Annotated in this window: 212 protein-coding genes, 22 tRNA genes, 3 rRNA genes, 3 pseudogenes, 3 riboswitches and 1 other annotated feature (2 of these 244 running past the window's edge); of the genes and pseudogenes, 169 read left to right on the top strand and 71 right to left on the bottom strand. The window is 44.7% G+C overall.

The genetic code is table 11. The features are described 5' to 3' along the window. The 5 genes in view from dhbC to MHI44_RS06730 are tightly spaced (at most 28 nt apart) and all read left to right on the top strand, a layout consistent with a single transcriptional unit that may run on beyond the window. Positions 1–248 carry the 3' portion of an isochorismate synthase DhbC gene (dhbC, locus tag MHI44_RS06750; protein ID WP_049140556.1) on the top strand. 949 nt of this gene lie to the left of the window's left edge, so only the last 248 of its 1,197 coding nucleotides appear in the window; its start codon lies beyond the left edge, outside the window; it ends in the stop codon at positions 246–248. A 28-nt stretch (positions 249–276) separates the two neighbouring features. Continuing rightward, complete coding sequence (locus MHI44_RS06745) at positions 277–1,896, top strand: (2,3-dihydroxybenzoyl)adenylate synthase (protein ID WP_128738188.1); 1,620 nt, start codon at positions 277–279, stop codon at positions 1,894–1,896. Between the two features lie 27 nt (positions 1,897–1,923). Then, a complete protein-coding gene (locus MHI44_RS06740; protein WP_069322866.1) occupies positions 1,924–2,862 on the top strand; it encodes an isochorismatase in 939 nt (312 codons plus the stop codon). 19 nt (positions 2,863–2,881) lie between these two features. Next, positions 2,882–10,018, top strand: coding sequence for a non-ribosomal peptide synthetase DhbF (gene dhbF / locus MHI44_RS06735; RefSeq protein ID WP_339203173.1), 7,137 nt, complete (start codon positions 2,882–2,884; stop codon positions 10,016–10,018). A 15-nt stretch (positions 10,019–10,033) separates the two neighbouring features. Continuing rightward, on the top strand, positions 10,034–10,243 hold the full coding sequence (locus MHI44_RS06730; RefSeq protein WP_029725880.1) for an MbtH family protein: 210 nt from the start codon (positions 10,034–10,036) through the stop codon (positions 10,241–10,243). Positions 10,244–10,287: 44 nt separating this feature from the next. On the opposite strand, the gene MHI44_RS06725 is transcribed toward MHI44_RS06730, so the two are convergent. The 3 genes from MHI44_RS06725 to adeR form a co-directional block, all read right to left on the bottom strand. Further along, positions 10,288–10,965, bottom strand: coding sequence for a YukJ family protein (locus MHI44_RS06725; RefSeq protein WP_003228755.1), 678 nt, complete (start codon positions 10,963–10,965; stop codon positions 10,288–10,290). A gap of 111 nt (positions 10,966–11,076) precedes the next feature. Then, positions 11,077–12,213 carry an alanine dehydrogenase gene (ald, locus tag MHI44_RS06720; RefSeq protein WP_014480718.1) on the bottom strand — a complete coding sequence of 379 codons (1,137 nt, stop codon included), beginning with the start codon at positions 12,211–12,213 and terminating at the stop codon, positions 11,077–11,079. Between the two features lie 101 nt (positions 12,214–12,314). Beyond that, positions 12,315–13,583, bottom strand: a complete 1,269-nt coding sequence (adeR, locus tag MHI44_RS06715; RefSeq protein WP_327847218.1) for a sporulation transcriptional activator AdeR — start codon at positions 13,581–13,583, stop codon at positions 12,315–12,317. A gap of 521 nt (positions 13,584–14,104) precedes the next feature. Here adeR and MHI44_RS06710 point away from each other — a divergent pair. The 9 genes from MHI44_RS06710 to MHI44_RS06670 all read left to right on the top strand — a co-directional run bounded on the left by MHI44_RS06710 (position 14,105) and on the right by MHI44_RS06670 (position 26,271). Next, positions 14,105–14,398, top strand: a complete 294-nt coding sequence (locus MHI44_RS06710; RefSeq protein WP_003220661.1) for a WXG100 family type VII secretion target — start codon at positions 14,105–14,107, stop codon at positions 14,396–14,398. Between the two features lie 69 nt (positions 14,399–14,467). Next, positions 14,468–14,707, top strand: a complete 240-nt coding sequence (yukD, locus tag MHI44_RS06705; RefSeq protein WP_003228763.1) for an ESX secretion system protein YukD — start codon at positions 14,468–14,470, stop codon at positions 14,705–14,707. A gap of 14 nt (positions 14,708–14,721) precedes the next feature. Beyond that, positions 14,722–16,080, top strand: coding sequence for a type VII secretion protein EssB (gene essB / locus MHI44_RS06700; protein ID WP_339203171.1), 1,359 nt, complete (start codon positions 14,722–14,724; stop codon positions 16,078–16,080). A 60-nt stretch (positions 16,081–16,140) separates the two neighbouring features. Continuing rightward, the gene (essC, locus tag MHI44_RS06695; RefSeq protein WP_339203169.1) at positions 16,141–20,628 is read left to right on the top strand and encodes a type VII secretion protein EssC; all 4,488 of its coding nucleotides are present in this window, start codon (positions 16,141–16,143) and stop codon (positions 20,626–20,628) included. Further along, positions 20,625–23,849 (top strand): type VII secretion protein EsaA, encoded by a 3,225-nt coding sequence (esaA, locus tag MHI44_RS06690; protein ID WP_339203167.1) that lies wholly within the window; start codon positions 20,625–20,627, stop codon positions 23,847–23,849. Before essC ends, esaA begins: the two co-directional genes overlap by 4 nt. A gap of 31 nt (positions 23,850–23,880) precedes the next feature. Beyond that, entirely contained in the window at positions 23,881–24,336 is a 456-nt protein-coding gene (gene essA, locus MHI44_RS06685; protein WP_339203524.1) for a type VII secretion protein EssA, read from the top strand. Between the two features lie 62 nt (positions 24,337–24,398). Continuing rightward, entirely contained in the window at positions 24,399–25,130 is a 732-nt protein-coding gene (locus tag MHI44_RS06680) for a (S)-benzoin forming benzil reductase (RefSeq protein WP_192857947.1), read from the top strand. Between the two features lie 196 nt (positions 25,131–25,326). Beyond that, complete coding sequence (locus tag MHI44_RS06675) at positions 25,327–25,857, top strand: HD domain-containing protein (RefSeq protein ID WP_021480502.1); 531 nt, start codon at positions 25,327–25,329, stop codon at positions 25,855–25,857. A gap of 177 nt (positions 25,858–26,034) precedes the next feature. Further along, positions 26,035–26,271, top strand: coding sequence for a YuzF family protein (locus MHI44_RS06670; protein WP_003220677.1), 237 nt, complete (start codon positions 26,035–26,037; stop codon positions 26,269–26,271). A 40-nt stretch (positions 26,272–26,311) separates the two neighbouring features. Here MHI44_RS06670 and MHI44_RS06665 read toward each other — a convergent pair whose 3' ends face one another. Then, positions 26,312–26,701 (bottom strand): DUF2283 domain-containing protein, encoded by a 390-nt coding sequence (locus MHI44_RS06665; protein WP_192857946.1) that lies wholly within the window; start codon positions 26,699–26,701, stop codon positions 26,312–26,314. Between the two features lie 114 nt (positions 26,702–26,815). Here MHI44_RS06665 and MHI44_RS06660 point away from each other — a divergent pair, with 114 nt between their 5' ends. The 7 genes from MHI44_RS06660 to pdeH all read left to right on the top strand — a co-directional run bounded on the left by MHI44_RS06660 (position 26,816) and on the right by pdeH (position 32,499). Then, positions 26,816–27,925 carry an AI-2E family transporter gene (locus MHI44_RS06660; RefSeq protein ID WP_192857945.1) on the top strand — a complete coding sequence of 370 codons (1,110 nt, stop codon included), beginning with the start codon at positions 26,816–26,818 and terminating at the stop codon, positions 27,923–27,925. A gap of 59 nt (positions 27,926–27,984) precedes the next feature. Next, positions 27,985–28,206: a spore germination protein gene (locus MHI44_RS06655; protein WP_015384524.1), complete on the top strand. Its 222-nt coding sequence runs from the start codon at positions 27,985–27,987 to the stop codon at positions 28,204–28,206. A gap of 72 nt (positions 28,207–28,278) precedes the next feature. Continuing rightward, positions 28,279–28,527, top strand: a complete 249-nt coding sequence (locus MHI44_RS06650; RefSeq protein WP_003228783.1) for a YueH family protein — start codon at positions 28,279–28,281, stop codon at positions 28,525–28,527. A 71-nt stretch (positions 28,528–28,598) separates the two neighbouring features. Beyond that, on the top strand, positions 28,599–28,997 hold the full coding sequence (locus MHI44_RS06645; RefSeq protein ID WP_014480710.1) for a YueI family protein: 399 nt from the start codon (positions 28,599–28,601) through the stop codon (positions 28,995–28,997). Between the two features lie 96 nt (positions 28,998–29,093). After that, positions 29,094–29,645 (top strand): isochorismatase family cysteine hydrolase, encoded by a 552-nt coding sequence (locus MHI44_RS06640; RefSeq protein ID WP_014477836.1) that lies wholly within the window; start codon positions 29,094–29,096, stop codon positions 29,643–29,645. A gap of 15 nt (positions 29,646–29,660) precedes the next feature. Then, positions 29,661–31,133, top strand: coding sequence for a nicotinate phosphoribosyltransferase (locus tag MHI44_RS06635; protein ID WP_003228788.1), 1,473 nt, complete (start codon positions 29,661–29,663; stop codon positions 31,131–31,133). A 136-nt stretch (positions 31,134–31,269) separates the two neighbouring features. Continuing rightward, positions 31,270–32,499, top strand: a complete 1,230-nt coding sequence (gene pdeH, locus MHI44_RS06630; RefSeq protein ID WP_003243525.1) for a cyclic di-GMP phosphodiesterase — start codon at positions 31,270–31,272, stop codon at positions 32,497–32,499. Here pdeH and MHI44_RS06625 read toward each other — a convergent pair. Then, positions 32,475–32,843 carry a hypothetical protein gene (locus MHI44_RS06625; protein ID WP_017695529.1) on the bottom strand — a complete coding sequence of 123 codons (369 nt, stop codon included), beginning with the start codon at positions 32,841–32,843 and terminating at the stop codon, positions 32,475–32,477. The two genes, pdeH and MHI44_RS06625, sit on opposite strands and share 25 nt — an antisense overlap. 178 nt (positions 32,844–33,021) lie before the next feature. Beyond that, positions 33,022–33,084: pseudogene (locus MHI44_RS06620) on the bottom strand (hypothetical protein); the annotation flags it as partial. A gap of 221 nt (positions 33,085–33,305) precedes the next feature. On the opposite strand from MHI44_RS06620, the gene degQ reads away from it, so the two are divergent. From degQ to MHI44_RS06590, 6 genes are all read left to right on the top strand, one after another. Further along, the gene (gene degQ / locus MHI44_RS06615) at positions 33,306–33,446 is read left to right on the top strand and encodes a degradation enzyme regulation protein DegQ (protein WP_003220708.1); all 141 of its coding nucleotides are present in this window, start codon (positions 33,306–33,308) and stop codon (positions 33,444–33,446) included. A gap of 184 nt (positions 33,447–33,630) precedes the next feature. Continuing rightward, on the top strand, positions 33,631–34,491 hold the full coding sequence (locus MHI44_RS06610) for a polyprenyl synthetase family protein (protein WP_192857944.1): 861 nt from the start codon (positions 33,631–33,633) through the stop codon (positions 34,489–34,491). 14 nt (positions 34,492–34,505) lie between these two features. After that, entirely contained in the window at positions 34,506–34,667 is a 162-nt protein-coding gene (comX, locus tag MHI44_RS06605; protein WP_003241045.1) for a competence pheromone ComX, read from the top strand. Positions 34,668–34,674: 7 nt separating this feature from the next. Further along, on the top strand, positions 34,675–36,972 hold the full coding sequence (locus MHI44_RS06600; protein WP_033884760.1) for a histidine kinase: 2,298 nt from the start codon (positions 34,675–34,677) through the stop codon (positions 36,970–36,972). 80 nt (positions 36,973–37,052) lie between these two features. After that, positions 37,053–37,697 (top strand): two-component system response regulator ComA, encoded by a 645-nt coding sequence (comA, locus tag MHI44_RS06595; RefSeq protein WP_003220716.1) that lies wholly within the window; start codon positions 37,053–37,055, stop codon positions 37,695–37,697. Positions 37,698–37,715: 18 nt separating this feature from the next. Next, positions 37,716–38,096: a hotdog fold thioesterase gene (locus MHI44_RS06590; protein ID WP_003228810.1), complete on the top strand. Its 381-nt coding sequence runs from the start codon at positions 37,716–37,718 to the stop codon at positions 38,094–38,096. Between the two features lie 38 nt (positions 38,097–38,134). Here MHI44_RS06590 and mnhG read toward each other — a convergent pair whose 3' ends face one another. Genes mnhG through MHI44_RS06555 form a run of 7 tightly spaced genes read right to left on the bottom strand, consistent with a single transcriptional unit; the run spans position 38,135 to position 43,903 of the window. Next, entirely contained in the window at positions 38,135–38,509 is a 375-nt protein-coding gene (mnhG, locus tag MHI44_RS06585) for a monovalent cation/H(+) antiporter subunit G (protein ID WP_003228812.1), read from the bottom strand. Continuing rightward, positions 38,493–38,777 (bottom strand): Na(+)/H(+) antiporter subunit F1, encoded by a 285-nt coding sequence (locus MHI44_RS06580; RefSeq protein WP_003228814.1) that lies wholly within the window; start codon positions 38,775–38,777, stop codon positions 38,493–38,495. Before MHI44_RS06580 ends, mnhG begins: the two co-directional genes overlap by 17 nt. Next, positions 38,777–39,253: a Na+/H+ antiporter subunit E gene (locus tag MHI44_RS06575; RefSeq protein WP_003228815.1), complete on the bottom strand. Its 477-nt coding sequence runs from the start codon at positions 39,251–39,253 to the stop codon at positions 38,777–38,779. The genes MHI44_RS06580 and MHI44_RS06575 overlap by 1 nt, the downstream gene beginning before the upstream one ends. Before the next feature lie 5 nt (positions 39,254–39,258). Next, on the bottom strand, positions 39,259–40,740 hold the full coding sequence (locus MHI44_RS06570) for a Na+/H+ antiporter subunit D (RefSeq protein ID WP_003228817.1): 1,482 nt from the start codon (positions 40,738–40,740) through the stop codon (positions 39,259–39,261). Beyond that, complete coding sequence (locus MHI44_RS06565) at positions 40,733–41,074, bottom strand: Na(+)/H(+) antiporter subunit C (RefSeq protein ID WP_003220730.1); 342 nt, start codon at positions 41,072–41,074, stop codon at positions 40,733–40,735. The genes MHI44_RS06570 and MHI44_RS06565 overlap by 8 nt, the downstream gene beginning before the upstream one ends. Next, entirely contained in the window at positions 41,074–41,505 is a 432-nt protein-coding gene (locus MHI44_RS06560; protein ID WP_003228819.1) for a Na(+)/H(+) antiporter subunit B, read from the bottom strand. Before MHI44_RS06560 ends, MHI44_RS06565 begins: the two co-directional genes overlap by 1 nt. Continuing rightward, positions 41,498–43,903 (bottom strand): Na+/H+ antiporter subunit A, encoded by a 2,406-nt coding sequence (locus tag MHI44_RS06555; protein WP_019712489.1) that lies wholly within the window; start codon positions 43,901–43,903, stop codon positions 41,498–41,500. Before MHI44_RS06555 ends, MHI44_RS06560 begins: the two co-directional genes overlap by 8 nt. A 230-nt stretch (positions 43,904–44,133) precedes the next feature. Here MHI44_RS06555 and MHI44_RS06550 point away from each other — a divergent pair, with 230 nt between their 5' ends. Next, a complete protein-coding gene (locus tag MHI44_RS06550; protein ID WP_015251336.1) occupies positions 44,134–44,349 on the top strand; it encodes a hypothetical protein in 216 nt (71 codons plus the stop codon). A gap of 35 nt (positions 44,350–44,384) precedes the next feature. Here the strand turns inward: MHI44_RS06550 and maeN are convergent, their stop codons facing one another. From maeN to maeL, 7 genes are all read right to left on the bottom strand, one after another. Next, positions 44,385–45,731: a sodium/malate symporter MaeN gene (maeN, locus tag MHI44_RS06545; protein ID WP_003244241.1), complete on the bottom strand. Its 1,347-nt coding sequence runs from the start codon at positions 45,729–45,731 to the stop codon at positions 44,385–44,387. 153 nt (positions 45,732–45,884) lie between these two features. Then, positions 45,885–46,844 carry a guanosine ABC transporter permease NupQ gene (nupQ, locus tag MHI44_RS06540; RefSeq protein ID WP_014480697.1) on the bottom strand — a complete coding sequence of 320 codons (960 nt, stop codon included), beginning with the start codon at positions 46,842–46,844 and terminating at the stop codon, positions 45,885–45,887. Then, entirely contained in the window at positions 46,845–47,891 is a 1,047-nt protein-coding gene (gene nupP, locus MHI44_RS06535) for a guanosine ABC transporter permease NupP (RefSeq protein ID WP_015714618.1), read from the bottom strand. Continuing rightward, a complete protein-coding gene (gene nupO, locus MHI44_RS06530) occupies positions 47,884–49,416 on the bottom strand; it encodes a guanosine ABC transporter ATP-binding protein NupO (protein ID WP_339203162.1) in 1,533 nt (510 codons plus the stop codon). The genes nupP and nupO overlap by 8 nt, the downstream gene beginning before the upstream one ends. A 75-nt stretch (positions 49,417–49,491) precedes the next feature. Next, complete coding sequence (gene nupN / locus MHI44_RS06525; RefSeq protein WP_015384509.1) at positions 49,492–50,571, bottom strand: guanosine ABC transporter substrate-binding protein NupN; 1,080 nt, start codon at positions 50,569–50,571, stop codon at positions 49,492–49,494. 472 nt (positions 50,572–51,043) lie between these two features. Beyond that, positions 51,044–51,751, bottom strand: coding sequence for a two-component system response regulator MaeM (gene maeM / locus MHI44_RS06520; RefSeq protein ID WP_014477821.1), 708 nt, complete (start codon positions 51,749–51,751; stop codon positions 51,044–51,046). Next, complete coding sequence (maeL, locus tag MHI44_RS06515; protein WP_003228835.1) at positions 51,744–53,345, bottom strand: two-component system sensor histidine kinase MaeL; 1,602 nt, start codon at positions 53,343–53,345, stop codon at positions 51,744–51,746. Before maeL ends, maeM begins: the two co-directional genes overlap by 8 nt. A gap of 177 nt (positions 53,346–53,522) precedes the next feature. On the opposite strand from maeL, the gene MHI44_RS06510 reads away from it, so the two are divergent. After that, the gene (locus tag MHI44_RS06510; protein WP_339203159.1) at positions 53,523–54,080 is read left to right on the top strand and encodes a YufK family protein; all 558 of its coding nucleotides are present in this window, start codon (positions 53,523–53,525) and stop codon (positions 54,078–54,080) included. Between the two features lie 201 nt (positions 54,081–54,281). Here the strand turns inward: MHI44_RS06510 and MHI44_RS06505 are convergent, their stop codons facing one another. From MHI44_RS06505 to MHI44_RS06495, 3 genes are all read right to left on the bottom strand, one after another. Then, positions 54,282–54,695 carry a thiol-disulfide oxidoreductase DCC family protein gene (locus MHI44_RS06505; protein WP_015384506.1) on the bottom strand — a complete coding sequence of 138 codons (414 nt, stop codon included), beginning with the start codon at positions 54,693–54,695 and terminating at the stop codon, positions 54,282–54,284. Between the two features lie 20 nt (positions 54,696–54,715). After that, positions 54,716–56,590, bottom strand: a complete 1,875-nt coding sequence (locus MHI44_RS06500) for a transglycosylase domain-containing protein (RefSeq protein WP_080481001.1) — start codon at positions 56,588–56,590, stop codon at positions 54,716–54,718. A 92-nt stretch (positions 56,591–56,682) separates the two neighbouring features. Beyond that, entirely contained in the window at positions 56,683–57,822 is a 1,140-nt protein-coding gene (locus MHI44_RS06495) for a multidrug efflux MFS transporter (protein ID WP_031600844.1), read from the bottom strand. Here MHI44_RS06495 and MHI44_RS06490 point away from each other — a divergent pair. Both MHI44_RS06490 and kapD read left to right on the top strand, forming a co-directional pair. Continuing rightward, a complete protein-coding gene (locus MHI44_RS06490; RefSeq protein ID WP_003243502.1) occupies positions 57,794–57,997 on the top strand; it encodes a hypothetical protein in 204 nt (67 codons plus the stop codon). The two genes, MHI44_RS06495 and MHI44_RS06490, sit on opposite strands and share 29 nt — an antisense overlap. A gap of 75 nt (positions 57,998–58,072) precedes the next feature. Further along, positions 58,073–58,690 carry a 3'-5' exonuclease KapD gene (kapD, locus tag MHI44_RS06485; RefSeq protein WP_003228846.1) on the top strand — a complete coding sequence of 206 codons (618 nt, stop codon included), beginning with the start codon at positions 58,073–58,075 and terminating at the stop codon, positions 58,688–58,690. Between the two features lie 26 nt (positions 58,691–58,716). Here kapD and kapB read toward each other — a convergent pair whose 3' ends face one another. The 3 genes from kapB to patB all read right to left on the bottom strand — a co-directional run bounded on the left by kapB (position 58,717) and on the right by patB (position 61,725). After that, entirely contained in the window at positions 58,717–59,103 is a 387-nt protein-coding gene (kapB, locus tag MHI44_RS06480; protein WP_048654907.1) for a kinase-associated lipoprotein KapB, read from the bottom strand. Positions 59,104–59,148: 45 nt separating this feature from the next. Then, on the bottom strand, positions 59,149–60,435 hold the full coding sequence (kinB, locus tag MHI44_RS06475; protein ID WP_003228853.1) for a sporulation sensor histidine kinase KinB: 1,287 nt from the start codon (positions 60,433–60,435) through the stop codon (positions 59,149–59,151). Positions 60,436–60,561: 126 nt separating this feature from the next. Beyond that, on the bottom strand, positions 60,562–61,725 hold the full coding sequence (patB, locus tag MHI44_RS06470; RefSeq protein ID WP_029725858.1) for a cystathionine beta-lyase PatB: 1,164 nt from the start codon (positions 61,723–61,725) through the stop codon (positions 60,562–60,564). Positions 61,726–61,811: 86 nt separating this feature from the next. On the opposite strand from patB, the gene MHI44_RS06465 reads away from it, so the two are divergent. Further along, positions 61,812–62,072: a YugE family protein gene (locus tag MHI44_RS06465; protein WP_032722422.1), complete on the top strand. Its 261-nt coding sequence runs from the start codon at positions 61,812–61,814 to the stop codon at positions 62,070–62,072. A gap of 25 nt (positions 62,073–62,097) precedes the next feature. Here MHI44_RS06465 and MHI44_RS06460 read toward each other — a convergent pair whose 3' ends face one another. Next, complete coding sequence (locus MHI44_RS06460; protein WP_019712492.1) at positions 62,098–62,919, bottom strand: alpha/beta hydrolase; 822 nt, start codon at positions 62,917–62,919, stop codon at positions 62,098–62,100. 147 nt (positions 62,920–63,066) lie between these two features. On the opposite strand from MHI44_RS06460, the gene MHI44_RS06455 reads away from it, so the two are divergent. From MHI44_RS06455 to yugI, 3 genes are all read left to right on the top strand, one after another. Continuing rightward, positions 63,067–63,567 carry an Lrp/AsnC family transcriptional regulator gene (locus MHI44_RS06455; RefSeq protein ID WP_009968070.1) on the top strand — a complete coding sequence of 167 codons (501 nt, stop codon included), beginning with the start codon at positions 63,067–63,069 and terminating at the stop codon, positions 63,565–63,567. Then, complete coding sequence (locus MHI44_RS06450) at positions 63,568–64,728, top strand: aminotransferase (protein WP_003228862.1); 1,161 nt, start codon at positions 63,568–63,570, stop codon at positions 64,726–64,728. A 200-nt stretch (positions 64,729–64,928) separates the two neighbouring features. After that, entirely contained in the window at positions 64,929–65,321 is a 393-nt protein-coding gene (gene yugI, locus MHI44_RS06445) for a S1 domain-containing post-transcriptional regulator GSP13 (RefSeq protein WP_003228864.1), read from the top strand. A gap of 77 nt (positions 65,322–65,398) precedes the next feature. Here yugI and MHI44_RS06440 read toward each other — a convergent pair whose 3' ends face one another. Beyond that, entirely contained in the window at positions 65,399–65,635 is a 237-nt protein-coding gene (locus MHI44_RS06440) for a DUF378 domain-containing protein (protein WP_003220771.1), read from the bottom strand. A gap of 229 nt (positions 65,636–65,864) precedes the next feature. On the opposite strand from MHI44_RS06440, the gene MHI44_RS06435 reads away from it, so the two are divergent. From MHI44_RS06435 to MHI44_RS06415, 5 genes are all read left to right on the top strand, one after another. Further along, on the top strand, positions 65,865–67,028 hold the full coding sequence (locus MHI44_RS06435) for an iron-containing alcohol dehydrogenase (RefSeq protein ID WP_339203155.1): 1,164 nt from the start codon (positions 65,865–65,867) through the stop codon (positions 67,026–67,028). A gap of 100 nt (positions 67,029–67,128) precedes the next feature. Further along, the gene (locus tag MHI44_RS06430) at positions 67,129–68,301 is read left to right on the top strand and encodes an iron-containing alcohol dehydrogenase (RefSeq protein ID WP_032726782.1); all 1,173 of its coding nucleotides are present in this window, start codon (positions 67,129–67,131) and stop codon (positions 68,299–68,301) included. 111 nt (positions 68,302–68,412) lie between these two features. Beyond that, a complete protein-coding gene (locus MHI44_RS06425) occupies positions 68,413–69,765 on the top strand; it encodes a glucose-6-phosphate isomerase (RefSeq protein WP_003243401.1) in 1,353 nt (450 codons plus the stop codon). A 58-nt stretch (positions 69,766–69,823) separates the two neighbouring features. Then, entirely contained in the window at positions 69,824–70,195 is a 372-nt protein-coding gene (locus tag MHI44_RS06420; RefSeq protein WP_074794719.1) for a hypothetical protein, read from the top strand. A 59-nt stretch (positions 70,196–70,254) separates the two neighbouring features. Beyond that, a complete protein-coding gene (locus tag MHI44_RS06415; RefSeq protein WP_339203153.1) occupies positions 70,255–70,659 on the top strand; it encodes a YugN-like family protein in 405 nt (134 codons plus the stop codon). Here MHI44_RS06415 and kbfO read toward each other — a convergent pair. Then, positions 70,656–71,642 (bottom strand): potassium channel protein KbfO, encoded by a 987-nt coding sequence (gene kbfO, locus MHI44_RS06410; RefSeq protein WP_015384493.1) that lies wholly within the window; start codon positions 71,640–71,642, stop codon positions 70,656–70,658. The genes MHI44_RS06415 and kbfO overlap by 4 nt on opposite strands. Beyond that, a complete protein-coding gene (gene mstX, locus MHI44_RS06405; protein WP_021480479.1) occupies positions 71,639–71,971 on the bottom strand; it encodes a biofilm formation protein MstX in 333 nt (110 codons plus the stop codon). Before mstX ends, kbfO begins: the two co-directional genes overlap by 4 nt. A gap of 46 nt (positions 71,972–72,017) precedes the next feature. On the opposite strand from mstX, the gene MHI44_RS06400 reads away from it, so the two are divergent. The 8 genes and pseudogenes from MHI44_RS06400 to MHI44_RS06365 all read left to right on the top strand — a co-directional run bounded on the left by MHI44_RS06400 (position 72,018) and on the right by MHI44_RS06365 (position 77,186). Beyond that, positions 72,018–72,281: a membrane protein gene (locus MHI44_RS06400; protein WP_015483620.1), complete on the top strand. Its 264-nt coding sequence runs from the start codon at positions 72,018–72,020 to the stop codon at positions 72,279–72,281. A 41-nt stretch (positions 72,282–72,322) separates the two neighbouring features. Next, entirely contained in the window at positions 72,323–73,000 is a 678-nt protein-coding gene (locus tag MHI44_RS06395) for a zinc metallopeptidase (protein WP_003228889.1), read from the top strand. A 43-nt stretch (positions 73,001–73,043) separates the two neighbouring features. After that, on the top strand, positions 73,044–74,333 hold the full coding sequence (locus tag MHI44_RS06390) for a hemolysin family protein (RefSeq protein WP_024571512.1): 1,290 nt from the start codon (positions 73,044–73,046) through the stop codon (positions 74,331–74,333). 126 nt (positions 74,334–74,459) lie between these two features. Further along, a complete protein-coding gene (locus MHI44_RS06385; protein ID WP_339203150.1) occupies positions 74,460–76,124 on the top strand; it encodes an alpha-glucosidase in 1,665 nt (554 codons plus the stop codon). A gap of 25 nt (positions 76,125–76,149) precedes the next feature. Then, a pseudogene (locus MHI44_RS06380) lies at positions 76,150–76,284 on the top strand (hypothetical protein). After that, positions 76,244–76,642, top strand: a complete 399-nt coding sequence (locus tag MHI44_RS06375) for a secondary thiamine-phosphate synthase enzyme YjbQ (protein WP_167408404.1) — start codon at positions 76,244–76,246, stop codon at positions 76,640–76,642. Before MHI44_RS06380 ends, MHI44_RS06375 begins: the two are co-directional and overlap by 41 nt. Before the next feature lie 23 nt (positions 76,643–76,665). Further along, a complete protein-coding gene (locus MHI44_RS06370) occupies positions 76,666–76,803 on the top strand; it encodes a hypothetical protein (protein WP_167408403.1) in 138 nt (45 codons plus the stop codon). Between the two features lie 128 nt (positions 76,804–76,931). After that, positions 76,932–77,186, top strand: a complete 255-nt coding sequence (locus tag MHI44_RS06365; RefSeq protein ID WP_339203147.1) for a hypothetical protein — start codon at positions 76,932–76,934, stop codon at positions 77,184–77,186. 13 nt (positions 77,187–77,199) lie between these two features. Here the strand turns inward: MHI44_RS06365 and MHI44_RS06360 are convergent, their stop codons facing one another. Next, positions 77,200–77,937: a protein-glutamine gamma-glutamyltransferase gene (locus MHI44_RS06360; protein WP_003228904.1), complete on the bottom strand. Its 738-nt coding sequence runs from the start codon at positions 77,935–77,937 to the stop codon at positions 77,200–77,202. Positions 77,938–78,094: 157 nt separating this feature from the next. On the opposite strand from MHI44_RS06360, the gene mcpB reads away from it, so the two are divergent. From mcpB to rhaA, 9 genes are all read left to right on the top strand, one after another. After that, a complete protein-coding gene (mcpB, locus tag MHI44_RS06355) occupies positions 78,095–80,083 on the top strand; it encodes a methyl-accepting chemotaxis protein McpB (protein ID WP_185183901.1) in 1,989 nt (662 codons plus the stop codon). A 176-nt stretch (positions 80,084–80,259) separates the two neighbouring features. Beyond that, positions 80,260–82,248, top strand: a complete 1,989-nt coding sequence (tlpA, locus tag MHI44_RS06350) for a methyl-accepting chemotaxis protein TlpA (protein ID WP_339203144.1) — start codon at positions 80,260–80,262, stop codon at positions 82,246–82,248. Between the two features lie 125 nt (positions 82,249–82,373). Next, positions 82,374–84,359, top strand: coding sequence for a methyl-accepting chemotaxis protein (gene mcpA, locus MHI44_RS06345; protein WP_015714603.1), 1,986 nt, complete (start codon positions 82,374–82,376; stop codon positions 84,357–84,359). Positions 84,360–84,472: 113 nt separating this feature from the next. After that, positions 84,473–86,461, top strand: coding sequence for a methyl-accepting chemotaxis protein TlpB (gene tlpB, locus MHI44_RS06340; protein WP_339203142.1), 1,989 nt, complete (start codon positions 84,473–84,475; stop codon positions 86,459–86,461). Positions 86,462–86,598: 137 nt separating this feature from the next. Next, positions 86,599–88,668 carry a bifunctional aldolase/short-chain dehydrogenase gene (locus MHI44_RS06335; RefSeq protein ID WP_339203140.1) on the top strand — a complete coding sequence of 690 codons (2,070 nt, stop codon included), beginning with the start codon at positions 86,599–86,601 and terminating at the stop codon, positions 88,666–88,668. 57 nt (positions 88,669–88,725) lie between these two features. Further along, entirely contained in the window at positions 88,726–89,502 is a 777-nt protein-coding gene (gene rhaR / locus MHI44_RS06330) for a rhamnose catabolism operon transcriptional regulator RhaR (RefSeq protein ID WP_339203138.1), read from the top strand. Between the two features lie 4 nt (positions 89,503–89,506). Next, the gene (gene rhaB, locus MHI44_RS06325; RefSeq protein ID WP_003228920.1) at positions 89,507–90,964 is read left to right on the top strand and encodes a rhamnulokinase; all 1,458 of its coding nucleotides are present in this window, start codon (positions 89,507–89,509) and stop codon (positions 90,962–90,964) included. Positions 90,965–90,981: 17 nt separating this feature from the next. Then, positions 90,982–91,296 (top strand): L-rhamnose mutarotase, encoded by a 315-nt coding sequence (gene rhaM, locus MHI44_RS06320; protein ID WP_014480666.1) that lies wholly within the window; start codon positions 90,982–90,984, stop codon positions 91,294–91,296. 25 nt (positions 91,297–91,321) lie between these two features. Continuing rightward, positions 91,322–92,596, top strand: a complete 1,275-nt coding sequence (rhaA, locus tag MHI44_RS06315) for an L-rhamnose isomerase (protein WP_339203136.1) — start codon at positions 91,322–91,324, stop codon at positions 92,594–92,596. Between the two features lie 40 nt (positions 92,597–92,636). Here rhaA and iolU read toward each other — a convergent pair whose 3' ends face one another. Further along, positions 92,637–93,623: a scyllo-inositol 2-dehydrogenase gene (gene iolU / locus MHI44_RS06310; RefSeq protein WP_003228926.1), complete on the bottom strand. Its 987-nt coding sequence runs from the start codon at positions 93,621–93,623 to the stop codon at positions 92,637–92,639. Positions 93,624–93,804: 181 nt separating this feature from the next. Between iolU and MHI44_RS06305 the strand changes: the two genes are divergently transcribed. The 3 genes from MHI44_RS06305 (at position 93,805) to MHI44_RS06295 (ending at position 96,073) form a co-directional block, all read left to right on the top strand. After that, positions 93,805–94,971, top strand: a complete 1,167-nt coding sequence (locus tag MHI44_RS06305; RefSeq protein WP_014480665.1) for an AI-2E family transporter — start codon at positions 93,805–93,807, stop codon at positions 94,969–94,971. Between the two features lie 92 nt (positions 94,972–95,063). Further along, positions 95,064–95,894, top strand: a complete 831-nt coding sequence (locus MHI44_RS06300) for an undecaprenyl-diphosphate phosphatase (RefSeq protein ID WP_339203134.1) — start codon at positions 95,064–95,066, stop codon at positions 95,892–95,894. A 106-nt stretch (positions 95,895–96,000) separates the two neighbouring features. Beyond that, positions 96,001–96,073, top strand: a tRNA-Ala gene (locus tag MHI44_RS06295). A gap of 105 nt (positions 96,074–96,178) precedes the next feature. On the opposite strand, the gene cdoA is transcribed toward MHI44_RS06295, so the two are convergent. Continuing rightward, a complete protein-coding gene (gene cdoA / locus MHI44_RS06290; RefSeq protein WP_015251362.1) occupies positions 96,179–96,664 on the bottom strand; it encodes a cysteine dioxygenase in 486 nt (161 codons plus the stop codon). Between the two features lie 518 nt (positions 96,665–97,182). Between cdoA and MHI44_RS06285 the strand changes: the two genes are divergently transcribed. The 3 genes from MHI44_RS06285 (at position 97,183) to MHI44_RS06275 (ending at position 100,099) form a co-directional block, all read left to right on the top strand. Further along, positions 97,183–98,718, top strand: a complete 1,536-nt coding sequence (locus MHI44_RS06285) for an MFS transporter (RefSeq protein ID WP_015251364.1) — start codon at positions 97,183–97,185, stop codon at positions 98,716–98,718. A 160-nt stretch (positions 98,719–98,878) separates the two neighbouring features. Then, complete coding sequence (gene lytG / locus MHI44_RS06280; RefSeq protein WP_003228938.1) at positions 98,879–99,727, top strand: exo-glucosaminidase LytG; 849 nt, start codon at positions 98,879–98,881, stop codon at positions 99,725–99,727. A gap of 108 nt (positions 99,728–99,835) precedes the next feature. Further along, positions 99,836–100,099, top strand: a complete 264-nt coding sequence (locus MHI44_RS06275) for a YiaA/YiaB family protein (protein ID WP_003222348.1) — start codon at positions 99,836–99,838, stop codon at positions 100,097–100,099. Positions 100,100–100,134: 35 nt separating this feature from the next. Here the strand turns inward: MHI44_RS06275 and ktrB are convergent, their stop codons facing one another. The 4 genes from ktrB to gbsR form a co-directional block, all read right to left on the bottom strand. Beyond that, on the bottom strand, positions 100,135–101,472 hold the full coding sequence (gene ktrB, locus MHI44_RS06270) for a Ktr system potassium transporter KtrB (protein WP_080529717.1): 1,338 nt from the start codon (positions 101,470–101,472) through the stop codon (positions 100,135–100,137). Between the two features lie 6 nt (positions 101,473–101,478). Next, the gene (gene ktrA, locus MHI44_RS06265) at positions 101,479–102,147 is read right to left on the bottom strand and encodes a potassium uptake protein KtrA (RefSeq protein WP_029318513.1); all 669 of its coding nucleotides are present in this window, start codon (positions 102,145–102,147) and stop codon (positions 101,479–101,481) included. Positions 102,148–102,219: 72 nt separating this feature from the next. Beyond that, positions 102,220–102,368: riboswitch (cyclic di-AMP (ydaO/yuaA leader) on the bottom strand. 144 nt (positions 102,369–102,512) lie between these two features. Then, on the bottom strand, positions 102,513–103,058 hold the full coding sequence (gene bslA / locus MHI44_RS06260; protein WP_003243556.1) for a biofilm surface layer hydrophobin BslA: 546 nt from the start codon (positions 103,056–103,058) through the stop codon (positions 102,513–102,515). A 197-nt stretch (positions 103,059–103,255) separates the two neighbouring features. Further along, positions 103,256–103,798, bottom strand: coding sequence for a transcriptional regulator GbsR (gbsR, locus tag MHI44_RS06255; RefSeq protein ID WP_014480661.1), 543 nt, complete (start codon positions 103,796–103,798; stop codon positions 103,256–103,258). A 198-nt stretch (positions 103,799–103,996) separates the two neighbouring features. On the opposite strand from gbsR, the gene betB reads away from it, so the two are divergent. The 3 genes from betB to MHI44_RS06240 all read left to right on the top strand — a co-directional run bounded on the left by betB (position 103,997) and on the right by MHI44_RS06240 (position 107,360). Then, a complete protein-coding gene (gene betB, locus MHI44_RS06250) occupies positions 103,997–105,469 on the top strand; it encodes a betaine-aldehyde dehydrogenase (protein WP_046160778.1) in 1,473 nt (490 codons plus the stop codon). Positions 105,470–105,485: 16 nt separating this feature from the next. Next, the gene (gene gbsB, locus MHI44_RS06245; protein WP_003243227.1) at positions 105,486–106,694 is read left to right on the top strand and encodes a choline dehydrogenase; all 1,209 of its coding nucleotides are present in this window, start codon (positions 105,486–105,488) and stop codon (positions 106,692–106,694) included. A gap of 87 nt (positions 106,695–106,781) precedes the next feature. Further along, positions 106,782–107,360: an MOSC domain-containing protein gene (locus MHI44_RS06240; RefSeq protein WP_003228953.1), complete on the top strand. Its 579-nt coding sequence runs from the start codon at positions 106,782–106,784 to the stop codon at positions 107,358–107,360. 5 nt (positions 107,361–107,365) lie between these two features. Here MHI44_RS06240 and MHI44_RS06235 read toward each other — a convergent pair whose 3' ends face one another. Next, a complete protein-coding gene (locus tag MHI44_RS06235) occupies positions 107,366–107,854 on the bottom strand; it encodes a DinB family protein (RefSeq protein ID WP_003242867.1) in 489 nt (162 codons plus the stop codon). Between the two features lie 167 nt (positions 107,855–108,021). Between MHI44_RS06235 and MHI44_RS06230 the strand changes: the two genes are divergently transcribed. From MHI44_RS06230 to MHI44_RS06220, 3 genes are read left to right on the top strand one after another with little or no spacing between them, the layout of a single operon-like run. Further along, a complete protein-coding gene (locus MHI44_RS06230; RefSeq protein ID WP_026113746.1) occupies positions 108,022–108,546 on the top strand; it encodes an NfeD family protein in 525 nt (174 codons plus the stop codon). 20 nt (positions 108,547–108,566) lie between these two features. Beyond that, positions 108,567–110,096 (top strand): flotillin lipid rafts scaffold protein FloT, encoded by a 1,530-nt coding sequence (gene floT, locus MHI44_RS06225; protein WP_015384468.1) that lies wholly within the window; start codon positions 108,567–108,569, stop codon positions 110,094–110,096. Positions 110,097–110,113: 17 nt separating this feature from the next. Next, complete coding sequence (locus MHI44_RS06220; protein WP_339203130.1) at positions 110,114–110,635, top strand: GNAT family N-acetyltransferase; 522 nt, start codon at positions 110,114–110,116, stop codon at positions 110,633–110,635. Positions 110,636–110,676: 41 nt separating this feature from the next. Here MHI44_RS06220 and thiT read toward each other — a convergent pair whose 3' ends face one another. Next, on the bottom strand, positions 110,677–111,255 hold the full coding sequence (gene thiT / locus MHI44_RS06215) for an energy-coupled thiamine transporter ThiT (protein WP_015714590.1): 579 nt from the start codon (positions 111,253–111,255) through the stop codon (positions 110,677–110,679). A 99-nt stretch (positions 111,256–111,354) separates the two neighbouring features. Continuing rightward, positions 111,355–111,456: riboswitch (TPP riboswitch) on the bottom strand. Positions 111,457–111,924: 468 nt separating this feature from the next. Here thiT and MHI44_RS06210 point away from each other — a divergent pair. The 29 genes from MHI44_RS06210 (at position 111,925) to glgP (ending at position 126,831) form a co-directional block, all read left to right on the top strand. Beyond that, positions 111,925–113,474 (top strand): 16S ribosomal RNA (locus tag MHI44_RS06210). Between the two features lie 170 nt (positions 113,475–113,644). After that, a 23S ribosomal RNA gene (locus MHI44_RS06205) occupies positions 113,645–116,572 on the top strand. Positions 116,573–116,627: 55 nt separating this feature from the next. Further along, positions 116,628–116,743: ribosomal RNA gene (gene rrf / locus MHI44_RS06200) — 5S ribosomal RNA — on the top strand. The 16S, 23S and 5S rRNA genes sit together here with 21 tRNA genes alongside, the layout of an rRNA operon. A 22-nt stretch (positions 116,744–116,765) precedes the next feature. Then, positions 116,766–116,841: transfer RNA gene (locus MHI44_RS06195), tRNA-Val, on the top strand. 32 nt (positions 116,842–116,873) lie between these two features. Next, positions 116,874–116,949, top strand: a tRNA-Thr gene (locus tag MHI44_RS06190). Positions 116,950–116,986: 37 nt separating this feature from the next. Beyond that, positions 116,987–117,062 (top strand) — tRNA-Lys (locus tag MHI44_RS06185). A 10-nt stretch (positions 117,063–117,072) separates the two neighbouring features. After that, a tRNA-Leu gene (locus MHI44_RS06180) sits at positions 117,073–117,159 on the top strand. A gap of 5 nt (positions 117,160–117,164) precedes the next feature. After that, positions 117,165–117,239: transfer RNA gene (locus MHI44_RS06175), tRNA-Gly, on the top strand. Positions 117,240–117,253: 14 nt separating this feature from the next. After that, a tRNA-Leu gene (locus MHI44_RS06170) sits at positions 117,254–117,339 on the top strand. 9 nt (positions 117,340–117,348) lie between these two features. Continuing rightward, a tRNA-Arg gene (locus MHI44_RS06165) sits at positions 117,349–117,425 on the top strand. Between the two features lie 15 nt (positions 117,426–117,440). Further along, a tRNA-Pro gene (locus tag MHI44_RS06160) sits at positions 117,441–117,517 on the top strand. A gap of 5 nt (positions 117,518–117,522) precedes the next feature. Further along, a tRNA-Ala gene (locus MHI44_RS06155) sits at positions 117,523–117,595 on the top strand. Positions 117,596–117,615: 20 nt separating this feature from the next. Next, positions 117,616–117,692: transfer RNA gene (locus tag MHI44_RS06150), tRNA-Met, on the top strand. 2 nt (positions 117,693–117,694) lie between these two features. Continuing rightward, positions 117,695–117,771 (top strand) — tRNA-Ile (locus tag MHI44_RS06145). 6 nt (positions 117,772–117,777) lie between these two features. Beyond that, positions 117,778–117,870 (top strand) — tRNA-Ser (locus MHI44_RS06140). Positions 117,871–117,887: 17 nt separating this feature from the next. Then, positions 117,888–117,964, top strand: a tRNA-Met gene (locus MHI44_RS06135). Positions 117,965–117,975: 11 nt separating this feature from the next. Further along, positions 117,976–118,052: transfer RNA gene (locus MHI44_RS06130), tRNA-Asp, on the top strand. Positions 118,053–118,064: 12 nt separating this feature from the next. Continuing rightward, a tRNA-Phe gene (locus MHI44_RS06125) sits at positions 118,065–118,140 on the top strand. A 17-nt stretch (positions 118,141–118,157) separates the two neighbouring features. After that, positions 118,158–118,233, top strand: a tRNA-His gene (locus MHI44_RS06120). A gap of 10 nt (positions 118,234–118,243) precedes the next feature. Further along, a tRNA-Gly gene (locus MHI44_RS06115) sits at positions 118,244–118,317 on the top strand. 15 nt (positions 118,318–118,332) lie between these two features. Beyond that, a tRNA-Ile gene (locus MHI44_RS06110) sits at positions 118,333–118,409 on the top strand. A gap of 12 nt (positions 118,410–118,421) precedes the next feature. Further along, positions 118,422–118,496 (top strand) — tRNA-Asn (locus MHI44_RS06105). 3 nt (positions 118,497–118,499) lie between these two features. Next, positions 118,500–118,590 (top strand) — tRNA-Ser (locus tag MHI44_RS06100). A gap of 25 nt (positions 118,591–118,615) precedes the next feature. Beyond that, a tRNA-Glu gene (locus tag MHI44_RS06095) sits at positions 118,616–118,687 on the top strand. Between the two features lie 232 nt (positions 118,688–118,919). After that, a complete protein-coding gene (gene glgB, locus MHI44_RS06090) occupies positions 118,920–120,803 on the top strand; it encodes a 1,4-alpha-glucan branching enzyme (protein ID WP_339203127.1) in 1,884 nt (627 codons plus the stop codon). After that, entirely contained in the window at positions 120,800–121,942 is a 1,143-nt protein-coding gene (locus MHI44_RS06085; RefSeq protein ID WP_003229018.1) for a glucose-1-phosphate adenylyltransferase, read from the top strand. Before glgB ends, MHI44_RS06085 begins: the two co-directional genes overlap by 4 nt. Positions 121,943–121,965: 23 nt before the next feature. Further along, positions 121,966–122,997 carry a glucose-1-phosphate adenylyltransferase subunit GlgD gene (gene glgD, locus MHI44_RS06080; protein WP_339203125.1) on the top strand — a complete coding sequence of 344 codons (1,032 nt, stop codon included), beginning with the start codon at positions 121,966–121,968 and terminating at the stop codon, positions 122,995–122,997. Next, positions 122,994–124,448, top strand: coding sequence for a glycogen synthase GlgA (glgA, locus tag MHI44_RS06075; RefSeq protein ID WP_161476762.1), 1,455 nt, complete (start codon positions 122,994–122,996; stop codon positions 124,446–124,448). Before glgD ends, glgA begins: the two co-directional genes overlap by 4 nt. Next, positions 124,435–126,831, top strand: coding sequence for a glycogen phosphorylase GlgP (gene glgP, locus MHI44_RS06070; RefSeq protein WP_114523437.1), 2,397 nt, complete (start codon positions 124,435–124,437; stop codon positions 126,829–126,831). Before glgA ends, glgP begins: the two co-directional genes overlap by 14 nt. 30 nt (positions 126,832–126,861) lie before the next feature. Here glgP and MHI44_RS06065 read toward each other — a convergent pair whose 3' ends face one another. Both MHI44_RS06065 and cotI read right to left on the bottom strand, forming a co-directional pair. Next, positions 126,862–127,329: a TspO/MBR family protein gene (locus tag MHI44_RS06065; RefSeq protein WP_339203121.1), complete on the bottom strand. Its 468-nt coding sequence runs from the start codon at positions 127,327–127,329 to the stop codon at positions 126,862–126,864. Positions 127,330–127,408: 79 nt separating this feature from the next. Then, entirely contained in the window at positions 127,409–128,482 is a 1,074-nt protein-coding gene (gene cotI / locus MHI44_RS06060) for a spore coat kinase CotI (protein ID WP_339203119.1), read from the bottom strand. A 189-nt stretch (positions 128,483–128,671) separates the two neighbouring features. On the opposite strand from cotI, the gene cotSA reads away from it, so the two are divergent. The 3 genes from cotSA to MHI44_RS06045 are packed head-to-tail and all read left to right on the top strand — an operon-like array spanning position 128,672 to position 131,308. Further along, on the top strand, positions 128,672–129,805 hold the full coding sequence (gene cotSA, locus MHI44_RS06055) for a spore coat protein CotSA (protein ID WP_003229028.1): 1,134 nt from the start codon (positions 128,672–128,674) through the stop codon (positions 129,803–129,805). Between the two features lie 14 nt (positions 129,806–129,819). After that, positions 129,820–130,875 (top strand): spore coat putative kinase CotS, encoded by a 1,056-nt coding sequence (gene cotS / locus MHI44_RS06050; protein ID WP_003229031.1) that lies wholly within the window; start codon positions 129,820–129,822, stop codon positions 130,873–130,875. Position 130,876: 1 nt separating this feature from the next. Further along, positions 130,877–131,308 (top strand): hypothetical protein, encoded by a 432-nt coding sequence (locus tag MHI44_RS06045; protein ID WP_339203117.1) that lies wholly within the window; start codon positions 130,877–130,879, stop codon positions 131,306–131,308. A gap of 73 nt (positions 131,309–131,381) precedes the next feature. On the opposite strand, the gene MHI44_RS06040 is transcribed toward MHI44_RS06045, so the two are convergent. The 3 genes from MHI44_RS06040 to MHI44_RS06030 are packed head-to-tail and all read right to left on the bottom strand — an operon-like array spanning position 131,382 to position 134,841. Next, on the bottom strand, positions 131,382–132,605 hold the full coding sequence (locus MHI44_RS06040; RefSeq protein ID WP_046160769.1) for a glycosyltransferase family 4 protein: 1,224 nt from the start codon (positions 132,603–132,605) through the stop codon (positions 131,382–131,384). A 2-nt stretch (positions 132,606–132,607) separates the two neighbouring features. After that, the gene (locus tag MHI44_RS06035) at positions 132,608–133,558 is read right to left on the bottom strand and encodes an NAD-dependent epimerase/dehydratase family protein (RefSeq protein ID WP_213376735.1); all 951 of its coding nucleotides are present in this window, start codon (positions 133,556–133,558) and stop codon (positions 132,608–132,610) included. Further along, positions 133,555–134,841: a UDP-glucose/GDP-mannose dehydrogenase family protein gene (locus MHI44_RS06030; protein WP_317680309.1), complete on the bottom strand. Its 1,287-nt coding sequence runs from the start codon at positions 134,839–134,841 to the stop codon at positions 133,555–133,557. The genes MHI44_RS06035 and MHI44_RS06030 overlap by 4 nt, the downstream gene beginning before the upstream one ends. 171 nt (positions 134,842–135,012) lie before the next feature. Between MHI44_RS06030 and MHI44_RS06025 the strand changes: the two genes are divergently transcribed. Further along, positions 135,013–135,831, top strand: coding sequence for a UTP--glucose-1-phosphate uridylyltransferase (locus tag MHI44_RS06025; protein WP_003229044.1), 819 nt, complete (start codon positions 135,013–135,015; stop codon positions 135,829–135,831). A gap of 8 nt (positions 135,832–135,839) precedes the next feature. Here the strand turns inward: MHI44_RS06025 and MHI44_RS06020 are convergent, their stop codons facing one another. Next, entirely contained in the window at positions 135,840–136,559 is a 720-nt protein-coding gene (locus MHI44_RS06020) for a yteA family sporulation protein (RefSeq protein WP_003229046.1), read from the bottom strand. 289 nt (positions 136,560–136,848) lie between these two features. Between MHI44_RS06020 and MHI44_RS06015 the strand changes: the two genes are divergently transcribed. From MHI44_RS06015 to mntD, 10 genes are all read left to right on the top strand, one after another. Continuing rightward, complete coding sequence (locus MHI44_RS06015) at positions 136,849–138,264, top strand: isochorismate synthase MenF (protein ID WP_181217368.1); 1,416 nt, start codon at positions 136,849–136,851, stop codon at positions 138,262–138,264. Then, on the top strand, positions 138,261–140,003 hold the full coding sequence (menD, locus tag MHI44_RS06010; RefSeq protein WP_095252462.1) for a 2-succinyl-5-enolpyruvyl-6-hydroxy-3-cyclohexene-1-carboxylic-acid synthase: 1,743 nt from the start codon (positions 138,261–138,263) through the stop codon (positions 140,001–140,003). The genes MHI44_RS06015 and menD overlap by 4 nt, the downstream gene beginning before the upstream one ends. Further along, on the top strand, positions 139,991–140,815 hold the full coding sequence (gene menH, locus MHI44_RS06005; RefSeq protein WP_095252461.1) for a 2-succinyl-6-hydroxy-2,4-cyclohexadiene-1-carboxylate synthase: 825 nt from the start codon (positions 139,991–139,993) through the stop codon (positions 140,813–140,815). Before menD ends, menH begins: the two co-directional genes overlap by 13 nt. Positions 140,816–140,849: 34 nt before the next feature. Continuing rightward, a complete protein-coding gene (gene menB, locus MHI44_RS06000; protein WP_003229054.1) occupies positions 140,850–141,665 on the top strand; it encodes a 1,4-dihydroxy-2-naphthoyl-CoA synthase in 816 nt (271 codons plus the stop codon). Positions 141,666–141,754: 89 nt separating this feature from the next. Then, a complete protein-coding gene (locus MHI44_RS05995; RefSeq protein WP_339203113.1) occupies positions 141,755–143,215 on the top strand; it encodes an o-succinylbenzoate--CoA ligase in 1,461 nt (486 codons plus the stop codon). Then, entirely contained in the window at positions 143,212–144,327 is a 1,116-nt protein-coding gene (menC, locus tag MHI44_RS05990) for an o-succinylbenzoate synthase (RefSeq protein ID WP_003229057.1), read from the top strand. Before MHI44_RS05995 ends, menC begins: the two co-directional genes overlap by 4 nt. 279 nt (positions 144,328–144,606) lie before the next feature. Then, complete coding sequence (mntA, locus tag MHI44_RS05985) at positions 144,607–145,527, top strand: manganese ABC transporter substrate-binding protein/adhesin MntA (protein ID WP_029318300.1); 921 nt, start codon at positions 144,607–144,609, stop codon at positions 145,525–145,527. Positions 145,528–145,545: 18 nt separating this feature from the next. Then, positions 145,546–146,298: a manganese ABC transporter ATP-binding protein MntB gene (mntB, locus tag MHI44_RS05980; RefSeq protein ID WP_017695441.1), complete on the top strand. Its 753-nt coding sequence runs from the start codon at positions 145,546–145,548 to the stop codon at positions 146,296–146,298. 5 nt (positions 146,299–146,303) lie between these two features. Next, on the top strand, positions 146,304–147,611 hold the full coding sequence (gene mntC, locus MHI44_RS05975; RefSeq protein ID WP_122895726.1) for a manganese ABC transporter permease MntC: 1,308 nt from the start codon (positions 146,304–146,306) through the stop codon (positions 147,609–147,611). Then, the gene (gene mntD / locus MHI44_RS05970; RefSeq protein ID WP_003229067.1) at positions 147,601–148,488 is read left to right on the top strand and encodes a manganese ABC transporter permease MntD; all 888 of its coding nucleotides are present in this window, start codon (positions 147,601–147,603) and stop codon (positions 148,486–148,488) included. Before mntC ends, mntD begins: the two co-directional genes overlap by 11 nt. 18 nt (positions 148,489–148,506) lie before the next feature. Here mntD and MHI44_RS05965 read toward each other — a convergent pair whose 3' ends face one another. Genes MHI44_RS05965 through MHI44_RS05955 form a run of 3 tightly spaced genes read right to left on the bottom strand, consistent with a single transcriptional unit; the run spans position 148,507 to position 151,133 of the window. Further along, entirely contained in the window at positions 148,507–148,665 is a 159-nt protein-coding gene (locus tag MHI44_RS05965) for a DUF1540 domain-containing protein (protein WP_003229069.1), read from the bottom strand. Positions 148,666–148,718: 53 nt separating this feature from the next. Further along, the gene (locus tag MHI44_RS05960; protein WP_015251386.1) at positions 148,719–149,759 is read right to left on the bottom strand and encodes a cytochrome d ubiquinol oxidase subunit II; all 1,041 of its coding nucleotides are present in this window, start codon (positions 149,757–149,759) and stop codon (positions 148,719–148,721) included. A 42-nt stretch (positions 149,760–149,801) separates the two neighbouring features. Further along, entirely contained in the window at positions 149,802–151,133 is a 1,332-nt protein-coding gene (locus tag MHI44_RS05955) for a cytochrome ubiquinol oxidase subunit I (RefSeq protein WP_029318296.1), read from the bottom strand. A gap of 205 nt (positions 151,134–151,338) precedes the next feature. Here MHI44_RS05955 and MHI44_RS05950 point away from each other — a divergent pair, with 205 nt between their 5' ends. Together MHI44_RS05950 and MHI44_RS05945 are read left to right on the top strand one after the other, a co-directional pair. Next, complete coding sequence (locus MHI44_RS05950) at positions 151,339–151,587, top strand: type B 50S ribosomal protein L31 (RefSeq protein WP_003219346.1); 249 nt, start codon at positions 151,339–151,341, stop codon at positions 151,585–151,587. Between the two features lie 93 nt (positions 151,588–151,680). Then, entirely contained in the window at positions 151,681–152,244 is a 564-nt protein-coding gene (locus MHI44_RS05945) for a carbonic anhydrase (RefSeq protein WP_014477744.1), read from the top strand. Here the strand turns inward: MHI44_RS05945 and yidD are convergent. Then, positions 152,241–152,468: a membrane protein insertion efficiency factor YidD gene (gene yidD, locus MHI44_RS05940; protein ID WP_003229076.1), complete on the bottom strand. Its 228-nt coding sequence runs from the start codon at positions 152,466–152,468 to the stop codon at positions 152,241–152,243. The two genes, MHI44_RS05945 and yidD, sit on opposite strands and share 4 nt — an antisense overlap. A 128-nt stretch (positions 152,469–152,596) precedes the next feature. On the opposite strand from yidD, the gene MHI44_RS05935 reads away from it, so the two are divergent. Both MHI44_RS05935 and MHI44_RS05930 read left to right on the top strand, forming a co-directional pair. After that, entirely contained in the window at positions 152,597–153,070 is a 474-nt protein-coding gene (locus MHI44_RS05935; RefSeq protein ID WP_003219361.1) for an S-ribosylhomocysteine lyase, read from the top strand. Between the two features lie 119 nt (positions 153,071–153,189). Further along, a complete protein-coding gene (locus MHI44_RS05930; RefSeq protein ID WP_014477743.1) occupies positions 153,190–153,627 on the top strand; it encodes a FixH family protein in 438 nt (145 codons plus the stop codon). On the opposite strand, the gene ytzI is transcribed toward MHI44_RS05930, so the two are convergent. Beyond that, entirely contained in the window at positions 153,621–153,761 is a 141-nt protein-coding gene (ytzI, locus tag MHI44_RS05925) for a YtzI protein (RefSeq protein WP_003229081.1), read from the bottom strand. The genes MHI44_RS05930 and ytzI overlap by 7 nt on opposite strands. 128 nt (positions 153,762–153,889) lie before the next feature. Here ytzI and MHI44_RS05920 point away from each other — a divergent pair, with 128 nt between their 5' ends. The 3 genes from MHI44_RS05920 (at position 153,890) to ytkD (ending at position 155,580) form a co-directional block, all read left to right on the top strand. After that, complete coding sequence (locus MHI44_RS05920; protein ID WP_003229083.1) at positions 153,890–154,327, top strand: Dps family protein; 438 nt, start codon at positions 153,890–153,892, stop codon at positions 154,325–154,327. Positions 154,328–154,492: 165 nt separating this feature from the next. After that, complete coding sequence (locus MHI44_RS05915) at positions 154,493–154,897, top strand: holin family protein (RefSeq protein ID WP_003229085.1); 405 nt, start codon at positions 154,493–154,495, stop codon at positions 154,895–154,897. Positions 154,898–155,103: 206 nt separating this feature from the next. Beyond that, entirely contained in the window at positions 155,104–155,580 is a 477-nt protein-coding gene (gene ytkD / locus MHI44_RS05910; RefSeq protein WP_003229087.1) for an RNA deprotection pyrophosphohydrolase, read from the top strand. A 26-nt stretch (positions 155,581–155,606) separates the two neighbouring features. On the opposite strand, the gene MHI44_RS05905 is transcribed toward ytkD, so the two are convergent. The 3 genes from MHI44_RS05905 to MHI44_RS05895 are packed head-to-tail and all read right to left on the bottom strand — an operon-like array spanning position 155,607 to position 158,193. Then, positions 155,607–156,419, bottom strand: coding sequence for an ABC transporter permease (locus MHI44_RS05905; RefSeq protein ID WP_003229090.1), 813 nt, complete (start codon positions 156,417–156,419; stop codon positions 155,607–155,609). Continuing rightward, positions 156,394–157,176, bottom strand: coding sequence for an ABC transporter ATP-binding protein (locus MHI44_RS05900; protein WP_003229092.1), 783 nt, complete (start codon positions 157,174–157,176; stop codon positions 156,394–156,396). The genes MHI44_RS05905 and MHI44_RS05900 overlap by 26 nt, the downstream gene beginning before the upstream one ends. 12 nt (positions 157,177–157,188) lie before the next feature. Further along, positions 157,189–158,193, bottom strand: a complete 1,005-nt coding sequence (locus tag MHI44_RS05895) for an ABC transporter substrate-binding protein (RefSeq protein WP_032722370.1) — start codon at positions 158,191–158,193, stop codon at positions 157,189–157,191. A 152-nt stretch (positions 158,194–158,345) separates the two neighbouring features. Here MHI44_RS05895 and MHI44_RS05890 point away from each other — a divergent pair, with 152 nt between their 5' ends. Both MHI44_RS05890 and MHI44_RS05885 read left to right on the top strand, forming a co-directional pair. After that, positions 158,346–159,119: a prolyl oligopeptidase family serine peptidase gene (locus MHI44_RS05890; protein WP_187956976.1), complete on the top strand. Its 774-nt coding sequence runs from the start codon at positions 158,346–158,348 to the stop codon at positions 159,117–159,119. Positions 159,120–159,170: 51 nt separating this feature from the next. Further along, positions 159,171–159,413, top strand: a complete 243-nt coding sequence (locus MHI44_RS05885) for a DUF2584 domain-containing protein (protein WP_004398611.1) — start codon at positions 159,171–159,173, stop codon at positions 159,411–159,413. Positions 159,414–159,451: 38 nt separating this feature from the next. Here MHI44_RS05885 and pckA read toward each other — a convergent pair whose 3' ends face one another. After that, entirely contained in the window at positions 159,452–161,035 is a 1,584-nt protein-coding gene (pckA, locus tag MHI44_RS05880) for a phosphoenolpyruvate carboxykinase (ATP) (RefSeq protein WP_014480627.1), read from the bottom strand. Between the two features lie 196 nt (positions 161,036–161,231). After that, positions 161,232–161,370, top strand: a riboswitch (SAM riboswitch). A gap of 167 nt (positions 161,371–161,537) precedes the next feature. Between pckA and metK the strand changes: the two genes are divergently transcribed. The 3 genes from metK (at position 161,538) to alaP (ending at position 166,315) form a co-directional block, all read left to right on the top strand. Further along, the gene (metK, locus tag MHI44_RS05875) at positions 161,538–162,740 is read left to right on the top strand and encodes a methionine adenosyltransferase (RefSeq protein ID WP_003229102.1); all 1,203 of its coding nucleotides are present in this window, start codon (positions 161,538–161,540) and stop codon (positions 162,738–162,740) included. 149 nt (positions 162,741–162,889) lie between these two features. Then, a complete protein-coding gene (gene asnB / locus MHI44_RS05870; RefSeq protein WP_004398625.1) occupies positions 162,890–164,788 on the top strand; it encodes an asparagine synthase (glutamine-hydrolyzing) in 1,899 nt (632 codons plus the stop codon). Positions 164,789–164,923: 135 nt separating this feature from the next. Next, on the top strand, positions 164,924–166,315 hold the full coding sequence (gene alaP, locus MHI44_RS05865; RefSeq protein ID WP_003229105.1) for an alanine permease AlaP: 1,392 nt from the start codon (positions 164,924–164,926) through the stop codon (positions 166,313–166,315). Between the two features lie 245 nt (positions 166,316–166,560). On the opposite strand, the gene MHI44_RS05860 is transcribed toward alaP, so the two are convergent. Further along, positions 166,561–167,076 carry a gamma carbonic anhydrase family protein gene (locus tag MHI44_RS05860; RefSeq protein ID WP_003229106.1) on the bottom strand — a complete coding sequence of 172 codons (516 nt, stop codon included), beginning with the start codon at positions 167,074–167,076 and terminating at the stop codon, positions 166,561–166,563. A 48-nt stretch (positions 167,077–167,124) separates the two neighbouring features. On the opposite strand from MHI44_RS05860, the gene ytpA reads away from it, so the two are divergent. Beyond that, on the top strand, positions 167,125–167,904 hold the full coding sequence (ytpA, locus tag MHI44_RS05855) for a phospholipase YtpA (protein WP_004398545.1): 780 nt from the start codon (positions 167,125–167,127) through the stop codon (positions 167,902–167,904). 20 nt (positions 167,905–167,924) lie between these two features. Then, positions 167,925–169,028, top strand: a complete 1,104-nt coding sequence (gene tbcS / locus MHI44_RS05850) for a tetraprenyl-beta-curcumene synthase (RefSeq protein ID WP_004399076.1) — start codon at positions 167,925–167,927, stop codon at positions 169,026–169,028. Here the strand turns inward: tbcS and MHI44_RS05845 are convergent. Together MHI44_RS05845 and MHI44_RS05840 are read right to left on the bottom strand one after the other, a co-directional pair. After that, a complete protein-coding gene (locus MHI44_RS05845) occupies positions 169,018–169,602 on the bottom strand; it encodes a class I SAM-dependent methyltransferase (RefSeq protein ID WP_033884522.1) in 585 nt (194 codons plus the stop codon). The two genes, tbcS and MHI44_RS05845, sit on opposite strands and share 11 nt — an antisense overlap. Continuing rightward, the gene (locus MHI44_RS05840; RefSeq protein ID WP_339203106.1) at positions 169,599–170,567 is read right to left on the bottom strand and encodes a TIGR01212 family radical SAM protein; all 969 of its coding nucleotides are present in this window, start codon (positions 170,565–170,567) and stop codon (positions 169,599–169,601) included. The genes MHI44_RS05845 and MHI44_RS05840 overlap by 4 nt, the downstream gene beginning before the upstream one ends. Positions 170,568–170,728: 161 nt before the next feature. Between MHI44_RS05840 and MHI44_RS05835 the strand changes: the two genes are divergently transcribed. The 12 genes from MHI44_RS05835 to bceB all read left to right on the top strand — a co-directional run bounded on the left by MHI44_RS05835 (position 170,729) and on the right by bceB (position 181,171). Then, positions 170,729–171,001, top strand: coding sequence for a YtzC family protein (locus MHI44_RS05835; protein WP_003229117.1), 273 nt, complete (start codon positions 170,729–170,731; stop codon positions 170,999–171,001). A 156-nt stretch (positions 171,002–171,157) separates the two neighbouring features. Further along, positions 171,158–171,295: a hypothetical protein gene (locus MHI44_RS05830; RefSeq protein ID WP_003229119.1), complete on the top strand. Its 138-nt coding sequence runs from the start codon at positions 171,158–171,160 to the stop codon at positions 171,293–171,295. A gap of 33 nt (positions 171,296–171,328) precedes the next feature. Continuing rightward, positions 171,329–171,721, top strand: a complete 393-nt coding sequence (gene ytrA / locus MHI44_RS05825) for a GntR family transcriptional regulator YtrA (RefSeq protein ID WP_003229121.1) — start codon at positions 171,329–171,331, stop codon at positions 171,719–171,721. Then, on the top strand, positions 171,714–172,592 hold the full coding sequence (gene ytrB, locus MHI44_RS05820; protein ID WP_181217364.1) for an ABC transporter ATP-binding protein YtrB: 879 nt from the start codon (positions 171,714–171,716) through the stop codon (positions 172,590–172,592). Before ytrA ends, ytrB begins: the two co-directional genes overlap by 8 nt. Continuing rightward, positions 172,586–173,572, top strand: coding sequence for an ABC transporter permease YtrC (ytrC, locus tag MHI44_RS05815; protein ID WP_015714563.1), 987 nt, complete (start codon positions 172,586–172,588; stop codon positions 173,570–173,572). The genes ytrB and ytrC overlap by 7 nt, the downstream gene beginning before the upstream one ends. Positions 173,573–173,601: 29 nt before the next feature. Further along, a complete protein-coding gene (gene ytrD / locus MHI44_RS05810; RefSeq protein ID WP_048655236.1) occupies positions 173,602–174,579 on the top strand; it encodes an ABC transporter permease YtrD in 978 nt (325 codons plus the stop codon). A gap of 14 nt (positions 174,580–174,593) precedes the next feature. Beyond that, complete coding sequence (ytrE, locus tag MHI44_RS05805; protein ID WP_003229129.1) at positions 174,594–175,289, top strand: ABC transporter ATP-binding protein YtrE; 696 nt, start codon at positions 174,594–174,596, stop codon at positions 175,287–175,289. Beyond that, positions 175,279–176,589, top strand: coding sequence for an ABC transporter permease YtrF (ytrF, locus tag MHI44_RS05800; protein WP_038429494.1), 1,311 nt, complete (start codon positions 175,279–175,281; stop codon positions 176,587–176,589). The genes ytrE and ytrF overlap by 11 nt, the downstream gene beginning before the upstream one ends. Positions 176,590–176,685: 96 nt before the next feature. Then, positions 176,686–177,381, top strand: coding sequence for a two-component response regulator BceR (gene bceR / locus MHI44_RS05795; protein WP_003229133.1), 696 nt, complete (start codon positions 176,686–176,688; stop codon positions 177,379–177,381). Beyond that, positions 177,374–178,378: a two-component sensor histidine kinase BceS gene (gene bceS, locus MHI44_RS05790; protein WP_339203102.1), complete on the top strand. Its 1,005-nt coding sequence runs from the start codon at positions 177,374–177,376 to the stop codon at positions 178,376–178,378. The genes bceR and bceS overlap by 8 nt, the downstream gene beginning before the upstream one ends. A gap of 101 nt (positions 178,379–178,479) precedes the next feature. Then, positions 178,480–179,241: a bacitracin ABC transporter ATP-binding protein BceA gene (gene bceA / locus MHI44_RS05785; RefSeq protein WP_003229137.1), complete on the top strand. Its 762-nt coding sequence runs from the start codon at positions 178,480–178,482 to the stop codon at positions 179,239–179,241. After that, the gene (gene bceB, locus MHI44_RS05780; RefSeq protein ID WP_339203100.1) at positions 179,231–181,171 is read left to right on the top strand and encodes a bacitracin ABC transporter permease BceB; all 1,941 of its coding nucleotides are present in this window, start codon (positions 179,231–179,233) and stop codon (positions 181,169–181,171) included. Before bceA ends, bceB begins: the two co-directional genes overlap by 11 nt. Before the next feature lie 36 nt (positions 181,172–181,207). On the opposite strand, the pseudogene MHI44_RS05775 reads toward bceB, so the two are convergent. Further along, a pseudogene (locus MHI44_RS05775) lies at positions 181,208–181,953 on the bottom strand (LMBR1 domain-containing protein). 188 nt (positions 181,954–182,141) lie between these two features. Here MHI44_RS05775 and MHI44_RS05770 point away from each other — a divergent pair. Further along, the gene (locus tag MHI44_RS05770; protein WP_024572130.1) at positions 182,142–183,335 is read left to right on the top strand and encodes an MFS transporter; all 1,194 of its coding nucleotides are present in this window, start codon (positions 182,142–182,144) and stop codon (positions 183,333–183,335) included. A gap of 236 nt (positions 183,336–183,571) precedes the next feature. On the opposite strand, the gene MHI44_RS05765 is transcribed toward MHI44_RS05770, so the two are convergent. Beyond that, positions 183,572–184,357 carry a blue-light photoreceptor gene (locus MHI44_RS05765; RefSeq protein WP_033884846.1) on the bottom strand — a complete coding sequence of 262 codons (786 nt, stop codon included), beginning with the start codon at positions 184,355–184,357 and terminating at the stop codon, positions 183,572–183,574. 404 nt (positions 184,358–184,761) lie between these two features. Here MHI44_RS05765 and MHI44_RS05760 point away from each other — a divergent pair, with 404 nt between their 5' ends. The 3 genes from MHI44_RS05760 to MHI44_RS05750 all read left to right on the top strand — a co-directional run bounded on the left by MHI44_RS05760 (position 184,762) and on the right by MHI44_RS05750 (position 188,363). After that, the gene (locus tag MHI44_RS05760; protein ID WP_003246114.1) at positions 184,762–185,097 is read left to right on the top strand and encodes a DUF4257 domain-containing protein; all 336 of its coding nucleotides are present in this window, start codon (positions 184,762–184,764) and stop codon (positions 185,095–185,097) included. Positions 185,098–185,199: 102 nt separating this feature from the next. Then, positions 185,200–185,414 (top strand) — a binding site (T-box leader). Positions 185,415–185,521: 107 nt separating this feature from the next. Next, a complete protein-coding gene (leuS, locus tag MHI44_RS05755; RefSeq protein WP_033884845.1) occupies positions 185,522–187,936 on the top strand; it encodes a leucine--tRNA ligase in 2,415 nt (804 codons plus the stop codon). 115 nt (positions 187,937–188,051) lie between these two features. Beyond that, complete coding sequence (locus MHI44_RS05750) at positions 188,052–188,363, top strand: rhodanese-like domain-containing protein (protein ID WP_004398993.1); 312 nt, start codon at positions 188,052–188,054, stop codon at positions 188,361–188,363. A gap of 21 nt (positions 188,364–188,384) precedes the next feature. Here MHI44_RS05750 and melA read toward each other — a convergent pair whose 3' ends face one another. The 5 genes from melA to MHI44_RS05725 are packed head-to-tail and all read right to left on the bottom strand — an operon-like array spanning position 188,385 to position 193,782. Next, positions 188,385–189,683 carry an alpha-galactosidase MelA gene (gene melA / locus MHI44_RS05745; protein WP_080529691.1) on the bottom strand — a complete coding sequence of 433 codons (1,299 nt, stop codon included), beginning with the start codon at positions 189,681–189,683 and terminating at the stop codon, positions 188,385–188,387. A gap of 19 nt (positions 189,684–189,702) precedes the next feature. Continuing rightward, complete coding sequence (locus MHI44_RS05740; protein ID WP_029318281.1) at positions 189,703–190,533, bottom strand: carbohydrate ABC transporter permease; 831 nt, start codon at positions 190,531–190,533, stop codon at positions 189,703–189,705. Beyond that, positions 190,530–191,441 carry a sugar ABC transporter permease gene (locus MHI44_RS05735; RefSeq protein WP_015251409.1) on the bottom strand — a complete coding sequence of 304 codons (912 nt, stop codon included), beginning with the start codon at positions 191,439–191,441 and terminating at the stop codon, positions 190,530–190,532. Before MHI44_RS05735 ends, MHI44_RS05740 begins: the two co-directional genes overlap by 4 nt. Then, a complete protein-coding gene (locus MHI44_RS05730) occupies positions 191,434–192,714 on the bottom strand; it encodes an ABC transporter substrate-binding protein (RefSeq protein WP_339203095.1) in 1,281 nt (426 codons plus the stop codon). Before MHI44_RS05730 ends, MHI44_RS05735 begins: the two co-directional genes overlap by 8 nt. Positions 192,715–192,747: 33 nt before the next feature. Then, complete coding sequence (locus tag MHI44_RS05725; protein WP_033884841.1) at positions 192,748–193,782, bottom strand: LacI family DNA-binding transcriptional regulator; 1,035 nt, start codon at positions 193,780–193,782, stop codon at positions 192,748–192,750. Positions 193,783–193,999: 217 nt separating this feature from the next. Here MHI44_RS05725 and MHI44_RS05720 point away from each other — a divergent pair, with 217 nt between their 5' ends. From MHI44_RS05720 to MHI44_RS05675, 10 genes are all read left to right on the top strand, one after another. Beyond that, positions 194,000–194,899 (top strand): alpha/beta hydrolase, encoded by a 900-nt coding sequence (locus MHI44_RS05720; RefSeq protein WP_014480608.1) that lies wholly within the window; start codon positions 194,000–194,002, stop codon positions 194,897–194,899. 208 nt (positions 194,900–195,107) lie between these two features. Further along, a complete protein-coding gene (gene bioW, locus MHI44_RS05715) occupies positions 195,108–195,884 on the top strand; it encodes a 6-carboxyhexanoate--CoA ligase (RefSeq protein ID WP_319620143.1) in 777 nt (258 codons plus the stop codon). After that, on the top strand, positions 195,874–197,220 hold the full coding sequence (gene bioA, locus MHI44_RS05710) for an adenosylmethionine--8-amino-7-oxononanoate transaminase (RefSeq protein WP_339203093.1): 1,347 nt from the start codon (positions 195,874–195,876) through the stop codon (positions 197,218–197,220). Before bioW ends, bioA begins: the two co-directional genes overlap by 11 nt. Beyond that, complete coding sequence (gene bioF / locus MHI44_RS05705; protein WP_220396791.1) at positions 197,210–198,379, top strand: 8-amino-7-oxononanoate synthase; 1,170 nt, start codon at positions 197,210–197,212, stop codon at positions 198,377–198,379. The genes bioA and bioF overlap by 11 nt, the downstream gene beginning before the upstream one ends. Beyond that, complete coding sequence (gene bioD, locus MHI44_RS05700; RefSeq protein ID WP_015251416.1) at positions 198,376–199,071, top strand: dethiobiotin synthase; 696 nt, start codon at positions 198,376–198,378, stop codon at positions 199,069–199,071. Before bioF ends, bioD begins: the two co-directional genes overlap by 4 nt. A gap of 2 nt (positions 199,072–199,073) precedes the next feature. Next, a complete protein-coding gene (gene bioB / locus MHI44_RS05695; RefSeq protein ID WP_017695470.1) occupies positions 199,074–200,081 on the top strand; it encodes a biotin synthase BioB in 1,008 nt (335 codons plus the stop codon). 68 nt (positions 200,082–200,149) lie between these two features. After that, positions 200,150–201,337: a biotin biosynthesis cytochrome P450 gene (bioI, locus tag MHI44_RS05690; RefSeq protein ID WP_327842203.1), complete on the top strand. Its 1,188-nt coding sequence runs from the start codon at positions 200,150–200,152 to the stop codon at positions 201,335–201,337. 76 nt (positions 201,338–201,413) lie between these two features. Continuing rightward, positions 201,414–202,175, top strand: coding sequence for an NAD(P)-dependent oxidoreductase (locus MHI44_RS05685; protein ID WP_041351158.1), 762 nt, complete (start codon positions 201,414–201,416; stop codon positions 202,173–202,175). 205 nt (positions 202,176–202,380) lie between these two features. Beyond that, positions 202,381–203,241: a carbohydrate ABC transporter permease gene (locus MHI44_RS05680; RefSeq protein WP_015251420.1), complete on the top strand. Its 861-nt coding sequence runs from the start codon at positions 202,381–202,383 to the stop codon at positions 203,239–203,241. A 24-nt stretch (positions 203,242–203,265) separates the two neighbouring features. Then, positions 203,266–204,762 (top strand): extracellular solute-binding protein, encoded by a 1,497-nt coding sequence (locus MHI44_RS05675; RefSeq protein WP_044052476.1) that lies wholly within the window; start codon positions 203,266–203,268, stop codon positions 204,760–204,762. Positions 204,763–204,802: 40 nt separating this feature from the next. Here the strand turns inward: MHI44_RS05675 and MHI44_RS05670 are convergent, their stop codons facing one another. Continuing rightward, positions 204,803–207,121 carry a helix-turn-helix domain-containing protein gene (locus MHI44_RS05670; RefSeq protein ID WP_339203088.1) on the bottom strand — a complete coding sequence of 773 codons (2,319 nt, stop codon included), beginning with the start codon at positions 207,119–207,121 and terminating at the stop codon, positions 204,803–204,805. A gap of 215 nt (positions 207,122–207,336) precedes the next feature. Here MHI44_RS05670 and rmgP point away from each other — a divergent pair, with 215 nt between their 5' ends. From rmgP to MHI44_RS05640, 6 genes are all read left to right on the top strand, one after another. After that, positions 207,337–208,302, top strand: coding sequence for a polygalacturonan/rhamnogalacturonan ABC transporter permease (gene rmgP, locus MHI44_RS05665; protein WP_029946384.1), 966 nt, complete (start codon positions 207,337–207,339; stop codon positions 208,300–208,302). Positions 208,303–208,309: 7 nt separating this feature from the next. After that, positions 208,310–209,431 carry an unsaturated rhamnogalacturonyl hydrolase gene (rmgQ, locus tag MHI44_RS05660; protein WP_128993297.1) on the top strand — a complete coding sequence of 374 codons (1,122 nt, stop codon included), beginning with the start codon at positions 208,310–208,312 and terminating at the stop codon, positions 209,429–209,431. After that, positions 209,428–209,931, top strand: coding sequence for a rhamnogalaturonan transport/degradation protein RmgS (gene rmgS / locus MHI44_RS05655; RefSeq protein ID WP_080332618.1), 504 nt, complete (start codon positions 209,428–209,430; stop codon positions 209,929–209,931). Before rmgQ ends, rmgS begins: the two co-directional genes overlap by 4 nt. Before the next feature lie 11 nt (positions 209,932–209,942). Then, positions 209,943–211,229 (top strand): Gfo/Idh/MocA family oxidoreductase, encoded by a 1,287-nt coding sequence (locus tag MHI44_RS05650; protein WP_339203086.1) that lies wholly within the window; start codon positions 209,943–209,945, stop codon positions 211,227–211,229. Positions 211,230–211,250: 21 nt separating this feature from the next. After that, a complete protein-coding gene (locus MHI44_RS05645) occupies positions 211,251–211,919 on the top strand; it encodes a YesL family protein (protein WP_033884441.1) in 669 nt (222 codons plus the stop codon). Positions 211,920–211,986: 67 nt separating this feature from the next. Further along, complete coding sequence (locus tag MHI44_RS05640; RefSeq protein ID WP_003223398.1) at positions 211,987–212,169, top strand: sporulation protein Cse60; 183 nt, start codon at positions 211,987–211,989, stop codon at positions 212,167–212,169. 36 nt (positions 212,170–212,205) lie between these two features. Here the strand turns inward: MHI44_RS05640 and opuD are convergent, their stop codons facing one another. Further along, positions 212,206–213,744 (bottom strand): glycine betaine transporter OpuD, encoded by a 1,539-nt coding sequence (gene opuD / locus MHI44_RS05635; protein ID WP_015384403.1) that lies wholly within the window; start codon positions 213,742–213,744, stop codon positions 212,206–212,208. Positions 213,745–213,932: 188 nt separating this feature from the next. Next, the gene (locus MHI44_RS05630) at positions 213,933–215,195 is read right to left on the bottom strand and encodes an NAD(P)/FAD-dependent oxidoreductase (protein ID WP_072173641.1); all 1,263 of its coding nucleotides are present in this window, start codon (positions 215,193–215,195) and stop codon (positions 213,933–213,935) included. Between the two features lie 202 nt (positions 215,196–215,397). Here MHI44_RS05630 and murJ point away from each other — a divergent pair, with 202 nt between their 5' ends. Further along, the gene (gene murJ, locus MHI44_RS05625) at positions 215,398–217,032 is read left to right on the top strand and encodes a polysaccharide biosynthesis protein (RefSeq protein ID WP_213379560.1); all 1,635 of its coding nucleotides are present in this window, start codon (positions 215,398–215,400) and stop codon (positions 217,030–217,032) included. A 68-nt stretch (positions 217,033–217,100) separates the two neighbouring features. Further along, a complete protein-coding gene (locus MHI44_RS05620; RefSeq protein ID WP_017695479.1) occupies positions 217,101–217,820 on the top strand; it encodes a pseudouridine synthase in 720 nt (239 codons plus the stop codon). Positions 217,821–217,941: 121 nt separating this feature from the next. On the opposite strand, the gene MHI44_RS05615 is transcribed toward MHI44_RS05620, so the two are convergent. Continuing rightward, positions 217,942–218,163 carry a DeoR family transcriptional regulator gene (locus MHI44_RS05615; protein WP_003152337.1) on the bottom strand — a complete coding sequence of 74 codons (222 nt, stop codon included), beginning with the start codon at positions 218,161–218,163 and terminating at the stop codon, positions 217,942–217,944. Between the two features lie 289 nt (positions 218,164–218,452). Here MHI44_RS05615 and MHI44_RS05610 point away from each other — a divergent pair, with 289 nt between their 5' ends. Together MHI44_RS05610 and MHI44_RS05605 are read left to right on the top strand one after the other, a co-directional pair. Further along, positions 218,453–219,163 (top strand): ABC transporter ATP-binding protein, encoded by a 711-nt coding sequence (locus MHI44_RS05610; protein WP_015714539.1) that lies wholly within the window; start codon positions 218,453–218,455, stop codon positions 219,161–219,163. Continuing rightward, positions 219,160–220,317, top strand: coding sequence for an ABC transporter permease (locus MHI44_RS05605; protein ID WP_339203083.1), 1,158 nt, complete (start codon positions 219,160–219,162; stop codon positions 220,315–220,317). The genes MHI44_RS05610 and MHI44_RS05605 overlap by 4 nt, the downstream gene beginning before the upstream one ends. 38 nt (positions 220,318–220,355) lie before the next feature. Here MHI44_RS05605 and pbuO read toward each other — a convergent pair whose 3' ends face one another. Further along, complete coding sequence (gene pbuO / locus MHI44_RS05600; RefSeq protein WP_014480583.1) at positions 220,356–221,654, bottom strand: hypoxanthine/guanine permease PbuO; 1,299 nt, start codon at positions 221,652–221,654, stop codon at positions 220,356–220,358. A gap of 96 nt (positions 221,655–221,750) precedes the next feature. On the opposite strand from pbuO, the gene pepV reads away from it, so the two are divergent. Next, positions 221,751–223,142, top strand: coding sequence for a dipeptidase PepV (gene pepV, locus MHI44_RS05595; protein WP_032722355.1), 1,392 nt, complete (start codon positions 221,751–221,753; stop codon positions 223,140–223,142). Positions 223,143–223,175: 33 nt separating this feature from the next. On the opposite strand, the gene cysK is transcribed toward pepV, so the two are convergent. Then, positions 223,176–224,111 (bottom strand): cysteine synthase A, encoded by a 936-nt coding sequence (gene cysK, locus MHI44_RS05590; RefSeq protein WP_003229237.1) that lies wholly within the window; start codon positions 224,109–224,111, stop codon positions 223,176–223,178. Between the two features lie 148 nt (positions 224,112–224,259). On the opposite strand from cysK, the gene thpR reads away from it, so the two are divergent. The 5 genes from thpR (at position 224,260) to MHI44_RS05565 (ending at position 229,888) form a co-directional block, all read left to right on the top strand. Continuing rightward, positions 224,260–224,811 carry an RNA 2',3'-cyclic phosphodiesterase gene (gene thpR / locus MHI44_RS05585; RefSeq protein ID WP_017695483.1) on the top strand — a complete coding sequence of 184 codons (552 nt, stop codon included), beginning with the start codon at positions 224,260–224,262 and terminating at the stop codon, positions 224,809–224,811. Between the two features lie 25 nt (positions 224,812–224,836). Continuing rightward, positions 224,837–225,751 carry a hypothetical protein gene (locus MHI44_RS05580; RefSeq protein WP_003229241.1) on the top strand — a complete coding sequence of 305 codons (915 nt, stop codon included), beginning with the start codon at positions 224,837–224,839 and terminating at the stop codon, positions 225,749–225,751. Between the two features lie 48 nt (positions 225,752–225,799). Next, entirely contained in the window at positions 225,800–226,729 is a 930-nt protein-coding gene (locus MHI44_RS05575; protein ID WP_043857063.1) for a YegS/Rv2252/BmrU family lipid kinase, read from the top strand. Between the two features lie 25 nt (positions 226,730–226,754). Further along, positions 226,755–228,911 carry a type I pullulanase gene (gene pulA, locus MHI44_RS05570; RefSeq protein WP_339203078.1) on the top strand — a complete coding sequence of 719 codons (2,157 nt, stop codon included), beginning with the start codon at positions 226,755–226,757 and terminating at the stop codon, positions 228,909–228,911. Positions 228,912–229,090: 179 nt separating this feature from the next. Then, positions 229,091–229,888 carry a phosphotransferase family protein gene (locus tag MHI44_RS05565; protein ID WP_009967993.1) on the top strand — a complete coding sequence of 266 codons (798 nt, stop codon included), beginning with the start codon at positions 229,091–229,093 and terminating at the stop codon, positions 229,886–229,888. On the opposite strand, the gene MHI44_RS05560 is transcribed toward MHI44_RS05565, so the two are convergent. Continuing rightward, positions 229,889–230,167 (bottom strand): YtzH-like family protein, encoded by a 279-nt coding sequence (locus MHI44_RS05560; RefSeq protein WP_003237926.1) that lies wholly within the window; start codon positions 230,165–230,167, stop codon positions 229,889–229,891. Between the two features lie 206 nt (positions 230,168–230,373). On the opposite strand from MHI44_RS05560, the gene trmB reads away from it, so the two are divergent. Then, positions 230,374–230,686, top strand: partial view of a tRNA (guanosine(46)-N7)-methyltransferase TrmB gene (trmB, locus tag MHI44_RS05555; RefSeq protein ID WP_004398646.1) — the 5' end (the start) only. Its footprint extends 329 nt past the window's final position; 313 of the gene's 642 nt are visible here — the first part of the coding sequence; the start codon lies at positions 230,374–230,376; its stop codon lies beyond the right edge, outside the window.

Below are 230,686 nucleotides of genomic sequence, written 5' to 3'. Positions count from 1 at the left end.
CAAGAGAAGCGATTCTCAGCATTGAACCATTTGACCGCGGTTTCTTTACCGGCATGGTCGGATGGTGTGACGATGCCGGTGACGGAGAATGGATCGTGACCATCCGTTGTGCAGAAGCAGAAGAACGCTCACTCCGCCTGTATGCTGGAGCTGGTGTTGTGGCCGGTTCAAAGCCTGAGGACGAGCTTCAGGAGACGTCCGCAAAGTTTCGGACAATGCTGCGGGCAATGGGCGTGGATCACATATGAACAGAATGAATTGCTGGAGGGATACAACATGCTGAAAGGATTTACGCCTTGGCCTGATGAGTTAGCTGAGACCTATCGAAAGAACGGCTGCTGGGCCGGTGAGACGTTTGGAGATTTGTTAAGGGACCGGGCAGCCAAATATGGTGATCGCATTGCCATTACATACGGAAACACCCATTGGAGCTATCGAGAGCTTGACACAAGAGCTGATCGCCTGGCTGCCGGATTTCAAAAGCTCGGCATTCAACAGATGGATCGTGTTGTGGTGCAGCTGCCAAATATCAAAGAGTTTTTTGAAGTCATTTTCGCGCTTTTCCGTCTGGGGGCGCTTCCAGTCTTCGCACTGCCTTCTCATCGAAGCAGTGAAATTACATATTTTTGCGAGTTTGCTGAAGCGGCTGCATATATCATTCCCGACGCTTATTCCGGTTTTGACTACCGTACGCTTGCCAGACAGGTTCAAAGCAAGCTGCCGACTTTGAAAAACATCATTGTCGCAGGTGAGGCAGAGGAATTTTTACCGCTGGAGGATTTGCATGCAGAACCTGTAAAACTGCCTGAAGTCAAATCATCGGATGTGGCGTTCCTCCAGCTTTCTGGCGGGAGCACCGGGCTATCGAAACTGATTCCGAGGACCCACGATGACTACATATACAGCCTGAAGCGGAGTGTGGAGGTCTGCTGGCTCGACCACAGCACGGTGTACTTGGCCGCGCTGCCGATGGCACACAATTATCCGCTGAGCTCACCCGGCGTTCTCGGCGTATTATACGCTGGAGGAAGAGTGGTATTATCTCCTTCTCCAAGTCCAGATGACGCATTTCCTTTAATTGAACGGGAAAAGGTCACGATAACCGCTCTTGTTCCGCCTCTTGCGATGGTATGGATGGATGCGGCATCCTCACGCCGTGATGATTTATCCAGCCTTCAAGTGCTGCAGGTCGGCGGTGCCAAGTTTAGTGCTGAAGCCGCGCGCAGGGTAAAAGCTGTTTTCGGCTGCACGCTGCAGCAGGTGTTCGGAATGGCAGAGGGTCTCGTCAATTATACGAGATTGGATGATCCTGAGGAGATCATTGTCAACACCCAAGGAAAACCGATGTCTCCATATGATGAAGTGCGTGTTTGGGATGATCATGATCGCGACGTAAAACCTGGTGAAACAGGCCATCTGCTGACGCGGGGGCCGTATACAATTCGAGGTTACTATAAGGCAGAAGAGCATAACGCCGCTTCATTTACTGAGGACGGTTTTTACCGTACGGGTGATATCGTCAGGCTGACACGAGACGGCTATATTGTCGTTGAAGGCCGGGCGAAGGATCAAATTAACCGTGGAGGAGAAAAGGTTGCGGCTGAAGAGGTAGAAAATCATCTGCTGGCGCATCCGGCTGTCCATGATGCGGCAATGGTCTCCATGCCTGATCAATTTCTTGGCGAAAGATCTTGTGTGTTCATTATTCCCCGGGATGAAGCCCCAAAAGCCGCAGAGCTTAAAGCATTTTTGAGAGAGCGCGGACTGGCGGCATATAAAATCCCTGATCGAGTTGAATTTGTCGAATCCTTCCCGCAGACAGGGGTAGGAAAGGTAAGCAAAAAGGCTCTTCGTGAAGCCATTTCCGAGAAACTTCTTGCAGGGTCAAGAAAATAAATCAACAATTTGAGAGGAAGTGTTCATATGGCTATACCTGCCATTCAGCCGTATCAAATGCCGACAGCATCTGATATGCCGCAAAACAAAGTATCATGGGTGCCTGATCCGAATCGGGCTGTCTTGTTAATACACGATATGCAAAACTATTTTGTTGATGCTTTCACAGCGGGAGCGTCTCCGGTAACAGAGCTTTCAGCGAATATACGAAAGCTGAAGAATCAATGTGTTCAGCTTGGGATTCCTGTTGTCTATACCGCACAGCCGGGAAGCCAAAATCCGGATGACCGTGCGCTGCTGACAGACTTTTGGGGCCCGGGATTAAACAGCGGTCCTTATGAGGAGAAAATTATAACCGAGCTGGCACCAGAGGATGATGATCTTGTGCTGACAAAATGGAGATACAGCGCGTTTAAGAGAACGAATCTGCTTGAAATGATGCGCAAAGAGGGACGCGATCAGCTGATCATTACAGGAATTTACGCCCATATCGGCTGTCTTGTTACAGCATGTGAAGCATTTATGGAGGATATTAAAGCCTTTTTTGTGGGAGATGCAGTTGCTGATTTTTCATTAGAAAAACATCAAATGGCGCTGGACTATGCCGCTGGACGCTGTGCGTATACCGTGATGACTGACAGTCTTCTTGATCAGCTGCAGAATGCGCCGGCAGACGTTCAAAAAACGTCAGCAAACACTGGCAAAAAGAATGTGTTTACATGTGAGAATATCCGTAAACAAATTGCTGAGCTTCTGCAAGAAACACCGGAAGACATCACAGATCAAGAGGATTTGCTCGATCGTGGTCTTGATTCGGTAAGGATCATGACATTGGTGGAACAATGGCGCCGTGAAGGGGCAGAGGTGACTTTCGTGGAATTGGCTGAACGCCCAACGATCGAAGAATGGCAGAAATTGCTCACAACCCGCAGCCAGCAAGTGCTGCCAAACGCGGATTATTTATAAAAGGAGGGTAAACAAACGGATGCCTGATACAAAAGATCTTCAATATTCTTTGACCGGGGCGCAAACTGGCATATGGTTTGCTCAGCAGCTTGATCCGGACAATCCAATCTACAATACAGCGGAATATATAGAAATCAATGGACCAATCAATATTGCTCTTTTTGAAGAAGCTTTGCGGCACGTGATCAAGGAAGCGGAATCGCTGCATGTCCGCTTCGGTGAAAATATGGACGGGCCTTGGCAGATGATAAACCCCTCTCCGGATGTACAGCTGCACGTCATTGACGTCAGCTCTGAGCCTGATCCGGAAAAAACAGCATTAAACTGGATGAAAGCTGATTTAGCAAAGCCGGTTGATTTAGGGTATGACCCTTTGTTCAATGAAGCTCTGTTTATTGCCGGGCCTGATCGTTTCTTTTGGTATCAGCGCATTCATCATATAGCGATCGACGGCTTCGGTTTTTCCCTGATAGCCCAGCGTGTGGCAAGTACATATACTGCGCTTATAAAAGGACAAACAGCTAAAGGCCGTTCCTTTGGGTCTCTCCAGGCCATTTTGGAGGAGGATACAGATTATCGCGGATCAGAGCAGTATGAGAAGGATCGTCAATTCTGGCTGGACCGTTTTGCAGATGCACCTGAAGTTGTGAGCTTGGCTGATCGGGCGCCAAGAACATCTAACAGTTTTCTTCGTCATACGGCATATCTGCCTCCGTCTGATGTAAACGCGTTAAAAGAAGCGGCGCGCTATTTCTCAGGAAGCTGGCATGAAGTCATGATTGCGGTGTCAGCTGTTTATGTGCACCGTATGACCGGCTCTGAGGATGTTGTGCTCGGCCTGCCCATGATGGGTCGGATAGGGTCCGTATCACTGAATGTACCGGCTATGGTGATGAACCTTCTCCCGCTCCGGCTGACGGTAAGCTCTTCGATGAGCTTTTCTGAACTGATTCAGCAAATTTCCCGGGAAATCCGCAGTATTCGGCGACATCATAAGTATCGCCATGAAGAGCTTAGGCGCGATCTGAAATTGATAGGAGAAAATCATAGGTTATTTGGCCCTCAAATCAATCTCATGCCGTTTGATTACGGTCTCGACTTTGCCGGTGCACGGGGCACAACGCATAATCTTTCAGCCGGTCCTGTTGATGATCTATCAATCAATGTATATGACAGAACAGACGGCAGCGGGCTGCGAATTGATGTTGATGCGAATCCCGAGGTATACAGTGAATCTGATATTAAGCTTCATCAGCAGCGTATCTTGCAGCTGCTGCAAACGGCTTCTGCCGGAGAGGACATGCTGATTGGGCAAATGGAGCTTCTGTTGCCAGAGGAGAAAGAAAAAGTCATTTTTAAATGGAATGAGACGGCAAAATCCGAGAAGCTGGTCAGCCTTCAGGACATGTTCGAAAAGCAGGCAGTTCTTACGCCAGAACGTATCGCTCTCATGTGTGATGACATTCAAGTCAACTATCGAAAGCTCAATGAAGAGGCAAACCGCCTCGCGCGTCTGTTGATCGAAAAAGGGATTGGTTCGGAGCAGTTTGTCGCTTTGGCGCTGCCGCGTTCCCCTGAGATGGTGGCCTCAATGCTTGGTGTGCTCAAGACTGGTGCGGCGTATCTCCCCCTTGATCCGGAGTTTCCAGCCGACCGCATTTCTTACATGCTGGAGGATGCGAAACCTTCATGCATCATAACGACTGAGGAAATAGCAGCCAGTCTGCCTGATGACCTGGCTGTACCGGAGCTTGTGCTTGATCAGGCTGTTACACAGGAGATTATAAAACGCTATTCGCCGGAAAATCCGGATGTATCGGTTTCTCTTGACCATCCTGCGTATATCATCTATACCTCAGGATCAACAGGAAGACCGAAGGGAGTCGTTGTGACACAGAAAAGCTTAAGCAATTTTCTGTTGTCCATGCAGGAGGCGTTTTCTCTAGGAGAAGAAGACAGGCTGTTGGCTGTGACGACTGTCGCTTTTGATATTTCAGCATTAGAGTTATATCTTCCGCTGATTAGCGGAGCGCAAATCGTGATCGCAAAGAAAGAAACGATCCGTGAGCCGCAGACATTAGCTCAAATGATTGAAAATTTCGATATTAATATCATGCAGGCGACACCGACACTGTGGCACGCTTTGGTAACGAGTGAACCTGAGAAACTTCGGGGGCTTAGAGTGCTTGTAGGAGGCGAGGCGCTGCCGAGCGGTCTTTTGCAGGCGCTTCAAGACCTTCATTGTTCAGTCACGAACTTATACGGTCCCACTGAAACAACGATTTGGTCTGCCGCAGCTTTTCTTGAAGAAGGGTTGCAGGGCGTTCCTCCGATTGGGAAACCGATTTGGAACACGCAGGTGTATGTGCTTGATAATGGATTGCAGCCGGTGCCGCCGGGCGTTGTCGGAGAGCTTTATATTGCAGGCACCGGCTTGGCCAGAGGTTATTTCCATCGCCCTGATTTAACGGCGGAGCGCTTCGTTGCAGATCCATACGGACCGCCGGGAACTAGGATGTATCGGACCGGAGACCAGGCCCGCTGGCGTGCCGATGGGTCTTTGGATTATATCGGGCGGGCGGATCATCAAATCAAAATTCGCGGATTCCGAATTGAACTTGGAGAAATTGATGCCGTGCTTGCCAATCACCCGCACATTGAACAGGCCGCGGTTGTCGTACGGGAAGATCAGCCGGGAGACAAACGATTGGCGGCTTATGTAGTCGCTGATGCTGCTATTGATACTGCAGAGCTTCGTCGTTATATGGGGGCTAGTCTTCCTGATTATATGGTACCGTCGGCGTTTGTGGAGATGGACGAGCTGCCGTTAACACCTAATGGCAAGCTTGACCGGAAAGCACTGCCGGCACCAGACTTCAGCACATCTGTCAGTGATCGGGCCCCGCGGACTCCTCAGGAAGAGATATTGTGTGACTTGTTTGCAGAGGTTCTCGGTTTGGCACGCGTCGGTATCGATGACAGTTTCTTCGAGCTTGGGGGCCATTCTCTTCTTGCAGCCCGTCTGATGAGCCGCATTCGCGAGGTAATGGGAGCCGAACTTGGTATCGCCAAGCTCTTTGACGAACCGACAGTAGCCGGACTCGCTGCCCATCTTGATTTGGCGCAGAGTGCACGTCCCGCTTTGCAGAGAGCTGAGCGGCCTGAAAAGATCCCGCTCTCATTTGCCCAGCGCCGGCTATGGTTCCTGCATTGTCTGGAAGGACCGAGTCCTACTTATAATATTCCGGTTGCTGTCCGTTTGTCAGGTGAGTTGGATCAAGGATTGCTGAAAGCGGCACTTTATGACCTCGTCCGCCGTCATGAAAGTCTTCGGACGATCTTCCCTGAATCACAGGGGACATCCTATCAGCATATTTTAGATGCCGATCGAGCCTGTCCCGAGTTACATGTTACTGAAATTGCTGAGAAGGAGCTTTCTGATCGGCTTGCCGAAGCTGTACGCTACAGCTTTGATCTTGCAGCTGAACCTGCTTTTCGTGCCGAGCTTTTTGTGATCGGTCCTGACGAGTACGTGCTGCTTCTTCTCGTCCATCATATTGTCGGGGACGGCTGGTCCTTAACACCGCTGACCAGAGACCTTGGGACAGCTTATGCGGCTCGCTGCCACGGACGATCTCCCGAATGGGCGCCTCTTGCTGTGCAGTATGCAGACTATGCGCTTTGGCAGCAAGAACTGCTTGGAAACGAGGATGATCCAAATAGCTTGATTGCCGGACAGCTTGCTTTTTGGAAAGAAACCTTGAAAAACCTGCCTGATCAGCTTGAACTGCCAACCGATTATTCACGTCCGGCTGAGCCGAGTCATGATGGAGATACGATTCATTTTCGTATTGAGCCCGAGTTTCACAAGCGATTGCAGGAGCTGGCTCGCGCAAATAGGGTGAGCCTGTTTATGGTGCTTCAATCCGGTCTCGCCGCTTTATTGACAAGGCTCGGGGCGGGCACCGACATTCCGATCGGCAGTCCGATCGCGGGACGGAATGATGATGCGCTGGGCGATCTTGTAGGGCTGTTCATTAATACATTGGTGCTCAGAACTGATACGTCCGGTGACCCAAGCTTTCGTGAGCTTCTAGACAGAGTACGGGAAGTGAATCTGGCTGCCTATGACAATCAGGATCTGCCGTTTGAGAGACTTGTAGAGGTGCTCAATCCGGCTCGTTCGCGTGCGACGCATCCTTTATTCCAAATCATGCTTGCGTTCCAAAACACACCGGACGCTGAACTGCATCTTCCTGATATGGAGAGCAGCCTGCGAATCAACAGTGTCGGTTCTGCCAAGTTTGATTTGACGCTGGAAATTAGTGAAGATCGCCTTGCTGACGGGACACCAAACGGAATGGAAGGACTGCTTGAATACAGCACTGATCTTTTCAAGCGGGAAACTGCTCAGGCTCTTGCTGACCGATTGATGCGCCTGTTGGAGGCTGCCGAGTCTGATCCTGACGAGCAAATCGGAAATCTGGATATTCTTGCGCCAGAGGAACACAGCAGCATGGTGACTGATTGGCAAAGTGTATCTGAAAAGATTCCGCACGCATGTTTGCCAGAGCAATTTGAGAAGCAGGCTGCTTTACGTCCTGATGCCATTGCCGTTGTATATGAAAATCAGGAACTGAGCTATGCAGAGCTGAATGAAAGAGCAAACCGGCTTGCCCGAATGATGATTAGTGAAGGTGTCGGGCCGGAGCAATTTGTGGCATTGGCACTGCCCCGATCGTTGGAAATGGCTGTCGGCCTATTGGCGGTGCTAAAGGCCGGGGCAGCCTATCTCCCTCTTGATCCGGATTATCCGGCTGATCGAATTGCTTTTATGCTAAAAGATGCACAGCCTGCGTTTATCATGACGAACACTAAAGCTGCAAATCACATTCCGCCAGTTGAAAACGTGCCGAAAATCGTGCTGGATGATCCCGAGCTGGCAGAGAAACTAAACACGTACCCTGCAGGTAATCCAAAAAATAAGGATAGGACTCAGCCGCTTTCCCCTTTGAATACGGCATATGTCATTTATACATCCGGCTCAACAGGTGTTCCAAAAGGTGTGATGATTCCTCACCAAAATGTAACACGTTTATTTGCAGCGACCGAGCACTGGTTCCGTTTCAGCTCAGATGATATCTGGACCATGTTCCATTCCTATGCGTTTGATTTTTCGGTGTGGGAGATCTGGGGTCCTCTGCTGCATGGCGGACGTCTTGTAATCGTGCCTCACCACGTCAGCAGATCGCCAGAAGCGTTTCTGCGCCTGCTTGTCAAAGAGGGGGTGACTGTTCTGAACCAGACACCGTCTGCTTTCTATCAGTTTATGCAGGCGGAACGGGAACAGCCGGATCTCGGACAGGCACTCAGTCTGCGCTATGTCATTTTTGGCGGAGAAGCGCTTGAACTCAGCCGTTTAGAGGATTGGTACAACCGCCACCCTGAAAATAGACCGCAGCTTATCAATATGTATGGTATTACAGAAACGACGGTGCATGTGAGCTATATCGAATTAGACCGAAGCATGGCAGCTTTACGGGCAAACAGCTTGATCGGCTGCGGCATTCCCGATCTTGGTGTATACGTGCTGGATGAACGCCTGCAGCCGGTCCCGCCGGGTGTTGCCGGAGAGCTGTATGTATCAGGAGCGGGGTTAGCACGAGGTTATCTAGGCCGGCCTGGTTTAACATCTGAACGCTTCATAGCTGATCCGTTCGGTCCTCCAGGCACCCGGATGTACCGCACTGGGGATGTGGCCCGCCTCCGCGCTGACGGTTCTCTCGACTATGTCGGCCGTGCAGACCATCAAGTGAAAATTCGGGGATTCCGGATTGAATTGGGAGAAATTGAAGCCGCGCTTGTTCAGCATCCGCAGCTTGAAGATGCGGCAGTGATCGTTCGTGAGGATCAGCCGGGAGATAAACGGTTAGCAGCTTATGTCATCCCTTCGGAAGAAACATTTGATACGGCGGAACTGCGCAGATATGCTGCTGAGAGACTGCCGGATTACATGGTGCCTGCTGCCTTTGTGACGATGAAAGAATTGCCGCTGACACCGAATGGAAAGCTTGATCGTAAAGCGCTGCCAGCTCCGGATTTCGCAGCGGCAGTGACAGGACGAGGACCGAGAACGCCGCAGGAAGAAATTCTCTGTGACCTCTTTATGGAGGTGCTTCACTTGCCACGTGTCGGCATTGATGACCGTTTCTTTGATTTAGGCGGACATTCCTTGCTTGCTGTACAGCTCATGAGCCGCATTCGTGAAGCGCTCGGCGTTGAACTCAGCATCGGCAACTTGTTCGAAGCACCTACTGTAGCCGGGCTCGCTGAAAGACTTGAAATGGGATCAAGCCAAAGCGCTCTTGACGTTCTGCTGCCGCTCCGAACAAGCGGAGACAAGCCTCCTTTATTCTGTGTTCATCCGGCAGGGGGGCTCAGCTGGTGCTATGCCGGTTTGATGACCAATATAGGAACAGATTATCCAATCTACGGCTTGCAGGCACGGGGAATCGGGCAGCGCGAGGAGCTTCCGAAAACACTTGATGACATGGCTGCCGATTACATTAAACAAATCCGAACGGTCCAGCCAAAAGGCCCGTACCATCTGCTGGGCTGGTCCCTGGGCGGGAATGTCGTTCAAGCGATGGCTACCCAGCTGCAAAATCAAGGAGAAGAAGTATCCCTGTTGGTGATGCTGGACGCCTATCCGAACCACTTCCTTCCTATAAAAGAGGCACCGGATGATGAGGAAGCGCTTATTGCCCTTCTGGCGTTAGGCGGGTACGATCCAGACAGCTTAGGGGACAAACCGCTAGATTTTGAAGCGGCGATTGAGATTCTTCGCCGTGACGGCAGTGCGCTTGCGAGCCTGGATGAAACGGTCATTTTAAATTTGAAGAATACGTATGTCAATTCTGTCGGCATTTTAGGCTCCTATAAGCCGAAAACCTTCCGTGGAAATGTTTTGTTTTTCAGATCAACAATCATTCCTGAATGGTTTGATCCGATTGAACCTGACTCTTGGAAGCCTTATATTAACGGACAGATTGAACAAATCGACATCGACTGCCGTCATAAAGATTTATGTCAGCCGGAACCTCTGGCTCAAATCGGCAAGGTTCTCGCTGTCAAATTGGAAGAGTTGAATAAATAAGGGAGGAGAAATAGAATGGCAAATCCTTTTGAAAATGCGGATGGCACATATTTGGTGCTGGTCAATGAAGAAGGCCAATATTCCCTATGGCCGGGTTTTATAGATGTGCCGAGCGGCTGGACAGTCGTTCATGAGGAAAAAGGGCGTGAAGCTTGTTTGGACTATATCCAATCGCATTGGAGCGATATGAGGCCAAACAGCCTAAAGACTGTTGAAAATGTGTAATCGTATCAAAAAGAGACTGCTCGCCGCAGTCTCTTTTTCTAATCTTACGCAGACGTTTGGGTATGATCACAATCTCTGACCGGGTTTCCGTTTTCATCGGTACACCAAGATTGGGATAAAAACGCTAAAAACACAGCGGCCCACTGATCTGCAAACTGAATCAGAATACCCCCGTCATGCCAAGAGCCGTTGTCTTTTTTCCAGCGCGTATCCATTGCATTCCCTTGATTCATATGGATATTGTGCATTCCGTTAGTCGGGGTAAAGCCGAATATTTTATCTGCAGCCTGTTCAGGGCCGAATTTTGAACCGAATATATAAACCGGCGCTTTCTCATCTTGTGCTTTCTTCATATAGGTTTCAATAAAATCATTTAAATCATTATCAGGTCCTGTGATTTCATGAGGCAAAGGCTTCATTTCCCGCGGGTCAAACAAATTGCCCCGCACATAATCCAGTGCCACTTCACGGTTTGCTTCATTGATCCTTGTATATCCATACGGCATGTTCGGAAGGATGGTAATTGAGCCCGAATCAAACTGATCGTCAGCCAAATACAATACTTCAGATTCCTCAGAACTGGACATCACATTGATGGCGCACCTGTAATACGTATTCTCTTCACCGAGCATTTTGACTTGGAAATGAGGACTGTCATCATCTGTTTCCCGCTTCATGTCTAAGACTATGCCTTTTAACACGCCATATTGCTGAACAGCCATATGAATCCTCCTTTATGATCAACTTCATAGTCATAATTCGTGAAATGGTCTCTTTTTTCCTTTTAAAAAATAAAAAAGCCTGCAGAAATCTTTCTGCAAGCTCATTGTGAATTAAGCACCCGCTACAGATGATTCATCCTGTAAAGCTTTCTCGGCAGGAACATACTCATAGCCTAGATCTCTTGCTACAGCTTCATAGGTCACGTGTCCGTTTGCGGTGTTTAAACCCGCTCTCAGTGCCGCATTGTCTGCGAGCGCTTTTACTGCCCCTTTGTTCGCGATTTGCAGCGCGTATGGAACAGTAACGTTAGTCAGGGCGATTGTTGACGTACGAGGGACTGCGCCCGGCATGTTCGCTACAGCATAATGCACAACCCCGTGTTTTTCATATGTTGGCTGATCATGTGTTGTGATATGGTCGACAGTTTCGACGATGCCGCCTTGGTCGATCGCTACATCAACAATGACTGAACCAGGTTTCATTTGTTTTACCATTTCCTCAGTGACAAGAGTCGGAGCTTTAGCACCCGGAATTAATACCGCGCAAATGAGGAGATCCGCTTCCGCTACAGCATCAGCAATATTGACCGGATTAGAAATTAACGTTTTAATCTGATGGCCGAAGATGTCATCAAGCTGGCGCAAGCGGTCTGCGTTTAAGTCAATGATCGTCACATCTGCACCGAGTCCGACAGCCATTTTCGCCGCGTTTGTCCCGACAACGCCTCCTCCGATAATCGTTACTTTTCCGCGAGAAACGCCCGGCACCCCGGCAAGCAGAATGCCTTTTCCGCCTTTAGGCTTTTCTAAGAATTGAGCGCCGATTTGCGCTGCCATTCTGCCCGCAACCTCTGACATTGGCGTCAGAAGAGGCAATGTCCGGCCTTCACTGACCGTTTCATATGCGATGGCAGTTACTCCTTTATCCTTCAAGGCCTGTGCAAGCTCAGGCTCAGCTGCTAAATGAAGGTACGTAAACAGCACAAGTCCTTTGCGGAAATAAACATATTCTTCCGGCAGCGGTTCTTTTACCTTCATGACCATTTCGGCGTCCCAGACCTGTTTCGGATCAGCAATGATTTCCGCTCCTGCTGACTCATAGGCTTCATTTTCAAATCCGCTTCCAAGGCCCGCGCCTGTTTCAACCAGCACCCGGTGGCCGTTTGAAATGAGCTGAGAAACGCCCCCGGGTGTTAATGCGACACGGTTTTCATTGTTTTTTATCTCTTTAGGAACCCCTATGATCATATCTGTCTCCTCCTGTATCTGTGATATTTTTAGTGTAGCTTGATATTTTGGAAAATTCTTTGTTTGATTAAGAAAATAAAAAAACATGGATTTGTGAAATTTCACAAATCCATGTGCCGAAGTTTGATATCTAAATAGATGGTGAATTTTTGATTCACATTTTTCAAATCAATTTCAGCGATCTGGCTGATCCGCTTGAGTCGGTAATTCAACGTATTAACGTGTATATTTAACAGCTTGGAAGCCGTATTCACGTTGCTGTCTGCTTCAATAAAGCGCTCTAGTGTTTCTACCATATTTGACTGGTGATCCCGGTCATATTGTTCCAGTTTGGAAAGCGAGTAATTATAATGGCCCGCCTGTTTCCGTTTTTCATTTAAAACATCTAAGTATTGATAAATGCCTAACTCAGAAAAGCTGAAAAGATGTTTGGTCTCTTCAGCGAACCGTTCCTTCGTTTTTAAGACGGACAATGCTTCCTGATAGGAGCGGGAGACAAAAGAAATAGAGTTGTATATTCCGCCAAAAGCGATAGAAACGTCTTCTATTTTATACCGCTCCTTCAGCTGTTTTTGCGTACTTAAAGCAAACTGTTTTAAATCTTGAAAAGGATGATCTGTTTTGGGTGAGGTTAATATAATAAGTTCATTGGAATCTACGGTCGCCAGCAGCACGTAAACCTGCTGGGTCGTTTCCTGTAAATATTGCAGCTGCTGTTCGATTTTTTCAGTCAGCTCACCATTTATGCGGATGATCATAACGGAAAACTCTGAAGGAGCGGCCATTCCAAGCTTATGGAACCCATCCGCCATATCATCCTCCTGATGGATGTGTCCGGTCAGCATTTTCCAGAAAAATTCTTGGCTGCGTTCTTCATTTTTCGTTTTTCTGATTTGAAGTTTGAGAAGCTTGTTTTTCACTGCTTTTGCTGCCATTTGCAATGTCAGCAGATCTTCATCGGACAATGTTTTTTGGATCTCAAGCGCCCATATGAAGCCAAGCACTTGATTGTTTTTCCAAATCGAAATAGCGACGCGATTGCTCAGCCCGACTTCATCAATTTGCTTGACTCTGATCGGCTGGTCCGTTTTTAAGAGAGCTGGAATTGTCCCATCTTTCCACAACTTGTTAATCACCTTCTCCGGTACCCTTCTGCCAATAATGGTAGACGTCCGGGCAGGGTCTGTGCAGTCGCTGTGTGTACTGTAGGCAAGCAGCTTGTGGTTAACATCCTCTATGGTGATCGGGCACCGCAGAACGTCGCTGATATGATCAGCCACATCTTCAAGTCTGTCAAAACTATATTTAAACGGATCATTCGGCATGGTCATAAATCTCCCTACTTTTCGTGCTTGATTTCTCTTTGACATCTCATCCCCTTCCTTTTATTATGATTGTTGTTGTTTGTGAAAATCAACAACAAAGAACAGAAGCAAAAAAACAATTTCATGAGAGAAACGTTCTATATACATTTGGCGGTGTAATCGCCTTTTTGCAGGACAGTTGTATGCCTCATATAATACGACAGCTTATCCTATTAATCTTCTAAGAAAGTCATCGGAGGCAAGACTAATTAAGGAAAGAAAAAACTGAACCTTTCAGAAATGGTGCTGTAGCATCAAATTTTCTGAAAGGTTTTTTTTGGGAGTTGGAGAGTTATTTGGGTCTTTTGGATTATTCGGAGAATGAAGAGAAGATTAAGAAAATAAACCTATTTACTTTACATTATATGTCATTTTTAAGTGATTCGGGGTAAACCATTGGACTCATTTTGTAAAATTAAAACATATTTGTTTGACTATGCCGAAAAACTGTTTTTATAATAATGACGTTCTAAAAATAAGTGAATTAGCCCATATTTAGGCTGATGGCACAGGAGGTAATGAGGAATATGGCAGGATTAATTCGTGTCACACCCGAAGAGCTAAGAGCGATGGCGAAGCAATACGGCGTTGAAAGCCAAGAAGTATTAAATCAGGTTGATCGTTTAAACCGAATGATCTCTGATTTGAAAAGCATGTGGGAAGGTGCTTCAAGCGAAGCGTTCGCAGATCAATACGAGCAGCTCAAACCTTCATTTATCAAAATGTCAGATTTGCTTCAAGATGTGAATCAGCAGCTTGATCAAACAGCAAATACACTTGAGTCTACTGACCAAGACATCGCAAATCAAATCCGCGGATAACAGTATGAAAGGGAAGGAGCGCCTGATTCAAAAGAAGACGGCGCTCTTTCTATGTAAGGGTGATCCTAAATGTATATTGATATTACAATAGATTTGAAACATTATAACGGCAGTGTCTTTGATCTCAGATTGTCAGATTACCACCCGGTGAAAAAAGTAATTGATATTGCTTGGCAGGCCCAAAGCGTATCTATGCCTCCGCGCGAAGGGCACTGGATCAGAGTGGTGAACAAGGATAAGGTGTTTTCCGGAGAATGCAAGCTGTCTGATTGCGGCATTACAAACGGAGACCGGCTTGAAATATTATGAAAGGATCTGGTTGAATGTCAGGTGAACAAAAATCATATTTAGAAAACCAATTAGAAGCTGTTGCCGAGAAAACAGATGCCGGCTATACATTTACCTTTCAACGGGAAAAAATAAAGCTTCTCGACGGTCTTGAAGCTAATGTGATCAAAGATATAAATCCATTTTTTCATAAAGAAATCGATGTGACGGATGATGAAGTAATCATCACAATCCAACCTCCCTCCTCCTATAAAGCATTCCGCTTCATGAAAGCTAAGGATAAAAAAAGTAAATGGCAGTTTGCCTATCAGCTTGTTCAAGCCGTACAGCAGCACAATCTGTCGAGGCTGAATTTGATTGTCGCTCCTGAAAACATTGTATTCGATAAAGGGCTTACGCCTTATTTTCTCCATTATGGAGTAAAAGAAAGCATTCCTCCTTACGAGCGTGATGAGGAAAGAGTATGGCAGGAGCTGAAAGCGGCAGCGGCTTTGGCAGTTGACGGCGCTTTTGCGTTTGAAGACTACCTGAAATTCAATGAAACGCTGACGTTCTCCGCAGAGACAAAGGCGATATTAGATGCTGAATCCTATGATGATTTGCTCGAGCTGATTCAAACCCATATTGATGAGCTCGAAGCCAAAGCAAAAACATACATACATATCCCGAGAAAGAAGTGGAACATCCAGCGATATATCGGCCTGGGGCTCATTGTTTTGCTTGTACCGGCACTTATTTATTCGATGTACGCCTTATTTTTCGCGCAGCCAAAGCACCAGGCGATAGTGGACAGCAACCGTGCGTTCTTAAACAAGCAGTACAGTGAAGTCATCAGCACACTGTCCAAGTACGATGCGGAAAGCCTGCCTGAATCGGTGCAGTATCAGCTGGCGACGTCCTATGTTGAGGTCGAAAACCTGGGGAGTGCAAAAACCAAAAATATAGAAAATAATTTAGTTACTCTTCAATCAGACCCTCAGCATTTCTTATATTGGATTGATTATGGTAGAGGAGAATACAAAGAAGCGATCAGTATCGGCCGTAAGCTTGAATACAATGATTATATTTACTTTGCCCTAGCTAAATATAAACAGCAGCTTTTATCTGAGGATACAAATGATGAAGACATACAAAAAGAACTTGACTCAGTAAATAGTGAGCTTGAAAAAGCGCAAAAAGAACGTCAAGAAAATAAACAGTCTAATTCTGAAACATCGTTAGTCGATACAAGCGAAGAACAGACACAAACAGACGAAGAAAAACAACAAGCAGAAGAGAAAGCGGCAGAAGAAAAAGCCGCAGCCGAGGAAAAAGCGAAAAAAGAAGAACAGAAGAAAAAAGAAGACGAGAAAAAAGAAACAGAAAAGAAAGATGAGAAAAAAGATGACAAATAACGTGAGACATGAAGCACAGGTCATCGCATGCTGCCATTCGGCCGTAAGGGGGTTCGCCATTTGAGTCTATTATGGGTTTTTTACCAAAATAACGTTCAAAAATTAAATCTGTCTAACCTCCCGTCGTCTCATCCGGTGACCATAGGGCCTGATGTGAAGGATTCTGTTACGATCAGCACCATTCCATTTAATAGCGGCGTGGTTTCTCTTAAAAGAAAGGAATCCGGCGGCCAATACGAAGTTTTCCTGGGAAATGATTGTCTCGGCACGATTGAGACGGATATATCATTTACTCTCCAAACGGATCAGCAGGATATACGCTTGATATTGACGGGCAGTGAACCTGAGAAATCCGTTTATTTTACGGGAAATCGGGATGAAATTGTATGTTCCTCAGAAAAAACGAATGCAGATATTTATCTGAATCCGCAAGATTTTGCATTTGCAGAACAAAGCACGTTTTCTTTGCTTCGTTCAGGCGGCAGCTGGTCGGTCCGCCCTGAAAACGGGTCTATCTTCTTGAACGGAGAGAAAATCAACGTCAATACGCCGCTTAAGCCGGGGGACGAAATATTCTGGAACTTCACGCAAATGAGGGTGACGGAACAAGACCTGTTAGAAATTGTTCATTATGCCCAGTTTGAAACAGCGTTAACAGAAACGGTCAAACCGAGTACAGAGATGCAGAAAAAATATCCGCAGTACAGAAGAACGCCGCGGATGGTATACGATCTGCCGGATGACCGCGTTTCTTTCAGTTTTCCCTCTCAGGAGAGCGATCAAACCAACAGAGGGCTGTGGCTCGTCATCCTGCCTCCGCTTGTGATGCTGATCGTGATGGGCGTAGTTGCCATCATCCAGCCGCGCGGCATATTTATACTCGTTTCTTTGGCGATGTTTATGATGACTCTCATTACCTCGACAGTGCAATATTTCCGGGATAAAAACCAGCGGAAAAAACGCGAGGAAAAACGGGAGCGTGTATATAAGCTTTACTTAGACAATAAGCGGAAAGAGCTTCAGGCACTTGCTGAAAAGCAAAAGCAGGTTCTTGAATTTCACTTTCCTTCATTTGAACAAATGAAATACTTAACAAGTGAAATAAGTGACCGGATCTGGGAAAAATCACTTGAAAGCAAGGATTATCTCCAGCTGCGGCTTGGGACGGGAACAGTTCCGTCAAGCTATGAAATCAATATGAGCGGCGGAGACTTGGCGAATCGTGATATCGATGACCTCATGGAGAAATCGCAGCACATGCAGCGCGTCTATAAAGATATCCGCAATGCGCCGGTGACGGTCGATTTGGCAGAAGGTCCGATGGGGCTTGTCGGTAAATCGCAAATTGTGAAAAATGAGATTCACCAGCTAATCGGACAGCTGTCGTTCTTTAACAGCTATCACGATTTGCGTTTTGTATTTATTTTTCATGAAGAAGAGTATAAAGACTGGGAGTGGATGAAGTGGCTTCCGCAATTTCAAATGCCCCATATTTATGCAAAAGGATTTATTTATAATGAGCAAACCCGAGATCAGCTCCTGTCTTCACTTTACGAATTGATCAGAGAGCGTGATCTCGAAGATGACAAAGAAAAACTGCAGTTCAAACCGCATTTTGTATTTGTCATCACGAATCAGCAGCTGATCTCTGAGCATGTCATTCTCGAATATTTAGAAGGACAGCATGAGCATCTGGGCATCTCGACAATTGTCGCGGCGGAAACAAAGGAAAGCTTGTCGGAAAACATTACAACTCTTGTCCGCTACATTAATGAGCATGAAGGCGACATTTTAATACAAAAGAAAAAAGCGGTAAGAATTCCGTTCCGTCTCGATCATCATCAGCGTGAGGACAACGAACGGTTCTCACGCACGCTGCGGACGCTGAACCACCAGGTCGGCATTACGAATTCCATTCCGGAAACGGTATCGTTCCTGGAGCTTTTTCATGCGAAGGAAGTAAAAGAAATCGGCATTCAGCAAAGATGGCTGACAAGTGAATCGTCGAAGTCGCTGTCAGTGCCGATCGGCTATAAAGGGAAAGATGACATTGTGTATCTGAACCTTCACGAAAAAGCACACGGTCCGCACGGCTTGCTTGCGGGGACAACGGGATCAGGGAAAAGTGAATTTCTCCAGACCTACATCTTGTCACTTGCAGTGCATTTTCATCCGCATGAAGCGGCTTTCTTACTAATTGACTATAAAGGCGGAGGAATGGCGCAGCCGTTCCGCAACATTCCCCACCTCCTCGGCACGATCACAAATATTGAAGGAAGCAAAAACTTCAGTATGCGTGCGCTTGCTTCCATTAAAAGCGAGCTGAAAAAAAGGCAGCGCCTGTTTGACCAGTATCAAGTCAATCACATCAATGACTATACAAAGCTATACAAGCAAGGGAAAGCAGAAGTGGCGATGCCTCACTTGTTCTTAATTTCTGATGAGTTTGCCGAGCTGAAAAGCGAGGAGCCTGATTTTATCAGGGAGCTTGTCAGCGCCGCGCGTATCGGACGAAGCCTCGGCGTTCATTTGATTTTGGCGACACAGAAGCCAGGCGGCATCATCGACGACCAGATCTGGAGTAACTCGCGCTTTAAAGTAGCGCTCAAGGTCCAGGATGCCACCGACAGTAAAGAAATTTTGAAAAACAGCGATGCCGCAAACATTACCGTAACAGGCCGCGGCTATTTGCAGGTCGGAAACAATGAAGTGTATGAGCTTTTCCAATCTGCATGGAGCGGGGCGCCTTACTTAGAGGAAGTCTACGGTACCGAGGATGAAATCGCGATCGTTACAGATACGGGTCTGATCCCGCTTTCTGAGGTTGATACCGAAGATATCGCGAAAAAAGACGTTCAAACCGAAATCGAAGCTGTAGTTGACGAAATTGAACGCATCCAAGATGAAATGGGAATTGAGAAGCTGCCAAGCCCTTGGCTGCCGCCGCTTGCGGAACGTATTCCGCGCACTCTTTTCCCTTCAAACGAAAAAGACCATTTCCACTTTGCGTATGTAGATGAACCTGATCTGCAAAGACAGGCGCCAATTGCTTATAAGATGATGGAAGATGGAAATATCGGCATCTTCGGCTCTTCGGGCTACGGAAAATCGATTGCAGCCGCAACGTTCCTGATGAGTTTTGCGGACGTATACACACCTGAAGAGCTTCATGTCTATATCTTTGATTTCGGAAACGGAACGCTGCTGCCATTAGCGAAGCTCCCGCATACCGCGGATTACTTCCTGATGGACCAGTCAAGGAAAATTGAAAAGTTCATGATTCGCATCAAAGAAGAAATTGACCGCCGTAAACGTTTGTTCCGGGAAAAAGAAATCAGCCACATCAAAATGTACAATGCGCTGAGCGAAGAAGAGCTTCCATTCATTTTTATCACCATTGACAACTTTGACATTGTCAAGGATGAGATGCATGAGCTTGAATCGGAATTTGTCCAGCTTTCCAGAGACGGACAAAGCTTGGGTATCTACTTTATGCTGACAGCAACGCGGGTGAATGCTGTCCGCCAGTCATTGTTAAATAACTTGAAAACAAAGGTTGTCCATTATCTCATGGATCAATCAGAAGGATATTCCATTTACGGCCGTCCGAAATTCAATCTTGAGCCGATTCCGGGACGCGTCATCATTCAAAAGGAAGAGCTTTATTTCGCGCAAATGTTCCTGCCTGTTGACGCCGATGATGATATCGGCATGTTCAACGAGCTGAAATCAGACGTACAGAAACTTCAAGGGCGATTTGCTTCATTGGAGCAGCCGGCACCGATTCCGATGCTGCCTGAGAGCCTGACAACGAGAGAATTTTCTCTCCGCTTCAAGCTGGAACGCAAGCCTTTATCTGTACCGATCGGGCTTCATGAAGAAACAGTCAGCCCAGTCTATTTTGATTTAGGCAAGCATAAGCACTGCCTGATTTTAGGCCAGACTCAGCGCGGGAAAACAAACGTCTTAAAAGTCATGCTCGAACATCTGATTGATGATGAAACTGAAATGATCGGCCTGTTTGACTCGATTGACCGCGGCTTATCTCATTATGCGAAGGAATCAGATGTTTCATATTTGGAAACGAAAGAAGATATTGAGCAGTGGATTGAAACAGCAGAAGACATTTTCAAAACTAGAGAGGCCATGTATGTGGAAGCCGTCCGCCAAGGAGACGCGCAAAATCTGCGATTCTCACAAGTGGTGCTGATGATTGACGGGATAACGAGATTCCAGCAGACGATTGATACGAGAATACAAGATCGTCTCGCTAACTTCATGAAATCATACGCTCATCTTGGGTTCAGCTTTATCCCGGGCGGAAACCACAGCGAATTCTCAAAAGGCTATGACTCCTTGACGACTGAGATGAAGCAAATCCGCCACGCGATTCTGCTGATGAAAAAGTCTGAGCAAAATGTCATTCCTCTCCCGTACCAAAGACAGGAGCCTGAGATTCAGCCGGGCTTCGGATATGTTGTGGAAAACGGGAAGGAGCAAAAAGTTCAAATTCCTTTATGTTCTGCTGAAAGGGAGAGTGCTAGATGACAGAACAACGAAAAAGCTTGATCAAGTTAATATCCGCCGTCATCATCATTTTGCTGCTGCCGGTGTTGTTTTTCCGATTTATCGGAGACGACCCGACGAAAAAAGCAGTCAATTCCACCCGGCAAATCGCGGTGGTGAATGAAGACACTGGCGTATTGAGTGATGAGGTAAAGTCTGATGAAGAGGACAAATCCGCCCAGTTCGGCAAGGAAGTAGCGGCTGTTCTGGGTGAACGTCCTGATTATTCGTGGACGGTCGTAAACCGTAGCGCGGCTGAGACCGGTCTCGCGTCAAAAAAATACGATGCGATCGTCTACATTCCCTCAGACTTCTCAAAAAACATTTTGAGCTATGACAAAGACCATCCACAAAAAGCAACGCTTGAATTCAGCATTCAAGATAACCTGAATGCGGTCAACAAAGAAAAAGTTCAGCGTGAGCTTGAGGATGCCCAAAAGACAATGAACAAAAAAATGTCAGCCTTATACTGGAACTTTGTGTCGCAAAAAGTGGACAACATCAGAGGAGAATTTGACAAAATCGTCAATAAAGAATCTGAATTCCAGAATGTCATGTACAACTTTTACAAACCAAGCTCTAATGATTTAGCAGGTGAAATCAAACAGCAAAAAGACTTAATCGATGAGCTGAAGAAATCAATGAATGAAGCGCAAGGCACGACAAAAGAAAAAGCTTCTACAGCGGAGGAAGCCAAAAACACGCTGAAAGAATTCATTGATACAGTTGAAAGATACAAGGAATATCAAGAAAATCAGAAAAAGCTGCTTTTGGCAGCCCAGGATTCAACACAGCAGCAAATCCGGACAGGTCTGGATGCCATCCAGGCACAGCAAAAGGCGAATCAGTTCAGCGAACGCATGAGCGGATTGGCAACCGGGATCGGCCAAGCGAAGTCACAGCTCGGACAAACCAGTAATGTGCTGGCAAACGCCCAGCAAATTAGGGAAGGGCAAGTGTCCCAGCAGGAACTTGGCATGGCAAAAATCCAAAGTAATTTAATCGAACAATATCAGGCCGCATCAAGACAGGCTGCACTAAATCAGGTGTACCAATTGCTTGTCCCGGCACGTCAGGCATTGACAGTTGCGAAAGGGGACGACCCAGTCATAGACGATGGTTCTGACAACAATGATAAAGATAAAGACCCTAAAGAAGAAAATCCTGAAGAACTCAAAATTGATCTTGAAAAACAGCGTGAAGAACTGAAAAATATCGCTGCTGATATTCAGGATATTTCAGACAATCTGAAGGAGCCTGAAAAAGAGGATCCAACACCGGAGGACCCGGGTACTGAACCAGACGATCCGTCCACTGATAATCCAGAAAAACCTGATGACGGGGGCAGTACAAATCCCGATGATACACAGGGCGACACAGGGAACGACAATAACAGCAGTGATACCGGTAATGACGGACAAACGGACGGCAGTACTCAGGATCAAGACCAGCAGAAGGGAACAGACGGTCAGGAGCAGCCCAGCGATGCGTCAGACAGCGGAAAAACTGAAACGGGCACATCTGCCGAACAGACTGCTTCATCTGACTCAGCCCTTCAATTTATCAAGCTGGCAAATGAAGACGGTACCGGAGATTCAGGAGATACCGGCAGCGGCGGAGATACGATGGAGCCTGGGGACCAAGATCAACCAGGAAACGGCGACATTTCTGATATCGCCAAAGCAAAGGAACAGCTCAGCAAAGCATCTGAGCGAATCAAGCAAATTGAAGAAGAGCTCAAAGAAAAAGAAACTGCCCATAATGAAGAGCTGAAAAAGAAGTTAGAGGAAATAAAAGTACAAATGGAAGGTCTTAATGATGAAATTGAAGACCTGAAAGACAAAGTGAAAAAGCTCGAAGGTAAGCTTGAAAATCTCGAAGCGAAACGGAAGCGGGAGTTTGAAGGGATTTACAGTGCGATTCGCGAGCTTGAAAATAAAGATCAGCTTCAATTTTCAGGAGAAATCAATACAGAAAGCATCTCCGCTTTAATGAGATACTATAAATATTTGTCTGTTTATGACTCTGTATTATCCGGTACGATTGACAGTGCTGCAAAAGCCGGCGCTATTGACGGCCAGCAGGGCAACGTCAAATCAGTCCTGGCTCTCACACCTGAAGAATCAGCCAGCTGGGAAGCTCTCAAAAACAACACGATGCAAACAGATGAGGATATTAACAGCTTCATCGACGGCATGACCAAATTTGCGGACGACTACAGCGGCTTTATCCGTGACTCTCAAGCAGGTGTTCTCGACGAACTGACGAAAATCTCTGAAAGTGCCGCAAAAGCGACAGAACAGCTGGTAACAGGCGCAACACAGGAATCTGCGACGTTCAGCAACGACGGGCTGTCTGGCACCATGGCACTGAGTGTCCAAGATACGGTCGGCCAGGAAGTGCTGCAAATGTCAGACATGATGGGTTCATTGTCTGATCGCCAGTCAGGCATCATTGATTACACAACCAACATGCAGCAAAGCGTCAATGATGTTCAAGCGAAAGCCGACACCTTAAACAACAACTGGGGGAAAAATGTCGCCTCCACGAAACTCGTGCGCAATGACGTATACGGCATACTCGGAAATACATTAGTAGACGGGCAAAACAATGGCTATGTATATGATTACTTAGCGAATCCGCTTAAAATCAGCGGAGAGGTTCCGGAAGAAAAAATTCAGACGGTACCTCCGGTTGTCATCCTTGTCATTGTGTTGATCAGCAGTCTGTTAATAGGCTATTTCAGCTCGTATTACCAAAACGCACCGCTTCTCGTTAAAGGAGCGTTATTCGGAATTCTGAATATCCTTGTCGGACTTATGATCAGCTTGTTCGGCTTGAATATTTATTCACTGCCGGACGATCAGACGATTAAGTGGTCGGTGTTTACGATTCTATTGCTGGTCGCAAGCTCTGCCTTCATCCGGACGGCATTCAGATTCGGATCAATCCCTGGCTGGGTTGCTTCAGCGGCAATGATTCTATTCTATGTCGCACCGCTTATTGATTTGATCATGCCGAACTTTACATTTGAAGATCCGGTTTCGAAAGTATATATCGACATCCAGTACGGTACTGGGCACTTGTTTACAATGGGAATAACAGTTCTGCTGATCATTACGGTGATTGCCGCGGCTCTGCCGCTGATTATCCGGCTGATGGCTGAACACACAGCAGAAAGCGATGAAACGTATGAAGCGTGATCGCAGCATGGAAAAGGGGATCATGATTTGTATGCTCTCCTTTTCCCTTTTCATACCCTCTGCAGCTGCTGCCCAAACTGAAGAAAATACAGATGTCTTGCCAAACCAGTATGAGAAAAAAGACATCGAAATCGATACGAATTATTTGCATGAAGATACCTACTATGAAGAAAAAACAGAACTGCCTGAGGAACAAAAGGATATCACTTTTGATAAACCGAAGGACAAGGACGCCGAGCTGATAAAAGATTTGTTTACATCAACAAATGCCGAGGATTCCAACACGATTGCGGCCCAGTCGAAACAGCTTGGAATTACTTTTGCTGAAAAACCAATGACAAAGACATCATCAACGGAAACAGAAGATGAACAAGAAACATCATCATTGCTGCTGCCGATGATCTATGTCGTACTGATCCTGTTCGGAATTGCAGGCATCGTGTTCCTCATCCCAAAAGTCACAGCGCAGGAAAACAAGAAGGCGTAGGCCGCGTGCTTGTGTTGTGTAAAAGCGGTGCCGTACAATAATAACGGAAAAGGAGGTTTCCAATGGAACTTTATATCATCACCGGAGCGTCAAAAGGGCTGGGTCAAGCCATTGCATTACAGGCTTTAGAAAAGGGGCATGAAGTCCATGCCTTATCCAGAACGAAAACGGATGTCTCTCATGAAAAACTAACGCAGCATCAAATAGACCTCATCAATCTCGAAGAAGCTGAACAGCAATTTGAAACATTGCTCTCATCCATCGATCCAGATCGTTATTCTGGTATTACCCTGGTCAATAACGCCGGAATGGTAACGCCGATCAAACGTGCCGGCGAAGCGTCTCTTGACGAGCTTCAGCGCCATTATCAGCTGAACCTGACTGCGCCCGTGCTTTTGAGTCAGCTGTTTACAAAACGGTTTGCTTCATACAGCGGCAAAAAGACGGTTGTCAACATTACTTCAGGAGCCGCCAAAAATCCATATAAGGGATGGAGCGCGTATTGCAGTTCAAAAGCCGGGCTCGACATGTTTACGAGGACATTCGGATTTGAACAGGAGGATGAAGAGCTTCCGGTGAACATGATTTCGTTCTCACCTGGAGTGATGGACACTGAGATGCAGGCCGTCATCCGTTCTTCATCGAAAAAGGATTTCCACCACATTGAACGATTCCGGAAATTAAATGAAACAGGAAGCCTTCGCAGTCCGGACTTTATCGCCGGCACGCTGCTTTCTTTACTAGAAAAATGGACGGAAAACGGCCGCATTTATGATATTAAAGAGTTTTTGTAGAGCAGATATTTTCTGCTCTTTTTTTTATACAAAGGCTACAGCCAGCGCATTTTATTGAACAGCCGCATATACTGACTGAAACGCTGCTTTTAGGGTATAACAATGATGATAAGAAGATCAAAATGATGTGACATAAGAATTGAGTTTCTCTGCAAATTATGTTAGGATTCTAAAAATATCTAAAGGAGGGGTTTCCATGAGAAAGGTTACATTAATGGATGTTTTCACCCATCCAATTGCACAAAAATATCTTCAGCGTTCCGGCGTGGCACATGCGATTGCCTGCGCTTATCATGCATACAGGCTGTCTGTGAAGGCTGACATTAATCCTGATTTAGCAGCAAAAGCGGCACTGCTTCATGACATCGGCCATTATGAATGGTATACAGACGGAAAGTGGGATTATGAGAAATACAAAAGAAATGACATTCATGCCATTAAAGGGGCGGAACGCGCGCATAAGCTTCTGATTCGGCTTGGCGAGGAACCGAAAGCGGCAAAAGAGATTGCACTAGCCATTTTGCTTCATACAGATTCCTATTTGCCTGAAGGCGAATTAGATAAAAACACGCTGCAGCAGATTGTCAAAAAAGCGGACGAACTGGATGAAGAGCCGGGCGGCCACCATCATTACCGCCAAATTGATCCTTCAACCGCACGAAAAAAAATAGAAAAGCTGGACCAATTAATCGATCAAGCCCAGACATCCGTGATAAAGCCTGTATAAGTACGGAACAGCGCCCAGCTTTCTTCGCTGTCTCCGCTTCATCGATACTTCCTTTACACCCGCTTCCAAACGTATTCTCCTAAAATCTCCGCACCCCTTTGTTTTATCAGGTAAGCCTGTGTCATTATCCATAAGCGCGGCATAAGCTGAGATAAAACACACAAAGGGGATAAAAGTATGGTCAACCAAGGTAGTCCGCAACTGGTCTCTTTAGTCGATCCTTATGTCTATCAGACCATTAAAAAGCTCATCGGCTCAAGGTTCGTTATACAGACAGTACGAGATACGGTCAGAGGCAGACTGATCGATGTAAAACCTGACCATATCACAATTGAAGGAGCCCGAAATTCTGTTTGTTTGATCAGAATCCAGCACATGATTTCCGTCACCCCAGATTACAGTGAGCGGGTCTAACAGTGCTTGCGCATGAAAAATAGGCGTACACTAGGACGTCCTATTTTTCAGTTAAGCGCTGTAAAAACGCACTATGATACATTGTTCCATCAAGGTCAAAGCCGGCAAATTCCTGATAGTCACCATCTGAAAAACAGAAAGTGACACCGTACACCGTATAGCAGGAACGGACTGAAGCATGCTGGCAGACCCGAAAATGATAACCGTCTGAATCTTTTACATATAGCCGGGATTTCCCGGCAAATGGGGCACAGAGGTGTGCTGCCTCACCAAAACCTTCGAATCCGGCGATTTTGCCGTCTTGGCTGATATCCAGCAGGAGACAATCATTGACTCTGAGCTCCTCAGTCCGTACATTCCTGTTCTTTTTCGGAGGAAGAACATAGATATAAGCCAGTTCTGAATCTGTATCGTATGTCACGGCCTTCATCACCAACACTCCTTTCATTATATTAAGAGTTCTGATATGAGTTCATTTTTGTTACAATGATGGGGTATAAGTTCTTTTATCTGACAGACAAAGAAAAACTAGGAGGAACAAAGCTTGTTGAAATCAAAAGTCCATTTTTGGACATTGCAGATTTTATTTGTTTTGCTGATTATTTTTGTAGCAACAAAAGTTTCATTTGTATTTCAGCCGTTTATTGTTTTTATCTCGACATTGTTTTTCCCGATGCTGATTGCGGGAATTTTGTATTTCATATTTAATCCGGTGGTCCGCCTGCTTGAGAAAAAAATTCCGCGGACATTATCCATTCTATTGATCTATTTACTGTTTATCGGTTTGCTTGCCTTTATTTCAGCGTCAGTCGGACCTATCATCACCTCACAGGTGACAGGGCTGTTTAACAACCTTCCTGATTATATAAAACAGATTCAGGCGCTGACAAAGGATTTGTCCCATTCTCAATGGTTTACCTGGATGATGAACCAGGATTATGTATCGATATCAAAAATTGAACAGTCATTGACAAGCTTTCTCCAAAACCTGCCGCAAAATATCACGTCCAGTTTATCTGCGGTGTTTGGTGTCGTGACAAACATCACGCTTGTTATTATTACTGTTCCATTTATCCTTTTTTACATGCTGAAAGACGGACACCGCTTTCCACATTTGGCAGTAAAAATTCTACCGTCTTCTTATCGGACAGAAGGCTTAAAGATTTTTAAAGATTTATCCGATACGCTTGCGGCATATTTCCAGGGGCAGCTGTTAATCTGTCTTTTTGTCGGAACAGCGTGTTTTATCGGCTATTTAATTGCCGGACTGCCGTATGCCCTGATTCTTGGGATTGTCATGGCGATTACCAATATCATTCCCTATGTCGGGCCTTTTCTCGGTGCCGCGCCGGCTGTCATTGTCGGTTTTATGGACTCGCCGGCCAAAGCGCTGTTTGCGATTATTGTGGTCGTCATCGTTCAGCAGCTGGACGGAAACCTGCTGTCTCCTCTTGTGATTGGAAAGCGGCTGAATACCCATCCGCTTACGATTATTTTGCTGTTAATCGGAGCGGGAAGCTTCGGCGGAATTCTCGGCATGATTTTAGCGGTGCCGGTTTATGCGGTAGTGAAGGCGTTCTTCCTGAATATTGTCCGCTTGATCAAGCTGCGCCAGCGGTCACGACTCGAGGAAAACGCAAAGCCAGCTGAATAGGCGGGCACCATTAGCGGCTCTTTGCATATGATGCTGTAAATCAATGCGGAGGTGGGGAAATGCCTGCAATTGTGGGGCCGATTTATATCATGTCAGTTACGGGTAATGCCGCGGCAAGCTTTGGAGACGTATTTGCGATTTCGCCCAAAAGCGTCGCTCATTCAGGGGCGGGGTCAGGCGCTTTTCAGCTTGGTGATTTTGTGAAGATTAACAACCAAACGAGTAAAACTCTTTTCAAAGATGCCGATATCACTGATGAAACAGTTTCGTTTAACGGGTAACAGCCTTTTCACAAGAGGCTGTTGCTTTTTTATTGTATAATATGGGTAGTCTTTGAATAGAGAGGTCATGTTATGAAAATCAGAAAAGCAAATATCAATACGCAAACCGGAATGATCACGGACGTGTATCTGCATGAAAACAGAAAAGAACTGCGCACGCTTGTAGCGGTACCGCAGCTGGAGTGGAGCACGATCATTTCCTATGAAGAAGATAAAGCAACTCTGCCTGAACGGCTGGAAGCGTCGTTGCGCCGGCATACAGAGGAAACCCCTGCTGGTGAGCTGGCCAAAAAAATCATTCATTGGGTAACAGAAATGTAAACGGCGCTTGAAAGTTTAGCTCCTGCCTGATCAGGTGATAATGAAGACAAACAAGACGGGAGGACAGGCTTTTGAGTGAAGACAAAATGGATCTCTATTTGCAGCAAGGAATGTATGGGCCTTTGGAGACAAAGCCTGACGAGCGCCATTTGTTTTTAGGCTCTTTAAGAGAAAGAGTCGTTTTGGCACTGACGAAAGGACAGGTGCTTAGAAGCAAACCGTATAAAGAGGCGGAGCACGAGCTGAAAAACAGCCATAACGTCACCCTTTTGGTTAATGGAGAGCTTCAGTATCAGTCTTACTCTCCTTATATCCAAATGGCGAACCGGTACGGAGTGCCCTTCAAGATTGTATCTGATCTTCAGTTTCATACGCCTTTAGGCCTCGTTATTGCGGCTGACATCGCTGTGAATCGTGAATTGATATATATTCAGGACGACATTTATAATCGGTCAGTGCTGAAATCTTAAGAGACAAACGGACCGTTTGTCTTTTTGTTCATGGCAATTCACTTACAACTGGAGATAAGATATAATGTTCTCATACTGATGGCGGGGAGGCCGGCTATGAAAAAAGCACTTATTTGTATTGATTATACGAATGATTTTGTGGCGAGTGACGGAAAATTGACCTGCGGGGAGCCCGGCAGAATGATTGAAGAGGCGATCGTTAATTTAACTGAAGAATTCATCACAAACGGTGATTACGTCGTATTAGCAGTAGATTCTCATGATGAAGGGGATCAATATCACCCTGAAACCCGTCTTTTTCCTCCGCATAATATAAAAGGCACGGAAGGAAAAGATCTGTACGGAAAGCTTTTGCCTCTATATCAGAAACATGAACATGAGCCTAATGTTTACTACATGGAAAAAACGAGATATTCTGCTTTTGCGGGAACTGATTTAGAGCTCAAACTCAGAGAGCGGCAGATTGGCGAACTGCACCTTGCCGGTGTCTGCACAGATATTTGTGTGTTGCATACAGCTGTTGACGCATATAACAAAGGTTTTCGGATTGTTGTGCATAAACAAGCTGTTGCCAGCTTTAATCAGGAGGGGCACGCATGGGCTCTTTCCCATTTTGCAAACAGCATCGGAGCGCAAGTGGCAGAGTAAGGAAGGGGAAAAACAGTGTTAGAGTACGGATTTAAAGATGACAGCCTGTCATTACATACAGACCTTTATCAGATCAATATGGCGGAAACGTACTGGAGAGACGGCATTCATGAAAAGAAAGCGATTTTTGAGCTGTTTTTCAGAAGGCTTCCGTTTGAAAATGGCTATGCCGTATTTGCGGGCTTGGAAAAAGCCATTGAATACTTGGAAAATTTCAAGTTTACGGATAGCGATTTGAGTTATTTACAGGATGAACTCGGGTATCATGAAGATTTTATTGAATATTTGCGCGGCTTATCTTTTACAGGTTCACTTTACTCCATGAAAGAAGGAGAGCTCGTTTTTAACAATGAGCCGATTATGAGGGTGGAGGCACCCCTGGTAGAAGCGCAGCTGATTGAAACAGCTTTGCTCAACATTGTGAACTATCAAACATTAATCGCAACAAAGGCTGCCCGGATTAAAGGCGTCATTGGTGATGAAGTTGCGCTTGAATTCGGAACAAGACGGGCGCACGAAATGGATGCGGCCATGTGGGGAGCAAGAGCAGCCTTAATCGGCGGCTTTAGCGCGACAAGCAATGTAAGAGCCGGAAAGCGCTTTAATATCCCGGTTTCCGGCACACATGCGCATGCGCTTGTGCAGGCTTACCGCGATGAATATACAGCTTTCAAAAAATACGCGGAAACACATAAGGATTGCGTTTTCTTAGTTGACACGTATGACACGCTTCGTTCAGGCATGCCGAACGCGATTAGGGTTGCCAAGGAATTCGGCGACCGCATTAATTTCATTGGCATCCGTCTGGACAGCGGCGATTTGGCGTACCTGTCAAAAAAAGCCCGGAAAATGCTTGATGAAGCAGGATTTACAGATGCGAAGGTGATTGCTTCAAGCGATTTGGATGAGCACACCATTATGAATTTAAAGGCTCAGGGAGCGCGCATTGATGTCTGGGGTGTCGGTACGAAGCTGATCACTGCCTATGACCAGCCGGCTCTCGGCGCAGTTTATAAACTCGTTGCCATTGAAGAAGATGGGAAAATGGTTGACACGATCAAAATTTCGTCCAATCCTGAAAAAGTGACGACACCGGGCAGAAAGAAAGTCTACCGCATTATTAATCAGTCCAACCATCATTCTGAAGGCGACTATATTGCGCTTTATGATGAGCAGGTGAATGATCAGAAGCGGCTCAGAATGTTCCACCCGGTTCATACATTCATCAGCAAATTTGTCACGAATTTTTATGCGAAGGATCTTCATGAGCTGATTTTTGAGAAGGGTATTCTTTGCTACCAAAACCCTGAGATTTCAGACATACAGCAGTATGTGCAGGATAACCTCAGCCTGCTTTGGGAGGAATATAAGAGAATCAGCAAGCCGGAGGAATACCCGGTTGATTTAAGCGAGGACTGCTGGAGCAATAAAATGCAGCGGATCCACGAAGTGAAAAGCAGAATTGAAGAAGAGCTTGAGGAAGAATAAAGAAAAACTGGCCTTTCGTTCGCGAGGGGCCAGTTTTCTTTATGTATATATTATTTTTCATGTTTAGACAATTTTCGTCAAATTATTTGATATACTTAGGGGTGAAAGCCGCGCGTATTGTAAGGGGGATAAATCAATGAGGGTGTTTGTTGCAAGACAGCCTATTTTTAATAGAAAAGAACAGGTTGTTGCTTATGAACTGCTGTATAGAGAAAGCGAAGAGAACGTGTATAGCGCTAAAGACGGCGATCAGGCAACAACAGATTTGGTGATCAACAGCTTTTTAAACATCGGAATTGAGAAGCTGACGGAAGGGAAACGCTGTTTTGTTAATTTTACGGAAAGCCTGATGTTTTCGAATCTTCCCACCTCCTTCAATCCGAAACAGCTTGTCATTGAAATCCTTGAAGATATACCGATCACGCCGGCCCTCATTTCTAGATGCAAAGAATTAAAAAAAATGGGGTATATGCTGGCGCTTGATGATTTTTATGCAATAAACCCGCAAGATGAGGACTTACTGGAAAAACTCATGAGCTATATTGATATATTGAAAATTGATTTTCTCAAAACAACACGAATGGAACGCAGAACAATTTTGCAAACCTACGGCTGCCGCGGCCTGATTTTTTTAGCGGAAAAAGTAGAGACCCGAAAAGAATATAAACAGGCGGTCCAAGACGGCTTTCAATTATTCCAAGGCTACTTTTTCAGCGAGCCGCGCATCATCAGCGGGCATGACCTATCGACTCATTTCTATTCTTACTATGAACTGCTTAACGAACTGAGTAAAGAGCAGCCTAACATAAAGCGTGTGACAGAGTACATAGAGCGGGATTTATCACTGTCCTATCAGATTTTAAAATTTTTAAACTCATCCCACAGCCGTTTGAGCCAGAAAATTGAAAGCATTCAACAGGCCATTATGCTGCTGGGATTTAATGAAATCAAACGGTGGATATATATTCTTTCCTTTAAGGATTTAAGCAGGAAAGGGCATTCCAGCAAGCACGAAATCATTAAGATTTCTTTGATAAGAGCAAAGCTTTGCGAACTGCTGGCGAGAAAGACATCCCGGCCGCAGCCTGCTTCTTATATGCTGATCGGAATGTTTTCTCTCATAGACACCCTCCTGCATAGAGAAATAGAGGAAATTGTTCAAGAATTGCCTTTAAAAGATGAAGTCGGGCAAGCATTATTAGGCCATCAAAACGACTACTACCAAATGCTTGAGCTTGTGAAATTAATTGAAAGCAACAACTGGGACACTTGCTCGGAATTAGGCAATCAACTCGACAAAGAAGAAGCGTATGAATGTTATCTTGAGGCTCTGGAATGGTGTCATAATCTTATGGACGCAAAATGATTGCGGTCCTCTGACCACCGCAAAGCAAGAATCATTCGGCTTTGCGTTCCGATAAGGCTGATATAGATGCCGTCGGGATTAAAGACCGTATCCACTTCATGCCGGACGCCCATTTGTTTGATCAGGCGCTTGATGGTTTGTTTATCGGACTGCTCGGCTGCGGTCAGAATGCGGCGCGAGAGCTCCCGCGAGCCCGCAATGCGGCCGAGAACGAGCTGGGCATCCGCAAATATCCCTGCGGCCTGCTTCGCTGAACGGATAAAGGTATCAATATTGTTGGCAGGAGCGGGCGGACGGCGTACCTCATACGGATACACGTAAAACCAGGGATAACGATATCTCATGGGAGCACCTCACAAAAAAAAGGATGTTTCTATATGTATAGATCCCTAATTGCCGAATATGACAAAGCGAAAAGGCCACAACTTTAGCGTTGCGGTCTTTTTCGGTGTTTGTCGGTCAGGAAACGCCAATAATCGCATATTCAATTTTGAAAATACGGTATGAAGGACTATAGTCTTACTTAGTAAAAATGCGAAACACGTTAAAATCAAGGGAATTAAGAATCTTTCTCAATTTCAGCACATATAAACGCTCTTTCGCATAGAAAGATAGTCCCGTTCTTGTTGTGATTCCTTTGAGTATAAGGACCTATTGAGATTTGCGGTGTCACGCAGGACTTTTTTGCATACTTTTCGGTGAAAAATGAGCCGAAAGCAGATACACTATTAGTAACAGATCAAATACCTAGGACTCGTTCACCATACACAATTCATTGATCTTTCAAAAAAAGGAGTGTGGAAACGATGGAAAAGAAACTTGAAGAAGTAAAACAATTGTTATTCCGACTCGAACTTGATATTAAAGAAACGACAGATTCATTACGAAACATTAACAAAAGCATTGATCAACTCGATAAATACAATTATGCAATGAAAATTTCGTGAAAAAGACTTGGAAACAAGTCTTTTTTTTCGTTCTACCGATACAATAAATGGATAAAGTATTATATGATTGTTAAAAAACGAAAAACCTGCTGTCCTTTAAATGTCCCATTTAGTAAAATGGAATGGGAGGGGGGAAGTCGTTATTGAGCAGATATGTTTAGATTCTGTCCGGATCAAGGAGAAAATGAAGGAGATTGTAAGCCAAAAAATAATGAATCAGGACTTGGAACGATATCTTCAGAATTTTATTGAGTCTAAGGATACGTTTGAGTTTGCCGATTTGGCTCTTCATCATTATTTAGCTTTTAACGGTCAGGACCAAAAAGCAATCGAATTGCTAGCTGCCGGAATTGAATTGCTTATACTCTCATTCGATATTTATGATGACTTAGAGGATCAAGATAATGGAAGTGCTGTCTGGATGAAGATTGACTCGTCAATCGCTTTAAATGCAGTTACAGCTCTTTACACCCTAAGTATACAAGTGATGTGTCAAGCTAGTCATGAACCAGAATTTTCACAAGAGATATTGAATTTTGCGTTACAATCAATTCAAGGCCAGCATGATGATATTGTGAATGCGCCGCAAACTGAAGAAGCCTGTCTTGAAATGATCAAAAATAAATCAGGAGCGCTAACGGCATTGCCCTGTGTAATGGGAGTAATGCTGGCAACAGGCAAATACCATCCCATTGTAGCTTCTTATTCTTATGAACTTGGGATTATTGCACAAATCGAAAATGATTACCGAGGTTTATATTATCTAAATAACGATTTTATTCAGAAGAAAAACACATTGGCATACTTATACTTAAATAAACAATTTAACGATGCTTCAGCGGAGCTACTAAGTTTATATCAAAAACCAGAGGAATTTGTTTCTATTAATACTAAGGCTTTGAAGCGAAAATTGACAGAAGCAGGCGTTATACAATATTTACTGGTGATGAAACATTTATCTCTCCAAAAAATAAAAAATGAAATGTCACAATTAAAACTAGAAGAAGATAAAACTGAAAAATTATTGTCTGTTATGATTAAATAAGGAGGGGATTTATTATGCAAGAAATGGTAGGATACTTAATTAAATACCCAAATGTTTTAAGGGAAGTAATGGAAGGGAATGCTTGTTTATTGGGTGTTGATAAAGATCAATCTGAATGTATCATAAATGGTTTTAAAGGGTTAGAAATTTATTCAATGATGGATTGGCACTATTGAGGGTTAAATGAAGTCTAGAACCAATAAAATTTCTGTATTGTTAGTTGTAATAAGTCTGTTATATGTTATTTATTTGACCTATATAAGCAATAATAATTTGTTAGTTGGAGCAACTGTTTCGAAAGGGAAGAACGGAGACGTTGTAATTACCAATGTAGATGAATATTCAATGGCATCATACAGTGGAATAGAAAAAGGGGATATCGTAAAGCGTATTAATAATCAAAAGATAAACACTAAAGAAATAAAAATGAATAAGCTTAAAAATGTGAGCTCAATGGTTGTTGAGAGAAATGGCAAGGATGTTGAGCTAAAGCTGACTTTATTTAATGATAAAAATTTTTCTACTTACTTAATACCGTTAATGTTTTATATTGTTTGTTTATTTTGTTGCCTATTTATAATAAAAATAAATGAATCAAAGGATTTACCATCTGCTTTAGTTTTAATTATATTTCTGTTATCCGCTTCTATTGCTTATATAAGTGCAGGAGTTTCTGTTAAAGGCGATATACTATGCAGATGTATTATGGTGGTAACATTAATATCTGTACCGCTAAACTACCTTCTCTTTCTTTATCATTATTTTAGAGAGTTAGGCACTACCTTATTTGATAAAAAAGTTTTCATTTTATATTTGGTACCGATCATAAATGTAGTGTGTGAAATGTTCCGTTCACACCTTTTCTTTCGTGATTATGTGCCTAAATTAAGTTTACTATCCTTTTTCTTTTTATTTATCATAGTAGGGATATATTTCTGTATCATTTTAATTAAAAATAAAGATACTGAACAAGCGCATATTATTAAGGTTCTCACTATTATTAATATCTTTTCTTTCTCACCTTTTTTGTGTTTATATTTGATACCGTATGTCTTTTTAAATGCGCACTATGTTTCATCCTTTTTAGCAGCTTCATTTATGATGCTAATACCTTTCTCCTTAGTATTTCAATTCATGACAAATAAAATCTATAATGTAGATTTTATTTTAAGCAGATTAAGGTACTATGGCTTTTTAGCTCTAACGCCAACAATTATTCTAATCTCTACAATTGAATTGATTAGTAGTCCTGATAGTGATTTTTATAGTGTTAAACTAACCTTTTTAATTTATATTATCATGTTGGCGGTCTTTTATTATAAAGAAGTACTTGATTTCAGATTTAGATTAAAAAGGGTCTCGGAAAAATTCAATTATCAAGACAGTATATATAAATTCACGCAGATGATAAGAGACTCTACTTCCCTGTCTCAAGTATTTGAAGAACTGAAAAATACTATACTTGAGGTTTCTCTTGTTAGCCGAGCACATGTATATGAAGTTTCAGCTGACGGAAATATTAAACTATATGATGCTGAGAACGTAAATTCATTTGAAAAAGTCTATGAAAAAGAATTTAGAAAAGTAACATCCGAAATAGGGAAAATCGTTGAATTTAATAAAGGTTTTGTCATGAAGATTGGTGAACGCGGTGGTAAATCATTTGTGATCCTTTGTTTATCTAAAATGAATACGCCTCGTCTCACACTCGAAGAACTTTCTTGGCTGAAAACTTTGGCTTTTTATACAAATGTATCGATCGAAAACGTCATGAAAATCGAAGAACTGATGAGTCATTTAGAAGAAATAAAACAACAAGAATCCAACCCCGTATGGCTCAAAAAACTCATGTATACGATCGAGGAAAAACAACGCTCTGATCTCGCCCGCGATCTCCACGATTCGGTTCTTCAGGATTTGATTTCCTTAAAACGCCAGTGTGAGCTGTTTTTGGGTGATTTCAAGAAGGATGATAATCCGTGCCGTGAAGAGGTGCAGGACAAGCTTGTACAGATGAATGAGCAGATGTCTGATGTGATTTCGATGACGAGGGAGACGTGTCATGAGCTGCGGCCGCAGCTTCTGTATGATCTTGGGCTGGTCAAGGCGCTGTCGAAGCTGGTGGCGCAGCAGCAGGAGCGGGTTCCGTTTCATATCCGTTTAAATACCGGGAGATTTACGGCTTCCCTTGATCTGGATTCGCAGCTGAATTTGTACCGGATCATTCAAGAGTTTCTGTCTAATGCGGTCAAGCACTCTCAGGCGACGGATGTGCTGATTATGCTCATCAGTATTCAAAACAAAATCGTTCTTCATTATGAGGACGATGGCGTTGGGTTTGATCAGGAAAAGAATACTGAGCATTCCATGAGCATGGGGCTTTCTGGCATTAAGGAGAGAGTCAGGGCTTTAGATGGGCGCCTTCGGATTGAAACAAGTGAAGGAAAGGGCTTTAAGGCTGATATTGAAATCGAATTGTAATGGATTTATAACGGAAACGACTTGGCACAGGCCAAGTCTTTTTTATAAAATGGAAAAGAGTGAGTAAAAGGGAGGAAAACATGAAAAAGATACTAGTGATTGATGACCATCCGGCTGTCATGGAAGGCACCAAGACAATTTTGGAAACGGATTCGAATTTGTCTGTTGATTGTCTCAGTCCTGAACCGAGCGAACAGTTTATCAAGCAGCATGATTTCTCGTCATATGATCTCATTTTAATGGATCTGAATCTAGGCGGCGAGGTCAATGGGATGGAGCTTTCTAAACAGATTTTACAAGAGAATCCTCATTGTAAAATTATCGTGTATACCGGTTATGAGGTCGAGGATTATTTCGAGGAAGCGATTCGTGCGGGTCTGCACGGTGCCATCAGCAAAACGGAATCTAAAGAAAAGATCACCCAATACATATACCACGTACTCAACGGAGAAATTTTAGTCGATTTTGCTTACTTTAAACAGCTGATGACTCAGCAAAAAACAAAGCCGGCTCCTTCCTCTCAAAAAGAACAAGATGTGCTCACACCTAGAGAATGCCTGATTCTGCAAGAAGTTGAAAAAGGATTTACAAACCAAGAAATCGCAGATGCCCTTCATTTAAGCAAGCGGTCCATTGAATACAGCTTGACATCGATTTTCAATAAGCTGAATGTCGGTTCACGGACGGAAGCGGTTTTGATTGCGAAATCAGACGGTGTACTTTAAATGTTGGGGGGTGTAGAGATGGATATGAAGCACACATTGCTTGAAGCGCTTGGTATTGAGATTGTTGAAAACACAGCGGAACGATGCGTTGCGGTCATGCCGGTGGATCATCGGACGGTACAGCCGTTCGGATATTTGCATGGAGGCGCTTCAGTGGCCCTGGCGGAAACCGCGGCGAGCGCAGGTGCACAGAACCTGATTGATCATACAACGCAAGCTTGTGTTGGTTTGGAGATTAACGCCAACCATTTAAAATCTGTAAAGGAAGGAACGGTAAAGGCGATAGCCGAGCCCGTTCATATAGGCAGAACGACGATTGTCTATCATATTCACATATATGACGAGCAAGAGAGGCTGATCTGTATATCCAGATGCACGCTGGCTGTCATCAAGAAATAAAAAAACAGCCGGAACTCTGCCTGTCCGGCTGCTTATTTTTATAAATAAGAATCCTCTTTTCGTTTAATCACAAAGTTTCTGATTCCGTTATAGTCATCTTGCACACTTCTCTCATCAAGCTTGACGCCGGAGTTATACGCAGCACGGCAGATCAAGTGCCCGCCGATAGGCGACGTAATAAAGATAAAGAGAATCCCAAGCAGGATTTTAGCGGAGAGCTCCCCCGCCACAAACCACAAATAGAAGAAGACACCGAGCAGAATCATATTGACACCTAATGTTGAGCCTTTAGAAGCAGCATGAGCGCGTGTAAACACATCGGGAAGGCGAAGTACGCCAAATGAAGCAATGAGGCATATAAGAGCACCCAGCAAAATGAATACAGCCACAACAACCTTAGCGATTTCGATCATTTTCGATAATCTCTCCTTTCTCCAGGAACTTGGAAAATGCGATCGTTCCGATAAACGATAAAATCCCCAGCAGCAAAATAATATCCAAAAACGCACTTGTTTTCAGCAAAATGGAGACAAGCGCCGTGATTGCGATCAGATTGATGCCGATTGCATCCAGAGCCACCACCCGGTCAGGCACAGTCGGCCCTTTAATGACACGAATGACATACAAAAAGGTAGACACTGCCATAATGCCGAGCGCGATTTGCAGGATCAGCGTAAACATCACCGGCTCACCTCCTGTATGGCTTTTTCAAATGACTCCCGAATGTCAAAAATCGCTTTTTCCGCATCCTCGATATCCATTGCATGAATATAAAGTATTGTTCTGTCATCTGAAATATCCATCACCAAGGTTCCCGGCGTTAATGTAATGAGCAGAGAAAGCAGGGTGATTTCCCAGTCCTTCGTCAGTTCAGTTTTAAAAGCAAAAATACCCGGTCTGATATTCAGTTTTGGAGATAAGACTGATTTCATCACACTGACATTAGCAAGGTACAGTTCCTTTATAAAAATGAAACAGAGCTTGATAATAGAAATCAATTTCCATAGATAAAACTGGCGAGTGAAAAAGCGCCGGAAGAAAAAGAGAGAGAGCATTCCCAGAATATAGCCTGTAATGAATCCTGCGGCGCTTGGACTGTTGCTTAAGAACATCCAGCAAAAAGCGAGAAACACATTTAATAAAATTTGAAATGCCATGCGATCTACTCCTTCAGAACAGCTTCGATATATTTTTCCGGATTCAGCAGCGTCTCGGCCGCTTGATCAACGTAAGGCGACACCCATTCTGTACCCAATCCGAAGAGAAGGGACAGCAAGAGAAAAATAGCTGCCGGATAAAGAAGTCCTTTAGCTGTTCGATGATTTGGTTTTGGCGTTTCTTTTTCTTCGCCCCAAAACGCATGTATAAAGATCCTCAGCACAGAGTACAGTACGAGCAGACTTGAAAGCAGAATCAGCATGGATATCGTAAATTCACCTTCTGCGAAGCCGCCCTCCGCAATTTTAAATTTGCCGACAAATCCGCTCAGTGGCGGAATGCCTGCAAGAGAAATAGCGGAAATGAAAAACATCCATCCAAGAACAGGATAGCGTTTGATCAGCCCGCCCATTTTATGCAGGCTCGCGGTTCCAGTCAATGCGATCAGCGTACCTGCCAGCATAAACAAAGCGCCCTTAATCAGCATATCGTGAATCAGATAGTAGATCGCGCCCTGAATAGATGCGGGGGTGTGTACTGCAACACCGAACAAAATCACGCCGACAGCGGTAATAATGTTATAGATCACAATTTTCATGACATTCGAATAAGCGAGTGAACCGATGACACCAAAAATCACAGTCAGCGCCGCCAGCCAAATCATCAGCTGATGGGTAAAGGCTGTATCGTGAATAAAAATCAATGTGAAAACCCTCGCAATCGCATATAACCCGACTTTTGTCAGCAAAGCGCCGAACAACGCGGAGATTGCTGCCGGTGGCGCGTAATAAGAGCCTGGAAGCCAAAAGTAGAGGGGGAAGATTCCGCCCTTCATGCCAAATACCAAAAGCAGCAGGACACCAATCACAGTGATCAGCCCGGTTTGTCCTGATTCGCTGATTTTCACGCTAAGATCCGCCATGTTTAACGTGCCGGTTACAGCGTATAAAAAGCCGACCCCTATGACAAACAGGGCAGACGATACGATATTAAACACAATATATTTAAGGGATTCCCGCAGCTGAATTTTTGTGCCGCCTAATACAATCAGCATATAGGAAGCAATAAGCAGAAGCTCAAAAAATACGTACATATTAAATAAATCGCCTGTTAAAAACGCTCCGCTGACGCCGGCAAGCAAGAACTGAACGCCGGAGTAGTAAAAGGAGCGCTCCCGTTTTTCACCGACAGAACGGAAGGAATAAAGCCCAACCAATAAACCGATGATCGCTGTTGTGAGAACGAGAAGGCTGGCGAATTGGTCTGCGGCAAGCACAATGCCGTACGGCGCTTTCCATCCTCCTAGGCTGAGTGTCTGGATGCCTTTTGTGAAGACAGTCTGTACAAGTATGCCGCTAATCACAATCCCGATGGCCGATGCCGCCGTGCTGAAGATTCTCATGAGCATAAGATTCTTCGTCATGAAAATCAGAAGAATAGCCGACAAAAGCGGGATCAGGATTGGCAAAATAACAAAATTATTCATGTTGATCATTTCCCCTCATTTGATCCATATCGTCCGATTTCAATTCCTGATAAGCGCGAAAGGCCATGACGAGGATGAATGATGTAACGCCAAAAGAAATGACAATTGCGGTCAAAATCAGGGCTTGCGGAAGCGGATCGACAAATGATTTGGCATGCTCGCTCAAAATCGGAGCGGCGCCTTTCTTTAACCCTCCCATAGTCAAAAGCATTAAATGAACGCCATGGCTTAACAGTGCTGTTCCGATAATGACGCGAAGCAGGCTTTTAGACAGCAGCAAATACGTAGCAGCCATAAAAATAATACCGGCTAATACAGCCATTAAGATTTCCATTATTCTTCCTCTCCAATCGTTTGAATAATGGTCATCGTTATGCCTACGACAACAAGATAAACGCCTAAATCAAATATCGTCGCTGTGGCGAGCTCCGTTTTCCCAAGGATCGGCAGCTGAAAGTATCCGAATGTGTGGGTTAAAAAAGGAGCCCCGAAGACAAAGGAGCCAACGCCTGTTAATACAGCGAGCAGAAGGCCGGCTCCCGCGACATAAATGAAATTGACCGGCAAAAGGGAACGCACGGTTTTTAAATCATACGCCAAGAGCAAGAGAACGATGGAAGAGGACGTGATCAGTCCGCCGACAAAGCCTCCTCCGGGCGCGTTATGCCCTGATAAAAATAAATAGAAAGAGAAAAGCAAAATGATAAAGGATACAAGCTTTGTCGCGGTTTGAAGAATCAAGTCATTTGTTTTTTGTTCATTCACCGCTTTTCCCCTCCTCTTTTACTTTTGTTTTAATCATGCTGTAAATGCCGAGAGCGGCTATCGTTAATACCGTAATTTCAAACATTGTATCAAATCCCCTGAAATCAACGAGAATGACATTGACGACATTATCCCCTCCGCCGAGATCGTGGCTGTGTTTGACAAAGAAGGACGCAATGCTGTCTTTTGTCCGCTGGCTTGAGGATGCGATGCCGAGCAGAGTAACGATAACACCGACGCCTAAAGAAATGATAAAATTCGTCATCCGGAACGTTCTCGTTTTTGTTTTCAGCCTCAGTTTCGGCAAATGGTAGAAGCAAAGCAGAAACAGTGCCACAGAAATCGTTTCAATGACGAGCTGAGTCAATGCCAAGTCCGGCGCTCTGAAAATGACAAAAAACAATGCAAGCGTATAACCGACAACACCGAGTGCAATGATCGCCGTCAGTCTTGACCTAGCAAAAACAGTCGCCACTGTGGCGCTGATCATGACAAGCGTCAAAATGATTTCGTATACACCGATTTTAGCCATGCCTTCCGTTTTAAATGAAAATCCGCCTTTAATGGCAAAAGCTCCGCCTATCAGAATGATGAAACCAGCGAAGATATACAGCAAATAATCTCTTAAAAACCCGGTCATATATTGTTTTGTGACCCGGTAAGAGCCTTTCTCCATCAGAGTCAAAAGCTTATCATATAACCGGTTGAGTGTGAGTTTCGAAGGAAACAGTTTATAGATTCCCTTCCACTTATTCAGCGACAAATAACCAATTGTTCCGATCACAACAATACCCGCAGTCATGAGCAATTCCGTTGTAACCCCATGCCACTGTGAAATGTGAACGTGGAATTTCTCATGGCCGGCAAGCAGTGTCGGATAGATTGAGTTCATCGCAGGCTCTATCAGGCTGTACGACAATATATTCGGGAAAAAGAAGAGACTGACAGCCAAAGCGACAAGAATGACCGGTGGTACGAGCATGCCGACAGGCGCCTCGTGAGCCGGTTTTTCAAGCTGCTCAGGCTGGTAATTTCCTCTGAATGTTTTAAACAGCAATTTCATGCTGTAGATAAACGTAAATACACTTCCGATCCAGGCGAAAAGAGGGAACAGAACGCCCCATGTCTGCACGTTGAACAGGTCAAAATGTGTCACGCGAAGCATGCTTGTGAAAAACATTTCTTTACTCAAAAATCCGTTAAACGGCGGTAAGCCGGCCATTGAAAATGTCCCGATTAAGGAAATGGTAAATGTAATCGGCATAATCGCCATCAGGCCGCCTAGCTTCCGGATATCCCGTGTGCCTGTTTCGTGATCGATAATCCCGACTGCCATAAACAAGCTTCCTTTAAAGGTTGCGTGGTTGATTAAATGGAAAATGGCAGCCATAGCGGCAACTGTATAATATTCTGTATGGCCGTAATGAAGGGCCGCAGCACTGACACCGAGCATGGAGATGATCATGCCGAGCTGGCTGACGGTTGAAAACGCCAAAATCGATTTTAAATCAGTTTGTTTCACGGCATGGAATGAACCCCAAACCATCGTAAAGAGGCCAACGAGGGACACGATCCAAAACCACTGAGCTGAAAAGGCGAAAATAGGACTGAATCTCGCAATCACATAAATGCCGGCTTTTACCATAGTAGCTGAATGGAGATAAGCGCTGACAGGCGTCGGAGCTTCCATTGCGTCAGGGAGCCAGATGTAAAAAGGAAATTGCGCTGATTTTGTAAAAGCCCCTAATAAAATGAGAATCATAGCCGGGATAAACAATTCGTGGCCGGCAATTAATTGAACTTGATGAACCATCTCTCTAATACTGAAGGAATCCGTTATCAAATAAAGGAGAATAAATCCGCCGAGCATGCACAGCCCGCCGCTGACCGTAATCAAAAGTGATTTGGCTGCGCCATAGCGCGACTTTTCCCGCTTATACCAATAGCCGATCAGCAAAAAGGATGAAAGGCTTGTAAGCTCCCAGAACATGTAGAGAACCATGACATTGTCTACTAGAACGACGCCGAGCATGGCGCCCATGAACATCAATAAGTAGACATAAAAGGGCCCAAGCTGTTCTTTTTCTTTCGATAAATAAAAAATGCTGTAAAGAGTGACCAAAGAGCCAATGCCTGTGATCAGTAAAGCGAATAATAACCCGAGGCCGTCTATATAAACGGTAAAGTTAATGCCGAGTGACGGAATCCACTCTAATACCGATCGAAGTGTTTCTCCAGATTGCGTCATCCTGATCATTGGGAGAAAGTATATAAACAGCAAGACGGGCAGGATCAACACAAACCAGCCCGTATGCACTCTTTTTGCGTATTTTGCCAAGAAGGGAATGATAAAAGCAAATAAAAAAGGCGATAAAATAGCAAGATGTAAGAGCTGCAAAGATAAGACCTCCTTTTCTCGTTCTCAATTGAAAAATGCGCTATGTATGAAATATACGGTCAAACGACCTAGTCCAAATTATATCGCACTTTTCTGCAAGCTGCCACGCTTCGAACTGCTGTAATGGGTTTTTATGAGTTCTTTTGACCTCAAAATAAGTCTAACAAAAAAGAGGTTATTTGTATATTTAAAATCAATCCTGATCAAGCTGAAGGAAAGGAGCTGGTCATGTGAAAAGAAAAGTCGTGATGTGCTCAGGTTTATTCTGCTCAGTATTTGCAGGGGCATTCATGTTGAATCAATATGACGGGCGCAGCGGTGTGGCGGCTAGTGATGAGTGGGAGCTGTATTTACTGGAGCACCACCTGTCAGCCAGAATGAGTGAGATGGAATCAAAGGATCTGCCGTTTGGTCCCCGAGAGTATATTCGGATTGTGAATAAATAAAAAAAGAGTTCCGCATAAAACGGAACTCTTTCTGTTTATGAAGTGAAAAAACGAAGCAGCACTGTCGCGCAAATAACTGTGCCTGCACCGCCGAGACGGGTTGAAATTTGGGCAAACGGCATAAGGCCCATTCTTCCTGATGCCGATAAAATGGCAACATCACCCGTTCCGCCGAGGCCGCTGTGGCAGCAGGTAACGATTGCGGATTCAACCGGATACATGTTCATCAGCTTGCCTACGAAATATCCAGAACCAATCATCGCGATAACAACTGAAATACAGATGATGACAAACGGTATAGAAATCACAGACGCTACGTCATCCAACGGAATAAAGAGGATGCCGAGACCGACCATCAGCGGCCATGTAAAGCTTGAAGAAATAAACTTATAAAGCTGGTAAGCGCCTTCTTCCATTTTTTTCGGAAGAATATTTGCATACTTGACAGCCGCAGCTGAAATAATCATTAAGATCGCGCCCGGGATGAAGATGAATTTCTCCAATAACCCGCCAAAAATAAAGAATGTACACGCGAGCAGAACTCCTGCTCCCATTAGTTTAAAATCAATTTTTGCTTCGGCTTCTTTTTGATTGAAAATCTCATTTGCTTTTTTAGATTTTACGAGACGTCCGTTCCCATTTAGATCTGGACGCTTGTCGCCAAGCTTTTTCATTAAGGCTGCACATATGATAGCAAAAACGTTTCCTATAATTGCGGCTGGCACCAGCTGAGACACAAATACATCGGCGGATGAGCCCAGTATTTGTGAATAGGCGATTGAAAGCGGCAAAATCCCTTCACCTATTCCCCCGGCAATAATCGGGACAACAACAAAGAAAAAGGAATCATAGGCGCTATAGCCAAAAATAAATCCGACAAGGATGCCGGCTGCAACGGCCGCGATCGTTCCTGCAACCAGTGGAACGAACATTCTGATAAACCCCTGTATTAAAACAATTCTGTTCATACCGAGGATACTTCCCACAACAAGGCACGCGATATAGAAATAAAGGAAGTTAGACGTTTTCATCAAGTTGGTTACAGCGTCTAAAGATGTTGAATTCAGTACATTGTAAAAGACTAAAAATGAAGGAACAAACAAAGATAAAATAGCAGGGCCGCCTATATCCTTCAATATCGGTATGCGTTGGCCTATGTCTCCGAGAAACACACCAAGAATCATAATGATGGCAAACCCGCCAAGCATATTTGCCGGCAGCTCATTGTAATAGGCTGCAAGAATAATAATAACAGCTAATACTGTGTATAATGGCAAAGGAATCACACCGATTTCCCAAGACCAAATTTTTTGAAACAGGTTTTTCTCCTGTGAGTCTTTTTGCTCAGGTGAAATTGTCCCCGTTTTTGGAATTGCTCCCATGTCATACACCCCCATGTATTGTTTGTTACAGTCTACAAGAAAGCGTTAACACTTCATATTTTTTTAAGTTAAAAAACTAATAAACAATTAAATTAAGAGGGTCTTTTGAATTAGAAAAAAACCCCTGAGAATCGTCTTCCCAGGGGAGAATGTTTATCTTTTTCCTTTAATATAAGGCACGCCATTGGCTTTTGGCGCATCTGCCCGCCCGATAAAGCCGGTTAAAGCGAGAATCGTTAAGACATAAGGAGCCATCAGCATATACACATTTGGTATGTCTTTAAAAAGAGGGAGCAGCGATCCAATGATGCTTAAGCTTTGGGCGAATCCGAAAAACAGGGCGGCCCCCAGTGCTCCGATCGGATGCCATTTTCCGAATACAAGCGCTGCCAGGGCGATAAAGCCTTGCCCGGAGATGGTAGAGTGCGTGAAATCAAGCGCAATTGTGGAGGCGTATACGCCGCCGCCGAGACCGCCGAACAATCCGCTGATCATCACACCGATGTAGCGCATTTTATATACGTTGATTCCCATCGTATCGGCCGCCATCGGATGCTCGCCGACAGAACGGATACGAAGGCCGAACGGCGTTTTGAACAAGATAAACCAGGAAATAAAGGCAAGTGCTATTGCAAGAATAGACGTATAATAGACATCCGAAAAGAAGATCTTTCCCAAGACGGGAATATCGCCCAAACCGGGGATTTTCGTCTTATAAAAAGGCTCTGGAATTTTGTCTGTCTGCGCTTTGCCGTAGATCAGTTTGACGATAAATAAAGTTGCCCCAAGCGCCAGCATGTTAATGGCGACACCGCTGACTGTCTGGTCGGCGCGAAACGAAATCGCCGCTGCCGCGTGAATCAGTGAAAACAGGGCGCCTGCTGCCATGGCGGCAAGGAGCGAAAGCCAAGGTGCGGCGGCACCTAATTCCGGACCAAAAAATAAATTAAATAGCACGCTGGTGAACGCCCCGATAATCATGAGGCCTTCTAAGCCGATATTCACCACACCTGATCTCTCGGAAAACACGCCGCCGAGAGCAGTTAAAATAAGCGGGGCCGCATAGACGAGTGTGGCAGGGACAATGATAGATAAAATCTGCACAATGTCCACTTAGTTCGCCCCCTTTTTCTTCAATTTGCCCATGACGAAACGAATCGCATAGCTTGAAGCCACAAATAGAATAATAATGGCAATCACAATATCAACGACCTCTGATGGAACGCCTGATTCAATCGGCATATTTAATGCGCCGATTTTTAGCCCGCCAAGCAGGCATGCTGCCAGTACAACGCCTACGGCTGTGTTTCCCCCGAGAAGAGCGACAGCGATACCGTCAAAGCCTACGCCGGTAAATGCGCCTTTCACTGCTGCGTATTCGAATGTCCCTAGGCCCTCCATGGCTCCGGCAAGGCCTGCAAAAGCGCCGGAGATAAGCATGGAGGTCATGATATTCTTCCGCACGCTCATGCCGGCATACTGGGAAGCGTGCTGGTTAAACCCGACCGCCCGGAGCTCAAATCCTTTTGTAGTTTTGTTGATGATAAACCACATGATAACTGCTGCGAGAAGGGCAACGATGATTCCCAAATGCAGCCGTGAGTAATCGGTGATCTGTTCAAGAAAAGGAGAGCGGAGGGAGGCGGATTCGTGAATTTTCCCCGTCTTGTCCTGATGATCTGTCAAGACGTTTGAAATGATGTAATTGGTCATGTGCAGCGCGATATAATTCATCATAATGGTGACAATGACTTCATGAACGTAAAATCGCGCTTTCAAAATGCCGGGAATAAACCCCCATAATCCTCCTGCAGCTGCCGCTGTAATCAATGCGAGCGGCAAGTGAATATATGCCGGTCCGTCAAACGCCGTACCGACCCAAACCGCTGCTGTCCAGCCGACGAGCAGCTGGCCCTCGACGCCGATATTAAAGAGTCCGGTTCGGAATGCAAACGCGACAGCCAATCCGGATAAAATATAAGGCGTAATTTGCCGGATGGTTTCTCCGACATAATAGATTTCACCGAATATCCCATTCCACAAAGCCGAATATCCGCTGGCCACACTGTAGCCGCTCACAAGCATAATCAACGCGCCGGCCGCAAGACCAAGGATGATTGCGATGAGCGGCACGAGTAAATGAGAGAGTCGTTTAACCATTTGCTTTCCCCGCTTCCTTTTGCGTGCTTCCTGCCATCAAGAGACCAAGCTCCTGTTCAGTGGTGTCCTGCGGATTAACGCTGGCGATAATGCGTCCTTCAAAAATAACGGCGATTCTGTCACTGAGATTCATAATTTCTTCAAGCTCAAACGAGAGGAGAAGAACGGCTTTCCCGGCATCACGCTGCTCAATGAGCTTTTTATGGACAAATTCAATCGCTCCGACATCAAGGCCGCGAGTCGGCTGGGCGGCAATTAATAAATCAGGATTTCTGTCTACTTCCCGCCCGATAATCGCTTTTTGCTGGTTTCCGCCTGACAATGCCCGAGCGTGTGTATATTCATCCGGCGTTCTGACATCGTACTCAGTGATCAGGCTGCGTGCTTTTTTGTACATTTCGCCTTTATGTAAAACGCCCAATGCTGAATACGGCTTTTTGTAATAGCTTTGCAGCAGGATATTCTCTCCGATTGGAAAATCAAGGACGAGACCGTGTTTATGGCGATCCTGAGGGATATGGCCGATCCCGGATTCAGTGATTTTTCTTGGCGTCAGGTTTTGGATCTGTTTTCCGTTTAAGGTGATTGTTCCTGAATCTGTTTTGCGGAGTCCTGTCACCGCTTCGATCAGCTCAGATTGCCCGTTTCCGTCGACGCCTGCTATGCCGACTATTTCTCCCGCTTTGACAGAAAGAGACAAATCTCTGACTGTCTCTATTCCGCGGGTATCCTTTACAGTTATGCCGTCAATCGCAAGCACTTCCGCTCCCGGCTGAGCAGCTCTCTTTTCAGTTTTGAACGATACCTCGCGGCCGACCATTAGACTGGCGAGTTCGTCTTGGTTTGTATCACGGACATCAAGGGTTTTGATGCCTTTTCCTTTACGGATAACCGTAACGCGGTCACAAATCTCCATAATCTCTTTCAGCTTATGGGTGATTAAGATGATGGACTTCCCTTCTTTGACCAGGTTCTTCATAATTTGCATCAGTTCCTTAATTTCATGAGGCGTCAAAACAGCCGTCGGTTCATCAAAAATCAGAATATCGGCACCGCGGTAGAGGGTTTTTAATATTTCTGCGCGCTGCTGCATACCGACTGATATGTCAGCTGCTTTTGCTTCAGGATGGATATGCAGGCCGTATCGATCGGAAATGTCCTGCACCTCTTGGCCAGCACGCTTCCGGTCAATTCTGCCAAACTTCTTTGGCTCCTTCCCGAGAATAATATTTTCAGCAACTGTAAAGGTGTCAACAAGCATAAAGTGCTGGTGCACCATTCCAATTCCAAGGTCATTCGCTTTGTTCGGGCTGTTGATGTGCACCTTCTCGCCGCGCACCCGAATTTCACCCCGCTCCGGCTGATACAGCCCGAAAAGGACATTCATCAATGTTGATTTCCCCGCTCCGTTTTCACCGAGCAACGCGTGTATTTCGCCTTTTTTGACTTGAAGATTGATATTGTCATTGGCGATGATACCTGGAAACTCCTTGCGGATATTGAGCATTTCAATGACATATTCCATTGATTGACCGCTCCTTTATTTCAAAATAAAAGAAAAACAAGGGATAAGGGCTCGACCTCCTTATCCCTGCGATTCTTATTCAGCTTTGAAGGTTTTGAGCTCTTTCTCAGTTGCCGGGACTTCCAATCCGTCGATGATTTTTTTCTTCCATTTATCGACCGCTTTGATCACATCATCCGATAGATTTTGTTTAGATGGAGAAATGCCGACTCCGTCTTGATCAAGCCCGTAGGTAAGTGTTTCGCCGCCCGGGAACTTTCCGTCACTCGCTTTTTTCGTTACATCTTCAACGACTGTATCTACTTTTTTCACCATGGAAGTGAGGGTGACGTTATCATCTGTTCCTTCTACCTGGCCTTCTGCGTATTGGTCTTTATCGACACCGATGACCCAGACATCGCGTTTTGGATCTTCTTTTTTCAGGTTTTTCGCTTCAGTAAAGACGCCTGTGCCAGTGGCGCCCGCAGAGTGATAAATAACATCTACGCCTGATTTATACATGCTTTCGGCGGTTGCTTTGCCGACATCGGCTTTATCGAAACCCCCTGCGTATTTCACTTCTACAACGGCTTTAGGGTTAACTGCTTGCACGCCGGCACGGAAGCCGACCTCGAATTTTTTGATTAACTCTGATTCCATGCCGCCTACAAAGCCGATTTTTCCTGATTTGCTTGATAGGGCTGCGGCCACTCCGACGAGAAATGAGCCTTCCTGCTCTTTAAACGTAATACTTGCGACGTTGTCTTTATCGACAACAGCATCTATAATCGCAAAGTTTGTATTTTTGCGCTGGTCAGCAATTTCGCTGATTGAATCCTCCATTAAGTAGCCGACGCCGTAAATTAAGTCAAAATTCTCACGCGCCAATTTATTTAAGTTCGTTGTATAGTCTGCATCTGATTTGGATTGAAGATAGTCGTAACCGTTTTTGCCTTTTTTCAGCCCATTCTCTTTCCCAAAGGCTTGGATGCCTTCCCAGGCTGATTGGTTGAAGGATTTGTCATCCACTCCGCCTACGTCAGTAACCATCGCCACACTGAATTTGTTTTTGCCTTCGCCTGAGCCGCTGCTTTTTTCGCTGTTTCCGCATGCTCCTAATATGGTGCCTGCTGCGATCACAAGTGACATCGCCAATCCGATTTTTCGTTTATTCAAGATATAACCCCCCAGAAAAATTTGGTTCAAAGCTGATCCGGCCAGTCATGTGATGGGCTGTCCTGAACAATTTCTTAGAATCGATAAAATTTTCTGATAATAACAAATGAAATGCGCTGAGACAGTTCTATTCTTCCCTGAATAAGCGTGGTGTGAGTATTTCCTTCGAAAGGCGGGGAAGAGAAGGATGCGGAAGGCGTTCCGGGCGGAAAACCGTGACATCGTTTTCTGAAGTAAGACTTATGACTTAGTTTTTCGGGATCAACTTACCAATCATAATTTATCATTTAACTAATAAGAAATAAATAGAATTTCGCATAATTTTTTAAAAAGTATCTATTTTTAGAATTGTTTGCTTAAAAATGTGAAAGGCCCTTTGTTATTCTTGTATAACTTATCAACAATAGAATCAAGCATCTTGGCAAGAGATATGACAGAAAAACGCACTGCTCAAAGCAAGCAGTGCGTTTTCTTATAGATATTGCTTTATTCCGTTAAGGTTACTGTTGTTGACGTTGTACTGAAACACAGGTCTTCCGATCGTTCCGTACGCCATTTCTACATTCAGAACCTGTATATCTTCAAGAAACTTTAAGTATTTTCGTATGGATACTTGAGAGATTTCTGTGTGCTTTGCCAAGTCTTCTGTCGTAAAAGATTCATTTTCAAATGACTGGATACTGGACCAGATCAGCTTCAGCGTGCTTTTTGTCAGGCCTTTAGGAAGCTGCACTTTTTCTGTTGCTTCTTTCTTTTGAAAAAGCTCGGCGTCCAGTTCTTTTTGGCTCATGTTGCGATGGGTTGAATACACCTTTTGTTTTCGTCTGTAATCAGACAGAGCCGTTTGGAAACGTTCAAATTCAAACGGTTTGATTAAATAATCAACAGCTCCGTACCGAAGTGTTTTCTTGATTACGTCAAGCTCGCTGGCCGCTGAGATGACAATCACGTCAACCGCTTCATTTTGGGCTCTCAATTCCGTCAGCAGTTCCAGCCCGTTTTTTCCCGGCATATAAATATCAAGCAAAATGAGGTCGATATGGTGCTCGCCTAAAATATGCAGAGCGCTTTGAAAGGAAGAAGCGATGCCTTTCAGCTGAAAGCCATCTATTTGGCTTAAGTATCGTTTATTTAATTCACCCACCATGGGGTCATCTTCAACTATTAGTACATTAATCATGATTTTCCTCCTTCGGTTCGTACGGGATGCGAATACTGAATGTCGTTCCTTCATTCTTTTCGCTTGTGAGGATCATTTGGCCTTTTAAATTTTCGATGCTTTGCTGTGTGAAATAAAGGCCGAATCCCCGGTTTTTGCCCTTTGTTGAATAGCCTTGTTCAAATACTTTGGCTTGGTCTTCTTCAGACATGCCTGCTCCAGTATCGGTAATTTCAATATCAAGTATGCTGTTATGGAAGCGCATGGACATGGTGATTTGTTTTTTCGGCATATCGGCAACGGCGTCTAAGCCATTGTTGATGAGATTTCCGATGATTGTAATAAGTTCATGGATGACAGAAGGGTCTGCCGCGTTCGGGATGACACCGTTGCATTCAATATCAAGATTTGCGCCCTGCTCACGTATAAAGCTTTGCTTTCCGAGCAGAAAACCGGCCAGTACGGAGCTTTTGACATCATTTATAATTTCACTTGTTTCTGATTTTTGCTGTATGGCTATATCTTTAATATAATCTCCAAGATCATCATACTCTTTCAGCTGGACGAGACCTAATATCACATGCAGTTTGTTCATAAATTCATGAGACTGCGCTCTCAGTGCGTTTGCATACATTTTAACACCGGAAAGCTGTTCAGCTAAATGTTTTACCTCGGTCTTGTCGCGGAATGTTGCAATCGCTCCGACAGTTTGTCCTTTCAGCTGGATAGGAACTTCATTAAACACAAGCTCCAGCCCGTTAATGCGGACGTCTCTGTCTTGAAGAGGTTTTTTTGTCTCAATGACCTTTTTCAAGCGGCTTTTCGGCAAGATGTCATCTACATCCTGATCAATGGGATTTGTGTTGATGCCCATTTTGACGAATAGGCGTTTTGCTTCCGCGTTGGCAAGTTTAATTTTGCCATGTTCATCGACAGCGAGTATTCCTTCCTTCGTCGATTCCAGCATCGCGCTCCGTTCTTCAAGCAGAGTCGCAATTTCATAAGGTTCAAGTCCGTACATGATATTTTTCACTGTACGGGCGACGATAACGGCTCCGATCACACCGACGAAGATGCTGACGCAAATAATAAAGTAAAGCGGCCGTAAGCTATGGCTGATCACTTCATCAATTTCATTTACGGTGATGCCGACCGCGACTGCACCGACCTGTTTTCCATTCTCTGCGTAGACAGGGACGAACGCTCTCTGCGATTTCCCGAGCGTGCCAGAGGCTGTGCTGATATGGACATGCCCTTTTAATACCTCGGACTCATCACCGCCCCTGAATTTTTTTCCGATTTTGCTCGGGTCAGGATGAGTTTTGCGGATACCGTTCATATCCATGACGACAACAAATTCCGTGCCGGTGATTTTCTGAACCCGCTTTGTGTAGCTCTGCAGTTCCTTTTGTTTTTTTCCGCTTTCTAAAGCAGCGGCTGTCATCGGCGCCTCAGCTACCATTTCAGCAGTCTGCAGCGCAGTGGCCTTTTCCTGATCTCTAATTCGTTTGGTGGTTTGGGCACCGACTGTAAAAAACGTAATGAGCAATGCGATTAATACAACGATACAAACAAATATGGTGAGTCTGGTTTGCAGTTTTAATGTTTTTTTCATATAAAACTTCCTTACGTTTTATGATTCCTGCGTACTACTTTACTCTCAAAATGCTGCTTTGTGAAGATTTGGGACCGTAATTCGTAAAAAGGAGAAAAAATGGAATAATTTATCTTGTCAATGTGTTTTAAGTCCTCCATAATAAATGAGGTAGATTATAGAAAGGGACTTTTTTATATGAAAAATACTTATTTGACAGGATATTTTCCGCTGATTGCGATCCTGCTTTTTAGTTCGTCCTTATCCATCTCAACTTCACTTTATGCGTTGAAGATGCTGTCTTCATTTGGAATGTATGATGGAATGCTCGATTATTTTTCAGAGAAAGGAATCAGGCTTGCGTTATTTGCTGCCTTTGCACTTTTATATTTTATGGTTCTGTCCGCTCTGAAATTAATTGCAAATACCGTGACCGAGCTGTCATTGCTGTTTTTTGCTAATGATCCGGAAGGGAACAGCCTGAAAAAACTCAGAATGGGTTCCATGATTTATTTGGGCGGCGGGATTTTATCCTTTGTGCTCTTGCAAAATGTCATTTGGATTGTGATCTGGTTTGCGGTCGTCACGCTCGCTTACTTTGTGTTTACCGTGTACCGGATTTATTCGACGCTTTCTCTCATGTCATTAGTCGGATTCATTCTATTGGAACTGCTGTTTTGGTTTACCTTTGTTATCGGTATTCTGTTCATATTTATCAAGCTTTATAATAGCATAATGGCTAGCTTACCTGTGTAGCTAGCCATTTCAGCGTTTGGTGGTCAGATTTGCGCTTCGTGCTCTGTACGCAATGAAACGGCGGCTAGATTCTCAGGTTTCCGCCGTTTCACAACTTCAAAAGTTTTCAATCACGCTGAATAGATGACAAAATCCTAAAACGAAGCCGTTTTAGGATTTTGTCAACAATCTGTGATGGCTAGCTTCCTAGCCATTTTTTATTTACGGTAAAAATCTTTTTTTAATAGAAGGGGAGGGGAGCATACATTCATTTTTTTTGCCAAACCACTTATAGCGGTTGTTGGCAATGAAAGAATAGACCATATCTCTGACAGGCTTCGGCACTGCGAAAAACAGGACAAAGAGCCGCCATGGGCCTCGCAGATGCCTGAAAACCTTAATGGCTGCAGTTGACTTTGTGTACACTTGGCCGTCTTCAATAAAGACAAAGCTGTCAAATCGATCAGTCGGAAGCCCGCTTTTTTTCAGCAGGCTCTGTCCTGTTTCCGACTGCAGCGATGTGAAAGAAATCAATCCGTCCGGATCACGTTTAATGATAAACTGCACGGCGCCATTGCATAAATTGCAGACACCGTCAAACAGCAAAACGCGATTTGGAATTTGTTCTGAAGTCACCCCATATCCCCTCCGATCCTTTAATAAGCCGCTTGCAGCGTTCCTTTCCAGATGGAAAGCTGAGGGCTGATGCTGTGAAGATATTCAACGCTGGTCGGTGTGTCCTTTCCGACCCAGACACCCATTGTATACGTATCAGTCAGGCCGACAAACCACATATCGTGATAATCATTTGATGTTCCGGTTTTACCGCCGATGTAAGGCGCATTGAAATATGCTTTTTTCCCTGTTCCGCTTTTCACAACGGAAGACATCAGTTTTTTCAGCTGCATGTTCGTGCGGACGCTGAATATTTGAGTCGCTTTATCATTCCATTTATAAAGTGTTTCTCCTTTAAGGTCTGTCACCTTTGTAATCGCATGGCTCGGCGTATAGCTTCCGCTGTTGCCGAATGTCGTATAAGCCTTTGTCATCTCAAGAGGCGTCATGCCGTTTGTAAATCCGCCAAGCGCCGCCGGAAGAAGATAGTCACTGTCGACAAGTTTGGCAAAATGATACGGCTCAATATAACTGAATGCCTTTTGGATGCCGACGCGGTCGAGCATTCTAATAGCCGGGGTATTATATGAATTTTTAAACGCCGTATCAAGCGTCACTGTGCCGTAAGTGCGGTTATTGTAGTTTTGCGGACAGTAGTCTTTGCTGCAAAACTTGCTGGCATCAATGGTGCTGCTTGTTGTCGCGCCGGTCTGTTCAATATAAGGGCCGTAATCAAGAAGCGGCTTAATGGATGAACCCGGCTGCCTGTACGCCTGGTAGGCGCGGTTAAAGTCATATTTTTGATAGTTTTTCCCGCCGGATAGAGCGATGATTTGATGCGTCTGGTGATTAATCACAGCCGCTCCGCCCTGTACGTCCGCATACGGGAGCTTGGAATTCATTTGTGCCACAACTTGATTTTGCATGTACGGATCAAGTGCAGTATAAATTTTCACGCCGTCTTTCATCAGAGTGCTGACTCTTGCGGACAGCTCGTTCTCGATCTTTTCTTTTTGTTTTCCTGATGCTTTTTGAAGGCGTTTATCAAAGCCTTCTGATTCAGACACCAGCTGAGTGAATTCATCATTGACGTAGGAAACGTAGTCAGGATATTTGTCTTCTCTTTTTTCAACATCCAGTTTGATTTTTTGTTTTACGGCTTTTTTCAGCTCTTTGTCCGTAATGACCCCGGCATCTTTTAGCCCTTTAAGCAAACGTTCTTGACGGCTTTTCGTGTAGTCAAAATGCTTGAGAGGATCATATAATGTAGGGTTATTAGGTATAGCACAGATAAAAGCCATTTCTCCCACTGTGAGAGATTTCAGCGGTTTGCTGAAATAGAATTGAGCTGCTGAACCGACGCCATAAACACCATTGTTAAAATAAATGGTATTTAAGTAAGCTTCAAGAATTTCATTTTTCGTATATTTTTTCTCCAGCTGATAGGAATACGCGAGCTCTGTCAGCTTGCGGCTGAAGGAGCGTTCGTGGCTCAAATATAAGTTTCTTGAAAGCTGCTGTGTGATGGTGCTGGCACCCTGGTCAATTTTCTTGTCTTTTACGTTAGAAGCAGTAGCCCGCACCATTCCCATAAAGTCAAAGCCTTTATGCTCGTAAAAATGGCGGTCCTCAGATGTTAAGAAAATCTGTTTGACTTCCTCGGGAATCTTGTTAAATGGAACGAGCACACGGTTTTCGTGGTCGCTGACGATTTCCGAGACAAGGGAGCCGTCCCTGTCATACATGTAGCTGTTCTGAACAAGGCTGATATCTTTCAGATTAATATTTTTATCAAGCACCTGATCCAGGGACTTCATTTGTTTTACTTCTTTTCCGGAAGCGATAACTGTAAATGCAAACAATGGGATTATGCAAAGGAGCAAAATCCATCCGATTATTTTTCGTAACATGGTCACTCTCTTTTCTCCTAAATTCTAGCCATATCGTACCATTCTTTTGAGATTACGAGAAGGTTAAATTTAGAAGATTCCTCAGTTTTTTCTCGGAATCAGCTTGCTTTGGCATAAGAATCTTTCCGAAGTTTCTGCATGATCCAAAGCATGCAGGCGCCGGCGAAAAAGAGAAACGCCGTGACGTAAAAGGTGGCCGAAATGGTAAAGTGGCTCGATATGATTCCGCCGAGCAGAGGCCCGAGCACGTTTCCTAAAAAGCGAAAGCTGACATTGTAGCCGAGAACTTCACCTTGAATGCTGCCGGGAGCCTGAACGCGGATCGCTGCCGTAATGCATGGCAGCAAACCGCCCATCGCCATTCCGAATAAAAATCTGAAAACAAGGAGCACGCTGAGTGAGGACGCGAGCGCCTGCGGAATAAAAAAGAAAGAGGCGGCGAGCAAAAGTCCGATTAAAATGCGGCGGTGGCCGTAGCGGTCGCCCAGATCACCCCATTTTCTAGCCAGCAGCAAACTTCCGAGCCCCGTTGCTGAAAATGCCATGCCGGAGAAAAAGGCAAGATTGACAGGTCCGTGCAGCTCATTTACATATAAAGCGAGCAGGGGCTGGATACTGAAATTGCCTGTTTGAATCAGCATGGTTAACAGCATCATGACCCACAGCGCCGGATGGTGAAAAATATAGGAGAGCACTTCTTTTCTCGAGTAAGACGTACGTTTGGCTGTTTTCTCTGCAAGAGGCTTTTCTTTGACACCAAATAACACGAGAAGAACAGACGAGAAAATCACAAAGGATGTGATAAAAAAGGTATACGTAAAGCCGAAACGATCAGCAAGCATGCCTCCCAAAAGCGGGCCGAACAAGCTTCCGGACACTTGCCCCATTTGCAGCGTGCCGAGTGTTTTGCCAGCTGAGCTCTTCGGAGTCTGTGCCGAAATCATCGCAAGAGATGTCGGGATGAATCCGGTTACAAGACCCATTGCCATACGCAGAAAAAACAATTGGTACACCGATGTAACAAAGCCCATGAAGAAAATGCTGAGGGCAATGCCTGTTCCGGTTGCCATAAGGATTTTCTTGTATCCGCGTTTGTCTCCGAACCGTCCCCAAAACGGGGATACCAAAAACGCCATGAGAAATGTAATGCCGAACACATAGCCGCTCCACCTTTGCACAAAGCCGTTTGAAAAAGAGCTGAGCGTCTCAATGTATAAGGAGAGAAAAGGAACGATCATCGTTGTGCTAGCGGAGACAAAAAAGTTCGCCAGCCACACAATGACAAAGTTTTTCTTACGGATAGAAATAACATCACCTTCTTATTATTTCGGGTTCCTTACTAATTATAAAGAAACGATTCACAATTTAAAAGAAACGAAGCGGCTGGGAAAATTCATTATTTTTAGAAAATGAAGAAATGTCGAGAAGGGGAATTGATATACTATAAAGATAGCATTTTCTGATCGGAGGAAAGGCAGGTGTAAAAAGGTGACGACAAACAGCTTACTCATTATTGATTTCGAATTTACAATGCCTGATGGAAAGTACAGTCCTCAAAACTTCTTCCCGGAAATCATTGAAGCCGGAATTGTAAAGTCGATTGATGATGAAGTGGTTGAGACGTTTTCTAGCTATGTTAGACCGAAAAAGTTCCCGAAGCTTACGAAACGCTGCAAATCATTTTTAAAAATAACCCAAAAACAGGTAGACGAAGGAATGAGATTCGAGGATTTCATCCGTAAACTAAACGAGCTGGATCCTGAGAAAAACAGCACAATTATTACGTGGGGAAACATGGATATGAAAGTGCTGAAGCAAAACTGTATGTTTAACCATATCCCTTTCCCGTTTAAGGGAGAAATGAGAGATTTATCGCTTGAATACAAAAACTTTTTTGGAGACCGGACATTGACGGGTTTATGGAAAGCTGCCGAAGAGTATGGAGATTCCGGAACCGGCACCCATCATAAAGCGCTTGATGATGCCCTTACAGCATATAAACTTTTTAAGCTTGTTGAGCAGGATAAGCAGTATCTCGAAAAGCCAAAACCGCCCACAATCGGTGAAAGAATCGATTTAACCGAACTGTTGAAGCGCGCGACGTGAAAAACCCAATCTTTTGTCAGACTGGGTTATGGCAGGTTAAAATATTCTTTTTCTAAAATGTCCAGATTATGAAGGGAGCGCTTTGCCCACTCCGAACCATCCTCATTCAATTTGGATCTCAGCTGTGCTGTCGCCTCCCGCAGAGATTCGGTATAATCCGGCACTTCACCGTCATAAGGCTTCACCATATGGTGGGGGATATTGGTCTGTTCACCATGTGCGAGCGCTTTTCTCTCATGAAAAAATGGCACATCCGCCTGTTTTGGATGATGAAGGTCTCCTTGAGCGGGATGGGTAAGAACCGCTTTCACTTTCACTAAATAATGCTGCGGCCTGCAAGCCGTAATTTCTCCTATGTATACACCTGTTTTGTAAAATCCTTTAACGATAGAGCCTGTCTCAAACGTGCTCATCTGTCATCACCTCGCATTTATTCTATTAAAGTTCCAATCGATTTGCTAGTGAGGAAGATCAGCGGGAAGCTTAATGGTCACCGTAGTGCCTTTTTGGAAGCTGCTGTTAAATGAAATGGTCCCGTGATGATGTTCAATAATGGAAAAGGTTACGGTGAGGCCGAGTCCCGTTCCGTTCGTTTTTAAGGAATAATAAGGTTCGCCGAGTTTTTGCATTTGATGGTCTGTCATCCCGACCCCATTGTCTGTGATGTTAATCATGATCGTATGGCCGTTTCTTTTGGCTGATATGTGGATCATCCCCTTCCCGTGAGGAACCGCTTCAATGCTGTTTTTCATCAGGTTGATGACAGCCTGCTTCAGCTTTGTTGCGTCTCCGTATATCAAAAGGTCCGGTTCTGTTTCAGCCTCGACGGTTACTGACTTGTAATTGGCGTACGACACCATAAGGGAGCTTGTCTCTTTGATAAGGGCAGATAGGTCAAAAACCTCTTTTTCGTATAATTGCTGTTTGGCCATATCGAGATAGTTTGTAATAATGCCTTGCGCCCGGTCAAGCTCTGACAGTACAAGCTTTTTGTAATCTGCACTCGACTTGTTTTGTAAGGTTTCATCATTAAAAAGCAGCTGGACAAACCCGCGGACAACTGTCAGCGGATTCCTGACCTCATGAGCGACGCTCGCTGCCAGTTCACTCACAATCGTCATTTTTTCAGAATGGATAAGCTGTGAGCGCAGGGCGATATTTTCGGCGATGCTTTCGATAATATAGATGCTTAATAGAAGAACACTGGAGCGGAAAAGCCCTGAGACTGCCGCCTCGTAAACGAAAATTCCTGATTTTTGAAAATTTAAAATATTCAAGGCGGAAAGAATCCAGCTTGAGGCGAAAAATAGGAAAATCTCCACGCAGCTGATCAATAAAGACAGCAGCAGTTTTTTCGCTTTGGACATGAATGGCCATTTTTTCTGAAATAAGATTGGGATAATGATAAGAAAAGGCAGCAAAGTGAAAACAAACATTGCGGAAGGTTCGTAAAAAAGCAGTTCAAAACATAGGACAGATGCGGCGACTGTAAGTCCGGAAGCGGTACTAATGTAAAATAAACAAATGATAACGGGAATCATCTGAAGGCCGTATTGTATGTAGTCCATTTCATGAATCGGGAAAATAATGCATAAAACGGAGGCGCCGCAGGCGAAGAGCGTGACCAAACCGCTGTTTATTTTTGGCACAAGAATCGCAGGTTTTCCAAGCCAAAACACTTGGTAAAGAAGAATAGGAAACAAAATAAAGCAGATGTGCAGAAGATAGTCTTTTAGAATTTCCATTCGTGTGAAATCCTTTCGTATAAAATATGAATCTATTATAACACTAAATATTAGAAGTAAAATATAAAATTCCTTTATTAAGAACGCCTTTACAAATGAAGACGTAAAGGCGTTTAACAGCTATATTTACGATAATGCGGCTTTGATGCGGCGCAGGCCGTCCTGCAGGGTTGCAAGAGAGCATCCTGCGTTCAGGCGCATAAATCCTTCTCCGCCAGGCCCGTATTTCGTCCCGGGCTCTAAAATAACTTTTCCTTTTTTTAGCATTCTTTGCTGAAGCTCTGCATCGGACAAGCCGTAAGCGCTGAAGTCGAGCCAAATCAAGTATGATGCATCCGGCTTCATCATTTTGACCTTTGGCAGCTCGGTGCTCAAAAAGGCTTCCGCTTCGTTCATGTTTCTCTCAATGTAAGAGATCAATCCATCAAGCCACGGTCCCCCTTTTGAATACGCGGCTTCGATTGCAGTGACGGCAAACGCGTTCAGTCCGCCTAAACCATTGCGCTGAAGGCTTGCGGAAAACTTGGCGCGCTTCAGGCGATCCGGAATAATGATTGCTGAAGCCTGCAATCCGGCGATATTAAATGTTTTGCTTGGAGCAGCACATGTCACAGAAATATCAGCGAAATCGTCAGAGAGCGAAGCGAACGGCGTGTGTATGTGTCCGTACAGCATTAAATCAGAATGGATTTCATCCGATACAACTGTGACGCCATGCTCAAGGCACAATTCGCCTAGCTTCAGTAAGTCTTCCCGGCCCCATGAACGCCCAGAAGGGTTATGAGGATTGCATAAAATAAACAATGTAACACTTGGGTCACTAAGCTTCGTCTCCAAATCTTCAAAATCCATTGCATATGCGCCGTCTTTTTCTAGCAGCGGATTATGTAAAATGTGCCGGCCGTTTTTCTCCACCATATGGTAAAAAGGCGTATAAACTGGAGGCTGAACAACTACTTGATCGCCCGGCTCCGTAAAAGCTTGTACCGCCATGCTCAAAGCCGTTACAACGCCGGGGCTGAATGTGATGCTTTCCGGATTCACCTTCCAGCCGTGCCTGTTTTGCATCCATCCGCACACAGCATCCCTCGTTTTTTGATCTGGAGTTGTATAACCAAAAATACCGTGGTCAAGACGCTCTTTTAACGCTTCAGTTATCGCTTCTGGGGCGCGAAAATCCATATCCGCCACCCACATCGGGAGTGCGTCTGTCACGCCAAATAATTCGCCTGTTTTGTCCCATTTGACCGATTGGGTGCCAAGGCGTTCTTCTCGTTTATCAAAGTTCATTCTGTTACCCCCTCATGTATGTTTATTCTTCTAAGCTTCACTATGATAAGATAGAACTGCAAATTTTATTATAAGCGGTGATGAATATGGAAGAAAGTCAAGCGGTCAGGGAAATGATTAAGATCATTGCCAAATGGGACCCGTTTAAATATGGAGAAGAGTTTTACGAAACGGAGGCTGTTGATGTCGTGCAGGCAGTCTATGATGAAGACGATCCCGACGTGCTGGCGAAAAGCATTCAGCAAATATTTGAAACTTCTTTTGAACAAACGCTGCCGATCGCCAGCTGCCGGGAAGTGGCTGGCCAGCTTTTATTCATTAAAAACAGCAGCTCCTGCACGCCTTAAAAAAACCGGTTCAGCACCGGTTTTTTTAATTGATAAAATCAGCAATGTGTTCAGAAACAAGTTCAGGCCGTTCTTCAGGCACCAGATGTCCGGTCTGGCCAAGTGAGTACAGCACGGAATTAGGCAAATCTGCGTGCAGCCGTTTACCGATCTCCATTGGGACAATTCGATCCTCCTCGCCCCAAATCAATAGAGCAGGCTTGTTCATTTTCTTCAATTGCTCGGGTTCTAAATCTCCTTCTCTGTGGCGGATAAACCTTGTCATGGCTTTGAAAATCTGCTCGTCCTGAAACGGTCTGCCATAGCCGTCGATCATCTCCTCATCAATCAGCGATTTGTCATGCACCACATTTAATAAATTTTTCATCACGCCTTCTTTCGAGAGCCAGCGTTTGATGTAAAGATGAAAATACGGGATATGGGTCCCGAAAATGATCGTCGGGTGTGAACGTTTTAAATACCCTGAACTGCAAAGCAGCACAACCTTTGAAAAAAGCTCAGGTTTTTGGAGAGCAGCAGACAGCGATATCTGCCCGCCCATAGAATGCCCGACAAGCACAGCCTGTTTCACTTGCAAGTGCTCCAAAATCCCAATGACAAGCTTAGCAAGGTTTTGATAGGTATAGATAAACGTTCTTGATTTTTCAGATTGGCCGAAAGGAGGCAAATCAAGCGCGATGATGTCGTACTTGTCCCGAAGGAGAGGAATTACTTTTCTGAAGCTGAATGCAGATGATAAAAAACCGTGTACGCAGACCAGCGTTTGCCTGCCGGGATTTTGATAATGTTCGTAGTATACATTGACTCCATCGACCATAAACCGCCTTATTGGTGAAACCGCCTCCATTCTGTGTCACTCCCTTTTTTTGATGGTTGTATTATGCCCTGAAATTGTAAATTCTAGCGGAAGTTTCTCCTCGTTTTTTCTTAGCATTCGTCAAAAAACGTGATATAATGTCATGAGATTTCTTGACATTGCAAAGGTGTGAATCAAATGAAATTGACAGAAAAAGAAACAGAAATATTAGAAATTTTAGACGAAAACAGCCGCGCCGATTTAGAAACAATCGCAAAGATGGCGGGCATCCCTGTAAATGAAGTAAAAACAATTATTGACAAACTGGAGAAAGAAAAGGTTATTATCGATTATTCCGCTATGATTGATTGGCGAAAAGTAGACGGACATGAGGGCGTTACGGCCATGATCGACGTCAAAGTAACGCCGAAGCGGGGCGTCGGTTTTGATGAAGTGGCGGAACGGATTTACCGATTCCAAGAGGTTGAATCAGTTTACCTGATGTCAGGCGTATACGATTTGTCTGTCGTGATTCGCGGCAATTCGATGTCTGACGTAGCGCGTTTTGTTTCGGATAAACTGTCAACGCTTGATTCAGTTGTATCTACGACAACCCATTTTATCCTGAAAAAATACAAGCATGACGGCAAAGTGTTTGAAACAGGAGACGACGACAAAAGAATCGTGGTGTCACCGTAAATGACTTCGTATTTATCAGACTATGTACAACAAATAAAACCATCCGGCATCCGCAAATTCTTTGATTTGGCGGCAACGATGGAAGGCGTCATTTCTTTAGGCGTCGGCGAGCCTGATTTTGTTACCGCGTGGAATGTCCGCGAAGCAAGCATTCTCTCTCTTGAACAAGGATATACGTCATACACGGCCAATGCGGGTTTATACTCATTGCGGGAGGAAATCAGCCGTTATTTGAGCAACAGGTTTGATCTTAGCTACTCGCCAGATAATGAGCTGATTGTGACAGTGGGGGCAAGTCAGGCTTTGGATATTGCGATCCGCGCCATTGTGAATCCAGGTGAGGAAGTCATCATTCCTGAGCCGTGTTTTGTGGCGTATGATGCGCTTGTTTCTTTGGCAGGCGGTATCCCGGTTCACGTTCATACAACGGCAGACAAAGGATTTAAAGCAACGGCTGCTGATTTTGAAGCGGCAGTCACTGAAAAAACAAAGGCCATTCTCATCTGCTCACCATCGAATCCGACAGGTTCGGTTTATTCGAAGGAAGAGCTGAATGAGATTGCTGAGTTTGCCAAAAAACATGATGTCATCGTCTTAGCCGACGAGATCTACGCGGAGCTGACATATGATGAGGAATTTACAAGTATAGCGGCATTACCGGGAATGAAGGAACGGACGGTAGTCATCTCAGGCTTTTCAAAAGCATTTGCAATGACGGGCTGGAGGCTCGGTTTTGCCGCGGCACCATCCTTGCTTCGGGATGCCATGCTTAAAATTCATCAATATGCGATGATGTGTGCGCCCGCAATGGCGCAGTTTGCCGCCCTTGAAGGCCTGAAGAACGGCATGGAAGACGTAGAAAAAATGAAAAAAAGCTATCGAAGAAGACGGAATCTGTTTGTAGAATCGCTCAATGAAATCGGTCTCAGCTGTCATCATCCGGGCGGCGCTTTCTATGCTTTTCCATCTATTAAAAGCACGGGAATGAGTTCAGAACAGTTTGCCGAGGAGCTACTGACGCAGGAAAAAGTGGCAGTTGTTCCTGGAAGTGTGTTTGGTCCGAGCGGTGAGGGATATATCCGTTGTTCATACGCAACCTCGATTGAACAGCTTCAAGAAGCGTTAGTCAGAATGAAACGCTTCCTGCACAAAACAACATAAAAAAAGATACGAACCTTTTGTTCGCATCCAATAAAAGGGGGGAATACTAGAAAGCCTTTGGTATTTTCAGTTTACCCCCTTTTTGCTGTGTATAAACCTGATTTTTTATAAAAAGTTTTCTTTGCGGAAATAAGACATGTGTGATATAATTTTAAATTGCGTATAAACAGATATTTAATTTAACTTAGGAGTTGTTATGAATGGCAGCAAAATTTGAAGTGGGCAGTGTTTACACTGGTAAAGTTACAGGATTACAAGCGTATGGTGCGTTTGTTGCATTAGATGAAGAAACTCAAGGTTTAGTACACATTTCTGAAGTGACTCATGGTTTCGTAAAAGATATCAACGAGCACCTTTCAGTTGGCGACGAAGTACAAGTAAAAGTACTTGCTGTTGATGAAGAAAAAGGCAAAATCAGCCTTTCAATTCGTGCGACACAAGCTGCGCCTGAGAAAAAAGAAAGCAAACCAAGAAAACCTAAAGCTGCTCAAGTAAGCGAAGAAGCTTCTACACCACAAGGTTTCAACACATTAAAAGATAAGCTTGAAGAGTGGATCGAAATGTCCAACCGCAAAGACCTTATCAAAAAATAAGCATGAAAAAAGCACCGGACAGGAATGTTCGGTGCTTTTGATTTCATGCAAAATCCTATTTCAGCGTGATTGATATCCTATCGCATTTCAGGATTTGCTGCTTCTTCACGTGATCTTTCCTCGTTTGGCTTAAATAGCAGACCGAGGTTGATTAAGCCGGCGATTCCGACAAGTCCGTAAATGATTCGGGAAAGAGCTGACCCTTGGCCGCCGAAGATAGCCGCTACTAAGTCAAATTGGAAAAATCCGATCAGTCCCCAGTTAATGGCGCCAATGATGGTTAATACAAGACAAATTCTTTGAATGGTACTCATGTTTTGCAACCTCCTCCATGAATTATTAAAACAGTTATAGATTGTGACATATTGGAGAATCTATACATGCATTCTCCATATGAGGGAAGCTGGCCTGCCCTCGCTTATATCAGTTTCTTTCCCAGCGACATGCAAAATAAAACCATCTGGTATGCTGACCGGTGAGAGCTGATTGCTTTACATGTGGTGAGGACATTCTGCATAATAAAAAATCTAAGGAGGAGATGTCATGCAAAACTTTACATACTGGAATCCGACCAGATTAATTTTCGGGCGCGGCGAAGTGGAAAGACTTCCAGAGGAACTCAAACCTTACGGAAAAAACGTATTGCTTGTGTACGGAGGCGGCAGCATTAAACGCAGCGGCCTGTATGATCAAGTGATTGAACAGCTGAATAAAGCCGGAGCGACCGTGCATGAATTAGCAGGTGTGGAACCGAATCCTCGTGTGTCGACTGTTAATAAAGGTGTTGCCATCTGTAAAGAACAAAACATTGATTTCTTGCTGGCTGTCGGAGGCGGAAGCGTAATCGACTGTACAAAAGCGATTGCCGCAGGAGCGAAGTATGATGGTGATGCGTGGGATATCGTTACGAAAAAGCATCAGCCAAAAGATGCTTTGCCATTCGGAACGGTATTGACTCTCGCTGCGACTGGTTCAGAAATGAACTCAGGATCTGTTATTACAAACTGGGAAACAAAAGAAAAATACGGCTGGGGCAGCCCGCTCGTATTCCCTAAATTCTCGATTCTTGATCCGGTGAATACATTCACCGTACCTAAAAACCACACGATCTACGGGATGGTTGACATGATGAGCCACGTATTCGAACAATACTTCCATCATGTATCAAACACGCCGTATCAGGACCGCATGTGTGAATCACTTTTGCGTACAGTCATTGAAACAGCGCCTAAGCTGATCAATGATCTCGAAAATTACGAATTGCGTGAGACGATCCTGTACACAGGAACAATCGCATTAAACGGCATGCTTTCTATGGGGGCAAGAGGGGATTGGGCTACTCATAATATTGAACATGCAGTATCAGCCGTTTATGATATTCCGCATGCCGGCGGACTGGCGATTCTGTTCCCGAACTGGATGAGACACACATTGTCTGAAAACCCTGCCCGCATGAAACAGCTTGCAGTTCGCGTGTTTGATGTTGAAGAAGCAGGTAAAACGGATGAAGAAATTGCCCTTGAAGGTATCGATAAGCTGTCCGCATTCTGGACAAGCCTTGGCGCTCCGAACCGTCTTGCTGATTATGATATTAATGATGAGCAGCTTGACACAATTGCTGACAAGGCAATGGCTAACGGTACATTCGGCCAATTTAAATCACTCAACAAAGAAGACGTGCTGTCAATTTTGAAAGCATCACTATAAAAAAGGGGAAATAGCCGTTTGGCTGCTTCCCTTTTTCTTTTTGTCAACTTATGTTACAATGGAAAATCTGTTTTTACCAGCATCATTTGGAGGTTTTACTATGGAAAATTTCACTTATTATAATCCGACAAAGCTGATTTTTGGAAAAGGTCAGCTTGAACAATTAAGAAAAGAATTCAAACGATACGGCAAGAATGTACTGCTTGTTTACGGGGGCGGCAGCATTAAACGCAACGGCCTTTATGATCAAGTCACAGGCATTTTAAAAGAAGAGGGCGCTGTTGTTCATGAGCTGTCAGGTGTAGAGCCGAACCCGCGTCTTGCAACAGTGGAAAAAGGCATAGGCCTTTGCAGAGAGCATAACATTGATTTTCTGCTTGCTGTCGGCGGAGGCAGTGTGATTGACTGTACAAAGGCAATTGCAGCTGGCGTCAAATACGATGGCGACGCTTGGGATATTTTCAGCAAAAAAGTAACAGCGGAGGATGCGCTGCCGTTTGGCACTGTTTTAACGCTTGCTGCGACAGGCTCTGAAATGAACCCTGATTCCGTGATTACAAACTGGGAAACAAACGAGAAATTTGTATGGGGCAGCAATGTGACTCATCCGCGTTTCTCTATTTTAGACCCTGAAAATACGTTCACGGTTCCGGAAAATCAAACAGTATACGGCATGGTTGACATGATGAGCCACGTATTCGAACAATACTTCCACAATGTTGAAAACACGCCGCTTCAGGATAGAATGTGCTTTGCTGTTTTGCAGACGGTCATCGAAACAGCTCCTAAGCTTCTTGAAGATCTGGAAAACTACGAGCTTCGTGAAACGATTTTGTATGCTGGTACAATCGCTTTAAACGGCACGCTCCAAATGGGCTACTTTGGTGACTGGGCTTCTCATACAATGGAACACGCCGTTTCAGCTGTGTATGATATTCCGCACGCGGGCGGTTTGGCGATACTGTTCCCAAACTGGATGAGATACACGCTTGATACAAATGTAGGTCGTTTTAAAAACCTAATGCTCAACATGTTTGACATTGATACTGAAGGCAAAACAGATAAAGAAATTGCGCTTGAAGGAATCGATAAACTGTCTGCGTTCTGGACAAGCCTCGGTGCACCTTCTCGTCTTGCTGATTACAATATTGGAGAAGAAAAGCTTGAGCTGATTGCTGATATCGCAGCCAAGGAAATGGAACACGGCGGCTTCGGCAACTTCCAAAAACTGAACAAAGATGACGTGCTTGCCATCCTTCGCGCGTCTCTATAAACCCAAAGGGCGGAATCCAGTCATTCCGCCCTTTCTTCTTGACTTGATTTCACAGATAAGTTCATATAAAGTGAAAGATGAAAACATTATACCGTTATGGAGGGACAAGCAATGACGCATGTACGCTTTGACTACTCAAAAGCGTTGACTTTCTTCAACGAACATGAACTTACATATCTGCGGGACTTTGTAAAAACAGCACACCATAATATCCATGAAAAAACAGGCGCGGGCAGCGATTTTCTAGGCTGGGTGGACCTCCCTGAACATTATGATAAAGAAGAATTCGCGCGCATCAAAAAAAGCGCGGAAAAAATCAAATCTGACTCTGATGTCTTGCTTGTTGTCGGCATTGGCGGTTCTTATCTTGGAGCGCGGGCAGCGATTGAAGCGCTGAATCACGCGTTTTACAACACTTTGCCAAAAGCAAAACGCGGCAATCCGCAAGTCATTTTTATCGGAAACAACATCAGTTCATCTTATATGAGAGACGTCATGGATCTTCTTGAAGATGTTGACTTCTCTATTAATGTGATTTCTAAATCAGGTACGACAACTGAACCTGCAATCGCTTTCCGTATTTTCCGCAAGCTTCTTGAAGAGAAATACGGTAAAGAAGAAGCGAAAGCGCGGATTTATGCAACAACTGATAAAGAGCGCGGCGCATTAAAAACGCTTTCTAACGAAGAAGGCTTCGAATCATTCGTTATTCCTGACGATGTCGGCGGCCGTTATTCAGTTTTAACAGCTGTAGGCCTCTTGCCGATTGCTGTCAGCGGCGTCAACATTGATGACATGATGAAAGGCGCCCTGGATGCGAGCAAAGATTTTGCAACATCTGAACTGGAAGATAACCCAGCATACCAATATGCGGTTGTTCGCAATGTCCTTTATAATAAGGGCAAAACAATTGAAATGCTCATCAACTACGAACCGGCGCTTCAATACTTTGCGGAATGGTGGAAGCAGCTGTTCGGAGAAAGCGAAGGGAAAGATGAGAAGGGCATTTATCCTTCTTCAGCGAACTATTCAACAGACCTTCATTCTTTAGGCCAGTATGTACAAGAAGGCCGCAGAGATTTATTCGAAACGGTCCTGAACGTAGAGAAACCTAAACATGAACTGACAATTGAGGAAGCGGATAACGATCTTGACGGCTTGAACTATTTAGCCGGTAAAACTGTTGATTTCGTTAACAAAAAAGCATTCCAAGGTACAATGCTTGCCCATACAGACGGAAATGTTCCGAACTTAATCGTTAACATTCCTGAGCTGAATGCATATACTTTTGGATACCTTGTATATTTCTTCGAAAAAGCCTGCGCGATGAGCGGTTACCTCCTTGGCGTCAATCCGTTTGACCAGCCTGGTGTAGAAGCGTATAAAGTCAATATGTTTGCGTTACTCGGCAAACCTGGCTTTGAAGAGAAAAAAGCAGAGCTTGAAAAACGTCTGGAAGATTAATGTGAGAAAGCTGACTGGCATTTGCCGGTCGGCTTTTTATAAAATCAGAAAGGTGCTGATGTTCATGAAACAATTGGTTAAACATCTCATCATTGCCGGTTTTTCTGCAGCTATTTTAAGTTTCCTTATCTCCTTTGATGCCGTGTATACAGAGTTTTCTTCAAGCTTTGGCGGCACGCTGTCACATTTTTTCATCCACGCCTTTCTTCTCATTGGTTTGCCGCTTGCCCTTTTTACCGATGCGGTACATCGGATTTTGCATTTAAAACGAACCCATACTCTTTTCACTAAATTAGGACTCTATGCAACGGTTGTTTATGTGTCTTGGGATTCAGCTGTATGGCTTGCAGCGGCAATGACTGTTTACTTCTTAATTGAATGCGCTTTCTTTTCTGTTGGCCGCGCGAAAGAAACAACGATTTCCATGTAGGCGCCTCTGAATGAAGTCTTGTTCGGCGGGACAGGATAAGTGAAAAAAGGGGCATTCTGATGATACCAATACCTTCCGTGATAGATGGGCAGTCTTTTCTGCTTCAAGAACTGGAACAAGTGATGAAGCCGCTCGGTTATGTGATAAACGGCGGCTGGGAATACGATCATGGCTACTTTGATTATAAAATTGATGATAGAGACGGCTATTTATTTTTAAGAATTCCCGTCAATGCGGTACAGGGCAGTCTCGATGAACGAGGGGCGGCCGTCCGGATCGGAACGCCGTTTATGCTGAGACAGGTGTTTCAGGCGGATGTTGACGATCACGCCGAGGGAGGGCCTTTCCAATCACTGTTTAATCAATTTTCCGAACCGGAAAGGCGGGACGCGGAAATTGATCCGGCATTTTTGGATATCGGCGCCTCTCTCGTGAAAGAATTGGAGGATGTTCTGTTACACTAGATGGCAAGGAATTGATCTGTTTCGAGCACCTTGTATGTAAGAGGAGGGGAAATCATCGGCCCCTCCTCTTTTTGTACGCCTATAATTGTTGTGTTGTGATCAAGGAAATAGAGAACACAGGTTTTGTAAGCCGCTCCCTTTAGTTCGTCAGGAACAGCAAGAAGCTCCACATGCTGATCAAGTGTCAGCTTGATTCCGTTCTGCTGTTTAGACGGCCGTAACTTGACTTGGTAATGCTGCAGCATCGCCCGGCTGATAAATTCTGAAGTTCCGATGATTTGGTTTGCGCCTGCCCGCTCCGCATTGGTGACAAAACGGTCAGTCAAAATTTCGACGATGCAGTAAGCAAGGGGATTAAGCCCTTTAACAGATAAAAGAGTCAGCACTGACAGCATATCAGCATCAGTTTCACTTTTATACTGATCGGCAGTAATCATCACTGATTCCGCTTCAGTAATATTGGCCCGTTTCAGTGTCCCATCATCGGCAGCGTGCCCGCGTATGAAATGAACGTTTTCAATAAGCGGGCCTTCTGTTAAGGATTCATCGATTAGTACGACTGTTTTGGAAGGGGCGGCAAGCTGAAGGTCCTTCAAAAGCCGGTTTGTTTTTTCATTCCACCCGATCAGAATGATGTGGTCCCGGCCTTTGTAAGCAACTTTTCCTTCGATGTAGCGATGCTGTCTGCTGAATGCGGCCGCTGATAACGTAGCGAAATATGCTGTGACAAAGCTTGCTCCGCTCAAAATCAGCAGTATTCCGGCTGCCTGTCCCAGCGGCGTGTGCGGCACATAGTCTCCATAACCGACTGTCGAAACTGTAACGACAGCCCACCAAATGCCTTCGAATACCGAAGTGAACTGCTTAGGCTCAAGAATATAAATGATTTGGCCGAACAAAAGAATCAGACATAAAATAATAACCCCGATTCGGATAAATAACGGCCACCTGAGCCATGAAATAAATATCCGATTTGATTTCATTCTTTTTCTCCTTCTTCAGATACTGAGATGGATAAAATCTGTTTAATAATTGTATTTAATTTCTCATTTAGCTTTTCCTGGCCGTACTTATCTCGGGCCTGCTTCATTAACTCGGCTGTATCATCATCAAGCTGAATAAGCGGTTCATCAATTTCCGATTCATTATACAGCTGGATAAACGCGTCCAGTCCTTCATTCATTCGGTCGATTGCTGTGCTCAGCTGTTCCTTTTCCTCACTCGTCACTTTCATAGCTTCCATCACACCCGTGCTTTTTTCTAACAGTATGTCCCACTTCCGGTGATGTTTTTCAAAAAATGTACAAAACATATAAAACCGGATTTCTCCATAAACTAAAACAAAAAGGATGAAAAAGATGACGATCTTTCAAAGAACGATCGTGGTTTTGATCGGTACGCAGCTGGCGGCATCCGCGGTGATTTTGTTTATTTTCGATTTGAATTCATATAATCACTTTTCCGGAAGCTTCTCCTGGCTTCATTTTCTGAAAGAACTGGCCGGCAGTTTCGCCTTTTATTTGTTTTCAGCAGGCCTGTTCTTTTTGCTGATTGGATTGTGTGCTCCAAGCCGGAAGAAAAAGCGCATTTCTGTACACGGGAAAGAAAACTCATTAAAATAATCGTAATAGAGAAATGATCATGGAAAAAGGATGATGAAAAAATGCTGTTTATATTTTTAACAATAGCCGCATTGGGATTGTCGTTTTGGGCACAATTTAAAGTAAAGAGCAACTTTGAAAAATATTCAAAAGTGGAAGCCTCAAGCGGACGTACAGGGGCAGAAACGGCAAGACGGATTTTAGATATAAACGGTCTTTACGACGTGCCGGTCGAACCGGTAAGAGGCACTTTAACAGACCATTACGACCCGACAAGACGGGTGGTGCGTTTATCTGAGCCGGTCTATTACGGCCGCTCAATTTCCGCCATATCCGTAGCTTCCCATGAAGTCGGACATGCCTTGCAGCATCAGGAGTCATATGGTGCGCTTGTGCTGAGACATAAAATCTTCCCAGTCGTGAATTTTGCATCCGGTGTAGCTCCTTTGCTTTTCTTAGGAGGCATGCTTCTCGGCAGCCTGAATTTGATCGGGCTTGGCATCATACTGTTTTCAGCGGCAGTCTTTTTCCAGCTGATTACATTGCCTGTCGAATTCAATGCAAGTTCACGTGCGAAGCAGATTATTGTGTCAGAAGGATTCATCCGAAACAATGAAGAAAATGGGGTAAATAAAGTGCTGAGTGCTGCTGCCTTAACGTATGTGGCCGCCGCCCTGGTTTCCCTGTTTGAACTACTTCGTTTTGTGATGATTTTCTTAAACGGTCGTGATGAGAATTAACGTTAAGGAGGTGGCCCCTTACCATTTATGGTAAGGGCTTTTTTTGCTTATTTTACAATTGATCGCCATTTTTGTTTTGATTGGCATTACGGCTGTTTTCGTTGCAGCGGAATTTGCGATCGTCAAAATTAGAGGTTCAAAAATCAATCAGCTCATCGAAAGCGGTGACAGCCGAGCACTAGCCGCACATAAAATCATCTCCAATCTTGACGAGTATTTATCAGCCTGCCAGCTCGGGATTACGATTACAGCCCTCGGCCTTGGGTGGCTTGGTGAACCTACATTTGAACGTTTTCTTCATCCCTTATTTACAATGACAGGCATGCCGGAACCGTTTAACCACATTGTCACATTTGTAGTTGCATTTATCATCGTCACTTTTTTGCATGTGGTGATGGGGGAGCTTGCCCCGAAAACGGTTTCTATTCAAAAAGCTGAAGCTGTAAGCTTATGGATTGCAAAGCCGCTGATCTGGTTTTATAAAATCACGTACCCGTTTATTAAAGCATTAAACGGCTCTGCAAGTTTTCTTGTGAAATTGTTTGGCTTTCATTCAGTAAAGGAGCATCAGGTTGTCATCAGCGAGGAGGAACTAAGACTGATCCTTTCAGAAAGCTATGAAAAGGGAGAAATCAATCAGTCTGAATTCCGTTATGTAAATAAGATTTTTGAATTTGACAACCGGGTAGCGAGAGAGATTATGATTCCGCGGACAGAAATTGCGGTTATCTCTCTGGAGCAGTCGCTTGAAGAGGCAATTCATCACATCATTAATGAACGGTATACACGCTACCCTGTCATCAAAGATGACAAGGATCATATTTTAGGGATCATCAACAGCAAAGATATGTTTAAAGCTTATTTTCTCGGCCAGCCGATAAAGCTGGAGCAAATCATGAGGCCCGTTATCAGGGTCATTGAAAGCATTCCTGTTCAACAGCTTTTAATCCGCATGCAGAAGGAGCGGATTCACATGGCGATTCTCGTCGATGAATACGGGGGAACGGCGGGGCTTGTCACTGTAGAGGATATTATAGAGGAAATCGTCGGGGAAATCCGCGATGAGTATGATCAGGATGAAACACCGCACATCCTGAAAAAGGGCGAGCACCATTATGTGATGGATGGAAAAGCGCTAATAGACGAAGTGAATGACCTTCTCGACATTGCGATTGAAAATGAAGAAATTGATACGATTGCAGGTTGGCTTCTAACGCAAAAAATGGAGCTGAAAGCAGGAGATGTGATACACGCGGAGGGCTGTGAATTTAAAATCCTCGACGCCGAAGATCATCACATCCGTTTTGTAGAAATAAAAAAAACTGATTTTTGATAAAAAACAGCCGGGGAACAAACGGCTGTTTTTTGTGTCATCAAGTCATTTCTTAAAAAGCAATGCTGTGAAGCCTTTTTTCTACATAGGATATATAAGACCGGTACACTGGAAAGGAGTGGCTGTATGAAAAAGGCTTGGTGGAAGGAAGCCGTTGTTTACCAAATTTACCCCCGCAGTTTTAAAGATTCAAATGGCGACGGAATCGGGGATATTCAAGGAATCAGATCCAAGCTTTCTTACATAAAAGAGCTGGGCGCTGACGTCATATGGATTTGCCCGCTGTATGACTCACCGAATGCTGATAATGGCTATGATATCCGGGATTATCAAAACATATTAAGCGAGTTTGGCACGATGGAAGATTTTGATGAACTGCTTGGTGACATTCATGATCTGGGGATGAAGCTGATTATGGATCTCGTTGTGAACCACACAAGCGACGAACATCCATGGTTCATAGAATCCCGTTCATCCATACACTCGGAAAAGCGCGACTGGTATATTTGGAAAGACGGCAAAAACGGAAAAACGCCCAACAATTGGGAAAGCATTTTCGGCGGGCCGGCTTGGGAGTATGATCAAAAGACAAGCCAGTATTATCTGCACCTTTTTGATAAAAAACAGCCTGATTTGAATTGGGAAAATGAAAAGGTGAGGAATGCCGTTTATGACATGATCAATTGGTGGCTTGATAAAGGAATTGACGGATTTCGGGTGGATGCCATTACGCATATTAAGAAAAAAGAAGGGTTTCCTGACATGCCGAATCCAAAGGGACTGGACTATGTCCCTTCCTTTCCTTATCATATGAATGCTGACGGCATTATGGATTTGTTAACAGAACTGAAGGAAAACACGTTTTCCCGCTATCCGATTATGACAGTTGGTGAAGCGAACGGCGTCGCTGCAAAAGAAGCAGCTGATTGGGCTGGAGAAAAAAACGGCATATTCAGCATGATTTTTCAATTTGAGCATCTCGGCCTGTGGGATGTAGAGATCAATGAAAGTATTGATATCGTTGCATTTAAACGAATTTTAACTGACTGGCAGGACAGTCTGGAAGGGATCGGCTGGAATGCTTTGTTTATGGAGAATCACGACCAGCCCCGTTCAGTTTCTGTGTGGGGAGACGACGGAGTGTACCTGAAAGAAAGTGCAAAAGCGCTTTCCGCTGTTTATTTTCTCATGAAAGGCACACCGTTTATTTATCAGGGACAGGAACTCGGGATGACGAACGTGGCTTTTCCCTCTATTGAGGACTATGATGATGTCGCAATGAAACGCCTGTATGAAACAAAAACAGCGAAAGGCACATCACACGAGGATGTGATGAAGATTGTCTGGAAAAAGGGAAGAGACAATTCGCGAACGCCGATGCAATGGAATGCTGGTCCATACGCCGGATTTTCTGAGGCCAAACCGTGGATCGGAATCAATGAGAATTACAAATGGCTGAATGCCGAGGCGCAAAAAAACGATAAAACATCCGTTTACCATTTTTACAAAAGCTTGATCAAGCTGCGCCAAACATATGATGTTTTTATTAACGGGACATACGAGCTCATTTTACCGGAAGATCAGCAAATCTTTGCATATCTTCGGAAAAATGAGAGCCATACTGCACTGATTGCGGCCAATCTGACAGGAACACCGGCGTTGTTCAAGCACTCTGGATTGCCATTGTCATCAGATGCACTCGTCTTGTCAAATATTGAAGCAGAGCCGCACCAGCATATGACATCAGTACTCTTAAAGCCGTATGAAGCAAGAATATATCTATGGTGCTAAACTCCAGCCTTAGACTGGAGTTTTTTTGTTTTAACGGGTTTATGAGAGCGGTTTAACAGGAAAAAAAAGAACACAGAACGAATTAAGCGATGAGAGCGGACAAACGAAAGGAGAAACAAATGCTGAAAACACTGCAAATCAAAACAACCAAACGAGATGAAATGATTGATATCACCCGGGAGGTGGAAGCGTTTCTTCAAGAAACAGGTATAACGAGCGGCGCAGCGCTGATTTACTGTCCGCATACGACTGCGGGCATTACAATTAATGAAAATGCCGATCCGGACGTCAAAAAAGATATGCTCAGAAGGTTTGATGAGGTATATCCGTGGGAACATGAGCTGGACCGCCATATGGAGGGCAATACAGCTGCACACATGAAGTCGAGTACAATCGGAGCTTCACAGCATGTCATTGTGGAAAACGGCCGGCTTATTCTTGGAACGTGGCAGGGCATTTATTTCTGCGAATTTGACGGCCCTCGCACCCGGACATGCTATATCAAAATGATGGGATAATAGGCTGTTTTTTTGACAAAAGCATGATCGCTGAACAAACGCCGATAGCCGGAGGGCTTGTCACACCCGACCCGGCTGCCGCTTTATCGAATGAAGGCGCGCTTGGCATTCGGCTATCTCAGTCACGACCTGCTCGAAAAGCTAATCCATATGCGAAATAAAAAGCGCGGGAAAGAGACACGCGCCTCATCCTTTGTTTTCAGGAAAGCCTGCATGAGGGATAGTCAATCAATGGATGTGAACGTACCGAGCTTTGCCGAACGTAACTTGATAAACTGAGGTGACAGATATGAACATTATTCAATATTCTTATAAAAAAAGAGGGAAAATTGAGTTTGTATTTGAAGGCTGGCCTCACTCAAAAGTTACAATGGCTCCTATCAAAGGCTACTATTTTGTCCGCTTTATCAAATGGAGCAGCCAGGATCCAATCGTGACAAGAAATGACCTTGAAAAAATGGAGTGGGCTGCGAACCAATATTTCGGCACAGCCCCCTTCTATCGAAAACGAAAGGCATTTGAAACCCCATCGTCCGGAAAATAGGCGATGGGGCTTTTTAGCGGACGATGCGGAAAAGAGACGGAACATCCAGTCTGGTCGCCTGAGACAGAAGGTAGGCTGACTGTAAGGCTCCTTTTTTCCTAAAAGAATTCAGCTTATCAATAATTTGCTTTCCGTTTAAGATTCCAAGACCATGGGCAAAATATTTATCTTCCCCCAGTAAAATCACATTTTCGCCTCTCCATTGCGCCTTTTGCGGATCAAATTCAGGATTCTTAAAATACAAACAATCTCCAAGGAAAAAGTGGTGTCCTGTTTCCGTATAGATCGGCAATTTCTCATAATGCCAGTCATATAAAATAATTCTGTCAAAGCTGGCATTGAATTTATCTTCTCCGATTGTATCGATTAAGGCCAAGTAATAAATGATAACGATTGCTGTTGCGCATTCAAACGCATAAAACGGGCCGTTCTCAGCAATGTCCCGAATCGCTTTTGAAGGCGGCATTCTGTATTTCAGCTCCAAGGCGCCCTCCGGTGAAACTCTCCAATACGTTGTATTCCCGTATGTTTTTAAAAAAGTGGCAAACTTCGCCCCGCTTTTGTGCAGCGTCTTTGCCGCTGCTACAATATTCATCCGCAGTTTAAGCTCAAACATCAGTTCAGCAATTGAATGATAATCAAACTGAACAGGTGTCTCAATCATCTCTTTTAACAGCGGATTCAGATTTTGATCAATCTGCCAATTTTCAATATCCTGGGGACGGAGCAATTGTCCTGATACAATAATCATGTTTAGCCCCCCTTTTTTTTTATAAGATATGCAAAGGGCTTGGGCAATGAAAGCTAAAAAGACAGAAGACAGCCAAAAAGAACTTCTTCCATTTTTTATTTTAAAACTTTTTTAAGCAGCCGATATATACTGTATCAAACCTGAAGGAGCAAGTGACATGAAGACTTTTATCAATTGGCTGAAGAAACCGTCTATTTCAAAGAAATTAATCGTCTCATTTATTGCGATTCTCATTATCCCTATTCTTATATTAGAATTTAGCTCTTACCGAAGCGCCAGCGGAAAGCTGGATCAGGAAATTATGGGAAATGCGAAAAACAGTGTCGATACATTTAATACAACTGTTACAAATAATCTGGGAGAAAAAGCGAAAGCAGTCACCTTTTTCAGTGAATCTCTTAAAAGATCCGCATTCAAAGGGAAATCGAATCAAGAAGAGATCAAAGCTAAATTTTCACAATATGTATCTATTAATCAAGGAGTAGCCAGAATTTATGGGGGCGCAGATAACGGCACTTACGTACAAGCGCCAAAAGAGAAATTGCCGGACGGATACGACCCGAGACAACGCCCTTGGTACCAGGATGCGATGAAGGCCGGCGGTGAAATTGTCGTGACAGATCCTTACGTGGCTGCGAGTGACGGAAGCATGGTCATTACCATTGCACAGGAGCTGAAGGACGGATCTGGCGTTGTCGCCATGGATATTACCATTGATAAATTGTTAGAACAAATGAAACAAATCAAGGTCGGAAAAGAAGGTTATGCTTTCATTGCAACAAAAAACAAAACCTATGTCGCCCACAAGAACCATAAGGCTGGAGAAAAGCTTTCAGGCGACTGGGTAGCCAAAATGTATGCGAATGACAGCGGTGAACTCCAGTATACTCTTAATAACGAAGATAAAAAGATGACCTATACTACAAACGAACTGACTGGTTGGAAAATAGCCGGCACAATGTATATGGATGAAATTAAGGATGCCTCAAAGTCTGTGCTGACAACAGGAATGATCGTGCTGATTGCTTCCATTGTGGCAGGCGGAATTTTAATTCTGTTTATCGTTCGTTCGATTACAAAACCGTTAAAACGTCTTGTTCAATCATCGAAAACGATCAGCAGGGGGGATCTGACCGAAACGATCGAAATCCATTCAAAGGATGAGCTTGGGGAGCTTGGGGAAAGCTTCAATGAAATGGGACAATCTCTCCGCTCTCTGATCAGCGCTATTCAGGACTCGGTGAACAATGTGGCCGCATCTTCCGAACAGCTTACCGCATCTGCCGGGCAGACGAGTAAAGCCACCGAGCATATTACGATGGCGATTGAGCAGTTCTCAAACGGAAACGAGGAGCAAAGCGAAAAGGTTGAATCCAGCTCTCATCAGCTGAACTTAATGAATGAAGGACTCCAGCAAGTCTCACAAACATCGTCAGATATTACAAAGGCATCTATCCAATCAACGGAAATCGCCGGAACGGGTGAGAAGTTTGTGCAGCAGACAGTCGGACAAATGAACTCGATTAATCAATCTGTTCAGCAGGCTGAAGCTGTTGTCAAAGGCTTAGAAGGAAAATCAAAAGACATCACAAGCATTTTGAGAGTCATCAACGGAATCGCTGACCAAACAAATCTGCTTGCACTAAATGCAGCCATTGAAGCGGCGCGTGCCGGAGAGTCAGGACGCGGCTTCTCTGTCGTAGCGGAGGAGGTGCGCAAGCTGGCTGTCCAATCAGCCGATTCAGCGAAAGAAATCGAAAAGCTGATCCAAGAAATCGTCGCAGAAATCGACACCTCTCTTCACATGTTTAAAGAGGTCAATCAGGAAGTACAGTCCGGACTTGTTGTCACAGACAATACAAAAGAAAGCTTCCAGAGCATTTTCAGCATGACAAACGAAATCGCAGGCAAGCTGCAAACGATGAATTCCACCGTCGAGCAGCTGTCAGACCGTTCACAGCATGTTTCAGCAGCAGTCAGCGGCATTGCAGACGTGTCGAAAGAAAGCTCGGCAAGCATCCAGGACATTGCCGCATCAGCTGAAGAACAGCTTGCTTCCATGGAAGAAATCAGTTCCTCAGCGACGACTCTTGCGCAGATGGCAGAAGAGCTTCGCGATCTGACGAAACAATTTAAAATCGAGTAAAAGCCGAAAAACAGCGCTATCAAAGCGCTGTTTTTTTATATGGTAAACAATAATAAAGTCCTAGTTTAACCGGTGAATTTAGAACTATTTTTCATTTTTACCTTCATTTTCAATGTAATTTAAAGGAAGATCCGCCGATATAATTTGTAAATTATTGAAAGAAGGTTCAAAAGGAAATGAAAAAAACACTCACCACTATTCGCAGATCATCAATTGCAAGGAGACTTATTATTTCTTTCCTGCTGATCTTAATTGTTCCGATAACCGCCCTTTCGGTTAGCGCTTATCAATCAGCAGTTGCCTCACTTGATGTACAGATGACGCAAAGCGCAAAGGAAAATGTTCAGATATTAGATCACATCATTGATGATAAAATCAGTACGACTGAAAAAAGCCTCGCGTATTTCAGCGATTGGGCTACAGCAGAAAAATTTCAGGATAAAAAGAAAACAGAGCTGAAACAGGAATTTAAACAATTTATCCAAATGAATGATAATGTCGCTGCGGTATTTTCAAGCGGCAAAGACGGGGAATTCACACGTTATCCGTACGCTGACATGCCAAGTGACTTTAATGCTTTGGAACGAGATTGGTACAAAGAAGCAATGGCCAATAAAGGCAAAACAATTGTCACTGAGCCTTATGAATCGATTTCATCAGGAAAAATGGTCGTCACCATCGCCCGTCAAACGGTGGATGGATCAGGCGTTGTCGCCATTGATATGAAAATTGATGACTTAGTCACTACCGCGAAAGGAATCAATATCGGAAAAGAAGGCTATGCTTTTATCTTGAGCCAAAACAAGAAAGTCATCGCCTACTCCGGAGAAAAAGCGGGAACAGAGCTAAAAGGGGACTGGGTTGATAAGCTCTACAAGGATAAAAGCGGGGACTTTGAATATACGTACAAAGGCAAAAAGAAAAAAATGGCATTTGCAACAAGCGAAACAACAGGCTGGAAAATCAGCGGCACGATGTATGCAAACGAGATTCACGATGCTGCAAGCAGGGTTCTGATCATGGCTTCAATCGTTCTGGCGATTGCCATCGCAGCTGGAATGACGGCGATTTATTTTGTGATTCGATCCATCACAAAGCCATTGAGACGCATTGTCGCATCCGCTGAAAAAATTAGTGAAGGCGATCTAACCGAAACGATTGAAATCAATTCAAAAGATGAACTCGGCGTTCTGAGCGAGAGCTTCAATCATATGGCACACTCGCTTCGCTCGCTCATTCACGGGATCAAAGACTCAGTAGAACACGTTGCCTCATCGTCTGAAGAGCTGACTGCATCGGCAGACCAGACAAGCAGAGCCACTGAGCACATTACGATGGCTATCGAGCAATTTTCAAACGGCAGTGAAAGCCAAAGCGAGAAAATAGAAACGACAACCGAACAAATTAATGAAATGAATGACGGATTGGCAGAGCTGGCGCGGGCTGCAGCAGTGATTACAGAAACATCCGCAGATTCAACAGAAGTGTCAAGTAAAGGGGAGACACTCGTCCAGAAAACAGCCGGCCAAATGAACACAATTGACCATTCCGTAAAAGCAGCGGAACATGTGGTGAAAGGGCTGGAGATCAAATCAAAGGATATCACGAATATTTTGCGTGTCATCAACGGTATTGCGGATCAAACCAATCTTTTGGCTTTAAATGCCGCCATTGAAGCGGCCAGAGCGGGTGAATACGGACGGGGCTTCTCAGTCGTCGCTGAGGAAGTGAGAAAGCTCGCGGTACAGTCGGCTGACTCGGCAAAAGAAATTGAATCGCTGATCAGTGAAATCGTAAAGGAAATTCACACATCACTGAACGTGCTTCAGTCCGTAAACAAAGAAGTTGAAATAGGGCTTGTCATGACGGATGAAACTAAACAGAGCTTCAAACATATATCGCAAATGACCAATCAAATTGCTTCCGAGCTGCAAAACATGAATGCGACGGTTGAGGAGCTGTCCGCGGGAGCTCAAGAAATTTCCGCAGCTTCAAATGATATCACTGCCATTTCTAAGGAAAGCTCGGATGGCATCCAAGATATCGCCGCTTCAGCTGAGGAACAGCTGGCATCCATGGAGGAGATTAGTTCATCTGCACTGACGCTTGAAAGAATGTCTGAAGAACTCCGTGATCTGACAAAACAATTTAAAGTAGATAAATAATAGGTCTAAAATACTATTTATTTATGGGAAATTAGTTACTTTTGTTAAATTTCTTCTTTTTTGCTGTATATATTTACCCATTTCCAGCCGATATGAAGGGTAGCATAAAAAAGGAGAAATGAATGATGAAAAAAATACTCCAACTCATAAAACAAAGATCAATTACACGGAAGCTTCTCGTTTCCTTTCTGTCGATCCTCATCATACCGGTTGTTATATTGGCGATCTTTGCCTATCAATCGGCTAGCAGCTCACTCGACAGACAGATGATGGGGAGCGCATTGGAAAATGTACAGCAATTAAACGAAATCATTAACACCAGCATCGGCGAAAAAGAAAACAGTGCTGATTATTTCAGCGAATGGCTGACAAAAGAGAAATACAATGCAAAAAGCAATGCAAGCATTGCAGAGAAATTCTCACAATATATCAGCATTAACAAGGATGTAGAATCCATTTATACAAGTGACACAAAAGGGCACTTTACCCGCTATCCGGATCTTCCGATGCCAAGTGGCTATAATCCGGTTGAACGCGACTGGTACAAAAAAGCGGTTGCAAATAAAGGGAAAGTCGTGATCACAGACCCTTATAAAACCGCGTCGACAAATACGATGGTTGTGACAATCGCCCAGCAGACAAAAGATGGTTCAGGCGTTATCGCAATCAACATGACGATTGAAAATCTGCTGAAAACAACCAAAAAAGTCAACATCGGCACACAAGGCTACGCATTTATCATGACGAAGGACAAAAAAGTTGTCGCACACCCGAATGAAAAATCAGGAACTGAATTAAAAGGCGACTGGCTCGATAAGATGTTGAGTGCTGATAAAGGCGATTTTCAATACACCATGGATGGCGATAAGAAAAAAATGGCCTTTGACACAAACAAGTTGACAGGATGGAAGATCGGCGGCACCATGTATTTGGATGAAATCCATGAGGCAGCCCAGCCTGTCCTACACCTTGCTTTAATTGTCTTGGCCGCAGCTATTATCATAGGGATTATCGTCATGACTTTGATCATTCGGTCGATTACAACACCGCTGAAACAGCTTGTCGGTTCCTCTAAGCGGATCAGCGAGGGAGATTTGACGGAAACCATTGATATCCGTTCAAAAGATGAATTGGGCGAGCTTGGCAAAAGCTTTAACAATATGGCGTCGTCACTTCGTTCTCTCATACACGCCATCCAGGATTCCGTAGATAATGTTGCCGCTTCCTCTGAGGAGCTCACTGCATCAGCTGCGCAAACGAGCAAGGCAACAGAGCACATTACATTGGCGATTGAACAATTTTCTAACGGCAATGAAAAACAAAACGAAAACATTGAAACGGCAGCAGAGCACATTTATCAAATGAATGACGGGTTGACGAATATGGCTCAAGCTTCTGAAGTGATCACTGATTCATCTGTTCAATCGACAGAAATTGCAAGTGAAGGCGGCAAGCTTGTTCATCAAACCGTCGGCCAAATGAATGTCATTGACAAGTCCGTTAAAGAAGCGGAGCAAGTCGTACGCGGATTGGAAACGAAATCGAAAGATATTACAAACATTTTGCGTGTGATCAACGGCATCGCAGACCAGACGAACCTGCTTGCCTTAAACGCAGCAATTGAAGCAGCGCGCGCAGGCGAGTACGGCCGCGGCTTCTCCGTTGTAGCGGAAGAAGTAAGAAAACTGGCAGTACAGTCAGCAGATTCAGCAAAAGAGATTGAAGGATTAATCATCGAAATTGTGAAGGAAATCAATACATCACTCGGCATGTTCCAATCTGTCAATCAAGAGGTGCAGACAGGACTTGACATCACAGATAAAACAGAAATGAGCTTCAAACGCATTTCTGAAATGACGAACCAAATCGCCGGCGAACTGCAAAATATGAGTGCGACGGTTCAGCAGCTTTCTGCCAGCTCCGAAGAAGTTTCGGGAGCGTCTGAGCACATTGCATCGATTTCAAAAGAAAGCTCAGCGCATATACAAGATATCGCGGCGTCAGCCGAAGAGCAGCTTGCTTCCATGGAAGAAATCAGCTCGTCTGCAGAGACCCTTTCCTCTATGGCGGAAGAGCTTCGCGATATGACCAAACGATTCAAAATCGAATAGTAAGCCTTAACACCCAAGCTTGTTGCGCTTGGGTGTTTTTTTTAGTTTTTTTATTAAACCTTTTATCCTAGTTTGACGATATTAGATTTATCTTAAAGGAGGAGTCAACGAGAATGGGAAAATTCATACAATGGATCAAACAGCCATCGATCAGCAAACCGCTAATCGCTGCGTTTCTGGCAGTGCTTATTTTGCCGGTTGGGGTTTTAGCATATTTCAGTTATCAATCAGCTTGGAACGCGTTAGACAGAGAGCTCATAAGCAGTGCGAAGGGAAATGTTGAAGAACTAAACAGTACGCTGCAAAATAAATTGGAAGATAAAGTAAAGGCAATAGATTATTATAGTGAGACAGTCGATAAAGACATATTGCTAGGCAAAAACAAAACATTACTGAAAGAGAAATTTAAGCAGTACACGACACTTAACGACGATGTAGGCGCAATCTATGCTGCTTCAGAAGATAAGAAGCTTTATAAATATCCGGATAGCGGTGTTCCGAAAGGTTTCGATCCGACAGGACGTGACTGGTACAAACAGGCGGTTGTGGAAAAAGGACAAGCTGTTTTCTCAGAACCGTATACCGATGAAGCGACAGGAGATATTGTTGTCACAATTTCAAAACAATTAAAAGACGGTTCAGGGGTTATAGCGCTGGATTTAAACCTGGATGAAGTGCTTACTGCATCAAAAAGAATCAAAATCGGTAAAGAAGGCTTTGCATTTATTACGACAGGCAACAAAAAATATATCGCCCATCCGACCATTAAGCCGGGGACAACTGGTTCCGGCGATTGGACAAACCAAGTATATTCCAAAAAAGAAGGCTCATTTGAATATACATTCGAAGGCAAAGAAAAGAAAATGGCCTTTACGACAAATAAACTGACTGGCTGGAAAATCGCGGGCACATATTTTGTCAGTGAATTGCAAGATGCTTCAAGCCCGGTGCTGAACACTGCGGTTATCATTCTATGCGTGTCAATAGTAATCGGCGGCATACTCATACTCTATATTATCCGTGCCATCACCAAGCCGTTAAGAAAACTTGTCTCAACGTCTGCAAAAATCAGCAGCGGAGATCTCACAGAAGTCATTGACATTCACTCGAAAAACGAGTTTGGCCAGCTTGGCGAAAGCTTTAATGAAATGTCTGCATCATTGCGTTCTGTAATCGGCGTTATTCAAACGTCTGTAGAAAACGTCGCTTCATCCTCTGAGGAGCTGACAGCAAGCGCAGCCCAAACAAGCAAGGCAACTGAACATATTACACTTGCCATCGAACAGTTCTCAGATGGCAACGAGGCACAAAGCGAGAAACTGGAAACAAGCTCAAATCATCTTTCTCAAATGAACGAGGGGATTTCAAAAGTGGCTCAGGCCTCTTCAACCATTACGAAATCATCGATTCAGTCCTCTGAGGCAGCGGGCAGCGGAGAAAAGCTGGTGGAGCATACAGTCGGCCAGATGAAAACAATTGACCAATCCGTTCAAAAAGCGGAAGCAGTTGTGAAGGGTCTTGAAACAAAATCGCAAGACATCACAAGCATCTTGAATGTGATTAATGGCATTGCTGATCAAACCAACCTGCTTGCATTAAATGCTGCGATTGAGGCGGCAAGAGCGGGAGAATACGGAAGAGGTTTCTCAGTAGTTGCAGAAGAGGTTAGAAAACTTGCTGTACAATCAGCAGACTCCGCCAAGGAAATTGAAGGATTAATTCAAGAGATTGTCAGGGAAATCAGCACCTCACTTTCAATGTTCCAATCCGTGAATCATGAAGTGAAAGAAGGCTTGCAGATTACGGATCAAACAGCAGAAAGCTTTAAACAAATCTATGAGATGACAACCCAAATTTCCGGCGAATTGCAAAACTTGAACGCGACGGTTGAACAACTGTCAGCCGGATCACAGGAAGTGTCAAGTGCTGTTGAAGATATTTCTGCAGTGGCGAAAGAAAGCTCAGCAGGCATTCAGGATATCGCAGCTTCGGCGGAAGAACAGCTTGCGTCCATGGAAGAAATCAGCTCTTCAGCGGAAACGTTGGCAAACATGGCGGAAGAACTTCAGGACATTACGAAGAAATTTAAAATAGAATCATAATGAAACGAGAAAGCGGCATATCTGCTGCTTTCTTTTTTTGTTAAAAAGCAAAAATAAACAAAAACGATTCAAAAACAAACAGAAATCATATATAATGAAAACGGATACAAATAAAAGGGGATGGAGGAATATCAAATATGGCGAAACATATATGGGATTCAGAGCGAGCTGCACGGCTGCCTAAAGGTGTAGAGGAATTGGTGTACAGGTCCAATCTGATCGGGTCAGACCGCACTGTCTGCAACTGGGGCGGGGGGAATACATCTATGAAAACAACGGAAAAGGATTTTAGAGGCCGTGAAATAGAAGTCATGTGGGTAAAAGGAAGCGGTTCGGATTTGGCAACAATGAAAGCGCATAACTTTACCGGTTTGAAATTAGATGATATCCGCCCGCTGATTAAAAGGGACCAAATGCCCGATGAAGAAATGGTAGACTACCTGTCTCATTGTATGATAGACAGCAAACATCCCCGCCCTTCAATTGAAACGCTATTACACGCTTTTCTGCCATACAAACATGTTGACCATACCCATCCAGATGCGATTATCAGCATATGCTGTGCGGATAATGGAAAACAAATCGCTGAAGACATTTACGGAAATCGGTTTGTATGGGTGCCATACGTCCGCCCTGGATTTACTTTGTCTAAAATGATCGCTGAAGGCGTAGCAAACAATCCCCACGCCGAGCTTGTATTAATGGAGAAACACGGCTTAGTCACTTGGGGAGAGACGTCTGAAACATGTTATCAAAAAACGATATCCATCATTCAAGAAGCCGAGCAGTATATTAACGATCGTATCAATCAGCATGAGGTATTCGGAGGCAAAAGGTATCAGCCGCTGCCGGAGGATAAAAGAAAACAAATCTTGGCAGGCATCATGCCTGTGATCAGAGGAGCAGTCAGTGAAGAAAAGAAAATGATCCTTTCCTATGATGATCATGACGATGTCTTGGAATTTGTAAACAGTGTCCAATTGCCAGCACTTTCGCAAATCGGTGCGGCATGCCCGGATCACCTTGTTCACACAAAACGGGTTCCGCTGTACATTGATTGGAATCCGGAAACTCAAGATGTGCACAAGCTTGCGGATCTGATCAAGTCAGGAGTCGAGACCTATACATCAGAGTATCAGGCTTACTTTACACGCAATCAGCAGGATGGGGATCAAATCTTTGAATCCGCCCCGCGGGTGATATTGATTCCTGGAATCGGAATGGTGAATACAGGAAAAAGTTATGCCATGTCTAAAGTAAGCGGGGCTTTATATCGGAGGGCCATCGCCGTGATGAAAGGAGCAACCGCTCTGGGGCAATTTGTTTCTTTACATGAAAATGAATCCTACCATGTCGAATATTGGCCGCTCGAACTATATAAACTCACGCTGGCCCCGCCGGAAGCAGAATTTTCCCGAAAAGTAGCGTTGATAACTGGAGGAGCCGGCGGAATCGGCAGTGCAGCATGCCGTCGATTTGCAGCTGAGGGAGGGCACGTGATCGTAGCTGATCTGAATATAGAAGGCGCACAGAAAATTGCCGGGGAAATAAACGATGCATACGGAGAAGGACGGGCAATGGCTGTCAAAATGGATGTGACAAAGGAGGAAGACGTACAATCAGCTTTTGAACGAGCGGCGCTTGCTTATGGCGGCATTGATATCGTCATCAATAATGCCGGGCTGGCCACATCAAGCCCATTTGACGAAACAAGTCTAAAAGAATGGAATCTTAATATGAATGTTTTAGGAACAGGCTATTTCCTTGTAGCCCGTGAAGCGTTTAAACAGATGAAACACCAAAATAGAGGCGGAAGCATGGTATTTGTCGGATCGAAAAATTCGGTTTATGCGGGCAAAAACGCCTCTGCCTACAGCTCGGTTAAGGCGCTTGAAACCCATTTAGCAAGATGCATCGCAGCAGAAGGCGGAGAATTCGGCATTAGGGTCAACTCCGTTTTGCCTGATGCGGTTCTTCAAGGATCGGCAATCTGGGGTTCAAGCTGGCGGGAGGAACGAGCCGCGGCGTACGGGATTGAACCAGATCAGCTAGAGGAACATTACCGGAAACGGACAGCATTGCTCGTCAATATTTACCCGGAGGATATTGCTGAAGCCATTGCATTCTTCGCTTCTTCTAAAGCCGAAAAAACAACGGGCTGCATGATCACGGTAGACGGCGGCGTCCCTGCTGCTTTTACGCGTTAGAAATATGCTATGATAAAAAATATAAGACGGACTACGATATGAGGAAGGGCGTTACCGATGCTAGTAGCAGAACGGCAGCAAAAAATAGTGGAAATAGTAAATAAGCGTTCAAGCATCCGCGTTTCCGAATTAAGTGACATATTTTCAGTCACAGAGGAAACCATTCGGCGTGATCTTGAAAAGCTTGAAAAAGAACATAAACTGAGCCGGAGCCACGGAGGAGCGGTCAGTATTCAGCAGAAGGAATCAGAAATTCATTTTTCTGAACGGGAAATCACGAATGTCATCGAAAAAAAAGCCATCGCTCACGAAGCGGCCAAATATGTAAAAAGCGGAGACCGAATCATTCTCGATGCAAGTACAACCGCTTGGTACATGGCAAAAATACTCCCTGACATTGAGCTCACCGTGATTACAAACTCAATGAAAGCAGCTATTGAACTCAGCAATAAAGAAAACATATCAGTCATTTCAACAGGCGGCATTTTGCTGGAAAAATCATTATCGTTTGCCGGCCCGTTAGCAGAGCGTTCACTTGAGACCTATCATGTCAATAAAACCTTTCTGTCATGTAAGGGATTTGACGTACACAACGGGATGAGTGATTCAAATGAGTGGCAGGCGCTGCTCAAAAAACGGATGATCGAAAGGTCGGACCAGACCATTTTGATGGCCGATTCAAGCAAATGGGGGAACCGCGAGTTTTCACATATTGCCTCGCTGCAAGATGTCAGCCGCCTTATTACGGATTCTGGACTTGATCCGGCATCGGTAAAAGCTCTTGAGGACACAAAGGTGAAGGTGACAGCTGTTCCTCTTTCGAAGAGAGGGTGAAAGGATGATTTATACTGCCATTGATATAGGCGCATCAAGCGGGAGAATCATGGTAGGTGAACTGAATGAAGGGAAGCTTGACATACAAGAGATTCACAGGTTCGCTAACGGTTTCAGTCAAAGAGACGGGCATTGCTTTTGGGATATTGATCATTTGCTAAAACAAATCCTGCAAGGACTGCAAAAAGTAAAGACGCTTGGGTATGAACACTGCACCGTAGGCATTGATACATGGGCAGTTGATTATGTCTTACTGGACGAAAAAGGCGATCGGTTGCGGGAAGCAATCTCCTACCGTGATAGAAGAACAGATCACACAATAGACAAACTGGAACATACCCTCTCAAAAGCCGCAATTTATCAAAAAACAGGAATACAATTTCAGCCTTTCAACACGATCTATCAATTGTATGAGGAAGACCGTGAGCTGCTGATAAAGACAGACAAAATTATGATGATTCCTGATTATTTAGGCTATTGTTTAACCGGAAAAGCTGTAACGGAAATCACAAATGCGTCCACAACACAGCTTTTAAACGCCTCAACGGGAAATCTTGATCCTGAATTGCTTGAAGCCGTGTCCGTTCAGGAACAGCAATTTGCCCCGCTGACTGAACCGGGGTGTGAGCTCGGGAAGCTAAGAAATGAGTGGTTCCCGGATTATGATCTCCCGGCGTGCAAGGTGATGACAGTCGCAACACATGATACGGCCTCGGCCGTCATTGCAGCGCCAGGAATAAATGATGGCTGGGCGTATATCAGCAGCGGAACATGGTCGTTAATCGGGGTTGAAAACAAAACACCGATAATAACTGATCTTGCTTTAGAAAACAACTATACAAATGAACGCGGCGCAAACAACACCATTCGCTTTCTCAAAAACATTATCGGCATGTGGGTGATACAAGAAGTCAGACAGCAGTTACAAGCAGATTACTCCTTCCAGCAGCTTGCAGAAGAAGCCAAAAAAACAGAACCATTCCAGCAATTTATAAACTTAAATGATAAACGTTTCCTGAATCCAGAAAACATGATAAAGGAAATACAACATTATTGCAGACAAACCCGCCAAAAGACTCCTCGCACTGCAGGCGAACTTGCCTGCTGCATCTACAGCAATTTAGCCATCATCTATGCGATAGCCATCAAAGAGCTCGAAACAATCACAGAAAAACCGATCGAGCAATTTCATATCATCGGCGGCGGAGCCCGGAATGATTTCTTAAATCAATTAACGGCAGACATGAGTGGAAAAGCGGTATATGCAGGGCCGATAGAGGCAACTGCCACCGGAAATCTTTTGATGCAAATGATTGCTGCCAAAGAAGTCAAAGACATAAAAGAAGCCCGGCAAGTCGTCAGAAATTCCTTTCCGATCAAAGTGTTTACACCTAAAGACATTGACAGAAGCACGATCATTCAGTCATTTCAGCAAACTGTTTTGAAAGCGCTATCTAAATGATGAAGAGGTGAAAAGGTTTGAAAAGAAAAGCCAGTATCATGTTTGTCCATCAAGACAAGTACGAAGAATACAAACAGCGGCATGATGACATTTGGCCTGAGATGGCAGAAGCACTCAAAGCTCATGGAGCACACCATTATTCCATTTTTCTAGACGAGGAAACAGGCAGGCTTTTTGCATATTTAGAAATAGAGGATGAAGAGAAATGGAGAAAGATGGCGGACACGGAAGTTTGCCGAAGATGGTGGAAATCGATGGCGCCATTAATGAAAACAAATTCGGATTTCAGTCCTGTTTCGATAGATCTAAAGGAAGTTTTTTATTTGGATTAAAAAACTGATAAAGGGAGAGAGCCGTATGACCATAAAAGCCAATTATGACAGTGCAAAACAGGCATATGAAAAATGGGGAATTGATGTTGAAGAGGCGCTTCGGCAATTAGAGCAAGTGCCCATTTCGATCCATTGCTGGCAGGGTGACGACATTGAAGGCTTTGAAGTAAATAAGGGCGAGCTTTCAGGCGGAATTGACGTGACTGGCAATTATCCCGGAAAAGCGCAAACTCCTGAAGAATTAAGAAGAGATTTGGAGAAGGCTCTTTCTCTCATTCCTGGAAAGCACCGCGTAAACCTGCATGCGATATACGCAGAAACAAACAGGGAAGCGGTAGAACGTGACGAATTGAAGCCGCAGCATTTTGAAAACTGGGTGAAATGGGCAAAAAACCTTGGTCTCGGTTTAGATTTTAATCCAACCTTGTTTTCGCATGAGAAAGCGGCTGACGGACTCACCCTTTCACACCCTGATCCGGATATCAGAGAATTTTGGATCAGGCATTGCATCGCTTGCCGCCGTATCGGGGAATACTTCGGGAAAGAATTAGGAACACCTTGCTTGACGAATATTTGGATTCCCGACGGCTATAAGGATATCCCGAGTGATAGGCTGACACCGCGTAAAAGACTAAAAGAATCACTGGATCGGATCTTCGCAGAGGAGATCAGTGAACAACACAATCTTGATTCAATCGAGAGCAAGCTGTTCGGGCTTGGCTCCGAATCATATGTTGTCGGATCTCATGAATTTTATTTAGCTTATGCTTTGACGAACCATAAGCTTTGTTTACTTGATACAGGCCATTTCCATCCGACTGAGACGGTATCGAACAAAATCTCGTCCATGCTGCTTTACACAGACAAGCTTGCCTTGCACGTATCGCGGCCTGTTCGTTGGGATAGCGACCATGTAGTGGTTTTGGATGATGAATTGAGAGAAATCGCTCTTGAAATTGTACGAAATCATGCTCTTGAGAAGGTCGCCATCGGTCTGGATTTTTTCGATGCCAGCATTAACCGTGTAGCCGCCTGGACTATCGGAACGAGAAATATGATCAAAGCTTTATTGTATGCCCTGCTTCTCCCGAACGGATATTTAAAACAATTGCAGGAAGAGGGCCGCTATACAGAAAGGCTGGCCCTGATGGAGGAATTCAAAACATATCCTTTCGGAGCCATCTGGGATTTCTACTGTGAGCAAATGGGCGTTCCGGTAAAAGAAGCATGGCTTCATGACATCAAAGAATATGAACAACAGGTGCTTTTAAAAAGGAAGGCATCTTCTCCGATTGTCTAATAAAAAATCCGCCGCGGCATTTGCGCGCGTGCGGATTTTTTTAAGCTTGATCAGCAGGGTATACAATCCCCATTTGCTTTCTTGCTTCTTCCATAATTTTTGCGGTGGTCAAAGACCGTTCAAATGTATTTTCTTCAGATTCCAGCTTATTCTCTTTTATGAGCGTGACAAATTCTTCTGCTTCATAGAACATCGCTGGTTTAGGATCAGGGATCGCGATGTTTTCAAGGCGGCCGTCCCGGTAGCGGATTTCAACACGTTCAGGCCGGTGAATCGTATCGATTACAATCGTCCCGTCTTCACCCTGGATTTCAGCCGGGGCATAGGAAGTAGAGATTTTGGAATGCATCAGAACAGCTTCGAACCCGTCGTAAGACAGAATGACAGTTCCTTCTCCGTCCACTCCGGAGGATAAAGCATATCCGTTTGCTTTTACATCCTTCGGCGCGCCAAACAACACAACAGCCGGATAAATACAATAGACGCCAATATCCATTAATGACCCATTGGAAAGCTCAGGCTGAAACGCATTCAAAACAGTTCCGCTTCTGAACGCGTCATACCGTGAGGAATACTGGCAGTAGCTTGCGGTAAATCTGCGGACAGTGCCGATTTTATGCAGGTGTTTTTTCAGCTCTTTGAAATTCGGCAGGAAAGTGGTCTTCATTGCTTCCATGAGAACAACGCCGTTTGCCTTAGCCGCTGAGATCATCTCTTCTGTTTCTTTTGTATTCGAAGCAAACGGCTTCTCACAAAGCACATGCTTGCCATGGTTCATAAAGAGAACGGCTTGTTCCTTGTGAAGAGCGTTCGGGCTCGCTATGTATACGGCATCAAAGCAATCGCTCGCCGCCATTTCCTGAAGGTCTGAGAAGGCATGCGCAGCGTTGTGTTTAGCAGCAAACTCGCCAGCGCGTTCAGCCGATCTTGAATAAACAGCAGTCAGCTGAAAATCTTCGATATCCGCTGCTGACTCAAGAAAGCGGTCTGTAATCCAGTTGGTTCCTATTATTGCAAAACGTATCACTCGTATCGCTCCTTTTGCATGATATAGCTAAATTATAGCTTAAAAAGAACAAAATCACATGATAGATATAAATAGAATGTTAAAACCGTGAAAGCTTTTCCAGCAATTAACGGTTTTTATTTTTCATTATAGGGACGATAGTGTACAATTTAATTAAACTATGTATGACGGAGGAACGATAGTGGAGACGTTGCAAACATGGAGCGGCAGATTCAAGCGATTCTTCTTGGACAATAAGTTTGTTTTATTTTTGCTTGTGCTGCTGCTGATTGGTTTAAATATTCTAGTATTTACAAAAACATCATTTATTTTCACCCCGATTATTGTTTTGCTCAAAACGATATCACTTCCGATTATTTTGACAGGCATTGTTTTTTATCTGTTAAACCCGGTCGTCGATTTCCTTGAGAGAAGAAGAATAAGAAGAATCTATTCTATATTGCTGCTATATCTATTGGTTATCGGGCTGATCACGATCACAATCGTGTCGATCATTCCCTTCTTAAAAGAACAAATTATGAGTTTAATCGACAACATCCCAAGATATGTGGATATCGTTGAAAATCAGACGAAACAGCTGATCGGCAGCAACTTCGTCAATCAGGCCCAGCAAACGACGAACATCAATATATCTGATCTCGCAACAAAGGTTTCAGATCAGGCAGCGACAATTGTGAACAGTACCTTTACCGGCGTTGGGAATTTTATCGGCGCCCTGACTGAGATTATCATTTCAATCGTTACGGTTCCGTTTATCCTTTTCTATTTGTTAAAGGACGGAAAAAAATTGCCGGTCTACATACTGAAGTTTGTTCCGACGCAATTGAAAGAACAGACATACACAGTCTTAAGCGAAATGAATCATCGGTTAAGCTCTTATATCAGAGGCCAGATCATTGTCAGCTTCTGTATCGGGTTTTTGCTGTTTATCGGTTATTTGATTATCGGGCTGGATTATGCTTCATTGCTTGCAGTCATTGCGGCTTGCACAAGCATCGTTCCATATTTAGGGCCAACGATTGCCATTACGCCTGCGATTATCATTGCCATAGTGACATCGCCGCTCATGCTGCTTAAGCTGGTGATTGTTTGGACGATTGTTCAGCTGATTGAAGGGAAGCTGATCTCTCCGCAAATTATGGGAAAAAACCTTCACATCCATCCGATTACGATTATTTTTCTGCTGTTAACAGCCGGCAAGCTGTTCGGCGTTGTTGGAATCATTCTTGCGATTCCCGGCTATGCGGTTGCCAAAGTCATTACGACACATTTATTTGACTGGTTTAAAATGCGGTCACATTTATACGATGAAGAAAAAAATGAAAATACGCCGGGGCATAAAGTGTGATTTTCGTTTATAGTTATATAAGACGGGCTTTCCATTTATGGGAAGCTCCCGTTATGTAAAAAAATAAATGTCTAATGGGGAGAATCAAAATCATGACTCTATGGGAAGTGTTTGTAGCCGCCATTTTAGGAATCGTAGAAGGATTAACAGAGTACGCGCCGGTTTCTTCGACAGGACATATGATTATAGTAGACGACATCTGGCTTAAATCAAGTAATCTGATGTCAGAAGAAGCTGCTAACTCATTCAAGGTGGTTATTCAGCTAGGCTCCATTTTAGCAGTAGCTATCGTGTTTAAAGACCGAATTTTAAATTTACTGGGCTTGAAAAAAAATATTACAAGCGACCAGGAGCAGGGACATAAATTAAGCATTGCCCAAATTGCCGTCGGACTCGTGCCTGCAGCTGTTCTCGGCTTTTTGTTTGAAGATTACATTGATGAATATTTATTTTCCGTTAAAACTGTGGCCATCGGTTTAATTGCCGGGGCAATCCTCATGCTTTTTGCTGACTGGGTCAATAAACGGAAAACAGCGACAGACACACTCGACCGCATTTCCTATAAACAGGCGATAGCCGTCGGCTTATTCCAATGTCTTGCCCTTTGGCCGGGTTTCTCGCGTTCGGGTTCAACCATTTCCGGCGGTGTTATTCTCGGATTAAACCACCGAGCTGCAGCCGACTTTACGTTTATTATGGCGATGCCGATCATGATGGGAGCCAGCTTTCTAAGCCTCGTGAAGCATTGGGACAGCTTAAGCTCGGATCTGATGCCATTTTTCATCGTCGGCTTTATCTGTGCCTTTGTTGTCGCACTGTTTGTCGTCCGTTTCTTCTTAAGGCTGATTAACAAAATCAAACTTGTCCCATTTGCAATCTATCGAATTATTCTCGGTGTGATTTTACTTTTGATCATGATGTAAGTCGAAAATAAGGCTCTTTTACGAGCCTTATTTTTTCTGTCAATTCAAGAGGAAACAGCTTGTTTTTCAAAATAAAATCATCTATAATAAACATGACATTACATACGGGGCCATAGCTCAGCTGGGAGAGCGCTACGCTGGCAGCGTAGAGGTCAGGGGTTCGAGCCCCCTTGGCTCCATACCTTTAAACCCTTATTCTATAAGGGTTTTTTTGTTTTGAGGAAAAGATTCATTCTCTGAATCCTCCAGTTGAGCGAAGTCAAAGTGAGCAGTTTATCTGTCAATCATGAATTTTCCAATACCTCCTTTTGTTCCTCAAAGACCGTCATGTCTTCCAAAGGAGGGGAGTAGACATGAAGAGACACCATTCGTTCGGATGTGGGATTGGACATTTTGTGAATTAAACCTTTGGTTGAAATAAGGCATTCTCCTTCGTGGACAAAGTATGAATTGGAGAGTTCTGCGTGTTCGCCGGCTGAGCGATAAATAGAATTAAGAAGCTTTCCTTCTAACACCATTGCACAACCAATGGATTGACCATGATCGTGGACTGTTGTCTCCTTGTTTGGCGGAATGTTAATCACGATAATTTCCAATTCATTATTTCGATAGATGGCATTTCGGCCGTAAGCGTACTGGTCTGGTTCCTTAATATACGGTTGACTCAATTTTGCTGCGTTTGGAATTTGTTTTAAAGACGTTGCTAAATCTTTAACCGATGGATTTTTCAAGCCGCCAAAAATGTCTTGGATACACTCATACAGTTCCATTCGTTTTTGCCTCCCGGAATATTTAAAATTTCCTTACATTGGTATTTCATAGGTTAATTCATGGTATTTACCCATATACAATTTAGAGGCGGCAAACGCCCAGTGAACACAAAAAAATGTGCGGCCAAAATGTTGTCTTATCACCAACTTATTCGAGTTTATTAGTTGGAATAGTGGATTGAAAGGGTTAAAACGGCCTGCTTTAATTCGCTTGAGGGAACGAGCAGGGCTCCATAAGTGCAGTTCTAGGCCCCTTGGCTCCAAAACACAATATCGGGGAAAAGCTTTCAGACTTTTTATGTTGTGCTTGAAATTTACTCCATTGACAAAACACAATCGATTTGAAATAATATTTGATTATATGCTCATTCATTCACATAATTATAATAAAATAATATCATTTCCCCTGAAAGGGAGAATATTAGACTGAAAGCTAATGGTATGCAAAATCTATTAGCTTCTTTTGGTTTCAAAAAATGATGTGTTTCGCATGTATTCATATAGGAAGGAATGACAACATGAAGACAAAACACTATTGGGTGATTTCTTTGCTCGCCGTCTTAGCGGTCGGGCCGGGATTGATGTCTAACACGGCATTGTCGTCAGTTCAAGGCCTTGTTCAGAAAGCGGTTGGAACAAGTGGCTTCACATCAGTAAATCCAATATTGATCGGCAATATGGCCTTTGCCTTATTAGTTCCGGCAGGACCGCTGCTGAGGAAAAAATTCGGTGCTCGTCCCGTCTATCTGGCTTCATTACCTGTCTTTATACTAGGTTCACTGCTCATCGCATGTTCAAGCGATGTTGCATGGATGGCGGCAGGACGCTTTTTACAGGGAGCGGCAACAGGTGTCATGCTGATGATTATGATTCCAATGCTTGTACTGTCATTCCCGATTGAACGCAGGAATTATGCACTGCTTGTGCTGATCGGGGGATTCTATGGTTCTGTTATCATCGGCACAATCCTGGGAACCATTGCAACAAGCTGCGGGCATTGGAGATGGCTGTTTTTCATCTTTGGCACCTTGTCCCTGATCGGTGTCGCGGTGAGCTATTTCTTTCTCCATGACGAACATCACGGAGCGGCGGATCAAGAACAGCCGCTTGATCGTGCGGGAATTCTTTTATCTGTTTTCCTTGCCGCAGCCTCAGCGGTTTCATTCATTTTTCTGCAAAAATGGGGGCTGTCATCGGGTTATGTATGGATTGGTTTCGGGGTGACGTTATGTTTGCTCATTGGTCTATTGATTGTGGAATATAAAGTGAAAAACCCATTCATATCTATTAAACTGATGCTGCTGCCAAAACCGGTGCTTGGCTTATTGATCATAGCTGCAGGGACGATAACGGTAGCTGTCAGCCTGTCTGCTTTTCAAGGCTTGCTCCGTCAAATGTATGATATTTCTCAGGAGCATCTCATTCTTTTAAACTTGACTCTTTTAATCGGAGTGGCGATCGCGGCCATTTTGAGCGCTCTGTTTTATGATAAAGTCGGACCAGGGATGCTCGGTATTATCGGCGGACTCATTCTCGTCTTTGTGAATTTTCAATGGCTGCATATGCAGGATCGATCATCTCTTTATATGTTCGCGGCACTGTTTATCATGCTTGCAGCGGGAACAGGCCTGACAGTCGCCGCAGGGCTGATGGGAGCTGCCATGGGAGGCCCGCTGCCTGATTTGGTCAAGAGAATGACAGCTGTTCAGTTTTTAAGATTGTTTGTCTATATGGGAGTTCCTATTCTCATCGGCTTTTTCACGAAAAAAGATGCTGCCAGACAAAGCGGTTCGGTACAGGATTCTATGATGACTGCTTATCATGATCTCTTCTTCATTTCTTTTATCCTTAGCGTGCTGCTCGTCTGCCTGTCATTTTGTATGAATGCCACTGGAATGGGGCACAAGCTGGCACATAAACCACATGATAAAGCGAAAACAGCTCCGGAAAAACCGGCCGTTTCAGCAGAAGGTTTGTCGAAGGCAACTGTCAAATCATATAAAGTAATAAATGATACGGAATATCGGAATGCACTCAGAAATTTACAAAAATAGAAACATGGTAAAAACCTTTTCATTGAGCGAAAAGGTTTTTATTTTGCAATCTTTTCCCAACTTTATCCCTAAAGAATTGAAAAATATTAGAAGTGCAAGTAAAATTCTAAAAGGTAGATTCTTTTACATTCGTAATCTTTTAATTCGAAGGAAGGTTTTCATGGCCCGTAAAAAACTTAAAAAACGTAAACTCTTGATTTCACTATTTTTCCTTGTATCGATTCCGCTAGCTCTGTTTGTTTTAGCGACAACTTTATCAAAACCGATTGAAATATCCAAAGAAACTGAAGAAATCGATGAACAGCAAGTATTTATAGACAGTCTGTCCGGACATGCCCAAATTTTGTATGAAAAATACCATGTTCTCCCCAGCATCACAATTGCTCAGGCCATTCTCGAATCGGACTGGGGGAACAGTGAACTGGCTGCTAAGGCCAACAACCTTTTTGGCGTAAAAGGGAATTATAAAGGCCATCATGTCACGATGGAAACGGACGAAGTTGAAAAAGGGAAAAGAAAAACCATTCGCGCGAAGTTTCGAAAATACAGCACGTTTTTTGAATCTATGGATGATCACGCCCAATTGTTCGTCCGTGGCACATCTTGGAATAAAAAGAAGTATAAACCGGTGCTTGAGGCAGGGAATTATAAGGAAGCGGCAACCGCCCTGCAAACATCAGGATATGCTACAGATCCTGACTATGCTGACAAAATCAGCGCTATTGTGGAAAAATACGATTTAGATGAGTACGATGAGGTAAATCCATCCCTCAAATCTGTGGATTTAAACGCCTCTATTAAAGACAGTGCCGTTCAAGACGTATGGTCCAAGCCTTCTACTGATGATCGGTCCATAAGGCTTACCTCTGCCCAATCTTACGTCGGCAAAGACATAAAGGTTGTGTCTAAAAAACAGAAAGGCCAGTCTGTATGGTACCAATTCCAAATCAATGATAAACTTATCGGCTGGATTGATGATTCAGCTGTTGAAATAAAGGAGGCAACCTAAGCCCTTTTTACTGGTATTTTTAATTCTTTGTTCCATTACGGGGAATTTGAGGTATAATATTCCACGGAAGTTATCACTTTTTAACTATGCTTTCGGGAGGGAACAAAGGTGCAGAAATATAGACGCAGAAACACGGTTGCCTTTACAGTATTAGCTTATTTTACTTTTTTTGCGGGAGTATTTTTGTTTAGTATCGGACTCTATAATGCTGATAACCTGGAACTCAATGAAAAAGGTTATTACATCGCTGTTATGATACTTGTAGCAGTTGGTGCGATTCTTACACAAAAAGTAACCCGTGATAACGCGGAGGATAATGAAATCATCGCGGAACAGGAAAAAAGACAAAATCAATCTCATATTGAATCATAAAAAATCCGGCGACTGCACGTCGGATTTTTTTGATATCACCCTGTAAACACTTCGCCATCAGGATAACGGATATTTGATTGCTCTGTTTTTGCGAATGAAAACACGAACGTTAAAGGGCCAATTCTTCCGATAAACATGATGACAATGATGATACACTTGCCAGCTGTTGTCAGTTCAGGAGTAAGCCCCATCGTAAGGCCGACAGTTCCGAATGCGGAAAAGGTTTCAAACACAATTTGAAGAAATGGCGCTTGTTCTGTGATCGTCAGGGCAAAAATCCCTAAAAACACGATGAACAAACTGGTGACGCTCACAGCTAAAGCTTTAATGATAATCGGATATTTGATGGAACGGCGGAAAATAACCGTTTCTTTTTTACCTCTCAAGTAAGCAATAACAGATGTTAAAATCACGATGAACGTAGTCAGCTTAATGCCGCTCGCCGTTGATGCGCTTCCTGCTCCGATAAACATCAATAATAAAGTAAATACAATTGTTCCTTCTCTCATGCTTCCAAAATCTAGAGAATTGAAGCCTGCGGTTCTCGGCGTCACTGCCTGAAAATAGGACGCCCACAGTTTATCCACTATATGCAGGTGGCCGAGCGTGCCGGGGTTGCTGTATTCTAAAATAAAGACCGTAAGCATAGCAATCGCATTCAACATCAGCGTTCCTGTAAGCATGAGCTTTGTATGTAAAGAAAAAGCTTTAAAACGCCGATTTTTCATCACATCAAACAGAACCGTAAATCCGATCCCTCCTGTGATAAATAAGAAAGTAATCACGAGGTTTACTGTAGGATCGCCAACGTAGCTCATCAAATTATCAGGCCACAGCGAAAACCCGGCATTGTTAAAAGCAGAAATTGCGTGAAACAAACTTGCAAACAAGCCGGATGACCAGCCGTACTGAGGTACAAGCCGGATGGATAAAATGAGTGCTGCTATCAATTCAATACTGATCGAAAACAGAAACAGGACTTTGACAAGGCCAATGACACCGCCGATTGTCGGCTGGTTTAAGGCTTCCTGGACGAGCATTCGTTCTTTTAAGCCGATTTTTTTTCCTAATATCATGACGATCAAGACCGCAAATGTCATAAATCCAAGCCCGCCAATCTGAATCAGCCCCATAATAACTGTTTGCCCGAATACCGTAAATTGAGTACCGGTATCGACAACAGCAAGCCCTGTAACAGTTGTAGCGGAAGCCGCAGTAAAAAGGGCATCTATCCATGACAATGGCTTCGTAGTGGAAATCGGAAGCATTAATAGGACAGCCCCGATGATAATGGTAAGGAAAAAACCAATGGCAAGCACTTGAGGCGGTGTAAACCGAACCCATTTGATCACTTTATCCCTTTGAAGTGTCACTTTTGTCTACATCCCTTCGTTTTCAAAACGTTTAATATCCTTTTTGTGGCCCATGATCACCAGGCAATCTTGCTCGTGAATGATGTCTTCAGGCGCGGGGGAAAGACAGATATCTCCATGATGTTTAATGGCCAGGATCGTGCAGCCGTACTTTGCTCTTACATTCAGGTCAATAATCGATTTTGAATCAAGCTTGCGCGTAGCCAGCAGCTCGACAATACTGTATTCATCAGATAGATCAATGTAATTCAAAACATTTTCGTCTGAAAGGCTTTGTGCGATTTTAACTCCCATATCTTTTTCAGGATGAATAATGCGGTCAGCGCCTATTTTTTCAAGCACCTTGTGATGATAATAGTTTTGAGCCTTCACCCAAATATTTGGAACATCAAGCTCCTTTAATAATAGGGTGGTCAGCGTACTCGCTTGAATATTTGCTCCGATGGCAACAATCACATATTCAAAATTGCGTATTCCTAATGAAAGCAATTCGTTTTCTTCGGTGGCGTTGGCAATTACCGCATGAGTGGCGTAAGAAGCATATGCATTGACCTTTTCTTCGTTGATATCAACCGCAAGGACCTCATGCCCCATTCTATGAAGTTCTTTACAAATGCTGCCGCCAAATCGGCCCAGCCCGATCACGGCAAATTGCTTATTTTTAATTCTTCCCAATGTTCATATCTCCCTTAGTGAATTAACGTTTTTGAAGCAAAAAAGACCATTGCAAAGAATGGCCGATAATAGACCTCCTCTCTGTATACGCCTACGAGGTTAGCTGTCGGATTAGGGATTCAGAGTACCCCCTCTTACTTAGTAAGATTCACCCCAAGGCTGTTAATAAAACAGCCAATCGTTGGTTCCCCCGTTCGTGTTTGATTAAGCGGTAAAAGAGACTGTATGAAATTGAACACTCAAGAATTTACTCCTGTTTCTAGTGTTTGTCAATTTAAATTTTAAACCAGAAAAAAGATAACGGGAATTAGAGAAAAAGGGGAGGGTAAAACGCAAAAAAGACCGGCGTTAACCGGTCTTTTACATTAGTTGCAACCGCAAGGCTGAGTCGGAGGAGTGCTGCGCTTAGCCACGTCAATGCTGGCTTCTGCGTAAAATTTATTTCCGATGCTTAATGATTTATTCTCTGCACGGAAAGTATATGTACCTGCGGCAGGAAGTGTTTTGTTATTCAGTTTTAATTTAAATTCGCCAGCTCCTAACAAATCAAGTGCCAAAGGAACTCTTACTGTTTTCCCGTTATTGAGGATCTGTGTTGTACGCAAGGCATTTCCGTTCAATGTGTCTTTCGTGTTTGCAGTAAATCCGCTTGGCAATGTAAACTCCATAACGCCAAGGCTGAGAAGCGTGTTTGGACGGTAAGTCAATTCGATATCTGAGAAAGACCATTCCGTTTTGCTGGCGCCAGTGATTGTTGCGAACAATGAAGCTGTAGACTGTGTTCTCATAGTAGATTCAGTATGAGCTTTAGTTGATGTAGATTCAGCCGCGAAAGAAGCTGTAGGTGCAGAAACGAGTAACCCGAGACTTAATGCACTAATTGCCAAAGAAGATAATAATTTGCGTTTCATAACAAAATTCCCCCTAAAAAATGATAAATTAAACAGGCCTGCCCGCTTTTCACCTCCTCTGAAAGGCCAAATACAAATTTTACCTACATAAAATTACCATCAAATATTTTGGAAGTAAATGGGGTGTTTTTCCCGTATTTTTCAAATTTGTAGTAGTTACATCAAAAAAACGCCTGGTTTCCCAGGCGTTTTCTGCTTTACTTTGTTTCGATCGGTATAAATTTAAAAATTTCTCCGGTCTGCACCGATTCAGCAAGCCGTTTCAGCCAGTCATAGTAAGCTTTAGAGCTTTCCAGCTGATCATATAACTGCAGTGCTTCATTTTTGATATCCTCATCGAGATCTTCCTTGCATAAAACCTTTTGTAAATCAGCTTGAGCTTCCTCGATCGCTGCTACATTCACTTGAACCTCCCGCTCCCATTTAGGCGGAAAGAAATTTGTGAAAAATTTAAAGAAATCCTTCTCAGCCACAAATGTATGCTTACGGATGCCCCGGTGAAATGTTTTTTTCACTACATTTAAGTCTTGAAGCTTTTTGACGCCTGTGCTCATGCTTGGTTTGCTCATTTGCAGCTCCTCACGCATTTCGTCAAGCGTCATCTCATCCCTCATATACATCGTCCCATATAAAATCCCGACACTGCGGGTAATTCCGTAAAGATCCATCGTTTCAGCAATGGAGTCAATAACAAGATCCCGAGCCTGTTCTATAGCTGCAAATTCTGGATTTTCATCCATACTGACCCTCTTTTCCTTTAGAAAATTAAATTCGTTAAGTTATTTCTTTATGTTCTTTATCTTAACCAAACATGAGGAAAAGTCAAAAAGAAAAATCGAAATGGGACTTTGACAGTTTAAAAACCATGTGTTAGATTAAGGTTGTTAAAAACATTAAATTTTTATTTAACAAACTTTATTTACGTCAAGGAGGCTTATATGAGTCAAACATTATTCATTGACGGAGAATGGATCAGTGCCGAAAAAGAACAGATCCGCAGTATTATCAACCCATTTAATCAAGAAGAAATTGCAACTGTAAGCGAGGGAGGGCGAGAGGACGCCATCAAAGCAATCGCAGCCGCACGCAGAGCATTTGACAAAGGAGAATGGTCTGCGCTATCCGGGCTTGAACGCGGGAAAATTGTTCTGAAAATTGCGGAATTAATCAGACGCGATCTTGAGGAGCTGGCTGAGCTTGAATCTCTTGATACAGGAAAAACACTCGAAGAAAGCAAGGCCGATATGGACGATATCGCCAATGTTTTTCAATATTACGCCGGCTTGGCAGACAAAGATGGCGGAGAGATCATTTCATCTCCGATTCCTGATTCAGAAAGCAAAATTATTAGGGAGCCAATCGGGGTTTGCGGCCAGATCACTCCATGGAATTATCCGCTCCTTCAAGCGAGCTGGAAAATCGCCCCTGCACTGGCCGCAGGAAACACAATCGTCATGAAGCCGAGTGAGATTACGCCGCTGACGACAATCAAAGTCTTTAAGCTGATGGAAGAAGCCGGTGTTCCAAAAGGTGTCGCAAATCTTGTTCTTGGACCGGGAGCCACAGTGGGCGACGAGCTTGCCGTAAACAAAGACGTCGATTTGATTTCATTTACGGGCGGAATTGAAACAGGCAAAAAAATCATGCGGGCGGCAAGCGGAAACGTCAAAAAAATCGCCCTTGAACTTGGCGGGAAAAACCCAAATATTGTTTTCAAGGACGCGGATTTAGAAGTTGCGGTTGATCAGGCCTTAAATGCTGTATTTTTCCACGCCGGCCAAGTATGCTCTGCAGGTTCCCGCTTGCTTGTTGAGGATGCCATTCATGATCAATTTTTGGCGGAGCTGGTCAAACGGGCAAAACGCATAAAACTCGGAAACGGTTTTCATGCTGAGACAGAAAGCGGTCCGCTTATTTCGGCTGAGCACAGGGCAAAGGTAGAAAAATATGTAGAGATCGGAATAGAGGAAGGCGCGAAGCTGGAGACAGGAGGCAAACGCCCGGAAGATCCTGCGCTTCAAAACGGCTTTTTCTATGAACCTACTATTTTCTCAAACTGTAATTCTGACATGAGAATCGTTCAGGAAGAGGTTTTCGGTCCTGTATTGACAGTCGAAACCTTCAGCTCTGAAGAAGAGGTAATCGAGCTTGCGAATGATACCATCTATGGCTTGGCTGGAGCGGTATGGTCAAAAGACATTGAAAAGTGCGAACGGGTAGCAGCCCGCTTGAGAATGGGAACCGTTTGGATCAACGATTTTCATCCGTACTTTGCACAAGCGCCATGGGGCGGATATAAGCAATCCGGGTTCGGACGCGAGCTTGGAAAGATAGGCCTTGAAGAATACACAGAAGTCAAACATGTATACCGCAATACAAAACCGGCAGCGGTTAACTGGTTTAATTCATAAGAGGGGGAGATTGATGATGACATTAAATATGAAGGTAGAAAGCATGCAGAAATTCCACACATTTGAAATTCCGACTGTGATTAAGCATGGAATCGGAGCCATCAAGCATACGGGTGAGGAAGTAGCTGCACTGGGCGTATCAAAAGCGCTCCTTGTCACAGACCCAGGGATTTATAAAGCCGGTGTTGCTGATCCTGTAATCGAATCACTTAAAGAAGCAGGCATTGAAGTGGTGCTCTTTAATAAAGTTGAGCCAAACCCGCCTGTCCGTCTGGTGAATGAAGGATCTGAGCTTTACAAAAAAGAGAACTGTAATGGTTTGGTGGCAGTCGGAGGCGGAAGCTCCATGGATACAGCAAAAGCAATCGGAGTAGAAGCGACTCACGAAGGAAGCGTGCTTGATTATGAAGCGGCAGATGGGAAAAAACCGCTGGAAAACCGCATTCCTCCGCTGACGACAATTCCCACTACAGCTGGAACAGGATCAGAAGTAACCCAATGGGCGGTTATCACAGATGAAGAAAGAGAATTCAAATTCAACACGGGCGGTCCGCTGATTGCAGCGCACTTGACCATCATTGATCCTGAGCTTCATGTTTCAATGCCTCCGCATGTAACAGCTATGACGGGAATTGATGCGCTCGCCCATGCCATTGAGTGCTATACAATGAAATTTGCACAGCCAATCACGGATGCGGTTGCCCTAATGGCGATTGAGTATGCCGCTCATTACATTAAGAGGGCATTTGCTGACGGAGAGGATCTGGAAGCGAGGTACGGAATGGCGCAGGCAGCGATGCTTGCCGGTCTTTCTTACGGAAGTGAATCAGCGGGCGCGGCTCATGCGATGAGCCAAACGCTTGGCGGTATTATCCCAGTCGCTCACGGCCAATGTGTAGCGGCGATGATGGGCCCTGTCATGGAATACAACTGGAAGGGCTATCCTGAGAAGTTTGCGCGTATTGCGAAAGCGTTCGGTATTGATACAAGCAAGATGACAACAGAAGAAGCTGCGAAAGCATCTGTCAATTGGATGTATGATCTGGTCGAAGATTTAGAAGTGCCGACTTTAGAAGAGCAGGGAGTATCACCTGATATGATCGAACGCTTGTCTAAAGAAGCAATGAAAGATCCGCAAACCTTCGGAAACCCTAGAGATTTAAATGAAAAAGCATACAACTGGATCTACAAGCGCTGCTTTAACCTTACGCCTAAAACGGTATAATCAAAATCCCGCTCCTTTACAGAGCGGGATTTTTTGGGATAATGAAGCATAGGTGGAAATTTTAGATAAGAAGGAAGGTGCCAGCTGATGTGGAAGCGTATGACTGCAAAAGCGGAAGGCTTATATATCGCAGATACAAAAAGCTTCGTAACAAAGCAAATGGACAAGCTTGATTTTGATTATGGCGGCATCCCCGGCGACTTGCATTTTGGCCTGACCAAAAAAGCGGGAGCCAGAGAACCAATGTTTTCAAGAGGGACTGAAATTTTCAACCGCAGACAAATTTCAATTGTTTCAATAGAGGAATGCAACGAAATCGCTTTAAAAATGGGAGTGCCGAGAATTTTGCCGGAATGGCTCGGGGCGAATGTGGCAGTCAGCGGTATGCCAGATCTTACTTCATTAAAAGAAGGAAGCCGGATTATTTTTCCGAGCGGAGCGGCTCTGCTGTGTGAGGGCGAAAATGATCCGTGTATCCAGCCGGGAGAAGTCATTCAGTCTTATTATCCGGACCAACCGAAGCTGGCGCCGGCTTTCGTCCGCCACGCACTGGGCATTAGAGGGATTGTCTGTATTGTGGAGAGACCTGGTGCTGTTTACACAGGTGATGAAATAGAAGTTCATTCCTATCAGCGAAAAGTCAAACGAAAAGCAGAAAGGGTCTGATTAAATCAGGCCCTTTCTATCTTTTCTTTAATTTCTTTCATTTGGCTGAGGTGCCGTTTTTCATGATGGCCGATAAAATCGATCCACTGTCTGACAGTCAGCTCTTGAAACACGGGATGCGGAAGCACTCTTTCAAAATCTTCTTCTTTCAGAGAGGCAATCGCAGCAGTCAGCTGCTCTCTTACCACATCAAGCTCACGTTTCATTTGGCTGCCTGAAATAAAATCATGCGCAGGCTCAAGATGACTCGGGGCTTTCCGTTTATTATTTCTGTCCTGTGCTACCTCAAGCGGTTTTTCTTCAATTTCTTTAATCGGAGCGTCCTTTACACGTTCCTTCAACATTTTTTGTGCGGTCATATCGATTTTTTTCAAATGGTCAAGAACTTCCCGTATGCTCCATTCTTCAGCAGAAGGCTTTTGGTTCAGCTTTTCGTCAGAAAGTCCTTTCAATTCGTTCCACGTTTCTAATCTGGCTTCATTAAAGATACTCATCATATCTCCTCCTAAAATGACATTACCATATATATAAGCAATTATCATTTATAAAGCACTTCAAACGGATTATTTGTCTTAAAATTTTGAAACTTTTCCCGGGGTGTCTCGTATAAATGGTAACGGCAGCCGTTCATCAATGCATTGATGAAGAAAGGATGAGGAAATTGGAGTTATTTGGAGTACCTATACAAACAATGTATCTTTATACGCTTATTATTGCGGGCAGCCTTACGCTGTTATTCCTGTTTTTCGGAGATGTATTTGCAGGGCTGCCAGAAGGCATTCCGTTTCTTAATCCGACATTAGTGCTCTCATTTTTCACATGTTTTTCAGCGGGCGGATATATAGGTGAACTCGTATTGCCTCTGTCGAGCTTGCTGATTGCGCTTTTATCTTGCATCCTTTCAATCATGCTGGTGGTATTGCTTCACATCTTTGTACTGGTACCATTATCATCTGCAGAAGAATCATTGGCATATAGAGAAGATGATCTCAGAGGAAGACTCGGTAAAGTGATTACAGCTGTGCCGGTTGACGGGTTTGGTGAAGTGGTCATAGAAGGGATAGGCGGGACCATTTCAAAGTCAGCGGTCAGTTTTGATAATCAGCAGATCAGTTACGGGACAACGGTGTTAGTCGTAGATATTAACAACGGAGTTCTTTCGGTTACTCCGCATGAACCCATTTAACATACAAGGAGGAATTTGATATGACAATGCCGATTATAATGATCATCGGAGTTGTATTCTTTTTATTAATTGCACTAATAGCTGTGTTTATTACGAAGTATCGTACAGCAGGGCCTGATGAAGCGTTAATTGTAACAGGGAGCTATCTGGGCAATAAAAATGTTCATGTCGATGAAGGCGGCAACCGTATTAAAATCGTCCGCGGCGGAGGAACCTTTGTCCTTCCCGTCTTCCAGCAGGCAGAGCCGCTAAGCTTATTATCAAGCAAACTCGATGTTTCGACACCTGAAGTCTATACAGAACAAGGAGTGCCAGTAATGGCCGATGGAACTGCGATTATTAAAATCGGCGGTTCTATAGGAGAAATCGCTACAGCGGCCGAACAATTTTTAGGGAAATCAAAAGACGACCGTGAGCAGGAAGCGCGGGAGGTTTTAGAAGGCCACCTTCGTTCCATTCTCGGCTCAATGACAGTAGAAGAAATCTATAAAAACAGAGAAAAATTCTCTCAAGAGGTGCAGCGTGTCGCTTCACAGGATCTCGCGAAAATGGGGCTTGTAATCGTCTCGTTTACCATTAAAGATGTTCGTGATAAAAACGGTTATCTTGAATCATTAGGGAAACCGAGAATTGCCCAAGTAAAACGCGATGCTGATATCGCAACAGCAGAGGCTGATAAAGAAACCCGAATTAAGCGGGCAGAAGCCGATAAAGACGCAAAAAAATCAGAACTTGAACGGGCGACGGAAATCGCTGAAGCTGAAAAACTCAATCAGCTCAAAATGGCTGAATTCCGCAGAGAACAAGATACGGCAAAAGCGAATGCCGACCAAGCATATGATTTAGAGACTGCCCGAGCGCGCCAGCAAGTCACAGAGCAGGAAATGCAGGTTAAAATTATCGAACGCCAAAAACAAATAGAGCTAGAAGAAAAAGAAATTCTTCGCCGTGAACGTCAATACGACTCAGAGGTAAAGAAAAAAGCCGATGCAGACCGTTATTCTGTTGAGCAGTCCGCAGCAGCTGAGAAAGCCAAACAGCTCGCGGAAGCCGATGCCAAGAAGTACAGTATTGAAGCAATGGCAAAGGCTGAGGCGGAAAAAGTAAGAATTGACGGGCTAGCAAAAGCAGAAGCGGAAAAAGCGAAAGGAGAGACAGAAGCAGAGGTTATCCGCCTGAAAGGTCTTGCAGAAGCGGAAGCAAAAGAGAAAATTGCGGCCGCCTTTGAACAGTACGGGCAGGCGGCGATTTTCGATATGATTGTCAAAATGCTTCCGGAATACGCGAAACAAGCAGCGGCACCTCTTTCAAATATTGATAAAATCACCGTTGTCGATACAGGAGGAAGCGGTGAATCAAGCGGAGCAAACAAAGTAACCAGCTATGCGACGAACTTAATGTCAAGTTTGCAAGAAAGTTTAAAAGCATCCTCAGGAATTGATGTAAAAGAAATGCTTGAGAACTTTTCAGGAAAAGGAAACGTAAAACAAAGCATTAATGAATTAACAAATGAAATCAAAGAAGCCAAAACGATCCAAAAATCAGAGTAAGGAAAGGGCAGAACCGTATGGTAACTGTACGTGAAGCGAAGTTAGAGGATATAAAGGACATTGCAAAAGTGCATGTAGACAGCTGGAGGACAACATACCACGAAACTATCCCGATTGATTATTTAAACAGCCTGAACTATAAGGAATTTGAAGACAAATGGAAAAGTCGCTCGTTAAAGGGAGTATTTGTTGCTCAGGACGAAATGGATTCAGTATTCGGCTTTGCTTCATTTGGACCTATTCGCTCTGAACAAGAAGGCTATGACGGCGAGTTATACGCTATTTATCTTCTGGAAGAGCGCCAGCGGCAAGGTGCAGGCAGGGCGCTCTTAGCAAAAGGAGCGGAGTTTTTGCTTCAACATGGATTTTCAAGTATGTTTGTTTGGGTTATTGAGCAGAATCCCTCAATTATATTTTATCAGGCCTATTCACCTGAAAGAGTAGCGGAGGACAACTTTGAAATTGCCGGAGTAAGGCTGAAAGAAGTAGGTCTTGGCTGGCCGGATCTTTCAGCTTTAAAAACACTTCTTAACAGATAACGAACAATCCCCCAGCGGAATTCGCTGGGGGATTGTTACTTTTACGCTTTGTCACTTTTAAGCAAACGGGGTGCTGTCATAAATAATAAACATAGGACAATTGCACAAATAATGAATGAAGGAACCATGTAAGTCGCATTATAAGTTAAAGAATAAATCCATACCGGCGTTCCTTTTGGAGCAAAGCTGCCGAAAAACACAGCTCCTGAAATGACATGCGCGGCATAGCGCAGCAAACTGCCGATAAAAACTGCGCTTACCACTGAAACAATCAATTTCCCTTTTGTTTTTGATACAGCAGCATTACGGACAGAAGAAGCGAAACAGCCGCTTATGCCGATTGCTGCGAAAGCGACAATGTAATCTAACAATAGCTGTACAGGATGTTGAGCAAACAAGTTTCCGATTGCTATTTGTACTAGACCTGTCAACAAACCTGTAGTAAGACCTGCTTTGACACCCCAGCGAAACGAAATTAAAAAGATCGGAATCATCATGATGGAGACCGAGCCTCCTTGAGGCATGCTAAGAAACATTCCTGAGACAATGTCTAAAATAACGGCTGCCGCTGTCATAATGGCAATTTCAATAAGGCGAACCAGTTGCTTAGATTGATTCATATCTATCTCCTTCCATTGACAGACAACCAAAAGGACAACAAAAAAGCAGCACGCGGAAGGATGAGAAAAGTTCCACGCACTGCTTTACGATCTGCAATTCATTTGACTTTGCCACATCCCTACGCCAGCGTTAACTAACAGGTTCAAAGGGTCAGAACGAAACCGCTCACTCTCAGCTTTAATGCTCCCCTTGTGGTCATCAGTATTTAGTTCGTTTCTACTATACAAGAAAACGAAAAAAACAACAAGATCACATGACTGATGTATATGTTCTTTTAAGAAACTTATATGATACACACGCTTTAGAAATCATGGCGAGGATTATAGTTTATTTGTTTTATAGATTTTTTTAAAAAAACTATTGCAATAAATAAATACAGGTGTTATATTATTAAACGTCGCTGATGCACAGCGGACACAAACTAGATGCTTCAAAACAACTTGAAAAAAAAGTTGTTGACAAAAAAGAAGCTGAATGTTATATTAGTAAAGCTGCTTCATTGAGAAGTAACGAAATGATCTTTGAAAACTAAACAAGACAAAACGTACCTGTTAATTCAGTTTTTAAAAATCGCACAGCGATGTGCGTAGTCAGTCAAACTAGGGCCTGCACGACGCAGGTCACACAGGTGTCGCCGCAGGATGCGGTGAACTTAACCTGTGATCCATTTATCGGAGAGTTTGATCCTGGCTCAGGACGAACGCTGGCGGCGTGCCTAATACATGCAAGTCGAGCGGACAGATGGGAGCTTGCTCCCTGATGTTAGCGGCGGACGGGTGAGTAACACGTGGGTAACCTGCCTGTAAGACTGGGATAACTCCGGGAAACCGGGGCTAATACCGGATGGTTGTTTGAACCGCATGGTTCAAACATAAAAGGTGGCTTCGGCTACCACTTACAGATGGACCCGCGGCGCATTAGCTAGTTGGTGAGGTAACGGCTCACCAAGGCAACGATGCGTAGCCGACCTGAGAGGGTGATCGGCCACACTGGGACTGAGACACGGCCCAGACTCCTACGGGAGGCAGCAGTAGGGAATCTTCCGCAATGGACGAAAGTCTGACGGAGCAACGCCGCGTGAGTGATGAAGGTTTTCGGATCGTAAAGCTCTGTTGTTAGGGAAGAACAAGTACCGTTCGAATAGGGCGGTACCTTGACGGTACCTAACCAGAAAGCCACGGCTAACTACGTGCCAGCAGCCGCGGTAATACGTAGGTGGCAAGCGTTGTCCGGAATTATTGGGCGTAAAGGGCTCGCAGGCGGTTTCTTAAGTCTGATGTGAAAGCCCCCGGCTCAACCGGGGAGGGTCATTGGAAACTGGGGAACTTGAGTGCAGAAGAGGAGAGTGGAATTCCACGTGTAGCGGTGAAATGCGTAGAGATGTGGAGGAACACCAGTGGCGAAGGCGACTCTCTGGTCTGTAACTGACGCTGAGGAGCGAAAGCGTGGGGAGCGAACAGGATTAGATACCCTGGTAGTCCACGCCGTAAACGATGAGTGCTAAGTGTTAGGGGGTTTCCGCCCCTTAGTGCTGCAGCTAACGCATTAAGCACTCCGCCTGGGGAGTACGGTCGCAAGACTGAAACTCAAAGGAATTGACGGGGGCCCGCACAAGCGGTGGAGCATGTGGTTTAATTCGAAGCAACGCGAAGAACCTTACCAGGTCTTGACATCCTCTGACAATCCTAGAGATAGGACGTCCCCTTCGGGGGCAGAGTGACAGGTGGTGCATGGTTGTCGTCAGCTCGTGTCGTGAGATGTTGGGTTAAGTCCCGCAACGAGCGCAACCCTTGATCTTAGTTGCCAGCATTCAGTTGGGCACTCTAAGGTGACTGCCGGTGACAAACCGGAGGAAGGTGGGGATGACGTCAAATCATCATGCCCCTTATGACCTGGGCTACACACGTGCTACAATGGACAGAACAAAGGGCAGCGAAACCGCGAGGTTAAGCCAATCCCACAAATCTGTTCTCAGTTCGGATCGCAGTCTGCAACTCGACTGCGTGAAGCTGGAATCGCTAGTAATCGCGGATCAGCATGCCGCGGTGAATACGTTCCCGGGCCTTGTACACACCGCCCGTCACACCACGAGAGTTTGTAACACCCGAAGTCGGTGAGGTAACCTTTTAGGAGCCAGCCGCCGAAGGTGGGACAGATGATTGGGGTGAAGTCGTAACAAGGTAGCCGTATCGGAAGGTGCGGCTGGATCACCTCCTTTCTAAGGATATTATACGGAATATAAGACCTTGGGTCTTATAAACAGAACGTTCCCTGTCTTGTTTAGTTTTGAAGGATCATTCCTTCGAAACGTGTTCTTTGAAAACTAGATAACAGTAGACATCACATTCAATTAGTAATACAAGATATCACATAGTGATTCTTTTTAACGGTTAAGTTAGAAAGGGCGCACGGTGGATGCCTTGGCACTAGGAGCCGATGAAGGACGGGACGAACACCGATATGCTTCGGGGAGCTGTAAGCAAGCTTTGATCCGGAGATTTCCGAATGGGGAAACCCACCACTCGTAATGGAGTGGTATCCATATCTGAATTCATAGGATATGAGAAGGCAGACCCGGGGAACTGAAACATCTAAGTACCCGGAGGAAGAGAAAGCAAATGCGATTCCCTGAGTAGCGGCGAGCGAAACGGGATTAGCCCAAACCAAGAGGCTTGCCTCTTGGGGTTGTAGGACACTCTGTACGGAGTTACAAAGGAACGAGGTAGATGAAGAGGTCTGGAAAGGCCCGCCATAGGAGGTAACAGCCCTGTAGTCAAAACTTCGTTCTCTCCTGAGTGGATCCTGAGTACGGCGGAACACGTGAAATTCCGTCGGAATCCGGGAGGACCATCTCCCAAGGCTAAATACTCCCTAGTGACCGATAGTGAACCAGTACCGTGAGGGAAAGGTGAAAAGCACCCCGGAAGGGGAGTGAAAGAGATCCTGAAACCGTGTGCCTACAAGTAGTCAGAGCCCGTTAACGGGTGATGGCGTGCCTTTTGTAGAATGAACCGGCGAGTTACGATCCCGTGCAAGGTTAAGCAGAAGATGCGGAGCCGCAGCGAAAGCGAGTCTGAATAGGGCGCATGAGTACGTGGTCGTAGACCCGAAACCAGGTGATCTACCCATGTCCAGGGTGAAGTTCAGGTAACACTGAATGGAGGCCCGAACCCACGCACGTTGAAAAGTGCGGGGATGAGGTGTGGGTAGGGGTGAAATGCCAATCGAACCTGGAGATAGCTGGTTCTCTCCGAAATAGCTTTAGGGCTAGCCTCAAGGTAAGAGTCTTGGAGGTAGAGCACTGATTGGACTAGGGGCCCCTACCGGGTTACCGAATTCAGTCAAACTCCGAATGCCAATGACTTATCCTTGGGAGTCAGACTGCGAGTGATAAGATCCGTAGTCGAAAGGGAAACAGCCCAGACCGCCAGCTAAGGTCCCAAAGTATACGTTAAGTGGAAAAGGATGTGGAGTTGCTTAGACAACCAGGATGTTGGCTTAGAAGCAGCCACCATTTAAAGAGTGCGTAATAGCTCACTGGTCGAGTGACTCTGCGCCGAAAATGTACCGGGGCTAAACGTATCACCGAAGCTGCGGACTGTTCTTCGAACAGTGGTAGGAGAGCGTTCTAAGGGCTGTGAAGCCAGACCGGAAGGACTGGTGGAGCGCTTAGAAGTGAGAATGCCGGTATGAGTAGCGAAAGAGGGGTGAGAATCCCCTCCACCGAATGCCTAAGGTTTCCTGAGGAAGGCTCGTCCGCTCAGGGTTAGTCGGGACCTAAGCCGAGGCCGAAAGGCGTAGGCGATGGACAACAGGTTGATATTCCTGTACCACCTCCTCACCATTTGAGCAATGGGGGGACGCAGGAGGATAGGGTAAGCGCGGTATTGGATATCCGCGTCCAAGCAGTTAGGCTGGGAAATAGGCAAATCCGTTTCCCATAAGGCTGAGCTGTGATGGCGAGCGAAATATAGTAGCGAAGTTCCTGATTCCACACTGCCAAGAAAAGCCTCTAGCGAGGTGAGAGGTGCCCGTACCGCAAACCGACACAGGTAGGCGAGGAGAGAATCCTAAGGTGATCGAGAGAACTCTCGTTAAGGAACTCGGCAAAATGACCCCGTAACTTCGGGAGAAGGGGTGCTCTGTTAGGGTGCAAGCCCGAGAGAGCCGCAGTGAATAGGCCCAGGCGACTGTTTAGCAAAAACACAGGTCTCTGCGAAGCCGTAAGGCGAAGTATAGGGGCTGACGCCTGCCCGGTGCTGGAAGGTTAAGAGGAGCGCTTAGCGTAAGCGAAGGTGCGAATTGAAGCCCCAGTAAACGGCGGCCGTAACTATAACGGTCCTAAGGTAGCGAAATTCCTTGTCGGGTAAGTTCCGACCCGCACGAAAGGCGCAACGATCTGGGCACTGTCTCAACGAGAGACTCGGTGAAATTATAGTACCTGTGAAGATGCAGGTTACCCGCGACAGGACGGAAAGACCCCGTGGAGCTTTACTGCAGCCTGATATTGAATGTTGGTACAGCTTGTACAGGATAGGTAGGAGCCTTGGAAACCGGAGCGCCAGCTTCGGTGGAGGCATCGGTGGGATACTACCCTGGCTGTATTGACCTTCTAACCCGCCGCCCTTATCGGGCGGGGAGACAGTGTCAGGTGGGCAGTTTGACTGGGGCGGTCGCCTCCTAAAAGGTAACGGAGGCGCCCAAAGGTTCCCTCAGAATGGTTGGAAATCATTCGCAGAGTGTAAAGGCACAAGGGAGCTTGACTGCGAGACCTACAAGTCGAGCAGGGACGAAAGTCGGGCTTAGTGATCCGGTGGTTCCGCATGGAAGGGCCATCGCTCAACGGATAAAAGCTACCCCGGGGATAACAGGCTTATCTCCCCCAAGAGTCCACATCGACGGGGAGGTTTGGCACCTCGATGTCGGCTCATCGCATCCTGGGGCTGTAGTCGGTCCCAAGGGTTGGGCTGTTCGCCCATTAAAGCGGTACGCGAGCTGGGTTCAGAACGTCGTGAGACAGTTCGGTCCCTATCCGTCGCGGGCGCAGGAAATTTGAGAGGAGCTGTCCTTAGTACGAGAGGACCGGGATGGACGCACCGCTGGTGTACCAGTTGTTCTGCCAAGGGCATCGCTGGGTAGCTATGTGCGGACGGGATAAGTGCTGAAAGCATCTAAGCATGAAGCCCCCCTCAAGATGAGATTTCCCATTCCGCAAGGAAGTAAGATCCCTGAAAGATGATCAGGTTGATAGGTCTGAGGTGGAAGTGTGGCGACACATGGAGCTGACAGATACTAATCGATCGAGGGCTTAACCATATTTTTGAATGATGTCACACCTGTTATCTAGTTTTGAGAGAATACTCTCAATTTGTTTGGTGGCGATAGCGAAGAGGTCACACCCGTTCCCATACCGAACACGGAAGTTAAGCTCTTCAGCGCCGATGGTAGTCGGGGGTTTCCCCCTGTGAGAGTAGGACGCCGCCAAGCAATTGCACGTTAGTGCAAGTATGGAGGATTAGCTCAGCTGGGAGAGCATCTGCCTTACAAGCAGAGGGTCGGCGGTTCGAGCCCGTCATCCTCCACCATTTTTCATTATACATATCGGTTTTACATATATGCCGGTGTAGCTCAATTGGTAGAGCAACTGACTTGTAATCAGTAGGTTGGGGGTTCAAGTCCTCTTGCCGGCACCACTTTTATATGATATAATATTCAAGTCTCTTGTAAGAAGAGCCATTAGCTCAGTTGGTAGAGCATCTGACTTTTAATCAGAGGGTCGAAGGTTCGAGTCCTTCATGGCTCACCATTTACATGTTGCGGATGTGGCGGAATTGGCAGACGCGCTAGAATCAGGCTCTAGTGTCTTTACAGACGTGGGGGTTCAAGTCCCTTCATCCGCACCATTTCTGCGGAAGTAGTTCAGTGGTAGAACACCACCTTGCCAAGGTGGGGGTCGCGGGTTCGAATCCCGTCTTCCGCTCCAACTATACCATCCACGCCGGGGTGGTGGAATTGGCAGACACACAGGACTTAAAATCCTGCGGTAGGTGACTACCGTGCCGGTTCAAGTCCGGCCCTCGGCATTAAGTTTTGCGCCCGTAGCTCAATTGGATAGAGCGTTTGACTACGGATCAAAAGGTTAGGGGTTCGACTCCTCTCGGGCGCGCCATGATCTATATGAAATCGGGAAGTAGCTCAGCTTGGTAGAGCACATGGTTTGGGACCATGGGGTCGCAGGTTCGAATCCTGTCTTCCCGACCATTCTTGGGGCCTTAGCTCAGCTGGGAGAGCGCCTGCTTTGCACGCAGGAGGTCAGCGGTTCGATCCCGCTAGGCTCCACTTGATTTCTAAAAATATTTGGCGGTGTAGCTCAGCTGGCTAGAGCGTACGGTTCATACCCGTGAGGTCGGGGGTTCGATCCCCTCCGCCGCTACCAATGGACCTTTAGCTCAGTTGGTTAGAGCAGACGGCTCATAACCGTCCGGTCGTAGGTTCGAGTCCTACAAGGTCCACCACTATACGGAGGAATACCCAAGTCTGGCTGAAGGGATCGGTCTTGAAAACCGACAGGGGTGTCAAAGCCCGCGGGGGTTCGAATCCCTCTTCCTCCGCCATACATATTCCTAATCATCGCGGGGTGGAGCAGTTCGGTAGCTCGTCGGGCTCATAACCCGAAGGTCGCAGGTTCAAATCCTGCCCCCGCAACCAAATTTTAAAATGGTCCGGTAGTTCAGTTGGTTAGAATGCCTGCCTGTCACGCAGGAGGTCGCGGGTTCGAGTCCCGTCCGGACCGCCATTTAATTACTTAGGCTCGGTAGCTCAGTTGGTAGAGCAACGGACTGAAAATCCGTGTGTCGGCGGTTCGATTCCGTCCCGAGCCACCATTTATCAATATATTTTGGCGGTTGTGGCGAAGTGGTTAACGCACCAGATTGTGGCTCTGGCATTCGTGGGTTCGATTCCCATCAATCGCCCCAAATAAAAATTGCGGGTGTAGTTTAGTGGTAAAACCTCAGCCTTCCAAGCTGATGTCGTGGGTTCGATTCCCATCACCCGCTCCATTTCTATATCGTCATGGGCCTGTAGCTCAGCTGGTTAGAGCGCACGCCTGATAAGCGTGAGGTCGATGGTTCGAGTCCATTCAGGCCCACCATGACTTTTGTATTCCACAGTAGCTCAGTGGTAGAGCTATCGGCTGTTAACCGATCGGTCGCAGGTTCGAATCCTGCCTGTGGAGCCAAATGGAGAAGTACTCAAGTGGCTGAAGAGGCGCCCCTGCTAAGGGTGTAGGTCGTGTAAGCGGCGCGAGGGTTCAAATCCCTCCTTCTCCGCCATATGATTACAGATATCATAATTATCGGCCCGTTGGTCAAGCGGTTAAGACACCGCCCTTTCACGGCGGTAACACGGGTTCGAATCCCGTACGGGTCATCCAGAAGCCTTGCATATCCTGCAAGGTTTTTTTGTTTTTATAAATCATGATATGTCTTAGATTTTGTTCTTTATTTTAAAAACAGACTACAAAAATCTCCATATATTTCGTTTTTCTTCAGAAAATGAAGTTAATTGTCTATAAGTATAAGCGCTTTCAGCAAAGGGCTTTTTTTTATTTCTTCGAATAAATACTATAAATGAAAACTATGATGTCAGAAAGGATGATTACATGGCCGCTGCCAGCCCGACAGCACATGATGTTTATCTTTTTCACGAAGGCAGTCTGTTTAAAAGCTATCAGCTGTTTGGCTCGCATTACCGCGAGCTGAATGGCAAAAGCGGATATGAATTCTGTGTGTGGGCGCCTCATGCGTCGGAAGTACGAGTGGCTGGAGATTTTAACAGCTGGTCTGGAGAAGAGCATGTGATGCACAGAGTGAATGATAATGGTATTTGGACGTTATTTATTCCAGGTATAGGAGAAAAGGAACGATATAAATATGAAATCGTGACGAATAACGGTGAGATCAGGCTGAAGGCAGATCCATACGCTATTTATTCAGAAGTCAGACCAAACACAGCGTCACTTACTTACAATTTGGAAGGGTACAGCTGGCAAGATCAAAAATGGCAAAATAAACAGAAGGCTAAGACGCTGTATGAAAAACCTGTTTTCATTTATGAACTGCATCTTGGGTCTTGGAAGAAACATTCTGATGGCAGGCATTATTCCTATAAAGAAATAAGTCAGACGCTTATCCCTTATATCAAGGAGCATGGGTTTACCCATATTGAACTGCTTCCGGTGTATGAGCATCCATATGATCGTTCATGGGGGTACCAAGGAACGGGGTATTACAGCCCGACAAGCAGGTTTGGCACGCCGCATGATCTGATGAAGTTTGTTGATGAATGTCATCAACAAAATATCGGAGTCATTTTGGATTGGGTCCCCGGACATTTTTGTAAAGATGCACATGGCCTTTATATGTTTGATGGAGAACCGCTTTATGAATACAAAGAAGAACGTGATCGGGAGAACTGGTTATGGGGCACGGCAAACTTTGACCTGGGAAAACCGGAAGTTCATAGTTTTTTAATTTCGAATGCGTTGTACTGGGCGGAATTCTATCATATAGATGGATTTAGGGTTGATGCAGTGGCTAATATCCTGTATTGGCCAAATCAGGATGAACGCCACACGAATCCATATGCTGTTGATTTTTTAAAAAAACTCAATCAAACCATGAGAGAGACATATCCCCATGTGATGATGATTGCAGAAGATTCTACAGAATGGCCTCAAGTGACAGGTGCCGTTGAGGAAGGGGGGCTTGGTTTTCATTATAAATGGAATATGGGATGGATGAATGACGTACTGAAATACATGGAGACGCCGCCCGAAGAAAGGCGGCATTGTCATCAGCTTATCTCTTTTTCATTACTATATGCGTTTAGTGAACATTTTGTATTGCCGTTTTCTCATGATGAAGTCGTATACGGAAAAAAATCACTTCTCAATAAAATGCCTGGCGACTACTGGCAGAAATTTGCCCAGTATCGGCTTTTGCTGGGCTATATGACAGTGCATCCCGGAAAGAAATTGATCTTTATGGGATCAGAGTTTGCCCAATTTGATGAATGGAAAGATACAGAACAGCTTGATTGGTTTTTGGACTCCTTCCCCATGCATCAGAAAGCCAGCGTTTTTACGCAAGATCTTCTCCGCTTTTACCAAAAAAGCAAAATCCTTTATGAGCATGACCATCGTGCACAATCGTTTGAATGGATTGATGTCCATAATGACGAACAATCAATCTTTTCTTTTATTCGTTATGGCAAAAAGCACGGTGAGGCGCTTGTCATCATTTGTAATTTTACACCCGTGGTCTATCATCAATATGATGTTGGAGTTCCTTTTTTTACTCAATACATTGAAGTGCTTAACAGTGACAGTGAAACATATGGAGGCTCAGGGCAAATCAACAAAAAGCCATTATCGGCCAAAAAGGGAGCACTTCATCATAAACCGTGTTATATCACGATGACCATCCCCCCTTACGGCATCTCGATTTTACGGGCGGTTAAAAAAAGAGGAGAGATAAAAAGATGAAAAAACAATGTGTAGCCATGCTCCTTGCCGGCGGGAAGGGCAGCCGTCTCAGCGGATTAACAAAAAATATGGCCAAACCGGCTGTATCTTTCGGGGGAAAATACAGGATTATTGATTTTACCCTAAGCAACTGTTCTAATTCAGGCATAGACACAGTCGGGATTTTAACGCAATATCAGCCGCTTGAGCTGAATTCCTATATTGGGATCGGCAGTGCATGGGACCTGGATAGATATAATGGCGGCGTGACGGTTTTACCCCCTTATGCCGAGTCATCAGAAGTCAAATGGTATAAAGGGACGGCAAGCGCCATTTATGAAAATCTCAATTATTTGAATCAGTATGATCCTGAGTATGTACTGATTTTATCAGGAGATCACATATACAAAATGGACTACGGCAAAATGCTTGATTATCACATTGAAAAGAAAGCAGATGTGACCATCTCTGTCATCGAAGTGGGCTGGGAGGAAGCAAGCCGGTTCGGCATCATGAAGGCCAATCCAGATGGGACGATCACACATTTTGATGAAAAGCCCAAATTCCCTAAGAGCAATCTTGCCTCAATGGGAATTTATATATTCAATTGGCCGCTTTTAAAACAGTATCTTGAGATGGACGATCAAAACCCTTATTCTAGCCACGACTTCGGCAAAGACATTATTCCACTGCTTTTGGAAGAGAAAAAGAAGCTTTCTGCTTATCCGTTCAAGGGATATTGGAAGGATGTCGGAACGGTGCAGAGCTTGTGGGAAGCCAATATGGATTTGTTAAAAGAGGACTCGGAGCTGAAGCTGTTTGAACGCAAATGGAAAATTTACTCCGTCAATCCAAATCAGCCTCCGCAATTTATTTCATCTGATGCGCAGGTTCAAGATTCGCTTGTGAACGAAGGTTGTGTTGTATATGGAAATGTGTCTCACTCCGTTCTTTTTCAAGGTGTGACTGTTGGTAAGCATACGACTGTTACATCATCCGTCATAATGCCGGATGTGACGATTGGGGAGCATGTAGTCATTGAAAATGCCATCGTTCCTAATGGGATGGTGCTGCCGGATGGCGCAGTGATTCGCTCCGAAAAAGACATTGAAGAGGTGCTGCTCGTTTCAGAGGAATTTGTAGAAAAAGAATTGATTTAATTACTGAAGAGGGGGCAGAGTCAGTGTTCAATAATCAAATGTTAGGTGTTATAGATGAAACCACATATAAGCATTCTCTTCAGGATTTAACAGCACAGCGGTCGCTCGGGGCGATCCCTTTTGCCGGCAGGTACCGACTGATTGATTTTATGCTTTCCAACATGGTGAATGCGGATATTAGGAGTGTTGCAATTTTTCCGAAGTATCGTTACCGTTCGCTCATGGATCACCTTGGGGCGGGTAAGGAATGGGATTTGCACCGGAAAAAGGACGGCCTCTTTTTTTTCCCGTCTCCCCATCTTCATCACGAATACGATGAATTCGGTTCCTTTCGCCAGTTTTCGGACCATCTAGATTACTTCCACAGAAGCACTCAGCAATATGCTGTAATCTCCAACAGCCATACCGTATGCAACATTCAATTTCAATATGTGCTGAAACGCCATCAGGAGGTTGGCTGCGACGTCACCGAGGTATTTCAGGACGGCCAGTCGCTGCAAATCTATATCATGTCAACAACGCTTTTAAAGGATCTGATCTACGGACATAGCGAAAAAGGCTATAAAACCATTCAGGAGGCTGTTGAAAAGGAATCTTCCGCCCTGACCATTTGCCCTTATGAATATTCAGGTTATGCCGCTGTCATTGATTCGGTGGAAAAATATTATACCCACAGTATGGAGCTCATTCAGCCTCGTTTTTGGCAGCAGGTGTTTTTGCCGCAGCAGCCTATCTATACAAAAGTGAAGGATGAGCCGCCTACGAAATACGGAAAGCACAGCACTGTCAAAAATTCTTTGGTGGCAAACGGCTGTGTGCTTGATGGAGAGGTTGAAAACTGCATTTTGTTCAGGGCGGTCCATGTCGGAAAGGGTACGAAGCTGAAAAACTGTATTATTATGCAAAAAACGCAGATTGGCGAGGATTGTCTTCTTGAGCAGGTCATTTCGGATAAGGACGTTAAAATCGGCAAGGCGACGGAAGCTGTAGGAACAGCTGAGCAGCCGCTTGTATTAAGAAAAGGTTTGGTGCAAGGAGAGCTGATGAATTCTTGAAGATATTATTTGCTGTGTCAGAATGCACCCCATTTGTGAAATCAGGAGGTCTTGCCGATGTAGCAGGTGCTCTGCCAAAGGCGCTTGCGCGATTAGGCAATGAGGTAGCTGTGATGCTGCCGAAGTACAGCCAAATACCTGAACCGTGGAAAAAGCGTATGAAAAAACAGGCTGAGTGTACCGTAGCTGTCGGCTGGCGGCAGCAATATTGCGGAATTGAACATATGGCAGAGAATGATGTGAATTATTACTTCATCGACAATGAGTACTATTTCAACAGGGATTCGTTGTACGGGCATTATGATGACGGTGAGCGGTTTGCCTTTTTTTCAAGAGCTGTGCTGGAGGCTGCCAAAGTTGTGAATGTTCAAGCCGATATTGTTCATACTCACGATTGGCATACAGCGATGGTCAATTATTTGCTGAAAGAGGAGTACAGAAAACATCCTTTTTATGAACGGATGAAAAGCGTGCTCACGATCCACAACCTGCAGTTTCAAGGCATATTCCCTCCTGATGTCACACATGACTTGCTGGGTCTTGAGATGGATCATTTTCATTATGAAAGGTTAGAATGCAACGGATTTGTTAATTTTATGAAGGCGGGCATCATTGCGGCTGATCATGTGACAACTGTGAGTCCCACTTACAGAAATGAAATATTGACGCCGTATTATGGTGAGCAGCTGGAGCAGGTTTTGCAATATAGGGAAAATGATGTAACCGGCATATTAAATGGCATTGATGATACGTTCTATCAGCCGAAAAGCGACCCTTATATAGAGGCGCAATACGATTCAGGGGATCTTGCATGCAAGCTGGAAAACAAAACGAAGCTTCAGCGGCGGATGGGGCTTCCAGAGAAAAACGATATTCCGCTGATCAGTATGGTGACAAGGCTCACTAAACAAAAGGGGCTTGATCTTGTCCGCAGAATTATGCACGAACTTCTTGAGGAGCAAGACATACAGCTGGTTGTGCTGGGCACAGGAGAACGTGAATTTGAAGATTATTTCCGGTATGCAGAATTTGCTTTTCATGAGAAGTGCCGGGCTTATATCGGGTTTGATGAGCCACTAGCCCATCAAATTTATGCGGGCTCTGATATGTTTTTGATGCCGTCGAAATTTGAGCCGTGCGGTTTGGGGCAGCTCATTGCTCTTCAATATGGCGCCATTCCGATTGTCAGGGAAACGGGCGGTCTTTACGACACTGTCCGTGCCTATCAGGAGGAAGAGGGAACGGGCAATGGCTTTACGTTTTCCGCCTTTAATGCGCATGATCTGAAATTTACGATTGAACGAGCGCTGTTGTTTTATCGCCAACAGGATGTATGGAAGAGCATCGTGAAGACCGCAATGAATGCAGATTACAGCTGGGGGAAGTCGGCTAAAGAGTATCAGCGTATTTTTGAGCAGGTGACAAGGAGTGGACGGGATGTTCTCGAGTAAAGAACGCTTTGCAGACTTATTTTTAAAGCGTCTGGAAATGACGTGCGGAAAAAGCTTTAAAGATTCTGCCAAGCTGGATCAATATAAAACGTTGGGCAATATGGTCAGAGAGTATATCAGCGCTGATTGGATCGAGACGAATGAAAAAAGCAGATCAAATTCCGGGAAGCAGACATATTATTTATCAATCGAATTTCTGCTCGGTCAGCTCCTTGAGCAAAACTTAATGAATCTTGGTGTTCGTGATGTTGTAGAAGCTGGTTTAAAGGAAATCGGCATCAATTTAGAGGAAATCCTTCAGATAGAGAACGATGCAGGTCTCGGCAATGGCGGGCTTGGCCGCTTGGCCGCTTGCTTTTTAGATTCTCTTGCTTCGTTGAACCTGCCTGGGCACGGCATGGGCATACGCTATAAGCATGGTTTGTTTGAGCAAAAAATTGTAGACGGGCATCAGGTGGAGCTGCCTGAGCAATGGCTGAAAAACGGGAACGTATGGGAAGTAAGGAATGCGGATCAAGCAGTGGACGTGCCGTTTTGGGGCGAAGTCCATATGACAGAAAAAAGCGGGCGCCTGCATTTTCGCCACGAACAAGCGACAATTGTTACCGCTGTTCCTTATGATATCCCGATTATCGGCTATGAAACAGGCACTGTCAACACGTTAAGGCTTTGGAACGCTGAGCCCTATGCGCATTATCACGGCGGTAATATTTTGTCTTATAAGCGGGAAACAGAAGCGGTTTCTGAATTCTTATATCCCGATGACACCCATGATGAGGGGAAAATTTTACGGCTGAAGCAGCAGTATTTTTTAGTATGCGCAAGCTTAAAAAGCATTGTGAACAATTACCGAAAAACACATAAATCTTTATCCGGCCTGCATAAAAAAGTGAGCATTCATATTAATGACACTCACCCTGCGCTTGCGGTGCCTGAGCTGATGCGGATTTTGCTCGATGAAGAGAACATGGGCTGGGAAGAAGCTTGGCATATCACTGTACATACGATTTCTTATACAAATCATACAACATTGTCAGAAGCGCTCGAGAAATGGCCGATTCATTTGTTTAAGCCGCTGCTCCCGCGAATGTACATGATTATTGAAGAGATCAATGAGAGGTTTTGCCGCGCAGTTTGGGAAAAGTATCCGGGAGACTGGAAAAGGATAGAGGACATGGCGATTACAGCGCATGGTGTTGTCAAAATGGCTCATCTGGCCATAGTAGGCAGCTACAGTGTAAATGGCGTTGCAAAAATACATTCCGATATATTAATGGAAAGGGAGATGCGCGACTTTCACTTGCTGTTTCCGAATCGTTTTAACAATAAGACGAATGGAATTGCCCACAGGCGCTGGCTGTTAAAAGCGAATCCAGGCTTGTCTGCCATCATTACAGAGGCGATCGGCGATGAATGGGTCAAACAGCCGGAATCACTGATCCGTTTAGAACCGTACGCCACTGATCCTGCATTTATTGAACAGTTTCAAAACAACAAAAGCAAGAAAAAACAAGAGCTTGCCGATTTGATTTTTTGCACGGCCGGGGTGGTTGTGAACCCTGACAGCATATTCGACGTACAGGTGAAACGGCTTCATGCATATAAACGGCAGCTGCTGAATGTTCTTCACATTATGTATTTGTATAACCGCCTCAAGGAGGACGCCGGGTTTTCAATCTACCCGCAAACCTTTATTTTCGGGGCAAAGGCTTCACCAAGCTATTATTATGCCAAGAAAATCATTAAGCTGATCCATTCTGTCGCAGAAAAAGTCAATTATGATCCGGCAGTCAAACAGCTGATCAAAGTTGTTTTTTTAGAAAATTATAGAGTTTCTATGGCTGAGCGAATTTTTCCGGCATCAGACGTAAGTGAGCAAATTTCAACCGCAAGCAAGGAAGCGTCTGGTACAGGGAATATGAAGTTTATGATGAACGGGGCTTTGACGATCGGCACGCATGACGGCGCAAATATCGAGATCCTTGAGCGGGTGGGCCCTGATTGTATTTACACGTTCGGCTTAAAGGCGGATGAGGTTCTATCGTATCAGGAAAACGGCGGCTATAGATCGAGGGAATATTATCAGCATGACAGAAGAATCAGGCAGGTAGCGGATCAGTTGATCAATGGTTTTTTTGAAGGAGAGGCAGATGAATTTGAATCGATCTTTGACTCGCTGCTTCCGCATAATGATGAGTATTTTGTGCTGAAGGATTTCAGCTCATATGCAGATGCACAGGAGCGAATTCAAGCTGATTATCGGGAGCGAAGGAAATGGTCTGAGCGTTCGATTGTAAACATTGCTCATTCTGGATATTTCTCCAGCGACCGCACGATCCGGGAATATGCGAAGGACATTTGGGGCATCAAGCCGATGATGTGAAAAAGCCGCTGTATAAGCGGCTTTTTTTGTTCACAGATTCATTGAATTGATTGTAAAGGATAAGAACGTCGCAAATGCACTCCATAAAAAATAAGGCAAAAGAAGATAGCTTGCGGCTCTGCTGTATTTTTTGGCAATGATCAGTAATACGATTGCTGTGATGGCGACAAGCAGGCAGTCAAGCGATGCAGCCAGCAGATTTTTTTGCGTAAACTGGAAATAGCTGAAGGCTTGATTGAGCATGTAATTTATCAAAAGTGTAAACCAAAAGCTTTTCGCACCTTTAAATGAAAACGCAGCATATACAATGGCTGCTGAAAGGGAGATCAGGGCAAACAGGATGGCCCAAATGATGCCGATCGCAGTTCCGCTTGGCGTCCAGTCCGGTTTTTTCAATGAATTGTACCATTCTTGGTCCACAGGAAACAGGTAGCCTGCGGCTGAAAACAGCGCATATGTAATCACAAAAACGGCTAAAGCGCCGACAATCTTTTTCATATTTGCAACCTCCGCATGTATTTAATTACCCTTTATCTTATAAAGATCAAACCCCCGATATGCGGGGGAAATGATGGTCTTAAATAAGCTGCCGCAATGCGTTTGCTTTAATGCGTTCATATTCAAAAGCTGATTCTAATTCTTCCTTCGGTAAAGCAGACTTGCGGACGTATTTTTCGCGAATGACATCGTAAAGCTCGTAAGGAAACAGCATATCAATAAACATGACTTGTTTTTGTTCTTCAGTTAATGGGGCTTTGGATTCGTATGCGTTCAGCATGACATTAAATGTTTCTTCATCCCAAACGCCCGTCGTATCCAAAAGCGGAATAATCATTTTGCGCAAATCGCGAATAGGCAGATCAAATGAAACGGTATCTAAGTCAATGACCCAAATCTGTTCATTTTCCCCTAAGAGTGTATTTCCGGTTCCGTAATCCTGGTGGCAAAGGTTAGGGCTTTTTTTCAGCTGTTCAGTCCATGGAACATAGGTCGACTGCAAAAGCTGGTCTTTGATGCGCAGCCCGTCTTCAATAAAGCCATCTATCTCCTGAAGATAAAACTGTGAGAAAGGATCTTCTTTTTCCGCCTCCGCCATCAGCTTCCACGTTTCCATCTGTTTGCATCGTTTCGTGTAGTGATTCGGCCAGCGACCTAATTTGGTAAATACGGGAACGCCATTTGGCGGCTGATATCCGACGGAAGCTGTATGAAAATCAGCAAGGCCTTTCATGATAAACTCCAAGTCCTGCTTTACAGTCAGCTCAAACGGCCTTCCTTCGATCCAGTCATATACGACAAATAGAAATGAGCCGTGCTTGGAATATAGGCTGCCTTTTTTGTTTGGGAGTATGCCAGGAACATTCATGCCTTTTTTTGCTAAATAGTCCTGCGCGAAAATGGAAAACAACGCTTTCTTTTCTGGCCTGTGTATTCGTTTTAGACAAACCGCGCCGGAGTCTGTGTGGACCTTCCAGACAAGCGCCATCTGGTTTCCCTGAATGACGTCTATTTTTTCAGCCTGCACATCCCATCCTTGAAGCACATTTTCAGCCAGCTCCGTTAATTTTTTTGCATCTTCTGCTGATAAAGGAAGCTCTGATGAATTCCCCTCCTCAATGACTTCATGGTTTTCTGCCATTAAAGGACACATCCTTACCTGTTTTACTCCTACCTTATGAATCAAAAGGAAAAAATGATTGAGTTATTTGACTATATTTAATAGATGAATCTAGTTGTTTACCCGTTTTGTTTTTAGGGCAGTCCCATTCCGCACAAGTTGGTTGTTCAGCCGTATCATGATTCTAACTAGTTAAAAATCATGCAGGAATGGAGGCTATGTATGAAAATAGCACTGATCGCCACAGAGAAGCTTCCTGTCCCATCGGTTCGAGGAGGCGCCATTCAAATCTACCTAGAAGCGGTTGCCCCTTTAATTGCCAAAAAACATGAGGTGACTGTGTTTTCTATTAAAGATCCGAATCTCGCTGATAGAGAGAAGGTAGACGGTGTCCATTATGTGCATTTGGATGAAGACCGTTATGAAGAAGCCGTTGGAGCAGAGCTGAAAAAGAGCCGTTTTGATCTTGTGCATGTTTGTAATCGCCCAAGCTGGGTTCCGAAATTGAAGAAACAGGCGCCGGATGCTGTTTTTATTTTAAGCGTTCACAATGAAATGTTCGCTTACGATAAAATCAGCCAGGCGGAAGGCGAGATTTGCATCGACTCCGTAGCGCAGATTGTTACGGTCAGCGATTATATCGGACAGACGATCACAAGCCGTTTTCCGTCAGCACGATCAAAAACAAAAACGGTGTATTCTGGTGTGGATTTAAAAACGTACCACCCTCGCTGGACGAATGAAGGGCAGCGGGCTCGCGAAGAGATGCGTAGCGAGCTGGGGCTTCACGGCAAAAAAATCGTCTTGTTTGTCGGCCGGCTTAGCAAAGTCAAAGGCCCGCACATATTATTGCAAGCTTTGCCGGACATCATTGAGGAGCACCCCGATGTCATGATGGTGTTTATCGGGTCAAAATGGTTCGGAGATAATGAATTAAATAACTATGTCAAACATCTTCATACCCTTGGTGCGATGCAAAAGGATCATGTCACATTTATTCAATTTGTGAAGCCAAAGGACATTCCGCGCCTTTATACCATGTCAGATGTATTTGTATGCTCTTCGCAATGGCAGGAGCCTTTAGCAAGGGTGCATTATGAAGCGATGGCTGCGGGACTTCCTATTATTACAAGCAATCGGGGAGGCAATCCAGAGGTCATAGAGGAAGGGAAAAACGGCTACATCATTCATGACTTTGAAAATCCTAAACAATATGCCGAACGTATCAATGATTTGCTGAGCAGCTCGGAAAAGCGGGAACGGCTTGGGAAATACAGCCGCCGTGAGGCAGAAAGCAATTTTGGCTGGCAGAGGGTGGCTGAAAATCTGCTCAGCGTCTATGAAAAGAACAGATAGAAGGGGTGAACAGAGTGTACCAAAAAGAGCATGAAGAACAGATTGTGTCCGAAATTCTCAGTTATTATCCGTTTCATATCGACCATGTGGCGCTGAAATCGAACAAAAGTGGGCGCAAAATCTGGGAAGTCGAAACTGATCATGGCCCAAAGCTGCTAAAAGAAGCGCAAATGAAACCGGAGCGGATGCTTTTTATCACTCAGGCACACGCCCATTTACAAGAGAAAGGGCTGCCGATAGCGCCGATTCATCAAACAAAAAATGGCGGTAGCTGCTTGGGCACGGATCAGGTTTCTTACAGCTTATATGACAAAGTGACAGGAAAAGAAATGATTTACTATGATGCAGAGCAAATGAAAAAAGTCATGTCATTTGCCGGCCATTTTCATCATGCCTCAAAAGGATATGTTTGCACAGATGAAAGCAAGAAGAGAAGCAGGCTGGGAAAATGGCATAAATTGTACCGATGGAAGCTGCAGGAACTTGAAGGGAATATGCAGATCGCGGCATCCTATCCTGATGACGTATTTTCGCAAACTTTCTTAAAACATGCTGATAAAATGCTGGCAAGAGGAAAAGAAGCTCTCAGAGCGCTTGATGACTCAGAATACGAAACCTGGACAAAAGAGACGCTCGAGCATGGCGGATTCTGTTTTCAGGATTTTACATTGGCACGTTTGACAGAGATCGAAGGGGAGCCTTTTTTAAAGGAGCTTCACTCGATTACCTACGATTTGCCGTCAAGAGACCTTCGTATTCTGCTGAATAAAGTGATGGTTAAGCTTTCTGTATGGGATACTGATTTCATGGTTGCACTGCTTGCGGCCTACGACGCAGTGTATCCGCTCACAGAAAAACAGTACGAGGTACTTTGGATTGATCTCGCGTTTCCGCATTTGTTCTGTGCAATCGGGCACAAATATTATTTGAAGCAAAAGAAAACATGGTCAGATGAGAAGTATAACTGGGCGCTGCAAAACATGATTTCTGTTGAAGAATCTAAAGATTCGTTTTTGGATAAACTGCCGGAACTGTATAAAAAGATAAAAGCGTATCGGGAGGCGAATTGACATGAGGTCATCGAGACAAAAAGCCTCTATTTCTAAACTGGATCTCGACCAATTCGTATTTACACCGCCTGGACCGATGGGGTGGCAGGCTCATGACTCAATGTCAGCTGAGAAGGAAGAAGAGGAGAAGCATTTAGATGTGGGCAGCATTCGAGAGCTCCCTCACATCAATGCACCGAAAGAATATCAAAAAGAAACGAAGGAAAAGGAAACAGATCACAAAATCTTCGATGATGAAGAAGAAACAAAATTCGAAACCACTCTGGAGCCTGAGGAGGAGCGTGATTCGAAACGCTCAGCGCCCCCATATGAAGAAGAGGATGAAGATGAAGAACCAGACTTAGCTGAAGAAGCTAGAGTGGAAATCATCATTCTTCCAAGTGAATCTAAACCAGCTCCATGGTTTTCTCAAACCGTAAAGCGCAAGGCATAAAGTCACATTTATGCCTTTTTTTAAGTTCTCTGTAGCGAAAAAACAGCCCGTTTTGCAACACGAGCTGTAGGTTTTATGTTTTTGCTTTCACAAAAAGCTGATTGATAGATGATAAATCAAAATTTTGCGTCAGAAAAGGCGGCGGAAATTGTTTGTTTTTCGGGGTCAGAACGGATTGGTAAACAGTATTGAGCCTTTTGGCAGCATGGGTAAAGGTAAATAAAGCTTCTACATGCTTTCGGGCGTTTTTTGTCATTTTGTTCATTAATTCTTGATCTGTAAAGGCTCTGTCAATTGCTTTTGCAAATGAAGAAGGTTTGTTGTAGCTATCGATGACAAGGCCGGTGACTTCGTGTTTTACGACTTCACCGTTTCCGCCCCGGTTTGTGGTAATTAAGGGCGTGCCGGCCGCCATTGCTTCATAATTCACACGGGCGAGGGGTTCGTTCCACTGAGAGCTGCACACAAATACATCTGCCATCAGAAAAAGGTTTGGGATGTCGTCTGCGGGAATGAATTTTGTAAAGATTATGTGGTCTCTGTATGGCAGCGCCAGCGTGCGCAGATAGGTGACATATTGGTTTTCGCTGTCATCGCTGAACCACTTCCCGCCTGCTATGACCAGTACAGCATCAGGGTGCTGCTGCAAAATCCGTCTCATGCTGTGAATGAGAAGGTGAGGCCCTTTTGTCGGGCTTAAGCGGCCGGCGAATAAAATAACTTTTTTATCTTCAATACCGTATTTTTTCCGGTATGTTTTTCTGACAGCCGAGCCTTTCATCGTCCAGACGGGCGGATAAGAGTTTAAATCAACGCCGGAATACACAACTTTTGTGATGTCCTCGGCTTCAGGGAAACGTTCAATGACGGTTTGTTTAATAAATTCGCTCACTGTTGTGATCATGGAGACATTGTCGAGTACTTCTTTTCCTTGCGCGAAGGTCATCTTTTTTTCAGAAAACATTTCGTTATGCAGGCTCAGAACGATCTTGCTGTTTGGTGAGGCTTTTTTATATAAAGAGACATTTAAAGGCCTGTTGAACACATGAATGAGGTCAAAGGAAGAGGCTCGCAGCTCTTCGGCTACCGCCTCGCGGTAATGTTCTTTTGGCAGATGGATATAATGTACGCCGTCTTTTGTTTCTCTTTTTGGAAGCGCTGGATCTTCTATTGAAAAAATGGTCAGGTCGTACCTGCTGCTGAAATAGGGCGTGACACCGTCAATCATCATTTGAATAGCGCCGCCGCGTACTGCGGGCGCCGGCAGCTTTTCTGTACAGATAAAGGCAAGCTTCATTTTTATTCCCCCTGATACAGCGACGATAAATAGGCGATTTCGTTGGTCAAGCCATCCTTTAAGGATGTGGCGGGATTATAATGCAAGAGCTGTTTTGCTTTTGAAATATCCGCCCACGTATTGCTCGGTTCGCCTGCTATTTTGTCCGAAAAGTGCAGTGTTGCTTTTCTACCGGAAATATCCTCAATGAGGGAGACAACCTTTAAGACTGAGGCACGCTCTGCGCCGCCGATATTTAATGTTTCACCAATAAGGTGGGGTTTCCCAAGAACAGCGGTGATGCCTTTGACACAGTCGCCGATATAAGTGAAATCTCTTGACTGCTGCCCGTCACCGAAGATGGTAAGCGGCTTTTGCTGAAGGTGCTGCTTAATGAGCCGGTGAAAAGCCATATCCGGCCGCTGTCTTGGCCCGTATACGGTAAAAAAACGGAGAATCACAATTGGAATGCCAAAGCTCTGTTGATACACATGGCAAAGCTTTTCTCCCGTAAGCTTTGTTACCCCGTACGGAGATAAAGGAGAAAGCGACGTGTTTTCGCTGACTTTTCCTTGTTTTTCGCCATAGACGGAAGAGGTGGATGCAAAGACGAACGTTTGAATAGAATGTTCCCGGCACGCCTCGAGGAGCCTTTGGAGCGCCTGGATATTATGTGCGGCATATGGGTGAAAATGATTGCCCCAGCTTGAGCGGACACCCGGTATGGCCGCCAAATGAAAGATGACGTCCACTCCTTCCAGTAAGGGAGCAAGATCCGCTGTCAGCAGATTTTCCTTTATGAACGTAAATCGCTTTTCCGGCAGCAGGTTTTTAAGGTTTTTTAATTTCAAGGAAAATGGAGTAGGACCGATAAAGTCATCGATTCCGATAACGTTATGTTTCTTATCTTTTAGTAATTCTTCGCAGAGGTGGGAGCCGATAAAGCCCGCTGCTCCTGTGACGAGTATTTTCATGGACGGCCAACTCCCGTACAGATCAGGCCGCAAGCCTCGATCAGTTCTTTTTTTAGTACGTTGCGTCCGTCAATCACAAGACGCCCTTTCATGATATCTGCAGCCTTTTTCCAATCAAACGCTAAAAACTCAGACCATTCTGTCGCCAAAAATAAAAAGTCACTCTCTTCGATCGCATCAAAAGCTTGAGAATGCTGAGTTACATGTTGCCGCAAATGTTCTGGAAGTACAGCTTCAGGATCATATGCATGAACATCACATCCCAGCTCCGCCAGCCTTTCCATCAGTCTGACAGCCTGAGAATTCCGGATGTCATCAGTATTCGGTTTGAAGGAAATGCCGAGTACAGCCGCTTTCTTGCCTTGAAGTGTTTCGAAGAATGACTGTATTTTTTTGATATACAGGCCAAGCTGGGTGTCATTAATGTGCTGCACGGCCCGGAGCAGGAAGGTCTCCGTGTTTTTTTCCTGGGCAGCAAATTGCAGCGCCTGCAGATCCTTTGGAAAACAAGAGCCTCCGTATCCGATGCCTGCCTGCAAAAAGTGCTTCCCGATCCTTGGGTCTAGACCGATAGCGCGGGAAATATCTGAGATATCTGATTGATAGGCTTCACATATGCGGGCCATTTCGTTAATAAACGAAATTTTGGCCGCTAAAAAGAAATTGTTGGCATATTTGATCAGCTCTGCTCCCGCTAAGCTTGTAACGATAAAAGGGGTATCAATGTGTTTGTAAATGGATTTGACGATGGCTGCCGATACGTGATCTTCTTCCTGAACACCGATGACTGTTTTGTCAGGATGCAGCATGTCATATAAGGCATTGCCTTCCCGCAGAAACTCCGGATTGGATACGATATTAAAGAGGTTTTTAGACACTCCGGAGGCAATCAGCTGTTTTGCTATGTTTTCATTTGTCCCGGGCGGAACAGTGCTTTTCGTAATGATGGTTTTATACGATCGGATTGCCTCTCTTAAATCACCGATGACGGACTGCAGGGCTTTCGTATCAGCTGATCCGTCCGAACGCGGCGGGGTTCCGACTGCGATAAAAATAACGGGACATTCCTCCATGCTCGATTTCACTTCAGAAGAAAACGAGAGATTGCCGCAACGAAGTATTGCATCTGAAAGCCCAGGCTCGTAAAAGGGAATGACTCCTTTTTTCAGCTGCCCGATTTTTTTGACGTCTTTGTCTGTGCATATCATGTCATGTCCGATGGATGCCAGTGCCGCTGATAGGGTTAAACCGACATACCCGGCGCCAACCACACAAATTTTCATCACCTGAGCTCCTTTACAAGATTACTGGTCATATATCAATATCCTATTAAAAAAGGGCTGGTTCGTGATTCCGCTTTCTGCCCAGTTGCTTCCGCCTAATTTCAGATGTACAAACATCGGGATGCGCTCTTGGAATATCATGTAATAAACATGAGCTGAGGGGAAAATACCATGATAAAAAAAGCGATCATTCCTGCAGGCGGATTCGGCACGAGAAATCTGCCGGTGACGAAGGTGATTCCGAAAGAAATGTTTCCAGTAGGATCTAAGCCTGTGATTCATTATCTTGTTGAAGAATTAAAGGAGTCAGGCATTGAGGACATTTTGATGGTTGTATCGAGCCATAAAAATCTGATTGTCGACTATTTTGATTCCTCTTTGGCACTTGAGGCTTTTTTGGCCTCTAAGAATAAACTGCATTTGCTTAGAGAGCATCCCATTCCGGATATACGGATTCACTATGTGCGGCAGCCTTATGCAAAGGGTCTTGGCGACGCCATTTCTTTCGGAAAGCAATTTGCAGGCGGAGAGCCTTTTGCCGTCGTTTTGCCAGATGATCTGATTTTTTCCGCCAATCAGCCGGCTTTGGGGCAGCTGATTGAAGCATATACGAAATATCAGTCCAGTGTGATCGGCTTAAAAGAAACAAAAACGGAGGATTTACATCATTACGGGGTGATAAAAGGGGAGCCTGTTGAAAAAGGGCTTTATCGCATACAGGATATTGTGGAAAAGCCTAAACAAAACCCTCCGTCTCATTTTGCCGCAGCAGGGCGTTATATTTTCACACCGGATATTTTTAATGAGCTGGAGGCATTAGAAGCTGACAGCGGAGGAGAAGTGCAGGTAACGGATGCGATAAAAGCTTCGCTCGGGGCATGTACCGTATACGGGAAATTGCTAGAGGGAGAGCGGTATGACATCGGCCTGCAAAAGGATTATCTGAAGCTGATTTACGATATGCTGAAAACGGAAAAGAACCCCCAATAATCGGGGGTTCAATCAGCGTGGAGATCGCCGAATGTGGTCATGATTCCCTCTTCGTCAAGTTCTTCTTCATAGCGCTCATGGGCTCTGCTTTGATAAACGGTAATTTCTTTCCCAGTGATATCTGTAGCGATGAAATTTTCGTAAGACTCCGTATTGCCGATATTCTCTTCGGCATTCATCGTCATATCATCATAGCTGAGCGGAGGGTTTTCCATATCCTGCGGCGTTTGTGAGTTCCCATATTTTTCGACATCCTGATAGGAATCCTCACTGTCATATGGCGCTCTGATTTCTTCATCATCATCAAATTCAAATTGCCCGAATGGTGTTTCTTCTTCAATCGGACGGTCTTTGGAAACCACGTCCTGTGACGAATACTCCGCGAGGGTTGTGGCAGTCGGAAGCGCTTCAAGTCGTTCGAAAGGGATTTCCTTTCCGCTGACTTCACAAATGCCATACGTACCGTTTTCTATCGCCTTCAATGAATGCTCAATGTCCCGAAGGTGCTCTCTCTCATGCAAGTCTAGAGCGATGTCTTTCTCACGCTCGTAAAGTTCTGTCGCCTGATCGCCGGGATGGTTGTCGTATGCCGAAAGCTCACCCCACGAATCATAAGGAAAGGCTGAGTTAAGCTGAAAATGATCATTGTCTTTGAAACGGTTTAAGATATCTTTTTTCGTTTGTTCCAGTTCATTTTTTAAATGCTGAAGCTGTTCTTTCGTAAGCAATGTGATCGCCTCGTTTCTCTGTGATGCATACCTTTAGTATGAACAGATCGCCTGAGAACTTTCATAAATGGCGGGTGGAGGAATATAGGAGGTTTTCCTTTTATGGTAAGCGGATACAACCTTTGCTATCAGTGGAGAAAGAAATTTAAGCTTTGTTTCTTTTTCATTTCTGAAATTAGGTTTATAATAGGTAAGGCAGGCCATTTGGACTGCATGATCTGTGTTTGACACAAAGGAGACACAGGTGTATGGTATTAAAAGCATTTTAAGGATTATGGAGGAATGTCTCATGGTGACAACGGTGCAGCGTACGTTCCGAAAGGAAGTTCTACATGCATTACATAAAGCCAAAGAAGTCAACCATGCTGTCTTAATAAGCTATTCGAGACAAATCGAGTCTCTTGACCCTCTATCATTTTTCAATTACGGAGCAAAAAAATATACAGGCAATCGATTTTTTTGGTCAGATCCTGAAAGTGAATTGACAATAGTCGGTCTTGGCAAAGAAGCGGTTTTCCAGACAAATCAAAAAAACAGCGAGCGGTATCGTGAGGTTTTTGAACAATGGGAGCGCTTTAAAAAGACGGCTTTTCATATTTATGAAGAAGAAAAGCTGCAGCATTCTGCAGTGGGACCTGTGTTATTCGGAGGATTTTCTTTTGACCCTTGCGAAGAAAGAGGTTCACAATGGGACCATTTCTCGGAAGGGGATTTCTTTGTGCCTGCGCTTATGCTGACGATGACTGCTGAAGGCCCGTTCTTAACAGTTAACAGATGGGTAAGCGGAGGAGAAGACGCAGAAGCTGTTTTAGAAGGCTTAAAAGCTTTTGCGGCGGAATTTATGGTTCCCGATTTCAAGCAAGAAGATCAGGCTGTGATTGCAGCAGCCGAAGAGCTGGATAAGGATGATTGGCTGAAAGCAATCGAAACGGCCACAAGCCAAATTAAAGAGAAACAATATGATAAGGTTGTTCTTGCCCGAGAGCTGCTGCTCACGTTTGACGGTCCAATCCAAATTGAACCGGTGCTTAAAACGCTTCTGGACGATCAGCAGACAAGCTATGTTTTTGCAATTGAACAAGAAGGCAAAACCTTTGTCGGCGCGTCTCCGGAAAGACTGATCAAAAGAGACGGCGGCACTGTCATGTCTTCCTGTCTGGCAGGCTCCATTAAACGAGGCGTGAATGAAGAAGACGACCGCCGGATAGGCCTTGAATTATTAAACGATGAGAAAAACCTGCTTGAGCATGATATTGTGGTAGGTATGATTCATAATGCTTTTGTATCAAGCTGTTCAGAGGTTGAAAAGCCTGATGGACCTGTTTTGTACAAAACAAAAAGCGTTCAGCACCTGTTTACGCCGATTGTCGGACAGCTGCGCGAGTCTGCTTCAATTTTTGACTTAATTGAGAAGCTGCATCCCACTCCGGCGCTCGGGGGAGCACCTCAGGAAAAAGCTGTTGACGTGATCAGGAAGATTGAACCGATGTCTCGCGGCTGGTATGCTGCCCCTATCGGCTGGATTGACAGCCAGGATAACGGGGAATTCGCGGTAGCCATTCGTTCAGGGCTGATCGAAGGAAGCACTGCAAGGCTGTTTGCCGGGTGCGGTATTGTGGAAGACTCGGAACCAATCTCGGAATATGAAGAAACACAGATTAAATTGAAGCCGATGATCTCTGCATTAGGAGGTGAGAGGCGTTGACAGTCAACCCGATTACTCATTACATCGGAAGTTTTATTGATGAATTCGCCCTTTCCGGAATTACGGACGCCGTCGTTTGTCCGGGCTCAAGATCTACACCGCTGGCTGTTCTTTGTGCTGCGCATCCCGATATCAGCGTCCATGTCCAAATTGATGAAAGATCTGCCGGGTTTTTTGCCTTAGGTTTGGCAAAAGCGAAGCAGCGTCCCGTACTATTGATCTGTACATCTGGAACAGCCGCGGCCAACTTTTATCCGGCTGTGGTTGAAGCCCATTATTCAAGGGTGCCTATTATTGTGTTAACTGCTGATCGGCCTCATGAGCTGCGCGAAGTAGGCGCACCGCAGGCTATTAATCAGCACTTCTTATTCGGTAACTTTGTTAAGTTTTTCACAGACTCTGCTCTTCCTGAAGAGTCTCCGCAAATGCTGAGATACATCCGAACGCTGGCAAGCCGCGCTGCCGGAGAAGCACAAAAGCGCCCGATGGGGCCTGTCCATGTGAATGTGCCGCTGCGCGAACCGCTGATGCCGGATCTTTCAGATGAGCCGTTTGGAAGAATGAGAACAGGCCGTCATGTGTCTGTGAAAACGGGTACGCAGTCTGTTGACCGAGAGTCCCTGTCTGATGTGGCTGAGATGCTCGCAGAGGCTGAAAAAGGAATGATCGTCTGCGGGGAGCTCCATAGTGATGCGGATAAGGAAAACATTATTGCGCTGTCAAAAGCGCTTCAGTATCCAATTTTAGCGGATCCGCTGTCTAATCTGCGGAATGGTGTTCATGATAAAAGCACTGTTATTGATGCGTATGATTCGTTTTTAAAAGATGATGAGCTGAAGCGGAAACTTCGTCCTGATGTTGTCATTCGGTTTGGACCGATGCCTGTTTCAAAACCGGTTTTCTTATGGCTTAAGGATGATCCTGCGATTCAGCAAATAGTGATTGACGAGGATGGAGGGTGGAGAGACCCGACACAGGCAAGCGCGCATATGATTCATTGTAATGCGTCTGTTTTTGCTGAGGAGATCATGGGAGGCCTTACTGCTGCTGCCAGATCCTCAGAGTGGCTGGAAAAGTGGCAGTTTGTCAATGGGCGGTTCCGCGAGCATCTGCAAACAATCAGCAGTGAAGATGTTTCGTTTGAAGGCAATCTCTATCGAATCCTTCAGCATCTTGTGCCTGAAAACAGCTCGCTGTTTGTGGGAAACAGCATGCCGATCAGGGATGTTGATACGTTTTTCGAAAAGCAGGACCGCCCTTTCCGGATTTATTCAAACCGGGGAGCAAACGGGATAGACGGTGTCGTCTCCTCTGCCATGGGGGTATGTGAAGGAACAAAAGCGCCTGTTACCCTTGTGATTGGAGATTTATCTTTTTATCACGATTTAAACGGCCTGCTGGCGGCCAAAAAGCTGGGTATTCCTCTTACTGTGATTCTTGTCAATAATGACGGAGGAGGGATTTTCTCCTTTTTGCCGCAGGCTTCTGAGAAGACACACTTTGAAGATTTGTTCGGCACACCGACAGGGCTCGATTTCAAGCATGCGGCTGCACTTTACGGCGGAACGTATTCATGCCCGGCTTCTTGGGATGAATTCAAAACAGCTTACGCGCCGCAGGCAGACAAGCCCGGACTCCATTTGATTGAAATCAAAACGGATCGCCAATCAAGAGTCCAGCTTCATCGCGATATGCTGAATGAGGCTATGCGGGAAGTGAAAAAACAATGGGAACTGTAAACATAACGGTACAAGATGGTGTCCGATATGCAGTGGCAGACGAGGGGCCGAATGCTTCCGAAGCCGTCGTCTGTCTGCACGGGTTTACCGGCAGCAAACAATCATGGACTTTTCTTGATGAGATACTGTCTGATTCCCGCTTGATCAAAATTGATTGTTTAGGGCATGGGGAAACCGATGCCCCGCTGAATGGGAAAAGATACAGCACAAGCCGGCAAGTTTCTGACCTTGCCGAGATTTTTGATCAATTAAAACTTCACAAAGTGAAATTGATTGGGTATTCTATGGGAGGAAGGCTTGCTTACTCTTTTGCGATGACATATCCCGAGCGGGTATCGGCACTTGTGCTTGAAAGCACGACGCCGGGGCTCAAAACACTTGGGGAACGGCGGGAACGAATCATGCGGGACCGGAAGCTTGCTGATTTTATTTTACGAGACGGGCTCAGAGCGTTTGTTGCGTATTGGGAGAATATCCCTTTGTTTTCATCTCAGCAGAGGCTGGCTGAAGATATTCGGCACAGGATACGATCGGGCCGTCTGCGGAACAATAAGATTGGGCTTGCGAACAGTTTAACCGGCATGGGCACCGGTTCACAGCCTTCCTTGTGGAGCCGTGTAGAGGAAATAGATGTTCCTGTGCTTCTTATCTGCGGGGAGTGGGACGAAAAATTTTGCGCCATCAATCAAGAGGTGCATAAGATGCTTCCTTCTAGTAGAATAGAGATTGTTCCAAAAGCAGGACATACGGTCCATGTGGAACAGCCGCGATTGTTTGGTAAAATAGTGAGTGAGTTTTTGACAAGCATCTGACTCATTCACATAGAGAATAAAAGGAGGTCATCATATGGCTGAATGGAAAACAAAACGGACATACGATGAGATATTGTATGAAACGTATAATGGCATTGCAAAAATAACAATCAACCGACCTGAGGTACATAATGCGTTTACCCCTAAAACGGTTGCTGAAATGATTGATGCGTTTGCTGACGCAAGAGACGACCAAAACGTTGGGGTTATCGTGCTTGCCGGTGCAGGGGACAAGGCATTTTGTTCTGGCGGAGACCAAAAAGTGCGCGGCCACGGTGGATATGTAGGAGACGACCAGATCCCGCGTCTTAACGTATTGGATCTTCAGCGTTTAATCCGCGTCATCCCGAAACCGGTTGTTGCGATGGTGTCCGGATATGCGATCGGCGGAGGCCATGTGCTTCACATCGTATGTGACTTGACAATTGCTGCGGACAACGCAATTTTCGGACAAACAGGCCCTAAAGTGGGAAGCTTCGATGCAGGTTACGGTTCTGGCTATCTGGCTCGAATTGTAGGACATAAAAAAGCACGTGAAATCTGGTACCTATGCCGTCAGTACAACGCACAGGAAGCACTGGACATGGGTCTTGTCAACACAGTCGTTCCTTTGGAACAGCTTGAAGAAGAAACGATTAAATGGTGTGAAGAAATGCTTGAAAAAAGCCCGACCGCACTGCGCTTTCTTAAAGCTGCGTTTAACGCGGACACAGACGGACTTGCTGGAATTCAGCAGTTTGCAGGGGATGCTACCCTTCTTTACTACACAACAGATGAAGCAAAAGAAGGCCGTGATTCCTTTAAGGAAAAACGCAAACCTGATTTCGGACAGTTCCCTCGTTTCCCGTGATCAGCAATACTTAGTAAACCAACAGCTTGAGACTTTGCGGTCCAAGCTGTTTTTTTTCAATACAGACATTTTACCTCGGAGATGATGACATGCTGACAGAACAGCCTAACTGGCTCATGCAGCGGGCACAGCTGACACCTGAGAGAATCGCTCTCATCTATAGAGATCAAACCGTGACATTTGCAGAATTATTTGCCGCGTCTAAGCGAATGGCGGCACAGCTTGCCGCTCATTCGGTTCGGAAAGGGGATACTGCGGCTATTTTGCTCCAAAACCGTGCAGAAATGGTATACGCCGTTCACGCTTGTTTTTTGCTTGGTGTTAAGGCGGTGCTTTTGAATACGAAGCTGTCAACACATGAAAGGGTGTTTCAGCTGGAGGATTCCGGATCCGGCTTTTTACTGACAGATTCAAGCTTTAACAAGAAAGAGTATGAACACATCGTTCAAACGATTGATGTGGATGAATTGATGAAAGAAGCAGCACAGGAAATTGAGATCCAAGCTTATATGCAAATGGATGCAACGGCAACGCTGATGTATACGTCGGGTACGACAGGAAAGCCCAAGGGAGTTCAGCAAACGTTCGGAAACCACTATTTCAGTGCGGTGTCGTCCGCGCTTAATTTGGGTATAACAGAACAAGACCGCTGGCTTATCGCATTGCCGCTCTTTCATATCAGCGGCTTGTCCGCATTATTCAAATCTGTGATCTATGGAATGACTGTCGTGCTTCACCAGCGTTTTTCCGTAAGTGATGTGCTGGATTCTATCAATAGGCATGAAGTGACAATGATATCTGCGGTGCAGACTATGCTGGCCAGTCTTTTGGAAGAAACAAGCCGCTGCCCTGAATCCATCAGATGCATTCTTCTCGGCGGCGGCCCTGCACCTCTGCCATTGCTTGAGGAATGCCGTGAGAAAGGATTCCCTGTCTTTCAGTCATATGGAATGACAGAAACATGCTCACAAATTGTTACCCTGTCGCCGGAATTCAGTATGGAAAAGCTCGGATCTGCGGGGAAACCGCTGTTTTCATGTGAAATCAAAATAGAGCGGGACGGACAGGCATGTGAACCGTTTGTACACGGTGAAATCATGGTCAAAGGCCCGAATGTTATGAAAAGCTATTTTAACCGAGAGAGCGCAAATGAAGCCTCCTTTCAAAATGGCTGGCTGAAAACAGGTGATCTTGGTTATTTGGACAATGAAGGCTTTTTATATGTATTAGACAGACGTTCAGATCTGATCATATCCGGCGGAGAAAACATTTATCCGGCCGAAGTGGAGTCAGTGCTGCTTTCACACCCCGCTGTGGCCGAAGCCGGGGTTTCAGGGGCTGAGGACAAAAAATGGGGGAAAGTGCCTCACGCCTATCTTGTCCTTCACAAGCCTGTGAGCGCAGGAGAATTGACTGACTACTGCAAAGAACGCTTGGCGAAGTATAAAATTCCGGCAAAATTCTATGTGCTTGACCGCCTGCCGCGCAATGCGTCTAATAAGCTCTTGCGAAATCAGCTGAAGGATGCGCGTAAAGGAGAACTGCTATGATCGAAATAGAAAAAATCACGCTTTACCATTTGAGCATGAACTTAAAGAAACCGTTTAAAAACAGTATCGAAACGCTTCAAGAGCGTAAATTTCTGATCGTGGAAGCCATTGATACATCAGGTGTCACAGGCTGGGGAGAAGTTTCCGCTTTCTCTTCGCCTTGGTACACCGAGGAAACCATTGGAACATGTTTGCATATGCTAAAAGATTTTTTTATCCCAAATGTCGTCGGCCGTGAATTCAATCACCCTTCAGAAGTGCCGGACAGCCTGGCGCGGTATAAAGGAAACCGGATGGCAAAAGCGGGACTTGAATCGGCTGTATGGGATATTTATGCCAAAAAGAAGGGCGTATCCCTTGCTGAGGCATTGGGCGGAACAAGAGATAAAGTCCCTGCCGGGGTGGTAGTCGGCCTGGCGCCTCTTGACGATATGCTGAAGGAAATTGAGAGCTATCAAAAAGAAGGTTATCAAAGAATAAAAATTAAAATTCAGCCTGGGCAGGATGTGGAATTGGTCAAGGCCATCCGCAGCCGATTCCCAAACATCCCGCTTATGGCCGATGCCAATTCCTCTTACGAACTGAAGGATATCAGCCGTTTAAAGGAGCTTGATGACTATCATTTAATGATGATTGAGCAGCCGCTCCAAGCTGACGATATCGTTGACCACCGCCACTTGCAGAAACATTTGAAAACGGCCATTTGCCTTGATGAGAGCATTTGTTCAGTTGATGATGCGAGACGGGCGATTGAGCTAGGAAGCTGCAAAATTATTAATATAAAACCTTCTCGTGTCGGCGGCTTAACAGAAGCCTTAAAAATTCATGATTTATGCAAAGAGCATCATATGCAGGTTTGGTGCGGAGGAATGCTGGAAACAGGCATATCAAGAGCGCAGAACGTGGCGCTTGCTTCACTGCCTCAATTCACAATACCTGGCGATATATCTTCATCCTCACGCTATTGGGATGAAGATATTGTAACCCCTGATATTCGTATTGATAATGGATTTATTTCTGTGTCAAAACAGCCTGGTTTAGGGGTTGAGGTAAACCAAGATATTATGCGAAAATATGTGACCAAAATGGATGTTTTCACACAGCATGGTTAAGAAAAAAGCATTTTGCTATTTTGAATAAATGACACTGTGCTGTTACAGTAAAAGTGTTCGTTGAATACATCCCTTCTCGTTTGGACCGGCTGCTGACCCAGCCGGTTTTTTTATGTAAATCAACTTGACAAAAATGGCCAAACGCGATAATTTTGCACAAAGGAAACTTTTTGTCCTGTGTAAATAAAACATGCTTTTGGCTAATTTAATGTCACATGTCTAAGAACTGACAACATAAGATAAAACAATCGGACATTGATGGCAAAGAGGAGGAGAAATATGAGACGAGGGCTGATGGCAGCAGTACTTTTTGCGACCTTTGCTTTAACGGGATGCGGAACGGATTCAGCCGGAAAAAGCGCTGATCAGCAATTACAAGTGACAGCGACAACATCTCAAATTGCCGATGCAGCAGAAAACATCGGAGGTAAGCATGTAAAAGTCACCTCTTTAATGGGACCGGGGGTTGATCCGCACCTTTACAAAGCTTCCCAAGGTGACACGAAAAAATTAATGTCTGCCGATGTTGTTCTGTACAGCGGGTTGCATTTGGAAGGGAAAATGGAGGATGTCCTCCAAAAAATCGGCGAACAAAAACAATCGGCGGCAGTAGCTGAGGCCATTCCGAAAAATAAGCTTATTCCCGCGGGGGAAGGCAAGACGTTTGATCCCCACGTCTGGTTCAGCATTCCGTTATGGATCTATGCGGTGGATGAAATTGAAGCGCAATTCAGCAAAGCAATGCCTCAGCACGCAGATGCCTTTCGGAAAAATGCCAAAGAGTACAAAGAAGATTTGCAATATTTAGATAAGTGGTCGCGTAAGGAGATCGCACATATTCCGGAGAAAAGCCGTGTGCTTGTGACTGCTCATGATGCGTTTGCGTACTTTGGGAATGAGTATGGATTTAAGGTAAAAGGCCTGCAGGGACTCAGCACAGATTCGGACTATGGATTAAGGGATGTTCAGGAGCTGGTTGATCTTCTGACAGAAAAACAAATAAAAGCTGTGTTCGTAGAAAGCAGTGTATCTGAAAAATCAATCAATGCAGTGGTGGAAGGCGCTAAAGAAAAAGGCCATACAGTCACAATCGGCGGTCAGCTTTATTCGGATGCCATGGGTGAAAAGGGCACAAAAGAAGGCACATACGAAGGAATGTTCCGCCACAATATCAACACGATTACTAAAGCGCTTAAATAAAGAAAAGAGGTGGAGGATATGTTCCCTGTTGAGCTTGATAATGTGACGGTTGCTTATCATAAAAAGCCTGTACTGCAGGACATTTCGCTGCAGGTGCCTGAAGGAAAACTTATTGGCATTATCGGCCCAAACGGCGCGGGAAAATCAACCTTGATCAAAACGATTCTCGGTCTTGTGCCCAGAGCTTCCGGAGACATCTCTATTTACGGCAAAGACTATAAGGATCAGCGGACCAGAATCGGATATGTTCCGCAGCGCGGCTCGGTTGACTGGGATTTCCCCACAAGCCCGCTCGATGTCGTCCTAATGGGAAGATACGGGAGAATCGGTTTATTAAAGAGGCCAAAGAAAGCGGATGTGGAGATGGCGAAGGCCGCATTAACAAAAGTCGGGATGCATGATTATGCGAAGAGGCAAATCAGCCAGCTGTCAGGCGGACAGCAGCAGCGGGTGTTTCTTGCCCGGGCACTCTGCCAGAACGCTGACATTTATTTTATGGATGAACCGTTTGCAGGTGTTGATGCAGCGACGGAGCGCGCGATTATGACGCTGTTGGCAGAGCTCAAAGAAAAAGGAAAAACCGTGCTTGTCGTCCATCATGATCTGCAGACCGCCGAGGATTATTTCGATTGGATCTTACTGCTTCATTTAAGGAAAATTGCTTTCGGACCGGCGGAAAACGTTTTTACGATCGAAAACCTGCAAAAAACATATGGAGGAAGGCTTACGTTTTTAAAAGATAAAGTGCTGGCAGAAGGACATAAGGAGTGAGCGCAATGTTTGAAAGTTTGTGGCTGCAGCTTCAGCATCCGAATACACAGTGGGTGCTGGCCGGTACGCTTTTGCTCGGGACGGCAAGCGGTGTTTTGGGCAGCTTTGTGCTGCTGAGAAAGCAAAGTTTAATCGGCGATGCGATGGCCCATTCAGCTCTGCCGGGAGTGTGTCTCGCTTTTCTGTTCACCGGGCAAAAATCACTGCCTTTCTTTTTGCTGGGGGCAGCGCTCGCCGGACTGCTCGGAACGTTTTGTATTCAGCTGATTCCTCGGCTTTCAAAAACAAAGGAGGACTCGGCGATCGGGATTGTTCTTTCTGTGTTTTTTGGCGTCGGGATCATTCTGCTGACATATATTCAGCAACAGGGGGCGGGAAGCCAAAGCGGGCTTGATTCTTTTTTATTCGGCCAGGCTGCTTCATTGGTCAGGCAGGATATCATCCTTATTGCAGGGATATCCGCTGCTCTGCTGCTCCTATGTATTGTTTTCTTTAAGGAATTTACATTGATTACTTTTGATCTCGCGTTTGCAAAGGGATTAGGAATCCCGGTGCGTTTTTTAAACGGGCTTTTGGCTTGTCTGATTGTCTGTGCTGTCGTCATTGGGCTTCAGACTGTTGGTGTGATATTAATGGCGGCTATGCTGATTACACCTGCCATAACCGCGAGATATTGGACCGAACGATTAACCGGGATGATCATCATTGCCGGGATTACAGGCGGGGTCAGCGGAGTGGCCGGAACCCTGCTTAGCACCACGATGAAGGGAATGGCGACAGGGCCATTAATGATCTTATCTGCAACGCTGCTCTTTCTTTTTTCAATGATTTGCGCGCCTAAGCGGGGATTGGCTGCTAAAGCCATAAGGCTGATGAGGCTGCGGCGCAGAACAAGCAGGGAGCAAGTGCTTTTGGCGATTTATGAACAGTATGAAAAGAAAAATCTTTGTGTAACTGTTGAAAGTGTAAGAAAGAAAAGACGCCTATCCCCTTCATTATGCCTTAAGGCATTAAATGACTTGGAACAAGAGAGGTGCATTGAGCGTATCGAAAATGGGATTTGGCAAATCACAAGCAAAGGGATTGAAAAAGGCTATCACACAGCTTTGAAGCAGCGGATGTATGAAGTGTATCTCATGCATGAAATGGAACTTGCCAATATAGAATCCGATCAGGACTACTTTGACCCGGACCGTTTACCGAGAGAAACGAGAGAGCGGCTTTATTCACTCTTAAAGCTGTATGGACGGATGCCTGAGCTTCGAAAAGTGTCTCATGATGCCGAGAAGGGACAGATCGCGAATGAGTTTTGAAGCATGGATTATAGCTACCGGTGTATTAGTCGGTGTAAGCTGCGGATTGATCGGCACATTTCTTGTACTGAGAAGCATGGCGATGCTGGCCGACGCAATCAGTCATACAGTGTTGCTTGGAATTGTCGGCGCTTTTCTAGTGACGGGAAGTCTCGATGGGATTTATATGTTTATTGGCGCAGCCGCAACCGGTCTGTTAACGGCTTTCTTGGTTCAGCTTCTTCATAGCAAGGGGGTTCAATCAGATGCTGCCATAGGAGTTGTGTTTACATCCTTATTTGCAATCGGGGTTATTTTGCTTTCTGTGTATGGAGCGAATGTCCATCTCGATATTGAGCACTCGTTAATGGGAGAAATCGCTTTTGTGCCGTGGAATACGGTGACGGTATTCGGGGTTGATATTGGGCCGAAAGCGTTTTGGATGCTGGCATCTGTTCTGGTTTTAAACGTAGTGTTGATCAGTGTGTGCTATAAGGAGTTTAAAATCGCTTCGTTTGATCCTCAAATGGCTTTAGCCTTGGGAATACCGGTTTTGCTCATTCATTACGTGCAAATGGGCATGCTGTCCCTGACGACTGTTGCTTCCTTTGATTCGGTGGGTGCCGTATTGGTTGTGGCCATGCTGATTGTTCCGCCGGCTGCGGCACATTTGCTGACAGACCGGCTTCTTTATATGCTGATTCTCAGCGCGTTGATTGGCGGGCTGTCGGCGGTCATGGGCTATTTCTTCGCAACGTGGCTTAATGTTTCGATTTCAGGAGCGATGGCGGCCATGACAGGTGTATGTTATGCAAGCGCCTTTTTGTTTTCACCTGCAAACGGGGTCATAACTAAAAAGCTGAGAACACTCAACATGCAAAAAGAAAGAGCTGGCTGATGCAGCTCTTTCTTTTAATTACAAATCATGCGGCTTAAACGTTTTGCAGTCTGTTTCCCGGCTGTTTTCAGCCGTTTCACCAGTATGGCTGACAACATAAATGGCATCAGCGGTGCATTTGTTACCTTTGCCCCAATAAGAACAGTTGTTGACCTCACATAGAATTTTCTGCTCCATGCCATCCCCTCCTTATAAAGGTTCTGGATTAGTATAGCCGGCTGGCTTGCCCTCTATTCCTCCTGGCGGATATAGCGTTTATCTCGCATAAACATTTTCCAGAAGAAATAAAAGCCCGGAAATAGAATGATAAATGCAACGATATACGTTGCAAACAGCGCTCTGAACGTTGCTGGCTCTGTGAAGCCTGACATGACTGTCACATCGGGATAAATCATATACGGAAGATGCGCCCGCCCGTACGCGTAGCTTGCGAGAAAATACTGTATCCCAATCGCGACAAGTGCAAGCCGCGGTTTTCCGATGTTTTGCCCAAAGCTCTTATTAGGCAGAAAAAGGGCGATTCCAGCAATGACAAATGTAATGAACGATGCAATAATCCAAGTAAAATCATTCATCATTCCGCTGTACAGCCAGTTTGCTTCATTCCGCATTGTCACCATAATGCATACTGCAAACAACAGTGAAATCGGGCCGGTAATCAGGGCGCTTTTTCTGTAGGCTCGGTACGCATCCTGTTCCTCTGCCACATTTGAAACATCTGCAAGCAGCAGCGAGGACAAAAATAAGGTGCTTAAAATCGCAAACCCGATAAATGAATAGGCGTTGGGGCTTGAAAAGATTTTAGACATATTTAAGTTATAGATTCCATCCGTTTTTTCTATAAACCCTCCGTGTGTCACAGGAAGCACCAAAATTAAAATAGCAGGAATGATAAAGCCGGAGATGCCGGAAATATATCTTAGCGTTTTCCGCTCCTTTGCTGTATTTGAAAACACGAGAAATCCGCTTCGAATCGCTAAAAGCAGTAAAATCATGCTTCCGGGAATTAATAAAACGGTGCCGAGCACAAATGTCGCGCCGGGGAAAAAACTGAAAAGCGCCACGACGATGGCCACAATAAAGACATTTGTGACCTCCCAAGTCGGGGACAAAAAGCGATTCGCAATATCGGTGGCCTTCATATGCTCCTTGTTTAAATAGATCATAGACCAAAATCCCGCTCCAAAATCCATTGTCGCCATGACGGCGTAAATAAACACAAAGCCCCAGATAATTGAGATGGCGATCAGAGCGTCAGTTGAAATCTCCATTTGTCGATCTTCCTTCCATTTGGTTTCCTGTTTGCGGAGCCATTACGACTCCGCTGTATTTAAATCTTCGTCAACCGGGTGCTTGCGGAAATAATACAGCAGCACGTAGACGACAGCTGCGCCTAACACGGCATAAACAAATGTGAAAAATAAGAACAGCACCCCGATCGAGCCAGTCGTAGTTACGACATCTGACGTTTTCAGCAGATGATAGATGACCCAAGGCTGTCTCCCCGTACATGCGAAAATCCAGCCGAATTCAATGCCGATGAGACTAAAAGGGCCTGCTGTCATGAAAATGATCAAAAGCCACGTTGGGAAACGGTCTTTCTTGAGCACCTTTCTCCAGACCACACCGATGATGGAATAAAGAATTAGCAGCATGCCTACACCCACCATCGCATTAAACAGCGTGTGAATGAAAAGCGGCGGCCATTCATCTCTAGGAAATGCATTCAATCCCTTTACAACAGTGTCAAAACGGTTCGCTGCCAAAAAGCTTAAAGCCCATGGAATCTCGATAGCCCATTTTACTTTTTCTTCATTCGGGTCGGTAAAACCGCCGATAGCGAGCGGGGCGTGGGATCTTGTTTCAAACAGGCCTTCCGCACCGGCTAATTTTTCGGGCTGGTATTCGTACAGCATCTGTGCAGATTCGTGTCCGTTCAAAGCGGTCAGCAATGAAAAAATACCGCCGATCGTCAGTGCGAGCAAAAGGGCTTTCCGGTGAAAGCGATAGACCTTTTCCTTTTTCCTCGTTCGGATCATTTTATACGCCGCAACAGAAGCCACGATAAACGCACCGGTCATAAACGCGGACAGCACGACATGGCCGGCAGTGATAAAAAAGCTAGGATTAAAAAACGCAGCCCACGGGTCAACATCTGTAATTTTTCCGTTTAAAATTTTAAAACCGGCGGGCGTACCTTCAAAAGCGTGAACATTCGTGATCAGAACAGCGGATGCTGCTGCCCCGACTAACACAAAGAAAACAGCAACAATCCTCATTGCAGGTGACAAACGGTCTGCAGCGTATACATAAATCGACATGAATAGGGCTTCAACAAAAAAAGCATAGATTTCAATTTGAAATGGCAGGGACATCACCCGGCCGATGACTTCCATAAATCCCGGCCATAAAAGCGCGAGCTGAGTGCCCGCGATCGTTCCGGTCGGTATGGCGACCCCCAGCAAAACGGCTTGTGCTTTCGTCCATCTTTTCGCCATGATCGCATAATGGTCATCTTTCGTTTTTTGATAGATCAATTCCGCCACTAAAATCATGAGCGGCAGACCGACTCCAAGTGTTGCGAAAATGATATGAAAGCCCATCGTCGTGCCAAAAAGGCTTCTGGCCAAAACTAAATCATCCACAATCGTAAACCACCTTTCTAAAAAGACGTTCTGTATGTATTTTGGGTTTATTATTTGCTTCCTCGGTTAGATTATTCTTCCTATTCTTAAATGCCATGAGGTTTACGATGTGAAAACAGAGGGAAGGATGTAAGAAGATTGACAAAACGTTTGTGACGTTATAAAATAAAACGTAATTATTACGATTTATTGAAAGGAGATACCCATGAAAGAAGGAATTCATCCAAAGAACCACAAAGTGATATTTCAGGATGTCAACAGCGGCTACCGTTTTCTCAGCACCTCTACGAAAACATCTAATGAAACAGCAGAGTGGGAAGACGGAAACACATATCCTGTCATTAAAGTAGAGGTAAGCTCTGACACGCATCCGTTTTATACAGGCCGCCAGAAATTCAATGAAAAAGGCGGACGAGTTGAGCAGTTCAAAAAACGCTATAACATGGGGAAATAAGGCAGACCAGAGGGTTTGTCTTTTTTTATTATGACGAATAAACAAGGGTTGTGATATATTGAAGAGTAAAAAGAATAGAAAGGGACAACGAACATGAGTCTTCTAAATGATATTCTTGAATTTAACAAGACATTTACTGAACAAAGAGAGTATGAAAAGTATCAAACATCAAAATTTCCAGATAAAAAAATGGCGATTCTTTCTTGCATGGACACTCGTCTGGTTGAACTGCTGCCGCATGCGATGAATTTGCGAAACGGTGATGTGAAAATCATTAAAAGTGCCGGTGCGCTTGTGACACACCCATTCGGAAGCATCATGAGAAGTTTACTCGTCGCAGTGTACGAGCTGAATGCAGATGAGGTGTGTGTGATCGGGCATCACGATTGCGGCATGAGCAAAATCAGCAGCAAAAGCATGCTTGAAAAAATCAAAGCAAGAGGGATTCCGGAAGAACGCATCGAAACAATAAAGTACTCCGGTGTAGACTTTGATCAATGGTTTAAAAGCTTTGATTCAGTGGAAGCGAGTGTGAAAGACAGCGTAGACGTTATTAAACATCACCCGCTGTTCCCTGAAAACGTTCCGGTCCATGGCTTAGTCATTGATCCTAAAACCGGAAAACTGGATCTTATCGTAAACGGTTATAACAATTAATGTTTTTGTTTCTTTTCAGGAACGGGATCGACTCCTCCCGGATGGAACGGGTGGCATTTCAAAATCCGTTTGATTGTCAGCCATCCGCCTTTTAAAGCGCCATGTGTTTTAATCGCTTCGATTCCATATTGGGAACAGGTCGGATAAAAGCGGCACGTTGGCGGTGTCAGGGGCGAGATGAATTTTTGATATCCTCTGATCAGAGCGATGAATAGGGTTTTCATGTTTCTTCAGCAACCTTTCTGATGCAAGTATAAGAAAAAAAACACAGATTGAAAAGTTAATCAATAATTCTTATCGGAAAAGTATGTTATAATGAAATTACATTTTTAAAAAAGGGGAGAGTGCCATTATGCCTTCAGTAGAAAGTTTTGAGCTTGATCATAATGCGGTTGTTGCTCCATATGTTAGACATTGCGGCGTGCATAAAGTGGGAACAGACGGCGTTGTCAATAAATTTGACATTCGTTTTTGCCAGCCAAATAAACAGGCGATGAAGCCTGACACCATCCACACACTCGAGCATTTGCTCGCGTTTACGATTCGTTCTCACGCTGAGAAATACGATCATTTTGATATCATTGATATTTCTCCAATGGGCTGCCAGACAGGCTATTATCTAGTTGTGAGCGGAGAGCCGACATCAGCGGAAATCGTTGATCTGCTTGAAGACACAATGAAGGAAGCGGTAGAGATTACAGAAATACCAGCTGCGAATGAAAAGCAGTGCGGCCAAGCGAAGCTTCATGATCTGGAAGGCGCTAAACGTTTAATGCGTTTCTGGCTTTCACAGGATAAAGAAGAATTGCTAAAAGTATTTGGCTAAAATAGAAAGGACCTTTTTGCGCATAAGCAAAAAGGTCTTTTTTGTGACGTCTCATATTTTATGTACCATTTGCTGTAAGCGTTTGCTACTATTTAGGTAAACGATGAAAGGGTGATGGCATGAAAAAGATGTTGGTTGTTCTGCTTTTTTCTGCTTTATTGCTTAATGGATGCGGATCTGGTGAAAGCAAAGCAAATACAGCTGAGACGCCCGAGGTTTTGGATGTCAAGCTGACCGGGCCTGAAAAAGTAAATCCCGGAGAAAGCGCTGCTTATGAAGCAGCCGTATCATATGGTGATGAAGCTGTGACGGATGCCGATGAAGTAGAGTTTGAAGTATGGAAAGAAGGGGAAAAAGACGCAAGCCAAATGTTTAAGGCGAAACAAGAAAAAGGCGTATACCGATTGGAAACGACGTTTAAGGAAGATGGTGTATACACTGTCCAATCCCATGTCACAGCAAAAAAACAGCATAGCATGCCGACCTTAAAAGTCCAAGTCGGAGACGCCGATGCTGCCAGCAATCAGTCAGAAGAGGAGCATTCACATCATCATTGATTGTGTGAATCAGAGTGATTTTCTTGTGGTGGATCAATGGTATGCTTTACATTATAGGCTTTTACAGTCGTCCAAATGGTTACAAGCAAAACAGCCAGCACAATCAAAATACTTATCGTAATGAGAAGCGTCATGACATTCCACCTCCCGTTTTTTAACAATTGTAGCATAATAGAAGAAATCGTGACAGATAAGGGTAAAAAAGAGGTTTTAGCGTACGATATTAAGGGTATACATAGTCATATAACAAGGAGGAGATACCATGTCAGAACAATTGATTCAAGCAGTGAACAAACAAGTAGCCAACTGGACGGTCATGTATGTGAAACTACATAATTATCACTGGTATGTGAAAGGGAAAGATTTCTTCACTCTTCATGAAAAGTTTGAGGAGCTGTACAACGAAACAGCAACTTATATTGATGACTTAGCAGAACGTCTTTTGGCGCTGAACGGAAAACCGATTGCAACAATGAAGGAATCCTTAGAAACGGCTTCTGTCAAAGAAGCTGCTGGAAATGAAACAGCTGAACAAATGGTTCAAAGCGTATATGATGATTTCACAGTCATCGCGGAAGAGCTGAAAAACGGCATGGATTTAGCTGATGAAGTCGGTGACGAAACAACAGGGGACATGCTTCTTGCGATCCATCAAAATATTGAAAAACATAACTGGATGCTAAAAGCTTACCTAGGTTAAGTTCAAAAATAGAACGGCCGGATGTCTTAAAAAAGACGTCCGGCTTTTCTTTTTGTATCTTAAAAATAGGCGACAACCAGTCCATTTTTCTGAAAAATCCAATCCGTTCGGCTTGTTTACCATAGAATATCGTAAGGCCGTTTCTGTGAAAGGATGTTGGGATAAATGGATAGAGACTTTGGCATCTTTTCGTTTTTAGCAGTCAGCGTTTCAGCAGCGGGTTTTTTCTTTGGAGGTTTTCAGTATTCATTTCTGATTTTGCTCTCTCTTATGGCAATTGAATTTATCAGTACGACTTTGAAGGAAACCATTATTCACAAACTGTCATTTAAAAAGGTATTTGCCCGGCTTGTCAAAAAATTAGTCACGCTGGCTCTGATCTCTGTATGCCACTTTTTTGATCAGTTGCTGAATACACAGGGATCAATTCGTGACTTGGCTATTATGTTTTATATTCTTTATGAATCTGTGCAAATTGTTGTGACAGCCAGCTCTCTTGGCATACCGGTTCCTCAGATGCTTGTCGATCTTTTAGAAACGTTAAAAAATAAATTTAAGCGCAAACCGTAACTTTTCCCTGTTCGCGGGTCATAATAAAGCCCAGAGCGTCGGTCGCACTTTCCGGCAAAAGTATCGCAAAAAAACTGTACGAGCTAGTCTGCATGCAGAACCTGACGGCGTGCTGGGTCCCTTATTTTTTGATAAAAGGCTTCCGAAGAAACGTAACTGTGGTATGATGTATGGAAGATAGCTAGGAACGGATTTGAGGGATAAACATGTACGAGTTTAAAGATTATTATCAGAATACTGTTCAGCTTTCCTTTGACGATCAGCCTTTCTCGGACAGCCCGAAGCATGTCTGGGTGATTTGCCGTTTTGGCGGCAAATGGCTTTTAACAGAACATGAGGACAGAGGCTATGAGTTTCCAGGCGGGAAAGTAGAGCCGATGGAGTGCGCAGAAGAGGCTGCGCTCCGGGAAGTAAAGGAAGAGACGGGCGCGAGAGTCAAAAGCCTCAAGTATCTCGGACAGTATAAAGTTCTCGGAAAAGAAAAAGTGATTGTAAAAAATATATATTTTGCAGATATAGAAAAGCTTGAAAAGCAGGCTGATTACTTTGAAACGAAAGGCCCGGTTTTGTTTCACGAGCTGCCGGAGAACCTTTCCCGCAATAAAAAATTCAGCTTTATTATGAAGGATTCCGTTCTTCCGATCAGCTTGAAAAAACTGAAAGAATCTGGATGGATTGAATAAAAAACCCGGCACATGTGCCGGGTTTTTTATGTCCTCCCCTTCGTCCATTTCTTTTCCAGCAGCTCGACGCCCTGATACATCAGAGTGGCGAAGATGGCGATGATCAGCAGGCTTAAGAAGACGAGTGTAAAATTGAAGACTTGGAATCCGTAAATAATCATATATCCTAATCCGACCTTCGAAACGAGGAATTCCCCTACAATAACGCCAACCCATGATAAACCGACGTTCACTTTTAGTGTTGAAATAATCGCGGGGGAGGATGCAGGCAGTATGACTTCTTTAAAAATAACCCACTTTTTTGCGCCGAATGTTTTCATGACTTTCGTATAGTTTTCGTCGACCTCTTGGAAGGCGGTGTAGACAACGATGGTTGTGATAATGACGCTGATGATGGCTCCCATCGCAATGATGCTGATAAAACTGGGACCGAGCGCGACAATCAGGATCGGGCCCAGGGCCACTTTCGGCATTGCGTTCAAAATCACAAGATACGGATCTAAAATTCTGGCAAGTCGGTTAGACCACCATAACAAAGCGGCTAGGCACGTGCCCATAAACGTCCCGAGCAAAAAGCCAAGCACCGTTTCAAATAAAGTGACGCCGATGTGTGACAGTAAAGAACCGTCACCAAGTTTCTCCAGCAATAATCGCCACACAGCTGATGGAGAGCTGAAGATCAGCGGATCGATCCAGCCCTGCCTGCTGGAGATTTCCCAGCCCGAGAAAAAGAGAATAAATATGGCAAGCTGAAAGGAATGGACCTTCCACTTTTCCTTTTTCTGTTTGAATTGATACTGTTCGTGAAGCAGATCAATGGTTTCTTTGCTGTTTCTCAAGAGAATTCAGCTCCTTCCATATCGTTTGAAACAGTGTCTGGAAGGAAGGTTCCTGACGGGCGTCAAAAGGCAACATCGCGGCCAATTCCTTAGGAATGGTAAAAATCTGATGGATGGTGCCCGGCTGATTTGAAAATAAAAAGATCGTATCGCTCATCGCTATCGCTTCCCCTATATCATGAGTGACAAGCACTGCTGTTTTTTGATATTCCTTTAATGTGCGGAATACCAGGTTTTCCAAAGACAGCTTTGTCTGAAAATCAAGCGCGGAAAATGGCTCATCCAGCAAAAGCAGACTAGGGTTAGGCGCAAGTGTTCTTGCAAGCGCAGCCCGCTGGCGCATCCCGCCTGACAGTTCTTTCGGATATTTTTTCTCCACATCTATGAGGCCGAACTCCGGCAATAGACCGAGTGCAGCGGCTTTGCTTTCTTCTGTCAGCGTGTCGGCGATTTTTAAACCGAGAAGCACATTTTCCTCGATAGATTTCCAGGGAAATAAGTAATCCTGCTGAAGCATATAGCCAATATTATGTTCTTTTTGATTCGGCTCACGGCCTTCAATCAGAACTCTGCCTTCTGATGGCTCAATCAAACCGGCAATAATGGAAAGCAATGTTGTTTTTCCGCAGCCGCTTGGGCCGAGAAATGAGATGAAATCGCCTTTTTCGGCATCGAAATGAATATCCCGCACAGCCGTTGTTTTTTCTTTAATAGAAAAATAAGTATGGGTTACATGGTCGACATGTAAGAAAGACATAGATGGCGCCTCCTATTTCTCCGAGGTGACTTTTTCAGCAATTTCTTTATTTACAAGCTGATTGTATGGAATGTGCTTCGGCAGTTCTCCCGATTTATCCATAATGGTTTGGAGAAGCTCCCATTCTTTTTCGTTAAGCAGAGGGTCTGGTGAATATGAATGCTGTTTTTTATAGCGTTCAATGGATGTTTCGATGACGTCTGGGTCGGTATCATCAAATTCATCTTTAATGGCATCTGTGATGTCCTTCGCAGAATGGTTTTCAACCCACTGCTGCGCCTTATAAATGGCTTTTGTAAACTTGACGGCTGTGTCTTCATTTTTCTTCAAATAGCTTTGTTTCGCCATAAAAGTCGTATAAGGAACCTCTCCTGATTCTTCTCCGAATGAAGCCACGATATGGCCGATGCCTTTTTTCTCAAAGAGAGAAGCCTGCGGTTCAAAGAGCTGTACATACTCACCGGTTCCAGAAGCAAACGCATTGGCAATATTGGCGAAGTCTATGTTCTGGATGAGGTCTATATCCTTATGCGGGTCAATCTTATGTTTGTTCAGTACATACTCGCCGACCATTTGCGGCATGCCGCCTTTTCGCTGACCGAGAAACGTTTTTCCTTTCAGCTGATCCCAGTCGAAGTGTTCAACATCTTCTCTCGCGACAAGAAACGTTCCGTCTGTCTGAGTCAGCTGGGCGAAATTAATGACGGGATCTTTAGCCCCTTGCGCTTCGACATAAATAGATGTTTCTGACCCGACAAGCGCGATGTCGGAGCCGTTGGAAAGAAGCGATGTCATCGTTTTATCTCCGCCCCAGGTCGTATTCACATCGACATCAAGCCCTTCTTCCTTAAAAAAACCTTTAGACTCAGCAACATATAAAGGTGCGTAAAAAATTGAATGGGTCACTTCAGCTACTTTGACTTTGGTGAGCGTTTCTTCCTGCTTGCAAGCCGCCAGGGCGATCATCAGAAAGATACTGCCGACACAGGCGAAGCCCAGCCTTAACCATCTGTTCACATAGACAACCTCCTTATTTCGCATCAAGTTAATATCCTTTTTTGCTTTACATATCGTATGATGGGTATAAAAATGTGTGAATGCCTAACCAGGTTCTCCGGATGTAATTTTGGAGTAAGGAAAGCATATAGAAAAAAAAGGAGGCGGCTGTTTTGATTGTAGAGAAAAGAAGATTTCCGTCGCCAAGCCAGCATGTGCGTTTGTATACGATCTGCTATCTGTCAAATGGATTACGGGTTAAGGGGCTTCTGGCTGAGCCGGCGGAACCGGGACAATATGACGGATTTTTATATTTGCGCGGCGGGATTAAAAGCGTGGGCATGGTTCGGCCGGGCCGGATTATCCAGTTTGCATCCCAAGGGTTTGTGGTGTTTGCTCCTTTTTACAGAGGCAATCAAGGAGGAGAAGGCAATGAGGATTTTGCCGGAGAAGACAGGGAGGATGCATTTTCTGCTTTTCGCCTGCTTCAGCAGCACCCAAATGTCAAGAAGGATAGAGTCCACATCTTCGGCTTTTCTCGCGGCGGAATTATGGGAATGCTTACTGCTATCGAAATGGGCAGGCAGGCAGCTTCATTTGTTTCCTGGGGAGGCGTCAGTGATATGATTCTTACATACGAGGAGCGGCAGGATTTGCGGCGAATGATGAAAAGAGTCATCGGCGGAACACCGAAAAAGGTGCCTGAGGAATATCAATGGAGGACACCGTTTGACCAAGTAAACAAAATTCAGGCTCCCGTGCTGTTAATCCATGGAGAAAAAGACCAAAATGTTTCGATTCAGCATTCCTATTTATTTGAAGAAAAGCTAAAACAACTGCATAAGCCGGTGGAGACATGGTACTACAGTACATTCACACATTATTTCCCGCCAAAAGAAAACCGGCGTATCGTGCGGCAGCTCACACAATGGATGAAAAACCGCTGACAGTGAAATATGTTATGATAAAGAAAAAAGAGAACGAAAGGGGATTTCACTTTGGGAATGCCTGTTGAATTTAATACACTGATTGTGACAAAAGGAAAAGAAGTCCGCATAGATGAGAATATATTCACGTTAGAGAAGGACGGATACCGAGTATATCCGATGGAGATTCCAATGGATGTACGCAAAACAAAGTTTGGCGAAAAGTCAGGCACAGCTGAAGTGCAGAAGCTTCAATGGGAAGAAGGCCGGACCATCATTACATATAAGCTGACTTCTTTGCATTCCGTCAATTAAAACAAGCCAAGAGCATAATTGCTCTTGGCTTTTGTTTTTTATACGAGAGGGCCGCCTGCCTGGGCGATGGCATCGGTATGTGCGAACTTTTTAAAGTTCTCTTTGAATTCATTTGCAAGGTAGACTGCTTTTTCTTTGTATTCTTCCTTGTTGGTCCACGTGTTTTCAGGCTGAAGGATATGATCAGGAACGCCAGGAACATGGGCCGGAATGTGCAGGCCGAAAATATCGTCAGTTATCATTTCTGCATCCTCTAATTTTCCTTCAATCGCTGCTTTGACCATTGCTCTAGTGTAAGAAAGCTTCATTCGTTCGCCTGTGCCGTAGCCGCCCCCGGTCCAGCCGGTATTGACTAAGAAAACGTCTGCGCCGTGTTCATCGATCTTTTTGCCGAGCATTTCAGCATAGACGTGAGCAGGAAGCGGCAGGAACGGTGAGCCGAAGCATGTAGAAAACGTCGTTTCAGGAGACGTGACACCACGTTCGGTTCCGGCAAGCTTACTCGTGTAACCGCTCAAGAAATGGTACATCGCCTGCTCCTTCGTTAGTTTGCTGATCGGCGGCAGGACTCCGAAGGCATCAGCCGTCAAAAATACAATTGCTGACGGATGGCCGGCCATGCTTGGAGTCACGATGTTGTCAATCATATGAATCGGGTAAGCTGCCCGTGTGTTTTCAGTATAGAAGGAATCATCATAATTGGCTTCGCGTGTATCTTCATCCACAACGACATTTTCGAGAACAGACCCGAAGCGGATCGCGTTAAAGATTTGCGGCTCCTTTTCCTCGCTTAAATGAATGCACTTAGCGTAGCACCCGCCTTCAATATTAAAGACGCCTGTATCAGACCAGCCATGTTCATCGTCACCGATCAGCTTGCGGTCAGCATCTGCCGACAGGGTGGTCTTGCCTGTTCCTGACAGTCCGAAGAAAAGGGCGACATCGCCTTTTTCACCGACATTGGCGGAGCAGTGCATAGATAAAATATCTCTTTCAGGCAGCAGGAAATTCATAATGGAGAAAATGGACTTCTTCATTTCACCGGCATACTCAGTTCCGCCGATTAAGATCGTCCGCTTTTCGAAAGAGACAATAATAAACGTTTCGGAATGAGTGCCGTCTGTTTTTGGATCCGCTTTGAAGTGCGGAGCAGAAAGAATGGTGAACGGCTGCTCAACTGTTTTCTTATCATTTCCTTCCGGACGGATAAACAGCTGCCGCGCAAATAAATTGTGCCATGCGAACTCATTTACGACAGTGATCGGCAGCCTGTATTTCTCGTCTGCTCCGGCAAATCCTTCGAAAACAAACAGTTCATCTCGCTCCTTTAAATAGCTGACAACTTTCGTGTACAGCCGCTCAAACGCTTCTTCTGAAATCGGCTGATTCACCGGGCCCCAATCGATCTTATTTTTCGTGCTTTCTTCTTCCACGATGAATTTATCTTTAGGTGAGCGTCCTGTGTAAGCGCCTGTTGTCGCGCGAACAGCACCTGTGGATGTTAAAATGCCTTCGTTTCGGGAGAGGACTTTTTCTGTTAGCTGTGCTGCTGATAAATTATGACGCACATTTGGACATGTTAATAAGGCTTGTAAATCTGCGGTCAAATCAACTGAGTTCATATGAAACCTTCCTTTATCGTTTTTTGTGTTTTGCTAATTGTGAATTAGTATAACATATATTTTCAAATAGTCTATACTATTTATTATTTTTTGTGTGTGCATTTCCATTGTTTTCCCTCAATATAGGTGCCTATTTCTTCTGAATCATATTGACATTGCAAACCCTTTTACGATAAGATATTTCATTGAGCGGATACTCTTATCCCGAGCTGGTGGAGGGACAGGCCCTATGAAGCCCAGCAACCGGTTTCTCTGTTATTTATTATGTTCAACTGAGTGAGACAACCAAGGTGCTAACCTGTTGCAAGGTTGTATGATTCCTTGAGCGATAAGAGTGAAAGGCACAAAGACCAAACCCTTTCCTCGATGGAAAAGGTTTTTTTATTTCATAAATATGCCAATTAACATTCTCTAATATAACTGTACATTGTATAAGAGGGAGCGAGTTCCGTATCATATATACAAGGTCTTTCGGGAGGCCTTGTGCAGGAGGAAGCAAATCATGAGTAAAAATCGTCGTTTATTTACATCAGAATCTGTTACGGAGGGGCATCCGGATAAAATCTGTGACCAGATTTCTGACAGCATTTTAGATGAAATTTTAAAGAAAGACCCTAACGCGCGTGTTGCTTGTGAAACATCTGTGACAACAGGTTTGGTTCTTGTAAGCGGAGAGATCACAACTTCTACGTATGTTGACATTCCGAAAACGGTTCGCCAAACCATTAAAGAAATCGGATACACACGTGCAAAATACGGATTTGATGCGGAAACTTGTGCGGTTTTAACATCAATTGATGAGCAGTCTGCTGATATCGCGATGGGCGTAGACCAAGCGCTTGAAGCCCGTGAAGGCACAATGAGCGACGAAGAAATTGAAGCGATTGGTGCGGGTGACCAAGGATTAATGTTCGGTTATGCGTGCAACGAAACGAAAGAGCTTATGCCTCTTCCAATTTCACTTGCCCATAAATTAGCCCGCCGCCTAAGTGAAGTCCGTAAAGAAGATATTCTTCCGTACCTTCGCCCTGACGGCAAAACACAGGTAACGGTTGAGTACGATGAAAATAACAAACCAGTCCGCATTGACGCGATTGTTATTTCAACTCAGCATCATCCTGAAATTACACTTGAGCAAATTCAGCGCAACATTAAAGAACATGTAATCAATCCGGTTGTTCCTGAAGAGCTGATTGATGAAGAAACAAAATATTTCATCAACCCTACAGGACGTTTCGTAATCGGAGGCCCTCAAGGGGATGCGGGACTTACAGGACGCAAAATCATCGTTGATACGTACGGCGGCTATGCACGCCACGGCGGAGGCGCGTTCTCAGGTAAGGACGCGACGAAGGTAGACCGTTCTGCAGCTTATGCGGCAAGATACGTTGCGAAAAACATCGTTGCGGCTGAGCTTGCTGATTCTTGCGAAGTACAGCTTGCTTACGCGATCGGTGTTGCACAGCCTGTGTCAATCTCAATCAACACATTCGGTTCCGGAAAAGCTTCTGAGGAAAAACTGATTGAAGTTGTTCGCAATAACTTTGATTTACGACCTGCCGGCATTATCAAAATGCTTGATTTGCGCCGTCCGATCTACAAACAAACTGCTGCGTACGGCCACTTTGGACGTCACGATGTTGACCTTCCATGGGAGCGCACAGACAAAGCGGAGCAGCTGCGTAAAGAAGCGTTAGGAGAATAATTTTATAGCCGCTTACTGGTTAAGCGGCTTTCCCTTTTTTATCGTTGTATTCATGTTTATTTTTTTACATAACTGTGAAACCAAATACTATTCACAGCGTCTATAAATAGGGGTTCAATGATGACAATTTTAATTATGGAGGCAATACTATGTGTGGATTTGTCGGGGTTTTTAACAAGCATCCGTTAGCTCAAACCGCTGATCAAGAAGAACTAATCAAACAAATGAACCAAATGATCGTTCACCGCGGTCCTGACAGTGATGGATATTTCCATGATGAGCACGTCGGCTTCGGATTCAGACGGCTCAGCATTATTGATGTAGAAAATGGCGGACAGCCTTTATCATATGAAGATGAAACATATTGGATTATCTTTAACGGAGAAATCTATAACTATATCGAACTGAGAGAAGAGCTTGAAGCAAAGGGGTACACATTCAACACGGATTCGGACACAGAGGTTCTTCTTGCGACTTACCGTCACTATAAAGAAGAAGCGGCGTCCAAACTGCGCGGTATGTTTGCCTTTCTGATTTGGAATAAAAACGATCATGTGCTTTATGGGGCAAGAGATCCATTCGGTATTAAACCGTTGTACTACACAACGATCAATGATCAGGTTTATTTTGCCTCAGAGAGAAAAAGTTTAATGGTTGCTCAGAATGATATTGAAATAGATAAAGAGGCATTGCAGCAGTACATGTCTTTCCAATTTGTTCCTGAACCAAGCACGCTTGATGCCCATGTGAAAAAAGTAGAGCCGGGTTCACAGTTCACAATCCGCCCGGACGGCGATATCACATTCAAAACGTATTTCAAAGCGAACTTCAAGCCGGTTCAGACTGAAGAAGACAAGCTTGTGAAAGAAGTCCGAGACGCGATCTATGACTCTGTAAACGTTCATATGAGAAGTGACGTTCCTGTCGGTTCGTTCCTGTCTGGCGGGATTGATTCTTCCTTTATTGTGTCTGTTGCGAAGGAATTTCATCCAAGCTTAAAAACATTCTCTGTCGGCTTTGAACAGCAGGGCTTCAGTGAGGTTGATGTAGCGAAAGAAACGGCAGCGGCGCTGGGCATTGAAAATATCAGCAAAGTCATTTCGCCTGAGGAATACATGAATGAGCTTCCGAAGATCGTTTGGCATTTTGATGACCCGCTTGCTGATCCGGCAGCGATTCCGTTGTACTTTGTTGCAAAAGAAGCGAAAAAACATGTTACGGTTGCTTTATCAGGTGAAGGAGCGGATGAGCTCTTCGGCGGATATAACATTTACCGTGAACCGCTTTCGCTTAAACCGTTTGAACGGATTCCGTCCGGCTTGAAAAAGATGCTTCTGCACGTTGCTGCCGTTATGCCTGAAGGTATGAGAGGAAAGAGCCTGCTTGAGCGCGGCTGTACTCCGCTTCAGGATCGTTATATCGGTAACGCGAAAATCTTTGAAGAGTCTGTCAAAAAGCAGCTGTTGAAGCATTATAATCCGAACCTTTCATATCGCGATGTGACGAAGACTTACTTTACAGAAAGCAGCTCGTACAGCGATATCAACAAAATGCAGTATGTCGATATCCACACTTGGATGCGCGGCGACATTTTGTTAAAGGCGGATAAAATGACGATGGCGAATTCTTTGGAACTGCGTGTGCCGTTCTTGGATAAAGTCGTATTCGACGTCGCTTCAAAAATTCCTGATGAGCTGAAAACGAAGAACGGCACGACGAAGTATCTTCTTCGCAAAGCCGCTGAAGGAATTGTGCCTGAGCACGTATTAAACCGCAAAAAGCTTGGTTTCCCTGTACCGATCCGTCATTGGCTGAAAAACGAAATGAACGAATGGGTGCGGAATATTATTCAGGAAAGCCAAACGGATGCTTATATCCATAAGGATTATGTCCTTCAGCTTCTTGAAGACCATTGTGCGGACAAGGCTGATAACAGCCGTAAAATTTGGACTGTGCTAATCTTTATGATCTGGCACAGCATCAATATTGAAAAACGGTATATGCCTGAAGAGCTGAGCCATCAGCCTAAAGAAGTCATCTTTGTTTAACAGACAACAAGGCTTTCGAGTAGTCGAAAGCCTTGTTGTTATCCTTTTATTTCTCCATCATCATTGATTTACCCAATCCGTACGGAATATTCAGAAAAATGATATAATGATATTTTTTTCTAGGGGAGAAGAAGCATGCAAAAACAAAAACAAGAGCTGCACCGCGGACTCGAAGAAAGGCATATTTCTTTAATGTCTTTAGGAGCTGCTATAGGAGTAGGGTTGTTCCTCGGCTCCGCATCAGCTATTCAATTAGCAGGGCCTGGTATTTTGGTAGCGTATGCCGCAAGCGGCCTGGTCATGTTTTTTATTATGAGAGCGCTTGGGGAAATGGCCATTCAAAAACCGGTCGCAGGCTCCTTCAGCAGGTATGCGCGTGACTACTTGGGACCGCTTGCAGGCTATTTAACAGGGTGGAACTACTGGTTTTTATGGGTTGTCACCTGTATGGCCGAAATTACTGCTGTCGGTATCTATATGGGGTTCTGGTTTCCTGACGTGCCAAACTGGATTTGGGCATTATCGGCACTGGTCATTATGACGGGTGTTAATTTCCTGGCTGTCAAAGCTTACGGTGAGCTGGAATTTTGGTTCGCATTGATTAAAATTGTTGCGATCTTATCCATGATTGCAGTCGGTTTATTGATGATTATTGCAGGAGTCGGCAATGGGGGCATTGCCACCGGAATCAGTAATTTGTGGAACAACGGAGGATTTTTCCCTCATGGATTAAAAGGGGTTCTATTGTCTCTTCAAATGGTCATGTTCGCATATTTAGGGATTGAAATGATCGGGGTGACGGCTGGCGAAGTAAAAAACCCGCAAAAATCGTTAGCCAAAGCAATCGATACAGTATTTTGGCGGATTTTGATTTTTTATGTAGGCGCTTTATTTGTCATTATGTCTATTTATCCGTGGCAGGAAATTGGCTCTCAAGGAAGTCCATTTGTTCTCACATTTCAAAAAGTGGGCATTCCATCGGCCGCAGGTATCATTAACTTTGTCGTGTTGACAGCCGCGCTGTCTTCATGCAACAGCGGTATTTTCAGCACAGGGCGGATGCTGTTTAACTTGGCGGAACAGAAAGAGGCGCCACAAGCATATGGTCAGCTGACGAAAGGCGGCATCCCGGGTAAAGCTGTTCTGGCTTCAGCGGGCGCTTTATTAGTCGGAGTGCTGTTAAACTATGTTGTCCCTGCGAAGGTATTTACTTGGGTTACAAGTATTGCGACGTTCGGAGCGATTTGGACGTGGGCAATCATTTTGCTTTCTCAAATAAAATACAGGAAAAGTTTGAAGCCGGAAGAAAAGAAACAATTAAAGTACAAAATGCCTTTATTTCCGTTTACGTCTTATGTGTCATTGGCATTTCTAGCATTCGTCGTCATTCTTATGGCTTACAGCCCTGATACAAGAGTAGCCGTGATTATCGGGCCGATATGGTTTCTCATCTTGCTGGCTGTGTACTATGGAAAAGGGTTTCATAAAAAAAATGCAGCTGCTGCCAGCGAACGAAATATCAGCTGACAAAAAGAGCTCCCAGTGGGCTCTTTTTGTGTGTGCTCATAGAAAATAGAGAACAGGAAAGAATAGGTATGTGTTTTTGCAGAGGCTGTTTATAGTTTTGTGATAAGATAAAAGTCATACGTTTCATGCTATATGTGAACGTTTTATGGAAAAATCGAAACCCGAACTGTTATGACGTCCGGGTTAACGATGGTTATTGCTTTCAAATATAATTTGAAAAATGGTAAAGTAAGACGAAGCAGGTCTTATGTTTGTTGAAGAAATTTATAATATTGGCCCTTTTCTACATATTCTGACCGTATTCTTTGCATATCTTTTCGGTCTTCTTCCGTCAAAGGGCGGATGACTTTTGCAGGGCGGCCAAAGGCGAGATGGTCAGGCGGAATGATTTTTCCGGGCGGGACAAGACTGCCGGCACCAATAAAAGCGCCTTCGCCAATTTCGGCTCCGTCTAAAATGATTGAGCCCATCCCGATTAAGGCGTTCTTGCGGATAACAGCGCTATGAAGTGTAACCTGATGGCCTATCGTGGCGTCATCTTCAATGAGCAGCGTCTTGTTCGGGCTTTGATGGAGGCAGCTTAAATCTTGGATATTGACTCTGTTTCCGATTCTGGTCGGCGCAACATCTCCCCTTATGACAACAGAAAACCAAATGCTGGACTGTTCTCCGATCACGACATCACCGGTAATTGTTGCATTATCAGCTATAAAGGCTGTTGGGTGGATATCTGGCTTGTGTTCCTTATAAGGGTAGATCATAAGATTCATCCTTCTTTCTCTATTTAAATTTCGTATGAGGTGAAGAGCATGTGGACCTGGAAAGCAGACAGACCTGTTGCAGTGATTGTAATCATTCACGGGGCAAGTGAATATCACGGACGATATAAATGGCTGATTGAAATGTGGCGGTCTTCGGGTTATCACGTTGTCATGGGCGATTTGCCTGGACAGGGAACAACGACAAGAGCGAGAGGGCATATTCGCTCGTTTCAAGAATACATTGATGAAGTAGATGCTTGGATAGATAAAGCGCGAACCTTTGATCTGCCGGTTTTTCTTCTAGGTCACAGCATGGGCGGTCTGGTCGCGATTGAATGGGTTAAACAGCAAAGAAATCCCCGGATTACGGGAATTATTTTATCATCACCGTGTCTCGGACTGCAAATTAAAGTCAATAAAGCGCTTGATCTTGCATCAAAAGGCCTGAATGTCATCGCTCCGTCACTTAAGGTTGATTCGGGATTATCAATTGATATGGCGACGCGCAATGAGGACGTCATCGAGGCTGACCAAAATGATTCGTTATACGTCAGGAAAGTTTCTGTCAGATGGTACAGAGAGCTTTTAAAGACAATTGAATCGGCAATGGTGCCGACAGAGGCATTTTTGAAAGTTCCGCTTCTTGTGATGCAAGCCGGTGATGACAAGCTTGTTGACAAAACGATGGTCATCAAGTGGTTTAATGGTGTTGCTTCTCATAATAAAGCATACAGAGAGTGGGAAGGGCTTTACCATGAGATCTTCAATGAACCCGAGAGAGAAGATGTCTTTAAAGCAGCAAGAGCGTTTACTGATCAATATATTTGAACTAGTAGGGGGTGCATGTGTTGACAGTACCGGAACATCCTTTTGGATTGATGGCAAAGGTATATCGAGATATTTTTCCGCTCGTTCATCAAGAGCTGGACATATGGAAGCAAAAATCAGAATCGATTCATAACAGTGAATTGAAAGCACAGGCAACCGCAAGTATTCGGGACAAAACGTTTCACTGTGAAGGCGGCGGCATACTGGCCTTATTGTCAGGCAGCCAAAAACAGAAATGTGTCGAGTTTATCATCGCGTATCAAACGATTAGTGATTATTTGGACAATCTGTGTGACCGCAGCACCTCGCTGGACCCGCAGGATTTTCGGATGCTCCATGCCTCAATGCAGGATGCACTGACAGTTGGGGCGGAACTGCAAAACTATTATCAATTCAGGGAAGAACAGGATGACAGCGGATATCTGCACGAACTGGTCAAAACGTGCCAGCGTGTCCTTGGTTCCATTGAGCACTATGACATGATTAAACCTTATCTGCTTGAACTGTGCGGCTATTATTGCGATTTGCAGGTGCATAAGCACGTTATTGAGCATGAGCGTGTTCCGCGGCTTGAAAAGTGGTTTACTCAATATGAATCAGAGCTGCCTGAGATGGAATGGTATGAATTTTCAGCCTGTGCAGGCTCAACGTTAGGCATTTTCTGTCTGGTTGCGTATTCGTTCCAGCCTGATTTCACAGAAAGCACCGCTAAAAAAATCCGCGACAGTTATTTTCCTTACATACAGGGTCTTCATATCCTGCTTGATTATTTGATTGATCAAGAGGAGGACTTGCTGGAAGGAGACTTGAATTTCTGCTCGTATTATCAGTCTCATGAAGAGATGATGGACCGGCTTGAACACTTTATCCATAAAGCCGACGAGCATTTACAAGGCATTCCGCATGAAAACTTCCATCGTTTAATCAATCGCGGCTTGCTTGGCGTTTATTTGTCAGATGATAAAGTGGCAGGCCAAAAGGAAATGGGCCGGCTCGCAAAGAAGCTGATCAAAGCCAGCGGAAAAACCTCCCTTTTCTTTTATATCAACGGCAGAGCCTACCGGAAATTTCAAAAAATGTCCTGGATGAAAAACTCAAAGAAAAAAGCTCAAATCATTTGCTGATCTGAGCTTTTTTTTCGATGGCGACAATAAATGGCGGGTTATTTTGCTGATTGATAAATCCGTATGTTAATACACGGGCTGATTGCTGGTCCAAGTCCCGGCAAAACTCGAGCACGTCGTTTTTTTCAGCTTTGCCTTCCGGATGGCCATGATAGACGACGAGAACAATCAGACCTTCGTCTTTCATGATGCTGAGAAGCTGTTCAATGGCTTTGATCGTAGAACTGCCGTTTGTCGTAATTGATTTGTCCCCGCCCGGCAAATAGCCGAGGTTAAATACCGCCGCCGCCACTTTGCCATGTGTTTCAGGCGGAAGGGATTCAGCGATTTTGTCATGGCTTTTGTAAAATAACGTTGTTCGCGCTCGATATATGTCACCAAGTCGTTCCTTTGTATTGGCCACGGCTGATTCTTGGATGTCGAATGCGTATACATGGCCGTTTTCACCGACAAGCTCCGCTAAAAACTGTGTATCATGTCCGTTGCCCATTGTCGCATCTACGACAATATCTCCTTCTCCCGCGGCCATTTTCAGCAGTTCTTTGCTGTAAGGAAGAATTTTCTTCAAAATCATAGCGCTGATTCCTCCTCAAGCCGCTGAAAGAACTTTCCTTGATAGCTGCCTCGATTTTCTAGCTCTTTATTAATGGCGCCAAGCACTTCCCATTTGTTGACGCTCCACATTGGCCCGATCATCAACTCAATCGGTCCGTCACCTGTAATGCGGTGGACGATCATTTCAGGCGGAATGATCTCAAGCTGATCGCAGACGAGCTGCACATAATCATCTTGAGCAAGAAATTCCAGCTTTCCCTTTTCATATTGCTTGACCATCGGCGTGCCTTTCAGTAGGTGAAGCAGATGGATTTTAATGCCCTGGACGTCCAAATTTGCGACGGCCTTTGCCGTTTCCATCATCATGTCCCGGTCTTCCAAAGGCAGCCCGTTGATAATATGCGAGCAGACACGTATGCCGTGTTTTCTTAATTTATTGACGCCTTCCACATAGCAGTTAAAATCATGTGCGCGGTTGATCAGAAGTGCAGTCCGTTCATGAACTGTTTGAAGCCCAAGCTCCACCCACAAATACGTACGTTCATTCAGCTCTGCCAAGTAATCAACGACATCATCAGGCAGACAGTCCGGGCGTGTGGCGATCGAAATGCCGACCACATCATCTAAGGCGAGGACGGATTCGAATTTCTCACGAAGCACCTCAACCGGGGCGTGAGTGTTTGTGAAAGCCTGGAAATAAGCGATGTACTTACCGTCCTTCCATTTTTCGTGCATGCGGTTTTTGATGTCATGGAATTGCGTAATTAAATCATCGGCCCGGTTCCCGGCAAAATCGCCGGAGCCTGCTGCGCTGCAAAACGTACAGCCTCCGTGGGCTACGGTGCCGTCCCGATTCGGACAGTCAAAACCGCCGTCAAGCGCCACTTTAAACACCTTATGGCCGAAATGTTCTCTGAGATGATAATTCAATGTATGATAGCGTTTTTCCGTATTTGAATAAGGAAAAGGATTGTTCTGCATCACAATTCATGTGCCTCCTTGCGTACGATTGCATCCTAAAATTGTAGCACGCATTTCACAAGAGAACAAATGAATATCGACCATAAATTACTTTATTGAACAAAGTCAGATGAGGCTACAATATGAATGATGGATGATTTCCATTACCAAGAGGAGGGGTTACTGTGGCAACAAGACAATCAGTAGATGAACATCTCCAGCAATGTATGCAGGCCTATGATTATGCTGAAGAACAGCTGAAAATCGCTTCTAAACAAGAGCATTATAACGATCAAGAATATAGTGATGCACAAATGCAGCTAGAAGATGCGGTAAATGCCTTGAATAAACTATGGCTGTCGTCAAATGATCAGCAGAGAGAACAGCTGTACAGAATGAGGCTTCAGCTTCAATCTTTGCAAAATAATATGATCCTGCAGCACCCTCTTGATGTGTAGGAAAACGGACCCTTTTAAAAGGGTCCGTTTTTTTTTGTAAAAAAAGGATTGACTTTGTGAGTCAAAGTATTTATTGTATTAAGTGTACTAATTGAAGTAATACAATATAGACACTAATATAAAATCATTTATATATTGACATTAAGGGAGGCAGTTATGAAACATAAAAAACGAAACAAACGTAACGTGCCAATGCTGATTGCGGCATCTGTGATCGCTTGTTCTTTTTTTCTTGTTCTTGTGATGATCGGTTTTGAATGGCAAAAAAGTATAATTGATCATTTTTATCTATAAAAGGTTCAGATCGTATAGAAAGTAGGGAAGTAAATGATTCAAATCGATCCAAGAAGCTCAACACCCATTTACGAACAAATTATTCAGCAAATGAAAGAGCTTTGTTTGAAAGGGATCATGAAGCCTGGTGATAAGCTTCCTTCTGTCAGAGAATTGGCAACGATCATTATTGCGAATCCGAACACTGTCAGCAAAGCGTATAAAGAACTTGAGCGAGAGGGGATTATTGAAACGCTGCGGGGCAGAGGGACCTATATATCGGAGAATGCAAAAACGACACTGGTTGAAGGGAAGATGACGATGATTAAAGAGCAACTCAAACAGCTCATCATCGATGCACACTATGCAGGGGTTGAGCTGGAAAAACTGCACGAATGGATAAAGGAAATCAGCGCTGATGTGAAGGGAGGCAAAAAAAATGATTGAACTACGGCAGCTGTCAAAAGCGATTGACGGCAATCAAGTATTAAAAGATGTTTCATTAACAATCGAAAAAGGAGAAATCTTTGGATTGCTTGGACGCAACGGATCAGGGAAAACGACGATGCTTCGCTTAATCCAGCAAATCATTTTCGCTGACAGCGGAATGATTTTATTTGACGGCGTAGAAATCAAAAAGCACCCGAAGGTCAAACAAAATATCATCTACATGCCTGTTCAAAATCCTTTTTACGACAAGTATACATACAAGCAGCTTGTTGATATCCTGAGAAGAATATATCCGAAATTTGATGTCACGTACGCGAATGAACTGATGAACAGATACGAAATTCCAGAAACGAAAAAATACCGTGAGCTGTCGACAGGCTTGAAAAAACAGCTGTCGCTCGTTCTGTCGTTTGCGGCGAGACCGGCGCTGATCCTCCTTGATGAGCCGACGGATGGTATTGATGCGGTAACTAGACATGATGTGCTGCAGCTGATGGTCGATGAAGTGGCAGAGCGTGATACGAGTATCCTGATTACGTCCCACCGGCTTGAAGACATAGAGCGGATGTGCAACCGAATTGGCTTTCTTGAAGATAACAGGCTGACCAACGTCATGGATCTTGATGAATTAAAAGAAGAATACATCAAAATACAAATGGCGTTTGACACAGATGTCAATCTGGCCATCAGAGAGCAAAACATTCCGATGCTCGATCAGGCCGGCGTGTTTTACACAGTGCTGATACCGAAAAGCGATGAGGAGAAAAAGAGCTTTTTGAGAGAGCTGAAGCCAAAAGTATGGAATGAGCTTCCTGTCAACCTGGAAGAAGTGTTCATTGCGAAGTTTGGAGGGAAGCGGAGATGGTAGACCGAGGTCTCCTCTATCGAGAGTGGAAACAGAATCAAGTGGTGATTTTGCTAAGTATTGCGTTTTTAGTGCTGGCAAATCCGCTTTCTATCATTAATACGTATTTGTCTTATCAAGGGTGTCTGGCTCATCAAGACCCGCAATATTGTGAATTTATTGTGAATTATCATAGGAGCAATCTAATAGATATCAACTGGGTGCCGGGGGTCATTTTGGCGGTCTGCTTCCTCGGAATGGAGCGTTCGAAAGGCACGATGGATTTTATATTAAGCCTCCCATATAACAGAAGCCAAATTTTTCAGACGAAATTTTGGTTAGGCGGTTTTGTGATTGTGCTGTCGCAATTAATTGGCTTTTTATTTGCGTGGCTGCTGATTCTTGTCTATAACCCTGAACACGTCTACTTTTTTGAGCACAGCAGCGTTGGAGTAATTGTGATTAGTTTTATGGCTTATTGTTTGTTGATGGCTGCTGGTGCATTAACGGGGAATGTTTTTGCCCAGTTATTAACGGCATTTGCTGCTGCGGTATTGCCGTATTTAATTGTTGCATTGCCGGTTGGAAACTTTGAAGTTGTTTTTGGTGTGAATATATGGGAAATGTTCCCTTCCCCGGAGGTGTATTTCTCTCTGACGAGCAATTTATTATATCTTGTGCCCATTGGTTATGTTGCAAGTGACTGGCTTATCGATAGTAAATATATTTTAATGATTCCAGCTGCCATGAGCATTCTGTTTTACTTGATTGGTTTGATAAGCTTCAAAAAGCATCCCAGTGAACGAAACGGACACTTTTTCTTATGGAACAGATTAGACCGTCCGGTGCAAATTCTGGTTATGGCTTTCGGCATCCTTGGATTTGGTTTATTTGGATACTATACCGGACATTCCATTATTGGTTATATTTTGGGTATGATCATTGGGGCAGTGGCTGGATTCTTTGTGAGCTACTTCTCTATTTATAAGAAAACAAAAGTGTAAGAAATGCCATAGGTTTGGAGGGAAGTGAGTTGCCGGATTCCGGACTGCTTTACAAAGAGTGGCGGCAGAATAAAGTCGCCTTAGTTATCACCATTTTGGTTTTTATATTGGGTAATCCATTATCAATTTTAAATATGTATCTCATCTATCAAGGCTGTGTCACTGGAAAAGAAAATTGGGTCGGCCCCTGCGTATTCAGCGTTGATTATTTAAACAGCTCATTTATCTCATTGTTTTGGATTTGGGGAGTCGTTTTGGCGGTCAGCCAGCTTGGGATTGAACGAAGCAAGGGCTTTTTTGATTTTACATTAAGCCTTCCTTATACACGAGGGCAGATATTTAACGCGAAGTTCTTTACCGGCGGAATGGTGATTGTGGTGCCGCAGCTCATAGGTTATGTTTTGTCTGTTTTGCTGATCATGCTTTTGAAGACAGATCAGGCCGTTTATTTTCACAATTACAGCCTTGGAATGATCATTGTCAGCATGCTGGCTTATTCGCTTGTTATGGCCGGAGGAGCTTTGACAGGCAATAGTTTCGCACAGCTTCTAGTCTCATTTACCGTGGCCATTTCGCCATTTTTGCTCATCAGCCTGCCTGCGATCAACCTCGAGATCCTTTTTGGCGGATCAATAGATTTTATCCATGGTCCAGTACCTAAATGGGTGCAGTATTTCATTCCGATAATTTATGTAGACTCGAAATGGGCTGAGAATTCACCATATTATTTAGTCATTCCGGCTATCATGACTATCATTTTTTACATTATCGGCTATATTAGCTTTGTCAAACTGTCTAATGAAAGAAACGGATATTTCTTCTTATGGAAGCCGCTTAACCGCCCGGTGCAGATCATCGTTATTATCATAGGAATCATGGGCTTCGGCTATTTTGGATTTACGGCAAGCGAGAGCTTTGCAGGTTATCTCATTGGCATGGGTACAGGTGCGGTAATCGGGTTCTTGATCAGTTATTTTGCGATTTATAAAAAAATGAAACTTTTGTAAGGGAGAGAGAACATATGATTGATGTTCAGCATATCGACCATTCTTTCACGATCGGAAAAAAGGGCCGTGAGAATGAAGTTCCAGTATTGAAGGATGTTTCATTGAGCGTGGCGAAAGGTGAGATCGCCTGTATTGTCGGGCGAAGCGGCTCAGGGAAATCAACGCTTTTGAATTTGATTTCCGGCTACATATCGCCGACAAAAGGGCGGATTGTCATTAATGGCACTGATGTTACGGGGTTTAATGAAAAGGAATGGGCGCAATTTCGGCTTGACCATTTCGGGTTTATTTTTCAAAGCTTTCAGCTCATTCCGGGCTTAACAACGTATGAGAATGTGGAAATGCCGCTGGCGTTAAAAGGGATCAAGCCCTCTGAGCGGAAGCAAAAGGTGCAGGACATGCTGAAACGCGTCGGTCTGGAAAACCACGCCGCTCATTATCCGAATGAACTGTCAGGCGGCCAGCAGCAGCGTGTCAGTATTGCTCGAGCGTTGATTTTAAATCCTTCGATTATCTTAGCGGATGAGCCGACGGGAAGCCTTGATTCAGAAACGGAACATGAAGTGCTGGAATTGATCCAGCAGCTGAATCGTGAGCGTGGCATTACATTTGTGATCATTACTCACGATGATGAAGTCGCTTCTATCGGACATTCAAAATTTCAGCTTCATGATGGTGTGCTAAAAGGAGGAATTACCGTTGAGGTTTAAGGATCAGGTTCATTTTATCAGAAGAAATATGAAGAAAAACAGACTTCGCGTCTTTATGACGATTCTTGCGACAACAATGGCGTGTGCGTTTTTGGTTGTGCTGTCGTCCGTTGGGTTTGGGATTCAAAAGACAATTACAGATATGACAATGAGCCAGCAGGTTGTAACGAAAGTCAGTGTAATGGGCAAGGAAGGAGACAAGCCTATTAAAAAAGCTGATTTAGAGAAGTATGATCACGTAAGGTCAGTTGTAGAAAGAACGCAAGTGTATGAACCAAACAAAGCTACTTTAGGCAATCGTACAAATGAAAGCTCAAATCTCATTTTTACAAATATGAATGATGAATTAAAGGCCAATATGGAATTGGAAAAGGGAAGAGTCGCAAAGTCGGAAAATGAAATCGTAGTAGGATACGACTTCGCAAAGAGATTATTAACGAAAAAAGAATCGGAAGATTATAACAAAAAAATCGAGGAAGCAAAAGGAAATCCAGAAGATATAAAAGAACCAAAGGGCTATACGAAAGATATTCTGAACAAAACAATAGAACTAAGTGTATCGAAGACAGATCCTAAAACAGGGGATGTTACAAAAACAAAAACATATGACTTTAAAATTGTCGGTATTACAAAAAAACCATCTCAAGACTGGATGGAGGACTCAAACATTTTTATCAGTGATCAATTCAAAAAAGATTTTTCGGAATTCTTAGATTTCAAAGACGGAAATGTTGAAACTAAGATTGGCGTTTTTGCTGATAAGTTTGAGAATGTGGAACAGCTGACAAATGATCTAACAGATGACGGGTACTATGTCACATCAGTGACTACCGAACTTGAGGGGGCCAACACCTTCTTCATGGTCTTCAAAATCGGACTGATCTTTGTCGGATGTATCGCAGTTATCATTTCAGCGATCGGCATTTTTAACACGATGACAATGGCGGTGACAGAGAGAACGCAAGAGATCGGCATTATGAAAGCGATTGGGGCGAGTCCGTCTATCATTCGCCGAATGTTCCTGATGGAAAGCGCGTATATCGGGATTTTAGGCTGTGTGATTGGAATTATCATTTCCTACGGCGTCAGCTACCTTGTCAACCTGGCCGTTCCGATGATTCTCGCGGCCACAAGCGGAGGCGATGCGGGCGACTTGAATTACACATTCTCCTACATCCCGGCGAGCCTTGTGATCATTGCCGTTGTGATTTGCGGAGGGGTCGCAGTCATTTCCGGAATGAACCCGGCGAGAAAAGCAACCAAAACCAACGTGCTGACAGCGTTGAGAAGAGAATTATAATGTGAACGAGCCGGCTGAGACAGCCGGCTTTTTCTATAGCGCATGCTGGCGTTTTGCTATACACTTGATAAAAAAGGAAAAAGTGCGGTGAGTTGATTGTTTAAACTTTTGCTGATTGAAGATGATGAATCGCTGTTTCATGAAATCAAGGATCGTTTAACGGGATGGTCCTATGATGTATACGGCATTCAGGATTTCAGTCAGGTGCTGCAGGAATTTGCGGCGGTTAATCCTGATTGTGTCATTATTGATGTACAGCTGCCTAAATTTGACGGCTTTCATTGGTGCCGGCTGATCCGCTCCCGGTCAAATGTTCCGATTCTCTTTTTATCCTCCCGGGATCATCCTGCTGATATGGTGATGTCCATGCAGCTCGGGGCAGATGACTTTATCCAAAAGCCATTTCATTTTGATGTGCTGATTGCGAAAATCCAAGCAATGTTCCGGCGTGTGCACCATTATAATACGGAGCCGAGTACGATTAAAACGTGGTGCGGCGCTGCTGTAGACGCGGAGCAGAACCTCGTCAGCAATAACAAAGGATCTGTTGAACTGACCAAAAATGAAATGTTCATTCTAAAACAATTAATAGAGCAAAAAAACAAGATCGTCAGCCGGGAAGAGCTGATCAGAAGCTTGTGGAACGATGAGCGTTTTGTTAGTGATAATACGCTGACCGTCAATGTCAATCGCCTGCGAAAAAAACTGGACGCCCTGCAGCTTGGCGCATATATCGAGACAAAGGTGGGCCAGGGCTACATCGCGAAGGAAGAGGACAAGTTTTATGATTAAAGCATTCCTTATCGAAAGGCGGAGCTGGATTGCCGCGTTTTTGTTTCAGCAGGCTTTGATGCTGTTCATTGCTTTTGTCGATCCTTTCATATCATTCGGGAATGTACTTTATATGGTGTATTTGTGCATCTTGTTTTTTATCATATTCCTTTGGTTCCGCTATCGGAAAGAAACAGCGTTTTATAAAAGCTTGAAAACATGGGAGAACAATCTCGATGTGACAGCCATAAATGAACCGGTAACGCCGTTTGAAGCAATGGTTGAAAGAAGCATTGCCGGGCAAACAGAACACTTGAAGCAGACCGCAGCACGGCATCGCTTAGCATTGGAAAATGAAAAAGATGAGCTGATGGCATGGATCCATGAGGTCAAAACCCCATTAACAGCGATGCATTTAATCATTGATAGAATGGAAGAAAAAGCACTGAAATCCCAGCTGTCATATGAATGGCTGCGTATTCACCTGCTTCTTGATCAGCAGCTTCATCAAAAACGCATTTCATTTATTGAAAACGACCTGTCAGTAGAATTCATTCAGCTTCAGCCTTTGATCTTTAAAGAAATCAAAGATTTACAATCGTGGTGTATCCAAAAAGGGATCGGTTTTGACATACAGCTCGATGCCAAAGAAGTGCTGAGCGATGCAAAATGGCTGGCGTTTATCATCAGGCAGCTGCTGACAAACGCGGTGAAATACAGCGAAGCCTCTGAAATCGAGATCAAAAGCTTTCAAAAAGGGGAACAGACGCAGCTACAAGTGAAAGATTGTGGCAGGGGCATTGATCCAAAAGATGTACCGCGTATTTTTGATAAAGGGTTTACATCCACAACGGATCACCATGATCAAGCGTCAACTGGCATGGGCCTGTACTTGGCAAAAAAAGCAGCGGCGCCGTTATTGATCCTTATTGATGTTGAGTCGGAGTTTGGTGCAGGGACAGTTTTTACATTAACCTTTCCAATACGGAATCAATTTGAACATGTCATAAGCGTGTGACGAAAATGTCACATGCTTTTCTTTTTTGTTCGCCGTATCGAAGGAAAAGCCCGGCATTCCTTTTTATAATGAGATTATCCAATATAAAGGAGACTGCGTAAATGGTGATTTTAGAAGCGAATAAAATTCGAAAAAGTTATGGAAACAAGCTGAATAAACAGGAAGTGCTGAAGGGCATCGATATTCACATTGAAAAGGGCGAATTCGTCAGTATTATGGGTGCTTCCGGGTCGGGAAAAACCACTTTGCTCAACGTTCTGTCCTCAATCGATCAGGTCAGTCACGGAACCATTCATATTAATGGAAATGACATGACGGCTATGAAGGAAAAGCAGCTGGCTGAATTTAGAAAACAGCATTTAGGCTTTATCTTTCAGGATTACAATTTGTTAGACACATTGACAGTGAAAGAGAATATCCTTCTGCCTTTATCGATCACGAAACTATCAAAAAAGGAAGCCAATCGCAAGTTTGAGGAAGTTGCCAAGGAACTGGGAATATATGAATTGCGGGATAAATACCCGAATGAAATTTCCGGCGGCCAGAAGCAGAGAACATCCGCTGGAAGAGCGTTTATTCATGACCCGAGCATTATTTTCGCTGATGAACCGACCGGCGCGCTCGATTCGAAATCGGCCTCCGATCTATTAAATAAGCTGAGCCAGCTCAATCAAAAACGCAACGCGACGATTATTATGGTTACCCATGATCCCGTCGCTGCCAGCTACTGCGGCAGAGTCATTTTTATTAAGGACGGGCAAATGTATACACAGCTGAATAAAGGGGGCCAGGACAGGCAAACGTTTTTCCAGGATATTATGAAAACGCAAGGCGTGTTAGGCGGGGTGCAGCATGAACATTAATCAGCTCATCCTGCGAAATTTGAAAAAGAATCTCCGGAATTACTATTTGTATGTGTTTGCGCTCATCTTTAGCGTGGCGCTTTATTTCGCCTTTGTCACGCTGCAGTATGATCCAGCAATTAACGAAGTGAAGGCTTCAATCAAGGGAGCCGCGGCTATTAAAACCGCTTCGATTTTGCTTGTGGCTGTAGTGGCGATCTTCATTTTATATGCCAATACGATTTTTATTAAGAGACGGAGCAAAGAAATCGGGCTGTTTCAATTAATTGGAATGACGAAGCATAAAATTTTTCGCATCTTAAGTGCAGAAAATGTCATGCTGTATTTCGGTTCATTAGCGATCGGGGTAGCGGCCGGGTTTTCGATATCGAAGCTTGTCTTGATGATTCTGTTCAAAATTGTCGATGTCAAAGCGGATGCGAAACTGCATTTTTCTGAGCAGGCCTTGGTCCAAACGGTCATTGTGTTCTGCGGCATTTACCTTTTGATCATGATCATGAATTATACGTTTATCAAAAAACAGAGTATTTTATCTTTGTTTAAAGTAACGTCCTCCACTGAAGACAAAGTGAAGAAAATATCATTTTTCCAAATGCTGATCGGCGCTTTAGGCATCGTGTTGATTTTGACAGGATACTATGTGTCTTCTGAGCTGTTTGGCGGAAAATTTAAGACCATTAATGAACTGTTTGGTGCGATGAGCTTCATTCTGGGGAGCGTCATTATCGGGACGTTTTTGTTTTACAAAGGATCAGTTACGTTTATCTCGAATATCATTCGAAAAAGCAAGGGCGGCTACTTAAATATTTCTGAGGTTCTGTCACTGTCATCGATCATGTTCAGAATGAAATCGAATGCGCTGCTGCTGACGATTATTACAACCGTTTCAGCGCTCGCCATCGGGCTGTTATCTCTTGCTTACATCTCGTATTACTCGTCAGAAAAGACCGCTGAACAAAATGTAGCGGCTGATTTTTCATTCATGAATGAGAAAGATGCCAAGTTATTTGAAAACAGATTGAGGGAAAGCAACATCTCGTTTGTAAAAAAGGCAACACCTGTCCTGCAAGCAAATGTTGACATTGCAAATATCATGGATGGAACTCCTAAAGAGATGCAGGGCGATCCCGGCAATATGCAGCTTGCTGTTGTTAGCGACAAAGATGTAAAAGGAGTCGATGTGGCGGCTGGAGAAGCCGTTTTCTCAGGATACACCGACTTGCTGCAAAAAATAATGGTTTTCAAGGACTCTGGTGTTATTAAAGTAAAAAGCAAGCATGAGGCGCAGCCATTAAAATATAAAGGATTAAGAAAAGAGTTTCTTGTATCCTACACGTTTACAAGCGGGGGCATGCCCGCTGTCATTGTGGATGACAGCCTGTTTAAACAGCTGGACAAGGATAAAGACCCCCGCATTCAGCTGGCGCAATCTACATTTATCGGCGTCAATGTGAAACATGACGATCAAATGGAAAAAGCAAATGAGCTTTTTCAACAGGTGAACAAGAAAAACGAGCATTTATCAAGACTGGATACAAGTACTGCGCAAAAATCACTGTTTGGTATGGTGATGTTCATCGTCGGCTTCTTAGGGTTAACGTTCCTGATTACATCAGGTTGTATCCTTTATTTTAAACAAATGGGTGAAAGTGAAGATGAAAAACCGAGCTATACGATTTTAAGAAAACTCGGCTTTACGCAGAGCGACCTGATAAAGGGGATACGCATTAAACAAATGTACAACTTCGGCATTCCGCTCGTTGTCGGCCTCTTCCACAGTTACTTTGCCGTCCAATCCGGCTGGTTCTTATTCGGATCGGAGGTATGGGCGCCTATGATTATGGTGATGGTGTTATATACTGCGCTCTACTCCATTTTTGGTTTTCTGTCAGTTCTTTATTATAAGAAGGTTATTAAATCGTCGTTGTGAAACAGAAAAAGCTCCAGACATTCTGGAGCTTTTTGTTTATCGTTTTGGCGCCCGATAACCGGCGGCTTCAGCTTCTTCAACTGAGCAAAACATTTCAGCCGGATCGGTTGTCCGGTCGTAGTATGTACTGCCTGGCGTGTGGTAGATGCCGTTTTTGCTTCCTTTGATATTACAGCCTTCTGCTTTGTCAGCTGTTTTGGTTTCATCACTTTTACTCGTATTGTTTGAAGAACTTCCAGTGTCTTCATGAGAACTGGCGGTTTGGCTTTCCGTCTCTTTTAATTGATTTTCAAGCTTTGTTTTATCTTGTCGAAGTGTTTCGTTTTCAGCCTTTGCCGTTTTTGCATCTTCTTTGAGCTGCTTTTGATTTTCTTGAAGCTCTTTAATCTCAGCTTTTAATGATTTCTGAGTCTTTTTTAAATCGCTATTTTCGTTTTTGAGCTTCTCAAGCTTGTCTTGATCTTCTTTGTTGTCTTTTAATTTCTTTGCTTCGGAGCTGACAGATTTATATTCTTTCTCAAGTTCTTCATGCTCTTTTGTGAGGTTTTTATATTCGGCGTTTAGCGCTGAATATTTTTTCTCGGCATTTGCTGCGGAAGTGTCAGGTTCTGCCAATGCTGCCCCGGTAAAGAGCAGGACAAGGCCTCCAATGAAAAGCGGCCAAAAAAGTCTCTTGGAGAAACGTTTTCCTTTTTCAGTACATATTTGACAAGGTGATATAATCCATAGCCCAGTGAAATGAGACATGCCAGAAAACCTAAGAATGCTATTACCATTTCCATAATATGACCCCTTTTTCTATTTATTTTACATTTTTCAAATAATATTTGTTAGATTTTTTCACGTTCATCAGTTGAAAAATGTGAGAGAGACAGATAGAATGAATGTGCTATGATAACTGGATTCGTACGGAGCCGTTTTAGGTTTCGTTTTTTTCATGAGCTTTTTTAGGTAAGAAAGGGGGATGAGTATGCCGCGTGCTCTTAAAATTTTAGTCATTGGAATGTTTATCAATGTGACGGGTGCTTCTTTTTTATGGCCGCTGAATACGATTTATATCCATAATCATTTAGGAAAGTCGTTAACAGTAGCCGGACTTGTCCTGATGCTGAATTCCGGCGCCAGTGTGGCTGGTAATTTATGCGGAGGTTTTTTGTTTGATAAAATCGGCGGTTTTAAATCGATTATGCTTGGGATAGCCATTACGTTAGCAAGCCTGATGGGCCTTGTCTTTTTTCATGATTGGCCAGCCTATATTGTGCTGCTGACGATTGTGGGCTTTGGCTCCGGTGTTGTTTTTCCGGCCAGCTACGCAATGGCAGGATCGGTATGGCCTGAAGGGGGAAGGAAGGCATTTAATGCGATATATGTCGCGCAAAACGCAGGTGTGGCTGTCGGTTCAGCGCTTGGCGGTGTCGTGGCGTCTTTCTCGTTTTCATATGTATTTTTGGCGAATGCCGCGCTGTATCTGGTCTTTTTCTTTATTGTATATTTCGGATTTCGAAATATTCAGACGGGAGATGCGTCCCAAACGTCTGTGCTTGATTACGATGCTGTGAACAGCAAAGCAAAATTTGCCGCACTGATCATTTTAAGCGGAGGCTATGTACTGGGATGGCTGGCTTATTCTCAATGGTCAACCACAATTGCTTCGTACACACAAAGCATTGGAATATCTCTTTCCTTATACAGTGTGCTGTGGACGGTTAACGGAATTCTCATTGTGCTCGGCCAGCCGCTCGTCAGTTTTGTGGTGAAAAAATGGGCCGAGTCGTTAAAAGCGCAAATGGTCATCGGCTTTATCATTTTTATTGTGTCTTTCAGCATGCTGCTGACTGCAAAGCAATTTCCGATGTTTCTCGCTGCGATGGTGATCCTGACTATCGGAGAAATGCTTGTTTGGCCTGCTGTGCCGACTATTGCCAATCAGCTTGCCCCTAAAGGGAAAGAAGGCTTTTATCAAGGCTTTGTCAACAGTGCGGCGACAGGCGGCAGAATGATTGGTCCCCTGTTCGGAGGAGTGCTTGTCGATCATTACGGCATTAGGGCTCTTGTTTTATCTCTGTTGGTATTGCTGCTGATCAGTATTGCCACAACGCTTCTATATGACAAACGGCTAAAATCAGCTAAAGAAACAAATAAGCAGGCATCAATCTCTTCATAATAAAAGATCCCGCCGGATGAGCGGGATCTTTCAGCGTGTCGACAAACCCTCGCATTCGTTGTCAGGCCTGCGCTTCGGTGCTCACGAATTAGAACATTCGCTCCGCTCCTATGCTCGTCCTTCCTAGACTTCAAGGGTTTTCAATCACGCTGAAAAGATGACAAAATCCTAAAATGAAAACCATTTTAGGATTTTGTCAATAATCTGAAAGATCCCGCTGGGTGAGCGGGATCTTTTTACATAATCGGAAGCACTTTAACGGCATCCTTTACATTTGAATATGTTTTCAGCGACGAAAAATTGGCATCCAGTTTATTCATTTTCATAGCCAATTCAGGCTTAATGCCGGTAATGATTAACTCAGTTCCGGTCAATTTCAGCAAATGGCTCAGCTTGAAAATTTGGTCGGCCGTTTGTTCGTTCACTTGGGCCAATCCGGATAAATCAATGATCAAATAATCATCTTTGGATGTTGATAAGATATTCGTCAATGTGCAAACAATGGAATTAAATCGCTCCTCTGTCAGGTTTCCGACTAGCGGAAGAGCCGAAATGCCATTGCGAATCGGGACAATAGGAGTTGAAAGTGCAGTAATTTCCGTGAGGGAATCCTCGAGAAGCTTTTCATACTCTTTTTGCTTGGTGATATCTTTCTGAATTCCGACAAAATACGTTTTATCCTCTATTTCCATTGGATCAATATTTAATTCATTCCAGAACATCGTTCCGTCTTTTTTGTAGTTTTGAATCTGAACGGTGACCGGTTCTTTATTTTGTAAAGCGGTTCTGATGTTGTCCACTTCTGCAGGATCTGTGTGTTTCCCCTGTAAGAAGCGGCAGTTCTTTCCTAAAATTTCCTCGGTTTCGTAGCCGGTCATTTGAACAAAGCCTTGATTTACGTAGACAATAGGATTATCTTCAAGTGCGGGATCTGTAATTACCACACCGACTCGCACGTGATCAAGCGCTTTTTTGATGACTTCCAGCTGTCCTGGTATCCCAAATGATTGAAAACTAGCCATATAAATCCCCCTTAGGCCGTCAGCTTGCTATGCGAAAGCCTGATATTCCCCTTTTTTAAAATGAATTCTACAGTAACCGTAGCACAACACATGTTCTGATTCAAGCAAGTGCAGTTTGTTGTTTGTCATTAGGGCTTGTCCTCGTATACACTAAAAATAAGAACAGAATTTGAACATATGAACGGAAAGGTTTTTTACATGCTAAATAGGTGACTAGGTCAATGTCACTGGGTGAAAAATGAATCCAATGCATCAAGCTTACCGATCATGTGTTCACATATAATGGAAGAAACAAGCTTTTTACAGATTTGCCGGTATGTAGATATCGAAAATCATCGGAATCGTTTAAGGGGGCTGGATGGCCTGAAGTCGCTTTACGAAATAAGGGCTTTAGGAAGGTGATGATGAAGATGCTGCATCAGGTACTCATTGCTTGTGTAATTGGAGGAATCATGGGGATTCTCGGTCATGTGAAAAAGAGAGGCAGGCTGGAGAAGCCCAGAATGACGAAGCGGTTTATCTACCTTGGATTTTTGGAAGATTGGTTTATCGGCATGACGGCTTCCATTTTACTTGTATTATCCGCTGACCCCGATTCAGGAATTCAACTTGTCATCTTATCCATTATCTCAGGCTACGGCGGTGAAGCTGTTCTCAGAAGTTTTGACTTTGTGAGAGAACTGAACAGCGGCGGCGAACCGGCCGAGTCCAAACGTCAAACCAAAACTCCACCCGAATAATTGTCCTCAATCTCCGCCCGTTCAGGGTACATTCCCATTGTATACAAACCTGCTTGCACTTATGAACAGAATTCTATAAAATACAGTTAGATTACGGTTGCGATAAGAACAATGAAGAGGAGCAGTAAGAAACAGATATTGTTGCAGAGAGTTGACGGCTGGTGAAAGTCAATCAAGTTTGTTTCCGAACTCACCTCAGAGTTGCAGCGGTGAAAAGCCGCTGACGCATAACTGCGTTAAAAGTATCAAGTGAGTGCGGCGTATGCCGCGCTAACGAGGGTGGTACCGCGGGAAAACGAAAGTCTCTCGTCCCTTTTAGGGATGAGGGAGTTTTTTTTAGTTTGGGAATATTCTGAATAATCCTCTCCTTCCCGTCAATACTTGAACCATACACGCCGTATTCAATCAGAAGGAGGTTTTTACTTTGAGTTTTCAGCACAAAGAGATAGAAAAGAAATGGCAAACATATTGGCTTGAAAACAAAACATTTGCCACTCTTGATAATAATGAAAAACAAAAATTCTACGCGCTGGACATGTTTCCTTACCCGTCTGGAGCTGGGTTGCACGTCGGCCATCCTGAAGGATACACAGCTACGGATATTCTGTCCCGCATGAAGCGCATGCAGGGCTATGATGTCCTTCATCCAATGGGCTGGGACGCATTCGGCCTGCCAGCTGAACAATACGCGCTTGACACAGGGAACGACCCCGCTGTGTTTACGAAGCAGAATATTGATAACTTCCGCCGCCAAATTCAAGCGCTTGGCTTCTCATATGACTGGGATCGCGAAATCAATACGACTGACCCTGAATACTATAAATGGACGCAATGGATTTTCTTAAAGCTATACGAAAAAGGCCTTGCTTACGTTGACGAAGTGCCTGTAAACTGGTGCCCTGCGCTCGGTACTGTTCTTGCCAACGAAGAAGTCATTGACGGCAAGAGCGAACGCGGCGGCCATCCGGTAGAGAGACGCCCAATGAAGCAGTGGATGCTGAAAATCACCGCTTATGCGGACAGGCTCCTTGAGGACTTGGAAGAGCTTGATTGGCCGGAAAGCATTAAAGATATGCAGCGCAACTGGATCGGCCGTTCGGAAGGCGCTCACGTTCATTTTGCTATAGATGGACATGATGATTCCTTTACGGTGTTTACAACAAGACCAGATACGCTGTTTGGCGCTACATACACTGTCCTTGCCCCGGAACACGCATTGGTGGAAAACATCACAACGGCAGAGCAAAAAGAAGCTGTTGAAGCTTATATCAAAGAAATTCAATCAAAGAGTGACCTAGAACGCACAGATCTTGCGAAAACAAAGACAGGCGTATTTACAGGAGCGTATGCGATCAATCCTGTAAACGGAGAAAAACTGCCGATTTGGATTGCGGATTATGTTCTTGCATCATACGGAACAGGTGCTGTCATGGCAGTTCCTGGACACGATGAGCGTGATTTTGAATTCGCCAAAACATTCGGCCTTCCGGTGAAGGAAGTCGTAAAAGGCGGGAACGTTGAGGAAGCAGCCTATACTGGCGACGGCGAGCACGTGAACTCTGATTTCCTGAACGGCCTTCACAAACAGGAAGCGATTGAGAAAGTGATCGCTTGGCTGGAAGAAACGAAAAACGGTGAGAAGAAAGTGACGTACCGTCTTCGTGACTGGCTCTTCAGCCGCCAGCGTTATTGGGGCGAGCCGATTCCGGTCATTCATTGGGAAGACGGAACGTCAACAGCTGTCCCTGAAGAGGAGCTGCCGCTGATTTTGCCGAAAACGGATGAAATCAAACCGAGCGGAACGGGCGAATCACCGCTTGCGAACATTAAAGAGTGGGTGGAAGTCACAGACCCTGAGACAGGGAAAAAAGGAAGAAGAGAAACGAATACAATGCCGCAATGGGCGGGAAGCTGCTGGTATTTCTTGCGCTATATTGATCCGCACAATCCGGATCAGCTGGCATCACCAGAAAAATTGGAAAAATGGCTTCCGGTCGATATGTATATCGGCGGTGCAGAGCATGCCGTGCTTCACCTTCTGTATGCCCGCTTCTGGCATAAGTTCCTTTATGATATCGGCGTAGTGCCGACGAAAGAACCGTTCCAAAAGCTGTACAACCAAGGAATGATTCTCGGTGAAAATAACGAAAAAATGAGTAAATCTAAAGGGAACGTTGTCAACCCTGACGAAATCGTGGCCTCTCACGGTGCTGATACGCTGAGATTGTACGAAATGTTCATGGGACCTCTTGATGCTTCAATCGCCTGGTCTGAATCAGGATTAGACGGTGCGCGCCGTTTCCTTGACCGTGTATGGCGCCTATTTATTGAAGACAGCGGTGAGCTTAATGGAAAAATCGTTGAAGGCGCGGGTGAAACATTGGAGCGCGTCTATCATGAAACGGTCATGAAAGTCACAGACCATTATGAAGGCCTTCGTTTCAACACGGGTATTTCCCAGCTGATGGTCTTTATTAATGAAGCTTATAAAGCAACAGAACTGCCGAAAGAATATATGGAAGGCTTCGTGAAGCTTCTTTCTCCTGTCGCGCCACACTTAGCGGAAGAGCTATGGGAGAAGCTTGGCCATTCCGGCACAATTGCCTACGAAGCTTGGCCTGTATATGATGAAACAAAACTTGTGGATGATGAAGTTGAAATCGTTGTTCAGCTGAACGGAAAAGTAAAAGCGAAATTACAGGTTCCTGCCGATGCAACGAAAGAACAGCTGGAACAGTTTGCTCAAGCAGATGAAAAGGTCAAAGAGCAGCTTGAAGGCAAAACGATTCGGAAAATCATCGCAGTGCCTGGGAAGCTTGTCAATATTGTGGCAAACTAAGCCTAGAAAAAATCCCCTTTGCCAAAAGGGGATTTTTTTCATCAGTCTCAGAATGGCAATCGTTCAGCTGACTTTGATATACTGAACATGATCACTGTGAATAGGAGTGTTTTCTTTGGAAATAAAAGAAATCAGCACAGCCGCTTTGAAAGAAAAAATTGAGGCGGACGAAGAATTATATTTAATTGATGTCAGAGAAGATGAAGAGGTAGCGGAAGGCATGATCCCGCAAGCCGTTCATATTCGCATGGGGGATATTCCTGAAAAAATGGAAACCCTTGATAAAGACAAAGAGTACGTATTTATCTGCCGCTCAGGAATGCGCAGCATGAACGTCTGCAAGTACCTGGATGAGCAAGGCTTTAAAACAGTCAATGTTGAAGGCGGCATGATGGCCTGGGAAGGCGAAACAAAACCAAAAAACTAGGGGAGAGCGGTCCCCTAGTTTTTATTTGTATTCCGGAAGCCAATCGCCGTGTGCTGCAAATAAATCGTCACACATGGAGATGATGTCCTTCATGGAAAGCTCCGCGCTTGTATGCGGATCAAGCATTGCAGCTTGGTAAACCGCTTCTTTTTTCCGTGTGACAGCCGCTTCGATTGTCATCAGCTGTGTATTAATATTCGTCCGGTTTAAGGCGGCAAGCTGCTCAGGCAGTTCTCCGGCGAAGCACGGTGTAATTTTTTTTCTGTCGGCGACGCATGTCACTTCCACAACCGCTTTTGAAGGAAGGTTGGTGATCAGCCCTGTATTCAAGACGTTTCCTCCGAAGGTGAATGGTTCGTTTGTTTCCATTGCTTCTATAATTCTTGAACCATATTCCTTTGAGCGTTCGTGCGTAAGGTCTTTATTATTGACGATATCATCCCGCATTTTCTCCCAATTTTCAATTTGCTTGACGCACCTTCTCGGATATTCGTCGAGCGGGATTTGCAGCTCGCTGATCAGTTCAGGGTAATTCCGTTTAATAAAGTATGGGTGATACTCTGCGTTATGTTCGGACGATTCCGTGACATAATAGCCGAACTTATCCATTAATTCAAACCGCACCATATCATGATGCTTTGTTTTTTGTTTTTCTTTCGCTCTCCTTTTGATTTCTGGATATAAATCTGCGCCGTCTTTTTTGACTTCCAAAAGCCAAGCCATATGATTGATTCCTGCGATGCGTTCCTCAATTCCGTCATGCTCCATTCCGAGAGCTTTAAATAAATCCTTCGTGCACACTTGAACACTGTGGCAGAGCCCGATTGTTTTGATATTGGTATAGCGGAGCATGGCGCCTGTAAGAGTGGCCATTGGATTTGTATAGTTTAAGAACCATGCGTCAGGGCACATTTCCTCCATATCTTTTGCGATATCAATTAAGACCGGGATTGTTCTGAGAGATCTGAATATCCCGCCGATGCCGACTGTATCGGCGATCGTCTGGCGCAGCCCATACCGTTTAGGAATCTCGAAATCGATGACTGTGCTCGGTTTGTATCCTCCAACCTGAATCGCATTGATGACATAGCCTGCATTTTGCAAGGCGAGTTTTCTGTCATCATAGCTGTTGATGGCCACACTTGGGTTATAACGGTCTCTTAGATTTTCGAGCATGAGCTGGGATTCCTGCAGGCGTTTGGGATCAATGTCGTAAAGAGCGAACTCAAATCCATTCAGTGCCTCTGTTAACAGGCAGTCTCCCAAAACATTTTTGGCGAAAATCGTGCTCCCTGCACCGATAAATGTAATCTTCTTCATATTGCTTCCTCCTTTAATGTTAACCCTTTACCGCTCCGGAAGACAGGCCGGCAATAAAGTATTTTTGCAGCGCCAAAAACAGAACAACCATCGGCAGCATTGCCATAAGTGCCGCTGCGGCAACTAAATGCAGGTTGTTTGCGTTTTCTCCGAAAAAACCTGCCATGGCGACTGTTAATGTCTGAACCTTTTGATCTTGTAAAAAGAAAATGGCAAATTGATAGTCGTTCCAAATAAAGACACAAGAAATGATACAGATGGTCGCAGTGATCGGCTTCAGCAGAGGAAACACAATCGTAAAAAAGATTTTCAGCATGCCTGCGCCGTCAATTCTTGCGGCTTCTTCAAGCTCTTTTGGAATGGTCGATCGGATAAAGCCTGAATATAAGAATACGGTTAACGGCATGTAAGCCGCTGTATTGATGAAAATGGCGATTGCGTGTGTATTGACCATTCCGGCGTCCACGACCATTCGGTACAAAGGAACCATGGACGTTAACGGAGGGATGATCATAATGGAAATCAACAAGACAAAAACAGCTTTATTCAGTTTCGTTTCCCGCCGGGCAAGCGGGTAGGCGGCGAGTGAGCCGAATATAATTAATAACAAGGCAGAAAAACCTGTGATGATCATGGTGTTTATAAAAGAGTTTCCTAGCGAAGCGCGCTCCCACGCCTCTGAAAAATTATGAAAGGAGATGTCGGATGGAAATATCCATTTCGAACTGTAGTCTCCTTTTGCTTTCAATGAAGTGGTCAGCAGGATATAAAAAGGAATAAAATGCGCACAGGCCACAATGGCTGCAAGAAGTGTAATGATCCGCATGCTTTTTGTACGGGCGGCTCTCATGACATTTCCGTCTCCTTTCTTTTAAAGTACGCAAGCGCGCAAAAGCTGATGATCAAAATGACAAATGCCATAAATATGCCTTGCGTTGCGGCATAGCCGGCATCCTGCCGTTTGAAATACAAATCATACATAAACGTGGACATGGATTGTGACGCATTTCCGGGGCCGCCCGCGGTGAGTGCAATGATGACGTCAAACAGCTTTAAGCCTCCGATAATGTTGATGACCATATTAATGGTAATGGAGGGCATTAACAGCGGCAGCGTGATGGTAAAAAACTGCTGGCCTTGTTTCGCGCCATCCATTTGCGCCGCTTCATAGTAGTCTTTCGGAATGCTTTGCAGACCGGCTAAGTAGACAACCATAGCGATCCCGACATATTGATAGGTGTTAATCATGACAATGATCCATGGATTGAGCGAGGGACTGGCGAGCGCATTAATAGGGCTGATGCCGAAGACCCCGAGCAAATCGTTGAGCGCGCCTCCGTCATAGGAGAAGAAAAAGTACCAAATGTAGCCCATAATGAGCGGGCTGATCATCACCGGCAAATACACAATTGTTCTTGTTACCGCTTTCGTTTTAATGCTTTGATTTAAGAGCAGAGCGTACAGAAGCCCGACCACATTTTGAAAAAAGGTGCTGCCAAGCCCGTAAAGCAGAGTGTTTTTTAAGATATGCCAAGTGTCAGGATCAGAAAACAGCCTTTCATATTGCGCGAATCCAACCCATTGGTAAACTTGTGAAAAGCCGTTCCAGTTTGTAAAGGTAATCAATGTGCCTTTCACAAACGGATAAATCATAAAGACCAGAACGGAGAGCAAAGCAGGAATGTACATCCACCAAAGTGAGGACTGCTTTTTTGGCTTAACCTGTTTCACATGAACGTCCCTTGCGATCTCACTCATTGTTTTCAGCTCCCTGTATTTCCGATTGCTCCCGGAGTCGTTTATATTCTCTTCCCAGCTTCTGCGAAATGTCTTGAGGCGCCAAAATGTCAGCCGCGAGCTCCTGCCCAACCGTGCCCAGGACATCCCACATTCCGTTTGGCAAGTATAAACGGTCGAAGTAAGGCTCGACTTTGACATCTTGATAATGCTCATAATCGTTTGCGTAGAAAATATCAGCTTTCACATTGGTCAGCCCTGAAGGAAGCGATGTGGCTTCAGCCATTTGTTTGGCATTGGCCGGGCGGGCCATAAATGCGATAAAATCTTTTGCCTCTTTTAATTGAGGCGAATCTTTCCATGCTGCAAGGGTGTAGCGTTCACCGCCGATCCATATCGGGTCATCACCGGGATGGATGGCAGGTGTCGGGATAATGCCGACCTCGACGTTAGAGTTGATCTGGGCAACGTCTTGGCCGAGTGTGCCGCCTTGCATTGTAAAGGCGATTTTGTTTTGGGCCATTAATTCGATGAGCTGTGATTTTTTTGCCGTTACGGCGTCGATATTGATCAATTTTTCTTTCTGCATTTGTTTGAGGATTTTCGATAAGTAAGTAAATTTATTCCATTTGAAAGTGCCATTGGTGAGCTGTTTTTTTTCATTATGGGCAGGGTCTGTGATGAGAAGAGGTGTAGCGAATTGGTCGTAATATTGGGCGAATGAGCTTTTGTCATATCCGGCAAACCAGAAGGGTACGATCTTTCCCTTGCTCTTTTCTTTAATCGTTCTCAGTGCTTTGATAAAGTCATCCATGGTTTCCGGCGGAGCAATGCCGTAACGGTCTAAAATATTGCGGTTATACGCCAGACCGTCTTTTGCCTGATTGATCGGATAGGCATACACCTTTCCGCTTTTATTTTTGAGGATGCTGTTTAAATTGGGATCAAGATCTTGAGTCCATTCCATATCCCGGAGATCTGCTGTATATTCTCCGTACCTGATTTTCCCCCAGCCATGTGTATCGAATAGATCTGGCAAATCATTGGCCGCCATTCTGACACGCATCATATTTTCATAGTCATTGCCTGGGAAATGAAGGCTGACATGAATGTCACTGTGTTCCTTTTCGAATGCTGCCGCCAGTTTTCTGAACGTATCTCTTTCACTGTCGGTTGACATTGTAGAATAAATGGTTAACGTCTTTTTTGCGGTATCTGCTGAGCTTTTCTCTGCTGAACACCCGGGCAGAACAAGCAGAATAAGAGAGAGAAATAAAACAAAAGTGTGTTTCATCTTTTCCTCCTTATCATCGTGATGAATCTTTGCTTATGTCACCTCCTTTGCTGTACATCCGCAGCTTTGTCTTACGATTAATGTTGTAGGCAGGGTGACATGGTGAGGAAGCGTTCGGCCATTGAGACGGTCAAGCAGCAGTTTTACGCCTGTCCGGCCCATTTCCTCTGTGTATACCTTCACAGTCGTTAAAGGCGTGCTGGCAAATTCAGCTTCCTCAATGCCGTTAAAGCTGACGATTGCGGTATCCCGCGGCACTTGCAGTCCGGCTTCCTGCAGCGCTTTTAATGCGCCGATCGCCATAGAATCGCTGGCAATAAAGAATGCTTCCGGCAGATGGCCTTGATCGATTGCTTTCTTCATCAGGCGATAGCCCTCACGCATGCTGTATTCTCCGATCAGCACATGCTCAGGCTGGGGGGCGGCTGACTCCAAAAAAGCGGTCAGGCGTTTATCTTCAATCGTTCTGCGAATGCTTTGGCCGTCCTTCAGCGTATGCTCTTTTTCTTGTCCGCCAATGTAGCCTAACCGTTTGTAGCCTAAGTCGAAAAGGTGATCAATCGCCTGGCGTGAAGCCGATTCAAAATCGATTCCAATCGAATCGTATGCTTGCGGATCTGGTGAATGATTGATAAATACGGCATGCTCCAGCCTCCCGCTGATATGCTTAACCGCTTCATCATGAACACGGCCGATGACAATGACACCATCCAATTCCCGAAAGATATGTTCCTGAAAGGAGCCGAGATGAATCGAATTTGTAATGAAAATTTCCTGTTCAAAGCATTCCTTTTCAATCCCTTTCCGAATGGAAGAAAAATAAGGGTCCTGCCTTTCCTGATCAGGGGACAGACAGCTCAGCACACCGATCAGCGGCTGAGCCCGCTGTTTTTGCCCGCGGGCTTTTCGGCGTTTGGCAACGGTTTGATAACCAAGCTCTTCAGCGATGTTGATGACTCTTTGTCTCGTTTCGCCCGCAACAGAAAGCGACTCATCTTCATTTAAAATTCTGGACACAGTTGCGCTGGAAACTTTAGCTTTCAAGGCGATATCTTTAATACGAACCATGGGTATCCCTCTCATCTATTTAGTAAAATATTAACTCATCTGTTTTTGATAAATTGATACTATCATATAAAAGTAAGCGGTTACAATAATTGTTTTCGGAATATTTCGTTATATTTACTAAATATTTAGTAAATGATGTGATTTATGTTGGAAAAATAAAGGGGAACCCAGATCTGTCTCGTAAATGTGAAGTAAGCGAATAAGGAAGGGTGATGGGATGAGAGCCGAAAGAAGAAAGCAACTGTTTCGATTGCTTGGAGATTTGCCTGATCGGAGGCCAATCAGTGTTGAGACATTACGTATTGAAGAAAGAGAAGAAAATATTGTTGAAACGCTCCTGCTCGATTTAAATGGACATGAAAAGGTACCCGCTTATTTTGTGAAGCCGAAGAAAACAGAAGGACCGTGCCCAGCCGTATTGTTTCAGCATTCGCATGGGGGCCAGTATGATAGGGGAAAAAGTGAGCTGATTGAGGGAGCGGATTATTTGAAAACGCCTTCTTTTTCTGATGAGCTTACTTCACTCGGATACGGCGTTCTTGCGATTGATCATTGGGGATTTGGAGATCGGCGGGGAAAAGCGGAAAGCGAGATATTTAAAGAAATGCTTCTCACCGGAAAAGTGATGTGGGGGATGATGATTTATGACAGTTTAAGTGCGTTGGACTATATGCAGTCACGCTCTGATGTTCAGCCTGACAGGATCGGAACCATCGGCATGTCTATGGGAGGTTTGATGGCGTGGTGGACAGCGGCGCTCGATGACCGGATTAAGGTGTGTGTGGATTTGTGCAGCCAGGTGGATCATCATGTGCTGATCAAAACACAGAATCTTGACAGGCACGGCTTTTATTATTACGTCCCATCGCTTGCAAAGCATTTTTCCGCATCGGAGATCCAAAGCCTGATCGCGCCGCGCCCGCACCTTAGTCTTGTTGGTGTACACGATCGGTTAACGCCGGCTGAGGGCGTGGACAAAATCGAAAAAGAATTGACAGCTGTCTATGCTGGACAGGGAGCTGCTGATTGCTACCGAGTGGTCCGTTCTGCTTCGGGACATTTCGAAACAGCAGTTATGAGGCATGAAGCTGTCCGGTTTTTGCAAAAGTGGCTGTGACTGTTAAAAGGAAACAAAAAGACCGTTTTATGTGAAAACGGTCTTTTTGTTTCCTTTTAACCAACTGCCATAAATCGATGCTTTCTTCTATTGACAGAAACAGGAGAGAATAATATATTCTAATTGTTAACCTTAAAATATAATTGGTTAACAATTAAGGGGAGAAGCACTACACGTTCTTCAGTTATCAGTGAAAGGGCGAGAAATGATGCAAGAAGAAACTTTTTATAGTGTCAGAATGAGGGCTTCTATGAATGGGTCTCATGAAGACGGCGGAAAGCATATATCCGGCGGAGAACGGCTTATTCCTTTCCATGAGATGAAGCATACAGTCAATGCTTTATTAGAAAAAGGGTTATCCCATTCAAGAGGAAAACCTGATTTTATGCAAATTCAATTTGAAGAGGTACATGAATCGATAAAAACCATTCAGCCATTGCCTGTGCATACGAATGAAGTGAGCTGCCCGGAAGAAGGACAAAAGCTTGCCCGATTGTTATTGGAAAAAGAAGGCGTTTCACGAGACGTGATTGAAAAAGCATATGAACAAATCCCTGAATGGTCAGATGTCAGGGGTGCGGTGTTGTTTGATATTCATACAGGAAAGCGAATGGATCAAACAAAAGAAAAAGGGGTGCGGGTCTCCAGAATGGATTGGCCGGACGCTAATTTTGAAAAATGGGCGCTTCACAGTCACGTGCCAGCTCATTCAAGAATAAAAGAGGCCCTTGCGCTCGCTTCAAAGGTAAGCCGGCACCCGGCAGCCGTTGCAGAATTATGCTGGTCGGACGATCCGGATTACATAACAGGCTATGTTGCGGGTAAGAAAATGGGCTATCAGCGTATTACAGCAATGAAAGAATACGGGACTGAAGAAGGCTGCCGAGTCTTTTTTATTGATGGATCCAATGATGTAAACACGTACATACATGACCTGGAGAGGCAGCCTATTTTAATAGAGTGGGAGGAAGATTATGGCTCATGATTTGATAGGAAAAAGTAAAAAGCACCTCTGGCTGCCATTTACCCAAATGAAAGATTATGATGAAAACCCCTTAATCATCGAAAGCGGGACTGGAATCAAAGTCAAAGACATAAATGGCAAGGAATACTATGACGGTTTTTCATCAGTTTGGCTTAATGTCCACGGACACCGCAAAAAAGAACTAGATGACGCCATAAAAAAACAGCTCGGAAAAATTGCGCACTCCACGTTATTGGGCATGACCAACGTTCCAGCAACCCAGCTTGCCGAAACATTAATCGACATCAGCCCAAAAAAACTCACGCGGGTCTTTTATTCAGACAGCGGCGCAGAAGCGATGGAAATAGCCCTAAAAATGGCGTTTCAGTATTGGAAGAACATCGGGAAGCCCGAGAAACAAAAATTCATCGCAATGAAAAACGGGTATCACGGTGATACGATTGGCGCCGTCAGTGTCGGTTCAATTGAGCTTTTTCACCACGTATACGGCCCGTTGATGTTCGAGAGTTACAAGGCCCCGATTCCTTATGTGTATCGTTCTGAAAGCGGTGATCCTGATGAGTGCCGTGATCAGTGCCTCCGAGAGCTTGCACAGCTGCTTGAGGAACATCATGAGGAAATTGCCGCGCTTTCCATTGAATCAATGGTACAAGGCGCGTCCGGTATGATCGTGATGCCGGAAGGATATTTGGCAGGCGTGCGCGAGCTATGTACAACATACGATGTCTTAATGATCGTTGATGAAGTCGCTACAGGCTTTGGCCGTACAGGAAAAATGTTTGCGTGCGAGCACGAGAATGTCCAGCCTGATCTGATGGCTGCCGGTAAAGGCATTACAGGAGGCTATTTGCCAATTGCCGTTACGTTTGCCACTGAAGACATCTATAAGGCATTCTATGATGATTATGAAAACCTAAAAACCTTTTTCCATGGCCATTCCTATACAGGCAATCAGCTTGGCTGTGCGGTTGCGCTTGAAAATCTGGCATTATTTGAATCTGAAAACATTGTGGAACAAGTAGCGGAAAAAAGTAAAAAGCTCCATTTTCTTCTTCAAGATCTGCACGCTCTTCCTCATGTTGGGGATATTCGGCAGCTTGGCTTTATGTGCGGTGCAGAGCTTGTACGATCAAAGGAAACTAAAGAATCTTACCCGGCTGATCGGCGGATTGGATACAAAGTTTCCTTAAAAATGAGAGAGTTAGGAATGCTGACAAGACCGCTTGGGGACGTGATTGCATTTCTTCCTCCTCTTGCCAGCACAGCTGAAGAGCTCTCGGAAATGGTTGCCATTATGAAACAAGCGATCCACGAGGTTACGAGCCTTGAAGATTGATTCCTGGTTAAACGAGCGGTTAGACATAGCAAAGGAAGCCGGCGTACACCGTAACCTGCGGTCAATGAATGGGGCACCGGTTCCAGAGAGGAACATTGATGGCGAAAATCAAAAGGTCTGGTCCTCAAACAATTATTTAGGGCTCGCAAGCGATAGACGTTTGATCGATGCAGCCCAAACAGCATTGCAGCAATTTGGGACAGGAAGCAGCGGTTCACGTTTAACGACAGGCAATTCAGTCTGGCATGAAAAGCTAGAAAAGAAGATTGCCAGCTTTAAGCGGACAGAAGCGGCCCTGCTGTTTTCGAGCGGTTACTTGGCCAATGTCGGTGTCCTTTCATCCTTGCCAGAAAAGGAAGATGTCATTTTAAGTGACCAGCTCAATCATGCAAGTATGATCGACGGCTGCCGACTTTCTAAGGCTGATACAGTTGTTTATCGGCATATTGATATGAATGATCTTGAAAATAAGCTGAATGAAACACAGCGTTATCAGCGCCGTTTTATCGTAACAGACGGGGTATTCAGCATGGATGGTACAATCGCCCCTCTTGATCAGATCATCTCACTTGCGAAACGCTATCATGCCTTCGTGGTCGTTGATGACGCCCACGCAACAGGAGTTTTAGGCGATTCGGGACGAGGAACGAGTGAATACTTTGGTGTTTGTCCCGACATTGTGATCGGCACCTTAAGCAAAGCTGTTGGCGCGGAAGGAGGTTTTGCGGCAGGATCAGCGGTCCTCATCGACTTTTTGCTGAACCATGCCAGAACATTTATCTTTCAAACCGCTATTCCGCCAGCCAGCTGTGCGGCTGCTCACGAGGCTTTCAACATCATTGAAGCCAGCAGGGAAAAACGACAGCTTTTATTTTCTTATATCAGTATGATCAGAACCAGTCTGATGAATATGGGGTATGTGGTGAAAGGAGATCACACACCGATTATTCCTGTAGTCATTGGCGATGCCCATAAAACGGTCATATTTGCTGAAAAACTGCAGGGCAAGGGAATTTATGCTCCTGCCATTCGGCCGCCGACCGTTGCGCCGGGTGAAAGCCGTATTCGAATTACAATCACGTCTGACCACAGTATGGGTGATATTGATGATTTGCTGAAAACATTTCATTCAATCGGAAAGGAGCTGCATATCATTTGAGGGGTTTTTTTGTGACGGGAACTGATACAGAAGTAGGGAAAACGGTTATATCCAGCGGAATCGCCGCTTTATTGCGAGAACATAATAGAGATGTCGGGGTGTATAAACCATTTTTAAGCGGGATATCGCGCCATCATCCAGATAGTGATACAAGTTTGCTGAAAGATATGTCGCAGACCAGTCTTTCTCATGAAGACATTACGCCTTTTGCCTTCAAGGCGCCGCTTGCACCATACGTTGCAGGGAAACTTGAGGGAAAGACTGTCACCATGGAAGAGGTTTTAAGCCATTGGGGGCGGATTAGAGAAAAACATGAATGCTTCATCGTAGAAGGTGCAGGCGGTATTTCTGTGCCATTGGGAGAGGACTATTTGGTCAGTCATGTCATAAAAGCGTTGCAGCTTCCCATGATTATTGTGGCGCGTCCTCGCCTTGGAACCATTAATCATACCTTTTTAACTGTCAAATATGCAGAAAGCATGGGGCTTCCAATCGCCGGAATTATCATCAATGGAATCAGTGACTCTCCTGATGAAGATGAAAAAACCAATCCTGAGATGATTGAGCGCTTATGCGGTGTGCCGATTTTAGGGGTTACGCCAAAGCTTGCCAACGTGACGAAAGAAACGGTTCTACATATGGTAAAAGACCATATCAATCTATCATTACTGATGAATCAAGTGGGGGTATGAGAATGAATCAATGGATGGAACTCGCAGACCGGGTGCTGGCTGGAGCAGAAGTGACTGACGAAGAGGCGCTTTCAATATTACATTGTCCTGATGAAGATATTTTGCTATTAATGCACGGGGCTTTTCACATCAGAAAACACTTTTACGGAAAAAAAGTAAAGCTCAATATGATTATGAATGCGAAATCTGGGCTCTGCCCGGAAAACTGCGGCTATTGTTCACAGTCTGCGATTTCGAAAGCGCCGATTGAGTCTTACCGGATGGTGAATAAGGAAACGCTGCTTGAAGGCGCGAAGCGGGCGCACGATCTGAATATCGGCACATATTGTATCGTGGCCAGCGGCAGAGGGCCGTCTAACAGAGAAGTGGATCAGGTCGTAGATGCGGTTCAGGAAATTAAAGAGACGTATGGACTGAAGATTTGTGCATGTCTTGGACTGTTGAAGCCAGAGCAGGCGAAGCGTCTCAAAGATGCCGGAGTAGACCGCTATAATCATAATTTGAATACGTCACAGAGAAACCATTCAAACATCACGACCTCACATACATACGATGACAGAGTCAATACGGTTGAAATCGCAAAAGAATCGGGGCTGTCTCCGTGTTCAGGCGCCATTATCGGGATGAAGGAGACGAAACAGGATGTCATTGACATCGCCAAAAGCTTGAAGGCTCTTGACGCCGATTCCATTCCGGTGAATTTTTTGCATGCAATTGATGGCACGCCGTTAGAAGGCGTCAACGAATTAAACCCGCTGTATTGTTTAAAAGTGCTGGCGCTGTTCCGTTTTATCAATCCATCAAAAGAAATTCGCATTTCCGGAGGAAGAGAGGTCAATCTCCGCTCATTGCAGCCATTAGGGCTTTACGCCGCAAACTCCATTTTTGTCGGAGACTACTTAACAACTGCCGGGCAAGAGGAGACGGAGGATCATAAAATGCTGAGTGATTTAGGCTTTGAAGTTGAATCAGTCGAAGAAATGAAGGCCAGTTTAAGTGCGAAAAGCTGAAAGAATCAATAAAAGCAATCGGTATGATGTCGATTGCTTTTATTTTTGAACAGAAAGGAGAAAATCACGTGACAATTGCATCATCAACTGCATCTTCTGAGTTTTTGAAAAACCCATATTCTTTTTACGACACATTGCGAGCTGTTCATCCTATCTATAAAGGGAGTTTCTTAAAATATCCGGGCTGGTATGTCACAGGATATGAAGAAACGGCTGCTATTTTGAAAGATGCGAGATTCAAAGTCCGCACCCCGCTGCCTGAGAGCTCAACCAAATATCAGGACCTTTCACATGTGCAAAATCAAATGATGCTGTTTCAGAACCAGCCTGATCATAGACGATTGCGGACGCTTGCCAGCGGAGCATTTACGCCGAGAGCGACAGAGAGTTATCAGCCGTATATCATTGAAACTGTCCATCAATTGCTTGATCAAGTGCAAGGTAAAAAAAAGATGGAGGTCATTTCGGACTTTGCTTTTCCTTTAGCAAGCTTTGTCATAGCTAACATTATAGGTGTACCGGAGGAAGATAGGGAGCAATTAAAGGAGTGGGCTGGGAGTCTCATTCAAACGATTGATTTTACCCGGTCAAGAAAGGCATTAACAGAGGGCAATCATATGGCTGTGCAGGCTATGGCATATTTCAGAGAGCTGATTCAAGAGCGAAAACGCCACCCTCAACAGGATATGATCAGCATGCTCTTGAAGGGGAAAGAAAAGGATAAGCTGACGGAAGAGGAAGCGGCATCTACGTGCATATTGCTGGCGATCGCCGGACATGAGACAACGGTCAATCTCATCAGCAATTCAGTCCTTTGTCTGCTTGAGCATCCAGAACAGCTTTTGAAACTAAGAGAAAATCCAGATCTTATTGGTACCGCAGTCGAGGAATGTTTACGCTATGAAAGCCCCACGCAAATGACAGCCAGAGTTGCGTCAGAGGATATTGACATCTGCGGGGTGACGATCCGTCAAGGAGAGCAAGTCTATCTTTTGTTAGGAGCGGCTAATCGAGACCCTAGCATATTCACGAACCCCGATGTCTTCGATATTACGAGAAGTCCTAATCCGCATCTTTCATTCGGGCATGGCCATCATGTTTGCTTAGGGTCCTCGCTGGCACGATTAGAAGCGCAAATTGCGATTAACACCCTTCTGCAGCGAATGCCCAGCCTTAAGCTCGCGGATTTTGAATGGCGGTATCGACCGCTTTTTGGATTTCGGGCGCTTGAGGAGCTGCCGGTGACTTTTGAATAAGCCTAAGAATGTGAGTGCCAAAAAAGTGTCAGCCCCGCCGAAAATGGGCAATCTATAAAAAAGGGGAGTGAACATAGTGAAAAAAGTGCTGATCGCCGGCGGAAATGGTGTGATTGGGAGACTGCTTGCTGAAGGGCTTATTTCAGACTATGAAGTGACAGTGCTTGATAAAGATCATTTCGATGGCAAAGCCTCTTCCATTCAGGCTGACGCGGCAAATTATGAGGAGCTGTTGAAGAAGATTCCAAAAGATACGGATGTCATCTTGAATTTACTCGCTGTTAAAATCAAATACGATATTATGGACATCGCTGAGTTTGAAAAAATGACGGATGTTTTCTATAGGGCAAGCTATTATCTGTGCCGTGCGGCAGCGGAGCTCGGCATTCAAAAGCTCGTGTTCGCCAGCAGTAATCATGTCACAGATGTCTACGAAAAAGACGGGCGCTCGCTCTTAGGACGGGAAATCACAACAAGCGATTATCCGCTGTCAAAAAACTTGTACGGTGTATTAAAGCTGACCTCTGAACAGATCGGCCATTTGTTTTATTTGGAAAATAAGCTATCAGTAATCAACCTGCGAATCGGAACAGTCGTCACAGATGAAATGGATACGCTGCATGAAAAAGAACGGACGAAAAAGACACTGCTTTCTCACCCCGATCTGCTGTCGATTTTCAAAGCCGCCATTGAGACCAATATCCGGTACGGCACTTATTACGCCGTCTCTGATAATCCGGGCCGGCCATGGTCCATTGAATCTGCCGTGAATGAACTTGGGTTTTCGCCACAAATCAATACGGCTGAACTTCTGAACGAGGAGGAGAACGGAGCATAATCATTTTCTAAGATTATGCTCTTTTTCTTTTGTTATCGGTCTCAATTCGCGGCAGCCCCCGCCCGGCCGGGGACACTGTTCAAATGATTATAGACATGGCAATCACAGATTTGCTACATTTTAGACACGATATCGTCACATGCTGAGCTCGGTTTCCAAAATATGATAACGCTTACAAAGAGAGGTGGGAGCTATCGCACATTCACTGAAAAACCGTCTGTTTGATATGTTGATTTATGGTTTCTTGCTGATGTTCGCTTTAATATGCGTACTTCCGTTCATTCATGTCATCGCAGCATCCTTCGCCACAGTAGAAGAAGTCGTGTCGAAAACATTTATTTTAATACCGACCACTTTTTCGCTAGATGCTTATCGCTACATTTTTTCAACAGATATTATTTATAAGAGTTTGCTTGTTTCTGTGTTTGTGACAGTGATAGGCACTGCGGTCAGCATGTTTCTTTCGTCACTGATGGCTTACGGGTTATCCCGCCGTGATTTAATCGGCCGGCAGCCGCTCATGTTTCTCGTCGTATTTACGATGCTGTTTAGCGGCGGCATGATTCCGACTTTCCTTGTGGTCAAATCGCTTGGATTGCTCGATTCTTACTGGGCGCTTATTTTGCCGACAGCCATTAATGCCTTTAACCTGATCATTCTGAAAAACTTCTTTCAAAATATCCCATCAAGCCTGGAAGAGTCCGCGAAAATTGATGGGTGCAATGATCTGGGCATATTCTTTAAAATTGTGCTGCCGCTGTCTCTTCCTGCGATCGCAACGATTTCACTATTTTATGCGGTCACGTATTGGAACACGTATATGACAGCGATCTTGTACTTAAATGATTCAGCAAAATGGCCGATTCAGGTTCTTCTGCGCCAAATCGTCATTGTATCAAGCGGTATGCAGGGGGATATGTCTGAAATGGGGTCGGGCAGCCCGCCGCCTGAGCAAACCATTAAAATGGCGGTCATAGTGGTGGCGACCATCCCTGTTCTGCTTGTCTATCCGTTTATACAAAAGCATTTTGCAAAAGGAGCTTTGCTGGGATCTGTCAAAGGATAAAGAAATATGAAACGGAGGGGTACGATGGGAAACAAATGGAGGGTGCTTTTGATTGTGCTTGTACTGGCACTCGGCGGAGTGCTGGCGGGCTGTAAAGGAACTGATCAGTCTTCGGCTGAAGGCAAAGCTGGCCCAGATTCAAAGGTAAAGCTGTCTTGGATGGCGATTTTGTATCACCAGCAGCCGCCGAAAGACAGGGCGATTAAAGAAATTGAAAAGCTGACAAATACAGAACTCGACATCACCTGGGTTCCAGACGCGGTGAAAGAAGACAGGCTGAATGCAGCGCTTGCAGCCGGGAATCTTCCGCAAATCGTGACCATCCAGGATATTAAAAATTCGTCAGTCATGAATGCCTTTCGGTCAGGAATGTTTTGGGAAATCGGCGATTATATCAAGGATTATCCCAACTTAAACAAAATGAACAAACTCATTAATAAAAATGTGACAATTGACGGCAAGCTCTACGGGATATACAGAGAGCGCCCGCTTTCCAGACAGGGGATCGTCATTCGGAAGGACTGGCTGGACAATTTAAATTTGAAAACCCCGAAAACGTTGGATGAGCTTTATGAAGTGGCCAAAGCATTTACGGAGGACGACCCGGACAAGGATGGGAAAGATGATACGATCGGGCTGGCAGACCGTAATGACTTGATTTACGGCGCGTTTAAAACGATTGGCTCGTATGAAGGCATGCCGACAGATTGGAAGGAATCGGGCGGCAAATTCACGCCTGATTTCATGACACAGGAATACAAAGACACGATGAACTATATGAAAAAGCTGCGTGATAACGGGTATATGAATAAGGATTTTCCCGTCACAAGCAAAACCCAGCAGCAGGAGCTGTTTTCTCAAGGAAAAGCCGGAATTTATATTGGCAATATGGTAGATGCGGTCAATCTGCGCGACCATGCCTCTGATAAATCGATGAAGCTCGAGATCATCAACCGCATAAAAGGCCCAGATGGGAAAGAGCGGGTATGGGCATCAGGAGGCCATAACGGCGTGTTTGCTTTCCCGAAAACGAGTGTGAAAACGGAAGCTGAGCTTAAACGGATCTTGGCGTTTTTTGACCGAATTGCCGAAGAAGATGTCTATAGCCTGATGACTTATGGCATTGACGGCGTTCATTACAACAAAGGTGAGGACAAAACGTTTACACGCAAAGAAAGCCAGGTAAAAGACTGGCAGACTGATATTCAGCCGCTGTCCGCTTTAATTGCCATTGATAAAGCCTACTTAAAAAACACTGGAGATCCGCTTCGGACGGCGTACGAGGAGCTGACCGAGGACAATGAAAAGATTATCGTCTCAAACCCGGCTGAAAGCCTGTATTCCGCATCGGAGTCGGAACGGGGTGACGAACTGAAGAAAATCATTGATGACGCGACCTACAAATATATGATTGGAGACATCACAGAAAGCCAGTTCGATAAAGAAGTGGAAAAATGGGAGTCAAGCGGAGGAAAACAAATTATTCAGGAATACGAAGAAGCGTTTAAACAAGCAAAATAACATTGGAAAAACCCAAAACGCGCAAGCGGTTTTGGGTTTTTTACATGCTTCTTTTTTGCTGGCGGTAGTTTCCCGGTGTAATCCCCTCCAGCTTCTTAAATGATCTGATGAAGTTTTGGGAGTTTTTATATTTCAGCTTTTCGGCAATGTCCTTGACCGCCATGTCGGTTTCGGCAAGCCAGCTTTTCGCCATATGGTGTCGGTAGCTTGAGACATACTCGCTGAATGAAATTCCCATTTCTTTTTTGAAAATACTGCTTAAATAATTTGGGTTGTAATGCAGCCTGCGTGCGATTTCGTCCAGTGTCAATTCGGATTCAAACTCATGATGGATGATATGAATGATGTTGTCGGAAATATTTTTGTACTGGGCATCCGCGCGGGCGTTCACTTTGTCTGTCATCGGATCAATAAACTCATTCTTTAGCCAGTTTTCGGTATCCTCGAACGTTTTCAGCTCAAAAATTTGGTCATACAGCATTTTGTTTTCTTCAAGCTCAAACAATTCGATCCCAAGCACATGCATCAGCTCAATCACATGGTTCAAAAAACGGGCGATGGCGATTTGAAATTGATACGGGTTGGTGTTCTGGGTGAAAATGGCTTGTAAAATCGCGTGCAGGCATTTATCCGCTTTCTCCTTGTCTCCTGCTTTGACAGCATCGAACAGCTCATGCTGAAGCTGCTTTGGAAAATGGGTTTTGAAGGTTTTTTTCTGGTCAAGGTCTTCGTAAAAGATGATCGACTTGTTTTCCGCTTTCAGCCGATATTTCAACGCTTCTGAGCCTTCCGCATAGGCTGTTTTCGCCTTTGTCAGCACATCAAACGGCTGGCTGATGCCGATGCTGACAGACAGCTGCAGCTCAGCTTCCGCTTTTTCCTGAATCATCCTTGCAGTCTCATTCAGCTCAGCCATGAATTCTTCCTTTGTCCCGCTTTGGTTGATCAAAATCGTCGCCTGCTGTTTGTCAACTACGGCGGGGGCAAGATGTTTGTCCGTCGGGATGCATCGCTCAATCAGGCTGTTGACGGCAAACAAAAGCAGATCCATATCTTTTTTCTCATAAGGCGTATGATTCAGTGTGTCAATTTGGAGCACAAGCAGGGCAAGGTGCCGCCAATTTTGCTTTAAGCCGAGGCTTTCAAAACGGTTATCAACCTCCTCATCCGTCAGTTTTCCAAGCATAAGCCTGACCATAAAATATTGCTGCAGATGAGTGGCCTGCTGCTTCATCGTTTCCTCAAGGTCGTCATTTCGGTCCTTCAGCTGTTTAAAGCTCTGTTCAATTAACTCAAATTCATTTTGAGGAGGCTGTTGTTTCTCTTGTATGGCTCCATGTCTTGCGAATGATTCGTAAAGCACCCTGATCGGCTTGTAAAAATGGCGGGAGCCCAGCCAAGAGAACAATAATGAAAGCGTTAACAAAATAAGGCATACTGCAAAAGTGATCCAGCCGATTGATTTGGCTTCTTTTTTTAGCTCAGGCAGGGAAACGAGAGAAAAATAAGTCCATGTATTATAGTCAGATTTTTGATAGGTGACTTTATAATGAATCCGGTCAATAACTGTTTCAAACTGTCCGCTATTGGCGTTTTGCGCCAGCACTTTTTGGACAAAGCCGTCTTTATGAAGAGATTCACCAATGTCAGACATATTGTTATGAAGGATGATGCGGCCTTTTTCATCGATGATAAACAGGTTGTTGGCGTTTGAATAGCCGGGCATATTTTTGACAAGCGAACAGCTCGGGATGCTTGCGGCGGCCAATCCCTTTGTATTTGTGCTGTTCAAAGGAAGCTGCTTAATTAAATTGATATTGTAGCGGCAGTTTTCTGCTGTGCCTTCTTTGGTTGAAATCAAATGATTGTTTTCCTCAAGCGTCCAATAGGAGCGGCTCGCTTTGTGTTTCGTGTACGCTGAGGCTGCTTCATGAAGAGTGTCTGTATTCAAACGGTACAAACCGGAATTGTTCATGTACCATTTTTTCGTATAACTGACTAACGTCATGTTGGACAGATCGGTATCAAAGCTTTGCAGATAATTGAGCTCTTGGTTCACTTGGTTATAGATTTGAAATTGGTCTGAGTGCAAAGGCTCGGACAATGTGCGAAGGAGAGGCGGCGAACTCACATAGTGGGTTAAAGAGTGATCGACGGTTTTCAATATATGCTCGATGCTTTGCTGGGTCTGCTGGAGTGTGTCGAATTTTTCCTCTGAAACGTTGGATATAGCCGTTTTCTGAGAGTGCTCGTACGAAAACAATCCGACCAAAATAACCGGAATGGTGCTGAGCAGGCAGAAAAACGTGATCAGTTTGTAGTAAAACTTGTATTGGCTTCTTTTCATAAAACCCCCCATTTCATAACATCCACTTCACCTTAATACAATTAATCCAAAGATTGATAGATATTGTCAATAATCATTTTCTAATATCGGTGTCTTTTTTTCAGGTGGACCGGCTGAACCCTTGATTATAAAGGGATAAAACAGGATGTGATCATATGATTGTAGACGGACTTTTGCCTACTGCGCTACAGTGAATGCAAGAACCCGTGAAAGGAGGCTGGGAAAAAATGAAAACAGCAGAAGCGCAAGCGCCGGCTGTTGATACAGTCATTTTTAAAAAAGAAAAAAGAAAGCGCTTACTAATCAAGCTGATTCAACAAAAATATTTGTACTTGATGATTTTGCCGGGGTGTATTTATTTTTTGCTTTTTAAGTATGTCCCGATGTGGGGAATTGTGATTGCGTTTCAGGATTATCAGCCGTTCCTCGGCATTTTGGGCAGTGAGTGGGTGGGGCTGAAGCATTTTATCAGGCTGTTTACTGAGCCTACATTTTTTCTCTTGTTAAAAAACACGCTCGTGTTATTTGCTTTGAACCTGGCCATATTTTTCCCGGTGCCGATACTGCTGGCGCTTCTATTGAATGAAGTGCGGATTGCTCTCTTTAAAAAATTTGTTCAGACGCTGATTTATATCCCGCATTTTATGTCTTGGGTCATTGTTGTATCGCTTTCGTTTGTGCTTTTAACGGTAGACGGAGGCTTGATTAATGAACTGATTGTGTTTTTTGGCGGTGAAAAAATCAATTTTCTGCTGAACGAAGAATGGTTCCGGCCCCTGTATATTCTGCAGGTTATCTGGAGGGAAGCAGGCTGGTCGACGATCATTTATCTGGCGGCCATTACAGCGGTTGACCCCCAACTGTATGAAGCGGCGAAAATGGACGGAGCGGGACGGCTGCGGCAAATGTGGCATATTACGCTGCCCGCCATTAAAAGCGTTATCGTCGTTTTGCTGATTTTGAAAATCGGAGACACACTGGAGCTTGGCTTCGAGCATGTGTATTTGCTGTTAAATGCGACTAACAGGGAAGTGGCGGAAATTTTTGATACGTATGTTTATACTGCAGGGCTGAAACAGGGCCAATTCAGCTACAGTACAGCAGTCGGCGTATTTAAAGCGGCGGTCGGGCTGATTTTGGTCATGCTAGCGAATCGTTTAGCGAAGAAATTTGGCGAGGAAGGAATTTATTAAGAAAGGGATGGGATCAATGGATCAATCAATCGCTGTAAAATCGCCTCTTACGTACGCGGAGGCATTGGCAAAAACCATTATGAATACGTACACAGTCCAGGAGCTGCCTCCTGCAAACCGCTGGCACTACCACCAGGGTGTTTTCTTATGCGGTGTATTGCGGCTGTGGGAAGCAACCGGGGAAAAGCGGTATTTTGAGTATGCGAAGGCCTATGCAGATCTCTTAATCGATGATTATGGCAATCTATTATTTAGAAGAGATGAACTGGACGCCATTCAAGCGGGTCTCATTCTTTTTCCATTATACGAGCAGACGAAGGATGAACGGTATGCCAAAGCGGCAAAAAGGCTGCGCGGTTTATATGGAACACTGAACCGGACGTCTGAGGGCGGTTTTTGGCACAAAGACGGTTATCCATACCAAATGTGGCTTGACGGCTTATACATGGGGGGGCCGTTCGCACTGAAATATGCCAATCTGAAGCAGGAGCCGGAGCTGTTTGATCAGGTCGTGCTGCAGGAGTCATTGATGAGAAAGCATACGAAGGATGCAAAAACCGGACTCTTTTATCACGCCTGGGATGAAGCGAAAAAAATGCCTTGGGCCAATGAAGAGACAGGCTGTTCACCGGAATTTTGGGCACGTTCCATCGGCTGGTACGTCATGTCTCTTGCTGACATGATTGAAGAGCTGCCGAAGAAGCATCCAAACCGTCATGGGTGGAAAAACACGCTGCAGGACATGATGGAAAGCATCTGCCGCTATCAAGACAAAGAGACGGGGTTATGGTATCAGATCGTTGATAAGGGAGACAGGTCTGATAACTGGCTGGAAAGCTCAGGATCCTGCCTGTACATGTACGCATTTGCGAAGGGAATCAATAAAGGCTATTTAGACAGAGCTTACGAAACAACACTGCTAAAAGCGTATCAAGGCTTGATTCAGCATAAAACCGAAACATCAGAAGACGGCGCGTTTCTCGTCAAAGACATATGTGTCGGAACGTCAGCCGGTTTCTATGACTATTATGTCAGCCGCGAAAGAAGCACAAACGACCTGCACGGAGCCGGCGCGTTTATTTTAGCTATGACAGAGCTGGAGCCTCTTTTTAGGTCAGCCGGGAAATGACAAAAAAGATACGTACGGCTTTGTGTGTGATCGTCTCAGTGCTCTTTTTGGCATCATGCTCAAGCAGGCCGGACGGAATGCATGTCATTCTCTTTTCTGATATGCAGGCTGGCGTACAGGAAAAAATAAAAAAGGCCGCCGAGCAGAATGCCGGGAAGGTCGATATCTTTCCAGCTTTTCAGGAAAAACTGCTGACTGAAATTACCGCCCATGAGGGAGATGTTTTCATCGTGCCTGAAGACATGTTTCAAGCTTACGATGATCCGGAAAATTTTCAGCCGTTAAACGGATTGCCTCCTAAAAAAACATCTCCTTATACAACTGTTAATAAAAAAACAGGAGAAAAAACGATCTATGCCGTTCAGATCGAAAAAGGGAAAAAACAGCTGAACGGCTATTCTTTTCGATTGAATCGCGATATGGCGGCGTTTATCCCTGTGTACGCTGAAAAAACAGAGGAAGCGCTGCAGCTGATTTCTCAACTAACTGAAGCCCGATAGAGGTGAGGATATTGAAGAACATCGTCTTTTGCGGATTGAGCAGCAGAGCATTCAGTATGTTTATCAAACCGCTGTTGGAGCGGTTTTCAACTCATTATGAGATTACGGGATTGCTGGATGCCGATCCGAAACGTTTTGCCGTTTGCAAAAAGAAATTTCCCGAGCTGGCCCACGTGCCCGAGTTTAGCGAAGATGCTTTTGACGAGATGATGCGCGTGTCAAAGCCTGATATCGTCATTGTGGCAGGCAGGGACGATACGCATGTCACATATATTGTAAAAAGTCTTCAGTGGGATACAGATGTAATTACTGAAAAACCAATGGTGACAACAGTGCAGGATGCGAATCGGGTGCTTGAAGCGGAGGCCAAAAGCGAAGGAAAAGTCACCGTCGCGTTTAACTATCGCTACAGCCCGTTTCATCGGAAAATAAAAGAAATGATTCTGGACGGAAAAATAGGCAGGGTCACCTCCGTTGATTTAAATTGGTATATTGATACGTATCATGGCGCCAGCTATTTTAAACGCTGGAACAGGTCGAGACAGTTTTCCGGCGGTCTTTCTGTCCATAAATCAACACATCACTTTGATCTCGTCAATTGGTGGCTCGGGCAAAATCCGGAAGAGGTATTTGCTTATGGCGCCTTGAATTACTATGGGCCGGACAGTGAGTGGAACCCCTTGCCGGAAGAAGACGGGCGTTTTTGCGGGACGTGCCGGGTCAAAGAAAAATGCCACTACTATTCAAGGTGGCATCCCCGTTCCTCTAAAACTTCTATAAAGGATGATCATCTCGAAGCAGGAGACCAGTCTAGCTTATATACTGCATACAGGCCTGACGCGTGTATTTTTGACGAGGAAATTGACATCGAGGATACGTACGTGGCGGCAGTCAAATATGATGGCGGCGCACTGTTAAGCTACTCGATTGTTTTTTCGGCCCCGTATGAAGGCTACCGGCTGACGATCAACGGCACAAAAGGGCGTATTGAATCAAATGAATTTCACGAACCTTCCAGAATTCCGTTTGCTTTTCCTGAGCAGACAATCGAATACTATCCGCTTTTTGAATCAAAGCAGACGATACAAGTGGTCAAAAATGAAGGGGGGCATGGCGGAGGTGATCCGCTTTTGCTTGAGGATCTTTTTTTAGGAAAAGACCCGCTGCGCCGCTATGATATTTTAGCCGGGGCTGAAGCTGGAGCCTACTCCATCGCGGTTGGTGAGGGAATGTGGCGCTCGGTTGCCGAAAAGAAGCCGATCGGCATGAAAGAGCTTTTTCAGATGCAGAATGTATAATGCAAAAAAGGAGGGGGCGCCATGGAACATGATGGCTCACTGGGACGGATGCTGCATTTTTGCGAATGGATTATGAGATTTGCGTATACAAACTTGCTGTGGCTGTTTTTTACGTTACTCGGTCTCGGCGTGTTTGGCATCATGCCCGCGACCGCGGCTTTATTCGCTGTCATGCGGAAGTGGATCCAGGGGCAGGACAACGTTCCGGTGCTCAAAACGTTTTGGCAGGAATATAAGGGTGAATTTTTTCGTTCAAATCTGCTCGGCGCTGTACTGGCGCTCATCGGAGTGATCATTTATATTGATTTGGCCTTCATCTATCCAAGTCATTTCCTTCTGCACATCCTGCGCTTCGCCATTATGATATTTGGCTTTTTGTTCGTATCCATGCTTTTTTATGTGTTTCCGCTGCTTGTCCATTTTGACTGGAAAAAACGTCTGTATGTGAAATTTTCGCTCTTGCTCAGTGTGGCGTATTTGCAATATACGCTTGCTATGCTTGCGCTGACTGTTGCTCTCTTTTTCTTGCTTGCGTACCTGCCGGGCATTGTCCCTTTTTTCAGCGTCAGCCTGATCAGCTACTGCCATATGCGCATTGTTTATGCCGTACTGCTGAAAGTGGAGCAGCACGGCGGCGAGCCACAGAGGAAATCCCATATACGGAAAGCTTTTTATCCGGAAACGAAATAATCATCATTTCTCTATCATAACGCTGTTCCAAACGGAATAGATTGATAGAGAAAGGAGAGCGGATAAAATGCTGAAGGTAGCGGTATTTGATGAAGAGCATGAAAAAGACTTACAAACGGAAATCAATTCATTTTTAAAAGGGATATCGGAGGAGCAGCTGATTGATATCAAATATACGGTTTCGGCGGCGTGCGACCCAGACGGCGAGCAGCTTTACTGTTTTTCCGCCCTTATTTTATATCGCAAATAAAAAGATCTTCCCGCAGGCGCGGAAAGATCTTTTTTGTTAATATGCTTTTTTCACTCTTGGACTTCTCGGTTTATCGAGTTTCTCCGCTTTTTTGATCTCTCTTCTTTCTTTTGAGAGCGATTGATAGAGAGAGGCAATCATCAGCAGGATAACGATAGAAAACGGCAGCGCTGCCAGAATCGCTGTGTTCTGCAAAGCGGCAAGCCCTCCGGAATATAGGAGCACAGCCGCCATGGCGGACTGAATGATCCCCCAGCTGAGTTTCACAGAATTCGCCGGATTTAAAGAACCGTACGACGTCTGCATGCCCAGCACGAATGTAGCTGAATCAGCAGACGTGATAAAGAATACTGCGATCAGAATCAATGCAAGGATCGATGTCACCATTGTCAGCGGATAGTGATCAAGTGTTCCGAACAGCATCGTTTCAGTGGACAGCTTTGCTACATTGAACGTGCCTTTTTGCTGGAGATCCATGGCTGATACGCCGAAAATGGAGAACCATAGAAATGTCAAAATACAAGGTGTCACCAAGACGCCGATTAAAAATTCGCGGATCGTCCGGCCTCTGGATACACGGGCGATGAAAATGCCGACAAATGGAGACCAGGAAATCCACCATGCCCAATAGAAAATCGTCCAGCTGTTAATCCATTCGCGTTTTTCAGGATCATTCGGTGTCAGTCTGAAGCTCATTTGAACGATATTTTGAATGTATTGTCCGATAGAATCTGTAAATGAGTTCATTATCAGCACTGTAGGACCGACAACGAGCATAAACAACATTAACAATCCGGCCAATACCATGTTTGTGTTGCTTAAATACTTAATTCCTTTTCCGAGTCCGCTCCACGCAGAAAGTAAAAAGAGCACTGTCACAATAATGATTAAAACCAATTGGACGATAAACGCATTCGGAATGCCGAACAGGTAATTCAAACCGCCGTTAATTTGGGTTGCGCCAAGACCAAGACTTGTTGACACCCCGACAACAGTGGCGAAAACTGCAATACAGTCAATGGCCTTTCCGATCGGTCCGTTTACTTTATCCCCGAGAATCGGTGACAGTGTGCTGCTGATTAACCCGGGTGCGCCTTTGCGGAATTGGAAATAGGCAATGCATAATGCCACAATGGCATAAATGGCCCAAGCGTGCAAACCCCAGTGGAAAAACGTATAGCGGAGTGCATCTCTGAAGGCTTGGGGGGTTTCTGTTTCACCTGATGGAGAGCTAATTGCGTAATGGCTGATCGGTTCAGCCGCACCGTAGAATACTAAGCCGATTCCCATGCCTGCGCTGAACAGCATGGCAAACCATGATAATAACCCGAATTCCGGTTTTTCATCAGGCTTTCCGAGTTTGATTTTTCCGATCGGGCTGAAAATCAAAAAGAGACAAAACCCGACAAACAAAGAGACAACTAAAAGATAATACCAACCAAATGAATCGGTAATAAATGCTTGTGCCGATTGAGACACATTTTGCAGGCTGTCAGGAGAAATAACACCCCATAATACAGCTGCAGCTGTGATTGCAATCACAATCCAAAATACACTAGATATATGTTTCAACATTTCTCACCCTCTAATTTTTTGTGTACGCCTATATCTTGCTCGCAGGCTTAGTATGGTCGTACGATGGCAGCTCATTCCTCTCTTAAAATTACCCCGCAATCAGGTGAAACAAAACAAGTCTCACCCTAACATGAATGCGGGGAATGTTCAAATGTGAGTTTGGCGGCAAGAGATTTAAAGAGTAATGATTAAGAACGGGCGTATTGCCCGGCATTTAGCCCTGCAAGCCTGCCTGTGACAAGGGCGGAGGTAATGTTGTATCCGCCTGTGTAGCCGTGGATATCCAGAATTTCACCGCAAAAATAAAGCCCCTCCATTTTTTTAGAAGCCATCTTTTTCGGGTCAATTTCTTTTACAGATACCCCGCCTCCCGTGACAAATGCCTTATCAAGCGACAGTGTGCCATTTGCGAGGACAGTAAACTGCTTGCAGTCCCTTACAAATTGTCTGAAAGGATCCTTCGGCAGCTCAGAAAACGATACGTTCGGAGAGATGCCGTTTTTTTCGAGCAGGAATAGGAGATAGCGCTCCTGCATCCAAGGCTTCAGCACGTTTTTAATGGTTTTTTTCGGTGCTTCCTTCAGTTCTTTATACATCTTTTGGAAAAGCGTTTCTTCATTGATATCCGGATACAAGTCGATTCTGATCGGCACTTGAGGCTGTTTTTTCAGCTCTTTTACGACAAATTGGCTGCATCTGAGAATGGCAGGTCCTGAGAGGCCGAAATGGGTAAACAGCATGTCCATTTTATGTGTGATAATCGGTTTGCCTTTTTTATTTAACACACTAACGGCTACATCTCTTAGTGATAAGCCCTGAAGTGTTTTTTGCTTAATGAACGGTTCGCCAGAAGTGACTGGAACCTCTGTCGGAAACAGCTCTGTTATGGTATGGCCCGCGGCTTCAGCCCATTCATAGCCGTCTCCCGTGCTTCCGGTATGAGGCACGCTTTTACCGCCTACAGCGATAATGACTGCCTGGCTATGGATCATTTCGCCATTATTCGTCACAATCCCTGCTGCCTGTCCATCTTCATATATAACAGATTTAATTTTCTCGTTCGTTCTGATTGTTACGCGGAGCTGCTTCAGCCTGTTTAACAGCGCGTCAACGACACTTTGGGCTTTGTCGGTCACAGGAAACATCCGGCCGTGATCCTCTTCCTTCAATTGAATGCCGAGGTTTTCAAAAAACTTGATAATGTCTTCATTATTAAATTCAGAAAACGCGCTGTATAAAAAACGCCCGTTGCCGGGGATGTGCTTGATAATTTCTTCCACAGGAAGGCGGTTCGTCACATTACAGCGGCCGCCCCCGGAAATCGCGAGTTTCCGTCCTAATTTATTTCCTTTATCTATCAGCAACACGCCAGCGCCCTGTTCTCCTGCTGCAATCGCAGCCATCAAGCCTGAAGGGCCTCCGCCGATTACAATTACGTCATATTGTTTCATCTTTATCATCAACTTTCTTTTCATTTCGTGTGCGGACACCCCGTCCGCAGTACTATTATAGCGAAAGAAAGCCGCTCCTTAAACGTCTTTTGCCGCGGACATGAATGTTCACAGGATTGCTTTTGTATTTATTACCGTCTAAATGCCCAGTTGTGGTAAAATAGAAAAGTTGAATCTTCGTAGAAAATGGTGATGAAGAAACATGTCAAGCAAACTGTTAAGAGGCACGTTTGTATTAACGCTCGGTACATATATATCGCGGATTCTGGGGATGGTCTATTTAATTCCCTTCAGCATTATGGTCGGGGCGACAGGCGGTGCATTATTTCAATACGGATACAACCAATACACTTTATTTTTGAATATTGCTACGATGGGCTTTCCGGCCGCTGTTTCTAAATTTGTTTCCAAATATAATTCAAAAGGGGATTATGAGACAAGCAGGAAAATGCTCAAGGCGGGCATGTCGGTTATGCTCGTCACAGGAATGATAGCCTTTTTCATTCTGTATCTATCGGCTCCGATGTTTGCGGAAATATCGCTGGGAGGCAAGGATAATAACGGCTTGACAATTGATCATGTCGTTTATGTCATCCGCATGGTCAGCTTAGCGCTTTTGGTCGTACCGATTATGAGCCTTGTTCGCGGATTCTTTCAAGGGCACCAAATGATGGGTCCGACAGCTGTTTCCCAAGTCGTTGAACAGATTGTCCGCATCATCTTTCTATTGAGTGCGACATTCTTGATTTTGAAGGTTTTCAACGGCGGCCTTGTCATCGCTGTGGGCTATGCAACCTTCGCAGCGCTGATCGGTGCCTTCGGAGGGCTGGTCGTGCTTTATATTTATTGGAACAAACGGAAGGGCAGCCTGCTGGCGATGATGCCGAATACGGGTCCGACAGCAAACCTAAGCTACAAGAAAATGTTTTTCGAGCTGTTCAGCTATGCTGCTCCGTACGTTTTTGTCGGACTAGCCATCCCTTTGTATAACTATATTGATACAAATACGTTTAACAAAGCGATGATTGAAGCCGGTCATCAAGCCATCAGCCAAGACATGCTTGCGATTCTAACCCTGTATGTTCAGAAGCTCGTGATGATCCCGGTTTCCCTAGCAACTGCTTTCGGGCTGACATTAATTCCAACGATTACTGAATCGTTTACAAGCGGAAACTATAAGCTGTTAAATCAGCAGATTAATCAAACGATGCAGACGATCCTGTTTTTAATTATTCCGGCTGTTGTCGGGATCTCTCTATTGTCAGGACCAACGTATACGTTCTTTTACGGGTCAGAGAGCCTTCACCCTGAACTGGGGGCAAACATTTTGCTATGGTATTCGCCAGTCGCAATTCTGTTCTCTTTGTTTACAGTCAACGCAGCCATTCTGCAGGGCATCAATAAGCAAAAATTTGCGGTTGTCAGCCTTGTGATCGGCGTCGTGATCAAGCTTGTGCTGAATGTTCCGCTGATCAAGCTGATGCAGGCTGACGGAGCGATTTTAGCGACAGCGCTTGGATATATCGCTTCCCTTTTATATGGGTTTATCATGATTAAGCGCCATGCAGGCTATTCGTATAAGATACTAGTTAAACGAACTGTTTTGATGCTGGTCTTATCAGCCATTATGGGTATTTCCGTGAAAATCGTGCAGTGGGTATTAGGCTTCTTTATTTCCTATCAGGATGGCCAGCTGCAAGCTGCGATTGTTGTGGTGATCGCGGCCGCTGTTGGCGGAGCTGTCTACCTGTATTGCGGCTACCGATTAGGATTTTTGCAGAAAATTTTAGGCCGCCGTTTGCCAGGTTTCTTAAAGAAAGGCAGACATGCAGGCTGATGAACTAGATATGATGAAACTGAGGGCTCGCATGCTGCGGGCTTTCTTTTATAAAGGAGAGATTGGGAATGAGACTTGATAAGCTGCTTGCCAACAGCGGGTATGGTTCCAGAAAAGAAGTCAAAGCCGTTGTGAAGGCTGGAGCCGTGATGATCGACGGCAAACCTGCCAAAGATGTAAAGGCGCACGTTGATCCTGATACACAGGAGGTGACCGTATACGGGGAACCGGTTGATTATCGAGAATTCATTTATCTTATGATGAATAAACCGCAGGGCGTGCTGTCGGCGACTGAGGACAGCCGGCAGCAAACAGTGGTCGATCTGCTGACGCCGGAGGAGATGAGATTTGAGCCATTTCCAGCCGGCAGGCTTGATAAAGATACAGAGGGCTTTTTGCTGCTCACAAATGACGGGCAGCTCGCACATCGGCTCCTTTCTCCTAAAAAGCATGTTCCAAAAACGTATGAAGTCCATTTAAAATCACAGATTTCTCGGGAAGACATCTCCGATTTGGAAACGGGTGTCTACATAGAGGGCGGCTATAAAACAAAGCCGGCAAAAGCGGAAATCAAAACAAACGACAGTGGCAATACCGTGATATACCTGACAATTACAGAAGGAAAATACCATCAGGTCAAGCAAATGGCAAAGGCAGTCGGCAATGAAGTGGTTTATCTGAAGCGGCTTTCGATGGGACGCGTTTCCCTAGATCCCGCTCTGGCACCCGGAGAATACCGTGAGCTGACAGAGGAAGAGCTTCATTTGCTCAATGAGCCGCAAGCATGACAAAAACCCCGCATACCGAATGCGGGGTTTTATTTATAAGCACACAAAAACAAGGCTCAGTAGTTTCTTCGCCCTATTATCTATCGGACCGCTCTCAGGCGGCCCTATGTAATTTTTCAATTTATGAGGTAATCTTTACTTTCTTTCTCGTTGTCTCCCACTTGCCACGGCTTGGACTATGAACAAGATCATTATATGCCAACACATTTAAGTCTCTTTGAATCGTTCTAGGTGTAATGCCGAATTCGTCAACCAGTTCCTGTGTTGTCACAAGACCTTTTTCTTGGATAAACATGTAAACTGATTTGATTCGAGTTAGCATACGGTTTGTTGAAGGTTTCAAAAAACCACTCCCTATCATAAGATCGGATGGACTTGACTAACCACAACTCACGACTATCAACTGCGTACGAAATAGCAACAAAGGCAGACATCTGTAATTGTTATAATAATTCGCCCTCATTATACACGATATTGCAGTGATGAATCTAGGGATAACTCCTATTAATTTTTTCCAATTCGCGTTGGGCAGCCATCCTTGTTGGATTACTATGTATTTCGGCTCAATATTATTATGGTTAAAGAAACTTTTTTTATTCTGTTTCGTAGTAAATTTTGGAGGTGGGAGAGTTTTGACAAATTTGCTTGAAGCTTCAATAGAACAGGCCGGGTATACAAGCCGAAAAAAAGTGCTCACCGATGTTTTTCTGGAAGTCAGAAAAGGGGAACTGGTTGGACTGATCGGAGCTAACGGCGCCGGAAAAAGCACCGCAATCAAGGCGATACTCGGCCTTTCAGAAGATTTTAAAGGGCATATTGCCTGGAACGACTGTTCATTTGCATATATTCCGGAGCATCCGTCCTTCTACGAAGAACTGACGCTGTGGGAGCATTTGGATCTGATCAGCACACTCCACGGCATTGAAGAGAGGGAATTTGCGCATCGGGCCCAAAGCCTGCTGCAGACGTTTTCGCTAGATCATGTCAAACATGAGCTGCCTGTCACCTTTTCGAAAGGCATGCAGCAAAAACTAATGCTTATCCAGGCCTTTCTCTCTAAGCCGGATATGTATGTGATTGATGAACCGTTTATCGGCCTTGATCCGATATCGACGAAACGCTTTGTGGACATGCTTAAGGCTGAAAAAGAACGTGGAGCCGGAATTCTTATGTGCACGCATGTACTCGATACCGCGGAAAAAATCTGTGACCGGTTTTATATGATTGAGAAAGGTTCATTATTTCTCCAAGGCACGTTAAAAGATATTCAGGACAAGACCGGATTAGAGGGGCAGTCATTGCTTGACTGTTTTTATAAGGCAGTTCAAGGTGATCGGCCATGAACGGGCGTACGCTCTTTTTTCGAAGGCTGTTTGACTATTACAAGTATCAGTTTAAAGTGTTGCATGCGGTCATTGACTGGACAGTCGCTCTCTATATTGTTTTGCCGGCGATTGCTTTTGTCATCTATCAGTATATTGATTTGATGAATGGAAGAGGTCTTCTTTATGAGTGGTCTGAAGTGGCGGAGTGGAGATGGCTGTACGCTGTGTGTGGGCTGATCATGTTTACAGGCTCGATTCGTACATTTTTAATGGAAGCGGACAAAGTGTTTTTGCTGCAAAAGAAGGAAATCATCTATCAGCTCAAACGGTACGCGCTTTTGTATTCTTTTCTCGTCACGCTGGCTAAATGGCTGCTTCTCTTTTTCATTGTCCTTCCCTTGATCAGTCATTCTGTTCACATCACATTCGCAGAAAGCACTGCTCTATTGTGTTATTTGTTTGGCCTTCATATATTCTTTTTATCCTTAAAGCAAGACAGGATCAGAAAGCCGCGCTCCATTTCGAGATGGATTGGCGATATTTTTGTCAGAGCTATATTTTTTGCTGGTTCTGCTATCCTGATTGTTTTGACTCAGTGGCACTTGCTTGCGCTTTTTGGCATTTTATTTTTGCTTTTCTCAGTTATCCGCAGTTTGAAAAAGACGGCTTCGTTCACGGCTTTTGAAGCTGAGGTGACTGAAGAGAAAAAAAGCAGGCTTGCCCTTGCAGGACTTGTGATGATGATGAGTCAGGAGGCGGGAATGCCAAAAGTAAAAGACAGGATGAGAAGAAAACCGTTATTATACAGAAATTCAAAAAGGATATTTAAAAGACGAACGATCTGCACAGGCTATAAGGAATTGTTTTTTAAAGTCATGCTGAGGAATGGCGAGTATGCGAGGCAGATGTACATGCTACTGTCAGCTTTCACCGTTCTCATATTTGTTTCCCCAATTTGGCTGAAGGTGATTGCGCTGCTGGTATACACAGGGGTTTGCCGTTATATCCTGACGCTTATTTTTGACAAGGTCATGGATGCCCCTTTTTTAATTGGCACCGATAAGGAAAGTGATGAATATTATCGGGCCAGAAAAAGCTGTATCAACATCCTGCACTATGCGTTTGCCGCCTGTTGTTTTTTAGCGGCCGCTGTCTCTTTATTGTTTACATAAAAAACCCAAACGGCGACGTTTGGGTTTTTTGGTCTATGTTATAAAATAAACAGCTGGATGAAAAACAGAATGGCGAAAACGATGACGAGCGGATGAATCTCTCTCCATTTTCCCCGCGCCGCTTTTACGATCGGATATGAAATAAAGCCAAGCGCAATTCCTGTAGAAATGCTGGATGTCAAAGGCATGGCCAGAATGACGAGAAACGCTGGAAATGCCTCGTCCATCTCTTTCCAGTTCATATTGGAAACTGAACCCATCATCAGGCTGCCGACGATAATCAAAGCAGGCGAGGTGATGGCGGCTATACCGGACAAGGCGCTGACAAGCGGACTGAAAAACATTGAAGCCGCAAACATCACCGCGACAGTCAAAGCCGTAAGCCCCGTTCTTCCTCCGGCTGCGACACCGGCGGAAGACTCGATAAATGCAGTCGTTGGACTTGTGCCGAAAACAGCTCCTACTGTTGTCGCGGTTGAATCAGCAAGCAGCGCTTTTCGCACGTTTGGCAGCTTGTTGTTTTTCATCAGCCCGGCTTGCTCGGCAACTCCGATCATCGTGCCTGTCGTATCAAAAATGGTGACTAATAGAAAAGAAAAGACGACAGCGTACAGGCCGTGATGAATGACATCGCCAAAAGCGGTAAATGGATTTGAGATCATCAATCCTTCCGGCAAATGAGGAAGCGACATAAATCCCTTTGGAAAATGGAGCTGACCGGTGAAAAAGGCGATCAAAGCGGTAGCTGCCATTCCGATAAATAAAGCGCCGCTTACATTCAGCACCATCAGGACCACGCTGATCAAAAGGCCGACCAGCGTTAAAATAACACCAGGTGAATGCAGATTGCCGAGAGTGACCAGGTTTGACTCATCAGCTGCCACAATGCCCGCTTGACGCAAACCGATAAAAGCAATAAACAGCCCGATCCCTGTTGTGATCCCGTATTTTAAATTGTTTGGAATCGCTTCTATAAGTTGTTTTCTTAAAGGCGTTAACGATAGAATAATGAAGAGAACCCCTGCTGTAAATACTGCGCTGAAAGCTGTTGCGTACGTGATGCCGCCATCGCTTGCGCTTACGACATGAAAGGCTAAATAAGCGTTCAAGCCCATGCCGGGCGCAATAGCAATCGGATAATTTGCTGCCAGGGCCATCCACAGCGTTCCGACAATGGAGGCAATAATCGTTGCGGTGAACACCTGGTCGAAAGGAACCCCGGCGTTAGCCAGAATGACCGGATTGACCACGACGATATAGACCATTGTGAAAAAGGTCGTCAGCCCTGCTATGATTTCTTGCTTTATGGATGTTTGCTGCTCTTTTAGATGAAACATAGTATCCTCCAATTACGAACGTTTTAACAAAACACCATTAATATTATTCGTTTTATTTGGTTTTTGCAAGTCATTTCTTGCGGAAAGGGGATCATTATGAACTGGGAAGTTGAAGTGATCAGAAAAAAAGAGGATTTAATTCGTGATACGCAGGAATTTTTGAGAATCAACAGTGTCATGGACGAAACAACCGCTGGACCCGGTAAACCGTTTGGAGAAGGGGTAAATGCCAGCCTGACTTCATTGCTGGAGCTTGGAGAAAAAGAAGGCTTTACAACAAAAAATCTTGACGGCTTCGCAGGTCATATTGAATGGGGGGAGGGCGATGACATTATCGGCGTACTTTGCCATGTTGACGTCGTGCCGCCGGGAGATGGGTGGACGAGTGATCCATTTTCAGCTGAAATCCGCAACGGACGGATTTATGCAAGGGGCGCCATTGATGACAAAGGCCCGACAATGGCGGCATTCTACGCGCTGAAAATCGTGAAAGACATGAATTTGCCCCTGTCCAAGCGAGTCAGAATGATTATCGGAACAGATGAAGAAAGCGATTGGAGATGCGTAGAGCATTATTTCAAGCATGAAGAAATGCCAACAATGGGCTTTGCGCCTGACGCCGATTTTCCAATCATTAATGCGGAAAAAGGGATCATCGATGCTTCTTTACTTATTCCGCACCGCCCAAATCAAGCAGAACCAAAGGCAGTGCTTGTCTCGTTTCAATCAGGCCTTCGCTTAAACATGGTGCCCGACGCTGCGGAAGCTGTCATTGAAGGGCCGAAAAATGAAGAGATTCTGTCTTCATTTAAAGACATGCTCCGCACGACGGATCAAAAAGGGGAAGCTGCAATAGAGAACGGACAGCTCATTTTGCGTATGTACGGTCTTTCCTGCCATGCGATGGAACCGAACAATGGGATCAATGCCGGCATTTTATTGTGCAAATTTCTCCAGCAGACTGAGCTTGACGATGCAGGAAAGCGGTTTGTGCAAGTTGTGACAGATAAGTTCTCAGGTGATACAAGAGGAAAAAAACTGGACATCGACTGTGAGGATGAAATCAGCGGTGAGTTGACATTAAATGTCGGAACACTGCGCTATAAAGAAGGGCAGGGAGGCGAGCTCGGGATCAATATCCGCTATCCTGTGACAGCAGAAAGCAAAGCGATTCGCGATGCATTCGAAAGTGCATCTGAATTTGATCTGGGAGAATTCAAAGACAGCAAGCCGCATCACGTGTCCGCAGATCATCCGTTAGTCAAAACCCTGCAAAAGGTTTATGAAGGCCAGCTGGGTAAAAAAGCTGACTTAATCTCAATCGGCGGGGGGACATATGCGAGATCCTTAAAAGCCGGTGTCGCGTTCGGCCCGCTGTTCCCCGGACGCCCTGACAGCGCACACCAAAAGGATGAATATATCGAAATTGATGACCTGCTGAGATCGACAGCGTTATATGCTCAGGCCATTTACGAGCTTGCAAAATAAAAGGACCGGCTTCTGCTGAAGCCAGTCCTTTTTTTAAATAAATGACCATAAATCAGTTGATAAGTACCGTTCTCCTGTATCAGCTGTCATGCAGACCACAACTTTGTCAGGAGAGAGGCGTTTCGCTGTTTCGATTGCCGCGAAGCAGGCAGCGCCTGATGAAGGACCGACAAGAATTCCTTCTTCAGCAGCAAGCCGTCTTGTCGTCGTATACGCGTCTTCATCAGAGATTTTGATAATTTCATCATAAACGTCCTCATTTAAAATCGGCGGTATAAAGCCTGGGCTCGTTCCTACAAGTTTATGCGCGCCAGGTTTTCCGCCGGATAATACAGGCGAACCCGCTGGCTCAACAACATGAACCGTGATATCCGGAAAAAGCTCTTTGAGCGCCTCACCTGTTCCGGTAATGGTTCCGCCCGTTCCAGAGGAGGCGACAAAAGCGCCGAGCGGTTTTCCGATTTCCTCTATTGCCCGGGCGATTTCAGGCGCTGTTGTTTTCCGGTGCGCATCAGGATTGGCAGTGTTATCGAACTGCATTGGAATATAGCTGTTCGGAATTTGTTCGGCAAGCTCCTTCGCTTTTTTGATGCTGCCCGGCATTCTTTCCTCTCCGGGAGTTAATACAACCTCTGCGCCGTAAGCTTTAAGCAGGTTGATCCGTTCCTTCGTCATCGTATCAGGCATCACTAAGATTGCTTTATATCCGCGTGCTGCCGCATTCATGGCGAGCCCGATGCCGGTATTTCCGCTTGTCGGCTCTATAATAACTGATCCCGGCTTGAGTAAACCGTTTTGTTCAGCTTCTATGATCATTTGATAAGCGGCTCTGTCTTTCACACTGCCGCTCGGATTGAAAAATTCAAGCTTTAAATAGACTTGTGCCGCATTTTCCGGCTGAAGCCGATTCAATCTCACTAGCGGTGTATCTCCTATCAGATCAGCTGTGTTTGCAACGATTTTCAACATTGTCATTCCTTTCTGAATAAAACAAGTGTCATATAATATCCTAACATAATAAACGTTTGTGCGAGAGTGTTTTCATACACTGTTCCTCTATCCGCACAGCCTCTTTATTGATAAAATAATAGCTGTCAAAGAAGGGAGTGTCAGACGGATGCCAGATATACGGCCTCATTATTTCATCGGCGTTCCCATACCTGAGGGAATTGCAAATCCGATCTACCAGGCTGCGAAAAACGAACCGGTATTGACGTTTCAAAAATGGGTGCACCCGCTTGACTATCATATCACGTTAATTTTTCTCGGAGCGGCGGATGAGACACAAATAAAGAAGCTTGAAGGTTCGCTAGCAGAGATTGCTTCAGAAATTGACCCATTTTCAATTGAGTTTGACAAGATAGATGTATTCGGCGACCGCAGAAGGCCGCGCGTTTTACATCTGGAGCCAAAGAAAAACAAAACGCTTGATAGACTGCGGGAACATACGAAGCAGGCTGTACTTCAGGCCGGCTTTCAAGTGGAAAAAAGACCGTATCATCCTCATATGACGCTGGCAAGAAAATGGACAGGCGAAGATGGATTTCCAGCTCATGTTCCGTTTGAAAGCGGCGAGGTTTCGATGATGGCTGAACGATTTTCGCTCTTTCAAATACACTTGAACCAATCACCAAAATACGAGGAAATATTCAAATTTCAATTATCTTAATTCATTGCGGAGTGGAGAAACAAACATGGCACAAATCATCAAAATTCATGATTATATATCGAGATATGAGCTTGATCCGTACCATTATATCAACCAGTTTGTACGTTTGAAAAAAGAGCGCTGGCTTTCACTAGTAGAAGCAGCGGAGCGCCAGCATGAAGAAAGGCAAGCCAGTGCTGAAGAACCGGAACCGGTGCAGAAACGAAAAAAATTTTCATTGAAAAGAAGAAAAGAAGAGATAAAAGCCGATATACAAGAAGAGAGACACCAATGGTTTGAGGACGAAGAAGATATTCATGTAAGGCTCCCGAAGAGCAGGGTGGCGCTTGCTTCTTTTTATAAAAGGCATTTATATGATTTTCAGCTCAAATGGGCAAGCTCTACTCTTTCAGAAATATCTCAACTCTCAAACCAAGTGAAGCAGGACCGCATTTTGCGTTATCTGACCCAGCAGCTGCCTGATTCTTATTTTATTATGTATAAGCCTGTGCTGAAAATTCAGCAGGCGGCGGTTGAATTAAGCATTGTGATTATTTCTCCTCTGGAAATTTATTGCGTTTCTTTTTTAGAGGCTGAGGAAGACAGTGTCTACATAGGGTCTAAAAATCGTTTTTGGGACAAGAAAACAGCCTCTCAGACTGCATCAGTGTTAAATCCAGGGCTTAGCCTGTTTCGTACGGACTCGGTTGTGTCAAAGATCGTAAAGGAAAAACAGGCTGAGATTCCGGTTCGAAAATTGCTTCTGAGCAGAACGTCGTACATCGATTACCCGGAGCCGCCATACGGCTTAGAAATAGCGGATAAGCGGAGCGCGGAAGAATGGATTGAGCGGCAGAAGAAAAACACTGCTCCGATCAAACATCATCAGGTAAAGGCTGCAAAGGCTCTATTGTCTTACTGCATGTCTGACTCCTATCGCAGACAGGAGTGGCTGGAGTAAAAGAGAACGATTTGAGCGGTTTTCTCATAACATAAGCAGGTGAGAAAGATGAGCCATTGGTTTTTTATTATTAATCCGACAGCAGGACATCGAAACGGCCTGCGTGTTTGGAAGTCCATTCAAAAAGAATTGATCAAACGAAAGGTTGAGCACCGTTCATTTTTAACTGAACATCCGGGACACGCCGAGGTGCTCGCCAGACAGATTTCAACGATACAGGAATATAAGCTGAAGCGCCTGATCGTCATTGGCGGAGACGGAACCATGCATGAAGTTGTCAACGGGCTGAAAGGTGTTGACGATATTGAGCTGAGCTTTGTGCCGGCGGGCGCGTATAATGATTTTTCGCGAGGATTCTCTATTAAAAAAATCGATCTGATACAGGAAATCAAGAAGGTAAAGCGCCCGTTAACAAGAACCTTTCATTTAGGGAGCGTCAATTTCCTTCAGGATAAATCACAGATTCTTTATTTTATGAATCATATCGGGATCGGGTTTGACGCATATGTCAATAAAAAGGCGATGGAATTTCCGTTGAGACGGGTTTTTCTTTTTCTCCGCCTTCGATTTCTTGTGTATCCGCTTTCTCATTTGCACGCTTCGGCAACCTTTAAGCCGTTTACGTTAGCTTGTACGACGGAAGACGAGACGCGCGAATTTCATGATGTCTGGTTTGCCGTTGTATCCAACCATCCGTTTTACGGGGGAGGCATGAAGGCGGCGCCCCTAGCAAATCCGCGCGAGAAGACATTTGATATCGTAATCGTTGAAAACCAGCCGTTTTTGAAAAAATATTGGCTTTTATGTCTCATGGCATTTGGAAAACATACAAAGATGGATGGCGTTACGATGTTTAAAGCGAAGGACATTACATTTTACACGAAGGACAAAATCCCGTTCCATGCTGACGGAGAAATCATGGGCACTACCCCGTTTCGTCTGGCATCTAGTCCTTCACCCCTAAGAATCAAAACATAAACGTGTTTGAAGGAGAGAGCTTCCGATGGTCAGCATCCGCCGCAGCTTCGAAGCGTATGTCGATGACATGAATATCATTACTGTTCTGATTCCTGCTGAACAAAAGGAAATCATTACACCGCCGTTTCGGCTTGAGACAGAAACAACAGTTTTTCCTCTGGCTGTCAGGGAGGAATACTCCCTTGAAGCAAAATACAAGTACGTCTGCGTATCCGACCATCCTGTGACATTTGGAAAAATCCATTGCGTCAGAGCATCCAGCGGCCACAAAACGGATCTCCAAATTGGCGCGGTCATCCGGACGGCTGTGTTCGATGACGAATTTTATTATGACGGAGAGCTGGGCGCCGTTTATACCGCGGATCATACCGTATTTAAAGTATGGGCGCCTGCTGCAACCTCAGCTGCTGTCAAGCTTTCACACCCCAATAAAAGCGGGCGCACATTCCAAATGACTCGGTTGGAAAAAGGCGTCTATGCCGTTACGGTCACAGGTGACCTTCACGGATATGAGTATTTGTTTTGCATCTGCAACAATTCAGAATGGATGGAAACCGTTGACCCGTATGCCAAGGCTGTGACTGTAAATGGAGAGAAGGGCGTCGTCTTGCGCCCGGATCAAATGAAATGGACTGCTCCTCTTAAACCATTCTCACACCCTGTGGATGCCGTCATCTATGAGACGCACCTTCGCGACTTCTCCATCCATGAAAACAGCGGCATGATAAACAAGGGAAAATACTTAGCATTAACGGAAACTGATACACAAACCGCAAATGGCAGTTCTTCTGGACTGGCGTATATAAAAGAGCTCGGTGTTACACATGTGGAGCTTCTGCCGGTGAATGATTTTGCCGGAGTTGATGAAGAGAAGCCGCTTGATGCATACAATTGGGGATATAACCCGCTTCATTTCTTTGCCCCGGAGGGAAGCTATGCCTCAAACCCTCATGATCCTCAAACGAGAAAAACAGAGCTGAAACAAATGATCAATACCCTGCATCAGCACGGTCTGCGAGTCATTCTGGATGTTGTTTTTAACCATGTGTATAAGAGGGAGAATTCCCCCTTTGAAAAGACAGTGCCCGGTTATTTTTTCCGGCACGACGAATGTGGGATGCCATCAAACGGCACCGGCGTTGGCAATGATATTGCATCAGAAAGAAGGATGGCAAGAAAATTCATTGCGGATTGCGTGGTCTATTGGCTTGAAGAATACAATGTTGACGGCTTCCGCTTTGATCTCCTCGGGATTTTAGATATTGACACCGTGCTTTATATGAAAGAGAAAGCAACTAAGGCAAAGCCCGGAATCCTGCTTTTTGGAGAAGGGTGGGATCTGGCTACACCGCTGCCGCATGAACAGAAAGCTGCTTTGGCGAACGCGCCAAGAATGCCGGGCATCGGCTTTTTTAATGATATGTTTCGTGACGCTGTAAAAGGGAACACCTTTCACCTTAAGGCAGCAGGGTTTGCGCTCGGCAGCGGTGAATCAGCACAAGCTGTGATGCATGGAATTGCCGGGTCTTCCGGATGGAAGGCATTAGCACCGATTGTTCCGGAACCAAGCCAGTCCATCAATTATGTCGAATCACACGACAATCACACCTTTTGGGATAAAATGAGCTTTGCGCTTCCTCAAGAAAATGACAGCCGAAAGCGAAGCAGGCAAAGGCTTGCAGCCGCGATTATTTTGCTTGCCCAAGGGGTGCCGTTTATTCACAGCGGCCAGGAATTTTTCCGGACGAAGCAGGGAGTGGAAAACAGCTATCAATCCAGTGACAGCATCAACCAGCTCGACTGGGATCGCCGTGAAACATTCAAAGAAGATGTTCACTATATCCGCAGGCTGATCTCGCTGAGAAAAGCGCATCCTGCATTCCGTCTTAGGTCCGCTGCAGACATCCAGCGCCATCTTGAATGCTTGACGCTAAAAGAACACCTTATCGCATACAGGCTTTATGATCTTGACGAGGTTGACGAATGGAAAGATATCATTGTTATCCATCACGCGAGTCCAGACTCCGTCGAGTGGAGGCTGCCAAACGACATACCTTATCGGCTTTTATGTGATCCATCAGGATTTCAGGAAGACCCGGCAGAAATCAAGAAAACGGTTGCAGTAAACGGCATCGGAACGGTTATCTTATATTTAGCATCAGATCTTAAGAGTTTTGCTTGACGAAGTTTGTGCTATAGCGCTAAAATTTAAAGGACGGCTATTGATTAGCATATGAGACTCTCAATAGCTGTCTTTTTTATTTTTATACGATTCGTACGAAAAAGGCATTCGCTGGATAGACTAGAAACGATTAGCCTTAATTCTAAAATATTTTAAGAAATGATGGGTTGAACATTGATATGAACTGGTTGGGACAATTACTAGGTAGCGATTGGGAGATCTTCCCCGCCGGAGGAGCTACAGGAGATGCATATTATGCGAAACATAACGGGCAGCAGCTTTTTTTAAAACGTAATAGCTCACCTTTTTTAGCTGTTTTATCCGCCGAAGGCATTGTTCCGAAGCTGGTTTGGACAAAACGGATGGAAAATGGGGACGTCATTACGGCCCAGCACTGGATGACCGGCAGAGAGCTGAAGCCTAAAGACATGAGCGGACGGCCCGTTGCTGAATTGCTTCGTAAAATACACACATCAAAAGCCTTGCTGGACATGCTGAAGAGACTTGGAAAAGAACCGCTGAACCCGGGGGCTCTTTTGTCTCAGCTGAAGCAGGCTGTATTTGCTGTGCAGCAATCTTCGCCGCTGATTCAAGAAGGGATCAAGTATTTGGAAGAACACCTGCATGAAGTGCATTTCGGTGAGAAAGTCGTTTGCCATTGTGATGTCAATCATAATAACTGGCTATTGTCTGAAGACAACCAGCTGTATTTAATTGACTGGGACGGCGCCATGATCGCTGATCCGGCGATGGACCTCGGGCCTTTGCTGTACCACTACGTCGAAAAGCCAGCTTGGGAGAGCTGGCTGAGCATGTACGGCATAGAGCTGACAGAAAGCCTTCGGTTGCGAATGGCTTGGTATGTGTTATCTGAAACAATTACTTTCATTGCCTGGCATAAAGCAAAAGGCAATGATAAGGAATTTCATGATGCAATGGAAGAGCTGCATATCCTCATGAAACGAATTGTTGATTAATCAGGAATACGAATCCATTTGCTCTACCCATTGAGACAGGCTGTTCTGATGCTCTTGTATGTGTGAGTCGATGGATTTGGACGATATTCCTGATTGGCTGTAGCGGTAAACATCTTCAAGCACGTTTTTGAAATTTGAATCAAGCTCGGTGTTTGCCATCAGTGATTTAATCACACGCTCAAGCTGCTCGTACTCTGCGACTGTTCCGCAGCAGTCCAATTGATGGTCAGTCAATATATCCTTCAATAAATGAACTTGATGCTCATAATGTAAACCCATAACGGTACACATCCCTTCAGTATCATACGGGTTAAATTGTTCAAAACAGAGCGTTTTTATACATGGGAAAGGAGTGTTCCAGCAGACGGGACCCTCTTTTTTTATGCGCTCGGCCTTAAGAGAGATACACTGGAAAAACGAGCTTGCGGGTCTTTTTAATTCATGGTATGTTGTTAGTCGAAATAATAGATAGAGGTGTCAATCATATGAGAATGCGCCACAAGCCTTGGGCTGATGACTTTTTGGCTGAAAACGCAGATATTGCCATCAGCAATCCTGCTGATTATAAAGGGAAATGGAACACAGTGTTTGGCAACGACAATCCGATCCATATCGAGGTTGGTACAGGAAAAGGCCAATTTATTTCTGGTATGGCCAAACAAAATCCCGACATCAATTATATTGGTATTGAGTTATTTAAAAGCGTCATCGTGACAGCCGTCCAAAAAGTAAAAGACAGCGAAGCGCAGAATGTAAAGCTTCTGAATATAGATGCGGACACGCTGACGGATGTGTTTG

The sequence above is a fragment of the Bacillus sp. FSL K6-1366 genome (genome assembly GCF_037976695.1).
GTDB classification, from domain to species: domain Bacteria; phylum Bacillota; class Bacilli; order Bacillales; family Bacillaceae; genus Bacillus; species Bacillus subtilis.
Note: the sequence above shows the minus strand (reverse complement) of the source record. Positions and strands in the feature narration are given on the sequence as shown.

Excerpts from the sequence above, each read along its gene's own strand:
- ytrE (WP_003229129.1), top strand. The coding sequence starts at position 174,594 with ATGATTGATGTTCAGCATATCGACCATTCTTTCACGATCGGAAAAAAG.
- MHI44_RS05730 (WP_339203095.1), bottom strand. The coding sequence starts at position 192,714 with ATGAAACACACTTTTGTTTTATTTCTCTCTCTTATTCTGCTTGTTCTG.
- menB (WP_003229054.1), top strand. The coding sequence starts at position 140,850 with ATGGCTGAATGGAAAACAAAACGGACATACGATGAGATATTGTATGAA.
- betB (WP_046160778.1), top strand. The coding sequence starts at position 103,997 with ATGAGTCAAACATTATTCATTGACGGAGAATGGATCAGTGCCGAAAAA.
- MHI44_RS06335 (WP_339203140.1), top strand. The coding sequence starts at position 86,599 with ATGGCGAAACATATATGGGATTCAGAGCGAGCTGCACGGCTGCCTAAA.
- MHI44_RS06420 (WP_074794719.1), top strand. The coding sequence starts at position 69,824 with ATGTTCATGAAACAATTGGTTAAACATCTCATCATTGCCGGTTTTTCT.
- MHI44_RS05670 (WP_339203088.1), bottom strand. The coding sequence starts at position 207,121 with ATGGGGGGTTTTATGAAAAGAAGCCAATACAAGTTTTACTACAAACTG.
- MHI44_RS05950 (WP_003219346.1), top strand. The coding sequence starts at position 151,339 with ATGAAAGAAGGAATTCATCCAAAGAACCACAAAGTGATATTTCAGGAT.
- mcpB (WP_185183901.1), top strand. The coding sequence starts at position 78,095 with ATGAAGACTTTTATCAATTGGCTGAAGAAACCGTCTATTTCAAAGAAA.
- MHI44_RS06465 (WP_032722422.1), top strand. The coding sequence starts at position 61,812 with ATGGAAGAAAGTCAAGCGGTCAGGGAAATGATTAAGATCATTGCCAAA.
- MHI44_RS05575 (WP_043857063.1), top strand. The coding sequence starts at position 225,800 with ATGAGCCATTGGTTTTTTATTATTAATCCGACAGCAGGACATCGAAAC.
- yugI (WP_003228864.1), top strand. The coding sequence starts at position 64,929 with ATGGCAGCAAAATTTGAAGTGGGCAGTGTTTACACTGGTAAAGTTACA.
- degQ (WP_003220708.1), top strand. The coding sequence starts at position 33,306 with ATGGAAAAGAAACTTGAAGAAGTAAAACAATTGTTATTCCGACTCGAA.
- ald (WP_014480718.1), bottom strand. The coding sequence starts at position 12,213 with ATGATCATAGGGGTTCCTAAAGAGATAAAAAACAATGAAAACCGTGTC.
- MHI44_RS06375 (WP_167408404.1), top strand. The coding sequence starts at position 76,244 with ATGCTGAAAACACTGCAAATCAAAACAACCAAACGAGATGAAATGATT.
- MHI44_RS05740 (WP_029318281.1), bottom strand. The coding sequence starts at position 190,533 with ATGAGAGCCGCCCGTACAAAAAGCATGCGGATCATTACACTTCTTGCA.
- MHI44_RS06425 (WP_003243401.1), top strand. The coding sequence starts at position 68,413 with ATGACGCATGTACGCTTTGACTACTCAAAAGCGTTGACTTTCTTCAAC.
- ytzI (WP_003229081.1), bottom strand. The coding sequence starts at position 153,761 with ATGACGCTTCTCATTACGATAAGTATTTTGATTGTGCTGGCTGTTTTG.
- ytrC (WP_015714563.1), top strand. The coding sequence starts at position 172,586 with ATGGTAGACCGAGGTCTCCTCTATCGAGAGTGGAAACAGAATCAAGTG.
- ytkD (WP_003229087.1), top strand. The coding sequence starts at position 155,104 with ATGTACGAGTTTAAAGATTATTATCAGAATACTGTTCAGCTTTCCTTT.
- MHI44_RS06655 (WP_015384524.1), top strand. The coding sequence starts at position 27,985 with ATGCCTGCAATTGTGGGGCCGATTTATATCATGTCAGTTACGGGTAAT.
- MHI44_RS06490 (WP_003243502.1), top strand. The coding sequence starts at position 57,794 with ATGTATAAGGAGAGAAAAGGAACGATCATCGTTGTGCTAGCGGAGACA.
- MHI44_RS05765 (WP_033884846.1), bottom strand. The coding sequence starts at position 184,357 with ATGGCTAGTTTTCAATCATTTGGGATACCAGGACAGCTGGAAGTCATC.
- MHI44_RS06365 (WP_339203147.1), top strand. The coding sequence starts at position 76,932 with ATGAACATTATTCAATATTCTTATAAAAAAAGAGGGAAAATTGAGTTT.
- MHI44_RS06235 (WP_003242867.1), bottom strand. The coding sequence starts at position 107,854 with ATGAGTATCTTTAATGAAGCCAGATTAGAAACGTGGAACGAATTGAAA.
- comX (WP_003241045.1), top strand. The coding sequence starts at position 34,506 with ATGCAAGAAATGGTAGGATACTTAATTAAATACCCAAATGTTTTAAGG.
- lytG (WP_003228938.1), top strand. The coding sequence starts at position 98,879 with ATGGCCCGTAAAAAACTTAAAAAACGTAAACTCTTGATTTCACTATTT.
- MHI44_RS06025 (WP_003229044.1), top strand. The coding sequence starts at position 135,013 with ATGATAAAAAAAGCGATCATTCCTGCAGGCGGATTCGGCACGAGAAAT.
- MHI44_RS06065 (WP_339203121.1), bottom strand. The coding sequence starts at position 127,329 with ATGAAAAAGATTGTCGGCGCTTTAGCCGTTTTTGTGATTACATATGCG.
- MHI44_RS06610 (WP_192857944.1), top strand. The coding sequence starts at position 33,631 with ATGAAGGAGATTGTAAGCCAAAAAATAATGAATCAGGACTTGGAACGA.
- rhaB (WP_003228920.1), top strand. The coding sequence starts at position 89,507 with ATGATTTATACTGCCATTGATATAGGCGCATCAAGCGGGAGAATCATG.
- adeR (WP_327847218.1), bottom strand. The coding sequence starts at position 13,583 with ATGTCAAAGAGAAATCAAGCACGAAAAGTAGGGAGATTTATGACCATG.
- bioB (WP_017695470.1), top strand. The coding sequence starts at position 199,074 with ATGAATCAATGGATGGAACTCGCAGACCGGGTGCTGGCTGGAGCAGAA.
- rhaA (WP_339203136.1), top strand. The coding sequence starts at position 91,322 with ATGACCATAAAAGCCAATTATGACAGTGCAAAACAGGCATATGAAAAA.
- MHI44_RS05560 (WP_003237926.1), bottom strand. The coding sequence starts at position 230,167 with ATGGGTTTACATTATGAGCATCAAGTTCATTTATTGAAGGATATATTG.
- tlpA (WP_339203144.1), top strand. The coding sequence starts at position 80,260 with ATGAAAAAAACACTCACCACTATTCGCAGATCATCAATTGCAAGGAGA.
- MHI44_RS05945 (WP_014477744.1), top strand. The coding sequence starts at position 151,681 with ATGAGTCTTCTAAATGATATTCTTGAATTTAACAAGACATTTACTGAA.
- cdoA (WP_015251362.1), bottom strand. The coding sequence starts at position 96,664 with ATGGAACTGTATGAGTGTATCCAAGACATTTTTGGCGGCTTGAAAAAT.
- MHI44_RS05645 (WP_033884441.1), top strand. The coding sequence starts at position 211,251 with ATGGAACATGATGGCTCACTGGGACGGATGCTGCATTTTTGCGAATGG.
- MHI44_RS05920 (WP_003229083.1), top strand. The coding sequence starts at position 153,890 with ATGTCAGAACAATTGATTCAAGCAGTGAACAAACAAGTAGCCAACTGG.
- nupO (WP_339203162.1), bottom strand. The coding sequence starts at position 49,416 with ATGGAATATGTCATTGAAATGCTCAATATCCGCAAGGAGTTTCCAGGT.
- rmgP (WP_029946384.1), top strand. The coding sequence starts at position 207,337 with ATGAAAACAGCAGAAGCGCAAGCGCCGGCTGTTGATACAGTCATTTTT.
- asnB (WP_004398625.1), top strand. The coding sequence starts at position 162,890 with ATGTGTGGATTTGTCGGGGTTTTTAACAAGCATCCGTTAGCTCAAACC.
- MHI44_RS05605 (WP_339203083.1), top strand. The coding sequence starts at position 219,160 with ATGAACGGGCGTACGCTCTTTTTTCGAAGGCTGTTTGACTATTACAAG.
- yukD (WP_003228763.1), top strand. The coding sequence starts at position 14,468 with ATGTATATTGATATTACAATAGATTTGAAACATTATAACGGCAGTGTC.
- MHI44_RS06640 (WP_014477836.1), top strand. The coding sequence starts at position 29,094 with ATGAAAAAAGCACTTATTTGTATTGATTATACGAATGATTTTGTGGCG.
- kapB (WP_048654907.1), bottom strand. The coding sequence starts at position 59,103 with ATGAGCACGTTTGAGACAGGCTCTATCGTTAAAGGATTTTACAAAACA.
- maeN (WP_003244241.1), bottom strand. The coding sequence starts at position 45,731 with ATGGGAGCAATTCCAAAAACGGGGACAATTTCACCTGAGCAAAAAGAC.
- bceA (WP_003229137.1), top strand. The coding sequence starts at position 178,480 with ATGGTGATTTTAGAAGCGAATAAAATTCGAAAAAGTTATGGAAACAAG.
- MHI44_RS06665 (WP_192857946.1), bottom strand. The coding sequence starts at position 26,701 with ATGAAGGCCGTGACATACGATACAGATTCAGAACTGGCTTATATCTAT.
- MHI44_RS05760 (WP_003246114.1), top strand. The coding sequence starts at position 184,762 with ATGAAGATGCTGCATCAGGTACTCATTGCTTGTGTAATTGGAGGAATC.
- maeL (WP_003228835.1), bottom strand. The coding sequence starts at position 53,345 with ATGAAAAAAACATTAAAACTGCAAACCAGACTCACCATATTTGTTTGT.
- glgP (WP_114523437.1), top strand. The coding sequence starts at position 124,435 with ATGTTCTCGAGTAAAGAACGCTTTGCAGACTTATTTTTAAAGCGTCTG.
- pckA (WP_014480627.1), bottom strand. The coding sequence starts at position 161,035 with ATGAACTCAGTTGATTTGACCGCAGATTTACAAGCCTTATTAACATGT.
- MHI44_RS05995 (WP_339203113.1), top strand. The coding sequence starts at position 141,755 with ATGCTGACAGAACAGCCTAACTGGCTCATGCAGCGGGCACAGCTGACA.
- kbfO (WP_015384493.1), bottom strand. The coding sequence starts at position 71,642 with ATGAAATCAAATCGGATATTTATTTCATGGCTCAGGTGGCCGTTATTT.
- MHI44_RS05900 (WP_003229092.1), bottom strand. The coding sequence starts at position 157,176 with ATGTCTTTCTTACATGTCGACCATGTAACCCATACTTATTTTTCTATT.
- MHI44_RS06415 (WP_339203153.1), top strand. The coding sequence starts at position 70,255 with ATGATACCAATACCTTCCGTGATAGATGGGCAGTCTTTTCTGCTTCAA.
- MHI44_RS06455 (WP_009968070.1), top strand. The coding sequence starts at position 63,067 with ATGAAATTGACAGAAAAAGAAACAGAAATATTAGAAATTTTAGACGAA.
- melA (WP_080529691.1), bottom strand. The coding sequence starts at position 189,683 with ATGAAGAAGATTACATTTATCGGTGCAGGGAGCACGATTTTCGCCAAA.
- MHI44_RS06085 (WP_003229018.1), top strand. The coding sequence starts at position 120,800 with ATGAAAAAACAATGTGTAGCCATGCTCCTTGCCGGCGGGAAGGGCAGC.
- menH (WP_095252461.1), top strand. The coding sequence starts at position 139,991 with ATGGGAACTGTAAACATAACGGTACAAGATGGTGTCCGATATGCAGTG.
- MHI44_RS06600 (WP_033884760.1), top strand. The coding sequence starts at position 34,675 with ATGAAGTCTAGAACCAATAAAATTTCTGTATTGTTAGTTGTAATAAGT.
- MHI44_RS05830 (WP_003229119.1), top strand. The coding sequence starts at position 171,158 with ATGAAACATAAAAAACGAAACAAACGTAACGTGCCAATGCTGATTGCG.
- mstX (WP_021480479.1), bottom strand. The coding sequence starts at position 71,971 with ATGTTTTGTACATTTTTTGAAAAACATCACCGGAAGTGGGACATACTG.
- bioA (WP_339203093.1), top strand. The coding sequence starts at position 195,874 with ATGGCTCATGATTTGATAGGAAAAAGTAAAAAGCACCTCTGGCTGCCA.
- ytrB (WP_181217364.1), top strand. The coding sequence starts at position 171,714 with ATGATTGAACTACGGCAGCTGTCAAAAGCGATTGACGGCAATCAAGTA.
- nupP (WP_015714618.1), bottom strand. The coding sequence starts at position 47,891 with ATGGTTAAACGACTCTCTCATTTACTCGTGCCGCTCATCGCAATCATC.
- glgB (WP_339203127.1), top strand. The coding sequence starts at position 118,920 with ATGGCCGCTGCCAGCCCGACAGCACATGATGTTTATCTTTTTCACGAA.
- MHI44_RS05915 (WP_003229085.1), top strand. The coding sequence starts at position 154,493 with ATGGATAGAGACTTTGGCATCTTTTCGTTTTTAGCAGTCAGCGTTTCA.
- dhbF (WP_339203173.1), top strand. The coding sequence starts at position 2,882 with ATGCCTGATACAAAAGATCTTCAATATTCTTTGACCGGGGCGCAAACT.
- MHI44_RS05580 (WP_003229241.1), top strand. The coding sequence starts at position 224,837 with ATGGCACAAATCATCAAAATTCATGATTATATATCGAGATATGAGCTT.
- MHI44_RS06285 (WP_015251364.1), top strand. The coding sequence starts at position 97,183 with ATGAAGACAAAACACTATTGGGTGATTTCTTTGCTCGCCGTCTTAGCG.
- bceS (WP_339203102.1), top strand. The coding sequence starts at position 177,374 with ATGATTAAAGCATTCCTTATCGAAAGGCGGAGCTGGATTGCCGCGTTT.
- pdeH (WP_003243525.1), top strand. The coding sequence starts at position 31,270 with ATGAGGGTGTTTGTTGCAAGACAGCCTATTTTTAATAGAAAAGAACAG.
- MHI44_RS06625 (WP_017695529.1), bottom strand. The coding sequence starts at position 32,843 with ATGAGATATCGTTATCCCTGGTTTTACGTGTATCCGTATGAGGTACGC.
- MHI44_RS06400 (WP_015483620.1), top strand. The coding sequence starts at position 72,018 with ATGACGATCTTTCAAAGAACGATCGTGGTTTTGATCGGTACGCAGCTG.
- MHI44_RS05675 (WP_044052476.1), top strand. The coding sequence starts at position 203,266 with ATGGGAAACAAATGGAGGGTGCTTTTGATTGTGCTTGTACTGGCACTC.
- MHI44_RS05930 (WP_014477743.1), top strand. The coding sequence starts at position 153,190 with ATGAAAAAGATGTTGGTTGTTCTGCTTTTTTCTGCTTTATTGCTTAAT.
- tlpB (WP_339203142.1), top strand. The coding sequence starts at position 84,473 with ATGGGAAAATTCATACAATGGATCAAACAGCCATCGATCAGCAAACCG.
- thpR (WP_017695483.1), top strand. The coding sequence starts at position 224,260 with ATGCCAGATATACGGCCTCATTATTTCATCGGCGTTCCCATACCTGAG.
- kinB (WP_003228853.1), bottom strand. The coding sequence starts at position 60,435 with ATGGAAATTCTAAAAGACTATCTTCTGCACATCTGCTTTATTTTGTTT.
- MHI44_RS06030 (WP_317680309.1), bottom strand. The coding sequence starts at position 134,841 with ATGAAAATTTGTGTGGTTGGCGCCGGGTATGTCGGTTTAACCCTATCA.
- MHI44_RS06240 (WP_003228953.1), top strand. The coding sequence starts at position 106,782 with ATGTGGAAGCGTATGACTGCAAAAGCGGAAGGCTTATATATCGCAGAT.
- MHI44_RS06590 (WP_003228810.1), top strand. The coding sequence starts at position 37,716 with ATGGATATGAAGCACACATTGCTTGAAGCGCTTGGTATTGAGATTGTT.
- menC (WP_003229057.1), top strand. The coding sequence starts at position 143,212 with ATGATCGAAATAGAAAAAATCACGCTTTACCATTTGAGCATGAACTTA.
- cotSA (WP_003229028.1), top strand. The coding sequence starts at position 128,672 with ATGAAAATAGCACTGATCGCCACAGAGAAGCTTCCTGTCCCATCGGTT.
- MHI44_RS06580 (WP_003228814.1), bottom strand. The coding sequence starts at position 38,777 with ATGTTTACGCTGATCCTGCAAATCGCGCTCGGCATTATGGCAGTGTCT.
- mntC (WP_122895726.1), top strand. The coding sequence starts at position 146,304 with ATGTTTGAAAGTTTGTGGCTGCAGCTTCAGCATCCGAATACACAGTGG.
- opuD (WP_015384403.1), bottom strand. The coding sequence starts at position 213,744 with ATGTTGAAACATATATCTAGTGTATTTTGGATTGTGATTGCAATCACA.
- yidD (WP_003229076.1), bottom strand. The coding sequence starts at position 152,468 with ATGAAAACCCTATTCATCGCTCTGATCAGAGGATATCAAAAATTCATC.
- mntB (WP_017695441.1), top strand. The coding sequence starts at position 145,546 with ATGTTCCCTGTTGAGCTTGATAATGTGACGGTTGCTTATCATAAAAAG.
- MHI44_RS06650 (WP_003228783.1), top strand. The coding sequence starts at position 28,279 with ATGAAAATCAGAAAAGCAAATATCAATACGCAAACCGGAATGATCACG.
- MHI44_RS06710 (WP_003220661.1), top strand. The coding sequence starts at position 14,105 with ATGGCAGGATTAATTCGTGTCACACCCGAAGAGCTAAGAGCGATGGCG.
- pepV (WP_032722355.1), top strand. The coding sequence starts at position 221,751 with ATGAACTGGGAAGTTGAAGTGATCAGAAAAAAAGAGGATTTAATTCGT.
- MHI44_RS06680 (WP_192857947.1), top strand. The coding sequence starts at position 24,399 with ATGGAACTTTATATCATCACCGGAGCGTCAAAAGGGCTGGGTCAAGCC.
- esaA (WP_339203167.1), top strand. The coding sequence starts at position 20,625 with ATGACAGAACAACGAAAAAGCTTGATCAAGTTAATATCCGCCGTCATC.
- MHI44_RS06045 (WP_339203117.1), top strand. The coding sequence starts at position 130,877 with ATGAGGTCATCGAGACAAAAAGCCTCTATTTCTAAACTGGATCTCGAC.
- MHI44_RS06430 (WP_032726782.1), top strand. The coding sequence starts at position 67,129 with ATGGAAAATTTCACTTATTATAATCCGACAAAGCTGATTTTTGGAAAA.
- ytpA (WP_004398545.1), top strand. The coding sequence starts at position 167,125 with ATGTGGACCTGGAAAGCAGACAGACCTGTTGCAGTGATTGTAATCATT.
- maeM (WP_014477821.1), bottom strand. The coding sequence starts at position 51,751 with ATGATTAATGTACTAATAGTTGAAGATGACCCCATGGTGGGTGAATTA.
- MHI44_RS06495 (WP_031600844.1), bottom strand. The coding sequence starts at position 57,822 with ATGATCGTTCCTTTTCTCTCCTTATACATTGAGACGCTCAGCTCTTTT.
- pulA (WP_339203078.1), top strand. The coding sequence starts at position 226,755 with ATGGTCAGCATCCGCCGCAGCTTCGAAGCGTATGTCGATGACATGAAT.
- MHI44_RS05965 (WP_003229069.1), bottom strand. The coding sequence starts at position 148,665 with ATGGAGCAGAAAATTCTATGTGAGGTCAACAACTGTTCTTATTGGGGC.
- MHI44_RS05935 (WP_003219361.1), top strand. The coding sequence starts at position 152,597 with ATGCCTTCAGTAGAAAGTTTTGAGCTTGATCATAATGCGGTTGTTGCT.
- MHI44_RS05640 (WP_003223398.1), top strand. The coding sequence starts at position 211,987 with ATGCTGAAGGTAGCGGTATTTGATGAAGAGCATGAAAAAGACTTACAA.
- MHI44_RS06725 (WP_003228755.1), bottom strand. The coding sequence starts at position 10,965 with ATGGCTGTTCAGCAATATGGCGTGTTAAAAGGCATAGTCTTAGACATG.
- bceB (WP_339203100.1), top strand. The coding sequence starts at position 179,231 with ATGAACATTAATCAGCTCATCCTGCGAAATTTGAAAAAGAATCTCCGG.
- essB (WP_339203171.1), top strand. The coding sequence starts at position 14,722 with ATGTCAGGTGAACAAAAATCATATTTAGAAAACCAATTAGAAGCTGTT.
- bslA (WP_003243556.1), bottom strand. The coding sequence starts at position 103,058 with ATGAAACGCAAATTATTATCTTCTTTGGCAATTAGTGCATTAAGTCTC.
- gbsR (WP_014480661.1), bottom strand. The coding sequence starts at position 103,798 with ATGGATGAAAATCCAGAATTTGCAGCTATAGAACAGGCTCGGGATCTT.
- ytrA (WP_003229121.1), top strand. The coding sequence starts at position 171,329 with ATGATTCAAATCGATCCAAGAAGCTCAACACCCATTTACGAACAAATT.
- MHI44_RS06370 (WP_167408403.1), top strand. The coding sequence starts at position 76,666 with ATGATCGCTGAACAAACGCCGATAGCCGGAGGGCTTGTCACACCCGAC.
- MHI44_RS06745 (WP_128738188.1), top strand. The coding sequence starts at position 277 with ATGCTGAAAGGATTTACGCCTTGGCCTGATGAGTTAGCTGAGACCTAT.
- murJ (WP_213379560.1), top strand. The coding sequence starts at position 215,398 with ATGTCAAGCAAACTGTTAAGAGGCACGTTTGTATTAACGCTCGGTACA.
- MHI44_RS06395 (WP_003228889.1), top strand. The coding sequence starts at position 72,323 with ATGCTGTTTATATTTTTAACAATAGCCGCATTGGGATTGTCGTTTTGG.
- MHI44_RS05770 (WP_024572130.1), top strand. The coding sequence starts at position 182,142 with ATGCCGCGTGCTCTTAAAATTTTAGTCATTGGAATGTTTATCAATGTG.
- pbuO (WP_014480583.1), bottom strand. The coding sequence starts at position 221,654 with ATGTTTCATCTAAAAGAGCAGCAAACATCCATAAAGCAAGAAATCATA.
- MHI44_RS05845 (WP_033884522.1), bottom strand. The coding sequence starts at position 169,602 with ATGATTTTGAAGAAAATTCTTCCTTACAGCAAAGAACTGCTGAAAATG.
- gbsB (WP_003243227.1), top strand. The coding sequence starts at position 105,486 with ATGACATTAAATATGAAGGTAGAAAGCATGCAGAAATTCCACACATTT.
- MHI44_RS06220 (WP_339203130.1), top strand. The coding sequence starts at position 110,114 with ATGGTAACTGTACGTGAAGCGAAGTTAGAGGATATAAAGGACATTGCA.
- MHI44_RS05735 (WP_015251409.1), bottom strand. The coding sequence starts at position 191,441 with ATGAGTGAGATCGCAAGGGACGTTCATGTGAAACAGGTTAAGCCAAAA.
- MHI44_RS06740 (WP_069322866.1), top strand. The coding sequence starts at position 1,924 with ATGGCTATACCTGCCATTCAGCCGTATCAAATGCCGACAGCATCTGAT.
- thiT (WP_015714590.1), bottom strand. The coding sequence starts at position 111,255 with ATGAATCAATCTAAGCAACTGGTTCGCCTTATTGAAATTGCCATTATG.
- MHI44_RS05725 (WP_033884841.1), bottom strand. The coding sequence starts at position 193,782 with ATGGTTCGTATTAAAGATATCGCCTTGAAAGCTAAAGTTTCCAGCGCA.
- mcpA (WP_015714603.1), top strand. The coding sequence starts at position 82,374 with ATGAAAAAAATACTCCAACTCATAAAACAAAGATCAATTACACGGAAG.
- MHI44_RS06670 (WP_003220677.1), top strand. The coding sequence starts at position 26,035 with ATGGTCAACCAAGGTAGTCCGCAACTGGTCTCTTTAGTCGATCCTTAT.
- MHI44_RS05565 (WP_009967993.1), top strand. The coding sequence starts at position 229,091 with ATGAACTGGTTGGGACAATTACTAGGTAGCGATTGGGAGATCTTCCCC.
- MHI44_RS05630 (WP_072173641.1), bottom strand. The coding sequence starts at position 215,195 with ATGAAACAATATGACGTAATTGTAATCGGCGGAGGCCCTTCAGGCTTG.
- cotI (WP_339203119.1), bottom strand. The coding sequence starts at position 128,482 with ATGTGTCCTTTAATGGCAGAAAACCATGAAGTCATTGAGGAGGGGAAT.
- MHI44_RS06575 (WP_003228815.1), bottom strand. The coding sequence starts at position 39,253 with ATGGCATTTCAAATTTTATTAAATGTGTTTCTCGCTTTTTGCTGGATG.
- MHI44_RS06015 (WP_181217368.1), top strand. The coding sequence starts at position 136,849 with ATGGTGACAACGGTGCAGCGTACGTTCCGAAAGGAAGTTCTACATGCA.
- bioW (WP_319620143.1), top strand. The coding sequence starts at position 195,108 with ATGCAAGAAGAAACTTTTTATAGTGTCAGAATGAGGGCTTCTATGAAT.
- MHI44_RS06040 (WP_046160769.1), bottom strand. The coding sequence starts at position 132,605 with ATGAAGCTTGCCTTTATCTGTACAGAAAAGCTGCCGGCGCCCGCAGTA.
- MHI44_RS06565 (WP_003220730.1), bottom strand. The coding sequence starts at position 41,074 with ATGGAAATCTTAATGGCTGTATTAGCCGGTATTATTTTTATGGCTGCT.
- MHI44_RS06675 (WP_021480502.1), top strand. The coding sequence starts at position 25,327 with ATGAGAAAGGTTACATTAATGGATGTTTTCACCCATCCAATTGCACAA.
- MHI44_RS06035 (WP_213376735.1), bottom strand. The coding sequence starts at position 133,558 with ATGAAAATACTCGTCACAGGAGCAGCGGGCTTTATCGGCTCCCACCTC.
- MHI44_RS06300 (WP_339203134.1), top strand. The coding sequence starts at position 95,064 with ATGACTCTATGGGAAGTGTTTGTAGCCGCCATTTTAGGAATCGTAGAA.
- mnhG (WP_003228812.1), bottom strand. The coding sequence starts at position 38,509 with ATGATCGAAATCGCTAAGGTTGTTGTGGCTGTATTCATTTTGCTGGGT.
- mntD (WP_003229067.1), top strand. The coding sequence starts at position 147,601 with ATGAGTTTTGAAGCATGGATTATAGCTACCGGTGTATTAGTCGGTGTA.
- MHI44_RS06450 (WP_003228862.1), top strand. The coding sequence starts at position 63,568 with ATGACTTCGTATTTATCAGACTATGTACAACAAATAAAACCATCCGGC.
- MHI44_RS06360 (WP_003228904.1), bottom strand. The coding sequence starts at position 77,937 with ATGATTATTGTATCAGGACAATTGCTCCGTCCCCAGGATATTGAAAAT.
- MHI44_RS06570 (WP_003228817.1), bottom strand. The coding sequence starts at position 40,740 with ATGAATAATTTTGTTATTTTGCCAATCCTGATCCCGCTTTTGTCGGCT.
- MHI44_RS05620 (WP_017695479.1), top strand. The coding sequence starts at position 217,101 with ATGAGACTTGATAAGCTGCTTGCCAACAGCGGGTATGGTTCCAGAAAA.
- rmgS (WP_080332618.1), top strand. The coding sequence starts at position 209,428 with ATGACAAAAAAGATACGTACGGCTTTGTGTGTGATCGTCTCAGTGCTC.
- MHI44_RS05720 (WP_014480608.1), top strand. The coding sequence starts at position 194,000 with ATGAGAGCCGAAAGAAGAAAGCAACTGTTTCGATTGCTTGGAGATTTG.
- MHI44_RS06440 (WP_003220771.1), bottom strand. The coding sequence starts at position 65,635 with ATGAGTACCATTCAAAGAATTTGTCTTGTATTAACCATCATTGGCGCC.
- MHI44_RS06435 (WP_339203155.1), top strand. The coding sequence starts at position 65,865 with ATGCAAAACTTTACATACTGGAATCCGACCAGATTAATTTTCGGGCGC.
- comA (WP_003220716.1), top strand. The coding sequence starts at position 37,053 with ATGAAAAAGATACTAGTGATTGATGACCATCCGGCTGTCATGGAAGGC.
- essA (WP_339203524.1), top strand. The coding sequence starts at position 23,881 with ATGCTCTCCTTTTCCCTTTTCATACCCTCTGCAGCTGCTGCCCAAACT.
- cysK (WP_003229237.1), bottom strand. The coding sequence starts at position 224,111 with ATGTTGAAAATCGTTGCAAACACAGCTGATCTGATAGGAGATACACCG.
- rhaR (WP_339203138.1), top strand. The coding sequence starts at position 88,726 with ATGCTAGTAGCAGAACGGCAGCAAAAAATAGTGGAAATAGTAAATAAG.
- MHI44_RS05860 (WP_003229106.1), bottom strand. The coding sequence starts at position 167,076 with ATGATCTACCCTTATAAGGAACACAAGCCAGATATCCACCCAACAGCC.
- MHI44_RS06730 (WP_029725880.1), top strand. The coding sequence starts at position 10,034 with ATGGCAAATCCTTTTGAAAATGCGGATGGCACATATTTGGTGCTGGTC.
- metK (WP_003229102.1), top strand. The coding sequence starts at position 161,538 with ATGAGTAAAAATCGTCGTTTATTTACATCAGAATCTGTTACGGAGGGG.
- alaP (WP_003229105.1), top strand. The coding sequence starts at position 164,924 with ATGCAAAAACAAAAACAAGAGCTGCACCGCGGACTCGAAGAAAGGCAT.
- floT (WP_015384468.1), top strand. The coding sequence starts at position 108,567 with ATGACAATGCCGATTATAATGATCATCGGAGTTGTATTCTTTTTATTA.
- MHI44_RS06385 (WP_339203150.1), top strand. The coding sequence starts at position 74,460 with ATGAAAAAGGCTTGGTGGAAGGAAGCCGTTGTTTACCAAATTTACCCC.
- rmgQ (WP_128993297.1), top strand. The coding sequence starts at position 208,310 with ATGGGATCAATGGATCAATCAATCGCTGTAAAATCGCCTCTTACGTAC.
- MHI44_RS06460 (WP_019712492.1), bottom strand. The coding sequence starts at position 62,919 with ATGGAGGCGGTTTCACCAATAAGGCGGTTTATGGTCGATGGAGTCAAT.
- MHI44_RS05960 (WP_015251386.1), bottom strand. The coding sequence starts at position 149,759 with ATGGAGATTTCAACTGACGCTCTGATCGCCATCTCAATTATCTGGGGC.
- mntA (WP_029318300.1), top strand. The coding sequence starts at position 144,607 with ATGAGACGAGGGCTGATGGCAGCAGTACTTTTTGCGACCTTTGCTTTA.
- MHI44_RS06510 (WP_339203159.1), top strand. The coding sequence starts at position 53,523 with ATGAAAAATACTTATTTGACAGGATATTTTCCGCTGATTGCGATCCTG.
- patB (WP_029725858.1), bottom strand. The coding sequence starts at position 61,725 with ATGAACTTTGATAAACGAGAAGAACGCCTTGGCACCCAATCGGTCAAA.